Annotated in this window: 209 protein-coding genes, 3 tRNA genes and 1 pseudogene (2 of these 213 only partly in view); 80 read left to right on the top strand and 133 right to left on the bottom strand. The window is 64.2% G+C overall.

Annotated features, from left to right (window positions below):
* Both uvrA and CR152_RS00540 read left to right on the top strand, forming a co-directional pair.
* Positions 1-882, top strand: partial view of an excinuclease ABC subunit UvrA gene (uvrA, locus tag CR152_RS00535; RefSeq protein WP_099872826.1) — the 3' portion only. The gene continues 1,965 nt to the left of window position 1, outside the view; the window shows 882 of its 2,847 coding nt (coding positions 1,966-2,847); its start codon lies off the left edge, out of view; the stop codon is at positions 880-882.
* An 8-nt stretch (positions 883-890) separates the two neighbouring features.
* The gene (locus tag CR152_RS00540) at positions 891-1,379 is read left to right on the top strand and encodes a P-loop NTPase family protein (RefSeq protein ID WP_099872828.1); all 489 of its coding nucleotides are present in this window, start codon (positions 891-893) and stop codon (positions 1,377-1,379) included.
* A 61-nt stretch (positions 1,380-1,440) separates the two neighbouring features.
* Here CR152_RS00540 and CR152_RS00545 read toward each other — a convergent pair whose 3' ends face one another.
* From CR152_RS00545 to CR152_RS00565, 5 genes are all read right to left on the bottom strand, one after another.
* A complete protein-coding gene (locus CR152_RS00545) occupies positions 1,441-2,442 on the bottom strand; it encodes an Rpn family recombination-promoting nuclease/putative transposase (protein ID WP_099872829.1) in 1,002 nt (333 codons plus the stop codon).
* A gap of 84 nt (positions 2,443-2,526) precedes the next feature.
* Entirely contained in the window at positions 2,527-3,903 is a 1,377-nt protein-coding gene (locus tag CR152_RS00550) for an efflux transporter outer membrane subunit (RefSeq protein ID WP_229413229.1), read from the bottom strand.
* The gene (locus CR152_RS00555) at positions 3,900-5,099 is read right to left on the bottom strand and encodes an HlyD family secretion protein (RefSeq protein WP_099872834.1); all 1,200 of its coding nucleotides are present in this window, start codon (positions 5,097-5,099) and stop codon (positions 3,900-3,902) included. The genes CR152_RS00550 and CR152_RS00555 overlap by 4 nt, the downstream gene beginning before the upstream one ends.
* A gap of 3 nt (positions 5,100-5,102) precedes the next feature.
* Complete coding sequence (locus tag CR152_RS00560) at positions 5,103-6,779, bottom strand: MFS transporter (RefSeq protein ID WP_099872836.1); 1,677 nt, start codon at positions 6,777-6,779, stop codon at positions 5,103-5,105.
* A 173-nt stretch (positions 6,780-6,952) separates the two neighbouring features.
* Complete coding sequence (locus CR152_RS00565; RefSeq protein ID WP_099872838.1) at positions 6,953-8,818, bottom strand: phosphoenolpyruvate carboxykinase (GTP); 1,866 nt, start codon at positions 8,816-8,818, stop codon at positions 6,953-6,955.
* A gap of 378 nt (positions 8,819-9,196) precedes the next feature.
* Between CR152_RS00565 and CR152_RS00570 the strand changes: the two genes are divergently transcribed.
* Positions 9,197-10,189, top strand: a complete 993-nt coding sequence (locus CR152_RS00570; RefSeq protein ID WP_099872840.1) for a D-2-hydroxyacid dehydrogenase family protein — start codon at positions 9,197-9,199, stop codon at positions 10,187-10,189.
* 30 nt (positions 10,190-10,219) lie between these two features.
* Here the strand turns inward: CR152_RS00570 and CR152_RS00575 are convergent, their stop codons facing one another.
* The gene (locus CR152_RS00575) at positions 10,220-10,984 is read right to left on the bottom strand and encodes an L-asparaginase (RefSeq protein WP_099872841.1); all 765 of its coding nucleotides are present in this window, start codon (positions 10,982-10,984) and stop codon (positions 10,220-10,222) included.
* A gap of 151 nt (positions 10,985-11,135) precedes the next feature.
* On the opposite strand from CR152_RS00575, the gene CR152_RS00580 reads away from it, so the two are divergent.
* Entirely contained in the window at positions 11,136-11,621 is a 486-nt protein-coding gene (locus CR152_RS00580; RefSeq protein WP_099872843.1) for an asparaginase domain-containing protein, read from the top strand.
* A 135-nt stretch (positions 11,622-11,756) separates the two neighbouring features.
* Here the strand turns inward: CR152_RS00580 and CR152_RS00585 are convergent, their stop codons facing one another.
* The 3 genes from CR152_RS00585 to CR152_RS00595 form a co-directional block, all read right to left on the bottom strand.
* Positions 11,757-12,653: a recombination-associated protein RdgC gene (locus CR152_RS00585; protein WP_099872845.1), complete on the bottom strand. Its 897-nt coding sequence runs from the start codon at positions 12,651-12,653 to the stop codon at positions 11,757-11,759.
* A gap of 147 nt (positions 12,654-12,800) precedes the next feature.
* Positions 12,801-13,874: a DNA polymerase IV gene (gene dinB / locus CR152_RS00590; protein ID WP_099872847.1), complete on the bottom strand. Its 1,074-nt coding sequence runs from the start codon at positions 13,872-13,874 to the stop codon at positions 12,801-12,803.
* A gap of 269 nt (positions 13,875-14,143) precedes the next feature.
* The gene (locus CR152_RS00595) at positions 14,144-14,821 is read right to left on the bottom strand and encodes a TetR/AcrR family transcriptional regulator (RefSeq protein WP_229413231.1); all 678 of its coding nucleotides are present in this window, start codon (positions 14,819-14,821) and stop codon (positions 14,144-14,146) included.
* A 298-nt stretch (positions 14,822-15,119) separates the two neighbouring features.
* Between CR152_RS00595 and CR152_RS00600 the strand changes: the two genes are divergently transcribed.
* Positions 15,120-16,031 carry a lipase family alpha/beta hydrolase gene (locus tag CR152_RS00600; protein ID WP_099872849.1) on the top strand — a complete coding sequence of 304 codons (912 nt, stop codon included), beginning with the start codon at positions 15,120-15,122 and terminating at the stop codon, positions 16,029-16,031.
* A gap of 10 nt (positions 16,032-16,041) precedes the next feature.
* On the top strand, positions 16,042-16,959 hold the full coding sequence (locus CR152_RS00605; RefSeq protein ID WP_099872851.1) for a lipase secretion chaperone: 918 nt from the start codon (positions 16,042-16,044) through the stop codon (positions 16,957-16,959).
* Between the two features lie 91 nt (positions 16,960-17,050).
* Here CR152_RS00605 and CR152_RS00610 read toward each other — a convergent pair whose 3' ends face one another.
* From CR152_RS00610 to CR152_RS00630, 5 genes are all read right to left on the bottom strand, one after another.
* A complete protein-coding gene (locus CR152_RS00610) occupies positions 17,051-18,874 on the bottom strand; it encodes a S8 family peptidase (protein WP_099872854.1) in 1,824 nt (607 codons plus the stop codon).
* Between the two features lie 811 nt (positions 18,875-19,685).
* Positions 19,686-21,905, bottom strand: coding sequence for a TonB-dependent receptor (locus CR152_RS00615; protein ID WP_099872856.1), 2,220 nt, complete (start codon positions 21,903-21,905; stop codon positions 19,686-19,688).
* A 224-nt stretch (positions 21,906-22,129) separates the two neighbouring features.
* Complete coding sequence (locus tag CR152_RS00620) at positions 22,130-22,987, bottom strand: helix-turn-helix domain-containing protein (protein ID WP_099872860.1); 858 nt, start codon at positions 22,985-22,987, stop codon at positions 22,130-22,132.
* 135 nt (positions 22,988-23,122) lie between these two features.
* Complete coding sequence (locus CR152_RS00625; protein WP_099872862.1) at positions 23,123-23,956, bottom strand: alpha/beta fold hydrolase; 834 nt, start codon at positions 23,954-23,956, stop codon at positions 23,123-23,125.
* Between the two features lie 84 nt (positions 23,957-24,040).
* Positions 24,041-25,321 carry a glycerate kinase type-2 family protein gene (locus CR152_RS00630; RefSeq protein WP_099872864.1) on the bottom strand — a complete coding sequence of 427 codons (1,281 nt, stop codon included), beginning with the start codon at positions 25,319-25,321 and terminating at the stop codon, positions 24,041-24,043.
* A gap of 103 nt (positions 25,322-25,424) precedes the next feature.
* Between CR152_RS00630 and CR152_RS00635 the strand changes: the two genes are divergently transcribed.
* The 5 genes from CR152_RS00635 to CR152_RS00655 all read left to right on the top strand — a co-directional run bounded on the left by CR152_RS00635 (position 25,425) and on the right by CR152_RS00655 (position 29,697).
* Positions 25,425-27,557, top strand: a complete 2,133-nt coding sequence (locus CR152_RS00635; protein ID WP_229413232.1) for a S9 family peptidase — start codon at positions 25,425-25,427, stop codon at positions 27,555-27,557.
* A gap of 158 nt (positions 27,558-27,715) precedes the next feature.
* Positions 27,716-27,791: transfer RNA gene (locus tag CR152_RS00640), tRNA-Val, on the top strand.
* Between the two features lie 48 nt (positions 27,792-27,839).
* Positions 27,840-27,916 (top strand) — tRNA-Asp (locus tag CR152_RS00645).
* A gap of 75 nt (positions 27,917-27,991) precedes the next feature.
* Complete coding sequence (locus CR152_RS00650; RefSeq protein WP_099872867.1) at positions 27,992-29,077, top strand: hypothetical protein; 1,086 nt, start codon at positions 27,992-27,994, stop codon at positions 29,075-29,077.
* Positions 29,068-29,697 (top strand): ABC transporter ATP-binding protein, encoded by a 630-nt coding sequence (locus CR152_RS00655; protein WP_099872870.1) that lies wholly within the window; start codon positions 29,068-29,070, stop codon positions 29,695-29,697. Before CR152_RS00650 ends, CR152_RS00655 begins: the two co-directional genes overlap by 10 nt.
* Positions 29,698-29,738: 41 nt before the next feature.
* Here the strand turns inward: CR152_RS00655 and CR152_RS00660 are convergent, their stop codons facing one another.
* Positions 29,739-30,899: a GGDEF domain-containing protein gene (locus CR152_RS00660; RefSeq protein ID WP_099872876.1), complete on the bottom strand. Its 1,161-nt coding sequence runs from the start codon at positions 30,897-30,899 to the stop codon at positions 29,739-29,741.
* Positions 30,900-31,156: 257 nt separating this feature from the next.
* Between CR152_RS00660 and CR152_RS00665 the strand changes: the two genes are divergently transcribed.
* Positions 31,157-31,639, top strand: coding sequence for a cyclic nucleotide-binding domain-containing protein (locus tag CR152_RS00665; protein ID WP_054265216.1), 483 nt, complete (start codon positions 31,157-31,159; stop codon positions 31,637-31,639).
* A complete protein-coding gene (locus tag CR152_RS00670; protein ID WP_099872879.1) occupies positions 31,636-32,754 on the top strand; it encodes an AI-2E family transporter in 1,119 nt (372 codons plus the stop codon). The genes CR152_RS00665 and CR152_RS00670 overlap by 4 nt, the downstream gene beginning before the upstream one ends.
* Here the strand turns inward: CR152_RS00670 and CR152_RS00675 are convergent.
* The 21 genes from CR152_RS00675 to CR152_RS00775 all read right to left on the bottom strand — a co-directional run bounded on the left by CR152_RS00675 (position 32,723) and on the right by CR152_RS00775 (position 60,930).
* Entirely contained in the window at positions 32,723-35,581 is a 2,859-nt protein-coding gene (locus CR152_RS00675) for an EAL domain-containing protein (protein ID WP_099872882.1), read from the bottom strand. The genes CR152_RS00670 and CR152_RS00675 overlap by 32 nt on opposite strands.
* A gap of 197 nt (positions 35,582-35,778) precedes the next feature.
* The gene (locus CR152_RS00680; RefSeq protein WP_099872885.1) at positions 35,779-38,058 is read right to left on the bottom strand and encodes a YgiQ family radical SAM protein; all 2,280 of its coding nucleotides are present in this window, start codon (positions 38,056-38,058) and stop codon (positions 35,779-35,781) included.
* A 163-nt stretch (positions 38,059-38,221) separates the two neighbouring features.
* On the bottom strand, positions 38,222-38,593 hold the full coding sequence (locus tag CR152_RS00685) for a DUF4404 family protein (RefSeq protein WP_099872887.1): 372 nt from the start codon (positions 38,591-38,593) through the stop codon (positions 38,222-38,224).
* Positions 38,594-38,603: 10 nt separating this feature from the next.
* Entirely contained in the window at positions 38,604-38,816 is a 213-nt protein-coding gene (locus CR152_RS00690; RefSeq protein ID WP_099872889.1) for a VF530 family protein, read from the bottom strand.
* A gap of 113 nt (positions 38,817-38,929) precedes the next feature.
* Entirely contained in the window at positions 38,930-39,328 is a 399-nt protein-coding gene (locus CR152_RS00695) for an SLOG family protein (protein WP_099872891.1), read from the bottom strand.
* 97 nt (positions 39,329-39,425) lie between these two features.
* The gene (locus tag CR152_RS00700; protein WP_157778267.1) at positions 39,426-39,992 is read right to left on the bottom strand and encodes a metal-dependent hydrolase; all 567 of its coding nucleotides are present in this window, start codon (positions 39,990-39,992) and stop codon (positions 39,426-39,428) included.
* Positions 39,980-40,255, bottom strand: coding sequence for a hypothetical protein (locus CR152_RS32600; RefSeq protein WP_157778268.1), 276 nt, complete (start codon positions 40,253-40,255; stop codon positions 39,980-39,982). Before CR152_RS32600 ends, CR152_RS00700 begins: the two co-directional genes overlap by 13 nt.
* A 22-nt stretch (positions 40,256-40,277) precedes the next feature.
* A complete protein-coding gene (locus CR152_RS00705) occupies positions 40,278-40,919 on the bottom strand; it encodes a hypothetical protein (protein ID WP_099872895.1) in 642 nt (213 codons plus the stop codon).
* Between the two features lie 103 nt (positions 40,920-41,022).
* Complete coding sequence (locus CR152_RS00710) at positions 41,023-41,571, bottom strand: prolyl hydroxylase family protein (protein ID WP_167399857.1); 549 nt, start codon at positions 41,569-41,571, stop codon at positions 41,023-41,025.
* Between the two features lie 10 nt (positions 41,572-41,581).
* Positions 41,582-42,856 (bottom strand): tetratricopeptide repeat protein, encoded by a 1,275-nt coding sequence (locus CR152_RS00715; RefSeq protein WP_099872897.1) that lies wholly within the window; start codon positions 42,854-42,856, stop codon positions 41,582-41,584.
* Between the two features lie 33 nt (positions 42,857-42,889).
* Positions 42,890-44,122: a hypothetical protein gene (locus CR152_RS00720; protein ID WP_157778269.1), complete on the bottom strand. Its 1,233-nt coding sequence runs from the start codon at positions 44,120-44,122 to the stop codon at positions 42,890-42,892.
* 121 nt (positions 44,123-44,243) lie between these two features.
* Positions 44,244-46,373, bottom strand: coding sequence for a M3 family metallopeptidase (locus CR152_RS00730; protein ID WP_099872904.1), 2,130 nt, complete (start codon positions 46,371-46,373; stop codon positions 44,244-44,246).
* Positions 46,374-46,473: 100 nt separating this feature from the next.
* On the bottom strand, positions 46,474-48,612 hold the full coding sequence (locus tag CR152_RS00735; protein ID WP_229413234.1) for a M3 family metallopeptidase: 2,139 nt from the start codon (positions 48,610-48,612) through the stop codon (positions 46,474-46,476).
* 145 nt (positions 48,613-48,757) lie between these two features.
* On the bottom strand, positions 48,758-48,961 hold the full coding sequence (locus CR152_RS00740; RefSeq protein WP_099872908.1) for a SlyX family protein: 204 nt from the start codon (positions 48,959-48,961) through the stop codon (positions 48,758-48,760).
* Positions 48,962-49,003: 42 nt separating this feature from the next.
* The gene (locus CR152_RS00745; RefSeq protein ID WP_099872910.1) at positions 49,004-49,873 is read right to left on the bottom strand and encodes a DUF4214 domain-containing protein; all 870 of its coding nucleotides are present in this window, start codon (positions 49,871-49,873) and stop codon (positions 49,004-49,006) included.
* A gap of 59 nt (positions 49,874-49,932) precedes the next feature.
* Complete coding sequence (locus tag CR152_RS00750; protein ID WP_099872912.1) at positions 49,933-51,555, bottom strand: DUF4214 domain-containing protein; 1,623 nt, start codon at positions 51,553-51,555, stop codon at positions 49,933-49,935.
* Positions 51,556-51,783: 228 nt separating this feature from the next.
* Positions 51,784-54,297: an Ig-like domain-containing protein gene (locus CR152_RS00755; RefSeq protein ID WP_099872914.1), complete on the bottom strand. Its 2,514-nt coding sequence runs from the start codon at positions 54,295-54,297 to the stop codon at positions 51,784-51,786.
* Between the two features lie 264 nt (positions 54,298-54,561).
* Positions 54,562-57,018 (bottom strand): Ig-like domain-containing protein, encoded by a 2,457-nt coding sequence (locus tag CR152_RS00760; protein WP_099872915.1) that lies wholly within the window; start codon positions 57,016-57,018, stop codon positions 54,562-54,564.
* Between the two features lie 165 nt (positions 57,019-57,183).
* A complete protein-coding gene (locus CR152_RS00765) occupies positions 57,184-57,657 on the bottom strand; it encodes a cache domain-containing protein (RefSeq protein WP_229413235.1) in 474 nt (157 codons plus the stop codon).
* A gap of 88 nt (positions 57,658-57,745) precedes the next feature.
* Entirely contained in the window at positions 57,746-59,806 is a 2,061-nt protein-coding gene (locus CR152_RS00770) for a UvrD-helicase domain-containing protein (protein ID WP_099872917.1), read from the bottom strand.
* Between the two features lie 131 nt (positions 59,807-59,937).
* Complete coding sequence (locus CR152_RS00775; protein WP_099872919.1) at positions 59,938-60,930, bottom strand: zinc-binding alcohol dehydrogenase family protein; 993 nt, start codon at positions 60,928-60,930, stop codon at positions 59,938-59,940.
* Positions 60,931-61,030: 100 nt separating this feature from the next.
* Between CR152_RS00775 and CR152_RS00780 the strand changes: the two genes are divergently transcribed.
* Positions 61,031-61,951: a LysR family transcriptional regulator gene (locus CR152_RS00780; protein ID WP_099872921.1), complete on the top strand. Its 921-nt coding sequence runs from the start codon at positions 61,031-61,033 to the stop codon at positions 61,949-61,951.
* Here CR152_RS00780 and CR152_RS00785 read toward each other — a convergent pair.
* On the bottom strand, positions 61,948-62,484 hold the full coding sequence (locus tag CR152_RS00785; protein WP_099872923.1) for a DUF1003 domain-containing protein: 537 nt from the start codon (positions 62,482-62,484) through the stop codon (positions 61,948-61,950). The two genes, CR152_RS00780 and CR152_RS00785, sit on opposite strands and share 4 nt — an antisense overlap.
* 144 nt (positions 62,485-62,628) lie before the next feature.
* On the opposite strand from CR152_RS00785, the gene CR152_RS00790 reads away from it, so the two are divergent.
* Complete coding sequence (locus CR152_RS00790) at positions 62,629-63,153, top strand: SRPBCC family protein (RefSeq protein ID WP_099872924.1); 525 nt, start codon at positions 62,629-62,631, stop codon at positions 63,151-63,153.
* Positions 63,154-63,244: 91 nt separating this feature from the next.
* Here CR152_RS00790 and CR152_RS00795 read toward each other — a convergent pair.
* Both CR152_RS00795 and CR152_RS00800 read right to left on the bottom strand, forming a co-directional pair.
* Positions 63,245-64,269: pseudogene (locus tag CR152_RS00795) on the bottom strand (IS5 family transposase).
* A gap of 266 nt (positions 64,270-64,535) precedes the next feature.
* Positions 64,536-65,978 (bottom strand): dihydrolipoyl dehydrogenase, encoded by a 1,443-nt coding sequence (locus CR152_RS00800; RefSeq protein WP_099872926.1) that lies wholly within the window; start codon positions 65,976-65,978, stop codon positions 64,536-64,538.
* A 174-nt stretch (positions 65,979-66,152) separates the two neighbouring features.
* On the opposite strand from CR152_RS00800, the gene CR152_RS00805 reads away from it, so the two are divergent.
* Entirely contained in the window at positions 66,153-67,046 is an 894-nt protein-coding gene (locus tag CR152_RS00805) for an ArgP/LysG family DNA-binding transcriptional regulator (protein ID WP_099872928.1), read from the top strand.
* Between the two features lie 326 nt (positions 67,047-67,372).
* Here the strand turns inward: CR152_RS00805 and CR152_RS00810 are convergent, their stop codons facing one another.
* Positions 67,373-69,394 carry a primosomal protein N' gene (locus tag CR152_RS00810; protein WP_099872930.1) on the bottom strand — a complete coding sequence of 674 codons (2,022 nt, stop codon included), beginning with the start codon at positions 69,392-69,394 and terminating at the stop codon, positions 67,373-67,375.
* Between the two features lie 752 nt (positions 69,395-70,146).
* Positions 70,147-71,232: a uroporphyrinogen decarboxylase gene (hemE, locus tag CR152_RS00815; RefSeq protein WP_099872932.1), complete on the bottom strand. Its 1,086-nt coding sequence runs from the start codon at positions 71,230-71,232 to the stop codon at positions 70,147-70,149.
* Positions 71,233-71,363: 131 nt separating this feature from the next.
* Here hemE and CR152_RS00820 point away from each other — a divergent pair, with 131 nt between their 5' ends.
* The 6 genes from CR152_RS00820 to CR152_RS00845 all read left to right on the top strand — a co-directional run bounded on the left by CR152_RS00820 (position 71,364) and on the right by CR152_RS00845 (position 81,642).
* Positions 71,364-73,313, top strand: a complete 1,950-nt coding sequence (locus CR152_RS00820) for a dipeptidyl-peptidase 5 (protein ID WP_099872934.1) — start codon at positions 71,364-71,366, stop codon at positions 73,311-73,313.
* On the top strand, positions 73,310-77,449 hold the full coding sequence (locus tag CR152_RS00825; protein ID WP_229413236.1) for a DEAD/DEAH box helicase: 4,140 nt from the start codon (positions 73,310-73,312) through the stop codon (positions 77,447-77,449). The genes CR152_RS00820 and CR152_RS00825 overlap by 4 nt, the downstream gene beginning before the upstream one ends.
* A gap of 79 nt (positions 77,450-77,528) precedes the next feature.
* A complete protein-coding gene (locus CR152_RS00830) occupies positions 77,529-78,014 on the top strand; it encodes a hypothetical protein (protein WP_099872936.1) in 486 nt (161 codons plus the stop codon).
* A 115-nt stretch (positions 78,015-78,129) separates the two neighbouring features.
* A complete protein-coding gene (locus tag CR152_RS00835) occupies positions 78,130-80,007 on the top strand; it encodes a DUF885 domain-containing protein (protein ID WP_099872938.1) in 1,878 nt (625 codons plus the stop codon).
* A gap of 10 nt (positions 80,008-80,017) precedes the next feature.
* Positions 80,018-80,809 carry an alpha/beta hydrolase gene (locus CR152_RS00840; protein ID WP_099872940.1) on the top strand — a complete coding sequence of 264 codons (792 nt, stop codon included), beginning with the start codon at positions 80,018-80,020 and terminating at the stop codon, positions 80,807-80,809.
* 140 nt (positions 80,810-80,949) lie between these two features.
* Entirely contained in the window at positions 80,950-81,642 is a 693-nt protein-coding gene (locus CR152_RS00845) for a hypothetical protein (protein ID WP_099872942.1), read from the top strand.
* On the opposite strand, the gene CR152_RS00850 is transcribed toward CR152_RS00845, so the two are convergent.
* The gene (locus tag CR152_RS00850; RefSeq protein ID WP_099872943.1) at positions 81,596-82,159 is read right to left on the bottom strand and encodes a DinB family protein; all 564 of its coding nucleotides are present in this window, start codon (positions 82,157-82,159) and stop codon (positions 81,596-81,598) included. The two genes, CR152_RS00845 and CR152_RS00850, sit on opposite strands and share 47 nt — an antisense overlap.
* The gene (locus CR152_RS00855) at positions 82,152-82,637 is read right to left on the bottom strand and encodes a hypothetical protein (protein ID WP_099872945.1); all 486 of its coding nucleotides are present in this window, start codon (positions 82,635-82,637) and stop codon (positions 82,152-82,154) included. Before CR152_RS00855 ends, CR152_RS00850 begins: the two co-directional genes overlap by 8 nt.
* Before the next feature lie 294 nt (positions 82,638-82,931).
* On the opposite strand from CR152_RS00855, the gene CR152_RS00860 reads away from it, so the two are divergent.
* Positions 82,932-84,665, top strand: coding sequence for an extracellular catalytic domain type 1 short-chain-length polyhydroxyalkanoate depolymerase (locus tag CR152_RS00860; protein WP_099872947.1), 1,734 nt, complete (start codon positions 82,932-82,934; stop codon positions 84,663-84,665).
* A 19-nt stretch (positions 84,666-84,684) separates the two neighbouring features.
* Here the strand turns inward: CR152_RS00860 and CR152_RS00865 are convergent, their stop codons facing one another.
* Positions 84,685-85,629, bottom strand: coding sequence for a hypothetical protein (locus CR152_RS00865; RefSeq protein ID WP_099872949.1), 945 nt, complete (start codon positions 85,627-85,629; stop codon positions 84,685-84,687).
* A 270-nt stretch (positions 85,630-85,899) separates the two neighbouring features.
* Between CR152_RS00865 and CR152_RS00870 the strand changes: the two genes are divergently transcribed.
* A complete protein-coding gene (locus tag CR152_RS00870; protein ID WP_099872951.1) occupies positions 85,900-86,463 on the top strand; it encodes a hypothetical protein in 564 nt (187 codons plus the stop codon).
* Positions 86,464-86,514: 51 nt separating this feature from the next.
* Positions 86,515-87,162 (top strand): hypothetical protein, encoded by a 648-nt coding sequence (locus CR152_RS00875; protein WP_157778270.1) that lies wholly within the window; start codon positions 86,515-86,517, stop codon positions 87,160-87,162.
* Positions 87,163-87,200: 38 nt separating this feature from the next.
* On the opposite strand, the gene tatC is transcribed toward CR152_RS00875, so the two are convergent.
* The 30 genes from tatC to CR152_RS01025 all read right to left on the bottom strand — a co-directional run bounded on the left by tatC (position 87,201) and on the right by CR152_RS01025 (position 117,350).
* Positions 87,201-87,956, bottom strand: a complete 756-nt coding sequence (tatC, locus tag CR152_RS00880) for a twin-arginine translocase subunit TatC (RefSeq protein ID WP_099872955.1) — start codon at positions 87,954-87,956, stop codon at positions 87,201-87,203.
* Positions 87,957-87,976: 20 nt separating this feature from the next.
* Positions 87,977-88,462 (bottom strand): Sec-independent protein translocase protein TatB, encoded by a 486-nt coding sequence (tatB, locus tag CR152_RS00885; protein ID WP_099872957.1) that lies wholly within the window; start codon positions 88,460-88,462, stop codon positions 87,977-87,979.
* Positions 88,463-88,511: 49 nt separating this feature from the next.
* A complete protein-coding gene (tatA, locus tag CR152_RS00890) occupies positions 88,512-88,730 on the bottom strand; it encodes a Sec-independent protein translocase subunit TatA (RefSeq protein WP_099881867.1) in 219 nt (72 codons plus the stop codon).
* Between the two features lie 87 nt (positions 88,731-88,817).
* Entirely contained in the window at positions 88,818-89,189 is a 372-nt protein-coding gene (locus CR152_RS00895) for a histidine triad nucleotide-binding protein (RefSeq protein WP_099872959.1), read from the bottom strand.
* A gap of 38 nt (positions 89,190-89,227) precedes the next feature.
* Complete coding sequence (locus CR152_RS00900; RefSeq protein ID WP_099872961.1) at positions 89,228-89,566, bottom strand: phosphoribosyl-ATP diphosphatase; 339 nt, start codon at positions 89,564-89,566, stop codon at positions 89,228-89,230.
* Positions 89,563-90,006: a phosphoribosyl-AMP cyclohydrolase gene (gene hisI / locus CR152_RS00905; protein WP_099881869.1), complete on the bottom strand. Its 444-nt coding sequence runs from the start codon at positions 90,004-90,006 to the stop codon at positions 89,563-89,565. Before hisI ends, CR152_RS00900 begins: the two co-directional genes overlap by 4 nt.
* 12 nt (positions 90,007-90,018) lie before the next feature.
* Positions 90,019-90,780, bottom strand: coding sequence for an imidazole glycerol phosphate synthase subunit HisF (gene hisF / locus CR152_RS00910; protein WP_099872963.1), 762 nt, complete (start codon positions 90,778-90,780; stop codon positions 90,019-90,021).
* Positions 90,781-90,796: 16 nt separating this feature from the next.
* Positions 90,797-91,573 carry a 1-(5-phosphoribosyl)-5-[(5-phosphoribosylamino)methylideneamino]imidazole-4-carboxamide isomerase gene (hisA, locus tag CR152_RS00915; RefSeq protein ID WP_099872965.1) on the bottom strand — a complete coding sequence of 259 codons (777 nt, stop codon included), beginning with the start codon at positions 91,571-91,573 and terminating at the stop codon, positions 90,797-90,799.
* Positions 91,574-91,606: 33 nt separating this feature from the next.
* Complete coding sequence (hisH, locus tag CR152_RS00920) at positions 91,607-92,245, bottom strand: imidazole glycerol phosphate synthase subunit HisH (protein ID WP_099872967.1); 639 nt, start codon at positions 92,243-92,245, stop codon at positions 91,607-91,609.
* A gap of 143 nt (positions 92,246-92,388) precedes the next feature.
* Positions 92,389-92,979: an imidazoleglycerol-phosphate dehydratase HisB gene (hisB, locus tag CR152_RS00925; RefSeq protein WP_099872969.1), complete on the bottom strand. Its 591-nt coding sequence runs from the start codon at positions 92,977-92,979 to the stop codon at positions 92,389-92,391.
* Between the two features lie 11 nt (positions 92,980-92,990).
* The gene (hisC, locus tag CR152_RS00930) at positions 92,991-94,085 is read right to left on the bottom strand and encodes a histidinol-phosphate transaminase (RefSeq protein ID WP_099872971.1); all 1,095 of its coding nucleotides are present in this window, start codon (positions 94,083-94,085) and stop codon (positions 92,991-92,993) included.
* A gap of 153 nt (positions 94,086-94,238) precedes the next feature.
* Complete coding sequence (locus CR152_RS00935) at positions 94,239-95,054, bottom strand: DNA-methyltransferase (protein WP_099872973.1); 816 nt, start codon at positions 95,052-95,054, stop codon at positions 94,239-94,241.
* Positions 95,051-96,373, bottom strand: a complete 1,323-nt coding sequence (gene hisD, locus CR152_RS00940) for a histidinol dehydrogenase (RefSeq protein ID WP_099872975.1) — start codon at positions 96,371-96,373, stop codon at positions 95,051-95,053. The genes CR152_RS00935 and hisD overlap by 4 nt, the downstream gene beginning before the upstream one ends.
* 13 nt (positions 96,374-96,386) lie before the next feature.
* Positions 96,387-97,064: an ATP phosphoribosyltransferase gene (gene hisG / locus CR152_RS00945; RefSeq protein ID WP_099872977.1), complete on the bottom strand. Its 678-nt coding sequence runs from the start codon at positions 97,062-97,064 to the stop codon at positions 96,387-96,389.
* A gap of 20 nt (positions 97,065-97,084) precedes the next feature.
* A complete protein-coding gene (murA, locus tag CR152_RS00950) occupies positions 97,085-98,335 on the bottom strand; it encodes a UDP-N-acetylglucosamine 1-carboxyvinyltransferase (RefSeq protein ID WP_099872979.1) in 1,251 nt (416 codons plus the stop codon).
* 14 nt (positions 98,336-98,349) lie between these two features.
* A complete protein-coding gene (locus CR152_RS00955) occupies positions 98,350-98,586 on the bottom strand; it encodes a BolA family protein (RefSeq protein WP_073222979.1) in 237 nt (78 codons plus the stop codon).
* A gap of 15 nt (positions 98,587-98,601) precedes the next feature.
* Positions 98,602-99,366 carry an ABC transporter permease gene (locus tag CR152_RS00960; protein ID WP_167399858.1) on the bottom strand — a complete coding sequence of 255 codons (765 nt, stop codon included), beginning with the start codon at positions 99,364-99,366 and terminating at the stop codon, positions 98,602-98,604.
* Positions 99,363-100,304 (bottom strand): ABC transporter ATP-binding protein, encoded by a 942-nt coding sequence (locus tag CR152_RS00965; protein ID WP_099872981.1) that lies wholly within the window; start codon positions 100,302-100,304, stop codon positions 99,363-99,365. The genes CR152_RS00960 and CR152_RS00965 overlap by 4 nt, the downstream gene beginning before the upstream one ends.
* Positions 100,305-100,453: 149 nt before the next feature.
* The gene (locus CR152_RS00970) at positions 100,454-100,750 is read right to left on the bottom strand and encodes an STAS domain-containing protein (RefSeq protein WP_099872983.1); all 297 of its coding nucleotides are present in this window, start codon (positions 100,748-100,750) and stop codon (positions 100,454-100,456) included.
* A 1-nt stretch (position 100,751) separates the two neighbouring features.
* Positions 100,752-101,390, bottom strand: coding sequence for an MlaC/ttg2D family ABC transporter substrate-binding protein (locus CR152_RS00975; protein ID WP_099872984.1), 639 nt, complete (start codon positions 101,388-101,390; stop codon positions 100,752-100,754).
* 69 nt (positions 101,391-101,459) lie between these two features.
* A complete protein-coding gene (locus tag CR152_RS00980) occupies positions 101,460-102,344 on the bottom strand; it encodes an MlaA family lipoprotein (protein WP_099872986.1) in 885 nt (294 codons plus the stop codon).
* A 4-nt stretch (positions 102,345-102,348) separates the two neighbouring features.
* Positions 102,349-102,816: an outer membrane lipid asymmetry maintenance protein MlaD gene (gene mlaD / locus CR152_RS00985; RefSeq protein ID WP_099872988.1), complete on the bottom strand. Its 468-nt coding sequence runs from the start codon at positions 102,814-102,816 to the stop codon at positions 102,349-102,351.
* A 50-nt stretch (positions 102,817-102,866) separates the two neighbouring features.
* On the bottom strand, positions 102,867-103,634 hold the full coding sequence (gene mlaE, locus CR152_RS00990; protein ID WP_370663842.1) for a lipid asymmetry maintenance ABC transporter permease subunit MlaE: 768 nt from the start codon (positions 103,632-103,634) through the stop codon (positions 102,867-102,869).
* An 8-nt stretch (positions 103,635-103,642) separates the two neighbouring features.
* Positions 103,643-104,446 (bottom strand): ABC transporter ATP-binding protein, encoded by an 804-nt coding sequence (locus CR152_RS00995; protein ID WP_099881872.1) that lies wholly within the window; start codon positions 104,444-104,446, stop codon positions 103,643-103,645.
* 343 nt (positions 104,447-104,789) lie between these two features.
* Positions 104,790-106,253, bottom strand: coding sequence for a glutamate synthase subunit beta (locus CR152_RS01000; protein ID WP_099872993.1), 1,464 nt, complete (start codon positions 106,251-106,253; stop codon positions 104,790-104,792).
* Positions 106,254-106,322: 69 nt separating this feature from the next.
* Positions 106,323-111,071, bottom strand: a complete 4,749-nt coding sequence (locus CR152_RS01005) for a glutamate synthase-related protein (protein WP_099881874.1) — start codon at positions 111,069-111,071, stop codon at positions 106,323-106,325.
* Between the two features lie 224 nt (positions 111,072-111,295).
* Positions 111,296-111,997 carry a transposase gene (locus CR152_RS01010; protein ID WP_099872995.1) on the bottom strand — a complete coding sequence of 234 codons (702 nt, stop codon included), beginning with the start codon at positions 111,995-111,997 and terminating at the stop codon, positions 111,296-111,298.
* Between the two features lie 240 nt (positions 111,998-112,237).
* The gene (locus tag CR152_RS01015; RefSeq protein WP_099872997.1) at positions 112,238-112,921 is read right to left on the bottom strand and encodes a response regulator transcription factor; all 684 of its coding nucleotides are present in this window, start codon (positions 112,919-112,921) and stop codon (positions 112,238-112,240) included.
* Between the two features lie 71 nt (positions 112,922-112,992).
* Positions 112,993-114,153 carry a PAS domain-containing sensor histidine kinase gene (locus tag CR152_RS01020; RefSeq protein ID WP_229413237.1) on the bottom strand — a complete coding sequence of 387 codons (1,161 nt, stop codon included), beginning with the start codon at positions 114,151-114,153 and terminating at the stop codon, positions 112,993-112,995.
* 89 nt (positions 114,154-114,242) lie between these two features.
* The gene (locus CR152_RS01025; RefSeq protein ID WP_167399985.1) at positions 114,243-117,350 is read right to left on the bottom strand and encodes a DEAD/DEAH box helicase; all 3,108 of its coding nucleotides are present in this window, start codon (positions 117,348-117,350) and stop codon (positions 114,243-114,245) included.
* A 489-nt stretch (positions 117,351-117,839) separates the two neighbouring features.
* Here CR152_RS01025 and CR152_RS01030 point away from each other — a divergent pair, with 489 nt between their 5' ends.
* From CR152_RS01030 to CR152_RS32605, 6 genes are all read left to right on the top strand, one after another.
* Positions 117,840-118,124, top strand: a complete 285-nt coding sequence (locus CR152_RS01030; RefSeq protein WP_099873001.1) for a hypothetical protein — start codon at positions 117,840-117,842, stop codon at positions 118,122-118,124.
* A 60-nt stretch (positions 118,125-118,184) separates the two neighbouring features.
* A complete protein-coding gene (locus CR152_RS01035; RefSeq protein ID WP_208640047.1) occupies positions 118,185-118,745 on the top strand; it encodes a YegJ family protein in 561 nt (186 codons plus the stop codon).
* A gap of 111 nt (positions 118,746-118,856) precedes the next feature.
* Positions 118,857-119,153, top strand: coding sequence for a hypothetical protein (locus CR152_RS01040; protein WP_157778271.1), 297 nt, complete (start codon positions 118,857-118,859; stop codon positions 119,151-119,153).
* A complete protein-coding gene (locus CR152_RS01045) occupies positions 119,147-119,422 on the top strand; it encodes a hypothetical protein (protein WP_099873007.1) in 276 nt (91 codons plus the stop codon). The genes CR152_RS01040 and CR152_RS01045 overlap by 7 nt, the downstream gene beginning before the upstream one ends.
* 64 nt (positions 119,423-119,486) lie before the next feature.
* Positions 119,487-119,957 (top strand): hypothetical protein, encoded by a 471-nt coding sequence (locus tag CR152_RS01050; RefSeq protein ID WP_099873009.1) that lies wholly within the window; start codon positions 119,487-119,489, stop codon positions 119,955-119,957.
* A gap of 106 nt (positions 119,958-120,063) precedes the next feature.
* Positions 120,064-120,306, top strand: a complete 243-nt coding sequence (locus tag CR152_RS32605; protein WP_157778272.1) for a hypothetical protein — start codon at positions 120,064-120,066, stop codon at positions 120,304-120,306.
* Positions 120,307-120,527: 221 nt separating this feature from the next.
* Here the strand turns inward: CR152_RS32605 and CR152_RS01055 are convergent, their stop codons facing one another.
* The gene (locus CR152_RS01055; protein WP_099873011.1) at positions 120,528-121,532 is read right to left on the bottom strand and encodes a serine hydrolase domain-containing protein; all 1,005 of its coding nucleotides are present in this window, start codon (positions 121,530-121,532) and stop codon (positions 120,528-120,530) included.
* 175 nt (positions 121,533-121,707) lie between these two features.
* On the opposite strand from CR152_RS01055, the gene CR152_RS01060 reads away from it, so the two are divergent.
* From CR152_RS01060 to CR152_RS01075, 4 genes are all read left to right on the top strand, one after another.
* The gene (locus tag CR152_RS01060; RefSeq protein WP_099873013.1) at positions 121,708-124,059 is read left to right on the top strand and encodes a Tex family protein; all 2,352 of its coding nucleotides are present in this window, start codon (positions 121,708-121,710) and stop codon (positions 124,057-124,059) included.
* Positions 124,060-124,066: 7 nt separating this feature from the next.
* Positions 124,067-124,558 (top strand): GNAT family N-acetyltransferase, encoded by a 492-nt coding sequence (locus tag CR152_RS01065; protein WP_099873015.1) that lies wholly within the window; start codon positions 124,067-124,069, stop codon positions 124,556-124,558.
* Positions 124,559-124,656: 98 nt separating this feature from the next.
* The gene (gene grxD / locus CR152_RS01070; RefSeq protein ID WP_099873017.1) at positions 124,657-124,968 is read left to right on the top strand and encodes a Grx4 family monothiol glutaredoxin; all 312 of its coding nucleotides are present in this window, start codon (positions 124,657-124,659) and stop codon (positions 124,966-124,968) included.
* Positions 124,961-125,569, top strand: a complete 609-nt coding sequence (locus tag CR152_RS01075) for a UbiX family flavin prenyltransferase (protein ID WP_099873019.1) — start codon at positions 124,961-124,963, stop codon at positions 125,567-125,569. The genes grxD and CR152_RS01075 overlap by 8 nt, the downstream gene beginning before the upstream one ends.
* Positions 125,570-125,629: 60 nt before the next feature.
* Here the strand turns inward: CR152_RS01075 and CR152_RS33555 are convergent, their stop codons facing one another.
* Together CR152_RS33555 and CR152_RS01080 are read right to left on the bottom strand one after the other, a co-directional pair.
* The gene (locus CR152_RS33555) at positions 125,630-125,800 is read right to left on the bottom strand and encodes a hypothetical protein (protein WP_167086010.1); all 171 of its coding nucleotides are present in this window, start codon (positions 125,798-125,800) and stop codon (positions 125,630-125,632) included.
* Positions 125,801-126,135: 335 nt separating this feature from the next.
* Entirely contained in the window at positions 126,136-126,543 is a 408-nt protein-coding gene (locus tag CR152_RS01080; RefSeq protein WP_099873021.1) for a hypothetical protein, read from the bottom strand.
* 501 nt (positions 126,544-127,044) lie between these two features.
* Here CR152_RS01080 and CR152_RS01085 point away from each other — a divergent pair.
* The 9 genes from CR152_RS01085 (at position 127,045) to CR152_RS01125 (ending at position 136,689) form a co-directional block, all read left to right on the top strand.
* Positions 127,045-127,437 (top strand): MerR family transcriptional regulator, encoded by a 393-nt coding sequence (locus CR152_RS01085; protein ID WP_099881878.1) that lies wholly within the window; start codon positions 127,045-127,047, stop codon positions 127,435-127,437.
* A gap of 103 nt (positions 127,438-127,540) precedes the next feature.
* Positions 127,541-128,725 carry an isovaleryl-CoA dehydrogenase gene (locus CR152_RS01090; RefSeq protein WP_099873023.1) on the top strand — a complete coding sequence of 395 codons (1,185 nt, stop codon included), beginning with the start codon at positions 127,541-127,543 and terminating at the stop codon, positions 128,723-128,725.
* A gap of 210 nt (positions 128,726-128,935) precedes the next feature.
* Positions 128,936-130,762: a bifunctional isocitrate dehydrogenase kinase/phosphatase gene (gene aceK / locus CR152_RS01095; protein ID WP_099873025.1), complete on the top strand. Its 1,827-nt coding sequence runs from the start codon at positions 128,936-128,938 to the stop codon at positions 130,760-130,762.
* Positions 130,755-131,954, top strand: a complete 1,200-nt coding sequence (locus CR152_RS01100) for an acetyl-CoA C-acyltransferase (protein ID WP_099873028.1) — start codon at positions 130,755-130,757, stop codon at positions 131,952-131,954. Before aceK ends, CR152_RS01100 begins: the two co-directional genes overlap by 8 nt.
* A gap of 167 nt (positions 131,955-132,121) precedes the next feature.
* The gene (locus CR152_RS01105) at positions 132,122-132,790 is read left to right on the top strand and encodes an SDR family oxidoreductase (RefSeq protein ID WP_099873030.1); all 669 of its coding nucleotides are present in this window, start codon (positions 132,122-132,124) and stop codon (positions 132,788-132,790) included.
* A 19-nt stretch (positions 132,791-132,809) separates the two neighbouring features.
* Positions 132,810-133,937, top strand: a complete 1,128-nt coding sequence (locus CR152_RS01110) for an acyl-CoA dehydrogenase family protein (RefSeq protein WP_099873032.1) — start codon at positions 132,810-132,812, stop codon at positions 133,935-133,937.
* Positions 133,938-133,939: 2 nt separating this feature from the next.
* A complete protein-coding gene (locus tag CR152_RS01115; RefSeq protein WP_099873034.1) occupies positions 133,940-134,494 on the top strand; it encodes a GNAT family N-acetyltransferase in 555 nt (184 codons plus the stop codon).
* 44 nt (positions 134,495-134,538) lie between these two features.
* Positions 134,539-135,558, top strand: coding sequence for an MORN repeat-containing protein (locus CR152_RS01120; protein WP_099873036.1), 1,020 nt, complete (start codon positions 134,539-134,541; stop codon positions 135,556-135,558).
* 129 nt (positions 135,559-135,687) lie between these two features.
* Positions 135,688-136,689: an MORN repeat-containing protein gene (locus CR152_RS01125; RefSeq protein WP_167399859.1), complete on the top strand. Its 1,002-nt coding sequence runs from the start codon at positions 135,688-135,690 to the stop codon at positions 136,687-136,689.
* 44 nt (positions 136,690-136,733) lie between these two features.
* Here the strand turns inward: CR152_RS01125 and CR152_RS01130 are convergent, their stop codons facing one another.
* From CR152_RS01130 to CR152_RS01180, 11 genes are all read right to left on the bottom strand, one after another.
* Entirely contained in the window at positions 136,734-137,288 is a 555-nt protein-coding gene (locus CR152_RS01130) for a type II secretion system protein (RefSeq protein WP_208640048.1), read from the bottom strand.
* Positions 137,275-137,658, bottom strand: a complete 384-nt coding sequence (locus CR152_RS01135; protein ID WP_099873040.1) for a type IV pilin protein — start codon at positions 137,656-137,658, stop codon at positions 137,275-137,277. The genes CR152_RS01130 and CR152_RS01135 overlap by 14 nt, the downstream gene beginning before the upstream one ends.
* Positions 137,659-137,663: 5 nt before the next feature.
* Positions 137,664-138,134, bottom strand: a complete 471-nt coding sequence (locus CR152_RS01140) for a type IV pilin protein (protein WP_267876226.1) — start codon at positions 138,132-138,134, stop codon at positions 137,664-137,666.
* Positions 138,131-140,149 carry a secretin GspD/PilQ domain-containing protein gene (locus CR152_RS01145; RefSeq protein WP_229413238.1) on the bottom strand — a complete coding sequence of 673 codons (2,019 nt, stop codon included), beginning with the start codon at positions 140,147-140,149 and terminating at the stop codon, positions 138,131-138,133. The genes CR152_RS01140 and CR152_RS01145 overlap by 4 nt, the downstream gene beginning before the upstream one ends.
* A complete protein-coding gene (locus tag CR152_RS01150) occupies positions 140,146-140,685 on the bottom strand; it encodes a hypothetical protein (RefSeq protein WP_099873042.1) in 540 nt (179 codons plus the stop codon). The genes CR152_RS01145 and CR152_RS01150 overlap by 4 nt, the downstream gene beginning before the upstream one ends.
* Positions 140,682-141,296, bottom strand: a complete 615-nt coding sequence (locus CR152_RS01155; RefSeq protein WP_099873044.1) for a type 4a pilus biogenesis protein PilO — start codon at positions 141,294-141,296, stop codon at positions 140,682-140,684. The genes CR152_RS01150 and CR152_RS01155 overlap by 4 nt, the downstream gene beginning before the upstream one ends.
* Positions 141,284-141,844 (bottom strand): hypothetical protein, encoded by a 561-nt coding sequence (locus CR152_RS01160; RefSeq protein WP_099873046.1) that lies wholly within the window; start codon positions 141,842-141,844, stop codon positions 141,284-141,286. Before CR152_RS01160 ends, CR152_RS01155 begins: the two co-directional genes overlap by 13 nt.
* A 1-nt stretch (position 141,845) precedes the next feature.
* Entirely contained in the window at positions 141,846-142,652 is an 807-nt protein-coding gene (locus CR152_RS01165; RefSeq protein ID WP_157778273.1) for a hypothetical protein, read from the bottom strand.
* Positions 142,639-144,336, bottom strand: a complete 1,698-nt coding sequence (locus tag CR152_RS01170; protein ID WP_099873050.1) for a GspE/PulE family protein — start codon at positions 144,334-144,336, stop codon at positions 142,639-142,641. The genes CR152_RS01165 and CR152_RS01170 overlap by 14 nt, the downstream gene beginning before the upstream one ends.
* Positions 144,333-145,523, bottom strand: a complete 1,191-nt coding sequence (locus CR152_RS01175; RefSeq protein WP_099873051.1) for a type II secretion system F family protein — start codon at positions 145,521-145,523, stop codon at positions 144,333-144,335. The genes CR152_RS01170 and CR152_RS01175 overlap by 4 nt, the downstream gene beginning before the upstream one ends.
* Positions 145,524-145,677: 154 nt before the next feature.
* On the bottom strand, positions 145,678-148,206 hold the full coding sequence (locus CR152_RS01180; protein ID WP_099873053.1) for a M4 family metallopeptidase: 2,529 nt from the start codon (positions 148,204-148,206) through the stop codon (positions 145,678-145,680).
* A gap of 747 nt (positions 148,207-148,953) precedes the next feature.
* Here CR152_RS01180 and CR152_RS32610 point away from each other — a divergent pair.
* Positions 148,954-149,613 carry a hypothetical protein gene (locus tag CR152_RS32610; RefSeq protein WP_157778274.1) on the top strand — a complete coding sequence of 220 codons (660 nt, stop codon included), beginning with the start codon at positions 148,954-148,956 and terminating at the stop codon, positions 149,611-149,613.
* Positions 149,614-149,629: 16 nt separating this feature from the next.
* On the opposite strand, the gene CR152_RS01195 is transcribed toward CR152_RS32610, so the two are convergent.
* From CR152_RS01195 to CR152_RS01205, 3 genes are all read right to left on the bottom strand, one after another.
* Complete coding sequence (locus tag CR152_RS01195) at positions 149,630-150,682, bottom strand: S66 peptidase family protein (protein ID WP_099873059.1); 1,053 nt, start codon at positions 150,680-150,682, stop codon at positions 149,630-149,632.
* Positions 150,683-150,733: 51 nt separating this feature from the next.
* Positions 150,734-153,562 (bottom strand): TonB-dependent receptor domain-containing protein, encoded by a 2,829-nt coding sequence (locus CR152_RS01200; RefSeq protein ID WP_208640049.1) that lies wholly within the window; start codon positions 153,560-153,562, stop codon positions 150,734-150,736.
* Between the two features lie 134 nt (positions 153,563-153,696).
* Positions 153,697-155,424 carry an ABC transporter substrate-binding protein gene (locus CR152_RS01205; RefSeq protein WP_099873061.1) on the bottom strand — a complete coding sequence of 576 codons (1,728 nt, stop codon included), beginning with the start codon at positions 155,422-155,424 and terminating at the stop codon, positions 153,697-153,699.
* 162 nt (positions 155,425-155,586) lie between these two features.
* On the opposite strand from CR152_RS01205, the gene CR152_RS01210 reads away from it, so the two are divergent.
* The 3 genes from CR152_RS01210 (at position 155,587) to CR152_RS01220 (ending at position 159,828) form a co-directional block, all read left to right on the top strand.
* On the top strand, positions 155,587-156,825 hold the full coding sequence (locus CR152_RS01210) for a spore maturation protein (protein WP_099873063.1): 1,239 nt from the start codon (positions 155,587-155,589) through the stop codon (positions 156,823-156,825).
* 14 nt (positions 156,826-156,839) lie between these two features.
* Positions 156,840-158,297 carry a D-alanyl-D-alanine carboxypeptidase/D-alanyl-D-alanine endopeptidase gene (dacB, locus tag CR152_RS01215; protein WP_099881886.1) on the top strand — a complete coding sequence of 486 codons (1,458 nt, stop codon included), beginning with the start codon at positions 156,840-156,842 and terminating at the stop codon, positions 158,295-158,297.
* Positions 158,298-158,442: 145 nt separating this feature from the next.
* Entirely contained in the window at positions 158,443-159,828 is a 1,386-nt protein-coding gene (locus tag CR152_RS01220) for a Fic family protein (RefSeq protein ID WP_167399860.1), read from the top strand.
* 49 nt (positions 159,829-159,877) lie between these two features.
* Here the strand turns inward: CR152_RS01220 and CR152_RS01225 are convergent, their stop codons facing one another.
* The 11 genes from CR152_RS01225 to CR152_RS01270 form a co-directional block, all read right to left on the bottom strand.
* On the bottom strand, positions 159,878-160,279 hold the full coding sequence (locus CR152_RS01225) for a GNAT family N-acetyltransferase (RefSeq protein ID WP_208640050.1): 402 nt from the start codon (positions 160,277-160,279) through the stop codon (positions 159,878-159,880).
* Positions 160,280-160,357: 78 nt separating this feature from the next.
* Entirely contained in the window at positions 160,358-160,969 is a 612-nt protein-coding gene (locus CR152_RS01230) for a M15 family metallopeptidase (RefSeq protein WP_099873067.1), read from the bottom strand.
* Positions 160,966-161,874, bottom strand: coding sequence for a LysR family transcriptional regulator (locus CR152_RS01235; RefSeq protein WP_099873069.1), 909 nt, complete (start codon positions 161,872-161,874; stop codon positions 160,966-160,968). Before CR152_RS01235 ends, CR152_RS01230 begins: the two co-directional genes overlap by 4 nt.
* A gap of 18 nt (positions 161,875-161,892) precedes the next feature.
* Complete coding sequence (locus tag CR152_RS01240; protein WP_099873071.1) at positions 161,893-162,687, bottom strand: N-acetylmuramoyl-L-alanine amidase; 795 nt, start codon at positions 162,685-162,687, stop codon at positions 161,893-161,895.
* A 144-nt stretch (positions 162,688-162,831) separates the two neighbouring features.
* A complete protein-coding gene (locus CR152_RS01245; RefSeq protein WP_099873073.1) occupies positions 162,832-163,728 on the bottom strand; it encodes an N-acetylglucosamine kinase in 897 nt (298 codons plus the stop codon).
* Entirely contained in the window at positions 163,725-165,287 is a 1,563-nt protein-coding gene (locus tag CR152_RS01250; RefSeq protein WP_229413239.1) for a glycoside hydrolase family 10-like protein, read from the bottom strand. Before CR152_RS01250 ends, CR152_RS01245 begins: the two co-directional genes overlap by 4 nt.
* An 85-nt stretch (positions 165,288-165,372) precedes the next feature.
* Positions 165,373-166,497 carry an acyltransferase family protein gene (locus tag CR152_RS01255; RefSeq protein WP_099873075.1) on the bottom strand — a complete coding sequence of 375 codons (1,125 nt, stop codon included), beginning with the start codon at positions 166,495-166,497 and terminating at the stop codon, positions 165,373-165,375.
* A gap of 13 nt (positions 166,498-166,510) precedes the next feature.
* Entirely contained in the window at positions 166,511-166,924 is a 414-nt protein-coding gene (locus CR152_RS33970; protein WP_229413240.1) for an MFS transporter, read from the bottom strand.
* Positions 166,909-167,781: an MFS transporter gene (locus CR152_RS01260; protein WP_229413241.1), complete on the bottom strand. Its 873-nt coding sequence runs from the start codon at positions 167,779-167,781 to the stop codon at positions 166,909-166,911. The genes CR152_RS33970 and CR152_RS01260 overlap by 16 nt, the downstream gene beginning before the upstream one ends.
* Positions 167,782-167,848: 67 nt before the next feature.
* Positions 167,849-168,730, bottom strand: coding sequence for an N-acetylmuramic acid 6-phosphate etherase (locus CR152_RS01265; protein ID WP_099873078.1), 882 nt, complete (start codon positions 168,728-168,730; stop codon positions 167,849-167,851).
* An 81-nt stretch (positions 168,731-168,811) separates the two neighbouring features.
* A complete protein-coding gene (locus CR152_RS01270) occupies positions 168,812-169,552 on the bottom strand; it encodes a GntR family transcriptional regulator (RefSeq protein WP_099873080.1) in 741 nt (246 codons plus the stop codon).
* 346 nt (positions 169,553-169,898) lie between these two features.
* Here CR152_RS01270 and CR152_RS01275 point away from each other — a divergent pair, with 346 nt between their 5' ends.
* Positions 169,899-171,137 (top strand): D-amino acid dehydrogenase, encoded by a 1,239-nt coding sequence (locus CR152_RS01275; RefSeq protein ID WP_099873082.1) that lies wholly within the window; start codon positions 169,899-169,901, stop codon positions 171,135-171,137.
* 68 nt (positions 171,138-171,205) lie between these two features.
* Here CR152_RS01275 and CR152_RS01280 read toward each other — a convergent pair whose 3' ends face one another.
* From CR152_RS01280 to CR152_RS01290, 3 genes are all read right to left on the bottom strand, one after another.
* On the bottom strand, positions 171,206-171,448 hold the full coding sequence (locus CR152_RS01280; RefSeq protein ID WP_099873085.1) for a DUF2283 domain-containing protein: 243 nt from the start codon (positions 171,446-171,448) through the stop codon (positions 171,206-171,208).
* A gap of 246 nt (positions 171,449-171,694) precedes the next feature.
* Positions 171,695-172,006, bottom strand: a complete 312-nt coding sequence (locus CR152_RS01285) for a hypothetical protein (RefSeq protein ID WP_157778275.1) — start codon at positions 172,004-172,006, stop codon at positions 171,695-171,697.
* Positions 172,003-172,956, bottom strand: coding sequence for a zeta toxin family protein (locus CR152_RS01290; RefSeq protein ID WP_099873090.1), 954 nt, complete (start codon positions 172,954-172,956; stop codon positions 172,003-172,005). The genes CR152_RS01285 and CR152_RS01290 overlap by 4 nt, the downstream gene beginning before the upstream one ends.
* Before the next feature lie 113 nt (positions 172,957-173,069).
* Here CR152_RS01290 and CR152_RS01295 point away from each other — a divergent pair, with 113 nt between their 5' ends.
* The 10 genes from CR152_RS01295 to CR152_RS01340 are packed head-to-tail and all read left to right on the top strand — an operon-like array spanning position 173,070 to position 184,343.
* The gene (locus tag CR152_RS01295) at positions 173,070-173,534 is read left to right on the top strand and encodes a YchJ family protein (protein ID WP_229413242.1); all 465 of its coding nucleotides are present in this window, start codon (positions 173,070-173,072) and stop codon (positions 173,532-173,534) included.
* 12 nt (positions 173,535-173,546) lie between these two features.
* The gene (locus CR152_RS01300; RefSeq protein ID WP_099873092.1) at positions 173,547-175,154 is read left to right on the top strand and encodes a carboxyl transferase domain-containing protein; all 1,608 of its coding nucleotides are present in this window, start codon (positions 173,547-173,549) and stop codon (positions 175,152-175,154) included.
* Positions 175,155-175,175: 21 nt separating this feature from the next.
* Positions 175,176-175,961, top strand: a complete 786-nt coding sequence (locus CR152_RS01305; RefSeq protein WP_099873094.1) for an enoyl-CoA hydratase/isomerase family protein — start codon at positions 175,176-175,178, stop codon at positions 175,959-175,961.
* A 4-nt stretch (positions 175,962-175,965) separates the two neighbouring features.
* A complete protein-coding gene (gene bioA, locus CR152_RS01310) occupies positions 175,966-177,315 on the top strand; it encodes an adenosylmethionine--8-amino-7-oxononanoate transaminase (protein ID WP_099873096.1) in 1,350 nt (449 codons plus the stop codon).
* A gap of 3 nt (positions 177,316-177,318) precedes the next feature.
* Entirely contained in the window at positions 177,319-178,500 is a 1,182-nt protein-coding gene (gene bioF, locus CR152_RS01315) for an 8-amino-7-oxononanoate synthase (protein WP_099873097.1), read from the top strand.
* A gap of 1 nt (position 178,501) precedes the next feature.
* Positions 178,502-179,308: a dethiobiotin synthase gene (bioD, locus tag CR152_RS01320; RefSeq protein ID WP_099873099.1), complete on the top strand. Its 807-nt coding sequence runs from the start codon at positions 178,502-178,504 to the stop codon at positions 179,306-179,308.
* Positions 179,309-179,324: 16 nt separating this feature from the next.
* Positions 179,325-180,359: a biotin synthase BioB gene (bioB, locus tag CR152_RS01325; RefSeq protein ID WP_099873101.1), complete on the top strand. Its 1,035-nt coding sequence runs from the start codon at positions 179,325-179,327 to the stop codon at positions 180,357-180,359.
* A gap of 36 nt (positions 180,360-180,395) precedes the next feature.
* On the top strand, positions 180,396-182,438 hold the full coding sequence (locus CR152_RS01330; RefSeq protein ID WP_099873102.1) for an acetyl/propionyl/methylcrotonyl-CoA carboxylase subunit alpha: 2,043 nt from the start codon (positions 180,396-180,398) through the stop codon (positions 182,436-182,438).
* Positions 182,439-182,466: 28 nt separating this feature from the next.
* Entirely contained in the window at positions 182,467-183,396 is a 930-nt protein-coding gene (locus tag CR152_RS01335) for a 2-hydroxyacid dehydrogenase (RefSeq protein ID WP_099873104.1), read from the top strand.
* A 35-nt stretch (positions 183,397-183,431) separates the two neighbouring features.
* Complete coding sequence (locus tag CR152_RS01340; protein WP_099873105.1) at positions 183,432-184,343, top strand: hydroxymethylglutaryl-CoA lyase; 912 nt, start codon at positions 183,432-183,434, stop codon at positions 184,341-184,343.
* Between the two features lie 101 nt (positions 184,344-184,444).
* Here the strand turns inward: CR152_RS01340 and CR152_RS01345 are convergent, their stop codons facing one another.
* Positions 184,445-185,341 carry a LysR family transcriptional regulator gene (locus CR152_RS01345; RefSeq protein WP_099873108.1) on the bottom strand — a complete coding sequence of 299 codons (897 nt, stop codon included), beginning with the start codon at positions 185,339-185,341 and terminating at the stop codon, positions 184,445-184,447.
* A 111-nt stretch (positions 185,342-185,452) separates the two neighbouring features.
* On the opposite strand from CR152_RS01345, the gene CR152_RS01350 reads away from it, so the two are divergent.
* Positions 185,453-185,968: a cupin domain-containing protein gene (locus CR152_RS01350; RefSeq protein ID WP_099873110.1), complete on the top strand. Its 516-nt coding sequence runs from the start codon at positions 185,453-185,455 to the stop codon at positions 185,966-185,968.
* 76 nt (positions 185,969-186,044) lie between these two features.
* Here CR152_RS01350 and CR152_RS01355 read toward each other — a convergent pair.
* Positions 186,045-186,121: transfer RNA gene (locus tag CR152_RS01355), tRNA-Pro, on the bottom strand.
* A 76-nt stretch (positions 186,122-186,197) separates the two neighbouring features.
* On the opposite strand from CR152_RS01355, the gene CR152_RS01360 reads away from it, so the two are divergent.
* Positions 186,198-186,869, top strand: a complete 672-nt coding sequence (locus CR152_RS01360; protein ID WP_157778276.1) for a hypothetical protein — start codon at positions 186,198-186,200, stop codon at positions 186,867-186,869.
* A gap of 110 nt (positions 186,870-186,979) precedes the next feature.
* Here the strand turns inward: CR152_RS01360 and CR152_RS01365 are convergent, their stop codons facing one another.
* The 4 genes from CR152_RS01365 to rsmI form a co-directional block, all read right to left on the bottom strand.
* A complete protein-coding gene (locus CR152_RS01365) occupies positions 186,980-187,984 on the bottom strand; it encodes an alpha/beta hydrolase (RefSeq protein WP_099873114.1) in 1,005 nt (334 codons plus the stop codon).
* Positions 187,985-188,039: 55 nt separating this feature from the next.
* Positions 188,040-188,837, bottom strand: a complete 798-nt coding sequence (locus tag CR152_RS01370) for an alpha/beta fold hydrolase (RefSeq protein ID WP_099873116.1) — start codon at positions 188,835-188,837, stop codon at positions 188,040-188,042.
* A 104-nt stretch (positions 188,838-188,941) separates the two neighbouring features.
* A complete protein-coding gene (locus CR152_RS01375; protein ID WP_099873118.1) occupies positions 188,942-189,397 on the bottom strand; it encodes a MarR family winged helix-turn-helix transcriptional regulator in 456 nt (151 codons plus the stop codon).
* Between the two features lie 209 nt (positions 189,398-189,606).
* On the bottom strand, positions 189,607-190,518 hold the full coding sequence (gene rsmI / locus CR152_RS01380) for a 16S rRNA (cytidine(1402)-2'-O)-methyltransferase (RefSeq protein WP_099873119.1): 912 nt from the start codon (positions 190,516-190,518) through the stop codon (positions 189,607-189,609).
* Positions 190,519-190,530: 12 nt separating this feature from the next.
* Between rsmI and CR152_RS01385 the strand changes: the two genes are divergently transcribed.
* The 5 genes from CR152_RS01385 to CR152_RS01405 all read left to right on the top strand — a co-directional run bounded on the left by CR152_RS01385 (position 190,531) and on the right by CR152_RS01405 (position 194,095).
* Positions 190,531-191,811, top strand: a complete 1,281-nt coding sequence (locus CR152_RS01385; protein ID WP_167399861.1) for a penicillin-binding protein activator — start codon at positions 190,531-190,533, stop codon at positions 191,809-191,811.
* 1 nt (position 191,812) lies between these two features.
* The gene (locus tag CR152_RS01390) at positions 191,813-192,172 is read left to right on the top strand and encodes a YraN family protein (protein WP_099873121.1); all 360 of its coding nucleotides are present in this window, start codon (positions 191,813-191,815) and stop codon (positions 192,170-192,172) included.
* Between the two features lie 56 nt (positions 192,173-192,228).
* The gene (locus tag CR152_RS01395; protein ID WP_054265336.1) at positions 192,229-192,825 is read left to right on the top strand and encodes a phosphoheptose isomerase; all 597 of its coding nucleotides are present in this window, start codon (positions 192,229-192,231) and stop codon (positions 192,823-192,825) included.
* Positions 192,818-193,459 carry a BON domain-containing protein gene (locus tag CR152_RS01400; protein ID WP_099873123.1) on the top strand — a complete coding sequence of 214 codons (642 nt, stop codon included), beginning with the start codon at positions 192,818-192,820 and terminating at the stop codon, positions 193,457-193,459. Before CR152_RS01395 ends, CR152_RS01400 begins: the two co-directional genes overlap by 8 nt.
* A 114-nt stretch (positions 193,460-193,573) precedes the next feature.
* Complete coding sequence (locus tag CR152_RS01405; RefSeq protein ID WP_099873125.1) at positions 193,574-194,095, top strand: TlpA family protein disulfide reductase; 522 nt, start codon at positions 193,574-193,576, stop codon at positions 194,093-194,095.
* Positions 194,096-194,131: 36 nt separating this feature from the next.
* Here CR152_RS01405 and CR152_RS01410 read toward each other — a convergent pair whose 3' ends face one another.
* On the bottom strand, positions 194,132-195,016 hold the full coding sequence (locus CR152_RS01410) for a DUF3034 family protein (RefSeq protein ID WP_370663843.1): 885 nt from the start codon (positions 195,014-195,016) through the stop codon (positions 194,132-194,134).
* 200 nt (positions 195,017-195,216) lie between these two features.
* Between CR152_RS01410 and CR152_RS01415 the strand changes: the two genes are divergently transcribed.
* Positions 195,217-195,807 (top strand): sigma-70 family RNA polymerase sigma factor, encoded by a 591-nt coding sequence (locus CR152_RS01415; protein WP_099873129.1) that lies wholly within the window; start codon positions 195,217-195,219, stop codon positions 195,805-195,807.
* On the top strand, positions 195,804-196,508 hold the full coding sequence (locus CR152_RS01420; protein ID WP_099873131.1) for an anti-sigma factor: 705 nt from the start codon (positions 195,804-195,806) through the stop codon (positions 196,506-196,508). The genes CR152_RS01415 and CR152_RS01420 overlap by 4 nt, the downstream gene beginning before the upstream one ends.
* Before the next feature lie 96 nt (positions 196,509-196,604).
* On the opposite strand, the gene CR152_RS01425 is transcribed toward CR152_RS01420, so the two are convergent.
* The 3 genes from CR152_RS01425 to CR152_RS01435 form a co-directional block, all read right to left on the bottom strand.
* Positions 196,605-197,036: a group I truncated hemoglobin gene (locus tag CR152_RS01425; RefSeq protein ID WP_099873133.1), complete on the bottom strand. Its 432-nt coding sequence runs from the start codon at positions 197,034-197,036 to the stop codon at positions 196,605-196,607.
* Positions 197,037-197,120: 84 nt separating this feature from the next.
* Positions 197,121-199,406 (bottom strand): PAS domain S-box protein, encoded by a 2,286-nt coding sequence (locus CR152_RS01430; protein ID WP_099873135.1) that lies wholly within the window; start codon positions 199,404-199,406, stop codon positions 197,121-197,123.
* Positions 199,407-199,559: 153 nt separating this feature from the next.
* Positions 199,560-199,985, bottom strand: a complete 426-nt coding sequence (locus tag CR152_RS01435; RefSeq protein WP_099873137.1) for a PaaI family thioesterase — start codon at positions 199,983-199,985, stop codon at positions 199,560-199,562.
* Between the two features lie 74 nt (positions 199,986-200,059).
* On the opposite strand from CR152_RS01435, the gene CR152_RS01440 reads away from it, so the two are divergent.
* Positions 200,060-200,692 (top strand): DUF1287 domain-containing protein, encoded by a 633-nt coding sequence (locus CR152_RS01440; RefSeq protein ID WP_208640051.1) that lies wholly within the window; start codon positions 200,060-200,062, stop codon positions 200,690-200,692.
* Here the strand turns inward: CR152_RS01440 and CR152_RS01445 are convergent.
* A complete protein-coding gene (locus CR152_RS01445; RefSeq protein WP_157778277.1) occupies positions 200,676-202,265 on the bottom strand; it encodes a mucoidy inhibitor MuiA family protein in 1,590 nt (529 codons plus the stop codon). The genes CR152_RS01440 and CR152_RS01445 overlap by 17 nt on opposite strands.
* A 277-nt stretch (positions 202,266-202,542) precedes the next feature.
* Between CR152_RS01445 and CR152_RS01450 the strand changes: the two genes are divergently transcribed.
* Positions 202,543-203,121: a hypothetical protein gene (locus tag CR152_RS01450; RefSeq protein ID WP_099873140.1), complete on the top strand. Its 579-nt coding sequence runs from the start codon at positions 202,543-202,545 to the stop codon at positions 203,119-203,121.
* Positions 203,122-203,179: 58 nt separating this feature from the next.
* Here the strand turns inward: CR152_RS01450 and CR152_RS01455 are convergent, their stop codons facing one another.
* The gene (locus tag CR152_RS01455) at positions 203,180-204,121 is read right to left on the bottom strand and encodes a LysR family transcriptional regulator (protein WP_099873142.1); all 942 of its coding nucleotides are present in this window, start codon (positions 204,119-204,121) and stop codon (positions 203,180-203,182) included.
* A 126-nt stretch (positions 204,122-204,247) separates the two neighbouring features.
* Here CR152_RS01455 and CR152_RS01460 point away from each other — a divergent pair, with 126 nt between their 5' ends.
* Positions 204,248-205,216 carry an MBL fold metallo-hydrolase gene (locus CR152_RS01460; RefSeq protein WP_099873144.1) on the top strand — a complete coding sequence of 323 codons (969 nt, stop codon included), beginning with the start codon at positions 204,248-204,250 and terminating at the stop codon, positions 205,214-205,216.
* Between the two features lie 68 nt (positions 205,217-205,284).
* Here the strand turns inward: CR152_RS01460 and CR152_RS01465 are convergent, their stop codons facing one another.
* The 6 genes from CR152_RS01465 to CR152_RS01495 form a co-directional block, all read right to left on the bottom strand.
* Entirely contained in the window at positions 205,285-205,557 is a 273-nt protein-coding gene (locus CR152_RS01465; RefSeq protein ID WP_099873145.1) for a hypothetical protein, read from the bottom strand.
* Positions 205,554-206,456 (bottom strand): alpha/beta fold hydrolase, encoded by a 903-nt coding sequence (locus tag CR152_RS01470; RefSeq protein ID WP_157778278.1) that lies wholly within the window; start codon positions 206,454-206,456, stop codon positions 205,554-205,556. Before CR152_RS01470 ends, CR152_RS01465 begins: the two co-directional genes overlap by 4 nt.
* A gap of 33 nt (positions 206,457-206,489) precedes the next feature.
* Positions 206,490-206,714 (bottom strand): hypothetical protein, encoded by a 225-nt coding sequence (locus tag CR152_RS01475; protein ID WP_099873148.1) that lies wholly within the window; start codon positions 206,712-206,714, stop codon positions 206,490-206,492.
* A 483-nt stretch (positions 206,715-207,197) separates the two neighbouring features.
* Positions 207,198-208,190: a lipoyl synthase gene (gene lipA / locus CR152_RS01480; protein ID WP_099873150.1), complete on the bottom strand. Its 993-nt coding sequence runs from the start codon at positions 208,188-208,190 to the stop codon at positions 207,198-207,200.
* Positions 208,187-208,933 (bottom strand): lipoyl(octanoyl) transferase LipB, encoded by a 747-nt coding sequence (lipB, locus tag CR152_RS01485; RefSeq protein ID WP_099873152.1) that lies wholly within the window; start codon positions 208,931-208,933, stop codon positions 208,187-208,189. The genes lipA and lipB overlap by 4 nt, the downstream gene beginning before the upstream one ends.
* Before the next feature lie 244 nt (positions 208,934-209,177).
* On the bottom strand, positions 209,178-209,462 hold the full coding sequence (locus CR152_RS01495; protein WP_099881896.1) for a type II toxin-antitoxin system RelB/DinJ family antitoxin: 285 nt from the start codon (positions 209,460-209,462) through the stop codon (positions 209,178-209,180).
* A gap of 257 nt (positions 209,463-209,719) precedes the next feature.
* On the opposite strand from CR152_RS01495, the gene CR152_RS01500 reads away from it, so the two are divergent.
* From CR152_RS01500 to CR152_RS01515, 4 genes are read left to right on the top strand one after another with little or no spacing between them, the layout of a single operon-like run.
* Positions 209,720-210,589, top strand: coding sequence for a TauD/TfdA dioxygenase family protein (locus CR152_RS01500; protein WP_099881898.1), 870 nt, complete (start codon positions 209,720-209,722; stop codon positions 210,587-210,589).
* Positions 210,590-210,610: 21 nt separating this feature from the next.
* Positions 210,611-211,615: an ABC transporter substrate-binding protein gene (locus CR152_RS01505; protein ID WP_099873154.1), complete on the top strand. Its 1,005-nt coding sequence runs from the start codon at positions 210,611-210,613 to the stop codon at positions 211,613-211,615.
* A 1-nt stretch (position 211,616) separates the two neighbouring features.
* Positions 211,617-212,438: an ABC transporter ATP-binding protein gene (locus CR152_RS01510; RefSeq protein ID WP_099873156.1), complete on the top strand. Its 822-nt coding sequence runs from the start codon at positions 211,617-211,619 to the stop codon at positions 212,436-212,438.
* Positions 212,435-213,337: an ABC transporter permease gene (locus CR152_RS01515; RefSeq protein ID WP_099873159.1), complete on the top strand. Its 903-nt coding sequence runs from the start codon at positions 212,435-212,437 to the stop codon at positions 213,335-213,337. Before CR152_RS01510 ends, CR152_RS01515 begins: the two co-directional genes overlap by 4 nt.
* Here CR152_RS01515 and CR152_RS01520 read toward each other — a convergent pair.
* From CR152_RS01520 to CR152_RS01540, 5 genes are all read right to left on the bottom strand, one after another.
* Positions 213,330-213,596, bottom strand: a complete 267-nt coding sequence (locus tag CR152_RS01520; RefSeq protein WP_099873160.1) for a DUF493 family protein — start codon at positions 213,594-213,596, stop codon at positions 213,330-213,332. The two genes, CR152_RS01515 and CR152_RS01520, sit on opposite strands and share 8 nt — an antisense overlap.
* A 175-nt stretch (positions 213,597-213,771) precedes the next feature.
* Positions 213,772-215,982 carry a DUF6600 domain-containing protein gene (locus tag CR152_RS01525; protein WP_157778279.1) on the bottom strand — a complete coding sequence of 737 codons (2,211 nt, stop codon included), beginning with the start codon at positions 215,980-215,982 and terminating at the stop codon, positions 213,772-213,774.
* A gap of 116 nt (positions 215,983-216,098) precedes the next feature.
* Positions 216,099-216,740, bottom strand: coding sequence for a LysE family transporter (locus CR152_RS01530; protein WP_099873164.1), 642 nt, complete (start codon positions 216,738-216,740; stop codon positions 216,099-216,101).
* Positions 216,741-216,903: 163 nt separating this feature from the next.
* Entirely contained in the window at positions 216,904-217,188 is a 285-nt protein-coding gene (locus CR152_RS01535; RefSeq protein ID WP_054265369.1) for an HU family DNA-binding protein, read from the bottom strand.
* 235 nt (positions 217,189-217,423) lie between these two features.
* Positions 217,424-217,636, bottom strand: a complete 213-nt coding sequence (locus CR152_RS01540; RefSeq protein ID WP_099873165.1) for a BrnA antitoxin family protein — start codon at positions 217,634-217,636, stop codon at positions 217,424-217,426.
* Positions 217,637-217,869: 233 nt separating this feature from the next.
* On the opposite strand from CR152_RS01540, the gene CR152_RS01545 reads away from it, so the two are divergent.
* Both CR152_RS01545 and CR152_RS01550 read left to right on the top strand, forming a co-directional pair.
* Positions 217,870-218,817 carry a DUF808 domain-containing protein gene (locus CR152_RS01545; RefSeq protein WP_099873167.1) on the top strand — a complete coding sequence of 316 codons (948 nt, stop codon included), beginning with the start codon at positions 217,870-217,872 and terminating at the stop codon, positions 218,815-218,817.
* A 241-nt stretch (positions 218,818-219,058) separates the two neighbouring features.
* Positions 219,059-221,548 (top strand): TonB-dependent receptor plug domain-containing protein, encoded by a 2,490-nt coding sequence (locus tag CR152_RS01550; RefSeq protein WP_099873169.1) that lies wholly within the window; start codon positions 219,059-219,061, stop codon positions 221,546-221,548.
* A gap of 12 nt (positions 221,549-221,560) precedes the next feature.
* Here CR152_RS01550 and CR152_RS01555 read toward each other — a convergent pair whose 3' ends face one another.
* Entirely contained in the window at positions 221,561-221,923 is a 363-nt protein-coding gene (locus CR152_RS01555) for a hypothetical protein (protein WP_099873171.1), read from the bottom strand.
* Positions 221,924-221,940: 17 nt separating this feature from the next.
* Positions 221,941-222,408 carry a hypothetical protein gene (locus tag CR152_RS01560; protein ID WP_099873173.1) on the bottom strand — a complete coding sequence of 156 codons (468 nt, stop codon included), beginning with the start codon at positions 222,406-222,408 and terminating at the stop codon, positions 221,941-221,943.
* Between the two features lie 68 nt (positions 222,409-222,476).
* Between CR152_RS01560 and CR152_RS01565 the strand changes: the two genes are divergently transcribed.
* The 3 genes from CR152_RS01565 to CR152_RS01575 are packed head-to-tail and all read left to right on the top strand — an operon-like array spanning position 222,477 to position 224,469.
* Positions 222,477-223,769 carry an SDR family oxidoreductase gene (locus tag CR152_RS01565; protein WP_099873175.1) on the top strand — a complete coding sequence of 431 codons (1,293 nt, stop codon included), beginning with the start codon at positions 222,477-222,479 and terminating at the stop codon, positions 223,767-223,769.
* Positions 223,769-224,233 carry a DUF2269 family protein gene (locus CR152_RS01570; protein WP_099873177.1) on the top strand — a complete coding sequence of 155 codons (465 nt, stop codon included), beginning with the start codon at positions 223,769-223,771 and terminating at the stop codon, positions 224,231-224,233. Before CR152_RS01565 ends, CR152_RS01570 begins: the two co-directional genes overlap by 1 nt.
* 8 nt (positions 224,234-224,241) lie before the next feature.
* A complete protein-coding gene (locus CR152_RS01575) occupies positions 224,242-224,469 on the top strand; it encodes a hypothetical protein (RefSeq protein ID WP_099873179.1) in 228 nt (75 codons plus the stop codon).
* On the opposite strand, the gene CR152_RS01580 is transcribed toward CR152_RS01575, so the two are convergent.
* From CR152_RS01580 to CR152_RS01590, 3 genes are all read right to left on the bottom strand, one after another.
* Positions 224,466-225,779, bottom strand: a complete 1,314-nt coding sequence (locus CR152_RS01580; protein WP_229413243.1) for a HAMP domain-containing sensor histidine kinase — start codon at positions 225,777-225,779, stop codon at positions 224,466-224,468. The genes CR152_RS01575 and CR152_RS01580 overlap by 4 nt on opposite strands.
* Complete coding sequence (locus CR152_RS01585; RefSeq protein WP_229413244.1) at positions 225,772-226,476, bottom strand: response regulator; 705 nt, start codon at positions 226,474-226,476, stop codon at positions 225,772-225,774. The genes CR152_RS01580 and CR152_RS01585 overlap by 8 nt, the downstream gene beginning before the upstream one ends.
* A 73-nt stretch (positions 226,477-226,549) precedes the next feature.
* Positions 226,550-227,074 carry the 3' portion of a Spy/CpxP family protein refolding chaperone gene (locus tag CR152_RS01590; protein ID WP_099873181.1) on the bottom strand. 12 nt of this gene lie beyond the right edge of the window, so 525 of the gene's 537 nt are visible here — the last part of the coding sequence; the start codon falls outside the window, past its right edge — the gene reads right to left on this strand; it ends in the stop codon at positions 226,550-226,552.

The raw sequence follows: 227,074 nt of genomic DNA on the forward strand, positions 1-227,074 counted from the left end.
TCGCTGGTGAACGACACCTTGTACCCGGCCCTGTCGCGCCACCTGTATGGCTCGCAGACCGAACCGGCGCCGCACGATTCGATCAGCGGGCTGGAACACTTCGACAAGGTCATCTCGGTCGACCAGGCGCCGATCGGGCGCACGCCGCGCTCGAACCCGGCCACCTACACCGGCTTGTTCACGCCGATCCGCGACCTGTTCTCCGGGGTGCCGGCGGCCAAGGAGCGCGGCTACAGCGCCGGGCGCTTCTCGTTCAACGTCAAGGGCGGACGCTGCGAAGCGTGCCAGGGCGATGGCGTGATCAAGGTCGAAATGCACTTCCTGCCGGACGTGTACGTGCCGTGCGACGTCTGCCACGGCAAGCGCTATAACCGCGAAACGCTCGAAGTGCAGTACAAGGGCAAGAACATCACCGAAGTGCTGGGCATGACGGTGGAAGAGGCGCACGAATTCTTCAAGCCGGTGCCGCTGATCGCGCGCAAGCTGCAAACCCTGCTCGACGTCGGCCTGGGCTATATCCGCCTCGGCCAAAGCGCGACCACCCTGTCGGGCGGCGAAGCGCAGCGCGTGAAGCTGTCGCTGGAACTGTCCAAGCGCGATACCGGGCGCACGCTGTATATCCTGGACGAGCCGACCACCGGCCTGCACTTCCACGATATCGACCTGCTGCTCAAGGTCATCCACCGCCTGCGCGACCAGGGCAATACGCTGGTCATCATCGAACACAATCTCGATGTGATCAAGACCGCCGACTGGATCGTCGACCTGGGTCCCGAAGGCGGCGCCGGCGGCGGCAAGATCATCGCCAGCGGCACGCCGGAAGATGTGGCCGCCAATCCGGAGAGCGTCACCGGCAAATACCTGGTGCCGCTGCTGGCGTAAGGAACTGCATGCGCGTTCTCATCATGGGCAATTCGGGGTCCGGCAAGTCGTGGCGCGCGCGCCAGCTGGCCGGGCAGCACAAGCTGCGCCACCTCGATCTCGACACCATCTACTGGGTGCCGGGATCGGTGGCGGTGGCGCGGCCGGCCTATGAAGTGCTGGCCGACCTGTACGCCTTCGTGCGCGGCCATGACGACTGGGTGGTGGAAGGCTGCTACGGAGACCTGATCGAGGCGGCGCTGCCGTTCTGTACCCAGCTCGTATTCATCAATCCGGGCAAGGATGCCTGCATGGCCAACAACGCGTTGAGGCCGTGGGAGCCGCACAAGTACGCATCAAAAGAAGAACAGGACAGCATGCTGCCCTACCTGATGGAGTGGGTGAGCCAGTACGACGCGCGCGACGACACTTGTTCGTATGCCTTTCACCGCCGCGTGTACGACGGCTTCCAGGGCGCCAAGCGCGAAGACGCGCCGCCGTCCGGCGACGGCGCCTGAAAAGGCGCAATCGTGCGCGCGCCGCTGTAACGCTGCCGGAATCGCTCAGTACACCGGCCGATCACGCGGGACGAGAGGCCTGGGGGTCGTCGCCGAACACCGCCGCCAGGCTGGGCGCGTCCAGGCCGCGCTCAAACCACTGTTCCAGGTCGGCCTGCGTGGCCTGCCCGATACGTTGCGTCGCCGTCTGCGAAAGGTCGCCGAAACGCTTGTGCAACAGGCTGCCGAGCATGGCGCGCAGCGCGGTAACCTGCCCTTCCATCCTGGCTTTTTCTGCCAGCGCGAGTCCTTTCTGAAAGCCGATATCTTCGAACTCTTCGGCCCAGGTTTCAAATTTACGTTCCATATCAGCCACCTCTTCCACACTGTCAAACGCGAACGATTCCAGGTTACCGCGCCGTTGCGCCAGGTGCTTCATCCACTGCGCGACCGAGAGCCGCAGGCTTTCCTGGGGTGCGTCGTCGAACCAGGTTAGCAGCGCGGGCAAGACATTGTCTCGGACCTCGGAGGCGCTCGAAAGTTCCATCCGAAACAGCAGCGCCAGCAGGGTGGCATTCGCTTCCAGCGCCGCCCTGTCCAGGCGCTGCTGGTCGATCAGCAGGTAACGCTGGGATGGCTGGAACGGCGCCAGTTCGGCGGGCGCCTGCATGAGCAGCGCGGCCAGGTCCAGGCTGGCGCTCCAGCGCGGGGCGCCGTTATAAACCACTACCGGCAACACCGGCGGCAACAGTAAAGCCGACGACAATGCATGCCGCTTGACAAGGTCCTGGCACAGCAGGCCGACGTAGCTCTGCATGCGCAGCGCCATCCAGCGATCCACGCCAGACTGGAATTCGAGCAGGATATACACATACAAAACATGCTGGCCGATCCGCACGCGCCAGACCATGTCGCTCTGGCGCGCCGCCAGGCGCTCGCTCACGTACACGGGATCGACGCGTTCGAATGAGGACAGCGCCACATTCCGGAACAATGTGAAGGGTGTAAAGTGCGTGACCAGATCGCGCACCAGTTCCGGGTGGGCGAACAGCGAACGGTATCCGAGGTCGTTAAAGGTGGGCATGGGGCATTCTAGCCACCGCGCCTGCCCCGGGTTTGCGCTAGATCAGGCGTGCGCCGGGCTTGCCGTACAGTCTGAGCACGCCGATTACTGGGCGGCGGCGCTCCAGCCGCCGCCCAGCGCGCGGTACAATGCCACCATATTGTTCGCCTGGTTCTGGCGCAAGGTCACCGCGTTGAGCTCGGTCTGGTACAGGTTGCGCTGCGCGTCGAGCACTTCCAGATACGAGGCATAACCGGCCTGGTAGCGGTCCTTCGCAAAGTCCAGGGTGCGCGCCAGGATATCGCGCCGCTTTTGGGCATGCTCCATCTGCGTTTGCAGGCGCGTTACGCCGGCGAGGGCATTTTCAACTTCGCTGAAGGCTGTAAGCACCACGCCGCGGTAGGCAAACGCCGCCTGGTCGCGCTGCGCTGTGGCCGCGTCGACCTGCGCGCTCAGGCGCCCGCTCGAAAACACGGGCGCCAGCACGCTGCCGCCCAAACTCCACAAGGTCACCGGATCGTAATCGCGCCCGTTGGTAAGCAGGCTGCCGAATTTGGCGCTGATGGTCACGTGCGGCAGAAAATCGGCACGCCGTACCGCCAGGTTGACGTCGCTGGCAGCCAGCAGCAACTGGCCCTGCGCCACGTCGGGCCGGCGCGCCAGCAGGCTTGATGGCAGCGCGGCCGGCACCGGCAGCACCGGCAAATCCTGGAAGCGGCGTTCGCGCAGCACATCGCCGGGCAGTTCGCCCACCAGCACGCGCAGGCTGTTCTCCTGGCGGCGGATGGCCAGCTCCAGTTCGGGAATGGCTTGCAGCACCGATTCGTTTTCGGCCTGCGCCTGCGTCAGCTGCAGCTGCGAGGTGTAGCCCACGCGCGCCTGGTCCGACGCAAGGCGCAGCGCTTCGGCGCGCGAGGCGGCAGTCGCTTTGGTGATCCGCAGCTGGGCGTCCAGCGCCAGTAAACCCACGTAGGCCTGCGCGGTGCCGGCCGCTACCGACAGCGCCACGCCATCGCGTTCGGCCTGGCTGGCCTGGTACTGCAGCGAGGCCGCGCGCGACTGGTCGCGCAGGCGGCCGAACAGGTCGAGCTCCCAGCTGGCTTGCAATTCCGGCTGCAGCGAGCGCGAATTGACCATGGCCGCGCCGGCCGGTGTGCGCGCGGCAGCGCCGCCCAGTACCGTGTTGATGGCTGGCAGGCGCGCCGAATCGGCCACGGTCACGAGCGCGCGCGCCTGGTCGACCCGGGCCACCGCTGCCAGCACGCTGGTGTTGTGCGCGAGCGCCGCGTCCACCAGCCTTGTCAGGGTCGGGTCACCAAAGGCGCGCCACCACTGCGCATCCACCGCAGCCTGCCCGGCCGGGCCATCGCGCCAGGCCTCGGGCGCCGTGACTTTCGCGAGCGGCGGCACCGGACGCAGGGCCGGCATGCAGGCACTCAGGCCGCAGGCGATGCCCGCAGCCAGGACGAGGCGGCGCCTCACGGCTGCTGCTCCGCCGCGCCGACGGTATCGACCTTGACGATCACCGACATGCCGGGCCGCAGGCGCCGTGCCAGCTCCTGATTGGAATCGATGGCAATGCGCACCGGCAGGCGCTGGACCACCTTGGTGAAATTGCCGCTGGCGTTATCGGCGCGCAGCACGGAGAATTCCGAGCCGGTGGCCGGCGCGATCTGTTCGATATGCCCGCTCAATGCGGCGCCGTTGAAGGCGTCCACGGTGAACGTGGCACGCTGGCCGATGCGCATTTTCCAGGTCTGGTTTTCCTTGAAGTTCGCCACGATCCACATGGTGTCGGGGACTAGGAACAGCAGCTGCGATCCGGCCGTGACGTACTGGCCCAAACGCACCGACGCTTCGCTTACCTGGCCATCGCGCGGCGCCTTGACGAGCGTGTTGGACAAGTCGATTTTCGCCAGCGCCAGCTGCGCTTCGGCCGTCTTGACCTGCGCCTCCAGGCCGCCGCGCGAGACGGTGGTCGCCTTCACGGTTTCTTCGGCGATGGCGATATCGGCCTTGGCCTTCAGTACATTGGCGCCGGCCAGCTGGGTCGTCATGCGCACGCGGTCGCGCTCATTGAGCGATACCGATCCCTTGGCCGCCAGTTCCTCGACCCGTCCCAGTTCGGCCGCGGCGCGATTGCGCTCGGCCTGCACCGCCACCAGCGTGGCGCGCGCGGCGCCGCCACGGGCGCGGTTCTGGGCCTGGGTCTGGGTGAAGTTCTCCAACGCGGCGAGCGCGCCGTCGCGCTGGGCCTCGGCCTGCTCCACGCGCGCCTTGTAGATTCGGTCGTCGATGCGCAGCAGCGGCTGGCCGGCTTTGACGAACTGGAAGTCCTTGACCAGCACTTCGGCCACGTAGCCATTGACCTGCGGCGCGAGCACCGTGATCTGCCCGCGCACGTAGCCGTTGTCGGTCTGGACCAGGGTGCTGTTGAAGGGCCCAAGGCGCCAGGCCCACATGATCAGCACGATGCCGATCAGCGCGACGACGGCCATCAGCACCACGGTCCACAGCTTGGGCTTGATGTACTTGGGCGGCGTCTCGGGTGCCGCGGGCGTCACCGGCGCGGCGGCTGGCGGGATGGGAGCGGTGGTGCTGCTGGAGTCGCCCGGCACCGGCGGGTTGGCCTCGTCGGCGGTGGGTTCGCTGCGCGAAGGAGGAAGTGGATTGGTCATGGTTTATCTGGCAGGGGCGCCCGCGGGCGCCTGGTTAAGTAAGGCTGCTGCTTCGCGCTTCTGCCGGCGCGCGAGGCGCACGGCGATGATCAGCGACCAGCCGAGGAACAGGATGGCGATCACGCCGCTCAGGGCAAAGACATCGTTGAATGCGAGGACGTTGGCCTCGCGCCGGCTGATCTGGGCCAGCTGCCCCACACCCTGGGCGGCGCGCAGGGCCGGGTCGGTGTTCACACCCTGGTAGATCTGCTGCTGCAGGCGCAGGCGCTGGGCGACGACCGGATCGGCCGGATTGAGCTGGGCCACGATCTGGGTCGAGTGCACATGCTCGCGGTGCAGCTGGTAGGTGCTGAGCGCGGCGGCGCCGGTAAAACCGCCCAGGCTTTGCGTCATCGCCAGCATGACGACGAAGGTGACCACGTGGTCGGCCCCGAATTTGAGCGCCTGCATGATGCCGATCATGACCATCGGCCCCATGAACATGCCCGCGCCTACCGCCACCAGAAACTGGCTGACGAAAAAATCGTGCGGGCGGTCAAGGCTGGTGCGGCCATAATCGAGCCAGGCGGCTACGCCGAACAGCAGGATGGAGAACAGGATCTGCGGGATCACGGTTTTCGGGCTGAACGTGACCGAGCTGGCGACCATGCCGCAGATGGTGCCGGCCAGGATGACGGCGAACAGCGGCTGCATCTGGTCAGGCCCCATGCCCAATGTACGCAGCAGGCCGACCGCGCCGTAGGTCTGCTCGGACGTCAGAAAGCGGATCAGGAAGGCGCCGATCATGAAGCGGATGGTGGGCCCCATCATCAGCCAGCGCGTCTGGATCAGCGGGTTGGCGCGGTGGTGCTCGATGAAGAGCGCGATCGTCATCAGCACCACGGCGGCGATCAACAGGTACGCCAGCCAGGGCGTGTCGAACCACCAGCGGGTGAAGCCCTGGGCCAGCACGGCGACGATCATCGCCACCGCCGGCGCCACCAGCGCGAAGGTGACGAAATCGAGCGGCTCGATCACCTTGATGTGGATCCCGGGCGGCAGCTTGAGCACCACCACGGCGGCGAGCGAACATAGCGCCAGGCCGGCTTCGAACAGATACAGGTTGTGCCACTGGCCCATATCGAGCAAGGCCGGGGACATCAGCCAGGCCAGCGGCGTGGCGATCTGCGCGATGCCCACCCCGAGCACCAGCATCTTGCCGGTGTATTGTTTGGGCGCGGCCTGCAGCATGTAGAGCATGGCCAGGGTGCTGGTGGTGGCGCCGGCCAGGCCGCTGACGGCGCGCACCAGGATGGCCATTTCGAAGCCGCCCACCAGCAGGTGCAGCAGGGTGACGAAGGCGTACAGCGACAGGCCGATCTCGGCGAACAGGCGCAGGCCGAACTGCTGGCGGAACTTGAACACCATCAGGTTCGACGTGACGTTGACCATGATGTAGGCGGCCGGCAGCCAGGCCGCTTCGGCCGGGGTCAGGCCCAGGGTGCCCTGGATGGCCGGCAGGTTGGCCGAGACCAGCGCGTTGCCCAGGCCGCCGGTAATGCCGACCAGCAGCGCCACGCAGGCGTAGGCAAAGCGGATGTGGGGCGGATGCCAGGGCATCGACGCCGAACCCGGCATGGTGGGTTTTTCGTGCTCTTCCCAGGCGGGACTCGGTTTCAGGTACTGCGGGGGCGCTGCCATGCTAACGGACTCCGGTGGCCGGGCCGGCGATGTCGAGCGCATCGGCTCTGGGGTTTATCATGAGAAAATTATAAGATAAATAGCCCGCAGCTGTAGCACGATGGGTCCGCCAAGCGTGCGGACAAAAAAAAGCGCGTCCGAAGACGCGCTTTTTCCATCCGGTCGGTGCCGGTTTATGCAGCCAGGCGCTTCTCGAGCGTGGCTTTGGTCTCCACCAATTCTTGCGGCAGATGGTAGGCCAGCTTCTCGAACAGCTCATTGTGCAGCTTGAGCTCTTCGTTGAAGGCGTCCTTGTCGATCGAGGTGATGGTATCGAACTGTTCTTGCGTGAAGTCGATGCCGTCCCAGTTCAGATCGCCGAAGTTCGGGGTGGTGCCGAACACGTTCTCGGTGCCGCCCGCCTTGCCTTCGATACGCTCCAGCATCCACTTCAGCACGCGCATGTTGTCGCCGAAGCCAGGCCAGACGAACTTGCCTTCGGCGTCGGTACGGAACCAGTTCACGCAGTAGATCTTCGGCAGCGCGGCCGGGTTCATGGCTTCGATCTTCTTGCCCATGTTGAGCCAGTGCTGGAAGTAATCGCTCATGTTGTAGCCGATGAACGGCAGCATCGCGAACGGATCGCGGCGCACGATGCCCATCTGGCCGGCGGCGGCGGCGGTGGTTTCCGAACCCATGGTCGCGGCCATGTACACGCCTTCAACCCAGTTGCGCGCTTCGGTCACCAGCGGCACGGTGGTCGAACGGCGGCCACCGAAGATGAAGGCCGAAATCGGCACGCCCGCAGGATCGTCCCAAGCCTGGTCGATGACCGGGTTCTGGGTCGCGGCCACCGTGAAGCGCGCGTTCGGGTGCGCGGCCTTGGTGCCGGACGCCGGGGTCCAGTCCTTGCCCTGCCAGTCGATCAGGTGCGACGGCGCTTCCTTGGTCAGGCCTTCCCACCAGACGTCGCCATCGTCGGTCAGCGCGACGTTGGTGAAGATGGTGTTCTCGTTCATCGAGGCCATGCAGTTCGAGTTGGTGCGGGTGTTGGTGCCCGGCGCCACGCCGAAGTAGCCCGCTTCCGGATTAATCGCGTACAGGCGGCCATCGGCGCCCGGCTTGATCCAGGCGATGTCGTCGCCGATGGTGGTCACTTTCCAGCCGCCGAAGCTCGCTGGTGGAATCAGCATGGCGAAGTTGGTCTTGCCGCAGGCCGATGGGAAAGCGGCCGCAACGTAGTGCTTCTTGCCTTCGGGCGATTCGACGCCAAGAATCAGCATGTGTTCGGCCAGCCAGCCGGTGCCGCCGGCCTGGGCTTCCTGGTGGCCCATGTTCGAGGCGATGCGCAGCGCGAAGCACTTCTTGCCCAGCAGCGCGTTGCCGCCGTAGCCGGAACCGTAGGACCAGATTTCGCGGGTTTCAGGGTAGTGAACGATGTATTTGGTCGGGTTGCATGGCCATGCAACGTCTTTCTGGCCAGCCGACAGCGGTGCGCCGACGGTATGCACGCACGGTACGAACTCGCCATCGGTGCCCAGCACGTCGTACACGGCCTTGCCCATGCGCGTCATGATGCGCATGTTGACCGCCACGTAAGGCGAGTCGGACAGCTCGACGCCGATGTGGGCGATCGGCGAACCGAGCGGACCCATCGAGAACGGCACCACGTACAGGGTGCGGCCGGCCATGCAGCCGTCGAACAGGCCGTTGAGGGTGGTGCGCATTTCCGCAGGGGCCATCCAGTTGTTGGTCGGGCCGGCCTGCTCTTTGGTTGCCGAGCAGATGTAAGTGCGGTCTTCCACGCGCGCTACGTCCGACGGGTCGGAACATGCCAGATAGGAATTCGGGCGCTTTTCAGGGTTCAGCTTTTTCATCGTGCCGGCGGCCACCATCTCGGCGCACAGGCGGTCGTACTCGTCTTGCGAGCCGTCGCACCAGTAGATGCGGGCCGGCTTCGTCAGGGCAGCAATTTCGCTGACCCAATTGATGAGCTTTTGATGTTTGATGTAAGCTGGGACGTTCAGTGTTGCAACGCCACCCATAACGGGCTGATTCATAGTACCTCCAATGCCAATAAGAATTCTTTCTTGTCCCGGCACGGCAGGATCGTCGTCAGCGTTTCAGCTTGCGCTCAAGAATCCATTCCCAAAGAAAGGTTCGGCGATACGGCGGTCATGTCGACAACCTCGATGACGGCAAGGTTGGTGGAACGGTAGTGCGGGGACTTGAGACGGTCCGGGACGCGGTCAAAACACGGTCCGGGGAAGAGGTCAAATCCCGAAATTAGGGGGCGATTGTACACCCGCTATTACCTGTTTTAAATGCTCTAACATCAAAAATGTAGGAATAATAGTTGAGCAATGTAGTAGGCTATTCCGAATATTTCGTATCCTGTTATTTACCTACGAAGATTTATTTAACTTCTGCCATCTCCCATGAAAATAGCTATTCTTGACGATTACCAGGACGCCGTCCGCCAGCTCGACTGTTTCAAACTTCTCGACGGACACGAGGTCAAGGTTTTCAACAGTTCCGCCCGTGGCGCGGGGCAGCTGGGCATCCGCCTGGCCCCCTTCGACGCGCTGGTGCTGATCCGCGAACGCACCGTGTTTCCGGCCGCATTGCTGGAAAAACTGCCCAAGCTCAAGCTCATTTCGCAGACCGGCAAGCTGGCCGGCCATGTCGATGTGGCGGCGGCCACGGCGCGCGGCATCGCGATTGCCGAAGGGGTCGGCTCGCCGGTGGCCCCGGCCGAACTGACCTGGGCCTTGATCATGGCGGCGAGCCGCAAGATCGTGCCCTACGCCAACAACCTCAAGGAAGGACAGTGGCAGACCGCCTCGGTCAATCCGCTGCTCAACGGCCTGGGCCGGACGCTCAAGGGCCGCACCCTGGCGATCTGGAGCTACGGCAAGATCGGCCGCATGATCGCGGGCTACGGCAAAGCCTTCGGCATGAAGGTGCTGGTCTGGGGCGGCGAGGCCAGCCGCGCGGCGGCGGTGGCGGACGGGTTCGAGGCGGCATCGAGCCGGGAAGCCTTGTTCGAGCGCGCCGACGTGCTGAGCCTGCATTTGCGGCTGGCCGACGCCACCTGCGGCATCGTCAGCGCCGAGGACCTGGCGCGCATGAAGCCGGACGCGCTGTTCGTCAATACCAGCCGCGCCGAGCTGGTCGCAACCGATGCGCTGGAAGCGGCGCTGCGCCTGGGACGTCCGGGCAACGCGGCCATCGACGTGTTCACCAGCGAGCCGCTGGCGCCCGATGCGCCGCTGCTGCGCATTCCGACGGTGCTGGCCACGCCCCATATCGGCTACGTGGAAAAGGATAGCTACGAGCTGTACTTCCAGGCTGCGTTCGAGAATGTGCTGAACTTTGCGAACGGCGCGCCGTCTAACATTTTGAACCCGGAAGCGTTGCGGAAAGCGTGATGCGGGCGGACGCTGCCGGCCCCTGCCCTGTTAGGACGGTTCGCGCAGCTTGCGCTCGCCGGTGATGTCGATCGGCGGCGCCGGCATGACATGCGCGCGCGTCCACAGACCTGCCCAGCCGGGCGGCCATCCCAGTGCCGGGCCATCGTAGGCCGGCAAGCTGGCGCGCACGGGTACCACCGGCACGGGCGGGGCTTCCTGCAAGCCGCCGGCGCCGGGGCGCTCCATGTTCAGGCTGTACATATAGCCGGGAAGCAGTATCTTGCACGCGCCCTCGAACCACGCGGTGTGGTCTTCGTCGCGCCCGAGCGCCTGTGCCAGGCCTTGCGGGTCGAAGCGCGCAAGCGCGGTGACCAGTTCATCGGTGGTGGCGCCGGGCGAATCGCCCCAGCCCATCACCGGGTTGACGTTGTAGTCGGCACCGGAGCCGTACCAGCCTTCGCGCCAGGGGCGCTGCATCCAGTCGCGCTGGCCGGTGAACAAATGCCAGCGCCAGTGCAGGCCCGATGGCTTGGGCCAGGAATAGAGATACAGTTTTTCGTAGCCGGCCTGGTGCAGCGCGCGCACCATGGCCATCAGGCGCGCGTGCGGCATGCGGTCGGGCGGAGCGCGCCGGAACAGGATCGCTTCGCCATCGGCGTGCTGCACGTCGTCGGTGGACAGATTCAGGTCGAGTGTGCGCGCTTCGCTGCCGAAGCGCGCGGAGATCCAGCCGGTAAGCAGGTTGACGTGCGTGATGACGCCATAGCCACGATGGCGATGGAAAATAACAGTTCCTGGGGCAAGGGCTTTCATGGCTTCTTGGTGGACAAAAAAATGAATGTACTCATGCGCAGACAACGATTCTAACGCACTGGCAAGTGGAGCCGGCCAGTTTGCGCGCTTCGACATCGCCGACACTACACGTTATCATACGGCACCTTCTTCTTTCGAATTCCAGATCATTATGAGCTTGCGCATCATCGCCACCGGCGGCACCTTCGATAAACATTATGATGAACTGACCGGTAAGCTCGGCTTTGCGGAAAGCCATCTGCCTGCCGTCCTGGCGCGCACGCGCATGACGGTACCAGTTGAACTGGAGCAGCTTCCCCCGCTCGACTCGCTCGACATGCAGGACGCCGACCGCGCGCGCGTGCTGGCCAGTTGCCAGGCCGCGCCCGAGCAGGCGATTGTGATCGTGCATGGCACCGATACGATGCCGGAAACGGCCGCCCTGCTGGGCGGCGCAGCGCTCGGCAAGAGCATTGTGTTGACGGGCGCAATGATTCCGTACGAGATTGCAAATTCGGATGCGCTGTTCAACCTCGGCTGCGCTAGTGCCGCGGCGCAAATCTTGCCGCCAGGTGTGTACGTGGCGATGAACGGGCAGATTTTTACGTGGGATAACGTGACCAAGAATCGCGCGGCCGGGGTGTTTCAGCCGCTGTAAAAAACGGGAGCGAGACAGTACTACCGCTGGCCTTGAGAACCGTCACTGGCGGGAATGACGGCTCGTCAGCAAACGGTCAAACGGTATGAGGGCCAGGCAGGACCGGGCCCGCCGAGGCAGCCCGTCCGCGTCCCATTACGCCTTCGCTTCCCCGCCCAGCGCTTCCACCAGCTCGGTCATCAGCTTGGCCAGCTCGCCCGTCATCAGCATCATGTCGTTGTCGAAGCGCTCTTCATCATTGCGCGTGCTCGTGTCGCTTTCCTTGATGACGTCGAGCGGCTTGATGCCCTTGATCGCCAGCGATTCGGTCAGCACGAACGAAATCTTGTCGTCCCACGTCATCGCCAGACGCGTGCACTGCTTGCCTGCCGCGATGTGACGGCGGATATCGTCCACTTCCAGCGCGTGCTTCACGTAACGCACGGCCGCCTTGCTCTCACCGGTGGCGCGCAGTTCGGTATCCTGGTCGATCGTGAAGCCTACCGGCGCTTCGTCGGTTTCCAGCCATGCCGTCATCACGGCCACGGGCGAGCGCTGCACGCGCAGGCTTTCCAGCGGCATGCGGTCGACCGCCTTGAGCAGCAGCTTGATGACTTCGTCGGCCTTGGCCGGGCTGGCGGCGTCGACCACCAGCCAGCCGTTGACCGGATCGATCCAGGTGAAAGTGTTGCTGCGGATACTGAAGGCGCGCGGCAGCAGTTCATCGGCCACGCGCTCCTTGAGTTCCTTCATGGCTTTTTTGCCCGGTGCAAAGCCCTGGGCTTCTTCCAGCTCGGCCGCCTTGGCCTTGGCCACCTGGTTGATGACCGACGATGGCAGCAGCTTCTTTTCGGTGCCCAGCAGAATCAGCATCTGCTTGTTGACGGTGTGAACCAGCATGCCGTTGTTGCGCGGCGAATCCCAGCCCTGGCGCAGCAATTCGTTACTGGTGGCCGGAACAAAACTCATGGGCGCCAGCGCCGCTTCGAGTTGCTCAGGAGTGAAGGCCCACGGTGCGGGAAGACGGTAAATCTGAAGATTCTTGAACCACATTGTGCTTTACCTTGTTTGAGTCAGTATTTACAGCGGGATGAAGCAGGAAGGCGCGGCGAACCGCTTTCACTCCCTGCGTAACGGCCTGCCCGGGAGGCAGGACTTGCGTCGTCCGAGACAAATCATCTTTGCGAAGGGAACGACATTTTACACGTCCGCATCGGCGAACAGGCTTAACTGTTCGAGGTTTTCGGCCTCGCCCAGGCGCACCCCGACGCCCAGCAGCCGCACAGGCTGCTTGCCGCGCGCATAGCCGGTTTCCATCAGTTTGGCGTATTGCCCCATGTGTGGCGCGATGCCAACACATTCCACGGTGGTTTGGTGAAAATCGGCGAATTTGAGTTTAACAAACAGCTTTTGCACGCTTTTCTGGGCTCCGGCGCGGGCAATGCGGACGTTGAGGTTGTCGAACAGTTCCGGCAGCAGGGCGATGCAGGCCGGCAGGTCCGGCACGTCCGGCGTGTAGGTTTCCTCGACGCTGACCGACTTGCGTTCGCGCTCGTTGCACACGGCGCGGTTGTCGATGCCGCGGCACAAATCGTGGAGACGCGTGCCGAAGGTGCCGAAGTGGTGTTGCAGTTCGAGCACGGTCCACGTGCGCAGGTCGGCGCAGGTTTGCACACCCAGCTTGTTGAGCTTGGCGGCGGTAACCTTGCCGACGCCGTGCAGTTTCTTGACCGGCAAGGCGGCGACAAAGGCGTCGACCTCGTCCGGGCGCACCAGCCACAGGCCGTCGGGCTTGTTCCAGTCGCTGGCGATCTTGGCCACGAACTTGTTGGGCGCCACGCCGGCCGATGCGGTGATGCCGACGGTGTCGAAGATGCGCTTGCGGATTTCCTGCGCGATCAGGGTGGCGCTGCCTTTGCAGTGGGGCGAGTCGGAAACGTCGAGATAGGCTTCGTCGAGCGAGAGCGGCTCGACCAGGTCGGTGTAGTCGCCGTAGATGGCCAGGATCTGGCGCGAAGCTATGCGGTATTTCTCCATGGCCGGCGGAATGACCACCAGGTCGGGGCACAGCTTGAGGGCCTGGGCGGTGGCCATGGCCGAGTGGATGCCGTAGCGCCGCGCTTCGTAGTTGCACGTAGCCACCACGCCGCGCTGGCCCGGCTGGCCGCCAACGGCCAGCGGCACCTCGCGCAGGGCGGGATTGTCGCGCATTTCGACGGCTGCGTAGAAGCAGTCGCAGTCGCAATGGATGATTTTTCGGGCTGGGGCGTTCACGCGGGCTGGTTTGCCCGGATAAGGGCAACTACTGTAATTGCATACAGTATTCACTGAAATGGGATTTGTTGCAAGTTGGAAGGACGCGCAGGAGCGCTTGCGTCATCGCTCCCGCCCGCTCGTCGCGCCCTCTAGCTCGTCGTTCCCGCTAGCTCGTCGTTCCCGCTAGCTCGTCGTTCCCGCGAAGGCGGGAACCCAAGTACGTGCCGCAGGCAGAGGCAAAGCTACAAACTTGGGTTCCCGCCTGCGCGGGAACGACGGGTCGGCGGCTAACTCAAGTGGCTGCGGATCATCGCCAGCGTACTATCCGCAAAATCATCCACATGCACCTTGGCCGCGCGGTACTTCCAGCGCTTGATATACCAATCCTGGAACATCGCCACGATATGCGCCGCCAGCAAGTCCGGCTTCCCGGCCGGCACCGGCGCGAGCTGGCTGATCATGTCGGCAATTTCAGCCTGGATCGACAACTCCGAATTTTTCGCCATGCCGCGCTGCTCGAAACTGAGCACGCGCGAATCCATGTACACGAAGTAAAACCACGGCTGCAAAATCTCGGACAGGTAAATCGTCGCCCGCACCAGCGATTCGAGCCGTTCCAGCGGCGCCTGCACATGCTGGAACATGCGCGGCAATTCCTGGCTGGCATGCCGCACCACATCCTCGATCATTTCCGCCAGTTGGTCCTTGCTCTCGATGTAGCCGTACAGCCCGCCCATCGACAAGCCCGTCTCGCGGCACAGGTCGCGCAAGCTCATCGCGCGAAAGCCGACTTCGTTGGCCAGGCGGAACGTGGCGCCAAAGATTTTTTCCATGTTTTCCAGCGCCGGCTTGCGGCGCTTGACGCCGATCCGCTCGGCGTGGTGGTCAACAATGTAGGCCCAGATCGTGTCGCCGTTGAGTGGCGTCATCTTTTCAAACTGGGCAAAGTCGAAGCGGGTGGACACCAGCGTTCCCATATGTGCATCTACCGCTAGAGTTGGTTTCGGGAATGATTATAGCTCGTTAAAACCACACATCAATTCAAAGCGCAAAACAAGCCCTCCAGATGCTGCACTGCGCGATGCTTTATCAGAAAGCCAGTGCTACATTAAAAAAACCGAGCGCTCGCTCTAATTCGTATTTTTCTCTTGCAACAGCTGGCAGCAAGAGTGTACGCCCGGTAGCCGGAGGAATGCCCAGCTCGCACTGTGCAACTCCAGTTCCAGTAATCGACTTCAATCAAAAAACCATTATGGAGACAACATGAAGAATCGCTTTTGGAAGTGCCTGTCCGTTTTTCTCATCGCTATCCTCGTCGTTCCCACCCAGGCCCTGGCCGCGGGTTACACGCAAACCAAGTACCCCATCGTGCTCGTGCACGGCCTGTTCGGCTTTGAGAAACTGGGGCCGATCGAATACTTTTACCAGATCCCCTCGGCGCTGCGCAGCGGCGGAGCCCAGGTGTTTACCGTCACTGTCTCGGGCGCCAACAGTACCGAAGTGCGCGGCGAACAATTGCTCTCGCAAGTAAAGCAGATCATGGCCGCCACCGGCGCCGCCAAGGTCAATCTGATCGGCCACAGCCATGGCGGGCCGACCGTGCGCTACGTCGCCTCGGTGGCGCCCAGCCTGGTCGCGTCGGTCAGCTCGGTGGCCGGCGTGAACAAGGGTTCGGCGATCGCCGACATCCTGACCGGCAACGCCCCCAACGTGGGCAATGCGCTGGCCAACGCGGTGGCCGCGATGATGGACTTCCTGTCCGGCCGCTCGGGCTTGCCGCAAGATGGCGAAGCCGCGCTCAAATCGCTCACCACGGCCGGCTCGATCGCCTTTAACAAGCGCCATCCGCAGGGCGTGCCGACGAGCGCGTGCGGCGAAGGCGCCAACCATGTCAACGGCGTGTATTATTTTTCGTGGAGCGGCGCCAAGCCGTACACCAATATGTTCGACGCGATCGACCCGTTCATGGCGCTCACCGGCCTGGCTTTCGGCGGCAAGAACGATGGGCTGGTGAGCAGCTGCTCAAGCCGCCTGGGGCGCGTGATCCGCGACGACTACGCCATGAACCACCTCGATGAAGTGAACCAGTTCATCGGCATCGTCAACCTGTTCGAAACCAGCCCGGTGACCGTGTTCCGTCAACAAGCGAACCGCCTGCAGGCGCTCGGTCTGTAAGGAGGCCGCCATGACCGCACGCACGCAATGGAAAAGGTTCGGTGCCGGCGCCCTGGTGGCCGGCGCGCTGTACTACGCTTATCCGAAGCCGGAGGTGGCCGCCGTGGCGGCAGCGCCGCCGCAGTCGGATCCGTTCGCGTTCGTGCGCTCGATGGAAGGCACCAGGCCGGACGGCGCGGTGCGCCAGAGCGCCGAAGGCCAGCTGGTGGTCGATGCCGAACTGGGGCATCTGTTCGACTATTATCTGGCCGGCCTCGGCGAGAAGGATTTGCAAGCCATCCGCGCCGAAATCGAGCGCGAGCTCGATCGCCGCCTGGCACCCGGCCCGGCGGCCCAGGCCAAGCGCCTGCTGGCCAGCTATCTCGATTACAAGCGGGCGCTGGCCGATGCGGAAAAGTCGCTGGTACCGGTGGCCGACCTGGCCAAGGCGGGGCGTGCGCGGCTCGAACTCAAGCAGCGCCTGCGCCCGCAGTTTTTCAGCGCCGGCGATGCGGCCGGCTTGTTCGGTGCTGGCGACGCCTACGATGCCGACGCGCTGGCGCGGCTCGACATCGAGCAGAACGGCACGCTGACGCCGGCCCAGCGCGAGGCGCAGCTGGCGGTGCTCGACAAGCGCATGCCGGCGGCGCTGCGTGAAGACCGCGAAGCGCCGACCAGGGTGATCCGGACCGAAGCGTCGGTGCAGAAACTGCGCGAGCAGGGTGCCGGCGACGATGAGGTGTACCGGCTGCGGGCGGCGGCGTTTTCACCGGATGCGGCCGGCCGGCTGGCCGAGCTCGATCGGGAAGAAAGCGCATGGAAGGGACGCATCAAGACTTATCTGGCACAGAGGGCCAATCTGGGCGCGGTGCCGGAAGCGATGCTGCAGCAAGTGCGCGACCAGCATTTTTCAGCGGAGGAGCAGCGCCGGCTGGGAGCTTACGAGTAGGGAACGTCGGCGATCGATAAAAAAAGGGGACGAGTGGCAAGCCAGTCGTCCCCTTTTTCATGCAGCGGCCAGGCCGCTGCATTGACTTACATTACCACGACAGTTTCAGCGAGTAGGCGCCGCTGGTTGCGCCCGTGCCGCCGCTGTAGTACTTCACGCGCACATAACGGGTGAGCGTGGCAGTACCGGTGTTGGTGGTGCTCAGGCTGTCGGCTACGCCGGCGCCGTTTTCACTCATTGCCACCTGCGTCGTGCCCGTGCTGTTGTAGGCATACAGATCGTAGTCGGCGGTGGTGCTGCCGATGGTCATTGTTGCCGTCAGCGTTTTGCCAGCTGGCAGTTGAACAGCGAAGTAGTCGGAGTCGGTGCTCGTACCCATGTTACCCTTGACCACCGTGCCGCTGACCGTCACCGCATTGGCCGACGTGTACGCGTTGTTCGACTCGGTTTCATTGATGGTGGTGCCGGCTGGCGGCGTGGTGCCACCGGTGACCGACTTGACGGCGGCCAGCGCATCGACGATACCCGTGCCGCAGCTGTTGCAGGTCGCCGGGAAGGCGCGTGCGGTCGACTTCAGCTTGCTTTCGATTTCATCTGGCGTGAGGGCCGAATTTTTCGACAGCATCAGCGCGGCAACACCGGCCACGTGCGGGGTCGCCATCGAGGTACCGGCGTAGTTGGCGTAGTTGTCGGCGCCTGGAGCACCGGTGCCGGCGTTCAGGGTCGACAGGATCAGGCCGCCGGTGTCGCCACCAGGTGCCGCCACGTCGATCAGGGTGCCGTAGTTCGAGTACGAAGCGCGGCCGCCATCTTTACGGGTTGCGGCGATCGCGATGACGCCCGAGCAGTTCGCCGGGCTCGATCCACTCACGTTCACATTGTCGTTACCAGCGGCGACGATCACCACGGTACCGCGCGAACGGGCGCCGTTGATGGCGTTCTGGGTCGTGGTGTCGCAAGCGCCACCGCCGCCGAGCGACATGTTGATCACACGCGCCTTGTTGGCATTGACCGGCACGCCGGAAACGCTGCCGCCCGATGCCCAGGTGATCGCGTCGGCGATGTCGGAGGTGTAGCCGCCGCACTTGCCCAGCACGCGCAGTGGCAGGACCTTGGAATTGAATGCCACGCCAGCGACGCCGAGACCGTTGTTGGTCTTGGCGGCGATGGTGCCGGCTACGTGGGTACCGTGCCAGCTGGAGGTCTGGTTTTGCAGCGGACGGCCATTGCCGCACTCGCCGGCGACGACGGCGTCGCCCGGATCGCTGGCATCGCTATCGCGGCCGTTGCCATCGTTGGCGATCTTGGTGTCGGTGATGAAGTCGTAGCCGCCGACGAACTGGCCGGACAGGTCGGCGTGCGGACGGAAGCCGGTGTCGAGCACAGCGACGACGACGCCGGTGCCGGTGGCGATATCCCAGGCTGCGGGCAGGCGCAGGCCGCCGGTGGTGTCACCGTAGTGCCACTGCTCCGAGTAACGCGGATCGTTCGGGGTGAACAGCGGGTGCATGATGCGGTCCGGCTCAGCGTATTCGATGCTGGTATCGCGCTCCATCAAGTCCTTGGCGATCGCTGCGACATCCTTCAGGTCCATTTTCTTGTCGAGCTTGAGAATCTGGGCGCCATTGGCGGTGGTGTGCAGGGCCTTCATGGTCAGGCCGAACTGTTGGCCGGAACGCTGGACAACGGCCAGGCGCGCCTGGTTTGCGCCTGCCATGAGGGCGGCACCCGGCACGACAGGGCCGGTTTCCTTGTACTTGACGATCATGCGGTCGGTGGTCGTGGCAGCAGGCTGAACCTTGGCAGTCATGTCCATATCGCCCACGCTGGCGTGTGCGAATACCGGGCCGGCCGTGATCACGGCGGCGACGCAAAATTTCAAAAAGGATGGGTACTTCGATTGCGAATGCTTCATTGTCGTTCCTTAAGTTTTCCGATGAACATTTTATAAAGGAGAGGTGGCAGCGTTTAGCTGTCGCCCTTCCAGTGTCTCCACGTTGTTCTGCAACGTAGCCCCGCCTTTTGTCGGCGAGCGTTGTACATTACTGCGATTCAAGACCGATTTTGGAAATTTCCAACAGGATTCGGCTGTTTCGCAACACAAAAAGCCAAAAATTTTTCCTAAAGCAAAGTTAATTTGGCAATTTTTGCTTTTTTCCAAATGCAAACTTGTTCATTTGTGTTTATTTCTGAACATTAGACTGAAAAATGTCTAAATATGAACAGTTTTTAAGCGGCAATGAACGTTGCGGTTACCGGAAAAAGGACGAGATTGTTGAATGATTCAGAACAATTTCCTGTGCTACCGTGAATATGCTGTAGACCGTGGGAATCGGCTGAAAGTTCGCATGGAGGCATATACAACATCTGGTTTTTTGACGGAATCACGGTGCGGACATGCAGGCGAAAAAAAGCCACGAACGTGCGTGGCAAAGTGTTTCTCCCTCTGTATTCCCTATGACGGCAGCTCTTTTTCCGGAAAAAACCGGGGTATTGCAGACACGAGCTTATCCACCATTTCGGCGCCGCGTCCGACATGCTGTCGTGGTGGCGGCCTACTTCACCCCGGTCCCCGATCCGACAGCTGGGCAAGAAGTTGTCCTACCAAGGTTAAGTGTCGTCCTAGCTGTCGGTCAGATATTTCAGACAAGAGCTCATCAAGCATGGTGCTGCCGGGCGAAAAAAAAGCCGCGACTGCCCGCGGCTTCCGTAACACTTGGCAACGCTTAGAAGTTGCCTTTGAACTGCACGCCCCACAGGCGCGGCTCGTTGGTGAAGCCGGTCAGGTTATTGAAGTCGATGCCGCCGACGATGCGTTCGGTGCCGGTGACATTGCGGCCATACGCGGCCACTTCATACTTGCCGCCATCCCAGGTGTAGCCCACGCGCAGGCCGCCTTCGACCAGCGGCTTGCCGGTGAATTCTTTCGCTTCGTACAGGAAGAAATTGATCTTGCTGCGGTACGCCCAGTCGGTGAACACGAACATCTGGCCTTCGCCCAGGTCCATCGAGTAACGCGCGGTGCCGTTCAGGATCCACCGTGGCGCCTGCGGCAATGGATTGCCATCGATGACGACGCGGCCCGCCGCATTGATCGGATTGGTGATCGTGCACTGCGCGCACTTGTTGACCGACAGGCTGGCGTCGCGGATCTCGGTGAAGTTGTAGCTGCCGCCGGCCGATACCTTGAAGTTGCTGGTGACGAAGCCTTCAAAGTCGAGCTCGGCGCCACGGCCGTTGGTCTTGGCCGCGTTGATCAGGCGGTTGACGTTGGAGTTGCCGCCGACCACGGTCAGCTGCTGGTTCTTGACCTGGTAGTCGTACACGCTGAAGGCCACGCGCGCGCGCCGGTTCAGCAGGTCGGCTTTCACGCCCGCTTCCACCGAGGTGATGGTCTCGGCGTCGGCCACGGTGATCGGCACCGATGCCGAGGCCGCCGCGACACTTGGCGCGCGGAAGCCGGTCGCCACGCGGGCGTACACGTTGACATCCTTGTTCAGCTTGTAGGTGCCGCTCAAGTCCCAGTTGGCCTTGTTGCTGCTCGCGCCGACCGCGGCCGGTCCGATCTGCACCACGTTGACCGCCGACACGGTGTTGAAGTCTTTCTTGTCGTTGGTGTAGCGCAGTCCGCCGCGCACCGTGAAGGCGTCGCTGAAGGCATAGTTGACCGAACCGAATGCCGCCCAGGCGGTGTTCTTCTGGTGGCTGGCCAGGTGCGAGGTTTGCGCGCCGGTCGTGCTGTTGTAGTTGTTGGAAAAGCCGTTGGCATCTTCGTTGTAGTAATACACGCCAGCCTGCCAATTCACCGGACCGCTGTTCTTGGACTCGACCCGGAATTCCTGGCTGTATTGCTTGACGTCGGCGATGCCGCCCGCGGTTTCCACCTGGAATGGAATCACGCCCGGGCCGCTTGGGACGCCGCCGTCGATGTCGCCGCGGCTCAGGTAGTGGTCCACGCCTTCGTAACCGGTGATCGAGTACAGCTTGACCGCGCCCAGGTCCCACGACAGGCGCACGTTGGCGCCGTTGGTGCGCAGGGCCTGGAAGTTCAGGCCGTTGTTGGCGATCTTGTCGGCGTCGAAACCGTCGACCAGCTCGTTCGTGCCTTTTTTGATGATATTGGCGCGGAACAAACGCGAGCTGCCCGTGGTCGAGCGCTGGTGCACATTGAACAGGGCATTGAAGCCGGCGCCCGGGTTGTACAGCACTTGCAGCCGTTCGGCGTGCTCGTTATAGCCTTCGAGCGCGTCGTCCTGCTTGGTGAAGGTGTTGTCGACGAAATCGTCGCGGTGCTGGCGCAGGGTCGAGAAGCGCGCTGCCCATTCTTTGCTCAGCGGAACGTTCACGGCGCCGTCGACGTTGACCGTGTTGTGGGTCGCGACGGAGGCGTTGTAGTAGCCGCCGAATTTGTCGAGCTTCGGTTTTTCCGATTCAAACTTGACCACGCCAGCCGGGGTGTTGCGGCCGAACAGGGTGCCCTGTGGACCGCGCAGCACTTCCACGCCGGCCAGGTCGAAAATCGGGAAGCCTTTCAGGATCGGGTTCTCTTGCACGACATCGTCGTAGATCAGCGACACCGGCTGCGAAGCGAAGGTGTTGAAGTCGGTGTTGCCGTAACCGCGGATGTAAAAGCGCGGGAAGGTGCGGCCGTTCGACGATTCCACGTTCAAGCTTGGCACTTTACCGGCAAGCACGCGAATGTCCTGCCCGCCGGAGACGATCACGTCGAGCTTCTCATCCTTGAGCAGGCTGACGGACACCGGCACTTCCTTGATGTTCTCGGTACGGCGCTGGGCGGTCACGGTGACGGTTTGCAGTTCCGGAGCGGCTTGCGTCTGGACTTGGGCCTGGGCCATGGCCGACGCGATCGGCAGCAACGCGGTCAGGGCCAGCACGGCGCCGTGTGCGCCAATAACGCGCTTGTGCATCTTGGACATCTTGATCATTCGAGTTCCCTGGAAAAAGTTGATGAAGCGTACGACGAAGGTATTCTTGTCTCCTGCTCTACTCTTTTTCTGGACGTTCTCGCATGCAGCAAACGCGCGCGGCGATGGACGCCGTCGGCACTGCATCTTGTCGATGTCTATGTTGCCGACCTGGTAAGACTGAAGGCGGTATTTTCTGTCATCACTGCTGTGAATGGCAAGGAAGTTCAGGTGCCGCGTGATCTTCACGCAACATTTTTTGCAATAAACCACGCTTTGCTGCGTTCATCGGCGGGAAAAAACGATTCAATCCGCAATTCATGCACCGTGACGTCGTGCGGCGTGCCCATGGTGGTGATGGTGGTAAACACGTTCAGTTCCACGTCGTCCTTGCGGATCGTCAGCGGCAGAAACGGCAGCGCACGGCGGTCGAGGTTGGGCGCGTGGGCGGCGGTGCCGATGGCGTCGATGCCGGGCAAGGCGGCCAGCTCGGCCAGCAGGGTGGTCGCTTCGCTGCCGGGACCGTCGCCCATGGCTTCGCGCTGGATCCAGTGCAGCGCGTCGGCGCACACGGCTTCCCAGTTGACCAGGTATTGACGCAGGCCGGCGGGGTCGAGCATCAGCTTGAGGACGTTGAGCGCGCCGTTGCCGGGAATCGGCTGGCCGGGGGGCAGGCCGAGCAGCCAGCCGAACAGGTGGGCGGCGGGTTCGTTGTGGAGTTGGAGATTCCACAGCCGGTCGACCACCAGCGCGGGATACGGCGCCTGCTGCGCCAGCATGAAGTCGAGCGCTTGCCGCACCGAAGCCAGTTCGGGATCGGACAGGGTGCGCTCTTGGTAGGCGGGAGCGAATCCGGCGGCCAGCAGCATGATGTTGCGCTGCCTGAGCGGCACGTCGAGCGCCACGCCAAGCTTGAGGATCAATTCCTTGCTGGGATGGGCGCGTCCGCTTTCGAGGAAGCTGATGTGACGCTGCGAGACCTCGCTGACGGTGGACAGATGCAGCTGGCTGTATCCACGCTTGCCGCGCCAGTAGCGCAGCGCCGCTGAAAAATCACCGAAGTACTGATCGCGCGAGGGGGTCGATTGGCTTGGTGCTGGCATGGCGTTTTCCTGTTGTCCCGTATTCGATACCGTCATATGCCGCCGCTCCCTTCCGTCGTTCCCGCCTCCAGCCCCCGCGTCGTTCCCGCGAAGGCGGGAACGACGGGGAGGGGGACGGGAATTACGGGTGGCGAATCAGCGCCCGCCGCCAATAAACCCCATCAAATCCGCATTCACCCGCTCCGCATGCGTCACGAACATCCCGTGCGCCGCGTCATCGTACACCGCCAGGCGCGCCCCTTCGATCAACGCCGCGGTACGCCGCGCGGTCAGCTCCAGCGGCGCACTGACATCGAGCGCCCCCGCGATGATCAAGGCTGGCACCTGCACCCGCGCCAGCTCCGCGCGCATGTCCGCATGCTGAACCGCCACATGGCAATCGTGCAGCGCCTTGTGCGAGCACGCCAGCGCCATCTGGCGCAGCCACCTGATCATTCCCGGCGAGGCATCCGGCGTCAGGAACGGCAGCGCGTTCTCGTCGATCCAGTGCGGGAAATCGCGGTTCAGCTGCTGCTCGCGAAAGAGGTCGAGCAGCGCGCCATCGAGGCCCTCGGGATTGTCGTCAGCGCGCATGATCATCGGCGTCATTGGCCCCATCAACACAATCCGCGCCACCCTTGCGCTTCCGAACCGGCTCAGATAGCGCACCACCTCATTGCAACCCATCGAATGGGCGACCAGCGTGACGCCGTGCAGGTCGAGCGTATCGATCACGGCGGCCAGGTCGCCGGCCAGGGTATCGAAGTCGTAACCCTTGCCCGGATCGCTGGACCGGCCATGCCCGCGACGATCGAACGCAATGCAGCGCAGCCCTTGGCGTGACAGCGCCAGCATCTGGTAATTCCATGCATCCGACGGCGGCGACCAGCCACCCACGAACAACACAGGCGCGCCGGTGCCCCAGTCGCGGTAAAACAGGTCGACGCCATCAGTGGTGCGGATAAAGCCGGGGGTAGTGGAATGGGTCATGGCAGGTCTCCTTGGTTGGGCAGCGGGATACGGTGACACCATTGTCGGACACCCGCACCGGCGCGGCGATTACCTCCCAGGTAATCAATCCGCCGGCGCCTCGACCAGAATCGCGCGGAAGTCGTTGACGTTGGTGCGCGTCGGCCCCGTCACCACCAGGTCGCCCAGCGCCGCAAAAAAGCTGTAGCCATCGTTGTCAAGCAGCCGCGCGCCCGCATCCACCCCGGCCAGCGCGGCGCGGGCCAGCGACTGCGGATCGAGCAGCGCCCCCGCGTTGTCTTCGGTACCATCGATGCCGTCGGTATCGCACGCAATCGCATGCACTCCCGCCATGCCCTTGAGCGCAATTGCGAGCGCCAGCAAAAACTCCGCATTGCGTCCTCCCCGCCCGCCGCCGCGCACGGTGACCGTGGTCTCGCCGCCCGACAAAATCACGCACGGTGCCGCCACCGGCTGCCCATGGCAGGCCACCTGGCGCGCAATGCCAGCGTGGACGATGGCCACTTCACGCGCCTCGCCTTCGATGGACCCGCTCAGGATCAGCGGCGTGTAGCCGGCCGCGCGCGCCGCACTGGCCGCGGCATCGAGCGCGTGCTGGGCGCTGGCGATGACCACCGACCGATTGCCGCGCAGGCGCGCGTCGTCGATTGCCGGCGCGGCCAGCGCCGCATCCTCCAGCACCGCGCGCACCGCCGGCGACACGGCGATACCGTATTTGCCGAGCACCGCCAGCGCATCGGCCGCGCGGCTGCCATCGGGGATGGTCGGCCCGGACGCGACCACCGCCGGATCGTCGCCCGGCACATCGGAGACCACCAGCGTCACCACGCGCGCCGGATGGCAAGCCAGCGCCAGGCGCCCGCCCTTGATTGCCGACAGGTGGCGCCGCACGCAATTGATCTCGCCGATCCGCGCACCACTGGCCAGCAAACGGCGCGTCAGTTCGCGCTTTTCATCGAGCGTAATGCCCGGTGCCGGCAGCGACAGCAGCGCCGAGCCACCACCGGACATGAGGCACAGCACCAGGTCGTCCTCGCCCAGGCCGCGCACCAGCGCCAGCATGCGCTGCGCGGCCGTGGTGCTGGCATCATCCGGCACCGGATGGCCCGCCTCGATCACCTCGATATGCCGGGTCGGCGCGCCGTGGCCGTAGCGCGTGGCGACCAGGCCGGCGATCTCGCCCTGCCAGTGCTGCTCGACCGCCTGCGCCATGCGCGCCGCCGCCTTGCCGGCCCCGATGACAATGGTGCGCCCCTTGGGCGGTGGCGGCAGGTGCGGCGCCAGCACCGCCAATGGATCGACCGCCGCCAGCGCGCTGTGAAACAGCTGCAGGAGCAAGGCACGCTGGGGGCTCGTATGATTCATCTGGGTCCTCGGTGGGTGGGCCGCAACGCCGATTCGAAATCGCTATGTTTTTTGTGGTCGCGGGCCTATGATATTGACACAAAAATATCTTCCAGGAGTGTTCGTGCCTTCCCAAAAAATCCCCGCCATCCTCACCGCGCTGATGATCGCCATGTCCGGTACCTTCCCGGCCTTCGCCGCCGACAGCCCGGCGCCACCCGTGGCAGCCAAGGCCGCGTGGCAGGAAACGCGCCACGGCGACGTCGTCACCGACGACTACCGCTGGCTGCAAAAGAAGGAAGACCCCAAGGTCATCGCCCACCTGAACGCCGAAAACGCCTACACCGAAGCGATGACGGCCGATATCGCCCCGCTGTCGGACAAGCTGTTCGCCGAGATCAAGGGCCGCATGCAGGAAGTGGACCTGTCGGTGCCGGCGCGGACCGGTAAATACTACTACTACACGCGCTTCGAGGCGGGCAAGCAGTATCCGATCAACTGCCGCCGCCTGGCCGGTGCCAACCTGGCCTACGACGAGAAGGCGCCCGAGGAAATCCTGCTGAACCAGAACGAGATGGCCGAAGGCCAGAAGTTCTTCGCCGTCGCGGGCACCTTCGTCAGCCCGGACGACTCGCTGCTGGTGTACACCACCGACACCACCGGCTACCGCCAGTTCGAGCTGCACATCAAGGACCTCAAGACCGGCAAGCTGCTGGCCGACAGCGTGCCGCGCGTGACGTCGGTCGCGTGGGCGCTTGATAACAAGACCATCTTTTTCACCCAGGAAGACGCCACCACCAAGCGCTCCGACCGCCTGTTCCGCATGACGCTCGGCAGCAAGCCGGTCGAGGTGTATCACGAGCCGGTCGAGCAATTCAGCGTGCAGGTGGAAGCCTCGCGCGACCGCAAGTTCATCGTGGTCGATATCCTCGCAACCGATACCACCGAGGTGCGCATGCTGCGCGCCGACCAGCCAAAAGGCGAATTCCGTTCGGTGCTGGGACGCGAAAAAGGCCACCGCTACGGCGTCGAACACCGCAACGGCGAATTGTTCATCACGACCAACAAGGATGCGAAAAACTTCCGCCTGGTGCGCGCGCCATTGGCCACGCCTGGCCCCAAGTTCTGGAAAGAGCTGGTCAAGCACGACAAGGCGGTCATGGTGCGCGAAGTCGACGCTTTCCGCGACTTCCTGGTGGTGATGGAAAAATCGAATGCGCTCAACCGCGCGCGCATCTACAACTTCAAGACCAAATCGTGGAAGACGGTGCAGTTCGACGATCCGGTCTACATGGCCACGCGCACGCGTACCCCTGCCTACGACGCCACCAGCTACCGCATGGCGTACCAGTCGCCGGTGACGCCGTCGACCGTGCTCGATGTGGACATGGCCAGCGGCGCGCGCACGGTCCTCAAGCGCGTCGAGGTGGTGGGCGGCTACGATCCGACCCGCTATGAAAGCCGGCGCCTGTGGGTCACCGCGCGCGATGGCGTCAAGGTGCCGCTGTCGGCCGTCTACAAGAAGGGCGTCAAGTTCGACGGCAGCGCGCCGCTGCTGCTGGCCTCCTACGGTTCGTACGGCATTCCGACGGAAGCCAATTTTTCGATCAACCGTCTCAGCCTGCTCGAGCGCGGCGTGATCTACGTGCAGGCGCATATCCGCGGCGGCACCGACATGGGCCAGGCCTGGCACGACGACGGCATGCTGATGAAAAAGAAGAACACCTTCTATGACTTCATCGACGCCGCCGATTACCTGGTCAAGGAAAAATGGACCAGCCCGAATCGCCTGATCATCCAGGGCGGCAGCGCCGGCGGCCTGCTGATGGGCGCCGTGGTCAACATGCGCCCGGAGCTGTTCCACGGCGTGCATGCGGCCGTGCCATTCGTCGACGTGATGAACACCATGATGGACGCCACCCTGCCCCTGACCACCGGCGAGTACCTCGAATGGGGCAACCCGACCGAGAAAGCCGCCTACGACTACATGCGCAGCTACTCGCCGTACGATAACATCGAGCGCAAAGCCTATCCGGCCATGCTGGTGACGACAGGCCTGAACGACAGCCAGGTGATGTACTGGGAGCCGGCCAAGTATGTCGCCAAACTGCGCGCGCACAAGACCGATACCAATCCGCTGCTGCTCAAGACGAACATGGGGGCCGGCCACGGTGGCGCGTCCGGGCGTTACAACGCAGTCAAGGAAGGCGCCTTCATCATGGCCTGGATGCTGTCGCAGTGGGGCATCAAGGAGTAATCGGGCGGGCGATCCGGAACATCGGGCGCCGGGGATTTTTCGGAATTCTGCACTTTTTTCGCAAAAACCCTTGCGCACTTTCCGAACTCTAGCTATGATTCGTGCCTCTTCAGACGTGGTGACAAACGTCGGATGCAGTCTCTGAGGTAAGCGAGTTTGGGTGCTTAGCTCAGTTGGTAGAGCAGCGCCCTTACAAGGCGCGGGTCGGGAGTTCGAGCCTCTCAGCACCCACCACCATCAGAGACGGGGCATCATGATCAGCAGTACCGATCAGAGTAACACGGAGTGGTAGTTCAGTTGGTTAGAATACCGGCCTGTCACGTCGGGGGTCGCGGGTTCGAGTCCCGTCCGCTCCGCCAGCATCAAAGAAGGGCCCGATTCGTCGGGCCCTTTTTCTTTTTTCCTTTTTGTTTTTCCTTCATCTCGGAACCGCCTTGGCCCACGCCTACGTCACGTTTCGCCGTCGCCTCGCCATCCACGCGTTCCAGCGCTTTGCCGCCAGCCTGAAAAGTTCGGCCGAGATCATGCTGCTGGTATTTGCCCAGGTTCTCATCGGCCTGTTCGCGCTGGTCGCCCTGCCCTCCATGTACGCCGCCTCCCAGGGCGCCCTGCAAGCCATTGGCCTGCTCATTGCGCACGGCCTGGTGATGGCCCTGCCGGCAGTGGTGCTGCGCAAGCGCGTGCTGCCGCTCGACGTGGTGTACTGGGTGCGCCGCCTGCCGGTGCCGCCCGCCACGCAACTGGCGGCGGACGCGCTGGTGGCCGGCATGATGGTCGGGCCGCTGGCGCTGCTGTACGCGGTATCGGCGGCGGTCTGGCTGTGGCAGCGGCCCGACTGGCTGCTGCCCGTGCGCGGCGTGCTCGGTACCGTGTTCTCGCTGATGCTGACGTATGCCTGCGCGGTCGCGGTGCTGTCGCTGCGCGCGCGCCGCGCCCCGTCGAGCGCACGCTGGCTGCGCCGCCTGGCGCCGCCGCCGCTGCGCTATGAAACGCGCCACTGGCGCCCGCGCGTGCTCATGCTGTGGCATCGCTTGTTCTGGCTGCCCTTCTGGCGCAACGAGAACATGGTCGGCCGCCAGCAAACCCTGTTGCTGGCCGCCGCCGTGGGCGCGGCGCTGCCGTGGATGCAGGCGCCGCCCGGCATCGTGCGCGCGGTGCTGGCGCTGGCCACCAGCGCGCTGATGGTGCTGCTCACCGACCGTGGCGACAAGGCCGTGCGCGAGCAGCTCGCCGCGCTGCGCCCCGTCATGGCGGCCTGGCCGCTGCAAGCGCGTTCGGTGGCGCTGGCCGCGCGCGCGTTTGCGCTGCTGCCCGCGCTGCTGGTGCTGGCGATCGTGTTCGCCGGCGGCGCGGTCCATGGCCTGTGGGGACGCCCCGCCGGCCGCGCCTACCTGATCCTCGCCTGCGTGGCCCAGGTGCTGCTGGTGGCGATCCCGCGCTTTACGGCGCGCGGGCGGGTAGGCCTGGTGGTGGTTCAGATTCTGGTATTGACTGCGGTGGGGAGCGAATTATGGGAGTAGGACAGCAGCCGGTACTGCGCATCGAGGGCGTGCATTTTCACTTCGATACGCGTCCGGTGTTCAGCGATTTTTCGGCGGCGATCGAGCCGGGCATCACCTGGCTGCGCGGCGCCAACGGCATGGGCAAGACCACCTTGCTCAAGCTGGTGGCCGGCACGCTCACGCCCAACCGCGGCACCATCGCGCTGGGCGGCGTCGATTGCGCGGCGCAGCCGCTGGCCTACCGGCTGGCCACATTTTACTGCGGCGGCGACCTGCCGGACCTGCCGTGGCTGACCGTGCAGGAATTCCTCGACCTGCATCTGGCGCTGTATCCGGATACCGAAGCGCGCCTGGTCGAACGCCAGCTGGAAGCGTTCGGGGTCACGGGCACGCTGGAGCAGGCGCTGTCGACCTTGTCGCTGGGGCAGCACAAGAAGGTACAGCTATCGCTGGCGCTGGCCTTGCCGGTGCGCCTGCTGCTGCTCGACGAGCCGTTCAACGGGCTCGATGCGGCGGCCGTGGAGTACCTGCGGGGGCAGCTGGGCGAACGGGGGGCAAGGCAGGATATGTGCGTGCTGCTGACCAGTCACCTGGAGCCGCTGGTGGAGGTGAAACGAATGCTGGATCTGGATCGATGACCTCAGCCCCGTCGTTCCCGCCTGCGCGGGAACGACGGGGGTTAAGCGCACTGCCTCACCGGCTGTCCCGCCTCGATCCGGTTGCGCCCCGCGCTCTTGGCCACATACAGCGCGTGATCGGCGCGCGCCAGCGCGGCATTGATATGCTCGCCCTCCTCGATCGCCACCACCCCGATACTGACCGTCATCGCGTACGCCTCCTCCAGGCCCGGCAAACGCGCCGCGAGCACCGCGAGGCGCAGCCGCTCGGCCGCCTGCAGCGCGCCCGTCAGGCACGTCCCCGGCATCACCAGCGCGAACTCCTCGCCACCAAGCCGGCCCATGATGTCATGCTCGCGCAAGGTCGCCTGCGCGGTGGCGCTGAACACGCACAGTGCGTGGTCGCCGGCGGCATGCCCGAAGCGGTCGTTCAAACTTTTGAAATGGTCCAGGTCGAGCATCATCAGCGCGACCGGGGTGCGAAGGCGCGCGGCCAGCATGCGCGCGCTCTCGGTACGCTCGAAAAACGCGCGCCGGTTGACCAGTCCCGTGAGGCTGTCGGTGGTGGCCAGCAGCGCCATCGCGCGGTCGTCCTTCTCCTTGCACAGCAGCAGAAAGCCGAAGCCGTTCACGATCATCAGCAGGTAGCCGGCGATATACGCGACACTCTGCACCACGCCCGGCGTGCCGCCGCTGAGCACCATGCCGGCGGAACTGAAGCAGGCGCGCAGCGCCATGGCCACCGAGAACACCAGGTTGTTGACGCCGATGATGCGCTGCAGGTCCGATGCCGCGCGGCCGGGATGCAGCAGCGCGGCCGCCATCGCACCGCTGAACAGGGCGATCATCAGCGACAGCATCACGCCCAGGTCGCGCGCGCTGGCGCCGGCCAGCGCCGCCAGGTAGTACAGCAGCAGTGCCACGGTCGTGAGCGGATACAGCAGGCGCCGCCAGCGCCGATAGCCGAAGAAGGCGCAGTAGGCCGCCGCTTCGATCATGATGCCCAGCACCAGCACCGTCGACGCTCCGAGGCCCATCCACAGCGGCGCGCCGTCGGTCTGCAGGTAGGCCAGCAGGTTGGCCATGCCCTGCACCACCTTGGCCCACTTCCACATGCCCATGGCGGGATGGGCCGAGCCGGAACGCACGTAACCCGCCATCAGCATGGCGAAGGCAATATTGCCCACGGCCATTACCAACATGAAGGTTTTGATATCGATCACAGCGCTTTCCTCGTGAATAAAACACGGCCGCCGCAGCAGGCGTCGCATCAAGGCGGCCCGCACACAGAGAATGAGTATGTAAATGTTAATATTTATTACTTCGAGGCATTATCTTACACTAGTTATTGCTTCGCTTCTTACTGTGGCAAAATTATGGTAAACACGCACGACAACAGCCCTGGCGGCAAATCTGCTGCGCACGCCAGTTGCTTGGCGCATAATCGAGCTCGTGCGTGTCATCCCCCTCTGGAGTTAATTTGATCTTTGGTTTTCTGAAATCGCCGCCGCTGTCGCCACGCCTGCACCGCCTTAAAAGTTCGGTCCTGTTCAATTCCCTGACCCCGCTCGAACTGAAAATCGTCGATGGCCTGATGCACGAGCGGCGCTACCTGACCGACGAAATCGTGTTCGACCAGGGCGAGGAAGGCCAGGCCCTGTACCTGGTCACGTCGGGCAAGGTGGCCATCAGCCGCGCCAAGGGCAGTGCCTTCATGGTGGTGTCCGAACTCGGGCCGGGCAGCGTGTTCGGCGACATGGCGCTGCTGGACGACTCGCCGCGCACGGCGCAGGCGCGCGCCATGGAGAACTGCGAGCTGGCGGTGTTCTTCCGCGCCGATTTCCTGGGGCTGATGGAAACCGACGCCGTGATCGGCTACAAAATTTCGCTGACCCTGGCGCGCCTGGTCGGCCAGCGCCTGCGCGACTGGATGGGCGGCAGCCCGCAGGTGGAAGCCTTATGAACTCGCGCGATCGCGCAGGACCCGTGGTCTGGTGCGGGATCATCGCGGTCACCTGCCTGCTCCTGATCCTGCTCGAACACACGCTGTGGCTGGCCATTCCCTTCATCTTCGGCACGGTCCTGTACTACATCCTGCTCGCGCCCATGCAGCGCCTGATCCGCGCCGGCGTCGGCCAGGACCTGGCCGCGCTGACCGTGGGCGGCGGCTTCGTGGCCGTGCTCTCGCTGGTGCTGGTGCTGGTGTTCTCGTACGTGGCGGTGCCGGAGGAATCGTGGCAGGCGCTGCTCGGGCACTACCTCGATGGTGGCGTGACCTTCGTCCGCAACACCATGCAGCTGCTCGAGAAAAAATTCCCGGTGTTCGAACAGATGCACCTGACGCGGCTCGTGAACCGGCGCTTCAAGTCCTTCACCGACAATTTCGCCCAGCAGCACCTGGCCGGGCTGCTGGTGGTGATCGCCGGCTGGCTGCCGTCGCTCTTGCTGGCGCCTTTCCTGACCTTCTTCTTCCTGCGCGACGGCGCCAGCTTCAAGCGCTTTTTGGCGCGCGCAGTGCCGAATGCGTTTTTCGAGAAAACCCTGTTCCTGCTGCACGAAGTCGACCAGACCGCGCGCCGCTACTTCCAGGGCCTGATCAAGCTGACCGTGATCGACACCATCATGCTGGCGCTCGGGCTGTGGATGATCGGCGTGTCCTCGCCGCTCGCGCTGGCGCTCATTTCGGCGGTGCTGGCCTGGGTGCCGTTCGTCGGCTCGGTGGCCGGCTGCATCATGGTGGTGGTGGTGGCCGCCACCGACGCACCGTCCAATCCGGTGATCGGCTATGGCGCGATCGGCGTGTTCGTGGCGGTGCGCCTGCTGGACGACTTCATCTTCATGCCGCTCACGCTCGGACGCAGCCTGCAGATCCATCCGCTCATGACGGTGCTGATGATCTTCGTGGGCGGCTCGCTGGCCGGGGTGGCCGGGCTGATGCTGGTGCTGCCGCTGCTCGGGGTGGTGATGGTGGTCGGCGAAACGCTCGGCTGCCTGGTGACCAATGCGCGCCTGCGCGCGCGCCACCGCAATGCGATGGCGCTGCGGGTCAGGCAGGCCAGCGTGGGGCTGGCGAAGTAGGGTCCGCGCTGGCCGCCATGGCGCGCGTCTGCGCCATGAGCATGGCGTCGAATTCCTCGGCCGGGACCGGGCGCGCGAACAGGTAGCCCTGGGCGTAGTCGCAGCCGGCTTCGAGCAGCAGGTCGCGCTGCTCGTGCGTCTCGACGCCTTCGGCGATCACGCGCAGGCCGAGCTTGTGGGCCATGACGATGATCGCTTCCGACAGCGCCATGTCGCTCGACTCGGGCGCCAGGTTGCGGGTGAAGGAGCGGTCGATCTTGAGGTAGTCGATGTCGAATTTTTTCAGGTACGACAGCGACGAATAGCCGGTGCCGAAATCGTCCAGCGCCACCTGGATGCCGGCGTCGCGCAGCTGCAGCAGCTTGTCGGTCACGCCGCTGCTGGCGTCGAGCAGCAAGCCTTCGGTGATCTCGACCACCACCGCCTGGCCGGACAGGCCCAGTTCGCGCAGGTGCGCCAGCCAGCCTTCGTAGCCCTTGCCTTCGCGCTGGAATTCGAGCGGCGACTGGTTCACGCTGACCTGGAACTCGGGATGATGATCGCGCCGCCAGCGGCTGGCCCAGCGCGCCGACTCCATGAACACCCATTCGCCGATCTCGATAATCAGGCCGCTCGACTCGGCCAGCGGAATGAACTCCAGAGGGCTCACCAGCCCGCGCTGCGGATGCTCCCAGCGGATCAGGGCTTCGGCCTTGTGGATCTTCCCGCTGCGCAGGTGCACGATGGGCTGGAAGTACACGCGGAACTGGCCGCCCTTGAGGGCACTGCGCAAGTCGTTGGTCATGCGCATGCGGTTGATCGCCGCCACCTGCAGGGCCGGCGTGAAATAGCTGAAGCGGTTGCGCCCCGCGTTCTTGGCCGCGTACATGGCCTGGTCGGCGTGCTTGAGCAGGTCGTCGATATCGCGCGCGTCGTCCGGATACAGGGTGATGCCGACGCTGGCCGAGATATACGCCTGCTCCTGGCCGAGCGTAAACGGCGCCTGCAGCACATCGAGGATCTTTTGCGCGATCACGCCCACGCTGCCGGTTTCGCCCAGCTGCGGCAGGATCACGGTGAACTCGTCGCCGCCCAGGCGCGCCACCGTGTCCGAGTCGCGCACGCAGCCGCTGATGCGGCGCGCGGCGTCGACCAGCAGCACGTCGCCCTGCTGGTGGCCGAGCGTGTCGTTCACTTCCTTGAACTGATCGAGGTCGATGAACAGGATCGCGATGCGGGTGCCCTCGCGCCGGCAGCGCAGGATGTCGTGTTCGAGACGGTCGTGGAACATGCGCCGGTTGGGCAGGCGCGTGAGCGGATCGAAATTGGCCTGCTGCCAGATCAGCGCTTCCGAGCTCTTTTTCTCGGTCACGTCCTCGATCATGCACAGGTGGTGCGCGCTGGCGTTGGCCGTGGCGTCGATGGCGGCGATCGACATGTCGACCCAGACCACGGTGCCGTCGGGGCGCAGCAGGCGGCGCGCGCTCTTGAAGCCAGCGATGCTGCCGGCGCCCAGCTGCGCCATGCGCGCGGCCTCGCCGGCCACGTCGTCGGGGTGAGTGATGTCGTCGCAGCGGCCGCGCTTGAGCTCTTCCGAGGAGCGCCCGGTGATCTCGGCGAAGCGCGGGTTGATATCCTTGAACTGGCCGCTGACCGAATCGATCAGGGCGATGCCCATCGGCGCTTCCTCGAACATGGTGCGAAAACGCAGTTCGCCCTGGCGGATGCTTTCCTCGGCGCGGCGCCGTTCGCGCGCCAGCAGCGACACGTGCACGGCGGCGCCGCCGATCAGCAGCAGGCCGGCCGCCAGCAGCGCGCGGTACAGCCAGGTCAGGTAATCGGCGGCGGGATCGGTGCTGTACATGAAGCCGTCGAAAGAGGCGCCGCGCGGCAGCATGCCCAGTTCGGCGTAGATATCGGCGATATGGCGCCAGCGGTCCGGATTCATGTAGCCGATTTCGACCAGCACCGGCTGCACCAGCGGCTCCATCTGGCGCGCCTCGAACAGCAGGTGCTGGCGGTCGTGGCGGCGCGTGTACTTCGACAGGATCAGGTCCGCGATCTCTTCCTGGTTGGCCATGGCATAGGCCCAGCCCTTCATGCTGGCGGCGCGGAAGGCGCGCACGCGCTCGGGGTGGGCGGCGATCTGGCGCTCACTGGTGAACAGGTTGTCGCCGTAAAAATCGATGCCGGCCGCGCGCGGGCTGTGCACGTCGTAAGCGAAGCCGATGCGGTCCAGGTAATCGGGTTCGTTGGTGATGTAGGCCGAATAGGCCTCGATCTTGCCCTTGGCCAGGTCGTCCGGATTGAAGCTGTGTTCGACGCGCACCAGGCTGCTGAGAGGGACGCCTTCCTTGTTCAGGTAAGCGATCAGTTCGTCGGCCTGGGTGAGTTCATCGATGAGCGAGCCGATCATCACGCGCTTGCCCTTGAGATCGCGCACGTCGGGCGCGCCGTTGCGCTTACCTACCAGCAACACATAGGGCGAATGCTGGAACACCACGCCCAGCACCACCAATGGCTTGCCGGCCATGCGCGCCAGCAGCAGGCTGCTGCTGCCGACGCCGAATTCGGCCTTGCCGGCGCTGACATTGCGTTCGGGCTCGTTGCCGTCGGTGCCCTCGGAGATCAGCACGTCGAGGCCGGCGTCGCGGTAAAAGCCTTTTTCGAGGGCGGCATAGTAGCCGGCGAACTGGAACTGATGGGTATGCTTGAGCTGGAGGGTGACTTTATCGAGCGCCCGGGCGGGCAGGCTGACGCACATGGCGAGCGCAAAGACGAACGCCAGAGCTTTCGGCGCGGGCGCGAAAGCCGTCGACGCGCGGCGGGCCAGGTGGAGTCGGATCATCAGTCGGTCACACCGCTAGGTGTGCACTAAAGCAACGTATGGAGTCGATTGTACTGACCTTCCCGGCCGGGACAGCGAAAAATGCGAACTGTGTGCGTGGCACAACAATTGGGGTGTTGCAAATGCGACGGCCGGCATCCTCGACCCCGTCGCCCCGCACCAAGGCTGCACCCGGCGCGGAGCGACGAATTCCCGCCTTATTTGCGGCGGGCGCCGGCCTTGGCCGCAGGAGCCGCCTTCGGCTTGGTCTTGATGGTTGCCAGAATCGACGGACGCACCTTCGATTCCGGCGCGATGAACGGCGTCGGCGCCAGTGCGCGTTCGGTCTTGCGCTTGGGCGCGGCGACGAACTTGTCGAGCGTGCCGGCACCCGAGGTCTGGCGCTTGCGCTCGCCAGCGGCCAGGCCACCGTCTTCCGACGCCTGCCAGCTCGGCACCAGGTGACGGTCGCCATTGCCGATCAGGTCGCCACGGCCCATCTTGACCAGCGTCTCGCGCAGGATCGGCCAGTTGGCCGGGTCCTGGTAGCGCAGGAACGCCTTGTGCGAACGGCGCACCTTGCCGCTCTTGGCCGTTTCCACAATCTCGGAATCGGCCGTCACTTTTTTCAGCGGATTCTTGCGCGAGTGGTACATGGTCGTGGCCATCGCCATCGGCGTCGGCATGAAGGTCTGCACCTGGTCGAGCTTGAAGTTGTTTTTCTTCAGCCACAGCGCCAGGTTGAGCATGTCTTCGTCAGTCGTGCCCGGGTGGGCCGCGATGAAATAAGGAATCAGATACTGCTTCTTGCCCGCTTCCAGCGAGAAACGGTCGAACATTTCCTTGAATTCATCGTAGGCGCCGATGCCGGGCTTCATCATTTTCGACAAAGTACCTTCTTCGGTGTGCTCAGGAGCAATCTTGAGCAGGCCGCCCACGTGGTGGGTCACCAATTCCTTGACGTATTCCGGCGAACGCACGGCCAAGTCGTAGCGCAGGCCCGAGCTGATCAGCACTTTCTTGATGCCCGGAATGGCGCGCGCCTTGCGGTACAGCGAAATCAGCTTGCTGTGGTCGGTACCCAGGTTGACACAGATGGTCGGGTACACGCACGACAGGCGGCGGCACGATTCCTCGATCGCCTTGTCCTTGCAGGCCAGGCGGTACATATTGGCGGTCGGACCGCCCATGTCGGAAATGGTGCCGGTGAAACCCTTGGTCTTGTCGCGGATATGCTCGATTTCGCGCAGGATCGACGGCTCGGAACGGCTCTGGATGATGCGGCCCTCGTGCTCGGTGATCGAGCAGAAGGTGCAGCCGCCGAAGCAGCCGCGCATGATGTTGACCGAGAAACGGATCATGTCCCAGGCCGGAATCTTGGCCTTGCCGTAGCTCGGATGCGGGGCGCGCGCGTAGTTCATGTCGTACACGCCGTCCATCTCGTCCATGGCCAGCGGTAGCGGCGGCGGGTTGAGCCAGACATCGCGTTCGCCGTGCGCCTGCACCATCGCGCGCGCATTGCCGGGATTCGATTCGAGGTGGAACACGCGCGAGGTGTGCGCGTACATCACCGGGTCGTCCTTGACCACGTCGTAGGACGGCAGGCGCACCACGGTCTTGTCGTGCTTTTCCTTGGCCATGGCCAGGCGTTCTTCACGCGACATGATGCGGATCGGCTTGATCACTTCCTTGGGTTGGGCGTTGTCGGTGGCGCAGGCCGATTTGTCTTCCTGGGCCATCGCATACGGATCGTGGTGGGCGTCGACCTTGCCGGGCACGTCGACCCGGGTCGAGTTGTGCACGCCCCAGTCGTCGCCGGGCAGCCAGCCTGGCGGCACCATGAAAGCGGTACCGCGCAGGTTGCGGATATCCTTGATGTTTTCGCCGGCCGCCAGACGGTGGGTCAGGTCGACCAGCGCGCGTTCGGCGTTACCGAACAGCAGCATGTCGGCCTTGGAATCGGGCAGCACCGAGCGCCGCACCTTGTCGGACCAGTAATCGTAGTGGGCGATGCGGCGCAGCGACGCTTCGATTGAGCCGATGATGACCGGCACGTCGGGAAACGCTTCGCGCGCGCGCTGGGCGTACACGGTGACGGTGCGGTCCGGGCGCTTGTTCGGCTCGCCGTTGGGCGTGTAGGCGTCGTCGGAGCGGATCTTGCGGTCGGCCGTGTAGCGGTTGACCATCGAATCCATGTTGCCGGCGGTGACGCCGAAGTACAGGTTCGGTTTACCGAGCACGCGGAAGGCCTCGGCCGAGAGCCAGTCCGGCTGGGCGATGATGCCGACCCGGAAGCCTTGCGCTTCGAGCAGGCGGCCGACCAGGGCCATGCCGAAACTCGGATGGTCGATGTAGGCGTCGCCCGTGACGAGGATGACGTCGCACGAATCCCAGCCCAGGGCGTCCATTTCGGCGCGGGACATGGGAAGGAAAGGCGCAGCGGGAGCGCGGCTAGACCGTTTCGGGACGGTCGCAAACAGGTTGGTTGGGGAGCTCATTGGGCAGTATTGTACCGGAAAACCATCCGGAGCAACTTGCCCCCGCCCTTTTTCAAAGGCGATTGCAACGAAAAAACGTCTTATGTTTCAATAACTTGTGACGTTTGTGCCACATTAACAGGCAGTTGCCGGGGCGAGCGCGAAGGCGCTTGTGCCCCGTTGTTCAAATACCCATGTTCGACAGCATGCGGCCCAGCTCGCGCAGGGCGGGCTCCAGGCGCGGATGTTCGGCGGCAAATTTGGCCGTGATTTCCTGGGTCCGCTCGGCCAGCCCGTAGGTGGTGGTGTCGGCGGGTTCGGCCAGCAGGTAGGCCGCCGGATCAACCGGGTCGGCCGCTTCGGCTTGCTCGGCAAGCGCATCGTCGCTGATGGTGGCCTGCGCGGCGGCGGCGCGTTTGTCCAGCAGGGCCTGGATGTCGCCGTCGAGCTGCATCAGCAAGCCTTGCAGTTCTTCATCGACCTGATCCGTCTGCGCCAGGTTGGCATGCAGGGTTTTCAGATGCGACTTCAGGTTCGCTGTGTCGTCGTTCAACATGTCATCCTCGTTAGTTGTCAAAAGTGGTCGCCAGATACAGTTCTTCGACCTTGGTTCGCGCCCACGGGGTCTTGCGCAGGAACTTCAGGCTCGACTTGATGCTCGGATCGCTGATGAAACAATTGATATCGATCCGCTTGCCGAGCTCATCCCAGCCGTAATGCGCGACCAGCCTGGTTAACAGCGATTCTAAGGTAATACCGTGTAAGTCGTGAACACTCATTGCTGCACTTGATCCTATGGCGGTTGGGGGGAAACACTATACCGTCCTTATACACCCAAATGGCGGTGCGATCCATCGCGGAGCGCAGCAAGCTGGAGCGCCGAGGCGCCGGCTTACGTACGGAAAATGCGTACCTCGGTCCCGCTTTTCCCGGCCAGTTCGACCATGTGGACGGTGCCGCGCGCGCAGCCGGGTTGGCCGTAGTCTGCGTGGAAAGCCAGCACCAGATCGATGCCGGTAGCTAACATGCGTTCGTTCAGGCCGCGCCAGGCTTCGCCGGGGAAGGCGCGCTGGTCGGCGCGGTTCTTTTTCATGCGCTGCACGGTCAGGCCCAGCCCAGTGGCGACGGCAATCGCGCAGGCATCGGCGCCCGGGGTGTCGCCGGTAACGATCACGCTGTGCGGCGGCAACTGCGACAATGCACGCCGTATCGTCTCCGGATTGTCCCATGTGGTCGAGCCGGTGACCAGCACGCGCAGGAAAGGCCGCTCAGACACAGGACGCGCGCACATGGGACATCGGTATTTTCCTCGCGGCGATGATTTTATTGATTGATCAGCTGACAGCAGTCTGATTGCATTATATTAAATGAACAGGGAACACGACGGGTCAACCATGGATACGCAGCGACCAGACGGTTGCCAGCGCCCAGCAGGGGCCAGCCACAAGGCTTGCTACGGCGATCCTGCGCCATGCCACCCGGCGGGCCAGCGCAACGATGAGGGCGCACGGCGGCAGCAGCACCAGGCATTCGATCAGCAGGTTGCGCCATAAATAGATGTTGGTGAAGCTCAGGCGCCCGGCACTGGGCAGCAGTCCGATGGGCGACTCGACCTGCGCCAGCGGCAAGGGCCAGAACAGGGGAACCGGGTGCACCCCGACGAGCAGGTCGAGCAGGGGATGCGAGCAGGCCGCCAGCGCCAGCGCCGCAAACGGCAGCGCGCCCCGCAGCGCCAGCCACGCCAGCAGGCTGGCGCCCAAGCCGAACAGCAGCGAGTGCGACCAGCGCGGCTCGCTGTCGATGCCGAACAGCCAGAATGGCAGGTAATCGAGGTCGGGCAGCAGCGCCAGCGACACCAGCAGGACCAGCGCCAGGCGCGAGCGCGGGGCAGCACCCGGCGCATGGGCGAGGAACACGGTGGCGCCGGCCGCCGCGTGGCCGATCAGCGACGACACGGGCGCACCAGCAAAACCGCCACGCCCCACCAGATGGCGGCCCAGAACAGCACCACGCAGGCCCAGCCCAGCAGGGATGGCGCGGCCCAGCCGCCGGACGGCCAACCGCCGAACACCGGCAGCTTGATCGCATCGAGCACGAACAGGGGGCCGTAGATGGTGGCGGCGATGGCCGGCCCGATGGTACTGGTACCGGCCCAGATCCAGGCGACCAGGGCATGGGCGGTGCTCAGGCCGATGAACAGCAGCGTACGCAGTCGCATGGTTCCCACTCGTCAGGAGGGTTCAGCCGGGCGCGTGCGGGCCGGAACGGCTTGCTTGCGCTTCGGCGGCAACAGCCAGCCGTTCAAGCAAACGCAGCTGCGCGTCGAGGTGGGCGCTCTGCGACTCCAGCAGCACCATCATCCTGTTTTGCGGGGAATCCTTGCCGTTCGCACGCTTGATAAAGTAAATGTACACGCCAATTAACAGCAGCATCGGCCCCCAGCTGTACAGAATATCAAGAACTTGGGACATTACCGATGGCGACGGCTTGCGGTGCAGCTTGATCGCCTCGGCCGAGACAATGCGAATTTCCTGCGATGCGTAAGCCTCTTTGGGACGCGAGGCAAGATCGCTAATGCGGAATGCAACCTCACCGGACGCCGGCACGACAAGCTCATCGACCGACTGGGTTACGGTATCGATGAGGACGTGGCTGGCGTCGAAGTATTTCACTTCCAGCATGACATCCCTGACACTGTCGGCGGACGCATTCTTCAGCGTTGCCAGGGACGTGACCATGCCTGGTCCATCCGACACGCTGAACGAGGTCTTGCTGATCGAGAGCTTGTCGACCTCGGCCGGAGAAGCGTTGTGGTAGCTGCAGGCAAGCGCCGAAGCAGAGAAGGCAAACAGACATGCCGACCGGGCGATAAATTGTTTCATAGGGGTCCACATGGGGTGATTTGAAAAACGGTACTGGCCCCGGTAACGGGGCCAGTATTGCGCCGAAGCGGCAAAAATTGTTTCCGGGATTATCCCGATCCTGCTAAGGCTTACCCGCGCTGTACAGCACATCCGAGCGCAGCACATATTTGATGCCGCCGGTCAGCGCGGCGCCTTCATGCCAGGTATCGTGCACGAACAGCAGGGCCGAGCCCGTCTTCGGCGTGACGCGGAATTCCTTGAAAATCGTGTCGCCGCCTTCGTAGCCTTCGTTCAGGTAGACGAGGAAAGTGAGCTTGCTGCTCAGGCCATCTTCGCTCCACGGGCCATCCTTGTGCATCTTGAAGCGCTGCCCGGCCGCGTACTTGTAGAAGCGCAGTTCGCGCGGCAATCCAACTGCAGCCTGACCATCGAGTTCGGGCATGCCGGCCGCCGCCAGGCGCTGCCACAGCAGGGCGATCCAGTCGGGCGCCTCGAACTGGGCCCGCTCGTTATTGCGGATCGTCGGCATCGGCTTGGCGCCTTGCGCGGTGCGCACGCCGGCCGCGGCAAAGCCGCGCGCCTCGGCCAGCGCGATCAGCTCGCCGCACTCGCGCGCATCGAGAAAACCATCGATGGAAAACACCGTCGGCGCGTGGGTGACGACCAGCATGCGGCTCAGCTCACTTCTTCTTGCGCGCACCACGCGGCGCCGGCAGCGCGCACTTGTCGTTGAACAGCGCCGCGTCGGACACGTAAGCGCGCGCGTCCGCATCCTTGTCCATCGACGCCCGCAAGTGCGCGGCGATGGACTTCACTTCCGCATCGACCGCGCTGGCGCCGCCGCAGCCGGCGACCCTGCGCTTGAGCGTGGCGGCCAGCATGGCGGAGCGGCCGTGCTTGACCGTATTGGGCATGGTGACGCGCCGGATCGCCAGCACTTCCTCGTAGCGCAGCAAGGCCGCCGGATTCTGGCCCTGATGCTCGTGCATGCCGCCGATATCGTTGATGATGGCGACCGTTTCCTCGGACTGCGCGCCGAAGGTTTGCACGGCCTGCGGCAGCATCGCCTCGAACAGCTCCTGGGCGCGCTTGTGGTTGCGCTCCGCGCTGAAGCTCATCGCATGCGCGGCGCGTACTTCCAGCGTCACCGGGTCGGCCATGCCGAGCGTGGAGCCATACACCGCGATGGCGCGCTCGTACCATTGGCGGCCGGTCGGGTTGTCGTTCTGGCGCATGTAGCTGCCGCCCAGATTCACATAACTCATGCCGACATGGTAACTGTCCTCGCCATGGATCTTGCGGCGCAACTCCAGCGCTTCGTTCAACAAGCGGCGCTCGGCGGCCACGTCGCCCTTCAGACCCATCAGGCGTCCGAGCGCGTCCGCCGCATCCGCTTCGAGCTGCGCATTGACGTTTTTGCGCGCCTGGGCCAGCACCTCGGTCATATCGGCCTCGACGTTGCCGAGCTCCTTCATCTGCATGCGCTGCTCGGCGCTGTCGAGCAAGGCCTGGGCAACCTGGTTCGATTCCTTGCCGAAGCCGGCCCGGCAGGCTTGCACCGCGGCGGCGTAACCGGTGCGGCCGGCGGCCTGGTCGCCGCTGTCGCTGGCGCGCTGGGCGTCGAGCCCGTACGCGTGGCACAGCACCGCGGAGGCATCGTGCGCGCGCACCTTCTCGGCGCGGGCGCCGGCGATGGCTTGCTGCAGGGCGGCGGTCGAGGCGGCGCTCTTGCCTTCGTTATCCAGCGCCAGCGCACTGCAATACAGGCGCTGCGGCCCGAATTCGAGCGCTTCGGCATCGGTACAACAGTCGGCGCCGCTGCAGCGCGGGCCGGACTCGCCCGGCTCTTCGGTCAGTTGCACTTCGGTGGGCCGTACGGGTTCGGTGGTACAGGCCGCCAGGCCAAGGGCGCACAGCAGGACGGACGCGAGCGGGAGAAAGCGAGGTGTGAGCATAGAGGCAACGTTCGGAAAGAGGGACGTGCCTGATTATAGAGCATTGTCGCTATACCAATTTTTATCAAGGAAGCTGGGACGTACCGGCGTTTGCTTCAGATGGCCGATAAGGCGTTCGACATGGCGCACCTCGTCGATGCCCAAAAAACCATAACGCTGCAAAAGGTTCCCGCTCCTGGAGATCACCTCCGATGCGGGTTCGAGCAGGAGGTCGCCGCTGTCGTTACGGCCGCCGATGCAGTCGGCATGCACCAGGCCGGCCGGTGCGTAGGTACGCGTGATGAGCGGGCCGCTGGCGTCGATCGTCAAGGCCCGTGCGGTGGTAATGGCATGCACCACGCTGAGCGCAGCCTTGCGCATCTTGAACGGCTGATACAGGTGGTAAACACCAATCCACAGAAACAGCAAGGGTCCGCACAACAGCACCACTGGGGCGATGTCTCCCGGCCGAGTGGTTGCCCACATTGCCGGGGCCATAAACCCGGTGAGAACCAGGCTAAAGAGCGTCCACACGATAAAAAAGGATTGGGCCACCAAACCTCTTTTCAGATAACTGTTAGGGATGGGCTGCGCGGCCCAGACCAGCCGTTCGTCCGGCGCCATTTCCGCGCGCAGCGCCTGGCGCAGCTTGTGCGGCAAGGGCCCGATATCGGGCGTGATGAGGCAGCGCTGGAAGCTGGCATGCGGTGTGTTCGGCGCCAGCGGCAGCGTTGCCGCCAGCGCCGCGATGAGTCCATGCACGCGCCGCACCCCGGCAATGCCGAGCATGCCGTAGCGGTTCGTCGTATAGCTGTCACCGTCGTATTCGTGTTCGGTTTCCAGTATCAGGTCGCCCCAGCCGCCGGCATGCTCGGTGCGTTCGATTTGCTGCAACTGCACGGGACGATACAACCTGATCGTTTCGGGATCGTCGCCGCCCAACAGGATGACGCGCTCGCTGGTGATGGCGTACACCACGAAGCGTGCTTCTTCCTCGAGCCTGGACGGCGCCCGCAATCCGAGCACGCCGCCCAGCAGAAACGGCACGCCGATCAGCGGCAGAAAATCGAAGTCGAGGCCGTGCAGGAGCGTACGGGCGATGCCGCCGACAATCCAGAGCAGCCCGATTACCAGCATCGCTACAAAAACGGTACGAAGCTCGTATGCCTCCCGTTTCCTATAGTGCTGGGCGATCGGCTGGCCGACCCAGACCAGGCGCTCGTCCGGTCTCAACGCCGCCTGGAGGCGGTTCTGCAGATATTTGGGAAGTACCGCGATGTCGGTCAATATGGCTCCATGGAGGAAATTGGCGCCACCATTATGGCGCATCGGCGCATGCGGCCGGAAAATGCTCTGGACAAAAAAATGCCGTTCTGAGCGAACGGCATTGTTGAGGGTTCAGGCAGGCTTACTTGGCGTTCAGTCCGCGGCGTTCCAGCAGCGGCTCGATGGTCGCATCGCGGCCGCGGAAGTTGCGGTACATCTGCATGGCATCGAGCGTGCCGCCTTTCGACAGCAGCATCTTGCGGAAATGGTCGCCATTCTTGCGCGACAAGCCACCGTTTTCATTGAACCAGCCGACGGTATCGGCATCCAACTTTTCACTCCACAGGTAACCGTAGTACCCGGCCGAATAACCGCCCGAGAACACGTGCGAAAAGTAGGTGCTGCGATAGCGTGGCGGCACCGGCGCGAAGTCGACACCGGCCTCTTTCAATGCGGCCGCCTCGAAGGCCGCCACATCGGCCGGAATCTGCGCCGCGCTCAACTGGTGCCAGCGCTGGTCGACGATGGCCGACGCCAGGTACTCGGTGGTGCGGTAGCCTTCGTTGAACTGCTTCGACGCGATCACCTTGTCGAGCAATTCCTTCGGCATCGGCTCGCCGGTCTTGTAGTGCTTGGCATAGTTGGCCAGCACTTCGGGCCAGACGGACCACATTTCATTAACCTGCGAGGGGAACTCGACGAAGTCGCGCGGCACGCCGGTGCCGGCGAAGCGCGGATATTTCACGTCCGAGAACATGCCGTGCAGCGCATGGCCGAACTCGTGGAACAGGGTGCGCAGTTCGTCGTAGGTAAGCAGGGTCGGCTCGCCCGCGGGCGGCTTGGGAATGTTCAGGTGGTTGCCGATGACCGGGCGCGTGCCCATCAGGTGCGACTGGGGCACGTAGGCATTGGCCCAGGCGCCGCCGCGCTTGTTGCCGCGCGCGTAAAAGTCGGCCACGAAGATGGCCAGCGGCTTGCCGTTGGCATCGATCACGTCGAACACGCGCATGTCGGGGTCGTACACCGGCAAGTCCTTGCGCTCCTTGAAGCTCAAGCCGTAGACCTTGCCGGCGGCGTAGAACACGCCGTTGGTCAGCACATTGTCCAGTTCAAAATAGGGACGCAGCTGGCTCTGGTCGAAATTGAAGCGTTCGGCGCGCACCTTGTCGCTGTAGAAGGCCCAGTCGTGGGCGGCCAGCTGGAAGCCGCCCTTGCCGGCGTCGATGACTTTCTGGATGTCGGCCGCTTCCTTGCGCGCGTTCGCCACCGCCGGCTTGGCCAGCTCGCTCAAGAGCTTGTTGACCGTGCCGGTGTCCCTGGCGGTCTGGTCTTCCAGCATGTAGGCGGCGTGGTTGGCGTAGCCGAGCAGGGCTGCGCGCTCGGCACGCAGCCTGGCGATCTTGAGCACGACGCCGGTATTGTCGAACTCGCCGCCGCGGCTGCCGCGCGCGAGCGATGCCGCCAGCAGGCGTTCGCGCACCGAGCGGTCGGTCAGCACCGACAGCGGCGCCTGGCCGGTGGTGTTGGTGACGGGGATGGCGAACTTGCCGTCCAGGCCGCGTTTTTTGGCGACGCCGGCGGCGGCATCGATGGCGGCGTCGGACATGCCGGCCAGTTCGGCGCGGGTATCGACCACCAGCGCGGCGGCGTTCGCTTCGCTCAGCACGTTCTGGCTGAAGGTGGTTTGCAGGGTGGCCAGTTCGGCGTTATAGCCCTTGAGCTTGTCCTTGTCGGCGGCGTTCAGTTTGGCGCCGGCGCGCACGAAGTCCTTGCGGTAGCGTTCCAGCAGAAACGCCGATTCGGCATCCAGGCGCAGCTTGGCGCGCTTGGCGTACAGGGTGTCGATGCGGTCGAACAGTTTTTTATTCAGCAGCATGGCATCGCGGTGGGCGGCCAGCTTGGGCGCCAGTTCGCGCTCCAGGCCCTTGATGGTGTCGTTGGTGCTGCCGCCGGAAAAAATGCCGAAGGCGGTACCGGTGCGCGCGAGCAGCTTGCCCGAGCGTTCCAGCGCGACGATGGTGTTCTCGAAGGTGGCCGGCTTGCGGTTGTTGGCGATGGCATCAACTTCGGCGGCGTGCTGGCGCATGCCTTCGGCAAAGGCCGGGGCGAAGTGCTCGTTCTTGATCTTGTCGAAGGCCGGGTAGTTGAACGGCAGCGTGCTGACGCTGGCGAACGGGTTGGCGGCGTCGAGCGCGGCGGATGCGGGCGCGAGGAAGGCGAAGTTAGCCACGGCCAGGCTGGCCGCGATGATCATCAATGAGGGACGTGTCATGGCGTTTTGCGGAGAAAGAGGGAGAGCCGTCGTCCCCGCGCCTGGGCGCGGGGACGACGGTTTTAAAGATGCAGGCCCGGGCAGATGCCCAGGCGCGGTCTTAGTTGGCGTTCAGGCCGCGACGGTTCAGCAACGGCTCGATCTTCGGCTCGCGGCCGCGGAAATTGCGGAACAGGTCGAGCGCGTCGGCCGTGCCGCCGCGCGAGAGCAAGGTTTTGCGGAAATGGTCGCCGTTCTTGCGCTGCAGGCCGCCATTTTCCTTGAACCATTCGACCGTGTCGGCGTCCAGCTTCTCGCTCCACAGGTAAGCGTAGTAACCGGCCGAGTAACCGCCCGAGAAACTGTGCGAGAAGTAAGTCGTGCTGTAGCGCGGCGGCACCGGCGCGAAATCGACGCCGGCTTCCTTCAGCGCAGCCGCTTCAAAACCGATCACGTCGCTCGGCACTTGCGCCGCGCTCAGCTGGTGCCAGCGCTGGTCCACCAGCGATGCCGCCAGATATTCCGTGGTCAGGAAGCCCTGGTTGAATTTTTTCGAGGCGATGACCTTGTCCAGCAATTCCTTCGGCATCGCTTCGCCGGTCTTGTAATGCTTGGCGTAGTTGGCCAGCACTTCCGGCGCGATCATCCACATTTCGTTGACCTGCGACGGATATTCGACGAAGTCGCGCGGCACGTTCGTGCCCGAGAAGCGCGGGTACTTCACGTTCGAGAACATGCCGTGCAGCGCGTGGCCGAATTCGTGGAACGTGGTCTTGACTTCATCAACCGTCAGCAGGGTCGGCTCGCCCGCCGGCGGCTTGGGAATGTTCAGGTGGTTGGCGACGACCGAGCGGGTGCCCATCAGGCCCGACTGCGATACGTATTCGTTCATCCACGCGCCACCCTGCTTGTTGCTGCGCGCGTACATATCGGCCAGGAAGATGGCCAGCTGCTTGCCGTTGGCATCGAACACGTCGTACACGCGCACGTCCGCGTGGTACACCGGCAAGTCCTTGCGTTCCTTGAATTTCAGGCCGTACAGCTTTTCGGCCGCGAAGAACACGCCGTTGACCAGCACGTTGTCGAGCTCGAAGTACGGCTTGAGCTGGTTTGCATCGAAGTTGAAGCGCTGGGCGCGCACCTTGTCGGTGTAGAAGGCCCAGTCGGCCGCGCCGACCTTGAATCCGCCCTTTTCAAGATCGATGACCTTCTGGATGTCCTCCGCTTCCTTGCGTGCGTTGGTCACGGCCGGCTTGGCCAGCTCCGACAGCAGCTTGTTGACGGCGCCCGTGTCCTTGGCGGTCTGGTCTTCCAGCGAGTAGGCGGCGAAGTTCGGGTAGCCGAGCAAGGCGGCGCGGTCGGCGCGCAGCTTGGCCAGCTTGACGACGACGGCGCGGTTGTCGAATTCACCGCCGCGGCTGCCGCGCTGAAGCGAAGCGCTCATCAGGCGTTCGCGCACGGCGCGGTTGGTCAGCACCGCCAGCGGCGGCTGGCCGCTGGTGTTGATCAGCGCGACGGCGAACTTGCCATCGTGGCCACGCGTCTTGGCGTCGGCCGCGGCGGCGTCGATCGCCGCATCGCTCATGCCGGCCAGTTCGGCGCGGGTGTCGACGATCAGCGCCGATGCGTTGGTTTCCTTGAGCACGTTCTGGGTGAACGTGGTCTGCATGGTGGCGATTTCGCTGTTGAACGCTTTCAGCTTTTCCTTGTCCTCGGCCGACAGCTTGGCGCCGGCGCGCACGAAGTCCTTGTGATAGCGCTCGAGCAGGTGCTTCGATTCGGCGTCCAGGCCGAGCTTGGCGCGCTTGTCGTACAGGGTCTTGACGCGCTGGTACAGCTTGGCGTTGAGGAAGACCGCATCGTTGTGCGCGGCCAGCTTGGGCGACATTTCACGATCGATGGCGTCCAGCGTATCGTTGGTGTTGGCGCCCTGCAGGGCCGAGAAGGTGGTCGCCACGCGCGTGAGCAGCTGGCCCGAGCGCTCCAGCGCCACCACGGTATTGTCGAACGTCGGCGCCTTGCGATTGTTGGCGATGGTGTCGACTTCGCGCAGGTGATCGCTCATGCCGGCCGCGTAGGCGGGCAGGAAATGCTCGTCCTTGATCTTGTCGAATGCCGGGTAATGGAACGGCAGCGTGCTGAGTTTGGCGAAGGGGTTGGTCGCGACCAGGGCGGTAGCCGGCGCGACAGGCGCGGCAATGGCGGCGACATTGACCAGCGCCAGGCTGGCGGCAACGATAAGCATGTTTGGACGGTTCATGGCATCTTTCACGAGCGCTAAGTAAAGCTGCCGACGGATAGCCGGCAGCGCATGAGCGCACGATCATATCAGCATGCCATCGCTGCGTCATCCGCGACGATGTATGCATGCCGGCGCCGGCAACGCCGTATTGACGGGTGAAAGATCAGTAATGCGGCGGGCGGTCGTTGACCGGATTCGGTCCCGACTGGGGATTGTTGCGGATGTGTTCGGCCAGCTTGGCGACCATCGCATCGAGCTGGTCGATGCGGCGGCCTTGCTGGTACACCATCTGGTTCAGGGATTCGACCAGGTCTTCCTGGTGCGCGAGCTTGATCTCGATATCGACAAAACGGTCTTCCTGGCTCACGGCGGCGTCCTTGGGGGCAAAGCCGCCATTATGCCAGTGCGCTCAGGCCAGTCCGCCTTCCCACGCCGCCGGCGCCACGCCCACCAGCAGCAGCGGGGGCGCGTCCGGCGACTCGGGAGCGTCCAGGGTCGTATGCAGTTCGCCCGACATGACCGCCAGCATGGTCTTGATCACCGCGTGAAACGCCTCGACATCGCTGCCGGCGGTCACCGTTGCGAGCATGGTGCGCACCATCGAGGCGGCCAGGGTGGTGCCGTAACCGGCGATTTCGGACGGGCGGTCGATCGCCAGGGTGAAATCGGACGCCACCGCCAGCGTGTTACCGATGCGCTGGGCGTCGAGCAAGCCCTGGGGCGTGAGGTTTTGCAAGGCGCCCGACATGATCGACATGGCGGCATTGGCGCGCGAGAGCGCGCCGCTGTCGATGGCCTCGCTCCAGAACGCCAGGCCGGCCTCGGCCGGGCTGCGGCCGAGCACGTTCTTGAAGACCGCTTCGACAAACGCGCCGGTGCCGTCCGGATACAGCGCATCCGATTCGGCGCTGGCGCTGAAACTGTCGATCAGCTTGTGCAAGCCGGGATTGGTGTTGTAGGCGGCGCTGATGCCGGCGATGTCGCGCGGCGCGCCCAGCTTGGCCAGCTGGTCCTGGAAGCTCTGCATGCCGGCATGGTCGGCGGCGCGGCCGAAATAGGCCACGTACAGGGCTTGCACGACCGAGTCGTATTCGACATTGACGGTGCTGTCGCTGAACTTGAAGCGTTCGATATTGGACAGCAGCTTGAGGCCGCCGATAGCGCCGCTCTTGGGCAGCACGGCGTAACCGCCGGCGCCGGTGGTGATGTTGTAGTCGGCCCGCAAGCCGGCGAAACCGACCGTGTCGACGCCGCTGCCGCCGTTGATATCAACCAGCATGATCCATTCCTTCGATGTTGACCCGCCGGCGCTGCCACCGTGGCCCGCGCCCGTGTTAACTATACCAGCGTCTGCTCCCACGCCTGGAAGCCGATGCCAATCAGGTCGGCGTGGGCAATAGGCAGGTCCCCAGGCATATCGCCAGCGACGCGCACCGCGCCGGTCATGGCGCCCAGAGTGGCCTTGATGGTGCTCTGGTAGGCAGTCAGGTCGGTGGTGGCGGTGACCGCGCCGAGCATGGTGCGCACCGAGGCCGCCGCCGCCTTGGTGCCGTAACCGGCGATCTCGGCCGCGGTATCGATGGACAGGGTAAAGCCCGAGGCCACCGCCAGCTTGTTGTTGATCAGCTTGGCGTCGAGCACGCCCTGGGCGGTCTTGTTGTCGAGCGCGCCGGACATGATCGACAGCGAGGCATTCGCCTTGGACAAGCCCTTGTGGTCGATCGCATCGGTCCAGAACGACAGGCCGGCGCTGGCAGGAGCGCGTCCGAACACGTTCTGGAAGATGCCCTTCACGAACGTGGCGGTGTCGCCCGGATACAGGGCGGCCGATTCGGCGCTGCCGGCGAAACTGTCGATCAGCGCATGCAGGCCGGCATCCTTGGCGTAGGCCGCCGCCAGCGCGCTCATGTCGCGCGGGGCGCCCAGGGTGGCCAGCTGGTTCTGGAAGCTGAGCATGCCGTTGTAGTCGGCGGCGCGCCCGAAATAGCCCACGTACAGGGCTTGCACGACGGCCTCGTAGTCGAGCGACACGTTGGCGTTGGAAAAGCGCAGCGTTTCGATATTTGTCAGTACGTCATAGCCTTCGTCGCCGGCGTGGTCGGACACCACATAGCCGGCCGCGATCTTGGTGAGCTCGTAATTGGCGCGCGGCCCGACGTAATAGGCCACATCGTTGCCGGCACCGCCATCGATATCGTCGTCGCCGCCCGCCCCTTCGATCACTTCGCTGTTGTAGGTGCCGGTGAGGCGCTCGGCGATGTCGCGCCCGGTGAAGTAATCCTTGCCGCTGCCCACGCCATAGGTGCCGCCGAGGCCGTCGCGGCCGTACAGCCAGTTGAGCGCGGCGATATCGTAGGGGCTGTAGGTCTGGTACGGGCCGCCTACCCAATCGTAGGACATCAGGGTGTTGCCGGTGTGGTCATCGTCGTAGGGCAACTGCTCGTCGCCCTCGAAGGGGTGCTTCAAGCCCAGCATGTGGCCCAGTTCGTGCAGCAGGATTTCGTAGCCGGGGCCGCCCAGGCTCAGATCAGCGTTTTTGGCGCGAAACTCCACATTGTCGAGGTAGATATACGCCTTGGCGGTCAAATCGCGCACCGTAGTGCCGTAGCTCGGCGGCGTGTAGCTCGTCATCCAGCTGCACAGGCCCATGGTATCGGCGTCGGCGATATTGATCGAGGCCATGTGGATCTGGGCGCGGCTGCCGTCGGTCGTTTCGGTAAAGCCGATCCCGGTCAGCGAGGTGATGTAGGCCAGCGCCGTGCGCGTGGCGCTTTGCTGGGCCGGCGAAAACGCGGCCTGCCCCGTGCGGCTTTCTTCATTGCCGCTGGCCACGGAAAAAGTGTAGCTCAGCGAGCGGGCGCCGGTGCCGAGAAAATTCCAGCCCGGTCCGGAGCTCAGCAGAGCGTCGATGTTGTTGAAGCCGGATAGGCGGACGATTTCGATATCGGAAACGATAGTCATGCGGAGACTCTGAAAAAGGGTGATTGGCCGGACACGTGCGGCTGGCGCAGGACAGGCTGACGGAAAAGCGAGCAGGCATTGTTGCCAGATATTACCGCAAGTATCTCAAAAGCAAGTATTTACGTTACAAATCAGGCGCTCCGTTTCGCCAATAAACCACAAAAAACGGGCGCCTTACCCGGAATGGGTAAGGCGCCCGTTGCGGCCGAGTCTGGAAAAGGCCGCGCTTTACATCGGCGCGTCGATCAGGCCGCCGTGCTGCACGCCGACCAGGACAAGCGGCGTGCCGGGCAGACCGGTGTCGAGTTGCACGGTGTCGAGCTCCCATTTTCCGGACCCGGTCTGGGCGCCGATGCCGGGCAGGGACGCGAGCGTTTTGGCGATGATGGCCTGGAAAGCGGCGATATCGGTGCTGGCCGTGACGCTGGCGAGCATGCCGCGCACGGCGGCGGCGGCATTGATGCCGACGTAGCCCGTCACTTCGGCCGGATTGTCGATGGCCAGGGTGAAGTCGGAGGCGATGGTGATCTTGTTATTGACCAGCCTGGCGTCGAGCAAGCCCTGGGTGCTGGTGTTTTCCAGCGCGCCGGCCATGATCGAGAGCGAGGCATTGGCGCGCGACAAGCCGGCGTTGTCGATCGCATTGGTCCAGAACGACAGGCCGGCCGCAGCCGGGGCGCGCCCCAGGATGTTCTGGAACACGGCCGTGACGAAGGCGCTGGTGGCGCCCGGGTACAGGGCGGCCGATTCGGCGCTGGAACCGAAACTGTCGATCAGGCTGTGCAGCCCGGCATCGGTGGCGTAGGCGGCGGTGACGGCCGAAAACGTCAGCGGTGCCTTCAGGCCGCCCAGCTGGCTCTGGAAGGCCGCCAGGCCGCCGGAATCGGCCGCGCGGCCGAAGTAGGCCAGGTACAGCGCCTGCACCACGTCGTCGTATTCGAGCTTGAGGGTGGTGTCGCCGAACTTGATCGACTCGACATTGCGCACCAAGTCCATGCCGCCGGCGCCGCTCTTGGCGGTGACCACGAAACCGCTGCTGTCGCGCACCACATGGTAGTTGCCGCGCAAGCCGGGGAAGCTGGCCGTGTCGGTACCGCCGGCGCCGTCGATGAGGTCGTTACCCGGGGTAGACAGCAGCGAATCGTCGCCAGCCGTGCCGGTAACGGCGGTCACGTCGGTCGGCCCGAGAGTAAACAGCAGGTGCTTGGCGGCGGTGGCGTTGCCGGCCTTGTCGAGCGAACTCACAGTGACGTCGTACTTGCCGTTGGCCAGGACGCTGCCGCCCAGGCTCCAGCTGCCGTCGGACGCGACCGTGCCTTCGGCGAAGATGGTGCCGGCGTTGCTCAGGCTGATAATGCTGCCCACTTCGCCGGTGCCGCTGAACTGCACGCTGCCGCTGGCCGCGACTAGCACGCTGGCGCTCGGCACCGCCGGCGCCTTCGTGTCGACATTGAACTGCAGCGCGGCGCTCGGGATCGAGACATTGTTGGCGGCATCCGTGGCACGCGCCGTCAGCGACAGGTTGATCCCGTCAGCCAGGGCCGAGGTGGCAACCGACCAGGCGCCGTTGGCGCCGGCGGTGGTGGTGGCGACCAGGGTGGCGCCGCTGTACACCTTGACCGTGGCGTTGGCTTCGGCGCTGCCGCTGACGACCGGCTTGTCGCCGGCCACATAGCCGTTCGGGTTCTTGCTGGCGGTGAGCGTCGGCGCGGCCGGCGCGGTGGTGTCGCCCGCGGGAGGGATAGGCGGCAGGTTGACCACCGGCGGCGGCGTCACCACCGGCGGCGGGGTGACGGTCTGGGGCGACTGTACGCTCTGGTCGTCGAACTTGAGCACTTCTACCGAGGTCAGTGTGTCGCTGCCATCGGCGCCGCTGACGCGCACCTTGCCCGCGCCCAGGTTGGTGACCGTGTAAGAGGCGTAGTTGCCGCGGAAGACGGCGGTATCGGTGCCGTTGCCGCCGTTGAGCGCATCGTCGCCGCCGTCGCCTTCGAGGCGGTCGTTGGCAGCGGTGCCGGTCAGGCTGTCGGCACGATTGGTGCCGGTGACATAGCGCCCGCCGCCGGTCGAGTTGATCCCGAGCGCGCCGCGCAGGCCGTCGCCGCCGTATAGCCAGTTCAGTGCGGCAATGTCATACGGGCTGAAGGTGCTGTAGGGGCCGCCTTGTCCCGTGTACGACAGCAGCGAGTTGCTGGTATTGTCCTCGCCGGCGGGCAAGCGGATATCGCCCTGGAATGGATGCTTCAAGCCCATCATGTGGCCCAGTTCGTGCAACAGGATCTCCAGGCCTCCCGAGCCGGGCGCCAGGGTGGCATTCCCGGGGTCGGCGGCGGCGCTGTCGTCCAGATACACATAGGCCCCCGCGTGGAAGCTGAGGAGCTTGTCGCCTGAGTTGGAATACCCGGAATTCCAGCTGCACAAGCCCGCCGTGTTCCCGCCCAGATCCTTCGAGCAAAAATGAACGTTGGCGGCGGCGCCATCGGCCGTTTCAGCGAACACGATCCCGGTGATCGCACTGAGCGCCGCCATGGCCGCGCGTGCGCCGGCCTGCTGGCCCGCGCTGAACGCCATCAGTCCGGTACCCGCGTTATTACCTCCCTCGTTGTGCGAGGCGATCGAAAAGGTGTAGCGGATGGTGTTGGCAACAGGCGTTACAAAGTTCCAGTCGGGCCCACTGCTGAGCAGGGCGTCAATGTGGTTCAGGCCGGAGAGGGGGGTGTCGAGATCGGAAATGGTCGCCATGCGGGTATGCTCGTGATTGGAAGTGAAAAGGCTTCCAAACGATGCCCGATGATGAATGTTAGCGCAGCCGGCAGACAGGGTTGGAATGTTGCCGGATTTTGGCCGGCAAGCGCCGCAGTATTCCAAACTTGCTTATTGACGTCAAATATATTTCAAATTTGACATGCCAGCATTCCTTATTCGCCGGTCAAGCACGAAAAACGGGCGCCTTACCCGGCAATGGGTAAGGCGCCCGTTGTGACACAGCCGGGAAACGGCCGCGCTTTACATTACCGCGTCGATCAGGCCGCCATGCTGCACACCGACCAGGGCGATCGGGGTATCCAGCGGATCGGCACCGGGCTGCACGCTGTCGATCTGCATCATTGCGGCGGCGCTCTGCGCACCGAGGCCGGGCAGGGACGCGATCGTGCTGGCGATGATGGCCTGGAAGGCCGCGATATCGGTGCTGGCCGTCACGCTGGCGAGCATGCTGCGCACCGTGGCGGCGGCATTGATGCCGACATAGCCGCTCACTTCGGTAGGATTATCGATGGCCAGCGTGAAGTCCGAGGCGATGATGATCTTGTTATTGACCAGCTTGGCGTCGAGCACGCCCTGGGTACTGGTATTTTCCAGTGCCCCGGCCATGATCGAGAGCGAGGCGTTGGCGCGCGACAAGCCGCCGTTGTCAATCGCATTGGTCCAGAACGACAGGCCGGGAGCGGCCGGGGCGCGCCCGAAGATGTTCTGGAACACGGCCGTGACAAAGGCGCTGGTGGCGCCCGGGTACAGGGCGGCCGATTCGGTGCTGGAACCGAAGCTGTCGATCAGGCTGTGCACCCCGGTATCGGTGGCGTAGGCGGCGGTAACGCCCGGAAACGTCTGCGGCGCCTTGAGGCCGCCCAGCTGGCTCTGGAAGGCTGCCAGGCCCCCGGAATCTGCCGCGCGTCCGAAGTACGCCACGTACAGCGCCTGCACCACGTCGTCGTATTCGAGCTTGAGGGTGGAGTCGCCGAACTTGATCGACTCGACATTGCGCAGCAAGTCGGTGCCGTCGGCGCCGCTGCGGGCGGTGACCACGAAACCGCTGCTGTCGCGCACCACATTGTAGTTGCCGCGCGCGCCGGTGTAGCTGACGGAGTCGGTGCCGCTGCCGCCATCGATGACATTGTTTCCCGGAGTGGACAGCAGGGAATCGTCGCCGGCCGTGCCGGTGACCGTGGCCGCCGAGCCGACCGCAAACAGCAGGTGCTTGGTGGCGGTGGTGTTATTGCCGGCCTTGTCGAGCGAACTGACGCTCACGTCGTAGTTGCCGTTGCTCAGGGTGCTGCCGCCCAGGCTCCAGTTGCCGTCCGACGCGACCGTGCCTTCGGCGATGATGGCGCTGGCATTGGTCAGGCGGATCGTGCTGCCGGCTTCGCCGGTGCCGTTGAACAGGGCGGCGCCGCTGGCCGAGACCACCACGCTGGCGGTCGGTGCCACCGGCGCCACGGTGTCGACGCTGAACAGCAGCGCGGCGCTCGGGACCGAAACATTGTTGGCGGCATCCGTGGCGCGTGCCGTCAGCGACAGATTGATGCCGTCGGCCAGGGACGAGGTGGCAACCGAATACGTACCGTTGGCGCCGGCCGTGGTGGTGGCGACCAGGTTGGCGCCGCTGTACACCTTGACCGTGGCGTTCGCTTCGGCGGTGCCGGTGACGACGGGCTTGTCGCCGGTCACATAGCCATTCGCGTTCTTGGTGAGCGCGAGCGTCGGCGCGGCCGGCGCGGTGGTGTCGCCCGCCGGCGGCGTGACCACCTGGCCCGACTGCACGGTCTGGTCGTCGAACTTGAGCATTTCAATCGAGGTGAGGGTGTCCATGCCGTCGGCGCCGGTGACGCGCACGCTGCCGCCGCCCAGGTCGGTAACGGTATAGGAGGCGTAATTGCCGCGGAACACGGCGGTATCGGTGCCGTTGCCGCCGTTGAGCGCATCGTCGCCGCCATCGCCTTCGAAGCGGTCGTTGCCGCTCGAGCCGCTCATTGTGTCGGCGAAGCTGGTGCCGGCGAGATAGCGTCCGCCGCCGGTCGAATTGATGCCGAGCGCGCCGCCCAGGCCGTCGCCGCCGTACAGCCACTTCAGGGCCGCGATGTCATACGGGCTGAAGTTGGAGTAAGGACCGCCCTGGCTGGTGTACGACAGCAGCGTGTTGCTGGTGTTGTCGTCGCCGGGCGCCAGGTTGGGGCTGCCCTCGAACGGGTGCTTGAGGCCGATCATGTGGCCCAGTTCGTGCAGCAGGGTCTGGTAACCGCCGCCGCCGGGGGTCAGGTTGGCATTCTCGACGGCAAACTCGGCGTTGTCGAGATAGACATAGGCTTGCGCATCGTAGCTGTTGAGCGTGGTGCCGGTGTAGCCGTAGCTCGAATTCCAGCTGCACAGGCCGCTCACATTGTTGCCGGTGATATTCACCGCCGCCAGGTGCACATCGGCCGCCGCGCCGCTTGCCGTTTCGGTGAAGGTGATGCCGGTCAGCGCCGCCAGGGTCGCGAAGGCGGTGCGCGTGTTGGCTTGCTGGGAAGCGGAAAAAGCGGTCTGGCCGCTCTGCCCCGCTTCATTGCCGGACGCGACAGAGAAGGTGTACAGGATCGTGTTGCCGGCAGGCGTCAGGTAATTCCAGTCCGGTCCCGTGTCGAGCAGGGCATCGATGTGGATCAGGCCGGAGGTAGGTGTTACGGTGATGTCGGATACGGTCGCCATGCTGTGTGCTCGTCAATTGGAAGTGAAGGGAGTCCAAACGACGCGCAACCAGGCAACGCTGCCGGCAGGCGGATCTGGAAGGGTGCCGCGCTTGCGCTCGGCAGTGAATTCAGTATTTCAAAGTCGGAAGTTGCCGTCAAACAAAATTTGAATCGTGTGCGCAATTTATCGCAAATAAACACCACCGCAGATGATCACATCGTCGCTGGGCTGGCAATACATTGCCTTAGGTTCAATCTTCCCGCTGACGGGATTGGTGAACTTATATTCTTGCCAAAAAGAAGGATTCTTTTTTGCCATCTCGACCCGTTCGCGCACGAACGCCTTGCCGTCGATATCCTTCAATTCCATCAGATTCTTGCCCAGCATCTTGGGATTGGCGCCATGCGCGCGCACCACGCCGTCGAAACCGTAAGCCACCATGTACAGGTCGCGGACGGTGAAGGGACCATCCTTGCGGTTGATCTCGCTGTACGTCTTGTCCTTGCCGTTGGCCTTCATGAACACGATGGTCTTCTTGACCATGGCTTCGGCTTCCGGCTTGGTGGCAAACTCATCGGCAATGGCGGGCGCGGCCATCGCCCATGCCAGCAACGCGGCAACCATGGCGCCGCGCGCTGCGGTAGTGAATGTCGACATAAAATTTCCCTTCGGAAAAGTGCGCCACAACGACGCGTCGAAACATGCTAGCACGCATGTTCCGCGCTGCCGAGTGTTAAGTTGGACGCTATGTTTTCGCCGTTGCAAGCAGCGCCTTCAAGCTGGCCAGGCGGTCCTTGGGTGAAATGGTTTCCGCTTCGGTGGGCGGAGCGTCGCCGACGTCGAGCGCCATTTCCTTAATGAAACGCGATACATCGCAATGGACTTGCTCGCCGGCACGTTTACGTTTCTTACACCACGTAATGTACAAGGTGCGCTGGGCGCGCGTGATGCCCACGTACATCAGGCGCCGTTCTTCCTGGATGCGCGCGCCGATGGTTTCCACCGACGCGTCCGGGTCGCCCTTGTGCGGCAGGATGCCTTCTTCCACGCCGACCAGGAATACGTGCGGAAACTCCAATCCCTTGGACGCGTGCAGGGTCGACATGCGCACCGCGTCCGGCTCCTCATCCTTGCCTTCCAACATGCTCATCAAGGCCACCATCTGGGTCAGTTCCAGCAGGTTTTTTTCCTCGCCGGATTTATCCTTGCCGCCGCAGCCGCGTTCCTTGAGCCAGTTGGTAAATTCGAGCACGTTCTGCCATTTGCTTTGCGCGGCGCGGTCATCAAAAGTGTCGTACAGATAACTCTCGTAGGCGATCTCCTTCATCATGTCGTCGAGCACGGCGGCCGCGTTCTCGCCGCTGCCGGACGGGCCGGGGCGGCTGGCGCGCGCTTCGAGCTGGTTGATGAAGTTGCAAAAGGCGCGCAGCGGCAGCAGCTGGCGGTCCGGCAGCTTCGCTTCGATGCCGCCCTTGAAGGTGGCCTCGAACAGCGAGCAGTTCCACTGCTTGGAAAACGCGCCCAGCACTTCCAAGGTGGCCATGCCGACGCCGCGCTTGGGCGTGGTGACGGCGCGGATGAAGGCAGGATCGTCGCCGTCGTTGGCGATCAGGCGCAGGTAGCTGATGATGTCCTTGATTTCAGCCTTGTCGAAAAAACTCTGGCCGCCCGAAATCGTGTACGGAATGCGCTCCTTGCGCAGGCATTGCTCGATCACGCGCGCCTGGTGGTTGCCGCGGTACAGGATGGCGTAATCGGACCACTTGTTCTTGCGCTGGAAGCGGTCGGCCGAAATCATGATGGCTACCTGCTCGGCTTCCTGGTCGTCGGTCTGCATGCCCAGCACGGTGATCGGCTCGCCCAGGCCGTGTTCGGACCACAGGGCTTTCTCGAACAGCTTGGGATTGTTCGAGATGACCGCGTTGGCCGCCTGCAGGATACGGGTGGTGGAGCGGTAATTCTGTTCCAGCTTGATGACGCGCAGGTCTGGGAAATCGTCGCCCAGGGTTTTCAGGTTTTCCACCGAGGCGCCGCGCCAGGCGTAGATGGCCTGGTCGTCGTCGCCCACGGCGGTGAACATCGGTTTCTTGCCGATGCCGGTGACCAGCAGCTTGACCAGTTCGTACTGGCAGGTGTTGGTATCCTGATACTCGTCCATGAGCAGGTAGCGCAGGCGGCGCTGCCACTTGTCGCGGATCGGATCGTTGTTGCGGAACAGTTCCACCGGCAGGCGGATCAGGTCGTCGAAATCGACCGCCTGGTAAGCCGCCAGGGTGGCCACGTAGCTGCGGAACACGCGCGCGGCCTGGGCTTCGTCTTCATCCTTGGCGTTCTTGACCGCGTCTTCGGGGTCGATCAGGGCATTTTTCCACAAGGAAATGGAATTCTGGATGCTGCGGATCAGCTGCTTGTCGGTGGTGATTGCCAGATCCTGGACCAGGCCGAAGCAATCGTCGCTGTCCATGATCGAAAAACGGTCCTTCAGGCCCACGCCGGCCGCTTCCTGGCGCAGGATTTTCACGCCCAGCGAGTGGAAGGTGGAGACGGTCAGCTGCTTGGCCTGGCGCGGCTGCTTGAGCAGCTTGGCGATGCGCTCCTGCATTTCCAGCGCGGCCTTGTTGGTGAAGGTCAGCGCCGCGATGGTGCGCGGATCGTAGCCGCGGTCTTCGATCAGGTGCGCGATTTTCTGGGTGATGACGCGCGTCTTGCCCGAACCGGCACCGGCCAGCACCAGGCAGGGGCCGTCAAGATACATGACCGCTTCGCTCTGGGGAGCGTTCAGGCCGAAATTGGGAGTGGAGGACATCGGGCGGGGCAATCTGATGGGGGACGACCGGCCATTGTAACGTAGACCCCCGTCGTTCCCGCGCCTTGGCGCGGGAACGACGAGATAGTGGCGGGAACGACTGGATGTGGCGCCATCCGCCCAGGCCGGGTTTAAAACCCCGACAACACAATCTTGCCGATCGTCCGCCCCGCCTCCAGCGCCGCGTGGGCGCGCGTCAGGTTGGAGGCATCGATCCTGCCGCCGTTTTCCCCCACGGTGGTGGTCAACACTCCCGCATCAACCAGCTCAGCCACCTCATTGAGCAGCTTGTGCTGCTCGATCATATCGGCCGTCCCGAACATCGAACGGGTAAACATCATCTCGAACACCACCGTCACGCTCTTGCCGAACACCAAGTCCATCGGCAGCGGCCGCTCGTTGCGCACGATCGCGCAAATCTTGCCCTGCGGCGCAATCGCCGCCGCCATCGCCGCAAAGTGCGCATCGATATCGTTCAGGCACAAAATATAATCCACCTGCGCCAGCCCCAGCGCGGCCAGCTGGGCCGGCATGTCGCCATGGTGATCGATCACATGATCCGCCCCCAGCGCCCTGCACCACTGGCCCGACGCCCGGCGCGAGGCGGTCGCGATCACGTTCAGCTTCGCCAGCTTCTTGGCCAGCTGGATCGCGATCGAGCCCACCCCGCCCGCGCCGCCGATGATCAGCACCGACTTGCCCTCGTCGGCCCCGCTGCGCGACACGCCCAGGCGCTCGAACAGCGCTTCCCACGCCGTGATGCTGGTCAGCGGCAGCGCGGCGGCCTGTTCCACGCTCAGGCTGGCCGGCTTGCGCCCCACGATGCGCTCGTCGACCGCATGAAACTCGCTGTTGGCGCCCGGACGCACCACGCTGCCCGCGTAATACACCGCGTCGCCCACCTTGAACAGGCTGGCCTGGGGACCGACGGCACTGACGGTACCGGCCACGTCCCAGCCGACCAGGCGCGGCTCGCCATCGTGGGCGGCCGCCTTGCGCTGCTTGTAGTCGACCGGATTGACCGAAATCGCCTCCACTTTCACCACCAGGTCGCGCCCTTGCGGCTGTGGCACGGGCAACTCGACGTCGTGCAGGGTTCCGTTAATGACGGCAATGGCTTTCATGTTGTTTCCTTGTTTGGTTGACAGATGAGCCAGTGTAGTCCGCATCGATTCGATTGATAATTGGCATAATGATTGAATATCTCTTCAGCAAAACAGAATAATGAACTTCGACCTGACCGATGTGGCGCTGTTCGTGCGCGTCTGCGCTACCCGCAACCTGTCCGCCGCAGGGCGCGAATTCAGCCTGTCGCCGGCGGCGTCCAGCGCGCGCATGGCCCAGCTCGAACGCCAGCTCGGGGCGCGCCTGCTGCACCGCACCACGCGCCAGATCGCCCTGACCCAGGATGGCGAAACCTTTTTGGAGCGCGCCGTAGCCCTGCTCGACGCCGCCGAACAGGCGCGCGCCTCGGTCGGGACCGGGCGCGAACCGCAGGGCTTGCTGCGGGTGGCGGCCTCGGTCTCGTTCGGGCGCTTGCACCTGATGCCGTGGCTGCCCGCCTTCATGGAACGCTACCCCGGCCTGCAGCTCGACCTGCGCCTGTCGGACCGGGTGATCGACCTGGCCGCCAACGGCATCGACGTCACCATCCGCAACGGGCCGCTGCACGATTCGGCCCTGATCGCGCGCGTGCTGGCGCCCAGCCGCCTGCTGCTGGTGGCCTCGCCAGCCTATCTGGCGCGGCATGGCACGCCGCAGCGCCCGCAGGAACTGGCCGAGCACCAGTGCCTGGTGCTGGAAGGGGTCAATCCGTGGAATTTCAGGGATCTTGACGGCAGCCTGATCAGCGTGCGGGTGGGAGGACGGATGCGCAGCGATAACGGCGAAGCGATGCGCGACGCCGCCATGGCGGGCCTGGGGATCGCGCTGCAATCGACCTGGGCGGTGTATCAGCAGCTCAAGAGCGGCGCGCTGGTGCCGCTGCTGGCGGCGTATCCGATGGCCTTGAATTCGGTGGTGTCGGCCCAGTACCTGAACCGCAAATTCCTGCCGCCCAAGACGCAAGCCTTCATCGATTATTTCGCCGCGCGCTTCGGTCCCACCCCGTACTGGGACGAAGGCTTGCCGGGGATCGGGAATTAGGTGGCGACCTTGTTGTCCTCGCACAGGGCGTTGAGCAGGCGCAGCTGTTCATGCTGCATCTCGACCAGTTGCAGCTTGAAGGCATCCATCTTTTCGTGCAGGGCCATGATTTCCAGCTCGGCCTTGAGGTTGATCTCATAATCGTTCTGGGCGTTCAGGCGGTCGATTTCACCCTGGCGGTTCTGCGACATCAGGATCACCGGCGCCTGGATCGAGGCCAGCATCGACAGGAACAGGTTCAGCAGGATGTAGGGAAAAGGGTCGAACGGCTTGGCGCCGCCGCGCGTGAGCAGGAAGGAATTGAGCACCACCCAGGACACCAGCACCAGCGCGAACAGCATGATGAAGGTCCATGAGCCGCCGAAGCGCGCCACGGCGTCGGCCGCGCGCTGGCCGAAGGTGGCGTCATCCTCCGGGTCGGGCTGGCTGGGGGTCAGTGCGCGCCGTTCGGCGATGTGCTTGGCGACGGTATCGCCGCTGCGTTTTTGCAGCTCTTCGATATGCGCCAGATAATCTTTGCGTGTGGTCCTCATGCTGTGTTCTTTGCTGGTAGTGCCGACCGATTGTCTGCTCGATAAGCAGTGTATCCGCAAGTCACTTTCCAGCGCGCACAGATCGCTTGCGTTACCATCCCGGTATCGGGGCTGCGATGCCCTTCACCGACGAGTTAAAGCACCATGAAATTTGAACATCTGATTGAAATTAACGATCCCTTGAATCCGCTGATCGATACCCTCACGCGCGAGCAGGTGTGGCGCGGGCTGGTGCTGTGCGCCGAGTCACCCAAGCTGTTCGTGCCGCACCTGGACGAGTGCACCATCGACGAGCGCGAAAGCGGCAGCTTCCGCCGCAGCCGGCGCTTCGGCGAACTGGTGGTCATCGACCGCGTGCTGCTCACGCCGCTGCAGGAAGTACGCTACGAAGTGCCCGAGCAGGGCGAGATCGCCGCGTCGAGCCTGACCGTGACGATCGAAACGCCGGCCGAGCACACCATGTTCGTGCGCTTCAAGTACGACGACGGGCATGATGCCGAGACCGACAAGGCCAATGCCATGTATGACGAATACAAGAAGTCGGCGTACCAGGAAGCCGATATCGACACGATTCGCATCGTGCGCGAGATGGCGCAGGCGGGGCGGCTCGACGCCAGGGCACCTCGAATAACCCGTGATTTCGCGGTTGCCTGCGAACGGGGCGTTTGAATGTGGCCCGCATTGCGCGAGCGACGTTGTTTCCCGACCTGTTTTTCAGGCTACGTTGCTCAAATTCGGCGGCCCGAACGGACCTCGGGCGTTAGAACGCCTCGATACCTGCCTCCTTCAAGTAGACGAGGCGCTGCAAGTTGTAGGCAGCGACCTTCCAGTTCAGGTGCAGCGTGGCGCGCGCCAGGCCAATGGAGCGCAACGCCTTGCCGCCCATCTGGGCCATGCCCGCGAACACGTGTTCGACGCGTGCGCGTGTCTTGGCGATGCGATGGTTGCGGCGCTGCTGGGCATCGGAAATCGGCTTGTCCTTGCTACCTTTGCGCTGGATGTGCATGCGCCAGCCCTGCTTGTTCAACCGCGCTTCGCGCTCGCCGTCGACGTACCCCTTGTCGGCCAGGATGTTGCGATTCGTGTTGGAGGGATCGAGCACCTCCTCGAAATGCGTGGTGTCATGTTCGCTGGCCGTGCTGACCTTGATCTTGCGCACCAGCTTGTAGCGTTTGTCGGCGTTGACCGAGACCTTATAGCCGAAGTAGGACTTGCCGTGTTTCTTCGTCCAGCGCGCTTGCGTATCCTTCTGACGCCGCTTGGCCGGCTCCAGCCGGCCGGTATCGCGCCTTGCATGACCAGGGTTTTCTCTTCCTTGTTCAGCGACTGTTTCGGCGCCTGCACAATGCTCGCGTCGATCATCTGCCCGCCGCGCGCAATGTAGCCGTGCTGGGACAGTTGGCGATTGACCGCATCGAATACGCTCTCGCTGGCGCCGGCCTGGATCAAGCGCTCCTTGAAAGTCCAGATCGTCGTCCGATCCGGGACCTGACTACTCGCGCGCAAGCCGGCAAAGCGCTGGAAGCTCAAGCGATCGAGCAGCTGGAATTCCATCTGCTCATCGCTCAAGTTGAACAGCTGTTGGATCAACAGTACGCGCACCATCAATTCGGTGGGGAAAGGCGGACGGCCGCCGCGCTCGCGGCTAGGGCGTGGTGCCGCAAGGTCGACCTCGGCAGCCAGGGCGGCGAAGTCGACATGCCGCTCCATCACCACCAGTGCATCGCCGAGCTTGTTCAGCTTGGCTTCGCGCTCTTGGTCAGCAAACAGACTGGTCTTGATCATGAAAAATTACGTCAGAGTCGAGGCACCGATATCATGCCAGATTCACGAGGGTTTTTCGAGGTGCCCGCCAGTTACCTGAACTAGGCAAGGGGACGAGGCAAGCCCCAGGCAGCTCATGGAGAAGCGGGAATCGAAGTTCGTACCAGCTAAAGGCGGCTCGACAAACTTGGATTCCCGCCTGCGCGGGAACGACGGTTTACAGGTCAGCGGTACATAGACACCTGCCGGAGGTCTAACCCCGGTTAGGAAACAGCGGCTCCCGGCATCTACACGCCGGGTGTGTTGTCCGGCGCGGTGCTCGCTTTCGGGGTGCCCTTTTCCAGCTCCGCCGCCAGGTCGCGCAGGGCGGTGCGCACGCCTTCTTCGATCACCGGATGGTAGAACGGCATATCGAGCATCTGCGCCACCGTCAGGCGCGCCTGGCAGGCCCAGGCCAGCAGGTGGCCGAGGTTTTCCGCGCGCGGCCCGATCATCTCGGCGCCCAGGAAACGGCAGGTGCCGTATTCGCCGTACACGCGCAGCATGCCGTGGTTCTGCAGCATCACCCGGCTGCGGCCCTGGTTCTCGAACGACACCTTGCCCACTGCGAACTTGGGCTTGCCCTCGGCGCACAGCTCCTTGTAGCTCTCGCCCAGGGTGGCGATCTGCGGCTCGGTGAAGGCAATCGTCAGCGGCGTGCGGCGCAGGCCGGGACGCACGTCGGGATAGCGGCCGGCATTGTCGCCCGCTATCCTGCCGTGGTCGGCCGCTTCCGGCAGCACCGGGCGCTCGTTGTTGGCATCACCCGCGATGAAAATATGGCTGGTGCCGCACTGCATGGTGGTGGCGTCGAACAAGGGAATGCCGCGCTCGTCCAGTTCCAGGCCGGTGGCATCCAAGCCGATCTTGTCGACGTTGGGCGTGCGCCCGGCCGCCACCAGCACGTAGGCGAAGCGGTCGGTGTGCTCGGCGCCGGCGGCGTCGCGCGTGACCAGCACCACTTCCTCGCCCTGCTGTTCGGCGCTGACGATGCGTTGCTGGAAGCGCAGGTCGAGCTCGCGTGCAAGGGCCTTGGCGGCCACGTGCAGCACTTCCGGATCGCTCAGCTGGGCCACGCTGCCGCCGCGCGCGAATACGCTCACGCGCACGCCCAGGCGGTGCAGGGCCTGGCCCAGTTCCAGCCCGATCACGCCGGTGCCGATCACGGCCACCGATGCGGGCAGGTCGGTCCAGTCGAACACATCGTCGCTGACGATGATGCGGTCACCCACATCCTTGAGCTGAGGCAGCATGACCGGCGTCGAACCGCTGGCGATGACGATGCGCGAAGCCTCGATCGTGGTGTGCTCGTCCACCTGCAGCGATTGCGGCCCGGTGAAGCGGCCGTGGCCGCGCAGCTTGTCCTGGTCCGGAATGTTATCGACGCCTTCCAGCACGAAGCCGACGAAGCGGTCGCGTTCGCTGCGCACGCGTGCCATCACGGCCTTGCCGTCGATGCGGACGGGACCGGGGTGGACCCCGAATTGCGGCGCCAGCGCCAGCATGTGGGCGGCCTCGCTGGCGGCGATCAGCAGTTTGCTGGGCATGCAGCCGACCCGGGCGCAGGTGGTGCCGTAAGGGCCGCTTTCGATGACGAGCGTGGTTTTCCCTTGGGCGCGGGCGGCGCGGTAGGCGGCCAGACCGGCGGTACCGGTACCGATGACGGCGACGTCGACGTGTAACTTGTTCATGGCGGACTCTTCTTCAACTTGAGGTACAAAATGGGATGCCGGGGACTGCTGTTTTCAGGCGTCAACGATACGCCAAATTTCAGTTTACCGTGGCGCGCCGCTGTTGCGCGTTGGCAGCACCGGCCCAGGCGTATTAGTATTGCTCATCAAAATCACCATGGATCAGCTCTACTGATGAGTAATCTCGACTATCGCGGCCTGGCTGTGCTCGACGCGGTGGCCGTGAGCGGCAGTTTCGACAAGGCGGCGCTGCTGCTGGGAATCAGCCAGACGGCGGTAGCGGAGCGCATCAAGGCGCTGGAAGACACGTGCGGGCGCCTGCTGGTGGTACGCGGCGCGCCGTCGGTGCCGACCGGGCTGGGGCAGCGGCTGCTGGTGCATTTCCGCCAGGTCAAACTGATGGAAGCGGCGCTCGACATCGACCTCGGCCGCGACACCAGCCTGCCCGCGCTGGCGCTGGCGCTCGACGCCGACAGCCTGGCGACCTGGTTCGCGCAAGCGCTGCCGCCGCTGCTGTCGCCACCGCGCTGCCAGTTCCGCATCGAACTGGCCGACGGCGAGCGTGCGCTGCGGCTGGTGCGCGAGGGCGCCGTGTTCGCCTGCGTGGCCGAGGCCGGGGATGCCGGCGAAGCGGCGGTCGGCACCACGTCCACGCCGCTGGGGCTGATGCGCTACACCTGCGTGGCCACGCCCGCGTTTGCGGGGCACTGGTTCGGCGACGGCTTCATTGCCGAGGCGGTGGCGCTGGCGCCGGCGGTGACCAGCGAGCGCGGGCAACTGGCGCGGTTCCTGGCGCGCGAGTTCGGCGCCGCGGTGCGCTTTCCCCATCACACCATGCCGGTCTCGGCCGCGCTGGACAACTGCATCCTGCACGGCGTGGCCTACGGCCTGATGCCCGAGCTGAGCGCGCTGAGCCGGATTGCCACGGGACAGCTGGTCGATCTTGCGCCGGGGCAGACCGGGAGCACGCCGCTATCGTGGCATGCGTGGAACATCGACACCCCTTTCACGCGCGCTCTGACCGAGCACATCGTCACCAGCGCCCGCCGCTACCTCCCCCAGCCCTAAACCGGGGTCAGAGCTCTGACTAGCAATTGATTGCCCAACAGCTCTAAATACCGCACCACCGGGGTCAGAGCTTTGACTAGCAATTAGTTGCGGAACCGACCTAGACGACCGATGTATTGAGCCAATCGACGGCTATAAGTTGTCTAAAGGGAGTTAAGCGTACGAAAACGTTGTGAGAAGCCTACCAATGGCTGACCGGCACCATCTTTATTGCTAGTCAGAGCTCTGACCCCGGTGGTGGTTTGCTTGTTTTTTGACACCAATTATTTTTCTGGTTGGGATTTTATTGCTAGTCAGAGCTCTGACCCCGGTTGGGGAAAATTGCTTCAGATGTCGAGGGGGTCGACTTCGAGCGACCATTTGACGCGGCTTTTCATGGCGCGCAGCAGGGCCAGCCATTCTTTGAGGAAGGCTTGCAGCGCCGGCCGCGAGGGACTTTCAACCAGCAGCTGCGCACGGTCGACGTTGTGCACCCGCGTCATCGTCATCGGAATCGGGTCGTTCAAGGTGATGCCGTGAAATACCAGCGCGTCGCGCGCACTCTCCAGAAAGCCGATCGCCGTTTCCAGCTCGGGCGCCTCGGCCCGCAACAGCGCCTGGTACAGATACGGCGGCAGCGCAGCCTGGCGCCGCTCCGCCAGCAAATCGGTGGCGAAACGGTCGTAGTCGTGGCTCACCACCGCCGAATACAGCGGATGGCTGGCGTAGCGCGTCTGGATCAGCACTTCGCTCACGCTGCCGCCTTCCGTGCGCGCCGCCCTCCCCGCCCGCCCCGCCACCTGCATCAGCTGCGCGAACAGGCGCTCGCTGGCCCGGTAATCCTGCGAGAACAGCGCCGTGTCGGGATTGAGTATCCCCACCAGCGTCAGTTTCTTGAAGTCGTGCCCCTTGGCGACCATCTGGGTGCCGATCAGGATATCGACGTCGCCCCGGTGCACCGTGTCGAACGCGGCCTGCGCACTGCCCTTCAGGCGCGTGGAGTCGGCGTCGATGCGCAAGATGCGCGCCTGCGGAAAAACCTGCTGCAAGCCTTCTTCGACGCGCTGGGTGCCGCGCCCGAGCGGCTGCAGGTCGACATTGCCGCAGGTCGGGCAGTGGCGCGGGATGCGCAGCTCCAGGCTGCAGTGGTGGCAGCGCAGCCGGTGCTCCGGCTTGTGCAGCACCATGAAGGAGGTGCAGCGCGTGCAGTTGCTGATCCAGCCGCACGATTCGCAGCAGATCACGGGCGCGTAACCACGCCGGTTCAGGAACAGCAGCGATTGTTCACCGCGCTCCAGGCGCTGGCGCAGCGCGGCCGTCAGGTACGAGGTGATGCCGTCGACTGGTTTGTCGCGCTCCATGTCGAGCAGCTTCACGCGCGGCAGCACCGCATCCTTGACGGCGCGCTCGCGCAGTTCGAGCTTGCGATAGCGCCCCGAACCCGCGTGGTGCCAGCTCTCGAGCGAGGGCGTGGCCGATCCGAGCACGATCGGAATGTTCAATTGGCGCGCGCGCCACACCGCCAGGTCGCGCGCGGAGTAGCGCAGCCCTTCCTGCTGTTTGTACGAGGGGTCGTGCTCTTCGTCGATGACGATCAGTTTCAGATGCGGCAGCGAGGCCAGGATCGCCAGGCGCGTGCCGAGAATGATGCGGGCCTGCCCCTGGTGCGCGGCCAGCCAGTGCAGCATGCGCTCGCCCTCGGACAGGCTGCTGTGCAAGGTGGCCAGCATCACGCCGGGAAAGCGCGCGCGGATGTTCCCTTCCAGCTGCGGCGTGAGGTTGATCTCGGGGACCAGGATCAGGATCTGGCCGCCCTCTTCGCGCGCCAGCACCTGGGCACAGGCTTGCAGATAGACTTCGGTCTTGCCGCTGCCGGTCACGCCGTACAGCAGGATCGGGGTGAAGCCCTGCGCGCCGCCAATGGCGTCGGCCGCTTCCTGCTGCGCGCCGTTCAGCACCGGCATGTCGAGCGGGGTGTGGTCGTGCACAGGCGCGCTCTTGGCCAGCTTTTTCAGGGCGCGGTCCAGCGCCACGGTGGTGAGCACGCGCAGGTTCTTGGGCAGCCCGGGCAAGGCCACTTCGCCGAGCGGGCGCTGATAGTAGTCGGCGGCAAACGCCGCCAGCGCGATCCATTGCGGCGACAGGGGAGAGAGCTGGCTGCGCACGCCCAGCGCATCTTTGAGCTTGTCGGCCGGGACGTCGGTGTCGTGTTTGACGGCGACGATGAGCCCGACTACCTCGCGGCGGCCGAAGCTGACCAGCGCCAGCTGGCCCACCAGCGGCTCCTCGCCGGCGGCGCACGGCCAGCGGTAATCGAAGCAGCTGGTGAGCGGCGTGTCGAGCGCGATGTTGAGGATGCAGTACGCCATCAGGGTCGGTGTCGGTCGGGGTCAGCGGGTGGCAAAAAGCGGATCGTCATGGATGTCCAGGACATCGTTTCAAGCTGCTTCAGCTTGTGGACAACTTTGTGGACAAACAATTTGTGTGAGGCCAAAAGCTTTGTGCTTGCACAATAGATGAGCCTAACAACTGAAAATCAAAGAAATTTAATCCTTTTAAATCAACCACTTGTAAAATTCGCCTTGGGAGCCGGGGAAAACCATATTTTACCGGCGTTCTGTGCATAAGTGAGTCGGCAGGGCAGCAAAATGTAGTCGTCTGGCCAGCCTGGCGCTGTGGGTAAGCACAGCCGGCGGCGGGCTTGCGACGGTTGCCGCAGTGACTTCCGGAAACCACAAATTTGCCCTGCCGACACACTCCTGCGCCATCATGCAGCGCAGCAAACACTTCATGTAAAACCTTCACATATTCGCTAAGTCGCGGTAAACGCGGGACTTTTCATTTTTATCCACACAGCCTGTTGATAACTTTGTGGACAATGCTGGAAAAACCGCGTTTTCCCTCTGTATCTTGTCCACATTCGCACTCTTCGGCTCGACAGGGAAAATTTATAATCCGTTAAAAATCAACCACTTGCAAGTATCGGAAACTTTTCCGCGCCGCCTTCTTTTTAATCAGGGGTGTTTTTGAAAATTGTGAATAAGTGGGATATTGTCGTTTAGAAAACAGGTTCTGCGGGGTAGCGAAACCACCTTGTCAGGGTGGCATCGCTGTAGCCAGACTACAGGCCGGCGCGTTGCTGGCGGCTGAAGCTGTGGACCGCCTCGACCATGGCACTGACCGACTCGGGCGGGGTGAACTGCGAGATGCCATGACCGAGGTTGAACACGTGACCTGAGCCGTCGGACGGCTTGCCGTAGCTGGTCAGGGTACGCTCGACTTCGGCGCGGATCTGTTCCGGGCTGGCGAACAGGATCGCCGGGTCGAGGTTGCCCTGCAGCGCCACCTTGTGGCCGACCAGCGCGCGCGCACGGCCCAGGTTGACGGTCCAGTCCAGCCCGACCGCGTCGGCGCCGATGTCGGCGATCTGGTCGAGCCACAGGCCGCCGCCCTTGGTGAAGACCACCGCCGGGATGCGCACGCCGTCTTTCTCGCGCTTGAGCTGGCTCATCACCTGCTGCATGTACTGCAGCGAGAAGGTCTGGTAGGCGCCGTCGGCCAGCGCGCCGCCCCAGGAGTCGAAGATCATCACGGCCTGGGCGCCGGCGTCGATCTGGGCGTTCAGGTAGGCCGCCACCGCGCTGGCATTGGTCGACAGGATGTGGTGCATCAGGTCCGGGCGGTTGTACAGCATCTTTTTGATGGTGTGGAATTCCTTGGAGCCGCCGCCTTCGACCATGTAGCAGGCCAGGGTCCACGGACTGCCGGAAAAGCCGATCAGCGGCACGCGGCCATTCAAGGCACCGCGGATCTGGGTGACCGCCTTGAAGACGTAGTCGAGCGAGTCCAGGTCGGGCGCGCGCAGGGCCATGACGTCGGTCTCGGTGCGCAGCGGACGCTCGAACTTGGGGCCTTCGCCATCGACGAAGTACAGGCCCAGGCCCATCGCATCGGGGACGGTGAGGATGTCCGAGAACAGGATCGAGGCGTCCAGCGGATAGCGGTCGATCGGCTGCAGGGTCACTTCGGTGGCGTAATCGGGGTTCTTGGCCAGGCCCAGGAAGGAGCCGGCCCGCTCGCGCGTGGCGCGGTATTCCGGCAGGTAGCGCCCCGCCTGACGCATCAGCCACACAGGGGTGTAATCAGTCGGTTGGCGCAGCAGCGCGCGCAGGAATGTGTCGTTCTGGAGCGGGGCGAATTGGGGCATGGGAGAGAGTCGAAAGCTTGAAGAAAGGCGCTATTATCGCATTCCCGCGCCGCACGCCGCGCACCGCCATTTGCACGGGGCCGGGGTATTATCTATCATGCCATACCACCGCCAACCCGAGTGACATCCCCATGACAGCTTCGACCAGCCCACAGAGCGCCGCTTTCGGCCTCTGGCCTTCTCCTATCAGCGCCGCCACCGTGGCCGCCGGCGCCACTCCGCTGTCGCAGCCGCAGGCCGATGGCCTTGACGCTTACTGGCTGGCCGGGCGCGCGAGCGAGGGCGGGCGCACCACCCTGCTGCGCCAGCGCGGCGCCGAGCTGCTCGAACTGACGCCGGCCCCGTTCAATGTGCGCAGCCGTGTGCACGAATACGGCGGCGGCGCTTATCTGGTGGCGGCGGGCACGGTGTATTTCTCGCACTTTGCCGACAACTGTATTTACGCGATCTACCCCGGCCAGACGCCGCAGGCGATAACCCGTCCGGGCAGCGCGCGCTACGCCGACTTTGCGCGCGATGCGGCGCGAAATCGCCTGATCGTCGTGCGCGAGGACCATGCCGTCCCCGGCGCCCAGCCGGTCAATACCCTGTGCGCGGTCGGCGCCGACGGCACCGAAACCATCCTGGCCCACGGCAGCGACTTTTACGCCGCCCCGCGCCTGTCGCCGGACGGCGCCTCCCTGGCCTGGCTGAGCTGGGACCATCCGCGCATGCCGTGGCAGGGCACCGAACTGTGGCTGGCCCACATCAATCCGGACGGCTCGCTGGCCCCCGCCACACTGATTGCCGGCGGCCCCGAGGAAGCGGTCTGCCAGCCCGAGTGGTCGCCGGCCGGCGTGCTCCATTTCGTGTCGGACCGCAGCGGATGGTGGAATCTGTACCGCCTGGCCGAAGGGACAGTGCAGCCGCTGTGCGAGCGCGCCGCCGAATTCGGCACGCCGCACTGGACCTTCGCGGTATCGATGTACGGCTTTCGCAGCGATGGCGAGATTATCTGCACCTATATTGAAAACGGCGTGAGCCGGCTGGCCCAGCTCTCGCCCGAGACCGGCAAGCTGGCCCCGATCACCAACCCGTACGAGGAAATCCGCGAGCTGCGGGTGGGCGGCGGCGCGGCGCTGATCCTGGGCGGCTCGCCCACCATTCCCCTGGAACTGGCGCATTTTGATCTGGCCAGCGCCCGGCCCCACGTGCTGGCGCGCTCGATCACCGACCTGCCGGCCGACGGCTATCTGTCGATCCCGGAGAGCATCACCTACGCCAGCGGCGGCAATGGCCAGCGCACCGCGCACGCCTTCTACTACCCGCCCTGCAACGCCGGCGTCACGCCCGATGCGACGGAAAAACCGCCGCTGATGGTGATCGGCCACAGCGGCCCGACCGGCATGGCCGCCAGCACCCTCAAACTGGCCACGCAGTACTGGACCAGCCGCGGCTTCGCGGTGCTGGACGTGAACTACGGCGGCAGCAGCGGCTTCGGACGCGCCTACCGCGACGCCCTCAAGGGCCAGTGGGGCGTGGTCGATGTCGACGATTGCGTGGCCGGCGCGCATTACCTGGCCACGCGCGGCGTGGTCGATCCGGAGCGCCTGGTCATTCGCGGCAGCAGTGCCGGCGGCCTGACCACCCTGTGCGCCCTCACCTTCCACGATGTGTTCAAGGCCGGCGCCAGCTACTACGGCGTATCGGACCTGAAGGGCCTGGACGACGACTCGCACAAATTCGAGTCGCACTACAACGAATATCTGATCGCACCAAAGCCGGAATCGGACATGCAGTATCTGCTGCGTTCACCCATCAACCACACCGACAAGCTGACGCGCCCGATGATCTTCTTCCAGGGCCTGGACGATAAAGTCGTGCCGCCGCAGCAGTCCGAGGTGATGGTGAGCGCCTTGCGCGCGGCCGGCGTGCCGGTGGCGTACATGACGCTGGAGGGCGAAGGGCATGGCTTTCGCAAGGCCGACAGCATCGTGCGCACGCTCGAAGCGGAGCTGTACTTTTACCTGCGCATTTTCGGCTTGACCTCGCCCGAGCAGCCGGCCGTGGTGGCGATCGACAATCTTCCCGGAGCTGCATGAGCGAGCAAGACGCAACGACGATGCGGGCCCGCTTCGCGCAACTGGGCATGCTCGAAAAAAGTATCGCCGCAATGCTGGCGATGGCGGGTGAACCGATGGGCCGCATCCGCCTCCAGGAGCATCTGGCCAGCGCCGGCATCACGGTCAGTAACGACGGCATGGTCGAGGCGATGGAATCGCTGCGTTCACTCGGCATGGCGGGCGAGCTGCAGCACCGCGGCTGGATCGTCACGCCCGAAGTCACCTGGCCGGCACTGAGCGCGGCGCTCGACGCCGGCCAATTCGGCCCGCTGGCCGCCGCCTACGACAACCTGACCCCGCTGCGCCGCAACTGGGAGGGCTTCGCCATCCTGCGCAGCTACCGCCAGGGCGTGGCGCTGCTGCGCATCGCGCTGGCCAGCGGCCAGGGTCCGGCGCTGGTGGCGCCGCTGCTGGCGGCCTGCATGAATTGCCACGAGGCGGGCTACCTGCACCCGCTGGTCGATATCTGCGCGCGCCCGTTCGAGCCGGAGCTGTTCGCGCGCATCCACCCGCAACTGCGCGATGAAGTGCTGCGGGTGCTGATGGAGAATGCCCAGCGCGAACCGGCCAGCGCGCCGCAGCTGCGCGTGTTCGCCGAACGCCACCTGGCGCAGGGCGCGTGCTCGATGGGCCTGCGCATCGTCATGGCCGAACACCTGATCCTGTGCGGCCGCCTGGACGACGCCTCGAACCTGCTGCACGACATGGACGATGCGATGGCGCTGTTCTACCGCAGCGTGATCCTGACGCTGCGCGAGCACCACGCCGAGGCGCTGGCCGGCTTCGACCAGGCGCTCAAGACGCTGCGGCGCGAAACCGGCAAGCGCAAGATGACCTTTCCCGGCATCGGCGGCCACCTGTACGTGCTGGCGCTGCTGCGCAGTCCCGATCCGAAACACCACAAGCTGGCCGAGGCCTATCTCGACATCGTCACGCGCACCGTGCAAAGCCACGATACGGCGGTCTACCAGCAACTGAACATGCTGCGCCAGATCCGCGGCGGCACGGTCGACGCGGCAGTGCTGCCCACGCGCAGCTGGGAAAGCGCGCTGCAGCCGTTCATGTTCCGCGCGCTGCTGCATTACTGGCTTGCGCTGCCGCAGCTGGACGACAAGCGCGCCCAGCTCGAACAGATGATGACCCAGGCGGCCGAGGGTGGCTTCGACCTGGTGGCGGCGCAGCTGGGCGCCCTGCTGGGGCGCATCGGCGCCGTTTCGCACGAACAGGAAGCGATCGCCCTGCGCCAGCGCCTGCGCTTTGCCGACATGTGCGGCTGGTTCGAGCGCGAAGAGCCGTGGGAGCGCCAGCTCAATGCGCTGATCAACCTGCAGCCGGCGGTGAATGTGGAAGTGGTCAAGGAAGCGCGCCTGGTCTGGGGCCTGCGCTTCGATCCGCTGTACGGCGTGCAGGACATCGAACCGCGCGAACAGAAGCGCGACGCCCAGGGCGGCTGGAGCCGCGGCCGCGCCATGGGCTTGAAGCGCCTGTCGGACGACGCGGCCAGTTTCGACTTCCTCACCTCGCAAGACCTGCACGTGGTGGCGACCCTGAACGCCTACAAATACTACAGCGGCGGCGGGGTGCGCTACGAATTCGACATGGACAAGGCGGTGGCCGCGCTGATCGGTCACCCGCTGCTGTTCTGGATCGATGCCCCCGGCACGCGCGTGGAACTGCTGCCGGGCGAGCCGGAACTGATGATCAAGGCGCGCGCCGGCAATGTGACCATCACCCTGCAGCCGCCGATTCTGGATAACACCGACGACGTGTGCGTCACGCGCGAAACGCCGACCCGCCTGCGCGTGGTGCGCATCAGCGACGAGCACCGCCGCATCGGCGCCATTGTCGGCAACGGGCTGGTGGTGCCGCTGCACGCGGAAAAACAGGTGCTCAAGGCGATCGGCGCGATTTCGTCGATCGTCACGGTGCAGTCGGACATCGGCGGCAGCGCGGCCGATATCGCGCAGGTGGAAGCCGACAGCCGCCTGCACGTGCACCTGCTGCCCTACCAGCATGGCCTGAAGATGCAGGTGCTGGTGCGCCCCCTGCCGGATGCCGGCGCCTACTATCCGCCCGGCTCGGGCGCCGAAAACGTGATCGCCGACGTGGCGGGCGCGCGCGTGGAAGCGCGGCGCAACCTGAACGCCGAGCGCGAGGCCGAACGCCAGCTGGTCGGCGCGCTGCACGTGCTGGAGCAATCCGAATCGGACCATGGCGAATGGCTGCTGGCGAACCCCATCGAGTGCCTGGAACTGCTGGCCGAACTGCAGGAACTGGACCCGGCGAAGGTGCTGCTGGCCTGGCCCGAAGGCGAACCGTTTCGCCTCGCGAAAAAAGCCGACTCGAAGTCGGTACGCCTCTCCATCAAGCGCGACAAGGACTGGTTCGCGGCCAGCGGCGAAGTGCAGGTCGACGAAAACCGCATCATGGACTTGCGCACCCTGCTCGATATGCTCAGGGAAAACGGTAGCCGCTTCGTGGCGCTGGGCGACAACCAGTTCATGGCCTTGACGTCCGAGCTGCACCGGCGCCTGATGGAGCTGTCGGCCTTCGGTACCCCGAGCGCGGACGGAGTCAAGGTGCATGCGCTGGCCAGCTTCGTGCTGGAAGACCTGGCGCAGGATGCGGGCAGCGTCGACACCGACAAGGGTTGGCGCGACCACCTGGCGCGCATGGAACAGAACGCGGCCTTCGTGCCGCGCTTGCCGAGCACCCTGCAGGCCGAGCTGCGCGACTACCAGGTCGAGGGCTTCGAGTGGCTGGCGCGCCTGGCTCACTGGGGCGTGGGCGCCTGCCTGGCCGACGACATGGGCCTCGGTAAAACGCTGCAGGCGCTGGCACTGCTGCTGTCGCGCGCGCCGCAAGGCCCGGCGCTGGTGATCGCGCCGACGTCGGTGTGCATGAACTGGATCAGCGAGGCGGCGCGCTTTGCGCCGACGCTCAACGTCAAGCTGTTCGGCAGCGGCGACCGCGCCGCCATGCTGGCCGAGGCCGGGCCGTTCGACCTGGTGATCGCCAGTTACGGCCTGCTGCAGCTGGAAGCGCCGGCGTTCGCCAAGGTGCGCTGGAACAGCATCGTGCTCGATGAAGCGCAGGCGATCAAGAATACCGCGACCAAGCGCTCGCAGGCCGTGATGGCGCTGCAGGGCGAGTTCCGCATGGTGGCCACCGGCACGCCGCTGGAAAACCACCTGGGCGAGTTGTGGAACCTGTTCCGCTTCATCAATCCGGGCTTGCTCGGCACCAGCGACCAGTTCAACCTGCGCTTTGCCGGGCCGATCGAACGGGCCCAGGACAAGCGCGCCGAAGCCGGCGCACGCCTGCGGCTGCGGCGTTTGATCCAGCCGTTCATCCTGCGCCGCACCAAGGCGCAGGTATTGTCGGAACTGCCGCCGCGTACCGAAATCGTGCTGCCGGTCGATCTGACCGAGGAAGAAACGGCGCTGTACGAATCGCTGCGGCGCGACGCCATCGCCAAGCTGGTCGCGCTCGAAGCGCCCGAGAACCAGAAGTCGATCCAGATCCTGGCCGAGATGATGAAGCTGCGCCGCGCCTGCTGCAATCCGGCGCTGGTGGCGCCGGAACTGGGCCTGCAAAGCAGTAAGCTCACCGTGTTCGCGCGCCTGCTCGACGAGCTGCTCGACAACCGCCACAAGGTGCTGGTGTTCAGCCAGTTCGTCGACCACCTGACCCTGATCCGCAAGCATCTCGACGAACGCGCAATCAAGTACCAATATCTGGATGGATCTACCCCGATGCAGGAGCGCAAAAAGCGGGTCGATGCGTTCCAGGCCGGCGAAGGCGATGTGTTCCTGATCAGCCTCAAGGCGGGCGGGGTCGGCATCAACCTGACGGCGGCCGATTACGTGATTCACATGGACCCGTGGTGGAATCCGGCGGTGGAAGACCAGGCCTCGGACCGCGCGCACCGCATGGGGCAGCAGCGGCCGGTAACCATTTACCGGCTGGTGGCGCGCCACACCATCGAGGAAGGCATCGTCGACCTGCACAAGCACAAGCGCGACCTGGCCGACAGCCTGCTCGAAGGCAGCGATGTGTCGGCCCGCATGACACCGGGGGATATGCTGCGCATGCTGCAGGACGGGCTGAGGTAAGGCTATGCAAGCTTGTAGTAGCGTCCGCAGGCATTCCGTGACATCATGCGTTTTTATCAACCAATATTGAATTGAAGCCATGGAAGAAGAAACCGAATTAAATAACGCGACCGGTGCAACCCTCCTCGGCGTCAAGTCCTGGTTTGCCTACGCCCGCGTTGGCCTGCTGGCCCTCGTGCTGTTCGGCGTGGCGCTGCCACTCGCATTTCAGATCGGCACTATCTCCGCCCTCCTGGTGTTCGTTGGCTCGGCCCTGTTTATCGGCTACCGCGTCCTGCTGCTGCGCAGCGTGCAGCTGTACTACGACGATACCGGTGTCTGGCTTTATTCGGGCATACTGCCATGGGCCAAGGGCCGCCACGGCGTCTTGTGGCGCGACGTGGACAGCGCCACCTTCATCCCGGGCTTCTGGAGCTGGAGCACACGCTCCTACTCGGTGCGCATCGGGCATCGCTTCACCAAGGGCAGCGAAATCAGCGAGACCAACATCGCCAACGGCGACGACGTCGCGGGCCGGATCAATGGACTCCACCAGGATATGCTGCGCTCCGGCCGCGCCGTCTGAGTCCCAGCCGTTTCCATTTGTGACAAAGGCGCCCCGGCGGGGCGATTGATGCTAATCTGGCGCCCGCCGCATGCTTGCGGCTGCCCCCGCTTCTGTAACTACAAGGCCAATCACAATGATCAAGACTAAAATTGCACTGGCTGTTTTCATGACGTGCTTCGCGCTGGCGCCCGCAGGCGCTGCCAAGCCGAAGAAACAGTCCAAGGCAAAAATCACCAAGACGGTGAAAGCCGCCAAACCAGTCAAGCCGTCCAAGGCCGCAGCCATTGCAGCGCCGGTCGCCGCGGCAGCCACTGTCAGCGCGCCGGTCGCCGGCGCCGAGCGCTCGCAGGACCGCCGCTTCAATACTGTCAGCATGCAGTTCCTCGGCGCGCTGTGGCGCATCGATCCGGAAAGCGCGATCTATTCCGGCAAATACGATGGCGCCGCCAACCTCACCATTCCGAGCGCGGCTACGCGCGCGGCGCAACTGGCGTTTGCCGACGAGTGGCTGCAAAAGCTGGCCAAGCTCGACGTGCGCCAGCTGTCGGTCAAGCAGCGCACCGACCACGTCCTGCTGGTCAACAAGCTCAATGCCGACCGCTTTTACCTGACCACCCTGCGCGAGTTCGAGTGGAACCCGGCGCTGTACAACATCGCCGGCCCGATCGACCTGATTCTCGGTTCCGAATACGCGGCCAAGTCGCAGCGCCTGCGCACCCTGCTCAAGCGCCTGGCCAACGTCCCGGCCTACTACCAGGCGGCGCAGGCGAGCATCGTCAACCCCACGCACGAACACACGCAGCTGGCCCTGCAGCAGGCGCCGGGCACCATGACGGTGCTGGCGGACCTGGGCAAGGCGGCCCAGGAATCGATGCTGAACCAGGCTGAAAAAGACCTGTTCGCGCGCCGCATCGCGGCCGCCGGCGACGCCCTGATCGGCTACGTCAACTTCCTTACCGACCTCGATAAGGCCCAGCAGGCCAACAAGAGTGCGCGCTCGTTCCGCATCGGCAAGGCGCTGTACGAACAGAAGTTCGGCCACGATATCCAGGCCGGCGTGAGCGCCGAACAGATGTACCAGAAAGCGCTGGCGGCGCGCGAGCAGCTGCTCACGCGCATGGACACGCTGTCGGACGAGCTGTGGACCAAGACCATGGGCAGCGCCGCCAAGCCGGCCGACCGCACCAAAAAAATCGGCATGGTGATCGATACGCTGTCGGCCAAGCACGTCTCGCGCGAAGAGTTCTTCCCCGAGATCCGGCGCCAGATCCCGCTGCTGCAGGACTGGGTGGTCAAGAACAACCTGCTCACGCTCGATCCGAAAAAGCCGCTGGTGGTACGCGAAACGCCGCTGTACCAGCGCGGCGTGGCGGGCGCCAGCATCGATGCGCCCGGCCCGTATCGCCCGCAGGACCGCACCTTCTACAACGTCACTCCGCTCGACGGCATGACGCCGGAGCAGGCCGAGAGCACCCTGCGCGAATACAACCACTGGATTTTGCAGATCCTGAACATCCACGAAGCCATTCCGGGCCACTACGCCCAACTGGTGTACGCCAACAAGTCGCCTTCCCTGATCAAGTCGCTGTTCGGTAACGGCGCCATGATCGAGGGCTGGGCGGTGTACGGCGAGCGCATGATGCTCGAATCGGGCTACGGCGACAACACGCCGGAAATGTGGCTGATGTACTCGAAGTGGAATCTGCGCGTGGTCACCAACACGATCCTCGACTACAGCGTGCACGTGCTGGGCATGAACGAAGCCGAGGCGATGGACATGCTTACGCGCCAGGCCTTCCAGACCCGCAGCGAGGCCAGCGAGAAGTGGCACCGGGCCAAGGTCAGTTCGGTGCAGCTGACCAGCTACTTCAGCGGCTACAGCGAGATCATGGCCCTGCGCGAGCAGCGCAAGCAGGCACTCGGACCGAAGTTCGACCTGAAGCAGTTCCACGAGCAGTTCCTCGGCTACGGCAGCGCGCCGGTGAAGATGATCAAAGAGTTGATGCAATAAGGAGAGCGCGATGCGCATGGTGATTGGTTCGGTTCTTGCGGCGCTTGCGTTGTACATCGTCGCTTGCGTCGGCCTGTACTTCGCGCAGCGCTCGCTGATCTATTTCCCCCAGCCGCGCCGCTTCACGGCGCCCGGCTCGCTCATCCAGCTGCCTGTGGGCGGCGCCGTGCTGGACGTGACGGTGCGGCCCGAGACCGGGCCGCGCGCGGTGATTTACCTGGGCGGCAATGCGGAAGATGTTTCGGCCAACCTGCCGTCGCTGGCGGACACCTTTCCCGGACAGGCGCTGTACCTGCTGCATTACCGCGGTTACGGCGGCAGTACCGGCACGCCCACCGAGGCGGCGCTGTTCGCCGACGGGCTGGCCCTGTTCGACATGGTCAAGGCAAGCCATCCGCAGGTGACCGTGATCGGGCGCAGCCTGGGCAGCGGCGTGGCGGTGCACATCGCAAGCGCGCGCCCGGTGGCGCGGCTGGTGCTGGTCACGCCCTACGACAGCATCGTCGGCATCGCCGCGCTGCAGTTTCCGTGGTTTCCCGTGACGCGGCTCCTGAAAGACAAATTCGAGTCGGGCCTGTACGCCGCCAGCGTGAACGCGCCGACCACCATCATCGCGGCCGCGGATGACGAGATTATCCCGCGCGCCAGTTCGCAACTGCTGCTGACGCGCTTCAAGCCGGGCGTGGCGCGCTATATCGATGTGCCGCATACCGGCCACAACACGATTGCCGACAGCCAGCTGTACAACGCCAGCCTGGCGGGGGACGCGGCGGCGGCACAGCCCGCGGCAAGGGCCAACTAGCCGCCGCACCCGCGTCTGCGGGAGCGCACTGTGGTATTTGGCGCGGGTTGGGATGCAGTTGACTAGAGGCAAGTTACTTGCCGAATTGCATCGTTACAATGTGTGAAGTTTCCGTTCAACTTCACGCAAAGGACACCGCCATGACGCCAGGCCCAAACCCCGCCGTGCTCATCGCTTTGACAGTCATGGCCCTGGCCGGCTGCGCCAGCAAGCCGCCGCCTGGCAGCATCAAATCACCGAACAGCCAGCTGGAGCACTGCCCGCGCTCGCTCGGCACGCTCACCCTGGTCGAACCGGAGCGCCAGCCCGGGCGCAACCGGTCCGGCAGCGACGCCGACCTGCCCGCTCCCATGCCGCTGCTGCGCCTGATGGTCAAGTCGTCGAACTGCTTCACCCTGGCCCAGCACACCCCCAGCCTCAGTGAGCGCACACTAACCACCTCCGGCTACACCGCCACGCCCTCGCTCAGCTTCGGCGACGACGCTGCGGCCGGACGCATCGGTTCGCTGCACGAACTCGCCCTGCATCCGTCCACCCTGCTGATATTGACCGACAACCGTTCGGGCACCGAGCTGGCGGCGGCCCAGGGCAGCGCCAGCTACTGGCGCTTCGGCGCGGCCGGCGGCTTTTTCAATGGAGGCTTTGCGGGGGCGGGCGGCTATACCAGGACGCCTCAGGGCAAGGTGCTGACGGCGGCCCTGGTGGACTCGTACAACCAGATGGTGCGCTCGCTCAGGAACCACACCGTGCGGGCCGAGGGCGGCCGGCTGGCCGACGCCGGCGGACTCAGGCTATCCCGGGCGGCGCCGTCTGCTCTTCCACGTTCTCAATAAGCATCAGCAGGTCGGTCACGCCGAGGTCGGCGCCGGCCTGCGACAGCAAGGTGCTGGCTTGTCCGCGGTGATGGGTCTGGTGATTGAAAAAATGCAGCAGCAAATCGCCGAAGCGCTTCTGCGACGCAATGCCTTTGGTGCTGGCGTAGTGCAGCACATGCTCCAGGTCGGCGTCGCTCAGCTGCGTGGTCCAGGCGCCGATCATGGCGTCGAGCATGCGCCGGTGCGCTGCCAGCACGGCCAGGTCGTCGCTGTGGATGGCGTCCAGCGCGCCGGGGGGCGCCAGCGCCAGCACCGGTTCGAGCGCGGCAAAGCGCGCCGGATGGGTCGCGAAGCGGCGCAGCCAGATGGTGTCGCCCGCCACCAAGTGGTTCAGCGTGCCGAGCAGCGAGCCGAAAAAGGCGCCGCGCTCGGCCGCCAGTTCGTGGGCCGGGAGGGTAGCGGCGGCGGCGTACAGTTTCTCGTTCATCCAGGCGTTGTACCCGGCCATCAGCCGCAGGTGGGACAGTTCAGACATGGTGGCCTCGCGCGCGCAAGTGCTGGAGGACGGCGCCGTGGCCGCTGAGCAGCACCGACAGGCGGATCACGCTGCCGCTGCGAAATTTCAGCACGTACATGCCGCAGTACGCGCGGTAGTGCACGCTGCGCAGGTCGCGCCACAGCTCGTGACGCTTGCCGCCCCAGGGCGTGATGAACAGGATGCCGGCATCGTCGACCTTGCCGCGCGTGATGATGCCTTCGCACAGGCAGTACACGCCGCCGATGGCCAGCGCTACTGCCAGCGCGATCAGGGCGGTGTAACTGTCGTGCTCGCGCGACAGCGCGACCCAGACCAGCACGGCCACCCCCAGCAATTGCAGGATGCCCAGCCGCTCCATGAAGGGCGCGAACTCGAGGGTGCCGTCGCCGGCGCCGGTGCGCAGGCGCGCGCCGATCCAGCGCACGGCGAACCAGGCGGCGACGGCGCCGACAATACCTGCTGCAAGGGCGGACACGCTCTCTCCTCAAGGGGCGCGGCCGGACGGCCGCGCGGCTTGTCATTGTGCCTCACATCGCGCACGCTTGCCGTAGCCCCTGTGCAATTACGCACAGGCATCGTGCCAGGATGCTCCGCCGCGGCCGACGTGTTCATGATGCCGCTCCGGTAGAATTATTTCCGGCTGTTACTTCCCGTGAACCGTCCCGAAGGCTGGCCGCCCCGCGCGGCACCCTCCACGCCTACACCCGAGCTCTTCCCTGCAAGCAACCGCAGCCTTCCCGTATTTTCAATATAGAAAAATGGAGACATCATGGCAATCAACACATCTCTCGGCCGCTGCGCGGCTTCTTTCCTGCTCTGCCTGCCCGCGGCCGCGCTGGCCCAGGTCCAGGCCGGCCCCGGCGCCTGGAGCGGCAACCAGACCTGGGGCGCGGACAGCGTCAACGGCGGCAACCTGAGCGGCTATTTCTACTGGCCCGCAAGCCAGCCTGTGCTGGGCGGCAAGCGCGCCCTGGTGATGGTGCTGCATGGCTGCCAGCAAACCGCCTCGGGCGACGTCATCGATTCGGGGTCGGACAAGGGCTTCAACTGGAAAGGCGTGGCCGACCAGTACGGTGCCGTGATCCTGGCACCGAATGCCACCGGCAATGTGTCCGGCAGCCATTGCTGGGACTACAGCCTCACCAACCACAACCGCGCCAGCGGCCACGATGGCGTGCTGCTGAACCTGGTGAGCCGCTTCGTGAGCGATGCGCGCTATGCGATCGATCCGAACCAGGTCTACGTGACCGGCCTGTCCTCGGGCGGCGGCCAGACCATGGTGCTGGGCTGCCTGGCGCCGGATGTGTTCGCGGGCATCGGCATCAACGCGGGACCACCGCCCGGGACCACCATCATGCAGATCGGCAGCGTGCCGTCCGGATTCAGCGCCAGTACGGCGGCCAACAAGTGCACGGCCCTGGCCGGCGCCCAGCAAAGCAAGTTCGCCACCCAGATCGCCAGCGTCATCTGGGGCACCAGCGATTACACCGTGGCCCCGGCCTACGGCCCGATCGATGCGGGGGCCATGCGCATCGCCTACGGCGGCAGTTTTTCGCGCGGAGCGACGGTCACCGTGGCGGGCGGGGGCAGCAATACGCCTTATACCGACAGCAACGGCAAGCTGCGCACGTCGGAAATCGCGGTCACCGGCATGGGCCACGCCTGGCCGGCCGGTCCCGGCGGCCAGAACAACCATTTTGTGGACGCCACCAAGGTCAATTACCCGGCCTTCGTGATGGATTTCTGGTTCAAGAACAATTTGCGCGCCAGCAGCATCGCCGCGCCCGTGATGACCGCCTGCAAGGCAAGCGTGTCGGGCAACGCCGCCACCATCAGCGGCGCCGCCGTTGACGCGGCCGGCACGATCAGCAGCTACCGCGTGGTGCTCAGCGGGACCACCGCCGTCGACGATGCGGCGGCCGGCAGCGGCGCCAGTTTCAGCATCGGCTATGCGCTGGCCAACGGCTATTACAGCGGCACCGTCACGGCCACCGATGCCGGCACCGGCAAGACCTCGGCGCCCTGCCACCTGCCGCAATTCCTGGTGGGACCGGCGCCGGCGCTGCTGCCGCCGGCCGGCCTGAAGGCCGGCAGCGCCAGCGCCAGCAGCATCGCGCTGGCGTGGAGCGCGGCCAATGGCGCGGGCGGGTACAACGTCTACCGCAACGGCAGCAAGGTCACGCCGGCGCCGGTCAGCGCCACGAGCTACACCGATACCGCTCTGACGGCGTCGAGCACCTACTCGTACCAGGCGTCATCGGTGGCGAACGGGGTGGAAAGCGGCTTGTCGGCCAGCGTGAGCGCCAGCACCACCAGCGGCTTTACCTGCACCACGGTCACGGCCAGCAACTTTGCCCACGTGCAGGCCGGCCGCGCGCATGACAGCGGCGGCTATGCGCTGGCCAATGGATCGAACCAGAACATGGGACTGGACAATCTGTTCTACATCCAGACGCTGGCGCAAATCTCGGCCGGGCATTACGTGGTGGGCAACTGCCCATAATCGGCGCTGGCCGCTGGCCTTAATGGCTCTTGGCCAGGTTCTTGCCTTCGACCAGGACGTACGTCTTGCCGTCGTAGGCATAGCGGGCTGCGCCGTCCAGGCGGGTGATGTCCGACGCCAGCCGCGGCCCTTCCGCGCCCTTCCTGCGCACGTCTTTCTTGCTGTCTTCTTCGCCGCGGAACTGGAACACGAGGTCGTTATACGCCGCGCCGCTGGCGGACACGGCGAAGCGCCAGCCCGAGGTGACGTCGTAACACGTCTCCGTGTCGGCCGGCTCGCAAGCGAGCGCGCTCGCCGACAGCGCAATGCCATCGCCGGTGAGGTCGCGCAGGTCGGCGGCGCCGAGGTCGAACAGGGACAGGTAGCGCTCGACATAGCCTTGAAAGGCGCTGCCGTACAACATGGCCAGCCCCGGTTTGCCGGGCGCGAGGTGCATGAATTTGGCCGTGCCGATGCGCTCCCAGGTGCCCAGGCGCGCCACGTTGGCGTGGTGCTTGAGCAAGGTCCAGCGGCCATCGGCTTGACGCAGGATGAAGACGTTGAGCAGCCCGCCGTCGGTATGCACGCGGATGCCATCGCGGTCGGCCCGCACGATCAGGGCATTGGCGACCAGCGCGGCGTCGCCATTGGGCAGGAAGGCATGGGCCACCGGCTCGATGGTGTACATGCTCATGTCCGGCTCGTCCGGCGCCCGCATCTCGATCGAGGCCTCGTTGGCGGCCGGGTTGAACTTCGTACCGAAGATGGCGTGCATCAGCACGGCTCGCTCGCGCAGGGCGGCCGCCCCGGCTTCCAGTTCTTCCGGCGTGGGCGGCGGTGGCGCGGGCACGGCCTCGGCGACGCGGACAGCGGCAGGTGTTGCCGGCGCGCCAGCGGACGCCGAAACGGACGCCGCCGTGCGCTCGCGGCAGGAAGCCAGCAGGATGGGAAAAAGGACACCGAGAAACAGAACAGCTGAACGCATCGGATCGCAAACGGGACAGTAATGAATCCATCTTACCTTACCGCTTGCCAAGCTGTTTCAAACCATTACGCCCGCAAGCGATACCCGCATGCATCAAGTGGGCCTTGCACGCAGCTTGTTTGGCACAGGCCGCGCCGATGGCCGATTCAGACCGGAGACGATTGATGCATCTCACGCGCACGCGGGCTGCGGCTCCTAGGCTGGAAGGGTCGGCGTGACCGTCGTCGTTGCGACGTCGGCCCGCGCCCGACTTCATGCCAAGGAGCCATCATGTCTACCCGTCTTCCATTTCCACGCCCACACATCACGCGCCGCACGCGGCTGGGCGCGGCACTCGCCGTGATCGCACTGGCCATTCCCGGCCTGGCGCTGGCAAGCAGCAACTGGTCGTCCGTGGGATCGACCGGCACCCCGGACGAACTGTGCACTGGCCGCGTATCGTTCAACAACAATGATGCCGGCCTGGTCAGCGGCGCCACGGCCCTGAGCTGCACCATCCGCTACCAGGTGCACGATACCTGGGACGGCACCGGCATCCTGGGCGTGTACCTGGGCGCGCACTTCACCGACAAGGGCATCTACTCGGAGGTGCGCACGCGCCTGCGCGCACACAATACCGCCACCGGCGTGCTGACCACGCTGGCCAGCCAGTCGAGCAACAGCTACCCACCGGCGGCGACCCCGCAAACGCGCTACCTGACCAACTGCGTCGCGCTCAACTTCAACGCCAACAGCTACTTCATCGAGGTCGACCTGGTGCGCACCGCGTCCCCGGTGGGCGCCATTCCCGGCTTGCCCGTGCTGGGACAACTGCGCCTGCTGCGCTGCCAGTAGGCCATCAAGGAGCAGGACCATGCCCCATCCACACTGCCCAAAGGAAGACCCATGATGCGACTGATTCCCACAACAATGCTGCTGGCCGTGCTGGCCGCCCTGGGCGGCTGCGGCGGCGACGACATAGCCTCTCCAGCGCGGCAGCAGGCACTCCCGGTTACTCCCTCCGCGCCGGCGCCCGAGCCTGCGCGGCCTGCGGCAGCGCCAGTGCCTCCACCGGTGCGCGCCGCGCCACCACCGCCCGGCGCGCCGCCACTGAACGACATCGGCCAGCTGCGCCAGGAAGTGGCCAGCTTGCGGCGCGAAGTGGCCGAGCTGCGCATGATGTTGACGCGCGCGCCCATCCCCGCCCCGCCCGCTGCGGCGGCCATGCAGCAGATGGCCGAAACGCCGGCGGTGGCGCCGGCCGAAACCATGTTCCGTGCCGAGCAGACCGACCCGGCGTGGAGCATGTATGCGACGTCCGCCGTGCGCGCAGCGCTGGCGCGGACCAATGCCGAGCTCGAATCGCAGGTGCGGCGGCTCGAATGCCGCACTAAAACCTGCCGCGTCGAAATGAATCCGACCAGTGCCGATCTGCTGGAAAGTTCGCTGGGAGCCGTGCTGGCCAATGTGGGGGCGGCGATACCGAACATGACGGCAACGCAGGTGGGAAGCGATGATGGAAGCGAGGCGACGGTGCTGTACCTGACGCGCTAGAACAAACGGCGCCGCCGCGGGGAGCGGCGGGGCCGGTATTACACCGGTTCTTGCGGTGCCTGGGTGGCGCGCACGAAGGCTGGCGCCACCAGCAGGCCCAGCTCGAACAGCAGCCACATCGGTATGGCCAGCGCAAACTGGCTGACCACGTCCGGCGGCGTGACGATGGCCGCGATCACGAATGCGCCGACGATCACGTAGGAACGGATTTCCCTGAGCTTGGCCACGCTGACGATGCCCATGCGCACCAGGATCACCACCACCACCGGCACCTCGAAGGTCGCGCCGAAGGCCAGGCACATGGACATGACGAAATCGAGATAGTTCTCGATGTCGGGCGTGACCGCGATCGAGGTGGGAGAAAAGTCGGAAATGAACTTGAACACGCGCCCGAACACGAAGTAGTAGCAGAACGCCACGCCGCTCATGAACAGCGCCGAGGACGACACCACCAGCGGCAGCACCAGGCGTTTTTCGTGCTGGTACAGGCCGGGTGCGACGAATGCCCAGACCTGGTAGAACACCCACGGCAGCGCCAGGATCAGCGACAGCACCAAGGTCACCTTCATCGGCACCAGGAAGGGCGAAATGACGCCGGTGGCGATCATCTTCGAGCCGGCCGGCAGCGAGGCGATCATCGGCTCGGCGATGATGTCGTAAATACGGGCCGGCCCGGGCCAGATCATCAGCGCGGCGCAAACGATGGCAACGCCGATGGTGGCCTTGATCAGGCGGTCGCGCAATTCGACCAGATGAGAGATAAAGGTCTCTTCGCCCGCAGCTTTATCGGTCATTGAAAGTTAGGGGAACAAGGTTAGAAGAACGACCGGGTGGTGGTGGAACGCGGGCGGAATTTTTTGACGCGCGCGGCGCCCGACATGATGTGGGCCTTGCCGCCGTGACGCTGCTTGTACCAGCCCGGCACGGCAGAATTGCGCACCAGCTTCTTGCGGCGGAAATCGCGCGCCTTGCGTTCCAGGTCGCCCATGGTCGCGCTTGGTGTCGTCGACGAAGGCAGGTCGCGCCAGGCGGCATCGACATCGTCGATGTTCTGGGCGATGGTGTTTTCGACGCTGTCCTTGATCGACTGGGCCGTTTCCTGCACTTCCTTTTGCAGGTTGCGCAGTTCGTCGAGCTCGATTTCGCGGCTCACCTCGGACTTGACGTCGTGCAGGTAGCGCTGGGCGCGGCCGTACAGGGTCCCCGCCATGCGTGCCACCTTGGGCAGCTTTTCAGGGCCGATGACTACAAGTGCAACGACGCCAATGATGGCGAGTTTAGAAAGTCCAAGATCGATCATGGCGTCTGGAAGTGTCTGTTAGCGGGCGTGCGCGCGGCACGCACGGGTATCAGAACTTCGTTTTCTCTTTCGCTTCGGCGTCGATGGTCGTCTTGTCCACTACCGTGCCCGGCGCGACCGGCTTGTCGTCCTCGCCACGTACGCCATCCTTGAATCCCTTGACGGCCTTGCCAATATCGCCACCCATGTTGCCGAGTTTCTTGGTTCCGAAAACCAACACAACGACAAGCAACACGATCAGCCAATGCCAAACACTCAGTCCACCCATCATTTTCTCCTCGCGAGGCGCACGCGCCCGAATTCGTGAAAGCTTACGCCGGTATTCTACGCGATGCCGGGGTTTCCTGCCGCATTGTCAGCGCTGGCCGGGCCACGGACGCGCGCCGCCGTACATATGCAGGTGCAGGTGGTAGACTTCCTGGCCGCCGTCCGGACCGCTGTTGATGAGGGTCTTGTAGCCGCCGGCCGGCTTGCCGTCGGCGTCGTAAGTGACCTCGCAGCCATGCTCCTTGGCCAGCTTGGGCGCCAGCGCCAGCAGCTTGCCGAGCAGCGCGCCATGGGTTTCGTTGCACTCGGACAATGTCGCCACATGCACCTTGGGAATGACCAGCAGGTGCACCGGTGCGGCCGGGTGGATATCCTTGAAGGCCAGCAACTCTTCATCTTCATAGACTATGCTGGAAGGAATTTGCTTGGCGGCGATTTTGCAAAAAAGGCAGTCGGTCATGGATGGTTTCCGTTGTTGGGGTTGGCAGTGGTCGCGCTTCAGCTCGGGCGGGCGGCTTTTTCGGCCAGGCCCGACAAGCCTTCGCGGCGCGCCAGTTCATCGAGCACCTGCTGCGGGCTCAGGTCGAACTGGGCCAGCAGCACCAGCGAATGGAACCACAGATCGGCGCATTCGTACAGCACCTTGGAAACGTCGCCATCGACGCGCGCGTCTTTCGCGGCCATCACCAGCTCGGTGGCTTCTTCGCCGATTTTCTTGAGGATCGCATCGTCGCCCTTGGAAAACAGGCGCGACACGTAGGACGTGGCGGGATCGCCCCCGTTTTCCAGCTTGCGCGATTCGATCGTTTGCGCCACGCGGGCAAGGGTCTGGCTCATGGTGTGCTCTTTTTGGGATTGGTGTAAATCGTTTCCGGATCCTGCAGCACGGGATCGGTGACCAGCCAGTCGCCGGTTTTGGCGTCGCCGTCGAACTTCTGGAAGAAGCACGAATGGCGCCCGGTATGGCAGGCGATTGAGCCGGCCTGCTCGATCTTGAGGAGGATGACATCTTCATCGCAGTCGAGGCGGATTTCCAGCACCTTCTGGATGTGGCCCGACTCTTCGCCCTTGTGCCACAGCTTCTTGCGCGAGCGGCTCCAGTACACGGCCTCGCCCAGTTCCACCGTGCGCGCCAGCGCGTCGCGGTTCATCCAGGCGAACATCAGCACATCGTTCGAACCGGCTTCCTGGGCGATCACCGGCACCAGGCCGTTCTCGTCCCACTTGACCTTTTTCAGCCAGCTGAAATTGGCCGCACTACTTGTTACGGCAGGCATGATCATGTCGGTCTACTCCAAACGCATGGGAATGCCCTGCGCGGCCATGAAGCGCTTGGCTTCGCCGACCGTGTGCTGCCCATAGTGAAAAATACTGGCTGCCAGGACCGCATCGGCCTTGCCGATCCTGATGCCGTCGGCCAGGTCCTGCAGGCCGCCCACGCCGCCGGAGGCGATCACGGGAATGCCGATCGCGCTCGAGACGGCAGCCGTCAGGCCCAGGTCGAAACCGACCTTGGTGCCGTCGCGGTCCATGCTGGTGAGGAGGATTTCGCCGGCGCCCAGGCGCTCCATGTTCATCGCCCATGCGACCGCATCGAGGCCGGTGGCGCGCCGCCCGCCATGGGTGAACACTTCCCACTTGCCGGGCGCGGTCTGCTTGGCGTCGATCGCCACCACGATGCACTGCGAGCCGTGCTTTTGCGAAGCCTCGAACACCAGCTCGGGATTGGTCACGGCCGAGCTGTTCATGCTGACCTTGTCGGCGCCGGCGTTGAGCAGGCGGCGCACGTCTTCGACCTTGCGCACGCCGCCGCCCACGGTAAGCGGGATGAACACGGTGGAGGCCACCGCTTCGATGATGTGCAGGATCAGGTCGCGGTCGTCGGAGGACGCCGTGATGTCGAGGAAAGTGATCTCGTCGGCGCCCTGCTCATCGTAGCGGCGCGCGATTTCGACCGGGTCGCCGGCGTCGCGCAGCTCGGTGAAATTGACGCCCTTGACGACGCGCCCGTCGGTCACGTCGAGGCAGGGAATGATGCGTTTTGCAAGCATGGTGTGTTCTTCCGGCTTACGCCAGGTCGCCTTCGGTGAGTTCGTCGGCGCGGGCCTGGGCTTCGGCCAGGTTGATCGTGCCTTCGTAGATCGAACGGCCGCAGATCACGCCCTCGATGCCTTCGTCCTGCACCGCGCACAGTGCTTCGACGTCGCCCAGGTTGTGCAGGCCGCCGGAGGCGATGATGGGAATGCGCACGGCCTGGGCCAGCTTGACGGTCGCTTCGATGTTGATACCGCCCATCATGCCGTCGCGGCCGATGTCGGTGTAGATGATCGATTCGACGCCGTAGGCTTCGAATTTGGTGGCCAAGTCGATCACTTCGTGGCCGCTCATCTTGCTCCAGCCGTCTGTTGCGACCTTGCCGTCCTTGGCATCCAGGCCGACGATGATGTGGCCGGGGAAGGCGCCGCAGGCGTCGTGCAGGAAGCCGGGATTTTTAACGGCGGCGGTGCCGACGATGATGTAGGTGATGCCGTCGTCGAGATAGCGCTCGATGGTGTCGAGATCGCGGATGCCGCCGCCCAGCTGGACGGGGATCTCGTCGATATCGTTATCGACGGCGAACTCCTGCACCACCTGCAGGATGGATTTGACGGCGGCCTCGTTTTTCGGCTTGCCGGCAAAGGCGCCGTTCAGGTCCACCAGGTGCAGGCGGCGCGCGCCCTGCTTGAGCCAGTGCAGCGCCATCTCGGCGGGGTCTTCGGAGAAGACGGTGGCAAGTTCCATATCGCCCTGTTTGAGGCGAACGCAGTGACCGTCTTTGAGGTCGATGGCAGGAATGAGCAGCATGATCGGTTATCGCTTAGTTGGTTGGGTGGTGAATCAAGGATTCCAGTGAACGAAGTTCTTGTACAGCTGCAGCCCCGCGCCGGCGCTTTTCTCCGGGTGGAACTGGGTCGCGAAAATATTATCGCGGGCGACGGCGCAACAGAACGGCGCGCCGTAATCGGTTTCACCGGCGGTGAGGCTGGCATCGTCAGGCTGGACATAGTAGCTGTGCACGAAATAGAAGTAGCTATCGTCGAGGATACCCTGCCACAGCGGATGCTGGCGCACTTGTCTGACGCGGTTCCAGCCCATCTGCGGCACCTTGAAGCGCGAACCGTCCGGCTGCAGGCGGCCATCGAGCTGGAAGCGCACCACTTTGCCGGGCAACAGGCCCAGGCCGGGGGTGTCGGCTTCCTCGCTTGAGTCGAACAGCATCTGTTCGCCGACGCACACGCCCATCACGGGACGGGTCTTGGCGGCGCGCAGCAGGGCTTCCTCGACGCCGGACTGGCGCAGGCTGGCCATGCAGTCGCGCATGGCGCCCTGCCCGGGCAGGACGATCCGGTCGGCGGAATCGATCGCGGCGACATCGCCGGAAATAAGCACTTCGGCTTCTGGAGCGACGGCGCGCAGGGCTTGCGCCACCGAGCGCAGATTGCCCATGCCGTAATCGACCACAACAATTTTATTCATAGCAATTCAAATTTACCGTCGTTCCCGCGCAGGCGGGAACCCAAGTTTGCGCGCTCAGCCGGCAGAACTTGGGTCCCCGCCGAGTGCCGCCTTGGCGCGGGAATGACGAGGGTGGTGGTGACAGCATGATTGCCGGTGGACGCTTAGAGACTACCCTTTGTCGAAGGAATCGTCCCCGCCGACCGCGCATCGAGTTCCGCAGCCATGCGCAGCGCACGGCCGAAGGCCTTGAACACGGTCTCGCACTGATGGTGGGCGTTCTCGCCGCGCAGGTTATCGATATGCAGCGACACCAGCGCGTGGTTCACAAACCCCTGGAAAAACTCATGCGCCAGGTCGACATCGAAATTGCCGATCATCGAGCGCTTCCACGGCACGTGCATTTCCAGGCCCGGGCGGCCCGAAAAATCGATCACCACGCGCGACAGCGCTTCGTCCAGCGGCACATAGGCATGGCCGTAACGGCGGATGCCCTTCTTGTCGCCGATCGCCTTGGCCACCGCCATGCCGAGCGTGATGCCGGTGTCTTCCACCGTGTGGTGGGCATCGATATGCAGGTCGCCCACGCATTCGATATCGAGGTCGATCAGGCCGTGGCGCGCGATCTGGTCGAGCATGTGGTCGAGGAAAGGCACGCCCGTATTGAGCTTTTGCTGGCCGGTGCCATCGAGGTTGATCGCGACGCGGATTTGCGTCTCGTTGGTGTTGCGCGTTATGTCTGCGGTGCGGGTCATGGGAGGCTCGGTTAGTGCGAAGTCAGCGATGCCTTGATGGCATCCAGGAAAATGGCATTTTCTTCAGGTGTGCTCACGGTCACGCGGATGCATCCGCCCAATCCGTGCATTTTACTCACATTTTTAATCATGACCTTGTCCGCGTCGAGGCGCGCGCAGGACGCATCCGCATCGGGCAGGCGCACCAGCAGGAAGTTGGCGGCCGACGGAAATACCGTCACGCCGGGCAGCGCGGCCAGGTCGGCCGCCAGCTGTTCGCGCGCGGCGATCAGCAGGGTGGCCTGGTCGTTCAGGGCCTCCAGGTGATCGAGCGCGAATTCGGCGGCGGTCTGGGTCAGCACATTGATGTTGTACGGCGGGCGCACCTTGTCGAACTGCGCCAGCAGCTTGGGCGCGGCCGCCATGTAGCCCAGGCGGATGCCGGCCAGGCCCAGTTTCGAGACGGTGCGCATGACGACCATGTTCTCGAACTCGGGCAGGCGCTCCATGAAGGAGGTGCGCGCGAACGGGCCGTAGGCTTCGTCGACGACGACGATGCCGGTGTCGCCGACGGCGCGGATGATCTCGACCATCTCGGCCGGGTCGAACAGGTTGCCGGTCGGGTTGTTCGGGTAGGCCAGGAACACCAGGGCGGGCTTGTGCTCGGCGATTTTGGCGAGCATGGTGGCTTTATCGAGCGTCATGTCGGCGCGCAGCGGCACGCCGACGAAGTCGGCGCCGGCCAGCATGGCGGAACGCGAGAACATCACGAAGCCGGGCGTGGGCGCCAGGATCACGGGACGGCGCGCGCCGCCGGCGACGGCGGTGGCCATGATCGAGATCAGTTCATCGGAGCCGTTGCCGAGGATGACGTCGTAACCGTCCGGCACGCCCAGACGGGTGCAGATCTTGTGTTTGAGCGTGGCGTTGCTTGGCAGCGGATAGCGGTTCAGGACCGCGGCGGCCAGGCGATGGCCGAGTTCTTCGCGCAGGTGGGCAGGCAGCGAGTATGGGTTCTCCATCGCGTCGAGTTTGATGTAGCCGTCGGCGTCGGGGACGACGTAGGCATGGTCGGCCTGGACCTCGGGACGGATCGTGTTGGCGATCAGCGTGTCGATGAAACTCATGCTGCTTTGCTCCTTAAGTTATCGTCGTTCCCGCGCAGGCGGGAACCCAAGTTTGTCGAGCCGCTAATGGCTTCGGTACGAACTTGGGTTCCCGCCTGCGCGGGAACGATGGCGCTGGCGGTGGTGGTGGCGGTAGTTGTAGTGGGAACGACGCTATGCATTTTCAGCCTGCACAGTCTTCTTGGCCGGCTTGCGCTTCTTGACCATTTCCTGCTCCGGCGGCGACGCCAGTCGCGCTGCAATAATTTCGCAGTACGCGGCATTGAGCTCGAAGCCGACGAAATTGCGACCGCAGCGCTTGGCCGCCATGGCCGTGGTGCCGCTGCCCATGAACAAATCCATCACCACGCCATCCGGCGGGCACGAGGCCTTGACCATGCGCTCGATGATTTCCAGCGGCTTCTGGGTCGGATGATCGGCCCGCTCAGGGTGTTCCTTGTGCAGGCGCGACACGCTCCACAAATCCTTGGGGTTGTAGCCCACTTCGAGCCACTTCGCCCCGACGAAAATCGAGCGCGAACGGGCCTTCTTGGTCGCCGCGTCGTAGGGAATACGCACCGCGTCCAGGTCGAAGTAGTAATCCTTGCGGTTGACGAAGAAACCGATCGTGTCGTGCACCGAACTGAAACTTCGCACGCTGCCGCCCATCGACGGTACCCGCCGGTCCCAGATAATCTCGTTCATCATCGTCATGCGCTGCTTGAGCATGACGAAAATCTCGGGCGAAAAGCGCCACGTCAAAAAGATGTACAGGCTGCCGTTGGGTTTGAGCTTGGGCAGCGCCTTCGAAATCCATTGCTCGGTCCACGCCAGGTAATCGGCCACGCTTTGCTGGTCGGAGTCGTTGCCGTAGTCCTTGCCGAGGTTATACGGGGGATCGGTCAGAATCAGGTCGATGGAACCGTCCGGGATGCGCGCCAGTCCGGCCAGCGCATCCTCGCAAAATACCTGATTGAGCCAGTCGCTCATGCCGCCGGTCGCAATCGCAGTTCAGCGCTGCGGGCGTGCGCCTGCAAGCCTTCGCCGTACGCCAGTTCGGCCGCGACCTTGCCGAGCGTTTGCGCGCCCGCTTCGCTCACGAAAATGACGGACGAGCGCTTCTGGAAGTCGTACACGCCCAGCGGCGACGAAAAACGCGCCGTGCGCGAGGTCGGCAGCACATGGTTCGGGCCGCAGCAGTAGTCGCCCAGCGACTCGGACGAAAAGCGCCCGAGGAACATGGCGCCGGCGTGGCGGATGCGGTCGGCCCACTGCTGCGGGTCCTCGGCCGAAATCTCCAGGTGCTCGGCGGCGATGGCGTTGGCGATATCGCACGCTTCCTGCATGTCGCGCACCTTGACCAGCGCGCCGCGGTCGGTCATCGAGGTGCGGATGGTGCCCGCGCGCGGCATGGTCGGCAGCAGCTTGTGGATGCTCGCTTCGACCTTGGCGATGTAGTCGGCATCAGGGCACAGCATGATCGCCTGCGCCAGTTCGTCGTGTTCGGCCTGCGAAAACAGGTCCATCGCGACCCAGTCCGGGTCGGTGGTGCCGTCGCACAGCACCAGGATTTCGGACGGCCCGGCGATCATGTCGATGCCGACGGTACCGAACACGCGCCGCTTGGCCGCGGCCACGTAGGCGTTGCCGGGACCGACGATCTTGTCGACCGGGGCGATGGTGGCGGTGCCGTAGGCCAGCGCGCCCACTGCCTGGGCGCCGCCGATGGTGATCACGCGCGTGACGCCCGCGATCGCGGCGGCGGCCAGCACCATCTGGTTCTTCACGCCGTCGGGCGTGGGCACCACCATGATGATTTCAGCCACCCCGGCCACCTTGGCCGGCACGGCATTCATCAGCACCGACGACGGATACGCCGCCTTGCCGCCCGGGACGTAGATGCCGACCCGGTCGAGCGGCGTGATTTTCTGGCCCAGCACCGTGCCGTCCGGCTCGGTGTAGGTAAAGCCGCGCAGTTCTTCCTTCTGGCGCTCGTGGAATATGCGAATCCGTTCGGCCGCCGTTTCGAGCGCCACGCGCTGGGCCGCCGGCAGGGCGCGCAACGCGGCCTGCAGTTCGGCTTGCGGCACGTCGAAGGCGGCCATGCTGGCGGCGCCGCCGGGAATGCGGTCGAATTTGTTGGTGTATTCGAGGACGGCGGCGTCGCCCCGGTGTTTGACATCATGCAGGATCGCCGCCACCGATTTTTCAATCGCTTCATCGGTGGACGCTTCGAAGGCCAGCAGGGTTTCGAGGCGTTGTTTGAAGTCCGGCTGGGCGGAGTCGAGGTGGCGGATCTGAATGGTCATGATAGTGTGATGTTTAAGCTTGGTTGTTCAATCGCGACGCTCGTTCGAACGCCTCGAGAATCGGTTGCAAACGCTCTCGCTTGAGCTTGAGCGCGGCCTGGTTGACGACCAGGCGCGAGGAAATGTCCATGATCTCTTCGACTTCGACCAGGTTGTTGGCGCGCAGGGTGCTGCCGGTGGAAACCACGTCGACAATCGCGTCCGACAGGCCGACCAGGGGAGCGAGCTCCATCGAGCCATACAGCTTGATCAGGTCGACGTGCACGCCCTTGGCGGCGAAGTGCTCGCGCGCGGTCTGGACGAACTTGGTGGCCACGCGCAGGCGCGCGCCCTGGCGCACTGCCTTGTCGTAGTCGAAGCCGGCGTTCACAGCCACCGACATGCGGCATTTGGCGATGTTCAGGTCGATCGGCTGGTACAAGCCTTCACCGCCATGCTCGAGCAGGACATCCTTGCCAGCCACGCCGAAATCGGCAGCGCCGTACTGCACGTAGGTCGGCACATCCGACGCGCGCACGATGATGACGCGCACGTGCGGATCGTTGGTCGCCAAAATCAGCTTGCGCGAGGTCTCCGGATTTTCGGTGACGGTGATGCCGGCCGCCGCCAGGAGCGGCATGGTGTCGTCGAAGATGCGGCCTTTCGACAACGCCAGGATCAGGGAATTGGCCGGGTTACTGAATGTACTCATCGATATTTTCTCTGGCTTCTTTACTTGATGCGGACGATGTTGGCGCCCACCGCCGACAGCTTCACTTCCATGCGGTCGTAGCCGCGGTCGAGGTGATAGATGCGGTCGATGATGGTGGTGCCTTGCGCGGCCATGGCGGCGATCACCAGCGAGGCCGACGCGCGCAGGTCGGTCGCCATCACGGGCGCGCCCACCAGCCGGTCCACGCCCTTGACGTGGGCGGTGTTGCCCTCGGTCTGGATCGAGGCGCCGAGGCGGTTCATTTCCTGCACGTGCATGAAGCGGTTCTCGAAGATCGTCTCGGTGATGCGGCTCGCGCCCGAGGCGATGGTGTTCACCGCCATGAACTGGGCCTGCATGTCGGTCGGGAAGCCCGGGTATTCGGTGGTGCGGAACGACACCGGCTTGGGACGGCCGCCCATCTGCGCGCGGATCGAAGCGGGACCCATGGTCATCACCAGGCCGATGTCGCGCAGCTTGTCGAGCGCCACGTCGAAGTAGTCGGTGCGGGTATTCTTGAGCAGGATGTCGCCCCCGGTGGCCGCCACCGCGCACAGGAACGTGGCCGCTTCGATGCGGTCGGAAATGACCGCGTGCTTGGCGCCGTGCAGTTCGGCCACGCCCTGGATCACCAGGCGGTCGGTGCCGATGCCCTCGATCTTCGCGCCCATGGCGACCAGCAGGTTGGCCAGGTCGGTCACTTCCGGCTCGCGCGCGGCGTTTTCCAGGACCGTTTCGCCTTCGGCCAGGGTCGCCGCCATCAGCAGGTTTTCGGTGCCGGTGACGGTGATCATGTCGGTGCGGATGCGCGCGCCCTTGAGCTTTTTGCACTTGGCGTAGATGTAGCCGCCTTCGATAGTGATCTCGGCTCCGAGCGCGCGCAAGCCCTTGATGTGCTGGTCGACCGGACGCGAACCGATGGCGCAGCCGCCCGGCAGCGAGACCTTGGCTTCGCCGAAGCGCGCCAGCAGGGGGCCGAGCACCAGGATCGAGGCGCGCATGGTCTTGACCAGCTCATAGGGCGCTTCCAGCGTGGTGATGGCGCTGCCGTTGAGGGTGACGCGCTCGTCGTCCTGCGACACCGCCAGGCCGGTCTGGGCCAGCAGCTTGAGGATGGTCTTGACGTCGTGCAGGCGCGGCACGTTCGACAGTTCAAGGTTTCCCGAGGTGAGCAAACCGGCGCACAGGATCGGCAGGGCCGCGTTCTTGGCGCCCGAAATGACGATTTCCCCTTCGAGGCGCTTGCCTCCGACCACTTGGAGCTTGTCCATGCTTATTTATCCTTTTATCCTTGGTATTCTTCGGGGGTGAGCGTTTTCATCGACAGCGCGTGGATTTCTTCGCGCATGCGGTCGCCCAGCGCCGCGTAGACGATCTGGTGGCGCTGGATCGGGCGCTTGCCGGCAAACGCCGGCGAGACGATGACGGCGGTGAAGTGCTGGCCGTCGCCCTCCACTTCGAGGTGGGTGCATTCGAGACCGGCGCTGATGTAGCCGTGGATGAGTTCTGGTGTGGTAGCCACGATAAATTCCTCTGATTAGTGGCGCAGGTTGTAGCCGCGCTTGAGCAGGTTGATGGCGATACCCGCGAGTACCGCGAAGAAGGCCGACACGATCGCAAGACTGGTCCACGGCGAGACGTCGGACTGGCCGAAGAAGCCGTGACGAAAGCCGTCGATCATGTAGAAAAACGGATTGAAGTGCGACACGGTGAGCCAGAATGGCGGCAGCGAGTGGATCGAGTAGAACACGCCGGAGAGGAACGTGGCGGGCATGATCAAAAAGTTCTGGAAGGCGGCCAGCTGGTCGAATTTTTCGGCCCAGATGCCGGCGATGACGCCCATGGTGCCGAGAATGGCGGCGCCGAGCAGCGCGAACGCCAGGATCCACAGGGGCGCGGCGAACGAGAGCTTGGCGAACCACACGGTGGCGATGAACACGCCGGCGCCGACGGTCAGGCCGCGCGCCACGGAGGCCAGCACGTAGGCCGACAAAATCTCCCAGTGCGACAGCGGCGGCAGCAAGATGAACACCAGGTTGCCGGTGATCTTGGACTGGATCAGCGAGGACGAGGAATTGGCGAAGGCATTCTGCAGCACGCTCATCATCACCAGGCCGGGAATGAGGAAGGCGGTGTAGTTCACGCCGCGCACGTTGACGTGCCCTTCGAGCACGTGGCCGAAGATCAGCAGGTACAGCATGGCCGTCAGCACCGGCGCGGCCACGGTTTGCGTGGCCACCTTCCAGAAGCGCAGCATTTCCTTGTAGAGCAGGGTCTGGAAGCCCACCGAGAACATGTTCATAGCGCGCCCTTGTCCATAATCTGCAGGAAGATATCTTCCAGGTCGGCCTGCTGCAGCTGCATTTCGTCGATGACGGCGCCCGCTTCGCGCAGGCGTGCCAGAATCTGTTCGACTTCGCCGTATTCGTTCACGCGCAGGCTGTACTTCATGCCGCTGCCGCTGCCGCTGCCGCTGCCGTTTCCATCATCATGTTCATCGTGCGACACCAGGTGGCGCAGGTCGTCCGGCAGGCTGCCGCTGGCCAGGTGCACGATCAGCTGCGAGCCGGAGATGCGGCGGATCAGGGCCGACATGGTGTCGAGCGCGACCACCTTGCCGCCCTTGAGCATGGCCACGCGCTGGCACATGGCTTGCGCTTCTTCCAGGTAGTGGGTGGTCAGGACCACGGTGTGGCCTTCCTTGTTCAGGCGCGAAATGAACTTCCACAGCGTCTGGCGCAGTTCGACGTCGACACCGGCGGTCGGCTCGTCGAGCACGATCACGGGCGGCTTGTGGACCAGGGCCTGGGCCACCAGCACACGCCGCTTCATGCCGCCCGAGAGCGCGCGCATGTTCACATCGGCCTTGTTGGTCAGGTCCAGATTGCCCATGACCTCATCGATCCACTTGTCGTTGTTTTTCAGGCCGAAGTAGCCCGACTGCAGACGCAAGGTTTCGCGTACCGTGAAGAAGGGATCGAACACCAGTTCCTGCGGCACCACGCCGAGCTTCTTGCGCGCTTCGCGAAAGTCGGTGACGACATCGTGGCCGTGAATGGCGACCGTGCCCGCATCGGGGCGGATCAGGCCGGCGATGGTGGAGATCAGGGTGGTCTTGCCGGCCCCGTTCGGTCCGAGCAGGCCGAAGAACTCGCCTTCGTCAATCGTCAGGGAGACGCCACCCAAGGCTTTGAGGGCCTTGTAGCTTTTCTCGACGTTGGTAATTTGAATCGCTGTCATGCGTCTTTTTGAGTGAGCAAATGTCTATACAGCATGCACGGACATTGCGGGGTGAGCCGTCAATTATAGGGGAAATCGGAGGAAACAGAGTTGCCCGGAGTTACAGGCAGGGGGAGTGGGGAGGCGGATGCGCCTCCCCGAAGGCAGGATCAATGGTGGTGCAGGTTGGCGGGAGTGTCCACCAGGAAGGCATCGACGCCGTACAGCGCGGCCAGGCTTTTCAGGCTGACCGGAAGATTGACATAGGACAGGACCACGCCGGCGGTGCGCGCGGCGCGCTGCCATGCGAGCAGGACCGCGACCGCGGACGAATCGGCGACCTTGACGGAGCCGAAATCGAACACGGTCTGGCCCGCATTGATCGCATCGAAACCCTGCACCAGTGCCGCCTTGGCGTTGTGCACGGTCAGGGTATCGATGTTCTCGAGCTTGTTGGTTTGAACCATCTTATTTGATTGGCTTGGCCAGCGGCTTGGCGGCCAGCTTCTTGTTGCGCTCGGCCAGGGTCTTGATCAGGCCATCGATGCCGGACTTGTTGATTTCCGATGCGAAGGTGCCCTTGTAGGTTTCCACCAACCACGCGCCCAGCACGTTGATGTCGAAAATCTTCCAGCCGGTCGGGCTCTGGGCCAGGCGATAGTTCAGGGTGACAGGCTCGCCGCGCGCGACGTTCACTTGCGAACGCACTTCGACTTCCTTGTCTTCCGGCGCGGCGCGCAGCGGCTTGAACTCGACGGTTTCATTCTTGATCTGCGACAGCGCGCCCGAGTACGTGAAGATCAGCAGGGTGCGGAACTCGTTCGAGAGTTGCTTTTGCTGTTCCGGGGTGGCATCGCGCCAGGCACGGCCGGCGGCCAGCTGGGTCATGCGCTGGAAGTCGACGTGCGGCAAGATCTTGCTTTCGACCAGGTCCATGACCTTTTTCTGGTTGCCGGCCTGGATATCCTTGTCGGCTTTGGCGGTATCGATCACGTCGGCGCTGATGCGTTTGACGAGCGCATCCGGCGCTTCGGCAGGAGCGGCAGCGGTGGCGCTGGTGGCGATGGCCACGGTCGCGAGGGCGATAAGTTGTTTAATCAGTTTCATAAGCTCTTTTCGATAAGGTTGTGTTCAAACCGGCTGAACCGTCCGATGACGGTCCAGTTTAGCGGTTAACTACTTCGAGGGCGTTTCGGATGACACAGCCGGTGCGACAGCCGGCGTCGGCGCCGGTGCGACAGCCGGCGTCGGCGCCGGCGCGGTCGCCGTGGCGGCCGGCGCGGCATCATCATCGGCATAGGCGGCGCGGATGCTTTTCGCGTCGGCCGGCTCGTCCTTGGACGCTTTCAGGGCCTTGCGCGAGGATTCGCCATCGAACACCTGGCCCTGGCGGCGCTGCAGGAAACCGTCGCGGATGAATTCGTAACGGTCGAGTGCGGCTTCTTCCATCAGGTTCGAGGCGTCCAGGATGTTGGCGCGCCCATCGATCACACGCAGCGCGGTGCCGATGTTGCGGGTCGAGGATGGATCGACGTAAGACCAGCCGTTGGCGGCCATGTCGACCGGCAAACCGCTGGTGTCGCGCACGGTGGACGGGCCCAGCAGCGGCAGCATCAGGTACGGGCCGCTTGGCACGCCCCAGTAGCCGAGGGTCTGGCCGAAATCTTCATTGTGCTTTTTCAAGCCCGCTTCGGAAGCGATGTCGAACAGGCCGCCGATGCCGAAGGTCGAGTTGAGGGCAACGCGGGTCCAGTCGGACATGCCTTGTTCGCCCTTGCCTTGCATCAAGTTATTCGCGCCGGTCCAGACATCGGACAGGTTGCCGAAGAAATTGTTCACGCCGGTCTGCATGAAGCTCGGCACGACTTTCTTGTAGGCGGTGGCGGCCGGTTTCAGCGCAGCCTGGTCGATCGCGTCGTTGAACTTGAACACCGTGCGATTGAATGGCTCGAGCGGGTCGCGCGGATTGTTGGTGGCGCAACCGCTCAGGGTGGCAATGGCCACCAGGGCGGCAGCGCTGACGCGCCAGTTCAGGGCGCGGTTCGGCTTCGGTAATGTCATTGCTCTATTCCTTTCCGTCAGCCGCCTTGCTGTAGATGAACTGATTGATCAGGTCTTCCAGCACGGTGGCAGATTGGGTACTGTTAATCCGGTCACCATTGACCAGCTTGTTGGCATCGTCGCTGCCTGCTTGAATACCGATGTACTGTTCACCGAGCAGGCCCGCCGTCAGGATTTTCAAAGAGCTATCTTTGGGAAAGTTATAGCCCGTCTCAAGTTCCAAGGTTACCAGCGCCTGATAAGTTTTGTCATCAAACTTGATATCGCCCACGCGCCCCACCACCACGCCGGCGCTCTTCACCGGCGCCTGCGGCTTGAGGCCGCCGATATTGTCGAACTTGCCCGTGACCAGGTAAGTCTTGCCGAAGGACAATGTGCTCATATTCCCGGCCTTGAGGGCCAGAAACAGCAGCGCTGCCAGACCCAGCAGAACAAACAGGCCGACCCAGACGTCGATGGATTTACGTTGCATGTGATTTCCTAACTCTTGTTATGCGGCTGCGTTGCGCCAGTTTCATGTATTTAGTTAAACATCATCGCGGTCATCACGAAGTCCAGACCCCAGACGGTCAGCGACGCGATCACGACGGTACGGGTGGTGGCGCGCGACACGTCTTCCGGCGTCGGCTGGGCATGGTAGCCCTGGAACAGCGCGGTGAAGGTGACGGCGATGCCGAACACGAAGCTCTTGATGATGCCGTTGACGACGTCGTGCTGCACATCCACGTTCGCTTGCATCTGCGACCAGAAGGCGCCTTCATCGACGCCGATCAGCTGCACGCCGACCAGATAGCCGCCCACCACGCCGACGGCGCTGAAGATGGTGCCGAGGATCGGCATCGCAATGACGCCAGCCCAGAAACGCGGTGCCAGCACGCGCTGGATCGGGTTAATCGCCATCATTTCCATGGCCGAGAGCTGCTCGCCGGCTTTCATCAGGCCGATTTGCGCGGTCAGCGAGGTACCGGCGCGGCCGGCGAACAGCAGGGCGGTGACGACCGGCCCCAGTTCGCGCACCAGCGCCAGCGCGACCACCTGGCCGAGCTTCTGTTCGGCGCCGTAAGGCGTGAGGGTGATGTAACCCTGCAAGCCGAGCACCATGCCGACGAACAAGCCGGAGACGATGATGATCACCAGCGAATAGTTGCCGATGAAATGGATCTGTTCGGAAATCAGGCCAGGACGGCGCAGTGCGCCCGGAGTCACGCCGAGCAGGGTGAAAAACGAGCGCGTCGCAAAACCGACGCTGGCGATATTTTCGCGCACGGCACGGCCGACGGAAGCGAGCATATTAACGATCACGTGCGTTCCCCCAGGCCGAGGTCCTCGGCCAGCGACTTGCCCGGGTAATGGAAGGGTACCGGGCCATCCGGCGCGGCGTTGACGAATTGCTTGACGTAAGGGTCTTCCGAGACGCGCATGTCGGCCGGCGTACCCTGGGCAACAATCTTCCCGGCGGACATGAAGTACACATAATCGGCGATCGCAAAGCATTCGTGCACATCGTGCGACACCAGGATCGAGGTGGAGCCGAGCGCATCGTTGAGCCTGCGGATCAGGTTGGCGGTGACGCCCATCGAGATCGGGTCGAGGCCGGCGAAGGGTTCGTCGTACATGATCAGTTCCGGGTCGAGCGCGACGGCGCGGGCAACCGCCACGCGGCGCGCCATACCGCCGGAAATCTCGGCCGGTTTGAGCTTGGCGGCATTGCGCAGGCCGACCGCGTTGAGCTTCATGAGCACCAGGTCGCGGATCAGTTCCTCGGGCAGGTCGGTGTGTTCGCGCAGCGGGAAGGCGACGTTTTCGAACACGCTCAGGTCGGTAAACAGCGCGCCGAACTGGAACAGCATGCCCATCTTGCGGCGCAGGCGGTACAGGCCGTCGGTATCGAGCTGGTGGACGGTTTCGCCGGCGACAGTGACCGTGCCCTTTTGCGGGCGGATCTGCCCGCCGATCAGGCGCAGCACCGTGGTCTTGCCGCAGCCGGAGCCGCCCATGACGGCCACGACCTTTCCGCGTGGGAAGTCCATCCGGAGGTTCGACAAGATCGAACGGTCACCGTAAGAAAAATGTAGATCGCGGATTTCGACAAGATTAGGCACGGCGCTGTTCATATTTGGGAATGCCGTATTGTAGTGCAGAAAGGGCAATCTCTGCTGACGCCCCCCCGATCGATCATGGGTGCGCGAGGTGAGAATACAACACTACTGAACGGCGGGTCAGATATTTCCGTGCGTAAGTGCTTGTTTTTGTTGGGATTGCAGTGCAGAGGGGATTGGTACGAAGGCGAACTTCTTTCCATTATTCAACAATGCGTTTATGTAACTTTACATTACTTCATGCATATAAGGGCAGCGAAATCGGTCAAAAAAGAGACACATTTACCGCTTGCTTACGAGCCGTCGTTCCTGCCAGTGGCAGGAACGACGGGGTAGTGGCAAGCGGCTAGCGCGGCAGGACCGATTCGCCCATCAGGAATTCATCGACGGCGCGCGCGCACTGGCGGCCTTCGCGGATTGCCCACACCACCAGGGACTGGCCGCGCCGCATGTCGCCGGCCACGAACACCTTCGGCACCGACGTGGCATAGCAGCCGTCGCCATCGGTGGTGGCCTTGGCGTTGCCACGCGCATCTTTTTCAACGCCGAAGGCATCGAGCACCTGTTGCACCGGCGAGACAAAGCCCATGGCCAGCAACACCAGGTCGGCTTTCATCTCGAATTCGGAATTCGGCACTTCGATCATCTTGCCGTCTTTCCACTCCACGCGGCAGGCGATCAGCTTGTCGACCTTGCCGCCCTTGCCTTCGAAGCGCTTGGTGGCCACCGCCCAGTCGCGCTCGCACCCTTCTTCGTGCGAGGACGAGGTGCGCAGCTTGGTCGGCCAGTAAGGCCAGACCAGCGGCTTGTTTTCCTGCTCGGGCGGCTGGGGCATCAGTTCGAACTGGGCCACCGACAGCGCTCCGTGACGGTTCGAGGTGCCGACACAGTCGGAACCCGTGTCGCCCCCGCCGATCACGACCACATTCTTGCCGCTCGCCTTGATCTGGTCCTTGAGCTTGTCGCCGGCGTTGACCTTGTTTTGCAGCGGCAGGAAGTCCATTGCGAAATGCACGCCCTTGAGCTCGCGCCCTGGTACCGGCAAGTCGCGCGGCTGTTCGGCGCCGCCGGCCATGATGATGGCGTCGAAGTCTTTTTCCAGGTCTTCCGGGAAAATCGTTTCCTTGGCCCAGTTATTCACCGTGGCCGGGAAGTCCTTGCCGACCAGCACACTGGTGCGGAAAGTCACGCCTTCGGCTTCCATCTGCTTGACGCGCAGGTCGATGTGGGTCTTTTCCATTTTGAAATCGGGAATGCCGTAGCGCAGCAGGCCGCCGATGCGGTCGCTCTTCTCGAACACGGTGACGGCGTGGCCGACGCGCGCCAGTTGCTGCGCCGCCGCCAGGCCGGCCGGACCGGAACCGATGATGGCCACTTTCTTGCCGGTCAGCTTTTCCGGCGGCTGCGGCACCACCCAGCCGTGCTCCCAGCCGGTGTCGATGATCTTGTGTTCGATCGACTTGATGCCGACCGGATCGCTGATGATGCCCAGGGTACAGGCCGACTCGCACGGCGCAGGACAGACGCGGCCGGTGAACTCGGGGAAGTTATTGGTCGAATGCAGGTTTTCCAGCGCGGCGCGGTAGTTGCCGTGAAAAACCAGATCGTTCCAGTCGGGGATGATGTTATTCACGGGACAGCCACTGTTGCAGAACGGGATGCCGCAATCCATGCAGCGCGCCGCCTGCACTTTCGCTTGCGGATCGCTCAGGTGCAGCACGAATTCCTTGTAGTTCTTGACGCGCGCGCCGGGCTCGAGATACCCCTCGTCCTGACGCTTGAATTCCATGAAGCCGGTAATTTTACCCACGATGTTTTTCCTTGTATTCAGTAGGGCGCGGGCAGCGGGTGCCCGCGCGGGCCGTCTTAAGCGACGCTCTTATGCCGCAATCTTGGCGACCGCATCGATCTTGTCGTTCGCTTCTTCCATGCTGCTGTTGTGCAGTTCTTCCAGCGCCCGTTTGTACTCGGTCGGAAACACTTTGACGAACTTGGCGCGTCCGGTCGCCCAGTCGTCCAGCAGGTTGCGCGCACGGGTCGAACCCGTGTGCTTGAAGTGGCGTTCGATCAGGCGCTTGAGGATGGCTTCATCCGACTCGCGGTCGCTGCCGCGGCTCTGGCTGTGCCAGCCGGCGCGGTCGGTCTGTTCCTTGGTGCTGAGCACGCGCTCCAGGTTGACCATGGCGGTGTTGCATTTCTTCTCGAAGTCGCCCAGCGGATCGTAGACATAGGCCACGCCGCCCGACATGCCCGCCGCAAAGTTGCGGCCCGTCGCACCCAGCACCACGACCGTGCCACCGGTCATGTATTCGCAGCCGTGGTCGCCGCAGCCTTCGACAATCGCGGTGGCGCCGGAGTTGCGCACGGCAAAGCGTTCGCCCGCCACGCCATTAAAGAAGGCTTCGCCGGCAATCGCGCCGTACAGCACTGTGTTGCCGACGATGATGTTGTCGACCGCCCAGCCGCGGAACTCGGTATTGGGACGCACGATGATGCGTCCGCCCGACAAGCCCTTGCCGACGTAATCGTTGCCCTCACCCACCAGATCCAGGGTGATGCCGGCCGCCAGGAAGGCGGCGGCGGACTGGCCGGCCGTGCCTTGCAGCTGGATGTGGATGGTGTCGTCCGGCAAACCGGCGTGGCCGTAGCGCTTGGCCACTTCGCCCGACAGCATGGTGCCGACGGTACGGTTGACGTTGCGCACCGGCGAGATAAAGGAAACGCGCTCGCCTTTTTCCAGCGCCGCCTTGGCCTGGGCGATGAGCTTGTGATCAAGCGCTTTTTCCAGGCCGTGATCCTGCTCTTCGACCTGGCGCACTGCGCCGCCCACCGGCACCACCGGCTGATAGAAAATGTTGGAGAAATCCAGGCCACGGGCTTTCCAGTGGCTGATGGCTTTCGATTTGTCGAGCAGGTCGACCCGGCCGATCAGTTCGTCGTAGCTGCGGATGCCGAGCTGGGCCATCAGCTGGCGCGCTTCTTCGGCGACGAAGAAGAAATAGTTGACCACGTACTCAGGTTTGCCCGAGAACTTGGCGCGCAGAATAGGATCTTGCGTCGCAACACCGACCGGGCAGGTGTTCAGGTGGCATTTGCGCATCATGATGCAACCTTCGACCACCAGCGGCGCCGTGGCGAAGCCGATCTCGTCGGCGCCCAGCATGGCGGCGATGACCACATCGCGTCCGGTTTTCATCTGGCCGTCGGCCTGCACGCGGATACGGCTGCGCAAGCCATTGAGCACCAGCGTTTGCTGGGTTTCGGCCAGGCCCAGTTCCCACGGCGTGCCGGCGTGCTTGACCGACGACAATGGCGATGCGCCCGTGCCGCCGTCATGGCCAGCGACCACTACGTGATCGGCCTTGGCCTTGGTCACGCCCGCGGCCACCGTGCCGATGCCCACTTCCGAGACCAGCTTGACCGAGATCGAAGCGCGCGGATTGGCATTCTTGAGGTCGTGAATCAATTGCGCCAGATCTTCGATCGAGTAAATATCGTGGTGCGGCGGTGGCGAAATGAGGCCCACGCCCGGCACCGAGAAGCGCAGGCTGGCGATGTATTCGGTCACCTTGTGGCCCGGCAGCTGGCCGCCTTCGCCAGGTTTTGCACCCTGCGCCATCTTGATCTGGATCTGGTCGGCCGAGTTCAGGTACTCGGCGGTGACGCCGAAGCGGCCCGAAGCGACTTGCTTGATGCGCGAACGCAGGGAATCGCCTTCTTGCAAAGGAATATCGACCACCACGTTCTGTTCGCCGATGACGGAGGCCATCGTTTCGCCCTGCTTGATCTTGATGCCTTTCAATTCCTTGGTGTAGCGGAACGGATCTTCGCCGCCTTCGCCCGTGTTCGACTTGCCGCCGATGCGGTTCAGGGCAATGGCCAGGGTGGCGTGGGCTTCCGTGCTGATCGAGCCCATCGACATGGCGCCGGTGGCGAAGCGCTTGACGATTTCCTTGGCCGGTTCGACTTCATCGAGCGGAATGGCCTTGGTCGGATCGAGTTTGAACTCGAACAGGCCGCGCAGTGTCAAATGACGGCGGCTCTGGTCATTGATGATTTGTGCGTACTCCTTGTAGCTCGAGAAATTGTTGCTACGGGTGGAGTGCTGCAGCTTGGCGATCGCATCCGGCGTCCACATGTGCTCTTCACCGCGCACGCGGAAGGCGTATTCGCCGCCGGCGTCGAGGGCGTCGAGCAACAGCGGGTCGTTGCCAAAGGCCAGGGTGTGCAGGCGCAGGGCTTCCTCGGCCACCTCGAACACGCCGATGCCTTCGACGTTCGACGACGTGCCCTTGAAGTACTTGTCGACCAGCGACTTGTTCAGGCCGATGACTTCGAAGATTTGCGCGCCGCAGTAGGACATGTAGGTCGAGATGCCCATCTTGGACATCACCTTCATCAAGCCCTTGCCGACGGCCTTGGTGTAGTTATAGATGGCGGTGTCGCCGGACATCTCGCCGGTCATGCCCTGGGCCATTTCGACCAGGGTTTCCATGGCCAGGTACGGGTGCACGGCTTCGGCGCCGTAGCCGGCCAGCAGGGCGAAGTGGTGGGTTTCGCGGGCCGAGCCGGTTTCCACGACCAGGCCGGTGGAGGCGCGCAGGCCGCGTCCGACCAGGTGCTGGTGCACGGTGGAGGTAGCCAGCAGGGCCGGAATGGCGACCTGTTCGGCCGAGACGGCGCGGTCGGACACGATCAGGATGTTGTGGCCGGACTTGACCGCGTCCACGGCTTCCGCGCACAGCGAGGCGAGCGAGGCTTCGATGCCTTCCTTGCCCCAGGCGACCGGGTAGCAAATGTTCAGCTCATACGACTTGAACTTGCCGCCGGTGTGGGCGCTGATGTTGCGCAGGCGCGCCATGTCGTCGAAACCGAGCACCGGCTGCGACACTTCGAGGCGCATCGGCGGGTTGACGTTGTTGGTATCGAGCAAGTTCGGCTTGGGTCCGATAAACGACACCAGCGACATGACCATGGCTTCGCGGATCGGGTCGATCGGCGGGTTGGTTACTTGCGCGAACAGTTGCTTGAAATAGTTGTACAGGGGTTTGAGCTTGTTGGACATGACCGCCAGCGGCGAATCGTTGCCCATCGAACCGGTGGCTTCTTCGCCCAGCACGGCCATTGGCGCCATCAGGAATTTCAAGTCTTCCTGGGTGTAGCCGAAGGCTTGCTGACGGTCGAGCACGGAGGCCGGGGCTTTTTCGCCCTGGGCCGCTGCGCCAGGATGGGCGCCATCCTTGGCGCGGTTCTGGCCGAGCTGGCTTTCCTTGAGCTTGATCTCGTTGAGCTTGATGCGCACCGAGTTGATCCACGCCTTGTAGGGCTTGGCGTTGGCGTAGGTGTCTTTCAGTTCCTTGTCATCGATGATGCGGCCCGCTTCCAGGTCGATCAGGAACATCTTGCCCGGCTGCAGGCGCCATTTCTGGATGATTTTCGATTCCGGAATCGGCAGCACGCCCGATTCGGACGCCATCACGACCAGGTCGTCGTCGGTGACGATATACCGGGCAGGCCGCAATCCGTTCCTGTCCAGGGTGCCGCCGATGTGGCGCCCGTCGGTGAAGGCCATGGCGGCCGGGCCGTCCCACGGTTCCATCATCGCGGCGTGGTATTCGTAGAAGGCGCGGCGGTTGTCGTCCATCATCGTATGATTTTCCCAGGCTTCCGGGATCATCATCATCATGGCCTGGGCGATCGGGTAGCCGGCCATGATCAGCAGTTCGAGGGCGTTGTCGAAGCAGGCGGTGTCGGACTGGCCTTCATAAATCAGCGGGAACAGCTTTTGCAGGTCTTCGCCCAGCACGGCCGACTTCATCACGCCTTCGCGCGCGCGCATCCAGTTGAAGTTGCCTTTGACGGTGTTGATCTCGCCATTGTGGGCGATCAGGCGGTACGGGTGGGCCAGCGGCCATTCCGGGAACGTGTTGGTCGAGAAACGCTGGTGCACCAGCGCCAGCGCCGAGATGCAGCGCGGGTCTTGCAAGTCCTTGTAATAGACACCGACCTGGTCGGCCAGCAGCAAGCCCTTGTAGACGATGGTGCGCGCCGACATCGATGGGACGAAGAATTCTTTGCCGTGGAGCAGTTTCAGCGCCTGGATCGCGTGCCCGGACGACTTGCGGATCACGTAGAGTTTGCGCTCGAGCGCGTCGGTGACCATGATGTCCGGGCCGCGGCCGATGAAGATCTGGCGGATCACGGGTTCCTTGCCGCGCACGGTAGGCGACATCGGCATGGTGTCGTCGAGCGGCACATTGCGCCAGCCGAGCACGACCTGGCCTTCGATGCGCACGGCGCGTTCAATTTCTTGCTCGCAAGCGATGCGGGATGCATTTTCTTTCGGCAGGAACACCATGCCGACCCCGTATTCGCCCGGCGGAGGCAGTTCCACGCCCTGTTTCGCCATCTCGTCGCGGAAATACTGGTCCGGAATCTGGATCAGGATGCCGGCACCGTCGCCCATCAGCTTGTCGGCGCCGACGGCGCCCCGGTGATCGAGGTTCTTCAGGATCAACAAGCCCTGCTCGATGATGGAGTGGCTCTTGTTGCCCTTGATGTGGGCGATGAAACCGACGCCGCAGGCATCGTGTTCATTGGACGGATCGTACAAACCTTGGGCAATCATGCGCATTCTCCACAGCTTTTGAAAGTCGAAGACCAAGATTAGTGCAATGCAGCAGAATCGGCAATAGGATTAATTAGGGTCAGAGTCGAATTATTTGCGCCAGCGTCGCTCCGAAAATTAAATAGGGACACAGTGATGAGCTTTTCTGGTTTATGCGTTCCGCTTAGCTGGAACAACGGTTTTCGCCGTTTCTGGCAGGCGAAAAAAAACGCCCATCGGGCGTTTCAGGAGGCCGGAGCCTTGATCTTGAACGGTCGTCCCCGCTTGGCAGGCAGTACCTGCCGTTTGGCGCGGTGTTGCAATTCTGTCTTAAAGGCATCGGAACCGAGCGGCCAGCCCTTGAGCACGGCGGCGTTGATCTGGTCCAGCTGCTCGCGCGTGAGGGCCGGCCGGCTCAGTTCGATGTACGCGGCTTCGCGCTGGAAGGGGGTGTTGCCCAGTGCCCAGTAGAGCGCGTGGTCGGTAATGACGCTGTCGGGCTGGGCGCCGGCGTGGTGGGCGTAGCTCGACCAGGGGTAATTCACGGGATCGGACACCAGCTCGCTGCGCACCGGGTTGTGTTCTATATAGCGGCTGCAGAACAGGAAATAGGCGGCGGCATCGATCAGCGAGGTTTTGAAGCGCCCCTGGAACAGGCTGCCGCTGCGGCCGTACTTGGCGTTGAACCAGGGAACGTAATAGCGGCCGACCCGCTGCATGGTTTGCGCCAGGCCTTCCACCGTCGAGGGGGAGGCCAGCAGGTGCAGGTGGTTGGGCATCAGCACGTAGGCGTGGATGGCGACCTTGAATTCCCTGGCGCTTTCCTTCAGCCAGCCGAGGAAGCGCTGGTAATCCTCGCTGTCGCGAAAAATCAGCTGGCGGTCGTTGCCGTGCTGGATGATGTGGTGCGGCTGGTTGGGGAGAACGAGACGGGGAAGGCGGGCCATGGCGGTATGATAAAGGGACGGACCGCGGCATTTTACTGAATTATCATGACTCTGTCCCTGATTAAAAACAGGCTCATGATTATCAGGGGTGGCTATGTCCCCATTTTATGAGGAGACATGCTGAGTTCCAGAGTTCCCGCTCATCTCCAACAGCAGTTCGGTAGGAATCTTCATTGACGCTTTTTTCCAGCAAGAATACGGGAAGCCTGTTTTCGCCCGTTCCGTGAGCGATGTAACCGGTTACGCGAGCGTGAAACCGGCGGACAGGCTGTAGCCTTCGCCGTAGGCGCTGCGCAGCGGCAAATCCTGCCCGAGGCCTGAACGGGCTTTCTTGCGCAGGCGATAAACCAGCATGTCGACCCGGCGGCTGGCGTCGGGATCGTCGCCGCCCATGCCGGCCACGATCACCTGGCGCGGCACGGGACGCGTGTTGAGCGTGAGCAGGTGCAGGAAATTGCACTCTTTTTCGGTCAGGTCGATCACCGCCCCCATCAGTTCGAGCTGGCGCGCACTGACGCGCAAGGTCCACTTGCTCGGCAGCTGAGCCGCCGGCTCGGGCGGACGCACGCGCCGGTCCAGCGCCTCGATATGGGCGGCCAGTTCCGGAAACTTGATCGGCTTGGTCAGGTAATGGTCCGCGCCCAGGCGCAGGCCGAGAATGCGGTTGTCAAAGGCGACGCGGCCGGTCAGCACCAGCAAGCCGATTTCCGGATACAGCTGGCGCATGCGTGGAATGACATTGAAACCATCTTCATCGGGCAGGCCGAGATCGAGCACGACCACGGCGGTCGGAACCTTGGTCAGGGCGGCCCACATCTCGGCGGCGGTGGTCGCGACCATCACTTCATGGTTGAGCTCCGTCAGGAACTCCGCCATATCGCCGGCATAGTCGCCGTTGTCCTCAACAATCAATATCTGCGTCATGGGTTGGCCATTTTATTCATTTCATTACCCCGTGCATCGTTTCCTTATTTGCGCGCGGCGCCTTCCCTTGTCTATTGATTAGCGGAATTATCACTGCTGCACCCTTCTGGCGCAACTCTTTTCCCCGCAGCGCGTTGTACGGGCAGCCAGATTTTGAACAAGGCGCCTGATGGTGCCACATTTTGAACGCCGATGGTTCCCCCATGTACCTCGATCACGGACCGCGCCATATACAGCCCCAAACCGGACCCTTGGCCCACTGCGTTACTTCCACGAAATGCCTTGCCGAAAATCGCGCCGGTCTCCGAGTCGGGCACGCCCTCGCCGTGATCGCGCACCGATAGTTCGATGCCGTCCGCGGTACCGTGACCGGCCAGGATGACCGGCTGCCCGGGCGGCGAATATTGCAACGCGTTATCCACCAGCACTTTCAACGCCAGGCGCAAGCCGTTTGGCTGAGCCCGGATCGAGGGCGGCAAGCCGCTGCACTCGACCTGCGCACTGCCGCCCGCCGCGACGATTCGGGCCGCCGCTTCGCGCAGCAGCAGTTCCGGCACAACCGTGTCGGGCGGGCGCGTACCGCCGATCTCGTCCATGCGTTCTGGCGACAGGTACTCGTCGAGCATGCCGATCAGTCGATCCACGGCCGCCTGGATCTTGCGGTAACGCAGGCGGGTCGGCTCGTCAGCCTGGGTTCCGGTCGCTTCGAGGCGCTGGATGGCGCCGTCGATGGTCGACAAGGGCGTACGGAATTCATGGTTCAGCATGCTGGCGAAGCGGCGCTGCTGTTCTGCACGTTCCCGCTCGGCACTGGTATCGATCAGCACGCCGACCAGGGCGCTGGGCTTGCCGTCGGCATCCGTCAACAAAGTGGAGCGCACGTCGAGCGGGACCGTGCTGCCATCCGGACGCACCTGCTCAAAGTGGCGCAACAGCGCGCGCCGGCTTTGATCGCCTGCCGCAAAACGGGCCAGACGCTCGGGCAAGCCCGTGCACAAGGCGGCCAGCGGCGACGCCGCATCGTGGCCGGAAAGTTGCCTGATGAAATCTCTAGGCGCATATCCCAGCATGTCACGCACGGACGGGCTGATGTACGACAGCGTGCCCGATGCACAGTCCACGATCCAGGCGACGTCGCCACGCAACTCGGCGATGGCACGAAACTGTTCCATGAGCACAATGTCGCCGGAAGTCACGATTCCCTTGCTTCCCTCACCGCCACCGATATTCATGGAACGCTTTCTTTACCTGTTCAAAACCAATACTCCGCTAGTATATCGCCAACGTTGCAGGAAAGTATATGAACCAAAATCAGAGGACCTTACTCCTCCAGCGGCGCGAAAATGGCTTGCAGGTCTTCCTGCGTCAGACTCATTTTTTGCGACTCGCCTTCCGCCAGGATGGACTGGGCCAGATCGGATTTCTTTTGCTGCAGTAACTGGATCTTTTCTTCCAGGGTCCCCTTGGCGATCAGCTTGTACACGAACACCGGTTTGTCCTGTCCGATGCGCCAGGCACGGTCGGTGGCCTGGTTTTCGGCGGCCGGGTTCCACCACGGATCGTAATGGATCACGGTATCGGCGGCGGTCAGGTTGAGACCGACACCGCCCGCTTTCAGGCTGATCAGGAAAATCGGCACCGCGCCCTGCTGGAAGGCGGCGACCTGGGCCGCGCGGTCCTTGGTATCGCCGGTGAGCAAGGCATACGGAATGCGGCGCGCGTTGAGCTCTTCCTCGATCAGCGCCAGCATACTGGTAAATTGCGAGAACACCAGGATCTTGCGGCCTTCTTCGAGCAAATCGTCGACCATCTGCATCAGATCGATCAGTTTGGCGGAGCCGCTGTCTTTCTTCTTGGCGGGCAAGGCTTTCACCAAGCGCGGATCGCAGCACACCTGGCGCAGCTTGAGCAAGGCTTCGAGAATGACGATCTGGCTGCGCGCCACGCCTTTCTTGTCGATCTCGTCGCGCACTTTCTTGTCCATCGCCAGGCGCACGGTTTCGTACAGGTCGCGCTGGGCACCCGACAATTCGACCTTGCGCACCATTTCCGTTTTCGGCGGCAATTCCTTGGCCACATTGTCCTTGGTCCGGCGCAGCAGGAAGGGACGGATGCGGCGGTTCAGCAGCGCGCGCCGCAGCGGATCGTCCTGGCGCTCGATCGGGTGGCGGAACTGGCTGTTGAAGGTTTTTTCATCGCCCAGCAAACCCGGCAGCAGGAAATGGAATTGCGACCACAGCTCGCCCAGGTGATTTTCCAGCGGGGTGCCGGTCAGGCACAGGCGGTGGCGCGACTTGAGCAGGCCGGCGCTCTGGGCCGCCTTGGAGCGCGTGTTCTTGATGTAATGCGATTCGTCGAGGATGACGAGGTGGAACTCGTGCTCGCGCAGCTTTTCTTCATCGCGCGGCAACAGGGCATAGGTGGTCAGGACCAGATCGACTTCCTCGATCTTGTCGAACTGTTCCAGGCGCTCCTTTCCTTGCAGCAGCAGCACGCGCAAGTCGGGCGCGAAACGGGCCGCTTCGTCCTGCCAGTTGGTCATCAGGCTGGTGGGCGCGATGACCAGGGCCGGATGGGTCAGGCGGCCGGCTTCCTTCTCGATCAGGATGTGGGCCAGGGTTTGCACCGTCTTGCCCAAGCCCATGTCATCGGCCAGGATGCCGGCCAGGTCGTACTCGCGCAAGAACTGCATCCAGGCCAGGCCATCTGCCTGGTAATCGCGCAGGGTCGCCTGGAGCCCCACCGGAGGCGCCACTTTTTGCACGGAACCGAACAAGCTCAGCTTACGGCCGGTTTCGCGCAACTGCTCGCCGCCAAACCAGCGCAAAGCGGTTCCGCGTGCCAGTTCTTCGAGCCGGCCCGCATCCAGGGTCGAGAGCCTGACCTTGTTTTTGATCTTGTCGCTGAAATAAAGTTCACCCAGCGTGTTGAGAATCGGCTTGAGGCGGCCCCAGGGCAGCGCCACGCGCAGACCATCGGGCAGGGTGGCCAGCATCTGGTCGGCGTCGGCGTGCGCCGCCAGTACCTCGGGATCGAAGTCGCTCGGGGCACTGCGGATCAGTTGGACCAGCACCGGCAGCAGCGGCACGCGTTTCTGGTTGACCACGATCCCCAGCTCCAGCTCGAACCAGGCGTTGCCCGCTTCGGCCGGCTCGTCGATCTCGGCGTACCAATCTTCCACCGCGACAACGTCGTAGCGGTATTTGTTGGATTTCTGCACATGCCAGCCGGCCTCGATCAGGCCGGCGAGGTCGCCTTCGGCAAAGCGCAGCCAGTGCGCCTGGCTTTCCAGCTGCTGGGCGCCGGCCAGGGCGTTGAGCGGCGGCGTGCCGGGTTTGCGGAAACCAAGGGCGGTGAGTTCTTCCAGAGAGGCGGCCTCGGCCGGGATATCGCGGGCGATGACTTCGGTCACGTCGCCCACCTGGCGCACAACGCGCTGGGCCGGATCGAACGCGACCCGCTCACCGTCGTAATCGAAGGAAAGCACCGCATAATCGTGCCAGCGCTGGTGCGAGCCATCGGCCAGCGGCACGCTGTCGAGCAGCAGGTGCGGACGCGGCTTGACGTCGTCGCGCAGGCGCTGGATCAGCGGCTGCGGCAGGGGCATCAGTTGCTGCAGGCCATGGGCCAGCAACAGTTGCGAGACGCGTTTTTTATCGTTGCCGCTCAGCGCCGGGGCTTGCGCCACCAGCGCCTGCAAGTCGGCCAGGGAAATATCGACGCCGCCACGGTTGAGCGCGAGCGCGCCGCAGGACAGATTGTCGATGTACCACGGCGGATCGGTCGGCAGCATGTAATCGATCTGGTCGGCGGCGGTGTGGGTCGCGCCGCTGGCGGGCTGGACTTGCCAGCCGAGGCGCGCGGTGCGGCCTTCCTCACGCCAGACCAGGTTGGCTTCACGCACGGGGCCGGCCTGGAGTGGGTAGATCAGGCCGTTGGCCATGTCGGCCCAGGAATTCGCCCACAGCAGCTTGTCTTGTTCCAGCAACATTTGCAGGAGGATGGCGCCGACCTTGCCTTTCGGTTCGGTCGCGCTGCCGCCCTGGGACGCCGCGCCGCTGCGCATGGCGATGAAGAAGCGCACCAGGTCTTCGTCGTCGCCTTCGAGGTAGGCGGGCGGGGCCGAGAGCAGGGAAAACACTTCGCTGACCGGGCTGGCGGCAGCGACTTCGCCGTTCGGGCGCAGGCGCGCCTTGCACAGGCACAGGGCCACGTGGCGGCCGCCGCTGGTCGGGGCCAGGACATAGACGAACTTGTATTGGGCGACTTTGGGATCCTTGACCTCCAGGTCGAGCTTGGGCTGCGGGTGGGCGGCAGCCTCGACCCGTTGCAGCCAGCTGGCGATCGGCGCCGGCAAGGCCGACGCCGTGGCGTGCGGCGCAGCGGTGGCAGGGCGTCCTTCGCGGGGTTCGTCGCGCGTTAAATCCATCGTGTGCATGTGTTCTTAAGGGCAATATCGAAGACGATAACACCCGATATTATCCGACATAAAGACGCTTGTGTTCTGTTCTCTTTCGCACGCAGGGGAGCTTGTTTGTGCGGGTCATGGCCCCAGGGATGGCGTTCATGCTGCAAGGGTAAGCGCCGGTTGGAAAACGTATGCAACGGATTTTTGAAAAATCAGGCAGAAGTGTCTGCCGACCGCCCGCACATGGCATGCCGGGAAAACGGCAAATGTTCGGTGGTTTGGAGAAGGAGTGGTGCTCAAGCGAGCGCTTGGAGGAAGCGATTGCGGACCGACCAACTCACAAACAACCGATCCTCAATTACAGGAAGGGGCTGGAGCAATCAGGTAAGTGACATAGCCTATTTTGCCTGGCTGGACCTCATGCCCGTCACTTTTTCTCCACTCCTTACTTTTAGACGTTAAAGCGTGAATGAGACTTTATATTGGCCCAGCGGAGACTGCAAACCCGTCATGGCGACAGAATTAGCGCCAAAAAACCTGGTCAGCAAGTTCGGCATTACTGTCTCGGGAGGCAGGGATGACTTGGACTGGTTTGAAGGCGCGAGACTGAATATTGATGAGTTGGGGCCTGTTTTGGTCATCAAGCACGGAAATAACCCACTTGGATTGACTGCGCTTTACGTGGACGCTGATATCGATGCGACATTTGCTGAGAGCATTCTTATCCGATATTTCAATTTAACGGAAGGTGAAGTCGCGTGGAGAGTAAGTGTTGAGCTCGGCAAGCCTGCTTAGCCGACGGGTTGCAGGTACGCCTTTAGTTTTGGCGTCCCATACCAAATGTTGAGAATATAGATGTTGCAACTTATTCACTACATGAATAAAATTGCAACATTCGAGCTGCTTTCTTTCGTTGCGACGCTCGCCCCCCTTTCCCGAAAAATCATGAAACTGACCGCCGTTCTCACCCTGCTGCTTCTTACCGCCACTGCCAATGCTCAAGTCGGCGACCGTATGGTCATGGCCCGGGATGAAAATCCAGCAATGGCCGCTGCGATCACCAAGGCACAAGCGTCGCTCGATACCTTTCTCGCCACGTCCGCCAAGCCGCCCGCAGGCGCGGGCATGTTCCGGCTCAAGGTAAAAATCACCGACGAAAATGGCATCGAGCATATGTGGGTCATGCCGTTCGAGCAGACCAAAACCGGCTTCACCGGCACGATTGCCAATGATCCCCAAATCGTCGAAAGCGTCGAAAACGGCGAAGAAATCACCTTCAAGCGCGCCGATATTTCGGATTGGGGTTACGTTCAGAACGGCAAGCAAAAGGGCAGCTTTACCGTCTGCGCCTTGTTCAACACGATGCCTGCGAATGTGGTCAAGCAGTACCGTGAGCAGCATGGTTTCGAGTGCTGATCTGATTTCTTGCTGCTCAGTTTAATCGGACAGGCTTTCTGCTCCGGCCGGCAGGTTTGACCGATGCGCATAGTTGATCTATTCATACGCCAAGTGAAACAAGCGGGGGCGATGAGCCCGGCTGTCTTCATCGCCGGCTTCCTCATCATCGACATGAATGTCGCGTGGTCTGGCGGCTATTCCATACTGTTGGGAATTATTCCAGTGCCCCAGATCGGGGTGCTGCTGGCTGCGGGAAGCATGGTCACCCTTCTCATCCGTGCAATTGCCCTGTGCTATCAACGCAAGTTCGGCTCCCTTTGCCTGTTCATCGTGTGCACGACGGCGCTCTTGGTTTATTGTGCGGAGGACGACAACGGGTGTCCAAGGGCAAACGTGACGCGCTTAACGCAGTCAATGCCATGTTAAAAAATCCTGATAAACACAATATCTGGTATTTGAAACCCGAGTTGAAGCAAGTGCTTCACGCCATCGTCGACGAATCCGCACCCACGGCGCACTACGAGGGCAGCCTTCACCAATATTTCACTTACGTGTATAGCGTAAAAGACCGCAACGGCAATGCTCTGAAAACCACGGTTTTCATGTTGAAGGATGAGACGCAATTCAGAATCGATCGCCCGAACACGGCGACGGCTCGTCAGGCAGTGCCAAATGGCGTCAGTACCGATCCATAGAGGCGAGCGCTTCAACAGCATTTGGCCTTGAGCCCCATCCCGATTTTTGCAAAGCGTGACATCTATGAACCAGTTCAAATATATTTATCAACGCCACGACGGCGCGACATGCTTCGATAGATATTTCGCCTATCTGGGCACCATCCAGCAGGACATGCCGCCCGCGCTTGCCTTGTTTTCCATGGAGCCGGACCGCTATGCGCTCAACTCTGATGTCACCCTCCATGATGCGTGGCTGGAATCGCTGAACGTGGAAAAAGAGTATGCGGGCACTGCGCAAGGATCATCGACGGTCAACCTCAGGCTGCTGCACTCATCCCATGAATCAGTCATCAATCTGGTGTACACCGATGTGCTGGGCATGAATTCGTCTTTACAGCCCAGCCAAAGGCCCCTTCAGCCGGCGGACCTGCTGGTTCATGAATTCTGCATGCTGGAAGCCGGAATTTTCCGCCACTTCATTGAATTTGACAGGGAAATGTGGGTGGAAATTACATTCCGAGGCTTCGATTTCTCGGTACTTCCTCGTCATTGATTTGCCTTGCACCTGGTGCCGATACGTTGACAGCGGTGGACAGAAAATCCGCGATTGGGCGGCGCTGCCGTTTGCGCTCGGAGACTCGCATCCCTATGCTAAAAAAATGAAAAACCATCTATTTAAGCCGGGTTTCCGAATTTCATTCACGGATGTCATCGTCATTATTCTTGGCGTCTGTGGTTCGGTTGTGGGCATGCGAATTGACACTGGATTAGGTTTGCCAATCGCACTCGTCGTCGGACACTTTTTCGCTTTTTGCAACGTGTTCCGTCTTCCTCGCAAGCTTGAGCTGATCTGGGCCGCATTTCTCTTGATTGTGGCAGGTACGACCATTATCTGGCACTGACCAGGTTGGTATCCTGCATCGGCGCTCTCGATCATTTGCGCAATCGTACTTGTTGGCATTCATATGAGGCAGCCTTCCTACCACGGAGCAGGATGGAAATATCTGAATCCACATCTGCCTGCATGGTGGGAGGCCCGGCGCACCGATACCAGCGAGCCTGATGAGGCAGCCAATAGAGTATAGGCCCTGTCGGAGATCGATCCGTCGGCAAGTTCGGAACCTCACGCCAGCGCCGCCAGCAAGCACTCCATGTCCGGTTCCGCGCTGTCGCAGTTGGCCAGACAGATTACCGACAAACGCAGCGCCGGCACCCGCATCAGCAGCGTATTGAAGCCCCACAAGGCGCCGCTGTGGAAAACCACATCAATGCCGTTGCTCTCAATCACCTCCAGCCCGAAACGGTAGGGCAGCACCGTTCCATCCGCCATTGGCGATGGCTGCAGCATCGCATGCAAAATACTCCCGCGATCGCCCCACTGGCGATGCCATTCGCGCTCCCATAGCACCAGTTCATCGGTGCTGGCATACATGCCGCCATCGCCCACCGTATTGGCATTGCCGAGATGCTGTTTGTATCCGCGCGGCCGCGCCGCATCGGCCTCGTAACTGAACACGCGCTGCGCAATCACATTGCTGCGGTCGTCGTCAAAAACCATGCGCTCGATACCCAGTGGCTCGAACAGCGTCTCTCGCGCAAAACGTGCCGCGGACAAGCCACTCAAGCGCTCGATCAAGGCCGCAAGCAGGATGTAATTGCTGTTGCTGTAACCGTACGCGGTCCCGGCAGGAAAAGCGACCGTATCGACACAGGCAATCATTTTCAGAATCAGCGCATTGTTAAAATAATCGGCCTCGTGCCGGCCAAGCTGGCACTCCAAAAACTGAAAATAATCGGGAATGCCGCTGGTGTGATTGAGAAGCGAGCGCAGCGGAAACGCCTGCTCCATCCGCGCCAGTTCCGGCAGATGCAGGCACACATCGTCATCGAGCCCAATCCGCCCGGCGCGCACCAGCGCCAGCACGCAGGCCGCCGTAAATTGCTTCGATTCCGACGCCAGATAATAGGCCGACTTTCCCGACAGCGGCACCTCCAATTCCAGCGAAGCCAAGCCGTGATGCAGCTCGCATACCACCGCATTTTCCTGCAGCACGACCGCACTGAAACCCGGCCCATCGGCAGGTAATGTCGATTGAAGTTCGAGAAAATACTGACGCAATTTTTCCATCGTTATTTACGCTATTAAACGGGGCAAGAAAGGCACTGTACACTGCGCACTATCAATCAGCTAAACCAGCGGCCACACCAGCGGCCGCCCTGCACACCGTTCGAGCACTGTCAAGACTGGCGCATTCGCCGCGATTGCGTATCATTCCGTGCTTGACTCACCAGGATGTTCACCCATGCTCCCAACTATCGAACAACGTCTCGCCATAGAACTTGCCGCCAAGCCTGTACAGGTTGCCGCCGCCATTGCCCTGCTGGACGAGGGCGCCACCGTTCCCTTCATCGCGCGCTACCGCAAGGAAGCGACCGGCGGGCTGGACGATATCCAGTTGCGCCTGCTGGAAGAACGCCTGCGCTACCTGCGCGAGCTGGAAGACCGGCGCGCCGCGATCATCTCGTCCATCACCGAACAGAACAAGATGACGCCGGCCCTGCTCGACGCCGTCACCCACGCCGAAGACAAGACCCGGCTGGAAGACCTCTACCTGCCCTACAAGCAAAAACGCCGCACCAAGGCGCAGATCGCGATCGAAGCGGGCCTGGCGCCCCTGGCCGACAATCTGCTGGGCGACCCGACCATCGCGCCGGAAGAAGAAGCCGCCAAATACCTGCGCGAAGCCTTCACCAGCGACGACGGCAACAACCCCGGCGTGGCCGACACCAAGGCCGCGCTGGACGGCGCGCGCCAGATCCTGATGGAACGCTTCGCCGAAGACGCGACCTTGCTGCAGTCGCTGCGCGAATACGTGCAGGAACACGGCATCGTCGAATCGAAGGTCGTCGAAGGCAAGCAGGATGAAGGCGAAAAATTCGCCGATTATTTCGACTACTCCGAGACCATTTCCACCGTGCCCTCGCACCGCGCGCTGGCACTCTTGCGCGGCCGCCGCGAAGGCATCCTCGACGTGGTTCTGCGCCTGGACACCGAAGCCGAAAAACCGAAGTGGGACGCGCCGCACAACCCGTGCGAAGGCCGCATCGCCGCGCGCTTCGGCATCAAGAACCAGGGCCGCCCGGCCGACAAATGGCTGGCCGACACGGCCCGCTGGACCTGGCGCGTGAAGAGCTTCATGCACCTTGAAACGGAGTTGATGGGCGCCCTGCGCGAACGCGCCGAACTCGATGCCATCAACGTCTTCGCCCTGAACCTGAAAGCGCTGCTGCTGGCCGCGCCGGCCGGCCCGCGCGCCACCATGGGCCTGGACCCGGGCCTGCGCACCGGCGTCAAGGTGGCCGTGGTCGACGCCACCGGCAAGGTGGTCGACACCGCCGTCATCTACCCGCACCAGCCGCGCAACGACTGGGACGGCTCGCTGCACGTCCTCGGCGCGCTGGCCGCGAAACACAATGTGTCCTTGATCTCGATCGGCAACGGCACCGCCTCGCGCGAAACCGACAAGCTGGCGCAAGACCTGATCAAGCAGCGCGCGGAACTCAAGCTGACCAAGATCGTCGTGTCGGAAGCCGGCGCCTCGGTCTACTCGGCGTCCGAATTCGCTTCGCGCGAGCTGCCCGACATGGACGTGTCGCTGCGCGGCGCGGTGTCGATCGCGCGCCGCCTGCAAGACCCGCTGGCCGAACTGGTGAAGATCGATCCGAAATCGATCGGTGTGGGCCAGTACCAGCACGACGTCAGCCAGACCCAGTTGGCGCGCTCGCTCGATGCCGTCGTCGAAGATTGCGTGAACGCGGTCGGGGTGGACGTCAACACCGCCTCGGCGCCGCTGCTGGCGCGCGTGTCGGGCCTGTCCTCCAGCGTGGCGCAGGCAATCGTCACTTACCGCGACCTGAAAGGCGCCTTCACCTCGCGCGCGGACCTGAAAGCGGTGCCGCGCCTGGGCGAGAAGACGTTCGAGCAGGCGGCGGGCTTCCTGCGGGTGATGGGCGGCGCCAATCCGCTCGACGCCTCGGCGGTGCACCCGGAATCGTATCCGCTGGTGGAGAAAATCCTGGCCGATATCAAGAAAGAGATGAAGGCCGTCATCGGCGACGCCTCCCTGCTCAAGACGCTCAACCCGGCCAGGTACGCGGATGACAAATTCGGCGTGCCGACCATTACCGACATCCTCAAGGAGCTGGAAAAGCCGGGACGCGATCCACGCCCCGAGTTCACCACCGCCACCTTCAAGGAAGGCGTGGAAGAGATCCGCGACCTGCGTCCGGACATGATTCTCGAGGGCGTGGTGACCAACGTGGCCGCCTTCGGCGCGTTTGTCGACATCGGCGTGCACCAGGATGGACTGGTGCACATTTCGGCGCTGTCGAACACCTTTGTGAAGGATCCGCATACGGTGGTCAAGGCGGGCCAGGTGGTGCGCGTGAAGGTGCTGGAAGTGGACGAGAAGCGCAAGCGCATCGCCCTGACCATGCGCCTGACCGACAGCGCGCCGCAGCCCGGCTCCAAGCCGGAGCAGCGCGGCGACCGCACCGACGGCAAGCGCCTGGCGCAGCACCAGCAGAAGCAGGACCGCGCGCCGGCGCCGGCCGGCGGCAGCATGGCGGCGGCGTTCGCCAAGCTGCGTGGATAAGCCATCCATGATCGCCATCGCCGCCTGCGATCCGGACAGCCTTGATGCCCGCACGCTGATCGAGGAGCTGTCGGCGGCGCTGGCGGCCATCACGGGCGACAGCGGCAAGGCCTCGTTCTCGGCCGATGATGCGCGGGTGGCGCGCTCGCTGTTCGTGGTGGCGCGCGGCGAGGGTGGGGAATTGCTCGGCTGCGCGGCACTGCGCCCGCTCGACGGCGACGTCGGAGAAGTCAAGCGCATGTTCGCGCGCCCCGGTGCCAACGGTGTCGGCGCGGCTTTGCTGGCGCACGTGGAGCAGGCGGCGCGGGGGTTCGGCTACCATCAGCTGTGGCTGGAAACGCGCAAGGTCAATACGCGCGCGGTGGCGTTCTACGCAAAGCACGGTTACGGCATCATTCCCAACTACGGTAAATACGTCGGGCGCGATGATGCGGTTTGCCTGGGCAAATTGCTGAGGGACGATGACGCTGCCTTTTCGCCTCTCCTTCAAAGTAGCTAGAACCCCCTACTCCCAACGCCGCCGGGCCCCAAACGTCCACCCCCCGCCGTTTTCTTATAAAATGGCGGCATCTAACCTATTTCCCACCGAGGCAAGCCATGAGCGACGTAAAAACCTGGATCAAAGAAACCGTAACCGCCACCCCCGTGGTGCTGTTCATGAAGGGAACCGCGCAGTTTCCACAATGCGGCTTTTCCGGCCGTGCCATCCAGATCCTGAAAGCCTGCGGCGTCGAGAACATCGCCACCGTCAACGTGCTGGAAGATCCGGAAGTGCGCCAGGGTATCAAGGACTTCTCGAACTGGCCGACCATTCCCCAGCTCTACGTCAAGGGCGAATTCATCGGCGGTTCCGACATCATGAACGAAATGTTCGAGTCCGGCGAACTCAAAGCCCTGCTCGATGCCTGATTCTCCTGCGCGGCGCCTGGTTGTCGCCATCACCGGCGCCACCGGCGCCGTGTATGGCGTGCGCCTGGTCCAGCAACTGGCCGCCACACAAGGCATCGAAACGCACCTGATCGTCTCCGACGCCGCCGTCCTGACCCTGCATCAGGAACTGGGCATGCAGCGCCGCGAGGTCGAGGCGCTGGCCCATGTCGTCCACAAGAACCGCGATGTGGGCGCGTCGATCGCCAGCGGCTCGTTCCAGTCCGACGGCATGGTGATCGCCCCCTGTTCGATGAAAACCCTGGCCGCCGTGGCCCTGGGCCTGTCCGACAACCTGATCGCGCGCGCGGCCGACGTGGTACTCAAGGAGCGCCGCCGGCTGGTGCTGATGGTGCGTGAAACCCCGTTCAACCTGGCGCACCTGCGCAATATGACGGCGGTAACGGAAATGGGGGGAGTGATCTTCCCGCCGCTGCCGAGCTTTTATCACAAGCCGGAAAGCATCGACGCCATGGTCGATCATACGGTGGGACGGGTCATGGACCTGTTCGGCGTGGCGCACACGCTGGCGCCGCGCTGGGCCGGCATGAAAGCCGCATCCGACGCTCAGCCGGACACCTGAGGCGTACAGGCAGCCGCGCCAGCCTGGCGCCGGCACTGCCTTGCTACGCGCGGCAGGCGCTCAGCGCTTGTCGAACTGCCAGCTGTCGGCCTTTTTCAATTCTTTTGCTTCCTCGACCATGCGGCGATGCTGGATGCGCTTGCGCATGACTTCCGCGTGCTGCGCTGCAGTCATCGGGGGAACGGTCATCAGGTCCTTGAGCTGGGCGGTGTTGCTGTAGTTACTTTTCATAAGACGGCGGAATCCTCGGCTTGGTGCGTAACGGGATGACAAGAGTACAAGTGCTGTTGTGATTATGAGCCACTATGCCGGTTTTGGGCGGCACAATATAAATGCATTCCGCCGGGAAACTTTACCCGTGGTCTGACCATTGTGCATGAATTTTATGGCGTCGACATGACAAATCATAAAGCCCCGTCGAATTTGCAGTGGACGAGGTCGGGATATGGGATTGATGCGGCGCAAAGGACGCCCGTGGAGAAACCGCCGCCCCGGTTTGGGCGCCTCGGCATGGCAAGAAAACTATTTATGCCAACGCTGAAAAAGCCGATATACGTGCCAAATAGCTACTTTTGGTAATTAATGCGAACCAGCATGCGGATGAATTCTCGCGCAATTTGACGATGATGCTCGTCCAGACGCTGTAAATCAGCGATCAATTTCACATCGGCCGATTCAAAACGGGATAAACCACCCGCGCCATCGCCGTTGGCCGTGGCATTTTCGTCGCCGCCAAAGCGCAACCATTCCGCGGGCACGCCGAGCCATTGCGCGATCATGCGCAGCTTCTCTTGCGTGGGAATAGCCTCTCCTACCAGCCATTTGCGGGCGGCGTGCACCGTAATCGGCCGTCCATCGAAGCGAATGTTAAATTCCCGCGCCAAGCGTGTGGGACTGTCGGGTGAGTAATGGGCGTTCTTTAGTGCCTGCTGCAGGCGTTCACTAAAGCTTTCCCGTTCGTTGGATGAATTCATGGGTGGCACTATTTCACGCAACGGCATGAAAGTCAGTCTCTTCACGGTTGAGACCAATTGTGACAAGTTGCTTCCCGGATGTAACAATTTGACAGGCATTGTACACGCATCGCACGGGCTTGATGTGTGAAACAAAACCTTGATTCATAAACAATCATTTGCGCGGTCCGGTGCGGCGGGAAAGGTCACCTGGTCGAAAAAACCAGTGTAGATCGGCCCCACCCAGCCGCCCCGGCGCACGATGACCCGGTTTGTGCTGGATCAGATGCCTGCACATGAGTCCGGTATACAAATCGGGCGGAAAGGCGGCCGCGGGCGAACGCCGGGGGCGAACGCCATGGGCTCCGGCTGGCGACCATGCGCCCGCCATCTTTCGCATTCAGGATAGGGACAGGCACGCTACAATAGGTTGACGTTGACGTAAACGGAAGTTACCGCAGGCAATTTTCGCCCCGTCTCCTCCCACCCCCGCTTCTTATTAGTTATGAGCCACTGATGTCCATGCGTACTTATACCATCGCCGAACTGGCGCGCGAATTCGACATTACCGCGCGCGCCATCCGCTTCTACGAAGACCAGGGCTTGCTGCGCCCAAGCCGCGAAGGCGTGGGCGGACGCAACCGGGTCTACACGGCGCGCGACCGCACCCATCTCAAGCTGACCCTGCGCGGCAAACGCCTCGGCCTGACCCTGTCGGAAATCAAGAGCATCGTCGACATGTACGAGTCGCCCAAGGATACCGCGGCCCAGATGAACCGCTTCCTCGGCGTGCTGGCGCACCAGCGCGAAACGCTGGAGCGCCAGCGCGAGGATATCGACATGGCCCTGGCCGAAATTGCCGCCCATGAAGAAGAATGCCGCCGCATGCTTGCCGAAACCACGGCCAACGCCTGAATAACAGAGGCAATGCAAAAAGCGCGACTGCTTGACGTTTACGTTAACGTCAAACATGCGTATGATGAACTCTTCCCATTCCGACCCCCGCGAGGACGACACAATGCTGCATCTTCCAGGCTTGACCTTTGACCATGGCGAAGACATCGCCGCGCTGCGCGAAGCAGTTCAACAATTCGCCGCGGTAGAGATCGCTCCCCGCGCGGCGGAAATCGACCGCAGCGACCAGTTCCCGATGGACCTGTGGCGCAAGATGGGCGACCTGGGCGTGCTCGGCATCACCGTCGACGAGCAGTACGGCGGCGCCCAGATGGGCTACCTGGCCCACATCGTGGCGATGGAAGAAATCTCGCGCGCGTCGGCCTCGGTCGGCCTGTCGTACGGCGCCCACTCGAATCTGTGCGTCAACCAGATCAAGCGCAACGGCACCGAAGAACAGAAGATGAAGTACCTGCCGAAGCTCATTTCCGGCGAGTACATTGGCGCCTTGGCCATGTCCGAGCCGAACGCCGGTTCCGACGTGGTCAGCATGAAGCTGCGCGCCGACTTCAAGGGCGACCGCTGGGTGCTCAACGGCACCAAGATGTGGATCACCAACGGCCCCGACGCCGACGTGATGGTGGTGTACGCCAAGAACGACCTGGAAGCCGGCCCGCGCGGCATGACGGCCTTCATCATCGAAAAAGGCTACAAGGGTTTCTCGATCGCGCAAAAGCTCGACAAGCTGGGCATGCGCGGCTCGCACACGGGCGAACTGGTGTTCCAGGATTGCGAAGTGCCGGCCGAAAACGTGCTGGGCGGCCTGGGCAAGGGCGTCAACGTGCTCATGTCGGGCCTCGATTTCGAGCGCACCGTACTGTCTGGCGGTCCGCTGGGCATCATGGCGGCCTGCATGGATGCGGTAGTGCCGTACGTGCACGACCGCAAGCAATTCGGCCAGCCGATCGGCGAATTCCAGCTCATGCAGGGCAAACTGGCCGATATGTACTCGACCATGATGGCGTGCAAGGCGTATGTGTACGCCGTGGGCCAGGCCTGCGACCGCGCCAAGACGCCGGAAGCGATCCGCAACCTGCGCAAGGATGCCGCCGGCGCGATCCTGTACAGCGCCGAGAAGGCGACCTGGATGGCGGGCGAAGCGATCCAGACGCTGGGCGGCAATGGTTATATCAACGAGTATCCGGTCGGACGTCTGTGGCGCGATGCGAAGCTCTACGAAATCGGCGCAGGCACCAGCGAAATCCGCCGCATGCTGATCGGGCGGGAGTTGTTTGCCGAGACGAAGTAAGTCTGCTGCCATTCCGCAGAGTGAATAAGCCCACTAGACTAAAAACCGTCGTTCCCGCGCCAAGGCGGCCCTCGGCGGGAACCCAAGTACACGCCGTAGCCGTGGCTGCCCGACAAACTTGGGTTCCCGCCGAGTGCCGCCTTGGCGCGGGGACGACGAGCTTGCTGCGTATAGAATAGTCTTCCCACAAAAGACTGATCGAGAAGCCAGATGACCCAAGTTGCGTTCCCCAAGCTGCTGTCTTCGCAGATTGCTTTCGACATCGCCCGCACCATCCTCGACGGTTTCGACAAGCACTACCGCCTGTTCCGCCAGACCAGCCAGGTCGCCAAGCGCCATTTTGAAACCGGTTCCTGGGCCGTGGCCCAGCAGGCGGCGCGCGAGCGCATCGGTTTCTACGACCAGCGCGTGCAGGAATGCGTGCAAGTGCTCGAAGACGAATACGATAACGGCGAACTGACCGATGAAGTCTGGCGCGAACTCAAGCTGCACTACATCGGCATGCTCTCCGGCCACAAGCAGCCCGAACTGGCGGAAACCTTTTTCAACTCGGTCTGCTGCAACATCCTGCACCGCACCTATTTCCACAACGATTTCATCTTCGTGCGCCCGGTGGTGTCCACCGAGTACATCGAAACCGACGAGCTGCTGCCGACCTACCGCGTGTACTACCCGGCCAAGGATGGCTTGCGCTTCGCGCTCAAGCGCATCGTCACGAATTTCCAGCTCAACTGCAAGTTCGCCAACCTCGACCGCGACATCGCGCTGGTCGAAGGCCGCCTCAAGCTGATCTTCGGCAGCGAAGCGCTGGAACCGAACCACCAGATCCAGGTGCTGTCGAGCCTGTTTTTCCGCAACAAGGGCGCCTACATCGTCGGCAAGGGCATCAACGGCAACCGCGAATATCCCTTCATCGTGCCGATCCTGCACAACCGCCACGGCGAGCTGATCCTCGACACGGTGCTGTTCGACCACGAACAGATCACCATCCTGTTTTCGTTCACGCGCGCCTACTTCCTGGTGGACATGGAAGTGCCGTCGGCCTACGTGCAGTTCCTGCGCAGCCTGCTGCCGCGCAAACCGAGAAGCGAGATCTACACCATCCTCGGCCTGCAAAAGCAGGGCAAGACGCTGTTCTACCGCGATTACCTGCAGCACCTGAAACACACCGCCGACCGCTTCGAGATCGCGCCCGGCATCAAGGGCCTGGTGATGCTGGTGTTCGCGCTGCCCTCGTTCCCGTATGTGTTCAAGGTCATCAAGGATTTCTTCCCCGCGCCCAAGGAAACCACGCGCGCCCAGATCAAGGAAAAATACCTGCTGGTCAAGAACCACGACCGCGTGGGCCGCATGGCCGATACCCTAGAATACTCGAACGTCGCGTTTCCGCTGGAACGCTTTTCGGAAGAGCTGATCGCCGAGCTGATGCATCACGCACCGTCGCTGGTCGAGTACGAAGGCGACCGCATCATCATCCGCCACCTGTACATCGAACGGCGCATGGTGCCGCTGAACATGTTCCTGAACAAAGCGGAAGTGGCCGGCAACGACGAGTTGATCGAACACGGCGTGATCGAATACGGCAATGCCATCAAGGAACTGGTGGCCGCGAATATCTTCCCCGGCGACATGCTGTACAAAAACTTCGGCGTCACCCGCCACGGGCGGGTCGTGTTCTACGATTACGACGAAATCGAATACATCACCGACTGCAATTTCCGCACTATCCCGGAACCGCGCAACGAAGAAGATGAAATGTCGGCCGAGCCGTGGTATTCGATCGGCAAGCACGATGTTTTCCCCGAGCAGTTCGGCGCATTTTTGCTGGGCAACGCGAAAATCCGCCTGTATTTCATGAAGCACCACGCCGATCTGTTGACCAAGGATTTCTGGCAGTCGCGCAAGCAGCGCATCATGGACGGCCATATCGAAGACGTGTTTCCGTATCCGCAGCAGATCCGGTTCTGTAACCAGACGTCCGCCGACAACCCGGCGGTCTATACCCCATCTTATTTGGAGAACTTACACAATGAATGATCCAGTCGTTATCGTCGGCGCCGCCCGCACACCCATGGGCGCGTTTCAGGGCGATTTTTCCTCCAAGTCCGCCAGCGACCTGGGCGCCGTGGCGATCGCCGCGGCCGTCGAGCGTTCCGGCGTCGACGCCAAGCTGGTCGAACACGTCTACTTCGGCAACTGCCTGATGGCGGGCCAGGGCCAGGCCCCGGCGCGCCAGGCGGCCATCAAGGGCGGCTTGCCGTTATCAAGCGGTGCGGTGACGCTGTCCAAAATGTGCGGCTCGGCCATGCAGGCGGCCATCTTCGCGCATGACTCCCTGCTCGCGGGCAGCGCCGACATCGTCGTCGCCGGCGGCATGGAATCGATGACCAACGCGCCCTACCTGATTCCCAAGGCGCGCGGCGGCTACCGCATCGGCCACGGCATGATGTTCGACCACATGATGTACGACGGCCTGGAAGACGCGTACTCGCGCAACGAGAAGACCGGCGAAGGCCGTTCCATGGGCACCTTTGCCGAAGAATGCGTGGCCAAGTATTCCTTCACCCGCGAAGCGCAGGATGCGTTCGCGATCGCCTCGGTCAAGCGCGCGCAGGAAGCCAACAACGAAGGCTACTTCAAGTGGGAAATCGCGCCTGTCACGGTCACTACCCGCGCCGGCGACAGCGTGATCGACAAGGATGAAGGCCCGGCCAAGGCCAAGCTGGATAAGATCCCGGCCTTGAAGCCCGCCTTTAAAAAGGATGGCACCATCACCGCCGCCTCGTCGTCGTCGATCAACGACGGCGCCGCCGCACTGGTGCTGATGCGCGAATCGAAGGCGCGTGAACTGGGCCTGACCCCGATCGCCCGCATCGTCGGCCATTCCACCTTCGCGCAGGAACCGAACCTGTTCACCACGGCCCCCATCGGCGCGCTGCAAAAACTGTTCGCCAAGACCGGCTGGAAGCCATCGGAAGTGGACCTGTACGAGATCAACGAAGCATTTGCGGCAGTGCCGATGGCGGCGATGCACGAACTCGACATCCCGCACGACAAGGTCAACATCCACGGCGGCGCCTGTGCACTGGGCCACCCGATCGGCGCATCCGGCGCGCGCATCATCGTCACCCTGCTCGGCGCCCTGAAGAAAACCGGCGGCAAGCGCGGCGTGGCCTCGCTGTGCATCGGCGGCGGCGAAGCGACGGCGATGGCGTTCGAGATGATGTAGTCTGCAGCGGCTCGCCTCTGGGAGCCGTCGTCCCCGCGCAGGCGGGGACCCAAGTTGGTCGCTTATCCAGTGGCTTCTGCACGAACTTGGGTCCCCGCCGCCGCGGGGACGACGGATCGGGGTGAGCGGCAGGCTTGCGTATACGCGATTCCCAACCAAGAGACTCAATGCCAACAGCACTCATCATCGGCGCCTCGCGCGGCATCGGCCGCGAACTGGTGCGCCAGTACCTGGCCGACGGCTGGCGCGTGATCGCCACCGCCCGCAAAAGCGAAGATTGCACCGCCCTCGGCGCCATGGGCGTGCATCCGTACCAGCTCGATGTCACCAGCGCCGACTCCATCGCCGCGCTGGGCTGGAACCTGGACGGCGAACTGCTCGACGCCGCGGTCCTCAACGCCGGCGTATACGGCCCGCGCCACGACGGCTTTCCCACCCAGTCCGACTTCGACACCGTCATGCACACCAACGTGCTCGCCGCCCTGCGCCTGCTGCCCGTGATCGCGCCCATGGTGGCCGATGCGCGCGGCAAGCTGGCCGTGATCTCCTCGCGCATGGGATCGATGGGCGCACGCAGCAGCGCCTCCGGCACCTTGTACCGCGCCAGCAAGGCGGCCTTAAATTCGGTGCTGGTCGACACCAGCATCCGCTTCGGCCCCAAGGGCGCGACCTGCGTGGCCTTCCATCCCGGCTGGGTCCAGACCGACATGGGCGGCGCCGGCGCCGACATTACGTCCGAACAAAGCGCGGCCGGCCTGCGCGCCACCCTGGCCGGCATCGATGCCAGCGCCAATGGCGCCTTCCTCAATTACGACGGCACGCCAATTCCCTGGTAAGCCCAACCTAGCGAAACCTATGATACTGACCGAAGAACACCAGATGATCCGCGACGCCCTGCGCGCCTTTTCGCAGGAGCGCCTTGCGCCCAACGCCGCGCGCTGGGACAAGGAGCACTACTTTCCCAAGGAAGAACTGAAAGAACTGGCCGCGCTGGGCGCCTTCGGCGTGGCCGTGCCCGAAGAACTGGGCGGCGCCGGCCTCGATTACGTCTCGCTGGCGCTGGTGCTCGAAGAAATCGCGGCCGGCGACGGCGGCACCTCGACCATCATCTCGGTCAACAACTGCCCGGTGTGCAGCATCGCCATGATGTATGCGAACGACGCGCAAAAAGAGCAGTGGCTGCGGCCCCTCGCGCAAGGCAAGATGCTGGGCGCGTTCGCGCTGACCGAGCCGCATACCGGCAGCGACGCCTCCGCTCTGCACACCACCGCCACGCGCGACGGCGACGAGTACGTTTTGAACGGCACCAAGCAGTTCATCACCAGCGGCAAATACGCCGACGTGGTGATCGTCATGGCGGTCACCGACAAGGCAGCCGGCAAGAAGGGCATCAGCGCCTTCTGGGTGCCGACGGCGACCCCAGGCTACATCGTGGCCGGGCTGGAACAGAAGATGGGCCAGCATTCGTCGGACACCGCGCAGATCCTGTTCGAGAACTGCCGCATCCCGGCCGCCAACCTGATTGGCGAAGAAGGCCAGGGCTACAAGATCGCGCTGTCGGGTCTTGAGGGTGGACGCATCGGCATCGCTTCGCAGGCGGTCGGCATGGCGCGCGCCGCGTTCGAGGCGGCGCTGGTGTATGCGCGCGAGCGCGAAAGCTTCGGCAAACCCATTTTCGAGCACCAGTCGGTGCAGTTCAAACTGTCCGATATGGCCACGCAGATCGAGGCCGCGCGCCAGCTGATCCGCCACGCCGCGTCGATGAAGGATGCCGGCCTGCCGTGCCTGAAGGAAGCCGCGATGGCCAAGCTGTTCGCCTCCGAAATGGCAGAACGGGTCTGCTCGGATGCGATCCAGGTGCACGGCGGCTACGGCTACGTGAGCGACTTCCCGGTCGAACGCATCTACCGCGACGTGCGCGTGTGCCAGATCTACGAAGGCACCAGCGACATCCAGAAAATCCTGATCGCGCGGGCGCTGTAAGCATGGCGGGCGAAGCGATCATCCGGGCCGCGGCCAGCGAGGACCTGGACACCTTCTTCGCCTACCTGAACGACCACCTGCGCGACAACGGCAGCGGCGCCACGGCGCTGTTCATGCCGATGGCGCGCGCCGCGTCGCGCTTTGGGCCCGAGCGCGAACACGCCTTTCGCAGCGCCACCGGGACCGCCCTCGGGCAGCCCGGGTGGCGGCGCCTGTGGCTGGCGTTCGATGCGCAGGGCGGCATCGCCGGCCACATCGACCTGCGTGCGCGTCCTGAAGGGGCTTGCGCGCATCGCGCGCTGCTCGGCATGGGCGTGCACCGCGACGCCCGCAAACAGGGCCTGGGGGCGCGTCTGATCGGCGTGGCGGCCACCTGGGCCGCCAGCGAGGCGGGGCTCGACTGGATCGACCTGGAGGTTTTGTCGGTCAACGTGCCGGCGCGCGAGCTGTATGTGCGCTGCGGTTTCGTGCAGACCGGCGAAATCGCCGACATGTTCCGCATCGACGGCGAGGCGCTGGCCTACACTTTTATGTCGCGCAAGGTGGGCAAGCTCTGATACGCTTGGTGGTTCGAACCCACTGCCTGCAACGAAAGAGCCACATGCCGATTTCACCCCGCGCGTCCACCCGCGTCCTGATGCTTCCCTTGTTCCTGTCCCTGCTGCTGCCCCTGACGGTGCGCAGCGAGGAAGCCTGCAAATTGGCCCTGCCCGACGCCGCGGCTGGCGACGACATGCGCTGGCAGGGACCATGCAAGGACGGTTATGCGCACGGCATTGGCGTGATCGAAAAACGCACCAGCGACGTCAACACCTGGCGTTACGAAGGCATGGTCGAAGCCGGCCGGCCGCATGGCAAAGGGTACCTGATGTACTACCCGGGCCATGAGTACGGGGGCGAATTCCGCGATGGCCTGCGCGACGGCACCGGCACCTCGGTCAACCAGGTAGGCGACCGTTACAACGGCCAGTGGAAGGCCGGCAAGCGCGAAGGCAAGGGCGCCATCGTCTACACCCTGGGCGGGCGCTACGACGGCGAATGGAAGAACGACCGGCCAAACGGCAATGGCGTGGCGCTGTACTCGAGCGGGCGCCGGGTCGGCGCGGTGGCGGTCAGCCAGCCGGCCGACGCCGAACAGGGCAAGGTGAGCACACCAGCCAAGGCGCCGCCGGAGCCGTCCAGGAAACACGATCTCAAGGCGGAAGGGCCAAACCTTGGCACGCACATCCCGCGCAAGGTCGTCAGCGGAGGCCAGGTGCCGTTCAAGGCCTCGTACGAACAACTGAGCGAGCAGGAACGGGCCATCGTGCGCGGCTGGTATCCCTTGCTCGACCCGGCGGACGAACCGCCGTACCCGCTGCTCGGCAACGGCAACGTGCTGGGCGCGATCCAGAAGATCAATGCGCGCGACCCGGCCTACGGCCTGTTGAGCATGGTGGTCATGATCGACAGCGAGGGCAAGGCCCAATCGGTCAATGTGTACGTGACGCCGGACCCCAAGCTGTCGGAAATGGCTGGTTTTGTCGCCATGAACGAGAAATACAAGCCGGCACGCTGCTCGGGCAAGCCTTGCGCGATGGCCTTCCCGTACACCATGGTCTTTAGCCGCAGCTGGTTCTGACCGGTCCACGTTCTGTTCGCCGCGCTCAACCCTGGTGCGCGGACCCGGTCAGCGTGGTTTGCGCGGCGCTGAACCATTTTTGAACATGCCACTCCAATACATCATGATTAACTGATGAATGGGTGCCGTATGTCCTTGCTGCCTCGCATCATCCCGCTACTTCTCTTGCCTCTGCTGGCGCTCGCGCTTCTGCTTGCGCCAGCCGCGCGAGCGGAGCAATGCGCACTGGCCCTGCGCGGCCTCGAAACTGGCGCCGACCTGCGCTGGCGTGGCCCCTGCAAAGAGGGATTCGCCCATGGCGAAGGCGTCATCGAAAAGCACGGCAACGAACGCAAGCCCTGGCGCTATGCCGGCATGGTGGAGCGTGGCCGGCCACACGGAAGAGGCCACCTCACAAGCTATCCGGGTAACGAATACAGCGGCGAGTTTCGCGATGGCCTGCAGGAAGGACAGGGTGTTTCGCTCAACCTTCTGGGCGACCGTTACCAGGGCGAGTGGAAAGCTGGCAAGCGCGAGGGAAAAGGATCGATCGTCTATGCGCTCGGCGGCCGCTACGATGGAGAATGGAAGAATGATCAGATCACAGGCCAGGGCGTGGCGGTGCTGTCCGGCGGACAGCGCGTGGAGGGAGATGCCATCCCGCGCGGCACACCCAGTCTGGCTACGCCCATGTCTTCCGGGCAGTCCGGGACGCTGCATCTGAAGGCGGAAGAACCCAGGACCGGCTCGCATATCCTGCATCGCATCGTCGCGGGCGGCCGGCAACCGTACGGCGCATCCTGGGGGCAGTTGAGCGAGGAACAGCGCCGCACTTTCCGCGCCCGCTACGCCCTTCTCGACGAGAACGATGAGCCGCCCTATCCGCTTGGTGGCATCGGCGGTGTGCTGCGCTCGGTTCATGCTGTGACGAATGCGCACGGCGAGGCGTTCCCGGGCTTGCTCAGCATGATCGTCATGGTCGACAGCGAAGGCAATGCGGAATCGGTCAAGGCTGTCGTGACGCCTACCCCCGAACTATCGATACTGGCGGCGCGCGTCGGCATGAAAGAGAAATTCAAACCGGCAAGCTGCTCGGGCAAGCCGTGCAGCATGGCTTTTCCGTACCTGATGGAATTCACTTATCTGAGGTAGACACTGCGCGCCTGCTCACGCGGCAGCAACCCGGCACCAGATATTCAGCGCGGCGCGCCAGGCTTGGGCAAGACGCCGATCTGGAGCGGGCCGCCGTTCTTGCCTTCCTCGCCCTCCTGCGGTGCGATGAACATATCGTGCGGATACACGAACACCCAGTCCGCATAGCGGCCCTTGTTGCGAAAGCCGCTGTCATGCTCGTCGAAATTATCGACCTTCATGGGCGCGCGCTGCGACAGCGAATGCACGCCCACGATGCGCCCCTCGACCTTGATCAAGCCCCATTCGGCCTTGCCGGTGATCGGGTCGGCGTACAGGCGCCGCAGATGGCGCCTGGCGTTCGGGAAGCGCGGGTCCTTGATCAATTCCTGCAGGGTCAATGGATACATCTGCGGCCCGCCCGCGGCGCTGTCGTGATAGCGCGCGATGGCGGCGCGAAATTCGTGGCCGATGAACAGCAGCTCGCGCTCCTTGTCGCGCCGCACCGAGGTCGAATACAGTTCGCTGGCGATGCTGCTGCCGATCCCCATGAAGGCCACCATCAGCAGGGTCCAGATGTACGCGAACCCGCCCTGGTGTCCGCGCTTACAGCTGCTCATACGGTACGCCCGCACGCGTCTTGCCGCGCGCGCCGCTGCGGATATCGGCCACGCCCGGCTTGTCCGGATCGAGCGACGCCACGGGCTGCCACGTCACGCTCGATTCAGTGATCGGGTCGACCGGCACCGAACGAAAATACTTGTGCGTCACCAGGTCACTCAGCGAAGCCGGATACACGCCCTTGTCGCCGTAAAATTTGTCGATCCCGAGGCGCAGCACGTTCAGGTTTTCCTGAAGCGCCACTTCCTTCGACTTGTCGACCGAGCCGAAATAGCGCGGCACGGCAATCGTCAGCAAGGTCGCGATGATGGCCATCACCACCAGCAGTTCGACCAGGGTAAATCCAGTGTGTTTTCTTCTCATGTTCATCGCCCTCACCACAGCTTGTGCGGCACGCCGTTCAATCCCGTCGCCGCCGAACGCGAGCTGACGTCGAACACGTCCTCGCCCTCCCTCGGGTTATCCGGTGGCGACGAATACGAACGCTTGGCCCAGGTATCGGCGGCGCGTCCCTCGTCCTGGACGGCAAACGGATCGCGCGGCAGGCGCCGCAGGAAATAGATATTCTTCTTGGCGGGACTAAGCTGGTCGGGCACGCCCTCGACCAGTTCCTCCAGCTTTTTCGGGTAGCCCGAATCGCCCACCGCGATCTTGATGCGGCCAAGGTCGGCGGCCTTCTTGTACGCTTCGAGACCCTCGCGAATTTCGATCAGCGCGCTGCGCAGGCTGCGCTCCTTTTCGCGCTGCACCGCCACCTGCGCCATCGGTACCGCCACCACCGCCAGCGTCCCCATGATCGCCAGCGTGATCATCAGCTCGATGAAGGTGAAGCCGCGCGCCTTCACTGGATCACCTTGCGCGGCGCATCGGTGCCCGGCGGCTTGCCGGTCCCGGTCCCGGTTCCGGTTCCGGTCGGGCTGTCGCCGGCGGGCGGCTGCGGCGCCGCTTCATCGCCGCCGGTCATGGGCGACGGCACCGTTTCCGGCTGCGATGGCTGCGATGGCTGCGCTGGCTGCGCTGGCGGCGGCGCCTCGGGCGACTGGGCTGCCGGCTGGGGGCCGGCGGCCGGCGATCCGCCGCCAGGGCCCGGCCCGCGCCCGCCCACATTCGATTCGGTGCCCGAGTCGAACTGCGCGGTCATCAGGTCGGGCCGGCGCAGGCCGCGCAAGATCCGCGGCGTGATCGACAACACGATCTCGCTGCGCGAGGTATCGTCCTTCTGGCTGCCGAACAGGCGCTTGAGCACCGGCAGGTCGCCGAACCCCGGCAGCTTGTCGGCGCTGCGCCGGTCCTCGTCGCTGATCAGGCCCGCCAGCACCTGCGTCTCGCCATCCTTCAGGCGCAGCACCGTTCCCGCCGTGCGCGCGCCGATCTGGTAAGCCTGCGTGCCCAGTTTGCTGATGATTTCCTTGACCACCGTGCTCACTTCCAGATTGATCTTGATCGCCACTTCATCGTCGAGATTCACGTTCGGTTCGACGTCGAGCTTCAGGCCCACGTCGAGGTAGTTCACGCTTTCCGAACTGACGCCATTGTTGGTGGTGACGGTGATCACCGGCACCCGGTCGCCAATGTGGATCTTGGCCTTTTCCTTGTTGCGCACGCGGATGCGCGGGTTGGCCAGGATATTGCCGTCGGTGTCGACCTGGTTGGCGTTGATGGTGGCGCTGCCGATGGCAACGTTGATGCGCCCGCGGTTAATGCCGCCCAGACTGGCGACGGTCAGCGGCGCGAGCGTGTCGCCCCCGCTGGCCAGGCTCAGGGTGGCCTTGTCGGGCCAGCGGATGCCCAGTTCCATCAGGCGCGTGCGCTTCACTTCCAGCACCTCGACTTCGAGCATCACTTCCGGGTCGGCCATGTCCTGCATGGCGATGATGCGTTCGGCCATGCGGATCATCTCGGGCGTGTCGCGCATCATGATGATGCCGAGACGGTCGTCGGTGACGATGTCCTTGGCCTTGAGCAGGGTCTTGATCGAAAACGAGACTGTCTTCGCGTCGGCATTGGTCAGATAAAAACTGCGCACCACCAGCTGCTGGTAATCCTTCACCTTTTGCGCCGTGTTCGGGTAGATCGTGATGGCGCGCTCGCCGGTCACGGTCTGTTCGAGCTGGTTGGCCGAGAGCAGCATGCGGATCGCTTCTTCCAGGCTGGTATTGCGTACCGAGATGGTGGTGCGCAGGGCCGGGTCGACGTCGCGGTCGAACACGAAGTTCAGCCCCGAGACCTTGCCCAGGAAGTCGAACACCGAGCGCACCGGCGCGTCGCGGAACTCCAGCGTCACCGGTTTGCGGTAGGCGGCGGCCAGCTTGCCGCTGCCCGCGCCCTTCTTGGCCTGTTCGTCGGCGATGCGGCTTTTCAGCGCCAGCGCGTCGCGCTGGTTGGGGCGCTCCTGCAGCACCACGCGCAGCGCGTCGAGGGCCTGCGCCAGGTCGGCCTCGCCGGCGCGCCGCCACGATGCCTCGGCGCCGGCCACCATCTCCTTGTGGCGCTGTTCCAGCGCGATGGCCTGCATGCCCTGCTGCGCGACCGTATTGGCGGGGTCGATCGCCAGCACCTGGGCCGACAGCTTTTCGGCCTCGGCGAAATTGCCCTGCTGGCGCAGCTGCTCGGCGCGCCCGTTGAAAGCATTGACGATGCTGGCCTTGCGGTTCAACAGGCCAATCCGGTATTCGGCGTTGCCGGGTTCCTGGCGCACGGCTTCTTCCAGCTTGGCCAGGCCTTGTTCGATATGCCCCTGTTCGAGCAGGGCCTTGCCTTCCTTGAAGGTTTGCGGGCCGGCGCAGGCGCTCAGCGCCACGGCCAGTGCAAGCATGCGCAAGGGCGTGCCCGCCAGTTTCTTCGCTAATGTGTGATTCAATTCATCTCCCCTACTGCGAGTGTTTGCTTCTTCCGAAGCGGCAGATACGTGAACGTCAGCGTGTCATCGCCCGCGCTGTCGAAGGTGTAGCTCTCGTCGATCTTGTCGCCCACATAGGCAACGACGTTGCGTTCCTCGACCTGCAGGAAGTACGCCTGCCTGCCATCGTCGAGGAAGCGCCCGAGCAGGCGGATCGGCAGCTCGGGCGCGCCGCCCGCGTTACCGGACGCGCTGGCCTGCACCGGCTTGGTGACGGCGCTGTCGGCCGGCTTGACCGGCGCAGCGTCAGCCACCTGCGCCTGCCAGCTCTGGCGCGCAAAGGCGTTGCCCAGTTCCTCGTCCTGCGTGCGCGGGCGGATTTCCAGCAGCGGCGCTTCCGCTTCCGCTTCCACCGGCGGCGCCTGCACCACCACGGCCGGCGCCGGCGCGATGCTGCGCGCCTGGGCCGGCGGGATCATGTCGGTATCGTCATCGGGCGCGAAATAGCAGGCCAGCAGGGTCGCGCCCAGCGCCACCGCCATCGTCATCTTTTTCATCGACGTCCTCCTTTTGCCACAGCCGTCCTGACCAGCAGGTTGAAATGCACGCGCGCTTCGACCTCGCCGGTGTCGATCTGCTCGCGCTTGAATGTCACGGAATCGAGCGTCAGGGCCGGCATGTCGCGCAGGGCGCCGACGATGAACGCCTGCACCCTTGCGTAGTCGGCCTTGATCGGCAAGGTGATCTGGTAGCGCATGAACGCGGCGCCATCTTCGGCCTGCGCCTTGTAGTCGGCCTTGGCCAGCACCACGCCGTTCTTGGCGGCGACATCGACCAGCTGCTTGAGCAGGTCGGGAATCGTGTCGTGTGCCGGCAGGTAGGCGTAGAAGGCCGCCACGCGGCGCGCGCCGTCCGGCAGCGCCACCCGCTGCTGCGCCGGTTTGGCCGTGCGCGCGGCGCTGATTTGCTGCGCCAGGTCGTGCTGGCGCGCCTCCAGCCGGTGCGACTGCCATGCGCACAGGGCGGCCAGCGCCAGTGCGCAGGCGCCGGCGGCGGCGCCCCAGCCCACGCGCGCGCCAATGCGGCGCGCTTCCCAGCCCATGCGCGCGGCCAGCATCGACGGCGCCCGCGCCTGCTGTCCGCTGCTGGCGATTTTCAATCCTGCCATTGCGCCTCCAGTTGAAAACGGTACGGCCGGTTCGGCGCCGCACCATTCAATTCATGCTTGACCAGGTACACGGAGGTGAACAGGGCCTGCTCGTTGAGGTAGGCGACGTAGTTCATCATGTCGCCCGCGGTTTCGGCTTCGGCCGCGATTTTCAGGCCGCCGGCGGCGCTGCTGCCGCCACCCTGCTGCGCGCCGGCCTCCGGCTTGCTGTTAAGGTCCATGCCGAGCAGCGCCACGTGAATGTCGGCCGGGGCCTGCACGGTCTTGACCAGGCGCGTGACCGGCAGGTTAAGCTGGCGCACAGCGTCGCCGATGATGGCCAGCTGGCGGTCCTGGACGCGCTGGTCGGCTTCCGACAGGCGCGCGCGCGGCGCTTCGCGCGGCTGCACCAGCGCCAGTTGCGCTTCGAGCGCGCCAGCCTGGCGCACCTGCACTACCCAGTCGATGCCGGCCACGCCCAGCGCCAGCAGGCCGCCCGCCAGCAGTGCCAGGCGCCAGCCCTTGGGCGTTTGCGGGCCCTGCACGAAATTGAGTTGGGTCAGCGCCATCTCAGCACCTCATCATCGCCACGGCGGCATAGCCGGGCGCCGGTGCCGGCGGCAGCTTCACCGTCTCGAAATAGTCGGGCAAGGCGTGGAGCGCCGGGCGTTCGTCGAGGCTGACCAGCGCCACCTGCGCGATTTCGCCCAGCTCGGGCGCGCGCAGGGTCCAGCGCTGCCAGGCTTGCGGCAGTTCGCTCTCCCACGGGCCGCGCAGGGCTTGCGCCTGCACCGCGTGAATGCGGCCGTTGGCGGCGGCGGCCAGCACCAGGCGGCCCGGCTCGACCAGCGCGAACGCCTGCGGGTGGCTCGATGCGATGGCGCGCCAGGTGATCGACAGCACCGATTCGATCGCCACGCACGGATGGCCGCACTCGCGCGCCACGTCCTGCAATCCTTGCAGGAAGTCGCGCTCGATGGCGCAGGCCAGGCGCGGCTGGCCGTACGGCGCGTCGTCGCACACGATGGACCAGGCACGCGCTGCGTCGCCGTAGATGCCGACGAACTGCGCCTGCTGGAAGCGCTGCGCCGAATCCTGGTGCAGCAGCGCGTCGCTCCACGGGATCATGGCCAGCTGGCACCAGCGCGTGGTCAGCGCCACCGAGACCGGCACGCCCTTGAGGGTCACGCCGGCGGTGCGCAGGTAAGCGCCGAAGGCGGCCAGGGCGCCATCCCATTTGCCCTCGGCCTGGTCGAGGGGAATTCGTACTTCGCTGTGGGCGACGATGCGTTTGCCGCTGCGGACGACGGCGGTGAGCAGGTCGGGTGCGAGGGACACGCACACGGTGCGGCTGGAGAAGATTTCAGTAAGTGACACGGTTAAGCTCCATCAATGTGGTTTCTCCCTGGCGCACCAGGTCCAGCGCGGCTTCGCGCACCAGGCGCAAGCCGGCGCGCGACGCTTCTTCCTTCATGCGGCTGACCGGGGCGCGCGTGGTGATCATTTCGCGCATGGCGTCGTTGAGCATCAATACTTCGGCCACCGCCTTGCGGCCCTTGTAGCCGGTGCCGCGGCAGTGGCCGCAGCCGGCGCCGGCCTTGAAGCGCCAGCCGGCTACCAGTGCGGCCGTCAAGCCGCTGTCGCGCAGTTCGTCGGCATCGGGCGGCACTTCCACCGCGCAGTGTTCGCAATTGAGGCGCAGCAGGCGCTGCGCCACGATGCCGTTCAGGGCCGCGGCAAAGCTGTAGGCATCCACGCCCATGTGCAGGAAGCGCCCGACCACGTCGAACACGTTATTCGCGTGCAGGGTGGTAAACACCAGGTGGCCGGTGAGCGCGGCCTGCACCGCGATCTGCGCGGTTTCGTCGTCGCGGATTTCGCCGATCATGATCTTGTCCGGGTCGTGCCGCAAAATCGAGCGCAGGCCGCGCGCGAACGTCAATCCCTTCTTTTCGTTGACGGGAATTTGCAGCACGCGTGGCAGCCGGTATTCGACCGGGTCTTCGATGGTGACGATCTTGTCGCGCCCCGTGTTGATCTCGGTGATGGCCGCGTACAGGGTGGTGGTCTTGCCCGAGCCGGTCGGCCCGGTCACCAGCAGCATGCCGTGCGGCTTGGCAGCCAGGCGCCGGATCAGCACAATGGCGTCGGCGTTCAGGCCCAGGCTTTCCAGGCGCAGCGACTGGGCCGCTTCGGTCAGTGCGCGCCGGTCCAGCAGGCGCAGCACCGCATCTTCGCCAAAAATATTCGGCATGATCGAGACGCGGAAATCGATCTCGGCGCCCTTCACGCGCACCTTGAAGCGGCCATCCTGCGGAATGCGGCGCTCGGCGATGTCCAGGTCCGCCATGACCTTGATGCGCGAAATGATCTGTTCGGCCATCTGCAAGCCCTGCACCTGGCCGGCCTGCACCAGCACCCCGTCGACCCGGTATTTGATGATCAGCTTGTCGCCGTCGCATTCGAGGTGGATGTCGCTGGCCTGGAACTTGAGCGCGTCGTAGATGGTGGAGTTGACCAGCTTGACCACCGGGCTGCTGTCTTCGCTGATGCGCACCAGCGAGATGTCTTCGATGCTCTGGTCCAGGCTCTCGACCTGGTCGGCGTCGCCGGCCATGCCGGCCATGGCTTGCTGCACGTTTTCCTGCTGCGCCAGGTAGGCGGTCAGTTCGTCCGGGTGCGTCAGCGCCACGGAAAAGCCGCCGTGCAGGGCGGCGTCGGCCCACTGCAGGGTGTCGTCGGCGAACGGGTCGCCCAGCACCAGCACGGGAACGCCGGCGGGACCATCCATCAGCACGCACTCGCGCTGGGCGCAGTCGGTGTAGGGCATCAGGCCGAAGGCGGGCGTGCCGGCCTGCAGCGCGACGATGGTCCACAGCGGATAGGAAAACAGCGCGGCCAGCTGGGCGATGAACACCTCCGGCTCGGCGCCGGTCATCTCTTCGAGCACGGCCAGCATCGGCCGGCCCTGGGCCAGCGCGGCCAGGCGCGCCTGCCGCACCAGCGCGGCCGTGAGCGGCGCGCCCAGCACCGGCTTGTGGGGAAAATCAGGGGCGTTCATGACAGGCTCCCGGCAAGTTCAAAGATGGGCATGTACATCAGCACCACCACGCCGCCGATGACCACGCCGATGAAGGTCATCAGCAGCGGTTCGAGCAGGCGCGAGGCCCAGTCGACCCAGCGCGCGAACTCTTCATCGTGAAAACGGGCCGAGCGCTCCAGCATGTCGCCCAGGCGGCCGGTGTTTTCGCCCACTTTCAGCAGCGACTGCGCCACCGGCGTGGCCAGCTGGTTCTGTTCCAGCGCGCTGGAGAACGGCAAGCCTTCCTGCACCGCGCGGCGCGCCGCGTCGAGCTGTTGCTGCTGGCCAGGGAGCAGCATGGCCGAGACCATCGCCAGCCCTTTCGACAAGGGAATGCCCGCATGCAGCAGCAGGCTAAGCGCGCGGTAAAACCGCGCCAGCCGGAATTCGGCCGCGCGCGAGGACAGCACCGGCAGGCGCAGCAGCGCGAGGATCAGGCGCTGGCGGATGGCAGGGTGGCTCAGGGCAAACACCAGTCCGCCCACCAGCGCGGCCAGCGCCCCGAGAAACAGGAAGGGATGGGCCGCCATGACCTGGCCGAAGCCGAGCATCATCTTCGAGGCCCAGGGAATGTCGCGCCCCGAGGTTTCGTACACCACGCTGAACTTGGGCACCACGTAGCCGAGCAGGAACAGGGTGACCAGGCTGCCGACCACCAGCAGCATGACCGGGTAGATGGCGGCCGACACCAGCTTCTTGCGGATCGCCTCGAATTGCAGCTGGTAGGCGACAAAACGGCCGAGGGCTTCGGGCAAATTGCCGGAGCGCTCGGCCGCGTGGACGGTGGCGACGTAAATTTCGGGGAAGATGGCGGGAAAGTCGCCCAGGGTATCCGACAGGCTCTTGCCCTGTTGTAGGGTTTGCAAGATGGCGCCGATGGTGGCGCGCGTGCCGGGCTGGGTTTCCTTGTTGTGCAAGGTGGCGATGGCTTCGGTGAGGTTGAGCCCCGCTTCGAGCAGTGCCAAGAGTTCCTGGCTGAACTGCATCAGGGGAAAAGCGTGCTTGCGGCGCGGCTCGGCCGGCGCCTGCGGGCGCTCGATCGCGAGGACGCGCCAGCCCTTGCGCGCGGCGATGCGGATGGCATCGGCTTCGCTGGGGGCATCGATGGCGATGTGCTGGCGGCTGCCTGCGGCGGCAGCGGCCTGGACCTGGAGTTGAAACTGCATGGTTGACCCTTTGTACTGATTGACTCCTTGCTTCGCATTCGGCCTGGCTATCCAGGTGACATCAGGGCTCCTTAAAAGAAAAATAGCCCCGGCCGAAGCCGGAGCTGAAAAAAGAGGACGGACAGCCAGCCATCCTCTTGTGGGGTCACCCGGTTTATTGGGTAAGCAGGCTTACCTTGTCGACCACGAACGAGGTTTGCAGCGACGAGTCTTCACGCGCCGAGAACGACAGGGTCACGGTCTGGCCCTTGTACGGCAGCAGGTTGAAGGTACGGACCTGGTAACCGGCAGCCTTGTTCAGGTTGGTGTAGGTTGCCAGGGTGCCCAGGGTGGTGCCGGCCGCATTCTTGACCGTGACAGTCATCCTGTCGTAGACCACGTTTTCGTTTTCCGCCGTATCGATGTGCAGCGCGAAGCTCAGCGAAGCCGAGGTGGCCGCGGCCGGAATCGCGACCGACTGGGTGATGGTTTCGGTGCGGGTCACGCCATTACCGCCCAGCCATGCGTAGCGTGCGCCTTCGTAGGCGGACTGGCCGCTGAAGGTACCGATGGCGCCGGTGGTGCCGGCCCAGCCGTTGGTGCCCGACTCGAAGCCGCCGTTGACGATGCGCTCGGTGGTGCCGCCGCCGCCGCCCACCGTCAGCGTCGCATTCGAGCTGGTGGCGGTGGTCGGGCTGGTGGCCGAATCGGTCACGCGCACGCTGAACACGGCGCCGCTGTCGGCGGTTTGCGCGGTCAGGCTGTAGGTGGCCGAGGTGGCGCCGGCAATGGCCGTGCCGTTACGCAGCCACTGGTACTTGTACGGCGCGGTGCCGCCGGTGGCGGTGACCGAGAACGTCGCGGTCGCGCCGGCGGTCACGGTGACGCTCGATGGTTGCGAGCTGATCGTGACGCCGCCGCCCGGGGTGGTGGTTTCATCGATGTCGGCGCCGACGTTGATGGCCGCGTATGCGCGGGTGACGGCAATGGCTTCCTTGCTGCCCACGCCATACAGTTCCTGGGCCGCGGCAAGCACCTTGTTACGCGCGTCGGCGTAGTTGGTCGAGGCGGTGAACTTGGTGGTGGCGGCCTTGAACCAGATGCGGAAAGCCTTGTCGGTGCCGATACCGGTCATCGCGGCCGGGCTCTTGACCAGGTACTGGCTGTAGTAGTCGGACGACGAGGTGGCGTTCGAACCTTGCGACAGGAAGTAGAACATGCGGTTGTTCGGGCCGCTGTTGTAGTGGACGTCGAGGTTCTTGATCGTGCTGCTCCAGGCGTTCGGGCTCTTGCCGTCCAGGCTAGGCTTGTACATCCAGCGCAGCGGCTGGCCCGATTTGCTGATTTCCTTGCCCATCATCCAGTCGTTGCCGGTATTCGGAATGACCGAGCCGGTGCCGCCCGCACGCGCATAGGCTTCCACCACTTCGCCGGTGATATCCGAGCTCGACTCGTTCAAGCCGCCCGATTCGCCGGAGTAGGTCAGGTCGGAGGTGGCGTTGGTCACGCCGTGGCCCATTTCGTGGCCGATCACGTCGATCGAACCGAGGCTGGTGAACATGCTGCCGCCGTCGCCGATGAACATGCACTTGCAGGCATCGCTGTAGTAGGCGTTGTCATAGTTGCTGTTGACGTGGGCGGCGATGTAGGTCGAGGTGTTGTTGCCGTCCAGCGATTGCCAGCCGAGCACGTTTTTCAGCGTGTCGTAGGTGTTCATCAAGCCCCACATGGCGTTCACGGCCGCGGTCTGGCCGTTGGCGTTGGTGGTGCTGCCGCCGTTGTACTGCAAGCCGTCGCCCCAGTCGTTGGTGGAGTTGGTGTAGACCGCGCCGGCGCTGGTACCCTTGTTGGCGTTGGTGATCGCCATCATGCCGTGGGTGCCGCCGGTGCCGCGCGACGGATCTTTCATCGAGTAGGTGCTGCCCGACAGGCTGGTGTTGAGCGGCACGGTGCCGTTGTACTGGCTTTTGCCGGTGCCGGCCACGGTTTGCAGCGCTTTCCATTGCTTGATCACGCGGCCGTCGGCGGCGCTGACAATGGTGTCGTAGTAGACCGGATGGATTCCTTCCATCATGCGCGTCTTGACCAGGTAGGCCAGCTCGTAGCCGCTCACTTCCTCGACCAGGTCGAGGGCGTTGAGCTGGGCTTCGGACTTGTTCAGGGCGCCGGGAGCACGCTTGGTCACGACGGTCGGATAGATGATCAGTTCGGCGCTTGGCGGCGCATGGTGCACACCGTTCGGCGACACTTTTTTGACCACCGTGTCGATCGCGGCGGCGCTCTGGATTTGCGGCACCACATTCAAGCCGGCGCTGCGCGCGCGCAGGGCGGCATTGCCGCCGCTGCCCTGGCCCAGGCCCGAACGGCGGTCGGAAATCGACTCGCTGACGATCTCGCCCGCATCGTTGGTCACCACCACCGACTCGGACTGGAATACACGCACGCCTTTGTAGGTGTGGGCGGCGCGGCTGATGCGCGTGCCGATCACGCCAGGGTGCTGCACGGTAATGGAGAAACCGTGGTCGGCATCGAGGCCGTGGGTGGAGCGGGTGGCGGCCAGCTTGGCGACCAGCGCCTGGCCCTGTTGCGGCGAATGCAGGGCGCTCGGCCCGGCCATGATCGGTGCGCTGGCGAGCGCCTGACCAACCATCATCAAGGGTAAAGCAGCAATCGACGCAGCGAGCAATGTTTTGCGGAAGTTCATTATTTCTCCATTGATAGTTCAGTGATTGAATGAGATAACTGCTGGCCACGTATGCTGTGGCGGCCACCCGAGCGCGCCGATGAGTTGGTCCGGTGAACGCGAGAGAATGCACACTATTCCTGTTTCTTAAGCCAAGTCAAAAAAATGGGTGATTTGGTCGTATGCACACCAAATGTTCAGTTTTAGACATTCTTTTCCAGAAACGTGACGGTCCTTAATGCAATTGCCTGAAGAATGTATTGTTGACCTAGATCAATGTGACGCATTTTTCCTACATCCGCGAGAATTAGACGGCGTACTCTAAGACGTGCGGAAATGTAACAATTCGCACTGTCAACAGCTTCAATTCGATTGCGTTTTAACGGGGATGCGGTCTACACTCGTTCTCAGTTGCCGGGAAAAACTCTCAGGGGACATGGATTAAAGCGCACGGGGCACACTCCGGATAAAGCGCAATCAGTTAACGGGAAAATCATGACGTCACACTTCACCTTCGCATGGGCATGTTTGTCTCCTCCCCCGGTGCTGTTGCCCAAGCCCGATCCCCAGGGACCTCAGTCGACCTGACGATTCACCGACAGCGCACCCGCAGCAGGAACTGGCAACAGGCTTAGTGCCCAGTAGGAAAGTCCAAGAGAACCCATTCACGGTAACAAAGCGACAAACATGCACCGCAGACAGGGCTTTCTCCCGAGTACGTCGCGCGGCTGGATGGGCGGCGGCTACCCAAGTGAGGACCGGAGAGAGATGCTTTCGATCGCGACCAAAGTAGAGCAAATAGTGTCGGAATCGGCGTTCCTGACGGAAGGGATATCGCTCGGGCTGATCAATCTGTCGGAGCTGGCGCGCCAGCTGCGGCCCCAGCTCGAATCGGATTTGTGGAAACCGGTGGGGCAGGCGGCGGTGGTGATGGCGCTGCGCCGGCTGTCGGAGCGGCTGCCGCAGGCGACGGCTTCGCCGCCGATCGTGCTCTCGCCGCGCACCAGCGAGCTGACCACGCGCACCGATCTGACCCTGGTGACCTACCGGCTGTCGGACAACAGCAACGAATGCCAGCGCGAACTGCTGGCCCTGGCCGAGCGCCATCCGGGCAGTTTCGTCTCGGTCACGCGCGGGGTGCATGAAATGCTGGTGGTGTGCAGCCGGCCGCTGATCCACATGGTGGAATCAGCCTTCGCCAGCGAGCGCCATATTGCCCGGGTGGAAAACCTGACCGCGCTGACCCTGCGCCTCAATCCCGACGCCCTGAAAACGCCTGGCATCTATCACGGCGTGCTGAAAAAATTGGCCTGGAACAAGATCAACGTCGTCACCATGATGTGCACCTTTTCGGAGCTGACCGTGTTGCTGGAGCAGCCGCAGACCGGGCCGGCGTTTTCGGTGCTGTCGCAGATCGTGTCGCACTGACCAGCCGCTCGGCTGATCAGGAGACCGCGCTCTCGAGCAGGGTCACCGTCTGGCGCGCCGTGTCGAGCCGGGCCATCACGCCGACCGGCAGGGTGAACTGGTGGCGGATATGCCCGAACGAGTACCCGCTCACGGCCGGCACCACCAAGGGTTGCAGGTGCTGGTCCAGCGTTTCGTCGAGCGTGAGCGACGGTTCTTCATCTTCCGGTACGCAATGGTCGCAAATGCCGATCATGACCGCCGCCGCATTGCCCAGGCCAACGGCCAGGTCGAGCTGGGTCAGCCAGCGGTCGATCCGGTAGGGCGCTTCATTCACCTCTTCCAGGAACAGAATCGCTTTGCGGAAGTCGGCCGCGTAGGGCGTGCCCACCAGTGCGCTGACCAGGCTCAGGTTGCCGCCGATGAGCGGGCCGGTGGCTTGCCCGCTGGTCACCGTGCGCAGGGCGAAATGCGGTTCCAGCAGGGCGCGCCGGCTGTTTTCCAGCGCCATCGGGATGGTGTAGCTTTCCTGCGGGTGCATCAGCACGGCCAGCATGTGCTCGGTCGAATAGTCCGATACGCCCGACGAGGCCACCGGCCCGTGGAAGGTCACCAGGCGCGCCTGCTTCAGGATGGCCAGCTGCAGCGCGCTGATGTCGGAATAACCCAGCAATATTTTGGGATTGGCGCGGATCAGCGTGTAATCGATATGCGCCAGCAGCGAAATGCAGCCCGAGCCGCCCCGGATGCACCAGATCGCCTTGACGTCGCGGTCGGCGAACATGCTGTGCAGGTCGTTGACGCGCTGCTGCACCGCGCCGGCATAGCCGCCATGCACGGCGCGCAGATTCGGCCCCAGCCGCACCCGGAAACCCAGCGCTTCGATGCGCGCCACGGCATAGGCGATGCTCTCGTCATTGGTGCGTCCGCCCGGGGCAATCAGGCCGACCACGTCGCCCGCGCGCAGGCGGGGCGGTTTGATCAGGCTTCGCGGCATGGGACGTGGTGCATGGTGGGCTCCGGCTGGCAGCATGACGGCCGCCGCCAGCGTGGCAAAGGCACGCCGGCTGATCTTGTCGCTACTGGACATGGCTGCTTTCGGGAAAGGCGGCGCGGCATAGCCGGCCGCCCGCCTGGTGAATCAAAGGAACTTGTAATTGGCCATCAGGGTCAGCGAACGCCCGCGCGGATCGGCTACCCGCGGTTCCCATGAACTGCCGGCCCCGGTGTTGCCGTCGTAGGTGATCGCAAATGGCGGATCCTTGTCGAACAGGTTCTTGATCCCGGCCGTGAAGCTCAGGTTTTTCACGCCAGTGTAGCTCAGGCTGGCATGAAAGATGGAATACGCGTCGACCTTGGCGTTGTAATTGGACGGCACGATGCGCCCGCTTGCCACACCCGGCAGCACCTGGTCGGTGTAGCCGCTGCGATACACGTTCTGGAACATGGCGCTCCAGTCGCCCTTGGCAAACGTCACGTAGGCGGTGTGTTTCCACTTCAGGCCCAGATCGCCCGTGAAGCTGAATACGCCGACTTCATCCTTGCTGTACGGCGCAGTTTCCAGCGGCTTGCTCTTTTTCTTGAGCAAGTAGGAACCATCCACCCCGGCCGCCCAGTTGCCAGACCACAATTTTCCATTGGTGCGGGCGCCGATTTCGATGCCGCGCGTAATCGCCGCGCCCGTGTTGAGCCAGCGCCGGTCGATCACGGCCAGGTTGCCGTCGGCATCGCGCCCGAACTGCGCCTTGAACAGGTCATAGTTGGCCAGCATGACCGGCAGGTCGACTTCCTTGATGGTGTCGAAGCGCCGCACTTCCCAGATATCCATATTTGCCGAGAAACGCGGGGAGGGCTCGAACACCACTCCGACCGTTCCCTGTTTCGACGTTTCCGGCCCCAGGTTGGCCTTGCCGCCGGTGTAGACGACCGGCGTAATCGATTCGCAGCCGGGCTTGGAGGTGTCGACCTTGCCGCTGGCGCACTTGCCCGGATCGGCCAGGTCCTTGCCGGCGTACGTCGATTCGGTGATGCCGTTGAACAGCTGGTTGAACGCGGGCGCGCGGAAACCTTCGTTGTAGGAACCGCGGAACAGCAATTGCGTGCTTGGCTGGTAGCGGAACGATACCTTGGGGTTGAGCGTGTTGCCGAAGCCCGAATAATGATCCTGGCGCGCCGCCACCGTCACGTCCAGCTCCTTGGTCACCGGCACCAGCACCTCGGCGTAGACGGCGCGGATGTCGCGGCTCACTTGCGGCAGCACATTGACGTCGTCGAAGGGCGCATTGAGGATGGCGCGCCGCTCGGCGAGGTTGCGCAGGTCGCCATTGAATTTGTACTCTTCCTTGCGGATATCGGTACCCAGCGCGGCCATGATCGGGCCGGCCGGCAGCGTGACCACCTCGCCCGACAGCGAGGCATCGAAGGCGGTCAGGGTGGTCTTGCCGCCGTACAGCACGACGCCGGCGGCCGAGGTGGCGCGGATCAGGTCCAGCGCCTGCTGCGACTGCTTCTCGCCGGCTTTCAGGAACGGGTTGATCAGGCCACTGCCGAGCGCGGCGGCCAGGGGCGCGGTGTAGTTGTAGCCATTGCCCAGGGTCGATTCCGATTCGCTGGTGGCGCGCGTCAGGCCGACCTTGTAGTCGTACTTGCCGACCTGGCCGTCGGCACCCAGTTGCAGGCGGCCCGCACGGCTTTCGGTGGCGATTTCGCGGTCGCCGCAATCCATGCAGCGCCAGCGGTAGGCGATCGGCAAGCCACGGTTGGCCTCGATCGAAGGAAACTCGGCCACCAGGGCATTGAACACCTCGTTGTAGGCCGCGCCCGTGCTCGGATAGAACGAGCTGGCCGGGAAGGTGGCCGCGCCCGGCGAGACCTGGTTGGGCGAGAAGCGCTTGGCGACCTCGGTCTTGGCGCCGACCAGCTCGGCGAAAAATTCGTGCCCGCCGCGGCGCATGGTGGCGCGCGTGACGAAGTTGCTGTTCTTCACAGGCTGCTGCAGCACGGCCGCGCGTCCGGTATCCCATGCGCAGCCCAGGCCGCCCGACGGCGTGTCCCACAGCTTCTCGTCGTAGGCGCCCATGCCATCGACCGAATTGCAGCCGGCGCCGCCCGGCAAGTCCAGCAGGCTGACGCCGGAATAGGCTTGCGTGGTGCCGCGCCGCACCGGTCCGGTATTGCTGGCGCGGCTGAAAATGGTGTTGCCGAGGCTGGTCGCGAAGACATTGGCGAACGGCGCGCCGCGCGTGTCGACCGAGACGCCGCGGTCGGGCTGGAAGGTGTTGACAAAATCGCGCTGGTCGCCGCGCAAGGCCTTGTTTTCGCCCGTGGAGACGGCGAACAGCACGTTGAAACCCTGCTCCTGCAGGTCGCCGAAGCCGCCCGTGACCTGGTAGCGCTGGATATTGCCGCCGCCCGCTTCGGTGACATCGGTAAACGCCTGCGCTTCCAGCCCCTTGTAATTTTTCTTGAGGATAAAGTTGATCACGCCGCCGATGGCATCGGTGCCGTAGATGGCCGAGGCGCCGTCTTTCAGCACTTCCACCCGCTCGACCGCCGCGAAGGGAATCGAATTGAGGTCGACCGCCGAGCCTTTCATGCCGTGGGTAGCCACGCGCCGCCCGTTGAGCAGCACCAGCGTGCTGTCGGCGCCCTGGCCGCGCAGGTTGGCCGAGGACGCGCCATTGTTGCCGCGCTGCGAGCCGGACGTGACGTCGGCATTGCTGGCCAGGTTGTCCGACCCGTTGCCGTTGATGTTCAGGGTGGCGATCAGTTGCTCGGCGTTGACGATGCCCTGGGCTTCGATCTGCTTGCGCGAAATCACTTCAATCGGCAGGGCGCCTTCCTTGGCGATGCGCTTGATGCTGCTGCCGGTGATTTCCACGCGCGCCATCGGCTGGTCCGCCGCCTGCGCCGCAGCCGAACCGGCCACGCACATCAGGGCAATCAATTGCGCTAGCTTCTTTAACTCCACGGTTTCTCCTTTGTTTTTCTTGGCAAGACGTCATGAATCGAACGAGCGTACGCGGACGCCGGTAGGCCAGCTAATGAAATTTCCTGAGGCAACTATAACTTCAGGGCATGGCTTGCGGCGCTATTCACCCTGCATCAACGTGCCATTTTACTGGCGCGTTCGCGCTGTTCCGGATCGATGTCGAGGTAGCGCCACGTGGTGAATTCGACAGGATGGCGCTTGTAGTTTTTTAACCACGGATGCTGCAGGTCGGCCGACAGCGGGTGGCTCAGCGGTACCCACGGGTTGTAGGCGTGGATCAACTGATTCATTTCGCCATACAGCTTCTGGCGTTCCGGCGAGTAGCCCAGCTGGCGCGCCTGTTCGTAGCGCTCGTTATAGGCCGGCAAGTTGAAGCGCGCATAGTTGGCGCGGCCGCGGTTGGCGCCGTACAGCAACTGGTAGAAATTGTCGCCGTCCGGAAAATCGGCGATCCAGTTGCTCTCGAACATTTGCACCTTGCCCAGGCGCGAGGCCTTGATGATTTCGGTCTTCTTGTCGGTCCGGAATACCACGCGCAAGCCGATGGCGTTCAGGTTCTTGCGCCACAGCTCGTCGCGCAGGCGCCCGCCGACGGTCGCCTCGCTGTGCATGGTCAGGGTCAGCGGCTTGCCGTCCGGAGCGCGCCGGAACCCGTCCGGGTCGCGCTGGCGGTAGCCGAAGCGCTCCAGCAGCGCCTGCGCCAGCGCCTTGTTGTACGGAACCGGCGTGCGGTAGGCCGGGTCGTAGCCCAGCACATTCGGCGGCAGCGGCGACTCGGCGCGCAGGGCGAAGCCTTTCTTGAGCAGGCCGATATCTTCCGCGCTGTCGTAGCTGAGCGCAATCGCCCGGCGCAGGGCCACCTTGCCGTTGCCGTAGCCGCCCAGCACCGGGTCTTCCATGTTCATCCACATATAATAGGTTTGTAGCACCGGGAAGCGGTTCAGCATGATGCCGCGTGCCGCCAGCTCGGGTTTCAGCTGGCCGTTGCGGATGACCATGTCGGTCAGCGATTCCGGTACCTGCTCCAGGTAATCGTATTCGCCGCCCAGGAAACCCAGCATGCGGCCCTGGAATTCCTCGGCGATGCGCGCCTCCACCCGGTCCAGCAGCGGCAGGCGCCGGCCGTGCCGGGTGATGCCCCAGTCGTGGTTGGCCAGCAACACGATCTTGTCGCTGCGCTTCCACTCGCCCAGGCGGAACGGGCCGCTGCCGACCGGATGGTTGCCGGCCTGGCCAGGCCAGGCCTCGATCACTTCACGCGCCACCACCCCGGAGGCCGGCGTCGCCAGGTAAAACAGGAAATTCTTGTCCGGCGCGGCCAGGGTGATGCGCAGGGTGTGGCGATCGGGCGCTTGCAGGCCGGCAATGTCGGTGGCATGGCTGAAGCCGCTCTTGAGCGCGGCGTCGCCCTTGAGCTTGCCCTCGAACAGGAACAGCCAGGGCGACTTGAGGGCCGGATCGTACAGGCGCTTGAGGCTGTACACATAGTCGGCCGCCGTCACCTCGCGCCGCTGGCCACGAAAGGCCGGATCGGGGGTGAACAGCATGCCTGGACGCAGGCGGAAGGTGTACACCAGGCCATCGGCGCTCGCTTCCGGCAGCGCGGCGGCCGCGTTGGCGCGCAAGGCCACCGGCCGGGCGTCGTAATCGTAGCGCAGCAGCGGGTCGAACAGGTTTTCCAGCAGGCTCAGGGTGGCGATGTCGGACGCCACTGCCGGGTCGAGCCCGGTTTCGCTGGTGGTCAGCAAGGTATGCAGCACCTTGTCGGCCGCCTGCGCCGGCCACGGGACGGCGAGCAGCAGCGCGGCCGCAGCGGCGGCAAGAAGGCGGAAAATCGTCATGGCGGGTCCAGGCGGGTCTGGTACATATCGATGCGTATGATAGGCGAGGATGGCGCTCGCACGTTTTTTACATAGTCAAGCCGCATGGTTTCATTATTTCGCGGTAACCTGCGCCTATACTCTCGCTGCAACATCGGCTCCCTAACGCGAAACGAATACGATATGGCATTAAATTACATCTGGTCCGGTTTTTTCCTGGTCGGCTTCCTGGCCGCGCTGGCGCAGTGGATTTTCCTCGGCGATACCGAGATTTTCAAGAAAATCGTCGACGGCACCTTCGAGTCGGCCAAGATGGGCGTGATGGACATTGCCCTGCCGCTGGCCGGGGTGATGACCTTGTGGCTCGGCATCATGAACATCGGCGAAAAGGCCGGCGCCATCGGCTGGCTGGCCAAGGTGATCTCGCCCTTTTTCTCGCGCATCTTCCCCGACGTGCCGAAAGAACACCCTGCCACCGGCCACATGGTGATGAATTTTTCCGCCAACCTGCTCGGGCTCGACAATGCAGCCACCCCCTTCGGGCTGAAGGCCATGGAAAGCTTGCAAACGCTCAATCCCGACAAGGATACGGCCAGCAACGCCCAGATCATGTTCCTGGTGCTGCACACCTCCGGCCTGACCCTGATTCCGCTGGCGATCATGGCCCAGCGCGCCATCCTCGGCGCCAAGGACCCGTCCGACATCTTCATTCCCTGCATGATTGCCACCTACGTGGCCACCCTGACCGGCATCATCGTGGTGTCGATCAAGCAACGCATCAACCTGCTCAACCGCGTGGTGCTCGGCTGGCTGGGCGGGATGACGGCCGCCATCTGCGCGCTGATCTTCTTTTTCACCAATTACCTGACCAAGCCGGAAATCGAACTGGTGTCGCGCGTGTCGAGCAACCTGATCCTGTTCTCGATCATCATCATCTTCATCGTCGGCGCCATGCGCAAGCAGGTCAACGTGTATGAAGCCTTCATCGAAGGCGCCAAGGGCGGCATCCAGACCTCGCTGACCATCATTCCCTACCTGGTGGGGATGCTGGTGGCAATCAGCGTGATCCGCAATTCGGGCGTGCTCGGCTTCGTCGTGCGCGGGCTGGAGTGGATCTTCATCAGCCTTGGCATGCCGACCGAATTCACCCCGGCGCTGCCGACCGCGTTGATGAAGCCGCTGTCCGGCAGCGGCTCGAAGGCGATGATGATCGATGCCATGACCACCTACGGCGTCGATTCCTTCGTCGGGCGCCTGGCCTGCATCTTCCAGGGTTCGGCCGACACCACGTTCTACATCGTGGCGCTGTATTTTGGTTCGGTGGGCATCCGCAAGACGCGCTATGCGATTTCGTGCGGGCTGATTGCCGACTTTGCCGGCATCGTCACGGCCATCTGCGTCGCTTACCTGTTCTTCGGTTGATCGGGAGAATGGCCATGCTGCGTCCACTCGCCCTTGCCGTCCTGCTGGCCTTCGCCGGCGCCGCCAGCGCCCAGCTGCCCGCGCCGGTCAGCCAGTTGCTGTTTGATGCCACCATTCCCGAAGATGCCATGAGCGCGCTGGTGCTGCGCGGCGACGTGCCGCTGCTGTCGCACCTGGCCGAGCGCCAGCTCAATCCCGCCTCCACCATGAAACTGGTGACCACGATGGTCGCGCTCGACCAGCTTGGGCCGGCGTTCCGGGGGCGCACCGAACTGCGCACCGGCGCCAGCGTCAGCGGCGACGTGCTGCGCGGCGACCTGGTGCTGCGCGGCGGGGCCGATGCCGACTTCAGCGGCGAGGTGCTCGAACGCATGCTGCAATCGCTGCGCAACCAGGGCATCCGCAAGATCGAGGGGCGCCTGGTGCTGGACCGCCAGCTGTTCAACCCGGCCCGGCCCGACATCGGCGCGCCGCAGTTCGACGAATCGCCCGAGGCGTACACCAATGTGATTCCCGACGCGCTGATGGTCAACAAGAACATGCTCGAACTCGACCTGCGCTCGGGCTCGGGCACCCTGGCAGCGGTGGCGTATCCCGAGCTCGACGGCGTGACCATCAGCTCGGCCATGACCCTGGTCGACGCCGACTGCGGCAGCTGGGCCAATGGCTGGAAGCAACCCGACGTACAGCGCGACCGGCTCGGCAAGATCACGGTGGTACTCAAGGGCAGCTTTCCGAAGCATTGCGCCAAAACCTACCGCGTCAACATGCTCGACCGCCAGGATTACCTCGACCGCCTGTTCCGCGCCACCTGGAAACGCCTGGGCGGCGTGCTGATGGGCGAGACCATCGAAGCGGCCAGTCCGCCGGCCACGCGCCTGCTGGCCGAGCATGCGTCGCGCACCCTGCCCGACATCGTGCGCGACTACAACAAGAGCTCCGACAACACCCTGGCGCGTACCGTGTTCCTGACCCTGGGCAGCTTGGAAGCGGACCCGGTGGTGGGCAGCCGCGCGCTGGCCACCATCCCCGGTGAAACCACGGTGGCGCGCGCCGACCGCACCGTGCGCGACTGGATGCGCGCGCGCGGCATCGACGATACCGGGATGGTGCTGGAAAATGGATCGGGCCTGTCGCGCATCGAACGCATCAGTGCGGTGCAGATGGCTGGGGTGCTGCAAGCGGGGCTGCGCAGCAACTGGTCGCCGGAATTCATGAGCAGCCTGCCGATCGCGGCGGTCGACGGCACCATGCGCCGGCGCCTGGCCGACAGCCCGGCGGCGCAGCGCGCGCGCCTGAAAACCGGCACCTTGCGCAACGTGGTGGCGGTGGCCGGCTACGTGCGCGATGCCACGGGTCAGCAATGCGTGGTGGTAGCCATGATCAACAGCGAGCTGATCGGCAACGGCAAGGGCCGCGCCGTGCTCGATGCGCTGGTGGACTGGGTGGCACGTTCTGGCGCCACTAACTAACCCAAACGAATTATCTGGAATCGCACCGATACTGGCGCAGATCGCACCGATACTCAGGAAATCGCACCGATACTTTGAAAACCGCACCGATACTTCCGAATTTGCACAAATTCGGTAGAATTGGCTCACACTACTGAGCCAATTGATGCGCTATAACGGCCGCCTGCCCCCCGCAGTTTTGCTACAAGTCTTGACCGACATGGCCAAGGCTGGAAATGAGTTCGTCTCATCGTCTCAGTTGGTTGACGCTACCGGATCAAGCAAGGATGCGGTCAAGCGAGTGTTGGCCAGATTGACATCAGCCGGGCAGGTCGAGGTCACAGGCAAAGCCCGTGCTACGCGATATCGCCTGCTAGCAACAGTCGCTTCTGTTTCCCTTGAACAGGTGGACACACCGTTACTTGCCACAGCGAGCCCAAGCGAGATTGGCCCACGCTGGCGCGCGGAAAGCCTTCAGCTCCGGCAACAACTGACACGTCCTCTGGCTGCACGTACACCCGTCACGTATCGTCGGCAATTCGTTGACGACTACAAGCCCAACGAAACGTTCTTGCTGCCACCGGAACTCGCAGAGGAACTGGTTGCGCTCGGTCGTCTTCCGGGACAACTTCCGGCGGGCACCTACGCTCGCAAGGTCCTGGAGCAATTGCTCATCGACCTATCATGGTCATCCTCTCATCTCGAAGGCAATCGCTACACCCTTCTCGATACGGAAGAGCTGTTCAAAAGCGGCGCTGCCGCTACCGACAGCGATGCTGTCATGCTGCTCAATCACAAAGCGGCCATTGAGTTCATTGTGGATGCTGTTCCCATACAAGGGCTCAACACCAGTTTGGTTCGCAATGTGCATGCGGTACTCATGCATGACCTGCTGGTTGATGTTGCCTCACTCGGCGCGATTCGCACGAAAGTAGTCAACCTCAGCGGCAGTACCTATATTCCGAACCAAGTCCCGGCGGTGTTGGAAGAGATGTTCGAGCGCATTATCGTCAAGGCACAGCACATCAAGAATCCTTTGGAGGCAGCCTTTTTCCTCTGGGTAAACTTGGCGTATCTCCAGCCTTTTGAGGACGGCAACAAGCGGGTGAGCCGGGTCGCCGCCAATATTCCACTGATGCTGTACAACCAGGCCCCGCTGTCGTTTCTCGATGTAGACCGTGACGATTATGCGCTGGCGATGATGGGTGTCTACGAAGCTTGCGATGTCTCGATGGCGGTGGACCTCTTCGATTGGACATATCGACGCTCCCAAGCCAAATACAAGGCTATATCGGGATCTCTCGATTCACCAGACCCGTTCCGCGTCAAGTACCGCGAAGCACTTAGCGAAGCGGTGGGATCGGTGGTCCGACGCCGTCAGCCCATGGCCGATGCCATAGCGGCTCTGGAATTGCCCGCTGAGGACACGCCAAGGTTCCAGCAATTGCTTGCGCAGGAATTGAACGTTCTGGCAGATTTTAACTGTGCGCGTTACCGGCTTGGCATGAAAGAAACCCGGGCCTGGATCGATGAGGGACGCCCTGGCCGGTAGCTGTCGGCATTGCTTCGCCGCTATTGCCCACCGGCTGAGATACGCGGGTTTAATGTTCGGTGCCGGCGTAGATCCACATTGGCTCGGTGCGGCCGGCGCGGGTGAAGCCCAGCGACTCGTAGAAGGCGATCGCGTCGCCGTCGGCCGTCAGCATCTGCTGGTGAAAGCCGGCGTAGCGCGCGCACAAGGCTTGCATCATCAGGCGCCCGATGCCCTTGCGCTGGTGCGCCGGGTCCACCAAAAAATGCGGGTAGTAGACCACCAGATGGCCATCCGAGATCGCATTGCCAATGCCGACCAGCACGCCATCCTCGCGCGCCGTCACCAGGCTGTGCGAGTTGCGCAACGCGGCCAGCAGTTGCTCGGGCTTGTCGGCGGATGACCACGCGTTGGCGCGGTACAGGGCAATGACTTCGGCGTCGCCGATCTGGTCGTCCAGGCTGATATTCATGGGCAGAGGGGGCGGCGGGCGCCGGGCGTTGAAAGTGCTTTATGGTAACAGGCAGCGAGTCGACGCGCTGGCGCCGCCTTACAGCACCCGCTGGAAGGTTTGCCGCACCCAGTCGCGGTCGCCGCAATCGAAGTGCCACCATTCGCTGGCAATGCCCACGAAGCCGGCCTGGGCCATCGCTGCGCGCAGCAGTTGCCGGTTTTCCACCTGCGGCAGCGTCAGTTCGCCGCGCGCCAGCAGCAGCGCCTCGCGCGCCGGGTGCGAGCGCTCGCTCATGTCGTCGAAGACGGTCGCCATGTCGAGTTCATGCCCGTGTTCGTCGAGCAGGGTGATATCGAGCGCCATGCCGAAGGAGTGGATGGAACCGCGCTCCGGCGGCGCCAGGTACATGCGCAGGCCGGTGCCGTCGAGCGCGTCCCACAGCGCTTCCTGCACCCGCTGCGGGCGCAGCGCGTCGAGAATCAGCGCGCTGCAGCCGGGCCGCTGCAATGCCAGCCAGGCCACGACGCGCTCCAGTGCCGCTGCGGCGTCGCGGTGCAGCCAGGCACAGTCGAATGGCGAGTACAGGTCGCGCCCGGTGAAGTTGTCGACGCCCGCGTAGCGCAAGTCGACGGCGATCCCGGCAATGCTGGACAAAGGCCGGAAGTCGGCGCACTGGCCAAGCTGTTCGATCGGCAAGCCCTCGATCATGATCGGGCCCCGTGCGCCAGGCACTGCCGCGCCGCCGCACCGATGCTGGCGACCAGCTCGCGCGCGCCATGCGAGAGCGGCGCATGGCTGGCCGTGAGCAAGAACAATTGCACGGGAATGGCTGGGGCCCAGGCGCGCCGCTGCACCTTGCCGTCGTGCGCGGACGCGGCCGTGAAGGGATCGACCACTGCCATCCCGGCACCAGCCTCGACCAGCGAGCGGGCGATCTGGTAAGTCTGCACCACCGTGTGGAACACCGGATGGACGCCCTGCGCCTCGCACGCGGCCACCAGCAATTGGCCGAGCGGATCGTTGTCGGCGTGGCCGATCAGTGCGCCGCTGAGGCCATCGGCCGAGACCGGCTTGCCGCAGGCTTCTTCGCTCCAGCTGCCGGCCGGCGCGATCACCGTCATCACGCCTTCGGCGATCGCTTCGGCCACGATGCCGGGGTGGCGCGGGTCTTGCAGCGACAGGGCCAGGTCGGCTTCGCCAAGGCGCAGGGCATGGACGATCTCGCTGGTGTGGTGGGTGGCCAGCTCGCAGCGCGTGTGCGCGAACGCCTTGCGCCACACCGTCATCGCCTGCGGCAGCACGCTGATGGCAATGGTCGGCGTGGCCACCAGGCGGATGGTTTCGACCGCGCGGCCCTTGAGGCTGGCCGCAAGACGGCGGATGCCTTGCAGGTCGCGGTGCAGTTTCTCGGTTTCGGCGAACAGGCGATGCGCCTCGGGTTTGGGATAGAGCTTGCCGCGCACGCGCTCGAACAGCGGCATGCCCAGCTGCAGCTCGCAGTGCTGCAAGACCTTGGTCACGGCCGGCTGCGATATGTGCAGCACCTGGGCCGCGCCGCTGATGGTGCCCACCTGCATGATGGCGTGGAACACTTCGATGTGGCGCAGGCGCATGGTGCGGTTCCCGTCCTGTTATGCCGCTGGTTTCACGGCGGGCGCGGTCAGCGCATCGAGCAGGGCCGCCGTTTCGGCGTCCGGCGTGCCGTCGATGGTGGCCGGGCGGTATTTCATCTGGAAAGCGCCGATGACGTTGCGGGTCGCTTCGTCGAGCAAGCCGGTCTGCGGCACCGCGTAGCCGAAGGTGGCCAGGCGCGCCTGAAACCAGGCAACGTCGGGCAGCAGCAGGTCGTACACGGGGCGCGCCGCGGCCACCTTGGCGGCGTCGGGCCAGGCCACCAGACCGTGCCGGGCCAGCTGGAACCACGGGAACATCGGGCCCGGGTCCTGCTTGCGCTGGGGGGCGATATCGCTGTGGCCGAGGATGTTTTCCGGCGGGATGTTGTGGCGCTTGACAATGTCTTTCAGCAGCACGATCAAACGGTCCACCTGGGCTTGCGGGAAGGGGTACCAGATGCGGCCGTTGGGAGTTTCGGTGAAGCCGGGATTGACGATCTCGATGCCGACCGAGCTGCCGTTGAGCAGGGTATAGTTTTTCCAGTGCGATACGCCGGCGTGGTTGGACTGGCGCGTTTCATCGACCAGGCCATAGACGATGGGGGAGGTTTCGTCGGTCAGCAGGTAGTGGCTGCTGACCGTCTGCTGGGTCAGCACCTTGATCGATTGCGGCAGGTTGATGGCCGTGTAGTGCAGGATGACGAACTTGACGCGGCTGCTCTGGCCCTTGGCCGAGTAGGTGCGGTCGATGGTGGGACCGGTGGCGCAGCCGGAAAGCAGGGCGATCAGGAGCGTGGCGAGCAGGGTTTTCATCGGCGTAGAAAGAGGTAAAAGTTCAAATTCCCCCGTCGTTCCCGCGCAGGCGGGAACCCAAGTTTGTAATGCAGCCACAGACTGAGCTGCAAACTTGGGCTCCCGCCTGCCCGGGAGCGACGGAGGTGGCGCGAATGACGGCGCTCAGGTCCAGCTCGCGGAAATCCGCGCCGCTGCATGATGAGCGCGGGCTGTCGTCTGCGTCAAGCTTATCGCATCCGGCAAGCCGGCGCGCATCGTGTTCACAATCAGGGGATGCAGCGCGGCGGCGCGTCCGGCCAGCACCACCGGCCGCGCACCAAAACGCGCCGTCAAGGCCAGCGCCAGGCGCGCCAGCTCCCGTCCCGCTTCCGCAAGAATCGCGGCCGCCACCGGATCGGCCCCGGCACTGGCAGCGACGGCCAGCGCCAGCCGCCCCACCTCGCCGCGTTCCTGCCCGTACATGAACTGGCGCGACAGCGCCCAGTCGTCGCCGCCGATCTGCGCAAACACAGCCTGCGCCATGGGCGACGCACGCCAGCGGCCCGGTTCTTCATCCTCATTGCGCCAGATGTGGCGCAGCGCCTCGCGCGCGATCCAGAAGCCGCCACCGCCATCGTCGAGCATCACGCCACGCCCGCCGGCACGGTGGAACACGCCATCGGCATCGATCCACGCGCCGATCGAGCCGGTCCCGGCATACACCAGGTAACCCTCGCCCGGCGCAAAGCTGGCCAGGTAAGCAATCTCGATATCGCTGCACAGCACGACCTTTTCATCCGACAAGCCGAGCGGACCGGCCAGCCACTGCTGCAACTGCGCGCCATCGCCGCCGAAGCCGGTGAGCCCGGCGCGCACCGCCCGCGGACGGCCATGGGCGAGCACAGTGGCCGCGAGCGCCGCGAAACTGGCTTGCACGCTGGCGCGGCCGGCCGCACTGCCCATCTGCAAGGCGGACAAACCGCCCACTTCGCCCTCGGCCACGATGGACCCGTCGGCCGCCGCCAGCGCCCAGCGCGTGCGGGTGCCGCCGGCATCGATGCCGAGGCCCAGGCCACTCATGGCTTGAGGACGGAGATGCGTTCGCCCTCGTTACCCAGGCGGTCCACCGCGCTGACGAACACGGCGCTGGCCGGGCCGAGTTTGGCATCGTCAAGCACGGTCCAGTCGGCGCGTGAAGCGGGCACGACGGCAAAGCGCCATTCGCCGCCATGGCGCGACCAGATCGCATAGTGCGCGTTGGACTTGCCAGCCGTGAGCTTGAGGGCCACGCCATTGCCCTCGCGCCGCGCGGCCACCGTCGGCAGGCCCGGCGCGTCGTTACCCAGCCACGGCGATGCCGGCACCAGCGCCGGGGCGACGTAGTGGCCGGTCTTGAGCTGGTCGCTGAGGCCCTGGCGGTTTTCCATCAGCGCCACCATGCTGAAATGCACGTGGCCGCCGGCGCCCGGACGGCTGCGCGTCACGCCAATCTGCTGCACGATTTCCTTGGCCTGGAAGCCCTTGCTGGCGGCGCCGATGCGGCTGGTGAACAAGCCCGGCCAGATATGGCGCCGCTTGCCGTTCTGTCCCACCCAGTAATCGAGCAGCACGTCGTACGCTTGCGGGGCCTGGCCGATGGCCCAGTACAACTGGGGCGAAAGATAGTCGAGCCAGCCGTTGGCGAGCCACAGTTCGGCGTCTGCGTACAGCTTGTCGTACTGGCTGAAGCCGACGATGCCGCGCGGGCGCCGGTCCGGACGGCCGATGCCGAAGGGGCTGATGCCGAGCCGCACCCAGCTTTTCTCGCGGTGGATGCCGGTGTACATCGCCTCGATCAGCTTGTTGACGTTCTGGCGGCGCCAGTCTGCACGCGTGAGCGTGCCGCCGGAAAGCAGGTAGCGCTGCCAGGCCGGCTGGTCGGGAAAATCCAGCTCGGCCTTGGGCACGTAGGCACCGTCGAGCGCGGCCGTTTCCGCGCCGCTGGCGCCGGGCGCTTCGATCGGATACGGATAGAAATAGTCGTCCAGGTGCACGCCATCGATGTCGTAGCGCCGCACCACGTCGAGAATCACGTCCAGGGTGTGCTTGGACGCCGATTCTTCGCCCGGGTCCATCCACAAAAATCGCCCGTAACTCTTCACCGCCGCCGGATTGGCCTTGGAAATATGGTCGTGCGCGGGTGGCGACTTGGCCGTGGCGTGGCGCGCGCGGTAGGGGTTGAACCAGGCGTGCAGCTCCAGCCCGCGCGCATGGGCCTGGGTAACCCAGAACTTGAGCGGGTCGTACCACGGCTGCGGCGCCTGGCCCTGGGTGCCGCTCAGGTACTCGGTCCACGGTTCGAGCTTGGACGGATAGATGGCGTCGGCGCTCGGCCGCACCTGCAGCACGATGGCGTTCAGGTTCATGGCCTTGGCGCGGTCGAGGATGGCGATGGCCTCGGCCTGTTGTTTTTCCGCCGGCAGATTGGCGCGCGAGGGCCAGTCGATATTGGCCACCGTCGACACCCAGGCGGCGCGAAACTCGCGCGGCGCCACCGGCGGCACGGTCTCGCTGCCGCCCTGGATGGTGGCCGGGCTGGGAACCACGCCCACGGCCCCTCCCGTCCCCGCCACCGGCGTGGCCGTGGTACACCCTGTCATCAACCCGCCCAGCGCCATGGCGCCGGCTACCCCTGCTAGCGCGAATGCGCGTCTTGTCCTGTTCGGCTGCAAACCATTCCCCAATTTAAACTTTTACAAACCATTTCTTGCGCCACATCCACCATGCAAGCAAGAACATCGCCGCATTAAACAGCAGAGCATAAAGCAAAGAGCTGTTCACAGGCGACACGCCAAGCGCACTCACCTGTGAATACAGCCGTTGCGCCAGGCTCACACCGCCGACCTCGATAAAGCCCAGCATTTTAGACACCAGCCCGGAAAACGCGAAAATGAACAGGGCATTCATGCCGTAGATAATCAGCGGCGTGCTCCAGCGCGCCGCGGCGCTGCGCAGCGGAATGTGGGGATTGGCGTCGAGCAGCCAGTAAAAGCTGGAAAACACGATCAGCGCCCAGCCCGTCATGAACAGGCAGAAGGACGGTGTCCACAGGCTCTTGTTGATCGGCATGAGCATCACATCGAGCATGGCGCCGATCCACAGCAGGGCCAGGCCGGCCAGCAGCATCCAAACGGTCTGTTCGGTGCGCGAGTGGCTTGAGAGCAGCCAGCGTCCCGCCAGCACGCCCAGCAGCTGGCTGCACAGGGCCGGGATCGTCGAGAGCAAGCCTTCCGGGTCCCAGGTCTTGGACTGCGGCCACAGGTGGCCGTCGAGCAGCAGGCGGTCGATGTAGGCGCCGAAGTCCTGGCCCGGTTCGAGCACGCCGGCGCCGATGCCGGGCACCGGCACCCACAGCATCAGCACGCTGTAGAGCGCCAGCAGGCCGGCGATCCACAGCACTTGCTGGCGCCAGCTGAAATACAGCACGATGGGCGCGGCCAGCAGGGTGCAGATGGCGATGCGCTGCAGCACGCCGGGAATGCGCACGGTGGACAGATCGAAACCGGGAATGAGATTGAGCGCCAGGCCGATCAGGAAGATGATGGCGGCGCGCACGGCCAGCTTGCGCAGCAGGGTCGGCTTGTCGGCCCCGGCCGCGGCCAGGCGGCCCAGCGAAAACGCCATCGACACCCCGCCGATGAACAGGAAGAAGGGAAAAATCCAGTCGGTGAAGGTCCAGCCATGCCACTGGGCGTGCGCCAGCTGGGAATACAGGTGGCTCCAGTCGCCCGGATTGTTCACCAGGGTCATGGCCGCAATGGTGAAGCCGCGGAAGGCGTCCAGCGAGGCAAGGCGGGCCGGGGCCGTCATTGATCGGCCATCATTAATCAACCCGCTTGCCGAATTCCGGATCGATCTTCACCAGCGCCGCCATGATAAAGGCGGGAATGGTCATCACGCACACGTAGATGAAGAAATGCTGGTAGCCCAGGTATTCCTGGATTTTCCCGCTGAACATGCCCGGCACCATCATGCCGAGCGCCATCAGCCCGGTGCAGATGGCGTAGTGGGCGGTCTTGTGTTCGCCGTCCGAGATCATGATCATGTACAGCATCATGGCGGTGAAACCGAAACCGTAGCCGAACTGTTCCAGCGCGATGCTGGAGGCGATCAGCACGAAATTCTGCGGCAGGGCCGTGGCCAGGTAGACGAACACGACGTCGGGAAGGTGCACCGCGAACACCATCAGCCACAGGCAGCGCTTCAGGCCCAGGCGCGAAATCAGGAAGCCGCCCAACAGCCCCCCAGGGTCAGCGCGATGATGCCGATGGTGCTGTAAGCGAGCCCGACCTGCTCGGTGGTCATGCCCAGGCCGCCCTTGACGACAGGGTCCTTCATGAAGGGAATCGCGAGTTTCAGCAACTGGGATTCGCCCAGGCGGAACGTGAGAATGAAGCCGAGGATCAGGCAGATGTCGCGCTTGCCGAAAAAAGAGGCAAAGGTGGCGAAGAATTCGGCCAGCTTGTCGCCGCCCCCAAGCACGGTCTTGTCCTCGGCCGGCCGCCCCAGCACCACGCTGTGATAGGCGAACAACGCGATGAACAGGGCGGCCAGCGCGAAGAACACGACCGACCAGGCAAAGCCGACGTCGCCGGTGCTGGTGGTCAGATGGCCGGCCAGCATGGCCATCGCGCCGCCGCCGACAATCGTGGCCAAGCGGTAAAAGGTGCTGCGCACGCCGACAAAGGCGGCTTGCTGGTATTGCTTCAGGCCCAGCATGTAGAAACCGTCGGCGGCGATGTCGTGGGTGGCGGAAAAAAACGCCATCACCCACAGCACGGCCAGGCTGATCTGGAAGTACGCCGGCAGGTGCATGGTGAAGCCGACCGCGGCCAGCGCGGCGCCGATGGCCAGCTGCAAGGTAACGATCCACCAGCGCTTGGTGCGCACCATGTCCACCAGCGGCGACCAGAGCGGCTTGATGACCCACGGCAGATACAGCCAGCTGGTATAAAAGGCAATGTCGTCGTTGCCGACGCCGCGGTCCTTGTACATCAGGACCGACAGGGTCATCACCACCACGTAGGGAATGGCTTGACCGAAGTACAGGGAGGGTACCCAAAGCCAGGGGCTTTTATCTTGCGCTGTTTGCATAATTCTTTCGTGATCATGCAGGCCGGGCGGCCGCCGCCGCCGCTCCGCGCAAGACACGGAAAGACAGTCAGGCGGCCAGTGCCTGGCGCACGCTGCCGCGCGCGCTCTCAAGCAAGACCCTGGCCTGGGCGATACTGGTTTTTTTGGTCAGGGCCACGATGGCGACCTTGACATGGAAATCGCATTGTTCCAGCACCGCGCGGGCGGCCGCCTCGTCGGCGCCGGTGGCAAACATCGTCAGGCGGACCGCGCGCAGCACCAGCTTGGCATTGGTTGGCTTCAAGTCTACCATCAGGTTGCCGTAGACCTTGTGTAAACGCACCATCAGGGCGCTCGAAAAGGTGTTCAGTGCAATTTTCTGGGACGTGCCGGCCTTCAGCCTGGTGCTGCCGGAAATGACTTCCGGACCGGTATCGAGGGTGATGCCGATCTGCGCCTCGCGCACCACGGGCGCATCCGGATTGTTGGCAAAGCCGATCGTCAGGGCACCAGCCGCGGCGGCGGCGCGCAGGGCGCCAAGTACGTAGGGCGTGGCGCCGGAGGCGGCCAGCAGCAGCACCACGTCGTCGCGCCCCGGGTTGAGCGCGCGCAGGTCGGCCGCGCCCCGGGCGCTGTCATCCTCGGCCCCTTCGACGGCGACGAACATGGCATCGACGCCGCCGGCCAGCAGCGCCAGGGCGCGTTCGTGCGGCCAGGAAAAGGTGGGATACAGTTCAACGCTGTCGAGCACGCCGAGCCGGCCCGACGTACCGGCGCCCACATACATCAGGCGCCCGCCGGCGTCGATGCGCGGCAGGGCGGCCGTGACGGCGGCGGCGATCTGGCTTGAGGCCGCCTGCACCGCGCGCACGGCGTGGAACTGGTCGCCGATGAGGGTATCGACCAGTTCACCGGTGGGGTACAGGTCCAGGTCGGCATGCTGCCGGTCGGGGGTTTCTGTGTTCAACATGGCCGCTCCGCTGCTTCGATGCGGCTAGTGTAATGCCAAACGGGCGGCGTTCAGTATGAAAGGGACAAGAACGTCACAGCATCAGGCGACGCGGCGCATCTCCGCCACGAAGTCGTAATGGTCGCTCCGGCAATACGAATGGGTCAGCTCGACCGCCTGGCCCGATTCCAGATAGCCGACGCGCGTGATGTACAGCACCGCCTGGCCTTCCGGCACGCCGAGCTGGCCGGCCAGCACGGCGCCGGCATTCATGGCGCGGATATGTTGCAGTGCACGCACAGGGGTGTGGCCGGTGGTGGCCAGGTGCTCGTACAGGGAGTTGCCGACCGCTTCCGGCTTGGGCAGCACGCTGGCCGGAATCACGCTGACCTCGTATGCCATGACGACATCGTCGGCCAGGCGCAGCCGTTCGAGGCGGGCCACGCGGGCATTCGGCGACAGGCCCAGGCTCAATTGCTCGTCGGCGGACGCGACCACCACCGAGCGGCTGAGCCATTGCGAGCCGGGACGGTAGCCGCGCTGCTGCAGCTGCTCGGAAAAACTCGACAGGTTCGACAGGGGCTGCTCGATGCGCGGCGCCACATAGTTGCCCGAGCCGCGGCGGCGCACCACCAGACCCTGCTCGACCAGCTGGTCGATGGCCTTGCGCGCGGTCACGCGCGAGACGTCGAGCTGCTCGGAAAGCAGCCGTTCGGAGGGCAGCGCCTGGTCGACCTGGTAGCGCCCGTCGCGCACATCCTGGATCAGCTTGCGCGCCACTTGCATGTAGAGCGGGGAATTGTCGTTCAAATCGACCTTGAAATCGGTGTGGGTAGTGCTCATTACGGTTCCGCTCATGGTCATCGATCCTGTGCTGCCGCCATGCTGGCGTGCGCATCAGTGTAATCGTAATGCCGCCGCCGGTCAGCAGGCGCAGGCATGAAATTATCCACGGTGCGCATACCGGGACGTCATGGCGGCATTCGTCTTGCATTCTAGCCTGATTGGCCGCCCGGCTCGCGCCGCCATCGAGGAAATTTTATGCCATGCTGGCAAAGGCGCCAGACTTATTAGCGCATAGACAAGAGATATGAATCGGGGTTATGGGCGCCGGCGCGGGATTCATTGGCGCGCTGGGCGGCCTGTGCGTAAGCTGCTGCCAGGGGTCTAGCGAGAGAGGTGAAGCGGCATGCGGGAAGTCATGGTGATCGGCGGCGGGGTGGTGGGACTGGCTTCAGCGTGGTGGCTGCTGGAGGCCGGCTTCGGCGTGACCCTGCTCGAACGCGACGCCCTGCTTGGCGCCGGCGCCAGTTTCCGCAATGGCGGGCAGCTCAGCTACCGCTACGTGGCGCCGTTCGCCGATGCCGGGGTGCCGCTCAAGGCGCTGCGCTGGCTGTTGCAAAAAGATGGACCGCTGCGCTTCCGGCCCGAGGCCGACCGCCGCCAGTGGCGCTGGCTGGCGCAGTTCGTGGCGCACTGCGATGCCGGCATCCATCGCCGCACGACGGCGCGCCTGCTCCAGCTTGGCGAGCTGAGCCGTAGCGCGATGGGGCAGCTGGACGATATCCTCCCGCGCGCGGAATATGGCTGGCGCGAAGCCGGCAAGCTGGTGGTGTATCGATCCGGCAAGCTGTTCGACGCGGCCGCGGCGCGCGCCGATGCGGGCGCCGAGGTGCTGTCGGCGGCCGGCTGCGTGGCGGCCGAACCGGCGCTGGCGGCGGCGCAACCGGTCCTGGCAGGCGGCGTGTTCAACCGGGGCGAAGCGGTGGCCGACTGCCATGACTTTTGTACCGGGCTGGGGCAGCGCCTGCGCGCCCATCCGCGCTTTCGCGGCATCGTGCGCGGCGAGGCGCGCGGCTTCCTGCTTGATAAGGGCAAGGTGAGCTGGCTCGACACCAGCGCCGGCATGCTGGCGGCGGACGATTATGTGCTGGCGGCGGGCATCCGCAGCCGCACACTGGCGGCCACGGCGGGCATATACCTGCCGCTGTACCCGCTCAAGGGGTACAGCCTGAGCGCGCCGGTGCGGCCCGGGGACTGTCCGCCGGAGATCAGCGTCACCGACTTCGAGCGCAAGGTGCTGTATGCGCGCATCGGCGACCAGTTGCGCGTGGCGGCCATGGTCGACATGGTGGGGGAGGATGTATCGCTCGACGCGGGACGGATCGCCGGGCTGCTGCGCCAGGCGCGCGCAGTGATGCCGCGGGCGGCCGATTACGAGACGATGACGGCGTGGGCCGGCCTGCGCCCCGCCACGCCAAGCAGCGCGCCGATCATCGGGGCTACGCCCTTGAACAACCTGTGGCTGAACGTGGGGCACGGGCCGCTGGGTTTTACGTTTGCATGCGGCTCGGCCAGCATCCTGGCCGCTGTAATGCGCGGCGAGGCGCCGCCGATCAGCCTGGATGGGCTGGCCCTGCGCGGCTGACGATGGGGATGGGGTAGCGCGCAAGGCGGGCGCGGGTCAGCCGCCACGGTTCTGTTCGAACGCGGCCGCTATGCCAGGATTTCGATGCCGATAAGGCGTCCGGCAGCGTCGAAGTCCATGTAAATATCCGCGCCTTCATAGTCGACGAGGTCGGACAGACGCAGCGTTTTTTTGACACAGCCAGGCGTGTTCTCCGCCGGATGATCGGGAAGACTCAGGTACGCAACCGGGCTGTCTTCCTCAGGATCGCAGTCCGGATCCTCTTCAAGATCCGATTCAGCAATCTTCAATTCAATTTTTCCATTGGCCATAACAATCTTTCAGGCGCTAAAACAACAATGCGTGCGAATCGCCGGCTCCGGGAACAACTTGTTCCCCGGTACAGGCCAAGCACCAGCGCGGGGGAGGGTGCGTCCGCAACAGCGGGCGCACGGGTATGCAAGCATATAATATCCTTTATGGCGTGCTCAGGACGTGTTTGAGGGCTTCTTGCGCCGGCAGCCTTTCCGCATCGGCGCGACGTCAACTTTCAGTCTGGCTGCACTGCGCCTGCCGGCTTAAGCAACGTCGCTGAGATCGGTAGCCACTTCTTCCGGCTTGCCCCCCTTACCGTGCGTCAGCTCGAACATCCGATCATAGAAGGCTTGCGCTTTCGAGGAGACAGGCCTGGCGAGAGATGCCTCCAGAAGCTCGGCAATGTCACGGTCGTTCCAAGCAAGTTGATCCATCCTGCTTTCGCCCAGTTCGCCGTCTTCTCCGATAGGGCGGGAACTCCGGCTTTTGCTGGCCATAATTTGATTCAAAGAACTGTCCGGTAGGGATGTTCGCTTGGATGAGAAGCGGTTTTTACGTAGCGATGTTTTCTTCATGATGCTGGCTCCCATATGACAGCCGGATTCGCGTCCGAACTGTAGCTGTGCACGTTCACCGGCCGACTTGCGGCCATCAACGCACCCAGCGATGCCCATTGTGCGTCTGTCCCGGTATCGATGTCCATCCACGCTTTATAGTAGGTCAAGGCCGGATCGTTCGCATAGGTGTCAAAAATCATACTGAGTGGAACATACCTTCCTGTCTCCAGGAAGCGGACAAGGGCCCGTTTTGTTGCGTCGACCCGGTCAAGGAGCAGCGCTGTCAGATGCACTTGATACCCGTGATTAATGAACGAATTACGCATTGTTTTCAGACGCCGCTCATCATTTCCTATGACAGGGATGACGACGTTAAGTTTCTTTAAAACGCAATACTCTGACAGAGATCGGGGTTCCGCGAACGATTTGCCAAAAATGATCATGCTTGACTCCTTGTGCACCAGAGCAGCTCCTGCCAGCGCATGCCCGAATTCCGGGAGTTTGCGCTTGGCAAAATCGGAATCGAGCACCATTGCGCCAAGCCGGTCCGCGATCGCGCTGACGACGGTCGACTTGCCCGCTCCCGGAAGCCCGGTCACCAGATAAGCCCTTGCCCCTGCTTGCGCGTCTCGTCCTCGTGGCTTGGAGCCGCCACTGCCCAAACAAATGTTTTCGTCGGAATCGAGACGGTCATAAGAAATGAGTTCGGTAAGTATTTGATCGTGCAGAGCGGCGCGCGTATTCTCGCTGCGATATTGCTGGACCCGGTTACGCCGGCTCGATATCGTCGGATCGGCGTATGCCACCGCCACCGCGCTCTCTGCATCGCGAATGCGCTTGCACAGTTCAGGCAGATCGAGGCTGCCACCGCCATTCAGCGTGATTGCATGCCTGATACCAAGGCAACTGCCTAAAAACGCTTCGATGCTTTCATGGTCCCGCAGTGGCCTGGCATAGCTATCGGTCATGAGTTGCCCTGTCAACGAAAGATGTCAATCACCGACATCAAACTTAACAGCACCACCTGACCACGGTCTGTCCGCACGCAAAGTGCGCACGCCGTCCCGTCAATGCCGCCAATATGGCGGATAATTGCAAGATTCCGTTTTTGCAAACAATCATGCCCTCTCCCTCCACCTGCCCCTGCGGCGGCGCCACCTTCGCCACTTGCTGCGCCCCCTTGCTCGCGGGCGAGGCGGTGCCGCCGAGCGCCGAAAGCCTGATGCGCTCGCGCTACACCGCCTATACCCTGGGCAATGAGGCCTACCTGCGCGCCACCTGGCACCCGAGCACGGTCCCGGCCGAGCCGATCGTCGGGGAAAACGAACAAACCCGCTGGCTCGGGCTGGAGATTAAATCTGCTTTACGTTTACGTAAACGTCAAGCAAACCTGCTAGAATCGCCGGACGCCGATACCGTAGAATTCGTCGCCCGCTACAAGATTGGCGGGCGCGCGCACCGCCTGCACGAAGTCAGCCGTTTCGTCCGCGAAACCAACGACGGGGTGGCGCGCTGGTACTACCTGGACGGCAGTTTCCCGGACTAAAAAAGGATCGCAATGCCCCACATCGACAGCAAACTCAATCCGCGCAGCGAAGACTTCAAGGCCAACGCCGCAGCCATGCAAAGCATCGTCGACGACCTGCGCGCCAAGGTCACCGCGGCCGCCGCCGGCGGTGGCGCCGCTGCCAGCGCCAAGCATGTCGCGCGCGGCAAGCTGCTGCCGCGCGACCGCGTGCAGATGCTGCTCGATCCCGGCACGCCCTTCCTCGAATTTTCCCAGCTGGCCGCGTACGAGATGTACGACGGCGCCGCGCCCGCCGCCGGCATCATCACCGGCATCGGCCGCGTGTCCGGCCAGGAGTGCGTGATCGTCTGTAACGACGCCACCGTCAAGGGCGGCACCTACTACCCGATAACGGTCAAGAAGCACCTGCGCGCCCAGGAAATCGCCGACCAGAACAACCTGCCCTGCATCTACCTGGTCGACTCGGGCGGCGCCAACCTGCCCAACCAGGACGACGTCTTCCCCGACCGCGACCATTTCGGCCGCATCTTCTTCAACCAGGCCAATCTCTCCGCCAAGGGCATCCCCCAGATCGCCGTCGTCATGGGTTCGTGCACCGCCGGCGGCGCCTATGTGCCGGCCATGAGCGACGAGTCGATCATCGTCAAGGAACAGGGCACCATTTTCCTGGGCGGCCCGCCGCTGGTGAAAGCGGCCACCGGCGAAGTGGTCACGGCCGAAGACCTGGGCGGCGGCGACGTGCACACGCGCCTGTCCGGCGTGGTCGACCACCTGGCCCAGAACGACCTGCACGCACTGTCGCTGGCGCGCACCATCGTCTCTAACCTGAACCGCGTCAAACCTGCCCAGATGGCGCTGAGCGAATCCGTGGAACCAAAATACGCGCCCGAAGAACTGTACGGCGTGATCCCCGTCGATACCCGTAAGCCCTTCGACGTGCGCGAAGTCATCGCCCGCATCGTCGACGGCAGCGACTTCGACGAATTCAAGGCGCGCTACGGCACCACCCTCATTTGCGGCTTCGCCCATATCTACGGCGTCAAGGTCGGCATCATCGCCAACAACGGCATCCTGTTCTCCGAGTCGGCCCTGAAAGGCACGCACTTCATCGAACTGTGCTGCCAGCGCAAGATTCCGCTGGTGTTCCTGCAAAATATCACCGGCTTCATGGTGGGACGCAAATACGAAAACGAAGGCATCGCCCGCAACGGCGCCAAGATGGTCACGGCCGTCGCCACCGCGGCGGTACCGAAATTCACGGTCATCATCGGCGGCAGCTTCGGCGCCGGCAATTACGGCATGTGCGGCCGTGCCTTCTCGCCGCGCTTCCTGTGGATGTGGCCTAACGCGCGCATCTCGGTGATGGGCGGCGACCAGGCCGCGTCGGTGCTGGCCACGGTCAAGCGCGACGGCATCGAAGGCAAGGGCGGCCAGTGGTCGCCGGAAGAAGAAGCCGCCTTCAAGCAGCCGATCAAGGAACAGTACGAACACCAGGGCCACCCTTACTACGCCACCGCGCGCCTGTGGGACGATGGCGTGATCGATCCGGCCGACACCCGCATGGTGCTCGGCCTGGGTCTCTCGGCCGCCCTCAACGCGGAGATTGCCGACACGAAGTTCGGCGTCTTCCGCATGTAAAGCAATAGGTAAAGGAATCGCATGGACTATCAGACACTCGCCGTTTCAATCGCCGACCGGGTCGCCACCGTCACCCTGAACCGCCCCGACGTGCGCAACGCGTTCAACGAAATCACCATCGCCGAACTGTCGCTGGCCTTCGATGAACTGGGACGCAGCGACGATATCCGCGCCATCGTGCTCGATGCGAACGGGCCGGCCTTTTGCGCCGGCGCCGATCTGAACTGGATGAAGAAAATGGCCGGCTACTCGCACGCCGAAAACAGCGAGGACGCCGCCAAGCTGGCTGAAATGCTGCGCGCGATCTACCTGTGCCCGAAACCGGTGGTCGCCAAGATCCAGGGCGACTGCTACGCCGGCGGCATGGGCCTGGTGGCCGCGTGCGACATCGCGGTGACCGTCAACAGCGCCAGCTTCTGCCTGTCCGAAGTCAAACTCGGCCTGATCCCGGCCACCATTTCGCCGTACGTGATCCGCGCCATGGGCGAAAACGCGGCGCGCCGCTACTTCCTCACGGCCGAAAAATTCAGTGCCCAGGAAGCGCAGCGCATCGGCTTCGTGCACGATGTCGTGCCCGCCGACGCGCTCGACGCGCATGTGGCGGCGATCGTCAACGCGCTGGTGACCAGCAGCCCGAACGCCGTGCGCGAAGCCAAGGTGCTGGTGCGCGAGGTCACCGGCAAACCGGTCGATGCGGCGATGGTGGTCGACACCGCCGAGCGCATCGCCAATGTACGCGCGTCGGATGAAGGACGCGAAGGCGTCGCTTCCTTCCTCGAAAAACGCAAGCCTTCGTGGCTGGTGTGACGTGATGGCGGACATGCCCCAGGATTGGGTAGCGCGCAGCCTGCGCAGCGTGTGGCACCCGTGCACGCAGATGCAGCACCACGCGAATGGCGATAACAGCGTGCCGCTGATCCCGGTCAGCCACGGGCGCGGCGCGTGGCTGTACGACCATGAAGGCAAGCGCTATCTGGACGCGATCAGTTCGTGGTGGGTCAACCTGTTCGGCCACGCCAATCCGGTTATCAACGCGGCCTTGAAGGACCAGCTGGACCGGCTGGAGCACGCCATGCTGGCCGGCTTCACGCACGAACCGGTGGTGCGCCTGTCGGAGCAATTGTCCGAGATGACCGGCAAGGTACTCGGCCACGCGTTCTACGCGTCGGACGGCGCATCTGCGGTTGAAATCGCGCTGAAAATGAGTTTTCATGCGTGGCGCAACGCGGGCCTGTCCGACAAGCAGGAATTCGTCTGCCTGCAGGGCAGCTACCACGGCGAAACCATCGGCGCGCTGGCTGTCACCGATGTGGCGCTGTTCAAGGATGCCTACGGCCCGCTGCTGCGCGCAGCGCGCGTGGTGACGTCGCCCGACGCGCGCAACGCACAAGACGGCGAAAGCGCCCAGGACGTGGCGCGCCGCGCCGCGGCCGACGTGGAAAAGCTGTTCGAGGAACGCGCCGGCCACATCGCCGCCATCATCATCGAGCCGCTGGTGCAGTGCGCGACCGGCATGGCGATGCACGATCCGCTTTACCTGACGCTGGTGCGCGAGCTGTGCGACCGCTTCCAGGTGCACATGATCCTCGACGAAATCGCGGTCGGCTGCGGACGCACCGGTACCTTTTTCGCCTGCGAACAGGCCGCCATCTGGCCCGACTTCCTGTGCCTGTCGAAGGGCATCAGCGGCGGCTACCTGCCGCTCTCGCTGGTGCTCACGCGCGACGAGGTGTACCAGGCCTTCTACAGCGCCGACGTCACGCGCGGCTTTTTGCATTCGCACTCGTACACCGGCAATCCGCTGGCCTGCCGCGCCGCGCTGGCGACCTTGCAGATCTTCAAGGACGACGACGTGTTGAACCGCAACCGCGCGCGCGCCACGCGCCTGACGACCGCGCTGGCGCCCTTGGCCGAGCATGAGCGCGTGCGCAATTTCCGCCAGCGCGGCATGATCTGGGCATTCGACGCGGTCGAACCCGACGCCGCGCGCGCGGCCACCTTTTCGCGCCGCTTCTTTGCCAGCGCGCTGGAAAACGAACTGCTGCTGCGCCCCATCGGCCGCACCGTCTACCTGATGCCGCCGTATATCCTCTCCGACGAGGAAAGCGACGGCCTGGCCGAGCGCACCCGCGCCGTATTCGACACCGTGATCGCGAGCTGACCGATGAAGCTGATTGATGCAATCGAGCGCCAACTGCGCCAGTTGGACGAGCAAAGCCTCACGCGCGAACGGCGCGTGATCGACACGCCCTGCAAGCCGCGCCTGATGGTGAACGGCCGCGCGCTGCTGGCCTTTGCCAGCAACGACTACCTGGGCCTGGCGGCGCACCCGCGCGTGGTCGATGCGCTGCGCGAAGGCGCGGACCTGTACGGCGCCGGCAGCGGCGCCTCGCACCTGATTTCGGGCCATAGCCTGGCACACCAGCGGCTTGAAGACCGGCTGGCCGAATTCGTCGGCGCGCACCTGGAATCGGCACGCGCGCTGAGTTTTTGCACCGGCTACATGGCCAACCTGGCGATCCTCACCACCCTCGGTGCCGATGGCGACGCCCAGATTTTTTCGGAATCGCTCAACCATGCCTCGCTGATCGACGGCGCCAGATTGGCGCGCGCCGCCGTCAAGGTGTATCCGCACGCGGACCTGGCGGCCCTGGGCGCGCTGCTGGCCGCCAGCAACGCCACGGCCAAGCTGGTGGTCACCGACAGCGTGTTCAGCATGGATGGCGACATCGCCCCCCTGCCTGAACTGCTGGCGCTGTGCGAGGAGCATGGCGCGTGGCTGGTGATCGACGACGCCCACGGCTTCGGCGTGCTGGGCGCGCATGGACGCGGCGCGCTCGAACACTTCAACCTGCGCTCGCCGAATATCGTCTACATGGGCACCCTCGGCAAGGCCGCCGGCGTCGGTGGCGCTTTTGTCGCGGCGCACGCCAGCGTGATCGAACTGATGATCCAGCGCGGCCGGCCCTACATCTACACCACCGCAGCACCGCCGGCGCTGGCGCATGCCCTGATGACCAGCATCGACATCATCGGCGGCGACGAAGGCGCCTCGCGCCGCGCGCACCTGCAGTCGCTGATCGCGGCCTTCGACGAACAGATAGACCTGAAACGCTGGCAGCGCGTGCCCTCGGCCACCGCCATCCAGGCGATCGTCATCGGCACCAACGAAGAAGTGCTGCGCATCGGCGCCGGCCTGCACGGGCATGGCCTGTGGGTGCCGGCGATCCGGCCTCCGACCGTGCCCGAAGGGACGGCCCGCCTGCGCGTGACCCTGTCGGCCGCGCACACGCATGACGAAGTCGCGCAGCTCGCCGCTGTGCTCAACGACCTGGAAAGGACGTGAGATGAGCCTCAATGATCCCATCGTACCCGTGGTGACCGAACCGGCGGTCGACGCCGAACCTGTGCTGGTGGCCGAGCCGCAGCCGTCGCTGGCGGCCGAAGGCCTGCCCTCGCGCTTTTGCTGTTTTGTTACCGGCACCGACACCGAAATCGGCAAGACGCTGGTCTCGGCCGCGATCCTGCATACGCTGGTGGCCGGCGGCGTGCGCGCCTGCGGCATGAAGCCGGTGGCCGCCGGCGCCACCATGCGCAACGGCGAACTGCATAACGACGACGCCGACATGCTGGTCGGCGAAAGCAGCGTGCACCTGCCGGTCAACATCACCACCCCGTACATGCTGCGCGAAGCCTGCGCGCCGCACATCGCCGCCAAGATCGATGGCGTGACCATCGAACCGGTGCCGATCATCGCCGCCTATGCCGAAATCGCGGCCGCCTCGGACGCCGTGGTGGTCGAGGGCGTGGGCGGTTTCCGGGTGCCGTTCTCGGACCATTTCGACAGTGCCCAGCTGGCCGAACAACTCAACCTGCCGGTGATCCTGGTGGTGGGTCTGCGCCTTGGCTGCATCAGCCATGCGCTGCTGACGGTCGAAGCGATTATCGCGCGCGGCCTGGTGCTGGCCGGCTGGGTCGTCAACGAGATCGATCCCGACATGCGCTTCGCCGACGAAAATGTCAAGGCGCTGGCGGAGCGCATCCCGGCGCGCCTGCTGGGGCGCATCCCGTACCTGGACCAGCCGAATGCTGCCGACGCGGCCAAATTTATTGATCTCGCGGGGCTGCCTGGCTGGCCGTCCGCGTGCGACTGAACCTGAAGGAACCATGATGTCCCAAACCCAAGCTGTCTCTTTCCACCCGCCCGCGGCCGCGATCACCCTGCCGGAAGCGGCCACCTGGCCTCTGGCGGACGTGCTGGCGCTGTTCGAGCTGCCGTTCAATGAACTGATGTTCCAGGCCCAGACGGTGCACCGCAAGCAGTTCCCGGCGGGCGACGTCGAACTGGCCACGCTGTTGTCGATCAAGACCGGCGGCTGCGAGGAAGACTGCAGCTACTGCCCGCAGGCGGCGCGCTACGACACCGGCGTCGAAGCCAAGAAGATCCTCGGCATCGAGACGGTGCTCGACGCGGCACGCCAGGCCAAGGCCAACGGCGCCACCCGCTTCTGCATGGGCGCCGCGTGGCGCAGCCCGAAAGAGCGCGACATGGAAAAGGTCGAAGAGATGGTGCGCGAAGTCAAGGCACTGGGCCTGGAAACGTGCGCCACCCTCGGCATGCTTGAGGAAGGCCAGGCCGACCGCCTGAAAGAAGCTGGCCTGGACTACTACAACCACAATCTGGACACGGCGCCCGAGTTCTACAGCAACGTGATCTCGACCCGCGAATACCAGGATCGCCTGGACACCCTGGGCCGCGTGCGCAACGCCGGCTTGAAGGTCTGCTGCGGCGGCATCGTCGGCATGGGCGAATCGCGCCTGCAGCGCGCCGGCCTGATTGCGCAACTGGCCAACCTGAATCCGTATCCGGAATCGGTGCCGGTCAATCACCTGGTGCAGGTCGAAGGCACGCCGCTGCACGGCATGGACCCGCTCGACCCGTTCGAATTCGTACGCACCATCGCGGTTGCCCGCATCACCATGCCAGAGGCGCGCGTACGCTTGTCGGCGGGGCGCCGCCAGATGGGCGAAGCGGTGCAGGCGATGTGCTTCCTGGCCGGCGCCAATTCGATTTTCTACGGCGACAAGCTGCTCACCACCGACAACCCGGAAGCCGAAGACGACCGCGTGCTGCTGGCCAAACTGGGCCTGGTGACGCGCGCATCGACCCTGGAATCGGCGCCCAAGGCCAGCTGCGGCGGCTGATCCACCTTTTAGAACAACATCGATCGAGACCCACGCATGTTCACAAAAATCCTCATCGCCAACCGTGGCGAAATCGCTTGCCGTGTAGCCGCTACCGCGCGCCGCATGGGCATCAGGACTGTCGCCGTGTACTCCGAGGCGGACGCGAACGCCAAGCATGTCGCGGTATGCGATGAAGCTGTGCTGATCGGCCCTGCCGCCGCCAAGGAAAGTTATCTGTGCGGCGACAAGATCATCGCCGTGGCGCTGGCCACCGGCGCTGAAGCGATCCACCCCGGCTATGGCTTTTTGTCGGAGAACGCGGAATTCGCCGACGCCTGCGCCGAAGTGGGCCTGGTGTTCATTGGCCCGCCGGGTTCGGCCATGCGTGCGATGGGTTCCAAGTCGGCTGCGAAGTCGCTGATGGAAAAGGCCAATGTGCCGCTGGTGCCTGGCTACCACGGTGACGAGCAGGACCCGGACTTTTTGCAGAAACAGGGCGACCGCATCGGCTACCCGGTACTGCTCAAGGCCAGTGCCGGTGGTGGCGGCAAGGGCATGCGCGTGATCGAAAAATCGGAAGACTTCAAGGCGGCACTGGCCTCGTGCAAGCGCGAGGCGATCAGCTCCTTCGGCGACGATAAGGTCCTCGCCGAAAAGTACCTTCTGCGTCCGCGTCATATCGAGATCCAGGTATTCGCCGACACCCATGGCAATTGCGTCTACCTGCACGAGCGCGATTGCTCGGTGCAGCGGCGCCACCAGAAGGTGCTGGAAGAAGCGCCGGCGCCGGGCATGTCGCCTGAGCGCCGCGCCGCCATGGGCGAGGCCGCGGTGGCCGCTGCCCGCGCGGTGGGTTACGTGGGCGCGGGCACGGTCGAATTCATCGCCAACCAGGATGGTTCGTTCTACTTCATGGAAATGAACACGCGCCTGCAGGTCGAGCACCCAGTGACCGAAATGATCACCGGGACCGACCTGGTGGAGTGGCAGCTGCGCGTGGCCAACGGCCAGCCGCTGCCGAAAAAGCAGGCCGAACTGGGCATCCACGGCCATGCGATCGAGGCGCGCATCTACGCCGAGAATCCTGAAAAGGGCTTCCTGCCGTCGATCGGCACCTTGCGCCATATGGATACGCCGGGCGCTGTGAGTTTTGAGCTGGGCGGAACGCCGGGCGGTTCGCCGGCGGCGGTGCGCATCGATTCCGGCGTGCGCGAAGGCGACGCCATTTCGCCGTTCTACGACCCGATGATCGCCAAGCTGATTGTCTGGGGCGCGGACCGCACGCAGGCGCTGGCGCGCATGTCGCAGGCGCTGGCCGAGTTCCAGATCGTTGGCCTGGCCACGAATATCGCCTTCCTCAAGCGCCTGGTCGAAGGCGCCGCATTCGCGACGGCCGATCTGGACACGGGCCTGATCGAGCGCAATGGGGACACCTTGTTCCCGCTGCCGAAAGCGGCGCCTGTCGGCGCGCTGGCGCTGGCCGCGGTGGCCTTGACCAGCGCCGAAAAGCAGGCGTCAATCGGGCAGTCGCACAATCGGGCAGACCCGTGGGGCAATGCGCTCGGCTGGCGCCTGAACAGCGCCTACCAGCGCCAGCTCTCGTTCACCGACGAGTATTCGGCGGCGAAGGAAGGCAAGGGGTACAACGTCGGCCTGACGTATCGCCCACATGGGTGGGATTTGACGGTCAATGGCATCGACGCCGAGCTGGCGGTCACGGCGCAGAATGGCGCCGAGCTGTCGATCACGCTTGGCGCGACCTCGATCCACGGCGCCGTGCGGGTTGACGGCGACACCTTCCACGTATTCACGGGCGGCCGCCACTTCGTGCTGGTCTATAACGACCCGATGGCGCATGCCGGCGAAGCCGAAGCCGCAGGCGGGCGCCTGACCGCGCCAATGCCGGGCAAAGTGGTGGCGGTACTCGCCACCAAAGGACAGCAAGTCAAGAAGGGCGACCCGCTCGTCATCATGGAAGCGATGAAGATGGAACATACCATCGGCGCACCAAGCGACGGGCTGGTGGAAGAAATTCTGTATCAGGTAGGAGACCAGGTCGCCGACGGCGCACCGCTGTTGGCATTCAAGGCAGCATAAAAACCAGAAAAGCATAGTGGAGACAAGCATGCGCATTCTTCTACATCGAGCCGACGGCGTCACCGAGCCGTGGGTCCGCGATTTCGCCAGCGTGCTGCCCCAGGCCGAGGTGGTGCTCTGGCAGGAGGGCGTGCCCTGCGCGCCTTGCGATTACGCCGTTCTGTGGTCGCCACCGGCGGCGCTGCTCGACCACCTGGCCAAGGTCAAGGCGATTTTCCTGACCGGCGCCGGCGTGGACGCCATTCTCAAGTTCGGCGACGCGCTGCCGCCGGTGCCCATCATTCGCCTGGGCGACGCCGGCATGGCGATCCAGATGGCCGAGTACGTAGCCCATGCGGTGCTGCGCTACTACCGCCGCTTCGACGAATACGAACGCCAGGCGCGGCGTGGCGTTTGGTCGCCGCTGCCGCAGTTCGACAAGGCGCAGTTCACGGTCGGCGTAATGGGCATGGGGATGCTGGGACGGCGCGTGCTCGACTCGCTGGCCCACTTTGGTTTTCCGCTGCGGGGCTGGAGCCGCAGCCAGAAGGACATCGATGGCGTCACCTGTTTTTCGGGCGACGACGGCCTCGATGAATTCTTGCGCGGTACGCGGGTGCTGGTGTGCATGCTGCCGCTCACCCACGACACCACCAACCTGCTGGCGCGCGCCAATCTGTCCAAGCTGCCCGAAGGGGCGTATGTGGTCAACGTGGCGCGCGGCGCGCACGTGGCCGAGCCGGATTTGCTGACTCTGATCCGTGCGGGCCACATCGCCGGCGCCACGCTCGACGTATTCCGCAACGAGCCGCTGCCCGGGCCGCACCCGTTCTGGGACGAGCCGCGCATCACCATCACGCCGCATATCTCGGCGCTGACCTTGCGCAGCGAAAGCGTGGCGCAGATCGCCGGCAAGATCGGCGCGCTCGAACGCGGCGAGCCGGTGGCCGACATGGTCGACCGCGCACGCGGGTATTAACGCGCATGTATTCACATTTCGAACAAGGAACCGACATGAGCACCCTGCCGCAGAAAGTCAAGATCGTTGAAGTCGGGCCGCGCGACGGCCTGCAAAACGAGAAGGAGTCGGTCAGCGCCGCCGTCAAGATCGAGCTGGTCGACAGCCTCTCGCGCGCCGGCTTCGCCAACATCGAAGCGGCGTCGTTTGTGTCGCCCAAGTGGGTGCCGCAGATGGCGACCAGCACCGAGGTGATGGCCGGGATCACGCGCCGTACCGGCACCATTTATTCGGCGCTCACGCCGAATATGCAGGGCTTCGATGCCGCGCTGGCCGCCAAAGCCGACGAAGTTGTCATCTTCGGCTCGGCCTCGGAAGCGTTCTCGCAAACGAACATCAACTGCTCGATCGCCGAATCGATTGCGCGTTTCGAGAGCGTGGCCAAGGCGGCCAAGGATCATGGCCTGCGCCTGCGCGGGAGCATCAGCTGCGCGTTCGGCTGCCCGTACCAGGGCGAGGTGCCGCTCGACGCCGTGGCGGACGTGGTGGGCCGCATGCGCGAGCTGGGATGCGACGAGATCGACATCGCCGATACCATCGGCGTATCGACCGCGCGCAAGACGCAGGCGGTGATGCTGCGCGCGGCGCAGGAGTTTCATCTGGACCGGATCTCGGGGCACTTTCACGACACGTACGGGCAGGCGCTGGCCAATATCTACGCCAGCCTGGAAGTGGGTGTGTCGATCTTTCATTCGTCGGTGTCGGGCCTGGGCGGATGCCCGTACGCCAAGGGTGCGACAGGGAATGTGGCGACCGAGGATGTGCTGTACCTGATGCAGGGTCTTGGCATCGAGACCGGGATCGATCTCGATATGGTGGTCGATGCGGGGCAGTTCATTTCGCAGCACCTGGGGCGCAAGGGTTCCAGCCGCGCGGGCAATGCGCTTGCGGCCAAGCGCGCCAGCTGATTCACACCCGTAAGTTTAAAACCGAGTTTGCTTGCGGATCGAAGGTGCCTTGGATTCCCGCCTGCGCGGGAATGACGGTCTTGAGGGTACGGGTACTAAGACTAAGACCGGCTGTGGGCGATGAAGTCGCGCAGGAAGGCGATGAACATTCCCACCTTGGCCGGCAGATGGCGCGTGTTCGGATAGACCGCGTACACGCCCTGTTCGGGCAACGCATACCCGGGCAGTAGCCTTAGCAGACGTCCTGCAGCCAAATCCTCTTGCACCAGCCACTCAGGCAAAATCGCCACGCCGGCACCGGCCAGCGCGAAGCTGCGCATGCCGGCGGCGTTGTCGGTGACGATGCGCTGGCGTGGATGCGTGGTGGCGACGATCTCGCCGCTGGCCGTGTGCGTCCAGCTTAACGGTCCTTCAAAACGCGTGTGGAAGATGCCATCGAGTGCTTGCAGCTCTTGCGGCGTAGCGGGCGCCTGGTGGCGTTCGAGGTACGCGGCACTGGCGACGGGCACAGTGGCGAAGCGCTCCATCAGCGCCGCCCGATACGTCGAGTCGCGCAGGCTGCCAAGACGCAGGGCCAGGTCGAAGCGGTCCGATACCAGATCCGCCAGACCGGGCGAGGCCGAAAAATCCACTTTCAATCCTTCGTGCCGCTGCGCGAACGCGGCCAGCGCGGGCACCACCATGTGCGCGCCGTATTCGGCGGTCGAGGTCACGCGCAAGGTGCCCGTCAATGCCGCATGGCTGCTGCGGGCGGCGTCGATCGCGGCCTCGGCCTGCGACAGCACCTGCACGCAGCTGTCGAAGAAACGCTGGCCGGCGTCGGTGAGGGCGATACGGCGCGTGGTGCGGGTCAGCAGCGACACGCCGAGCTCGCCTTCGAGCCGCTTCAGGTTGAAGCTCAGCATGGCCTTGGTGACGTCGAGGCTGGCCGCGGCCTTCGTGAACGAACCGGTCTCGACGATAGCAACGAACATCTGCAGCCGGTTCAGGTTCAGCATAAATAGGCAATCGATTGTCAATTCAATTTGACAGTGTATTACGGTTACCGCTGTTTTTCTTCCTGTGCCGCACTCCTATAATGGCTTATCACTTAAGCAAAGGAGAGCTGCATGCCCCATCCCATCATCAACCTCGATCAGCTGGCGCTGCAAGACTTGCCGCCGCAATATGCAGCCACTGGCCCGGCTGCCGAACGGTTTGCGCCGCGCATGGCCATGATTGGCGAACTGATCGGCATGCGCGCGCTGGGCTGCAACCTGACCGTGCTGGCGCCGGGCAAGCGCGCCTTCCCTTTTCATAACCACAGAGTGAACGAAGAGGTGTTCATCGTTGTCGAAGGGTGTGGAACGATCAGGATCGGGGCCGCGAGCTATCCGCTGCGGCAGGGGGACATTGTTGCCTGTCCGGCGGGCGGGCAGGAGACGGCACATCAAATCATCAATACGGGGGAAGTGGAGTTGCGCTACCTGGCGCTGAGTACGAACAAATCACCGGAAGTGGTGGAATTTCCCGATTCGGGGAAGTATGCGACACTGCTGCTCGATGCAGGCGGCGGTGCAAACACCTTGCCACAACGGACAGTGGGCCACATTGGCCAATCGGTCGACTACTGGGAAGGAGAATGATGCTGCAAGAGAGAACTACGAGAGGGAGATATGACAGGCTGACGAGGTCTTTTTCGTCAGCCTGCATAAGAAATACTGGTCGGAGTACAAGGATTCGAACCTTGGACCCCCTGGTCCCAAACCAGGTGCGCTACCGGACTGCGCCACACTCCGAGGACCAGAATAATAACGGACGGAATTAACTTGGTCAAGGGTCAGTATGATTTTTTCGCGTTTTTCTGCAAAATAGATGAATTTTTATGCACCTGCACACGGTCAAACCGTTAGCGACCGGGTGTTGTTCCGGGTCGGTGCCGGCATCGCCATTTCGATCGCTGTGCATGGACTACTGCTGTTCGCGTATCGGCAGGGACTGATGCCGTCGTGGCGGCAGGATGCCGAGGTGCCGCGCGAGGCGCTGGTGGTGAGGTTGCGCGCGCCGGAGCCGGCGCCGCTGGCCGAGCCTGAGCTGGCGCCCAAGGTGACACCACAGCCGAAACCGAAGCCTGCGATGAAACCCGAGCCGGCCACGACCGAACAAGCCGAGCCGACACCAAAGACGCACACGGCGAGGGTCCGGCAAACGCCGGCGGAGAGCATTACAGCGCACGACGTAATCGCGTTGCCGGAGAAGGAAGCGGATGCACCGGAGGCGTTCACCGTGGCGCCACCATCAGGGGCGCCGCAGTTCGATCCAGACGCGGCGCGCAAGTTTGCACGCGAGATCGCCACCAAGCCGGATGCGGCGCGCGCGGGGATGGCCGTGGCGCAGATTCCGCCCAAGCCATACGCGACCGAAACCAAGGCGGCGCGGCTCATCGCGGGGGCCAAGCGGCGCGACTGCAAGGATGGGATTCCGGGCGGATTGCTGGCGCCACTCGTTCTGCTGCTCGATAAGAAGGATAGTGGGTGCAAGTGGTAAGCGACCGGCAAGCCTGCATTCCCACCGCCTACGATGCTCATCGTGCCGCCTGCCGGCCCGGGTAACAGCTGGCCGGCGGAGACACCAGGCGCAGGCCTGGCCGTCACTGCTTATTTAAGACGCAGCTTCAGTTCCTGCGATGCCTGCTCGAGCGCGCTGCGGGTACCCGGCAAAGTCGCCAGCGCGTTGAGCAGCCCGAAGTCGTGGATCATGCCGTTGTAGCGCACGCTCTTGACCTCCACACCAGCCGCGTCGAGCTTGCGGGCATACGCTTCGCCTTCATCGCGCAGCACGTCGAATTCCGCAGTCTGGATCAGCGTCGGCGGCAGGCCTTGCAGTTGCGCGCTGGTCGCTTGCAGGGGCGATGCGTAGATTTCCTTGCGGGCGCCGGCGTCCTTGGTGTAGTGGTCCCAGAACCAGACCATCAGGTCGCGGGTCAAAAAGTGACCGTCGGCGAACTGCTTGTACGACGGCGTATCGAAGTTCGCATCGGTCACGGGCCACATCAGCACCTGGGCGCGCAGCTTGGGTGCACCCTGATCCTTGGCCATCAGGCTGACCACCGCCGCCATGTTGCCGCCCACGCTGTTGCCGGCCACCGCCAGGCGCTTGCCGTCGACGTTGATCGCATCGCCGTTCTCGGCCACCCAGCGGGTCGCCGCATACGCTTGCTTGACCGCCACCCCGTAGCCCGCTTCGGGCGACGGCGTGTAGTTGACGAACACCGCCGCCGCGCCGGAGCCGGCCACCAGGTCGCGCACCAGGCGCTCGTGGGTCGGATAGTCGCCCAGCACCCAGCCGCCGCCGTGGAAGAACATGAAAGCCGGGATCTTGCCCTTGGCCCCTGCCGGGAGCACGATGGTCAGCTGGACCGGCTTGCCGTCGAGGGTGACGGTTTTTTGGCTCACATCGGCCGGCGCCAGCGCCACCTTGCTGCCCGCCTGCGCCCCGACCAGCACGGCGCGCGCTTCTTCCGGCGTCATCTGGTTGAGCGGCTTGCCGCCTTCGATCGCTTTCAGAAATTGCGCGGTGTTGCGTTCGACGCCGGGGAGGCTGGCCGCGTGGGCGGTCGACAGCGAGGCGGCGAGCAGGGTCAGGGCGAGGGTGGCTTTCATGATGGTTCCTTTTTAGTTGATGTCTATTAAGTAGTAAGCTATATATTGGATCGGATTACTTGGCCTGGGCTGCGTCTTCGATCAGGCGGGCAACGGCAGCCGGGTTCGAGGTCATCACGACGTGCGAAGCGCCCTTGATTTCAACGGTTTTGCGCGACTTGGCGCGTTCGGCCATGAAGCCGAGGGCGGCGGCCGGAATGTTCTTGTCGCCGGTGCCGTAGATGAAGTACGACGGCAGGTTCTTCCAGGCCGGGGCGCCGGACGCTTCGGTCAGCGCGGCTTCGGCGATCGGGCGCTGGGCTACTGCCATCAGCTGGGCATCGGCTTTCGGTACATCAGCGGCGAACTGCTGGTGAAACTTGTCCTGCTGGATGTAGAAGTCCTTGCCGCCGCCGGCGATGGCGACCGGTTCGGCCAGCGCCTGGCCCAGGGTGCCGCCGGGGAAGCGGCCGGACAGTTCGAGCGCCGTCTCGCCCTGGTCGGGAGCGAAAGCCGCTACATAAACCAGGCTTTTCACGTTCGGGTTGCCGTTGGCGGCGGTCGAGATCACGGCGCCGCCGTAGGAGTGACCGACCAGCACCACCGGGCCCTTGACGCTCTTGACGATATCGGACACCACGGCGGCGTCGCCTTTGACGCTGCGCAGCGGGTTGGCCGCGCCGATCACGCTGTAGCCATCGGCGCGCAGCTTGGCGGCCACGCCGTTCCAGCTGCCGGCGTCGGCAAAGGCGCCGTGCACCAGGATGACAGTCGGCTTGACGGTGGCGACCGACGCTGGCGCGGCCAGTGCCGGGGTGGCTGCCGCGGCGGCGGTGATCGACAGGGCGAGGGCGATGGTGTTGATGGCTTTCATGGTGGTTCCTTTTAAGAGATTAAAGTTAGTTAGCGATTATATAGTGCGCTACATTTTTACTCGGCCGGGGCAGGCGGTGACTGTCCGCCCCGGCTTGTCAGGTGCTACGTGTTCTTGTTCAGATTACTGCGCAGTACGTCGAGCTGCTGCTTGATGCTGACGACCTGGTCCAACTCACAACCAACGGCGCACAACAGCTGCGACGGAAATTTCTTCGCATCTTCCCGCAGAAGGCTCCCTGCTTCGGTCAGCGAGATGATCACCTGGCGTTCATCGCTGGCGGCGCGGATGCGGGTCAGCAGTTCAGCCTGTTCCATCCGCTTGAGCAGGGGAGTCAGGGTTGCCGAGTCCAGGAACAGGCGCTCGCCAATTTCCGACACCGTCAACTCATTCTGTTCCCACAGCACCATCAACACCAGGTACTGCGAGTACGTCAACCCGAGCTTGCGCAGCAACTTGCGGTACAGCTTGCTCATCGCCAGGGAAGTCGAGTACAGCGAGAAGCACAACTGGCCATCGAGCTGGGGGACTTCGTTATTCGGTGTTTGTTTGTCGTCCATGTGAAGAAGTATAAGTAGTGCACTATCGAATAGCAAGCGATTTTTAAAATCTTTTTACTTGCCGAACTTTGCTTCGCTGCCAGCACGCGAGCTGCCCCGCGCCAGCCGCCGGGCATAGTCCCCCGATACGACTTGCACGGCGGATGGTGCGAAGCAGCCCGCGTCCCGCTTGGACAATGGAGATGACGCAAAAGTGCGATTGACGCAGATCAGTCTTGCTGGCCTTTGATCTCGAGCGCGCGGTCGTACAGGGCATTCTTCTTGCGCCCGGTAATTTGCGCCGTCAGGTTGGCGGCCTGCTTGACCGAACACTCAGCCAGCAGGATATTCAGGATGCGCTCGGCCTCGGCTTCCTCGGCATCGCCCTCGGCCTGTGCGCCTTCGAGCAGCACCACGTACTCGCCCTTTTCGCGGTGCGCGTCGGCCTTGACCCATTCCAGCGCCTCCGACAAGGGACAGCGGTGGATTTCTTCGAACAGCTTGGTCAGCTCGCGCGCGAACACCACCTGGCGCGCCGGCTCGAACACGCCGGTCAACGCTTCCACACAATCAAGAATGCGGTGCGGCGCTTCGTAGAACACCATGGTCGCGCCGACCGTCAGCAGTTTTTGCAGGACGGTTTCGCGCTGCTTGGCCTTGGCCGGCAAGAAGCCCACAAAATAGAACTGGTCGTTGACCAAACCGCTGGCCGACAGCGCCGTCACCGCCGCCGAGGCGCCCGGCACCGGCACCACGCGCAAGCCGGCGCTGCGCACCGCGTCGACGATGCGCGCCCCCGGGTCGGACACGCCCGGCGTGCCCGCATCCGACACCAGCGCGATGCGCTCGCCGGCCTGCAGGCGCGCGATCAGCTTGTCGGCCACTTCGCGTTCATTGTGCTGGTGCGCGGCGATCATCGGGCGCGACAGGCCGAAGCGGGTCAGCAGGTTGCCGGTGTTGCGGGTGTCCTCGCAGGCGACCGCGTCGACCAGCGAGAGCACGTGCAAAGCGCGCACGCTGATGTCGGTGACGTTGCCGATGGGAGTAGCCACGATATACAGGGTTGCTGTAGGATAGGACTGATGCGCCGCCTCGCCGATGACGGGAAGCTGAGCGATCGGAGTGGTCTGGAATTCTGTCATTTGGGAGTGGTAATGCTGATTAAAAGTCTGAAGGGCCTGTTCGCCGTTAGCGCGCTCGCGATGCTGAGTGCCTGCAGCACGCCCTGCGACAGGCCGGGGGGATTGTGCGCGCCTATCGAGCCAAACACAAGTGTCGTGCCGGCGCAGCCGCGCGCGCCCGAGATCCAGGAACCGGTCGTGCCGGAAGCCGAGGTTGAAACCATGCCGGTCGACGCGCCTCCGGGAGCCGTGGCCGCCAACCCGCGCGCGGCGGACTTGCCTGCCCCGGTGCCGGCCGCCGGCCCGGCCACCCGCATCGGCCTGCTGCTGCCGACCCGTTCCGATGGACTCGGTCCGCCGGCAGGCGCCTTGCGCGCCGGTTTCATGGCCGCCTACGAACGCGACCGCAGCGGATTCGTGGTCAACCTGATCGAAACCGGCGACAGCCCGCAGGAAGTGCTGGCCGCCTACACCGAGGCGCTGGGGCAGAACGATATCGTGGTCGGTCCTTTGGCGCGCTCGGCGGTAAGCGCCATCGCGGCCGCCGGCGTGGGGGTGAGCAAGCCGACCCTGGCCCTGAACCATCCGGAAGGACGCGCCACCCACGCGGCCCTGCCGCACAATATGCTGGTCATGGGCCTGTCGATCGAAGACGAAGCACGCCAGGTGGCGCAGTGGGCCGCCAGCGAGCATCCGGGCGCGCGTGCGCTGGTCGTGTCCGGCGCAAATGCCTGGCAGCGCCGCATCGCCAGTGCGTTCGCGGCCCAGTGGAAGCAGCTGGGCAACCAGTCGCAGACCGTGGAACTGGCGGCCTCGAACGGCTACCTGAGCGAATCGGGCATTTACCAGCTGAAAGGCCGGGTCGATACCGAGATGCCGACCCTGCTGTTTACCGCGCTCGACGCCGACCAGCTGCGCCAGGTGCGCGCCTCGCTCGGCAGCAACGTGCCGGTCTACGGCACCTCGTCGGTCAATCCGGGCACGGAACCGGGCACCGCGCTGGCCGAACTGGACGGCGTGCGCCTGCTCGACCTGCCGTGGGAAGTGCAGCCCGACCATCCCGCGGTGATGGTATATCCGCGCTGGAACGCCAGCCGCCGCACGCTCGACCTCGACCGCCTGTATGCACTGGGCATCGATGCCTTCCGCGTGGCGCGCGAAATCACCCTGCACCCCGGCGCGTCGTTCACCATGGATGGGGTGACGGGCAAGCTGTCGGTCAGCTTCGGCAACGGTCCGGCGCGCTTCGAGCGGGTCCAGCCGACCGCGGTGTATCAGGGCGGCAGCTTCAAGCCGTCTGACAGCGTGAACTGACATGTGGCCGGCCCGGCTCAGCGGCAAGCAGCGCCAGGGCCAGCTGTGGGAGCAGACGGCACTGGCGTATCTGCAGCGCCAGGGCTTGCGCCTGGTGGAAGCGAACTACCGCTGCCGGGGCGGCGAAATCGACCTGATCGTGCGCGACGGCGAGGCGCTGGTGTTCGTCGAAGTGCGCCAGCGCGCCAGCAGCAGTCACGGCGGCGCGGCCGCCAGCATCACGCCCGCCAAAGTGCGGCGCATGGTGTGCGCCGCCCAGACCTATCTGCTGCGCTTTGCGCACCTGCCGCCATGCCGCTTCGACGTGGTGGCCATCGACGGCGAACAGCTCGACTGGCTGCGCGACGCCATCCAGTTGTAAGCAATTTTAATCGTACTTGGCCGGGTTCCCGGGCTGCTGCACTATAATCCCCCACTATGAATACTCAACGCATCCTCGCTCACTTCCACGAAAGCGCCGAACTCAAGATTCAGGCGGCTTCTGCCCTGGCCCAACCTATCTCGCAGGCGATCGAACTGATGTTCTTCGCCTTGTCGAATGGAAACAAGATTCTTGCCTGCGGCAATGGCGGGTCGGCCGCCGACTGCCAGCACTTCGCGGCCGAGCTGGTGGGCCGCTTCGAGCGCGAGCGCTTTCCGCTGCCGGCGCTGGCGCTGACCACCGATACCTCGATCATGACGGCGGTGGGCAACGATTACAGCTACCGCGAGATTTTCTCGAAGCAGGTGCAAGCCTTCGGCCAGGCCGGCGACGTGCTGCTGGCCATTTCCACCTCGGGCAACTCGGCCAACGTGATTGCCGCGGTCGAAGCGGCGCTGGAGCGCGAAATGCGCATCGTGGCGCTGACCGGCAAGGATGGCGGCGCGCTCGGCAAGATGCTGACCGATGCCGACGTGCATATCTGCGTGCCGCACGCGCGCACCGCGCGCATCCAGGAAGTCCATCTGGTGACCATACACTGCATTTGCGACGGCATCGATGTCGCCCTGTTCGGAGGAGATGTGAATGAATGATTCCAGTCTGCGCATGATGCGCCCGCTCGCGAAAGCGGCCGTCTGCGTCGCCTTGCTGGGCAGCCTGCAAGGCTGCGTCGGCCTGTTCGTGGGCGGCGCCGTTGCCGGCGCCGTGGCCACGGCCGACCGCCGCACGCTCGGCGCCCAGGCCGACGACAAGGCGATTGCGCTCAAGGCCGAGATGCGCTTGCCGAAAATCACCGGCGAAGATGTGCACATCAATGTCAACAGCTTCAACCGCAAGGTACTGCTGACCGGCGAAGTGCGCGACGAAGCGATGAAGGCGGCGGTCGAGCGCGAAGTGAACAACGTCGATGGCGTGATGATGGTGATTAACGAACTCGAAGTCGGTTCGCCCGCCACCTACACCTCGCGTTCGAGCGACGCGCTGATCACCACCAAGGTCAAGGCCAGCCTGGTGGACATGAAGACCATTTCGGCAACCTCGTTCAAGGTCATCACCGAGCGCGGTACCGTGTTCCTGATGGGCCGCGTGACCCAGCGCGAAGGCCAGATCGGCGCCGATGTGGCGCGCGGCGTTTCCGGCGTGAAAAAAGTGGTCAAAGTGCTGGAATACATCAGCGAAGACGAGCGCAACGCGATCTCGCCGCGCTCCTCGTCGGTCCAGTTGTAGTTCGTTGTAAGTACTTGCACCCGCCGGGGCGCCCAGCCCTGCGCGGGCCGTCATGCGGGCAGCGTTTCGACAGCGCGGCTATAATGACTTTCCGTTCTACTCCAGCTCACCGTCATGTCCACCCAGACCCCGTCCCGTTCTTCCTGGCTCAAACCGGCGCTCATCGGCGCGGCCGTGCTGGCCATTGCCGTCGCCGGCTACGCCTCGCTGGCGCGCAGTACCCCGGCGCCGGACGTGACCTTCATCGACATCAAGGGTAACAAGATCAGCTCGCAAAACTTGCGCGGCAAGGTGTTCATGGTCAATTTCTGGGCCACCTCGTGCGCCACCTGCGTCAAGGAAATGCCGCAGATGGTCGAGACTTACAACAAGTTCAAGGGCGAGGGCATGGAGTTCATCGCCGTGGCGATGAAGTACGACCCGCCCAACTACGTGCTCAGTTACGCCGAAACGCGCCAGTTGCCGTTCACGGTGGCGCTCGACAGCGCCGGCGATATTGCCAAGGCATATGGGGACGTGACCCTGACGCCGACCACGTTCGTGATCGATAAAGAGGGCAAGATCATCAAGCGCTACGTGGGCGAACCCGATTTCCAGGCGCTGCATAAGCTGCTGCAAAAGACGATCGCGGGATAAGCCGCTGCGGAACGTTCAGTCGAGCAGGCGCAGGCCTCAAAACCCCGTCTGTACCGACAAATACGCGCCTCTCTGGCGTTTCGGATTGAACACCGTGATGTCCCCCAGCACCGCATACGCCGCCGTCACCGACACATGCTTGCTCGGGAACCAGGCGACGAACACGTCGTAATACGCCTTTTCATTGTCCGCGCCCAGGTTATGCGGCTTGCGGCGGTATTCCACGCCGGCCACCATCTGGCGGTCCACCATGTACGCGGCCGACACTTCCAGCATCGCCTTGTAGGAGTCGCCCTTGTCGCCGCCGAAACCCAGCAAACCCATCTGATTAGCCTTGGTCGCGCGCACGGTGGCGTTGAGCAGCAGGCTCTGCTGCAGCAGTATCTTGGTCGCGGCCACGTACACATCGGTGCCGCTGTCATCCTTGGCGCCCAGCTGCGTCACATTGGTCACGCCCAGCGCCCCCAGCCCGCCCACGCCCTTGTTGCGCTTGTGCAGCGCACCGACGGCGATCTGCGGCAGAAACACATCCTGCCCGTAGACGGCGTCGCCCGCCAGTTTCACCTTCACTCCCAGGATATCCTGCTTGATGCTGAGCCGGTCGAGCGGCGCCAGGCTGCCCTTGAAGTGCTGCCGCGCCAGCGACAATTCGACCCGGTCGGCCAGCCCGACGGCAATTCCGGCCGTGTCGAGCGTGTAATCCTGGGTGCGCACGCCGGTGTAGTGCGCGTTCGCGCCCCAGCTGTCGCGGCTGCCGTAGCCGGTGATCAGGGCCCACGGCGTCAGGCCGCCGCCGCCGGCCCCTTCGAGCTGGCTGACACCGCCCGTCGCGCTCAGCTTGCCCATGTCGGGCCGGCCCTGTCCGTACGCTCCACCCACTGCCAGATTTGCCACCAAGAACAAGCCACCCAAACGCGCCATCTGCATAGGTTTTCCTTGAATACGCTGAACAAAATGAGCCGTCTCTACAATACTGCGTACGCAAGCGGCGCCCGATTGGATTCAACTATTTTGCTGTATTTTGCAAATAAGTTTGTTGTATTCTGATATGCCTTTGCGATAACCTCACCCTGCCCTCCGCGCTACGCCGCGGCCACCCGAACCCACTTTCAAGGCGCGCTGTGTCCACCGACGTCAACCCGCTCGACCCCCAGCAACTGAGAATCTGGCTCCTGGCCGCCGGCAAACGCGATGGCGGCGCCTTCCGTTCTCTCTACGATGCAACTTCTCCGAAACTGTTTGGCTTCGCGCTGCGTATATTGCACAAGCGCGAGCTCGCTGAAGAGGTTTTACAAGAGAGCTATGTCGCGATCTGGAACAATGCCGCCAACTACCAGAGCCATCTTGCAGCGCCGATGACCTGGATGGCGACCATTGTCCGGAACAAGGCTTTCGACCACCTCCGGCGCAGCGACGTCTCGGTTGAAATCGATGCGGAACAGTTTGATAGTGAAGTCATGAATGCTCTACAGGATCCGCAAGCGACGCCGATCGAGGCCTTGCAAATGAGTGGCGATGCGAAAGCGCTGGCGTGGTGCATGTCCGCGCTGGAAGGGATGCATCGCCAGGTCGTTGCGCTGGCCTATTACCACGACCTGTCGCACAGCGAAGTGGCCGAGCAGATGAAACTACCAGTCGGAACCGTGAAAACCTGGATCAGGCGCAGTCTTGAAAAACTGCGCACCTGCCTCGCGAAACGGGAGCAAACATGAACATCCGACATAACATCGTCCTGCGCCAGAAACTGGCGGCGGAATACGTGCTGGGCACGCTCAGGGGCGGCGCGCGGCGCCGTTTCGAGGGCTGGCTGCACCAGGATGCGGACCTGCGCAACATCACCGCGCAGTGGCAGCAGCGCCTGGCGCCCATGGCCGAATTCGCCGGCGACGTGCAACCGCCGAAAAGCGTGTGGAGCGGCATCGAACGGCGCCTGAAGCTCAAGCCGAGCGCAGCTGCCGGCTGGCGCTTCTGGCTCAATGAAAACCTGGCGTTCTGGCGCAGCCTGGGCATGGTCTCGACCGCGATGGCGGCCTTGCTGCTGGTGGTGGTGCTGACCAATCGTCCGGTCGATGCGCCGGTGATTTCCTACGTGGCCACGCTGAGCGACGACAAGGCGCAAACCGCCATGGTGCTCACCGCCGACCGCAAGCACCGCGCGCTCGATGCGCGGGTGGTGGGCGGCGACCTGGTTGCGGCGGACAAGAGCCTGCATCTGTGGGCGGTGCCCAAGTCGGGCAAGCCGCGCTCGCTGGGCGTGCTGGCCGACAACCGGGGCAAGTTCGCCTTGCCGGATAACGCGATCAGCGATGATGTCGCGGTGCTGGCGGTGACGCTGGAGCCGAAAGGCGGCTCGCCGGACCCGAACGGGCCGACCGGACCGATTGTGTATAAAGGTCATTGGGTGAGGTTGTAAGCGCGGAGAAATCCCGCTATTTTCCTGGCCGTCGTTTTTGCCGGTGGCAGAAACGACGGCGCGTGCTTTAACGCGATGCTAATCGGCGGGTCCGGCTCACTTCGTCACAATCTCCTTCTGCATCGGCGCCAGCCTGGCCACCAGCTTGTTCTGCACCGCCGGCGCGATGCCGTTCTTGTCCATCGCTGCCTGCAAGTCCTCGGCCAGTGCATTGAACTGCGCATTGGTGATGTTCAGGCCGTCATGGATCTCCTTCATGTCCTTGCCCTTGTACTTGCACGGGCCGCCGGCAAGTTCGCAGAACTGCTCTTCCAGCCGCATCGACAAATTCTTCAGGTCGGTATCCCTGAACGATTCCTTGATGCGCGCATCGGCCATGATCATCGGTACGAAAGTGTCCACGATCTTCTTGATCCCGCTCTGGCCGCCCAGCCCCTGGTACGTCGTGTCGTCGGTGGCCGGGCGGTGCGCGCAGCCGCTGGCCAGCGCCAGCGTGCCAATGCAAAAAAGCCGAGTCAGCGTTTTCATTCTCGAATCCGGTCGTGGTGAAAGACTATCAAACTTAGCAATGAATCGCATTCATCGCAACCGGTGTGCCGCAAAACCACACGCTCAGCCGGCGCCGGACGCCAGCGCCCGGTCCACCGCGGCGCTGAAGGCGTCGATGTCGATCGGTTTGGTCAGATAGGCAAAAAAACCGGCGGCGATGCTGCGCTGGACGTCGCGCTCCATCGCATTCGCACTCAGTGCGATCACGGGAATGTGCGCCGTGCGCGGGTCGGCGCGCAACTGGCGCTGCGCCTCGTGTCCATCCATGCCGGGCAGGTTGATGTCCATCAGGATGACCTGCGGCAGGTAGCTCTGCGCCAGGGCGATGCCGAGTTCGGCACTGGGTGCGGAAATGAGCGCCAGGTCGGGCCGGAAGCCGACGATTTCTTCCACCAGCAGGAGGTTGGCGGGATTGTCTTCCACGTACAGCAGGGTCGCCACCTTCGGATCGCTTGACGGCGCCGCCGGCGGCACGCGCGGCGCGGCCACGGCCGGGCTCTGGCCGAGCCCGGTGTTGATGCTCAGGTCGAGCTCGATCCAGAACACGCTGCCGATGCCGGCCGTGCTCGACACGCCCATGGTGCCGCCCATCAGCTCGACCAGGCGCTTGGTCACCACCAGCCCGATGCCGGTGCCTTCTTCGCTGCCGCCTTCCTGGCCGAGCCGGTTGAACGGCTGGAACAGGGCGCTCAGCTGGTCGGGACGCAAGCCCTTGCCTGTATCCTGCACCGACATGCGCACCCGGGACGGGCCGATCAGGTTGGCATTGACCACCACCACCCCTTGCTCGCGGTTGTACTTGATGGCGTTCGACAGCAGGTTGAGCATGATCTGCTTGAGCCGCGTATGGTCGGCCACCACCACCAGCGCTTCCGGCTTCGGAAACACCATGCGGATGCCGCGCTGGGTGGCGCTGTCGCCGACCATCGCCTGCACTTCATCGAGCAGGCCGGAGAGAATCACCGCTTCGAGCGAGACGCTCAGGGTGCCCGATTCGATCTTGGCCAGGTCGAGGATTTCGTTAATCAAGGTCAGCAGGTGCTCGCCCGCCGTGAGGATGTTGCGCACGAAATTGCGCTTTTGCTGGGCGGTCGAGGGCAGCGACTCGTTGGCCAGCAATTGGGTGAAGCCGAGAATGGCGTTGAGCGGGGTGCGCAGTTCGTGCGACATGCTGGTCAGGAACAAGTCCTTGGCCTGGTTGGCGCGTTCGAGTTCGACCTTCTTGTCGTTCAGGGCGCGCTCGATGCGCTTGCGGTCGGTAATGTCGCGGATCGCCGACGACACCAGCACCCCCTCCTCGGTTTCCAGCGGCGACAGGCTGATCTCGACCGGAAACTCGGTGCCGTCGCGGCGCAAGCCGTACAGTTCCAGTCCAGCGCCCATCGAGCGCGGGCGCGGGCCGGCCGAAAAGCTGGTGCGGAAATGCGGATGCTGTTCGGCAAAACGCTGCGGGATCAGGATCTCGACCTTCTTGCCGAGCAACTCGGCGCGCGGATAGCCGAACAGTTTTTCGGTCTGGGAATTGACCAGCACGATTTCGCCATCGCGGTTGACGATCACGATCGCGTCCGGCGCCGATTCGAGCAGGCCGCGGAATTTCTGCTCGGCCTTCTTGCGCTCGCTGACATTGCGGATCGCGCTGATGACAAAGGCGCCGGCGTCGGTGCTGATCGGCGACAGGCTGATCTCGACCGGGAACGCGACCTGGTCCTTGCGCACGCCGTACAGCTCCAGCCCGGCGCCCATGGTACGGGTGCGCGACTGCTCGAAGTAGCGCGAGCGGTGGCCCACGTGGCCATGCTGGAAACGGGCCGGCAGCAGCACCTCGATCAGCTTGCCGTTCAGTTCCCCCGGCGCGTAACCGAACAGGCGTTCGGCCTGGGCATTGGCCAGCACGATGGTGCCGGTCGGGTTGGCCATGATGATGCTGTCCGGGGTCGATTCGAGCAGGTCGCGAAACTTCGCTTCGATCAGCAGGGCGTCGCGCGCCGCCTTGGCCTGCGTCATGTCGCGCTGGCTCGACAGGATGTAGGCGACCTTGCCGTGCTCGTCGTGGATGGCCTTGTCGGAGGCGTCGACGTAGATCAGTGCGCCATCCTTGCGGCGCCGCAGCGTTTCGTAGTCGAACACACCGCACTCCGCGATCTGGTGCTCCGCTTCGCCATTGAGCTCCGTCGTGCCGGGCAGCGCGATCAGCTCGCGCAGATCGCGCCCCAGCGCTTCGTCGCTGGTGTAGCCGAAGATGCGTTCGGCGCCGTTGGTCCAGCGCAGCACGGTGTGGCCCGGCGTGATGACAATCACCCCGCCAGGGGCCTCGGTGAGTATGAGCTGATCGAAGTCGATGGGCATCCGGGGTTCTCTGGCTGGTGGACAGTGGTACCGGAAGGGGGTCGACCCGCCGCCCCCGGCGTCAGGCCATGATGCACTTTTTCAGGTAATTGTCAAACGGAAGTTGCTAGATTTAAAACTTCCAGTTCGCAATGACGTAAAACCATGCCGCCCTTACTTCGGATACAAAATCATCTGGGTGCAGCGGAACAGGGCGATGGTCTTGCCGTTGGCTTCATTGGTGACCACCACATCCCACACCTGGGTGGTTTTGCCGAGGTGGGCCGCCTTGGCCACGCAGGCAATCGCCCCGTCGCGCGCGGTGCCCAGGTGGTTCGACTTGATTTCAATGGTGGTGAAGCTGTTCGCCCCTTGCGGCAGGTTGGCCACGCAGGCGTAGCCGGCGGCGGTATCGGCCAGGGTGATGACGGTGCCGGCATGCAGAAAACCGTTGGGCGCGAGCAAGTGCGGCTTCACTTCCAGGCGCGCCGCCACTTCGCCGCCGCCGACCCGGGTGATTTCCACGCCCAAGTAACCGGGAAGCGTGCCGGCGCCGAAACTGTTCATCGATTCAGGGGTAAACTGCTGCTGCGTGCTCATGGCGTTTCCGTTCATGATTGAAATAAGCACGATTGTACGTTTTTCTTCCCCGCCCGGTTACCAGAGGTCCGATCTTGAAAAAACTTGTTTTAACGCTGCGGTATCTGCCCGTGCTGCTGCCCGTGCTGCTGAACATGCCGCTGCCCGCCTCGGCGCAGAACGCCACCCCGGTGCGCCTGGTCGACGCGGCGCGCGCCCAGATCGGCGTGACCACCCAATACAACGGACGCTACGAGCGCATCGCCTATCCCGGCGGCGACGTGCCGCTCGAGCGCGGCGTGTGCACCGACGTGGTGATCCGCGCCTACCGCAAGGTTGGCGTGGACTTGCAGGAACTGGTGCACAAGGACATGAAGAAAGCTTGGGATGCCTATCCGCACCTGTGGCAACTCAAGCGCCCCGATCCGAATATCGACCATCGCCGCGTGCCCAACCTGGCCACCTATTTCAAGCGCCACGGCAAGGCCATGACGCCCTCGCGCGATGGCGCCGCCTACCAGGCGGGCGACATCGTCACCTGGATGCTGCCGGGTAACCTGCCGCACATCGGCATCGTGGCCGGCCAGCGCAGCGGCGCCGGGGTGCCGCTGGTGATCCACAACATCGGCAACGGCACCCAGATCGAGGATCGCCTGTTCGCCTATCCTCTCACCGGGCACTACCGCTGGAACCCGGACGCCAAGCCGGCGCTCAGCGCAGCCCGGTGACCGATCCTTCCTTCGGATAGTCGATCCGGTACTCGACCTGGAACTTGGCGGTCGCGCCCGGCGCGAGCGTCTTTTTCCAGGCGACCACACCGCGCCGCTGTTCCCAGGTGTCGGTGAACGGTTTCGGATCGAACACTGCCTCGACCTTGACTTCCTCGGCCGTGCTGACGGGCGAGGAATCGAACACCAGCAGCTCGACCGGTGTCTTGTGGCGGTTGACCAGGGTGAACACATCGGCGCGCACGCTGGTGGCGCGGCCGCCGAACATGCCCTTGCTGCCGGTCTTGCCGGCGACCGGATCGAGCGAGACCTTGACCAGGTCGTCGCGCCCGAACGAGAACAGGGCGCGCTCCCCCTCCTGCAGATTCCACTGGGTGGCGCCGATATAACCGCCATCGCGGAACAGCTGCATGCTGCCGGCCGGCCACACGCCTTCCGGACGGGCCGCTTCGGCCATGACGATGGCAAATTTTTCCAGGCGCGGCGTCACGCGCAGATGCTGGGTGACCGGCAGCGCCAGGGTCGACAGCACGACCGAGGTGGCGCGTCCGTCGGCGGCCAGGTTGACCCGGCCCGGCACCTCGAATTCGGTGGAGAACACGCCCTGCATCTCGGCGACCTCGTCATCGTCGCGCTTGACGGCGTTGGCGGTGATCTGCACCTTTTCCCTCCTGTCCATTGCCATCATCGGCGCTGGCGCCGGCGCATAGGCCCGCATGCTCTCGGGCGCTTGCGGCGGACGGTAGCCCAGCAGCCACGGCTGCGGCTCGCGCCCCGTGGGCGACAGGCGCGGCTGGCTGGTCGAGAGGGTCAGCTTGACGTTGCTCCAGTCTTCCCCGGTGGTTTGCGAGATCGTGGCGAGCCGTTCCAGGTCGACCCGGGAAGCGGCCGAGTCGAGGCTGGCGCGGTAGCCCGGCTTCCAGCCGGCATTGTCGCGCTGGTAGCTGACCGTGAGGGTGCCGGCCTTGGCCGCGGACAGGCGCACCACCAGGCTACGCACATCCTTGTTCTCCGACTGCAAACCCGCCAGGTCGCGCTCCATGGCCTCGATTTTCTTGTCGAGCTCACGCTGCTGCACGGCCAGCTTCTGGATCTTGATCAGCGCCTCGCTGGCGCCGCGTCCCAGCGTATCGATCACGCCGGCCAGCGCCTTGCCATTGTCCGGCCCCTGGGCCTTGGCGCCCTCGGGGGCGCCGCCGTTGTAGCGTTCCAGGTAGCCCTTGACGATCGCGGCCGACTTGGCTTCGGCTTCGAGCATGGCGCGCTGGTCCTTGAGGCGCTCGATGCTGCCTTGCAGCTGGGCCCCGGCCGGGTTGACCGCTTCGCTGCCGGCGTTGACGCGCGAGACCACGTCGGCCACGCGGATACCGGAAGCGGCTTGCACGCGCACGGTTTCCACGTTGAAATTAGCGGGCAAGCCGTCGATGACGACTTCGGTGGCGCCGGCGGCGACCTGGGCGGTGCGCACCACGGTGGCGCTGCCGGGATACAGGGTGACGGCCGTGACCGGCGCGTTGGTGGCCATGCAGGCGGGACTCAGCAAGGCGAGGGCGGCAAGGATGGGGTAACGCATGGTGTGCCTTTCAAACAGGGATAAGGAAGACGGTTGGAACATGAAACGGATGGCGGCGGCAAACAGGGTTAAACCGCCCCGTGAACGTGTGCGAGTATCATATTTACAACATGATAGCTCAGCGAAACGTACGACTTGCAACGCGTGCACGCCTCGGTTAGGCTGTCGACGACATTTTCATCAAGAAATAATAATTGCAGCTAACCCACAAAACGATCAAGCGCTGGGCGATCCGTTGGCCGGTGCTGCATTCACTCCCCTATAACAAGGACGTTTCATGACTGCCGTTTTTCGCCTCACCTCTCTCGTCGCTGCCGCCGTCCTGGCCGTGCAACTGTCCGGCTGCGTGCAGTTCAGCATGGCCGTGCCGGCGGCTACGCGGGGCAATACGGTCAAACTGTACAATGCCAATTTTGACAAGGTCGCCGTCGGCAGCTTCACCTTCGACGCCAGCAAGGATCCCGCCCTCGACAAGAGCCACAGCGTCCGCCTCGGCGTGCTGTCCGCGCCAGGGGGCTCGTTCGCGCAATACCTGGGCAACACGCTCAAAGCCGACCTGCTGGCGGCCAGCCTGCTCGACGCCAACGCCCCGACGGTCATCACCGGCACCCTGACGCTGAACCGCGTGGATGCACCGGTCGGTGCCGGCAAGGGCGTGCTGGCCGCGCGCTTTGTTGTCACCCGGGCCGGCGCGGTGCGTTACGACCACGAACTCAAGGTCGAGTCGAGCTGGAATTCGCCGATCGCGGCTGCGACCGCAGTCCCGCAGGCCACGCGTGAATATGAACGGCTGTACAGCGACCTGGTCGGCGAGCTGCTGGATGACGACAAATTCCGTGCGGCCATCTCAAAGTAGCGTGTCACAGCGCCGTAAGAAGTCGTCGAAACGCCTGCGTCCGCAGGCGTTTGCGCATTCAGGCAGCGACGTGTTCGTGCGCGGCCAGCGCCCTTTCCCAGTACGGTGGCGTGCCCACATGGTCGCGCAGGTAAGCGATGAACAGTTGCGCCTTGACCGGATGCGAGCGCCCCGGCAAGCGCACAGCGTGGATGCCGTCGGTCACCCTTTCCTCCCCCTGGCTCGCGGGACCGAACAGCGGCACCAGCTGGCCGGCGACCAGCGCCTCGCTGGCCAGCCAGCTCGGCAGATGGGCGACGCCGGCGCCGCCGATGGCCGCGTCCAGCATAAAGTCGACATCGTCGCTGCGCAGGGAGCCGCTGACCGGCAAGGGTTTGTTGCGGTTGACGCCATCGAAGCTCCACCAGCAAGCCAGCGCGCTGCGGCTGACGTAGCTCATGCAATTGTGATCGAGCAAGTCCAGCGGGGTGGCCGGCGTGCCACGGCGCGCCAGGTAGGTCGGGCTGGCACAGGCAATGCGGCGGCGCGGCGCCAGGTACGTCGCCAGCAGGTCGCTGTCGGGCAGGGGGGCGAGGCGGATCGCCACATCGACGCGCTGGGCCGACAGGTCGACCACATCGTCGTTCAGTTGCAGTTCCAGTTCCATCAGCGGATAGCGGTGCAGGAACTCGCCCACGGCCGGGGCGATATGGCGCCGCCCGAAGGCGCGCGGCGCGGTGACGGTGAGCACGCCGCGCGGCTCGGGATCGACCGCGGTGACGGCCGCCTTCGCTTCAGCCAGCTCGGCCACCAGATGGCGCGCGCGCGGCAGGAAGCGCTCGCCGGCATCGGTCAGCAGCACCAGGCGCGAACTGCGCACGAACAGCCGGGCGCCGACTTCCTCTTCCAGCCAGTCGATCCGGCGCGACACCGACGAGACCGCCAGCTGCAAAGTCTTGGCGGCGCGCGACAGATTGCCGGTGTCGACCACGGTCAGGAAACAGTGCAGGGCGTCGAACATGGGCAGGGCTCCGGTGGGTTTGCGTGCAACGCAAAGATAGTTTGCACATTGCCATATTGTTCCGCGTTGTGCAACGCTGCATACTGCTGCTTAGTATTTTCCCATCACCCTGACCCGAAAGACGCCATGACCACATTCTTCCGCACCCCGCGCACCCTGCTCCTGGCAGCCGCCCTGGGCGTTGCCGCCTTCGCCGCCAGCCCTGTCCACGCCGCCGCGCCAATGGCCAAGGTATCGGCGCCCGGCTACTTCCGCATGATGCTGGGCGACTTCGAAGTGACCGCGCTGTCCGACGGCACCACCGAGCTGCCGGTCAACAAACTGCTCAAGACCGCACCGGCCAAGGTCGACAAGGCGCTGGCGAAAGTGTTCCTGGCCAGCCCGGTGGAAACCTCGTTCAACGCTTACCTGATTAATACCGGCAGCAAGCTGGTGCTGGTCGACAGCGGCGCGGGCGGCCTGTTCGGTCCCAATCTGGGCAAGCTGGTGGCGAACCTGAAGGCGTCGGGCTACCAGCCGGAGCAGGTCGATGAAATCTACATCACCCACTTGCATCCGGACCACGTGGGCGGCATCGCGAAAGACGGCGCGGCAGCGTTCGCCAATGCCGTGGTGCGGGCCGATAAGCGCGATGCCGATTTCTGGCTGAGCCAAGCCAACATGGAGAAAGCGCCGGCCGATGCCAAGGGCTTCTTCCAGGGCGCGGTCGCCTCGCTCAAGCCCTACATCGACGCCAAGCGCTTCCAGCCGTTCGAGGGCGATGCGGAACTGGTGCCGGGCGTGAAATCGACTTCCACCTACGGCCACACGGCCGGCCACACCAGTTATGTGGTGGAGAGCCGCGGCCAGAAGCTGGTCCTGGTCGGCGACCTGATCCACGTGGGCGCGGTGCAGTTCGATGATCCGACAGTCACGATTGCCTTCGATTCCGACGAGAAAGCCGCGCTGGCGCAGCGCCTGAAAACTTTCAGCGCCGCCGCCAAGGACGGCACCTGGGTGGGCGCATCGCACCTGCAGTTCCCGGGCATCGGCCACGTGCGCAGCGCCGGTAAATCGTATCAGTGGGTGCCGGTCAATTACACGCAGGTGCGCTGAGAAAGGAGCGCGGCGTGGGCGGGCCGGGGCTGACCACGCATGAAAAGGCACGACGCGCTTCTAAAAAATCAGCCGGCACTGCCGGCTTTTTTCACAAGTTCAAATTCGTGCGCAAGCAAATACAGGCCGCTACACGCCCATTGTCCCGGCCCCTCTTCCCACCAGTTGGTGACGCTGGCTTTGTCTTCCTCCGGGAAATCCTCGATGGGGTACTCGCTGTTCAACATCGCCAGCGTATGCGGCAACTCATCGGCGGGAAGCATATCGAGAAGGCCCTGATAGATTTCAAGGACGCGTACAATATCGCCAATCGCCACCTCGTTACCGTGCCGGTCTTTCATTGTGTTCTTTCCGCAGCCAGGGCGGCCACAAAGTTGTTGATCGTCGTTGCCGCTTGGCCGGGAACGCTTTGCAGCAGCAGATGCGGCCCCCGCAGCGCCACCAGGCGCCAGTCCCGGCATAGCGATGCCAGCAGACGCGCGGCGGCGGCTGGAACGATCCAGTCGCGCGTCGCTTGCAGGTACAGCACCGGAACGTCGATGGAGCGCACGCGCGCGGTGTAATCGACCGCCATCACTTCCTTCAAACGCAGGCGCAGGCGCGCTGGCGGCACCTGGTCGAGCGCCGCGCGCAGAGCCCGGCGCAACGCAAGGGGAGCACCGAATCCGAGCAGGAAGGGGGCGATCAGGGGAGTGAGCGTGGACGACATGGGCAGCACGCTGACCAGTATTCTCAACGGTGTCAGGAGCGGGCGCGGATTGCGCGCAAAGGTGCAGCACAGCACCAGCCCGATCAGTCCCGGAGGCTGAGAAGCAGCCAGCGCAACGGCGACCGGCCCGGAAAAAGACTCGCCGATCAGCACGAAAGGACGGTCAAGCGGTAATTGCGCGCGCGCATGCTCGGTCAGTCCGGCATAACCGAGCGCCAGCGCGGGAGGATAGGAAATGACAATAGCGTCGACTTGGTCCCCGAGCGCGGCAATGAAGCCTGCGAACAGGTCGCCGCTTCCGTCCATTCCAGGAAGCAGGACCAACGTCACCATGGCGGCATTGGCGACCTGATCAGGATTAATGAATCGCTCCGGCACAGGGTACACACGGCTCACCGTTTGCAAACCGGTCTGTTTCACCTCATCGATGAGGGAGGTCTTGCCGGATCCGTTGGGCCCACCGAACACGATGACGTGCCGGCCGTCCTGTTGAAGCAATTTAATGCTGTCGTCGTCCATGGAAGAAAACACGGCAACGCCGCGTCGGTAGGGAACGTTTTCGGCCTACAAAGGCCGAATTTGCTTTGCTACAAAACTGGCAACATCAAACGAGGTAGCTTGGGAAACGTCGCGCTTGACGCCGCTGTTCGCTCTGCGTTTAACTTCTACCAAACTCTCACGCATATTACCAGTGAGGGCCTTGTCCCATTCCTCGGCAGTCGCACCCAACATTGGCGTCTTACCGCTCAGCACCGTCACGCTTTTAAATCGACTCTTCAGCACAGTCATGATCGCTCTCCCGGCCTCAATTACAACATGTAGTTCAATTATAGGCTTCAACTTCAACAAAAAGTTGTAATGAACCTCGGCCGGGAAGGATGTGACACCTGGACAATCACTTCTGAGCTCTTTGCTCAACTAGAGATTGCGCAATAAAAAAGGGAGTGTGGCGAAGCAGGACACACTGGTCCGGCAAGTCGGCGCTCAGTGACTGTCGCGCAATGCGCGCCAGTCCGCAGCACGGACAAGCCGGATCCCAGCGGGAAAGCGCAAGCCAGTTCAATGAAAGATGGCGCCAGGAAGACGTGCAACCAGCACCAACGAACGACAGGAAATGCGCGCGCGCATGGTCGACCAGTCGGGTACTCAAGCACCACCGTGGGGATACGAGACGACGACGGCCGCAACCTTGCCAGAGCGCGGCAACGAAGCCGCCGAACTGGTCACCGCTTCCGGCAATGAACGGAAGCAGCAACAACCGTCAGCACTGACTTACGCGCTGATCGCCACGCCCGCGTTATGGGCCTGCTCGTCCGCATGGTACGAGCTGCGCACCATCGCGCCGACGGCCGCGTGCACGAAGCCCATCTTGTAGGCTTCTTCCTCGAACATCTTGAACACGTCCGGGTGCACATAGCGGCGCACCGGCAAGTGGTCCCCCGACGGCGACAGGTACTGGCCGATGGTCAGCATGTCGACGTTGTGGCTGCGCAGGTCGCGCATCACTTGCAGGATTTCCTCGTCGGTTTCGCCCAGGCCGACCATGATGCCGGACTTGGTCACCGCGTTCGGATACAGCGCCTTGAAGTCGCGCAGCAGTTCCAGCGAGTGCGTGTAGTCGGAACCGGGACGGGCTTCCTTGTACAGGCGCGGCACGGTTTCGAGGTTGTGGTTCATCACGTCCGGCAAGCCGTCGGCGAAGATCGCCAGCGCCTTGGCCAAGCGGCCGCGGAAGTCGGGCACCAGCACTTCGATGCGGGTATTCGGCGAGAGCGCGCGCGTTTGCTTGATGCACTCGACAAAGTGACCGGCGCCGCCGTCGCGCAGGTCGTCGCGGTCGACCGAGGTGATCACCACGTACGACAGGCGCAGTTCGGCGATGGTCTTGGACAGATTGTGCGGCTCGTTCACGTCGAGCGGGTCGGGACGGCCGTGGCCGACGTCGCAGAACGGGCAGCGGCGCGTGCACTTGTCGCCCATGATCATGAAGGTCGCCGTGCCCTTGCCGAAGCATTCGCCGATGTTCGGGCAGCTCGCTTCTTCGCACACGGTCACCAGGTTGTTGGCGCGCAGGATGTCCTTGATTTCGTAGAAACGCGACGACGCCGAAGCGGCCTTGACGCGGATCCAGTCCGGCTTTTTCAGGCGCTCGACTTGTCCGATCGGCACGATCTTGATCGGAATGCGCGAGGTCTTGCTGGCGCCTTTTTGCTTGTCGCTGGCGTTGTAGACTGGGGCGATGCTGGTATCGGTGTCAGAAGTCATTTGGCTGCTTGCCCATGGGGCTCGGTGGTGTTGTTCGATGCGTTGTTATGCGATTCGTTGTGCGGTGCGCCGCCCGATCCGAGCTGCTGCACCAGTTCGCGCGCCAGGGCTTGCTGCACGTCGGCCAGCACGGCCTCGGCGCCCATGCTGCGCATGTCCACCGTTTCCAGGCCCGCATAGCCGCACGGGTTGATCCAGGAAAACGGCGCCAAGTCCATCGCCACATTGAGCGACACGCCATGGTAGGTGCAGCCGTTGCCGCGCACCTTGAGGCCGAGCGCGGCGATCTTGGCGCCCTTGCGCGGCCCGCCGGCGATATAAATGCCGGGCGCGCCGGCGATGCGCTCGCCAGCCAGATTATACGCCCCCAGCACATTGATGATCGCCTGCTCGATTTTTTCGACGAATTGTCGAGCGTACAACTTGCCGCCCGGCTTGTTGCGGCGCAGGTCCATCAGCAGGTAGATCACCACCTGGCCGGGGCCGTGGAACGTCACTTCGCCGCCGCGGTCGGTCTGCACCACGGGCACGCCGTGGGCCGGGGTGCCGGCGCCGGCCAGCAGGTGGGCGCGGTCGGCGCCCAGGCCCAGCGTGAACACGGGCGGATGCTCGACGATCCACAGTTCGTCGGTGGTGTCGGGGTCGCGCGCGTCGGTAAAGGCGCGCATGGAGGCAAACACCGGCTCGTAGTCGGCACGGCCGAGGTCGCGGATGATCGCCTGCGCAGGGCGGATGGGGAGCATGGATCGTTGATCGGGGATAAAGGGAGCCCTGCCATTATAAGCGAAGGCTCACCTGGATGCTGGTCACAGGCCGCATAAGCATAGTTGACATTCGTTACCTATGCAGCATTCGCTCATCTGGTATCGATGTCTGGAACAATGCTTCTTTTACCGCGTCATGTCGTACCGGCCCGAATGAGACAGGGCCGCCCAGTCTTGGAGGAAGCGCTTGGTGTAGCTCGATTGCCGGGGCAGAGTCGTCCGCTTACTTGCCGCTGGCTTTTTCGAGGTCATCGAAGAGCTCGTCGGCGGTGGCAAAGCGGGCGCGGTTGCTCTTGATAATCTCTTCGGCCTCGGCCATTGCCGCAAGCGTGGCGGCGTTAGGTGTCCTGGAGCCGAACGGCAGTGTCTTGTCGTCGATAACATGGCTAAGGAACATGCGCACCGCATCGGGGAGGGTTAGACCCATCGCCGCCAGTGTTTCGATCGCCTGCGCCTTGGTCGTTTGGTCCACACGGACGCGTATTGTGGTCGTCGTTGAAGCAGTCATGATGACTTCCCTGATTGTGCATCTCAAGACCATGTTATCGCGCACGGGGCGTCACCGTAAACCGGGATTCGATTGAACGCCGGCCCATCTTTCCAAGTGCAGAAAGCCGGTTCACCGCCTTGATCCCGAACAAAGCAATGGCTCGGCAATATTGATCGCAGCGTGCCACCAGCCGCATTAGCATAGTTGAAATGCTTCGTTGCCGCGCCAAACGCGCGCCGATAAGCTGGGTGCTCGATCATCACCCGCTCACCGCCATGGCCGCCGTCCTCGATACCCGTTTCGACATCGTCCCGTTCGACGCCCCGCTGGGCGCGGCCATCACCGGCCTCGACCTGTCCGTTCCGCTGAGCAGGGAAGATTTCGCCCTGATCCACCGCGCCCACCTCGACCATCATGTGCTGGTGTTTCGCGACCAGCACATCACGCCGGCCCAGCAGGTGGCCTTCAGCCGCCGCTTCGGCCCGCTGCAAATCCATGTGCTGCGCCAGTTCCAGCTGCCCACCCAGCCGGAAGTGCTGATCATTTCCAACGTCAAGGAAAACGGCCAGCCGCTCGGCCTGGGCGACGCCGGCCATTTCTGGCATTCGGACCTGTCGTACAAGGCCGTGCCCAGCCTGGGCTCGATGCTGCACGCGCAGGAGTTGCCGCAAGACGGAGGCGATACCCTGTTCGCCAACCAGCACCTGGCCTGGGACCAGCTGCCCGGCTACCTGCGGCGCGCCATCGACGGGCGCAGCGCCGAACACAGCTACCTGGCCAAATATGCCGAACTGCAGAAACGCAGCCCGTGGCGCCCCGACCTGACCCGCGCCCAGATCGACGAAGTGCGGCCGGCGGTGCATCCGATCGTGCGCACCCATCCGGAAACCGGACGCCGCGCCCTGTTCGTCAGCGAACATTTCACCACCCGCGTGATCGGCCTGCCCGACAGCGACAGCCGCGCCCTGCTCGACGAGCTGTTCGCGTTCAGCACCCGGCCCGAATTCATTTACCGCCACCAGTGGCAGGCGCGCGACATGGTGTTCTGGGATAACCGCTCGGTCATGCACCTGGCCGCCGGCTGCCCGGAACACCAGCGCCGCCTGCTGTACCGCACCACCATCGAAGGCAATGCGCCGTTCTGACCCACGCCAAAGGAAACCACCATGAAGCTGTTGAACAAGGCCGCCTGCGCCCTCGCCTGCGCCGCCGCGCTGGCCTGCAACCCGGCCCGGGCCGAAGGGCGCATCCGCATCGCCGAGCAGTTCGGCATCGTGTACCTGCTGCTGAACGTGGCGCAGGACCAGAAGCTGATCGAAAAGCATGGCCGCAAGCAGGGCGTGGAGATCGACGTGGACTGGGTCAAGCTGTCGGGCGGGGCGGCGATCAACGATGCGCTGCTGTCGGGCTCGATCGATATCGCCAGCGCCGGCATCGGCCCCCTGCTGACCGTGTGGGACCGCACCGCCGGCAAGCAGAACGTCAAGGGCGTGGCATCGCTGGGCAACTTTCCGTATTACCTGATCAGCACCAATCCGAACGTCAAGACCATCGCCGACCTGAGCGAGAAAGACCGCATCGCGCTGCCGGCGGTCACGGTGTCGGTGCAGGCGCGGATTTTGCAAATGGCGGCGGCGAAACAGTGGGGCACGGCCGAGTTCAAGAAGCTCGACCGCCTCACGCAGGCACTGCCGCATCCGGACGCGGCCGCCGCGATCATTGCCGGCCAGACCGAGATCAATGCCCATTTTGCCACCCCGCCTTATCAGGAGCAGGAACTGGCGGCCAATCCCAAGGCGCACATCGTACTCGACTCCTACGAGGTGCTGGGCGGCCCGGGTTCGTCGACGGTGCTGTACGCCACCGAGAAATATCTGAAGGACAATCCGAAAACGTACCGCGCTTTTGTCGATGCGCTGGCCGAGGCCGCGCAGTTCATCAGCGCCAGCCCCGAAGCGGCGGCCGACGCCTATGTGCGCGTGAACAAGAGCAGCATCGACCGCGCCCTGCTGCTCAAGGTCATCAAGAATCCGAAAGTGCAGTTCCAGGTGGCGCCGCAAAACACCTTCGGCCTGGCGCAATTCCTGTTCCAGGCGGGCGCCCTCAAAAAGCAGCCGGCCAGCTGGCGCGATTACTTTTTCCAGAGCCCGGCCGTGGCCTCGGGGAGCTGACATGGACGTGCACCGCTTCCCCATGGCGCCCGGCGAAGCGCTGCTGCGCGCCGAGGGCGTCACGCTCGAGTACCGCAGCGGCGCGGCCACCGTGCGCGCCACCGAGAATGTCAGCTTCGAGGTGCACCGGGGCGACCGCCTGGTGCTGCTGGGACCGTCCGGCTGCGGCAAGTCGACCCTGCTCAAGGCGATCGCCGGCTTCATCACGCCGCGTGCCGGCAGCCTGACCCTGGACGGCCAGCCGATCCTGCGCCCCGGCCCGGACCGCTTCGTAGTGTTCCAGGAATTCGACCAGCTGCCGCCCTGGAAGTCGGTGCTCGGCAATGTCATGTTTCCTCTGCTGGCTGGCGGCGTGGCCAGGGCCGAGGCGCGGGCGCGCGCCCTGCACTGGATTAACAAGGTCGGCCTGTCGCCGTTCGCCGACGCTTTTCCGCACACCTTGTCGGGCGGGATGAAGGCGCGCGTGGCAATTGCGCGGGCGCTGGCGATGCAGCCGGCCATCCTGCTGATGGACGAGCCGTTCGCCGCCCTCGACGCGCTCACGCGCCGCAGCATGCAGGAGGAACTCCAGACCTTGTGGGAAGAAATCCGCTTCACGATGCTGTTCGTCACCCATTCGATCGAGGAAGCGCTGGTGGTGGGCAACCGCATCGTGCTGCTGTCGCCCCATCCGGGCCGCGTGCGCGCCGAACTGAACAGTCACCAGTTCGACCTGGGCAGCGCCGGGGGCGCGGCGTTCCAGGCGGCCACCCAGCGCATCCACCGCTTGCTGTTCGGCGACGATGCGCTGGCCGTGCCAGCGCTTGAACCGGTGCACGCATGAACGCCCGGGCGCTGCCGCCGATCCGCCCGGAATACGTGGTGCCGTTGGTGCCGCCGGGTGCGCCGGCCTCAAGCGTGATCGACGACGCGCCGGCCCCGCTGCGCCGTGCCCTGCAGCACGCCTGGCTGCGCAAGTCCCTCTTGCTGCTGCTCCTGGCCGGCCTGTGGGAAGCGCTGGCGCGCTGGCAGGATAACGAGCTGCTGCTGCCGACCGCGCTGCAGACGGCGCGCGCGTTCGCGGCCGGCATGCTGTCGGGCGAATTGCCCGGCTACGTGGCGGCGTCGCTGGCGGTGCTGGTGCAGGGTTACGCGCTGGGCGTGGCCGGCGCTCTGGTGCTCACCTCGCTGGCGATCGGCAGCCGCATCGGGCGCGACCTGCTGGAAACCCTGACCGCGATGTTCAATCCGCTGCCGGCGATTGCGCTGCTTCCGCTGGCGCTGCTGTGGTTCGGCCTGGGCCGCGCCAGCCTGGTGTTCGTGCTGGTGCATTCGGTGATGTGGCCGCTGGCGCTGAACGCCTACGCCGGTTTCGGCAGCGTGCCGGAAACCCTGCGCATGGCCGGACGCAATTATGGCTTGAACGGGGCGCGGCTGGTGTTCCAGGTGATGATTCCGGCGGCGCTGCCGGCCATTTTGTCGGGATTGAAAATCGGCTGGGCGTTTGCGTGGCGTACCCTGATCGCGGCCGAGCTGGTGTTCGGGACGACCTCGGGCAAGGGCGGGCTCGGCTGGTACATCTTCCAGAGCCGCAACGAACTGTTCACCGACAAGGTGTTTGCCGGGCTGGCGGCGGTAATCGCCATCGGCTTGCTGGTCGAAGGCCTGGTATTCCAGACCCTCGAACGCCTGACGGTGCGCCGCTGGGGCATGCAGCGCCAGGCGCTGGGCACGCCTACATGACGATCTTGACCATCGGGTGGCCGTGCAGCGCGCGGTACAGGTCGTCGAGCTGGGCGCGGCTGGTGGCGCGCACGGTCACTGTCAGGCCGGTGTAATTGCCTTTCGGCGAAGGGCGCACTTCCATGCGGCCGATGTGAAACGTGGGGTCGAATTCGAGCACCACGTCGACGATGGTCGCCGCGAAATCCACGTGCGTGGCGCCCATCACCTTGATCGGGAAGTCGCTCGGGTATTCGATAAGGGATTCAGTCGGGTCCATACACCATCCAGTTCTAAAAAAAACAACACAAATAACAACACAGCAGTATTCCCGTCATGGAAACACCGGTTTCACGCTCTTGGTGACATTGTAGCCAAAAAAAGGCCAGCACTTGGCTGGCCTTGAACTATTCCCTTGGGGGGGAACAGGTGAGACTGGTACGGAGCCGGGCGGCTCAGCGAATATCTTGCTGCACGTTGTGGCGGCGATCCTGGCGTTCCTCGCGCGCGCGTTCGCGCTTGTCGGCCTGCTCGGCTTGACTCTGTTGCTGCTGCTGCACTTGCTGCGGTTGCGGCTGCGGTTGCGGCTGACGTGCCTGCTGCGCCTGGCGTGCCGCCGCTGCCTCGCGCTGCTGGCGTTCGGCGTCGCGCTGCTGGCGCTCGGCCTGCTGGCGGCGCTCGTTGTCGGCGTCGCGCGCCTGGCGTTCAGCCTGCTGCTGGCGCTCGGCCTGCTGGCGGCGCGCATTCTCGGCATCCTGCTGCTGGCGTTCAGCCTGCTGGCGGCGTGCATTGTCGGCGTCGCGCTGCTGGCGCTCGGCTTGCTGGCGGCGCTCGTTGTCGTGCTCGCGCTGTTGCCGCTCGCCTTGCAGACGGCGTTCGTGGTCGGCGTCGCGCTGCACCCGTTCGACCTGCAGGCGCAGGTTGGCGTCGCGCTGCTGACGCTCGGCCTGCTGGCGATTGTTGGCGTCGCGTTGCGCCTGCAATTGCGCTTCGGCGTCGCGCTGGCGCCGTTCATTGTCGATCGCTTGCTGGCGCTGGCCTTCGGCGCCGCGCAGGCGCTCCATCTCGGCCTCGCGCCGGCGATCGGCCAGCTCGGCTTCGCGCTGGCGTTGCTGGCCCTCGGCGACACGGCGGCTGTCCACCTCGACTTCGCGCATGCGGCGCTCGTTGGCCATGTCGCGCTCGCGCCGTTCGATTTCGGCTTCGCGCTGGCGCCGGTCGCGCTCGGCCAGGCTGCGCTGAGGCTCGCCGGTCGTAAGCACCTGCGGCGGCGTGCGCACGAAACGCTCGTTGTCGGACGGACGGCCATCGCGGCGGCTGTACGGCACCACCGGCTGGGCGCCGTTGGGCGGGACCGTGATGACGCGGCCCGGCCCGTTACGGTCGGGACGGCCATCGCCATCGCGGTCGAAACGGTTGGACCAGTTGCCCTGCGGGCGCGGCGGCGCGCCGAACGGGGCGTTTTGCGTGGACTGCGGCGTGAGCACGGGCCGCGGCGCGCGCGGCACCACGATCTGGCCGCGGCCGTCGAACAGGTTCAGGCCGACCACCGTCAGGCCGTCGCGCCGGCCCGGACGATAGTCGGGACGGGCATGGCGGTTGTGGTGGCGCAGGTGTTCCGGGCGCAGGTGGTAGCCCGGCACGTAGTTTTCGCCCGGATTGAGCGGATACCAGCCCTGCGCGGGCGCCGCGCGGCGAGCGCCGTGATCGTTGAAAGTGAGGTTCCAGTTATTGCCACCGACCCAGCCCACCAGCGCCGGGGCCCACACCGGACGCCCGATATTGCGGCCCGGCGCCCATGACCAGCGCTGCCTGACCATGACCCAGCGCCCGTAGTGCGAGGGCGCGTAGCCCCACGGCGCGTTGTCGACCCAGGTCCAGCCCCATGGCGCCAGGTAAGTCCAGCGGCCGTCGCGGTACGGCACCCAGTCGGCCGCCACGCGGCGCGGAGTCCACAGGGGGCCGTAGTCGCTGTCCTCGCGCCACTCGCCGTGCTGGTCGAGTTCTTCGTAGCCGGTCATTTCGCTGGTGACGTAGCGGTCGGACGTGGTGCGCCCGTCGCGCTGATCGCGCTGCAGGGCCCACTCGTCGAAACCGTCGCGTACCGCCAGCGCGGTGCGCACATCGTCTTCGTGCACGTCGACACGCTTGCCGGCGCGTACCGCCAGGCTGGAGCCGCCACCGTCGACCTGGGCCACGCCCTCGAACACCGACACGTTGGTGGTGTCGCGCACGCGTTCGGCATCGATGCGGATGCGGCCCACGTCCTTCATGCGGATCTGGCCTTGCGGGGTGGTGATTTCCAGGCCGCGCAGCACCTCGGCATTACGCACGCGGATGCTGGCGCTGCCGTAGTGCAGGCGCAGGCGCACGGTGTCGTCGTCGAGCTCGACGACTTCGAGCGAGGAGTCGCTGTCGAGCCGCACCGAGGTCGAGCCGATGCGGATTTCGGTGCGGCCGTCGCGTCCGGTGTTGATCTGGCTGCTGGAGGTCACCGGCCAGTTCACCAGCGCGGCCGTGGCTTCGTCGCCCACTTCGGAGCTGATATTGACCGGTCCCTGGGCCAGGGCGATGCGGCCCACGCGCGCGGGCGTATCGGCCAGCGCCAGCGTCGACAGGGCGGAAAACGCCAGCAGCATCACGGTTTTACAGAAAGGAATAGTCATACAAGCTCCAGGGGCGGACGAAGGACGTCGTCCACATGTAACGCGCGAGAGCGCGGGCGGACGACACGGGTTACAAACAGTTGCACATTCTGCGCTACTGTTACCTGTTGAGCAACTCAGCTGTGGTTGCCGCGCTTCACGAAAAACAGGGCGCCGCCGATGAACACCAGCACGGCGCCGAAAAAGCGGTTTTGCTTGCGCACGGCGCCGGCATCGCGGAAATAGTGCTGCATGGACGAGGCCAGGAAGGCGTAGCCGTGCATGACGATGGTATCGATGACCAGCATGGTGGCGCCGAGAATGACCAGCTGCGGCAGCAGCGGCAGGGTCTTCGAGATAAACGTCGGCAGCACCGCGACCATGAAAATGATGCCTTTGGGGTTGGTCGCATTGGTCAGGAAGCCCGTCAGCGCCCGCTTTTGCCAGGATGGATGGGCCGGCAAGGGTGCGCCGGCCTGGCCGGTGCCGGCCGCCACCGGGGCGCGCCACTGCTGCACGCCGAGGTACATCAGGTACAGCGCGCCGATGATCTTGACGATATTGAACGCCAGTTCCGAGGCCAGCAACAGCGAACCGACCCCGGCGCCGGCGATGGCGAACACCAGCAGCAAGCCGCATTGCAGGCCGGCCACGGTGGCGCTGGCCTTGCGCAAGCCGTAGGCCAGGCCGTGCGACATCGATAGCACGGCGCCCGAACCGGGCGAAATGGCGATCAGCGAACCGGCGATGACGAAGGCAATCCAGGTGGCAAGCGGCATGGGAATGTGGTGCGCAGTAAAGGGGGACCAGCAGGATACAACAAGATACGGGGCGATGCAGAAGGATGCGGCAGGATGCAAAAGACGGGAAAACACGCGGCAGCTGAAGCGGCGAAGCCGGTCTGGGACCGACGCCGCCGCTTCAGGCCGCGCACAGAGCCGCTTACTTCTTCTTCGGGTTGACCGCAGCCTTCAGGGTCGCGCCAGCCGAAAACTTAGGCGACTTCGACGCAGCGATCTTGATCGCTTCGCCAGTCGATGGATTGCGGCCCTTGCGCGCAGCGCGCTTGGCAACGGAGAACGTACCGAAACCGGTGATACCAACCGTGTCGCCTTTTTTCAGACGCTCGGTGATGATATCGATGATCGTGTTCACCGCGCTGTTGGCAGCTGCGCCGGACATTTCTGTACGCTTCGCAAATTCCGCAATCAGTTCGCCTTTTTTCATAAAAATCCTCCCGTGTTAAAAGAGCGGGAAGATTAGCATAATTATTGCCTAGTGTAATAAATTCCGAAGAGTACGCGCAAAAGTAACCCCCGCTGTGACTGGATCACGACGATATCGGGGGCTATCGTGCGCGGCCCGAAAAGCGCCGCGCGGGGGGGGGGCGCGATGCGCATCGGCGCATGCTGCGCGCGTGCGGCGGCAGGCAGCGGGCGGGCCGGCGGCGGCGCCGGCGCGCTTACTCGGCCAGTGCCGGCTCGGGGCGCACCTGCGGCAGGCGGGTGCGCAGGGCGGCGTTGATCAGGGTCTGGTAGCCCTTGCCGCTCTGCTCGGAGAGCGAGCGGAACTGCTGCAATACCTCGTCGTCGAGGTAGATGGTGATGCGCGTCTTGCGCTTGACCGGGCGGCCGGCGGTGTTGGCGGTGTTGGAAAAATCGTACTCGGATTTCATGGTTGCCTCGCTTTACATCGTATGGTTGGCTTGCGTGCGTGGAATCGGTCAGGGCAGGCCCGGATTACATGGAAAATTGCCGGGCCTTGCACTGATTTCACTATACGTACATGACACCGCGACAACGGCCGGAAAGCGACGAGTTGCAGATTCCGGGGGGTGAAACGCAAAAAGCCGGGCTGAACGGACTCGGGTTAAGATGCTCCCTTTCGACCAACTTTGGAGCAGGACAGATGGCTGCAAGCAGTTTACTGGCATTAATCGACGATATCGCGACCATCCTCGATGATGTCGCGGTGATGAGCAAAGTGGCGGCCAAGAAGACCGCCGGGGTGCTCGGCGACGATCTGGCGCTCAATGCCCAGCAGGTCACGGGGGTGAAAGCGGACCGCGAATTGCCGGTGGTATGGGCGGTCGCAAAGGGTTCCTTCCTGAACAAGGCGATCCTGGTGCCGGCCGCGCTGGCCATCAGCGCCTTCCTGCCGCAGGCCATCACGCCGCTGCTGATGATCGGCGGAGCCTACCTGTGCTTCGAGGGCTTCGAGAAGATCGCCCACAAATACCTGCACAGCCCGGCCGAGGACGCGGCGCACCACGAGCAGCTGGTCAAGGCGCTCAGCGACGAGTCGGTCGACCTGGTCGCGCTCGAGAAAGAGAAGATCAAGGGCGCGGTGCGCACCGACTTCATTTTGTCGGCCGAGATCATCGTCATCTCGCTCGGCACGGTCGAAAAGGCACCGTTCGGGCAGCAGGTGGCGGTCCTGACCACGATTGCCATCGTGATGACGGTTGGGGTGTACGGCCTGGTGGCCGGGATCGTCAAGCTGGACGACGCCGGCCTGTACCTGAGCGAACGCGCCAACGGCGCCGCGCGCGCCTTCGGCCGCCTGCTGCTGTCGGCCGCGCCCAAGCTGATGAAGACCCTGTCGGTGGTCGGCACGGCGGCCATGTTCATGGTCGGCGGCGGCATCCTGGAGCACGGCATCGGCGCGCTGCACCACCTGGTCGACGACGCGGCCACGGCAGCCGGCGCGGTGGCCGGCATCGGCCCGGTGCTCAAGGCGATTGTCCCGACCCTGATCGACGCCATCGTCGGCCTGATCGCCGGCGCCCTGGTGCTGGGCGTGGTGATGGGCGCCAAGCGCCTGTTCAAGGGCAAGCAGGCCAGCGGCCACGCTTGATCGTTGTGACGCGGCGGCCGTTCTGGCCGCCGCTACCGTCCGCCCGTCCAGGGTTGCCGCGTTTCTTACGCGGAACTGACGAAACTATCCAAACTGTTGTTATCAGATCTGCATAACCCCCTTCGGAATTGACTTTGCCATATCTTCGTCTCAGTATGGTTCGGCAAGATTTCCGCTATTCACATAACTGAGTTGATAGGTTGAGTTAAAACAAAATTAATATTTCACCAAGGGAGCAGGTATGCAGACAACATTCGCACCGAAGAAGCACGTATTGGCATTATCGATTGCAGCGCTGTTCGCCACCGGCGCGGCGATCGCCCAGGACGCAGCACCGAATGACACTTCAAATACCGTGGTCGTGACCGGCACCCGCGTAGCCAACCGCACCGCGCTCGACACCGCCTCCCCGGTCGACATCATCTCGGCCGAATCGCTCAAAAATTCCGGCACCACCGAAATCAACCAGGCCCTGGCCGTGGCCCTGCCGTCGCTGAACTTTCCGCGTCCTGGCCTGGCCGACGGCACCGACACCATCCGCCCCGCCACCCTGCGCGGCATGGCGCCCGACCAGACCCTGGTGCTGGTGAACTCGAAACGCCGCCATGCCTCCTCGCTGGTGAACGTGAACGGCACCATCGGGCGCGGCTCGGCCGCCGTCGACCTGAACACGATCCCGACCGCGATCGTCAAGAATATCGAAGTGCTGCGCGATGGCGCGGCCGCCCAGTACGGCTCGGACGCGATCTCGGGCGTGGTCAACCTGCGCCTGCGCAGCAACCGCGACGGCGGCGAAGCGACCATCAATTACGGCGCGCGCCTGACCGAATACGAATTCCTGACCGGCCCGGCCCCGGCCAACGCCACCTGGCAGGCGCAGAACTCGCGCAAGCGCACCGACGGCCAGACCGCCACGGTGAGCATGTGGAAGGGCCTGGCGCTGGGCGAAACCGGCTATCTGACCATCGCCGGCGAATTCAAGGACCAGAAGCACACCGAACGCAGCGGCTACGACATGCGCCAGCAGTACGCGCTGGTGGGCGGCGCGTACGATCCGCGCGAAAACACCATCAACCGCTTCAACACCTGGTACGGCGAGCCGGAAATGAAGCAGTCGACCCTGTTCGCGAATGCCGGCGACACGCTCGGCAACGGCGTCAAGGTCTACGGCTGGGCCAGCTACCAGAAGCGCGAAGCCAGTTCGGCCGGCTTCTTCCGCTGGTCCAACGATCCGCGCAACATCCCGTCGATCTACCCGGACGGCTTCATGCCGATCATCTCGCCGGTGGTGGACGACTTCGCCGCCACCGGTGGCGCCAGCTGGAGCATGGGCGAGTGGGAAATGGATACCTCGCTCGGCTACGGCAAGAACAAGATGGCCTTCACCATCGAAAACACCCTGAACCGCTCGATCGGCCCGAGCAGCAAGACCTCGTTCGACGCCGGCGGCTTCGAATACGACCAGCTGGTATTGAACCTGACCGGGGTACGCTCGGTGGCGCTGACCAGCCTGTCGTCGCCGCTGAACGTGGCGGTGGGCGCCGAGGCGCGCCGCGAAGGCTACAGCCTGTTCGCCGGCGAGCCCGATTCCTACCGCTTCGGCGGCCAGCTGCTGCCGAACGGCCAGCCGACCGCGCCGGGCGCGCAAGTGTTTTCGGGCTTCCGTCCGCAGAATGAATCGGATACGCACCGCACCGCCATCGGCGCCTTTGTCGACCTGGAAGCGAACATCACCCCATCGCTGCTGACCTCGGTCGCGATCCGCGGCGAGCATTATTCCGACTTCGGCGACAGCCTGGCCGGCAAACTCGCGGCCCGCTACGATTTCAGCAAGGCGTTCGCCCTGCGCGCATCGGTGCAGAACGGTTTCCGCGCGCCGTCGCCGCAGCAGCAGAACTTCACCTCGACGGCGACCAACTTCATCACCGGCGTGCCGTTCGAGATCACCACCTTCCGCCCGACCGATTCGGTGGCCGTGGCGCTTGGCGCCAAGCCGCTCGACGCCGAGAAATCGGTCAACGCCTCGCTCGGCGCCGTCATGCGCCTGGGCGGCGCCAACGTCACCATCGACGCCTACCGCATCAAGGTGCGCGACCGCATCGTGCTGTCCGAAAACCTCACGTCCGCCGATGTGCGCAATTTCCTGACCAAGCAGGGCTTCATCGGCGTGGGCGGCGGGCGCTTCTTCATCAACGGCGTCGATACCACCACCGATGGCGTGGACGTGGTGGTGAACTGGGCGGCCAATGGCGGCGCGGTCGGCAAGTTCGACTTCACGGTGGCGGGCAACTTCACCAAGACCGACGTGACCAAGGTTCCGGCCACAGCGCAACTGGCGGCGCTGCCGACCCCGACCCCGCTGTTCGACCGCCTCAACGTGCTGTCGCTGGAGCAGGGACAGCCGAAGAACAAGTTCAACGCCAGCACCAACTGGAAACTCGGCCAGATGGGCGCCACCCTGCGCGCCACCCGCTACGGCAAGGTGCTCTCGCCGAACGCCTCGCCGGCGCTGGACGTGACCCTGAACGCGAAAACCGTGATCGACCTGGAAGGGCGCTATGCCATGACCTCGAAGGTGAACCTGGCCTTCGGCGCGGAAAACCTGTTCGACAAGTATCCTGAATCGGTCGGCAATGCGCTCAATCCGAGCGGCAATGCGCCATTCCCGAACTACGCCGCGTTCGGACGTGGCGGGCGCTTCGTGTACGCGCGCGCCACCTACGCGTTCTGATGGGCGCGTAAGCTACAAGCCGCCGTTGCCGCCCATGCGGGAACGGCGGCGCAGCCGCGAGGCAGCCAGGCCATCGCGCACACGCCACCCGAGTGAGGCGATGGCCAGCCCGCTCAAGACCCAGCTGGCCCAGCCATGGTCCACGCGCACCAGTGCCGGCGGCAATGCCGCCCACGCCAGCAACTGCTGCCCCAGCAGCGCAAGGATGATCCCCAGGTTGACGAACAGCACCACGTGCGCCGCGCGTTCGGTCGGCGGCAGCGTGCGGATATCCACCTCCAGCACCTGGTCGACCGTCGAGATCGCCAATTCCAGTGCCAGCAGCGCGCCAATGACGCCGTGGCCGATGAGCGCGAGCAGAAAACCCGCTATCATCCCGACTCCGGTGCAGGCTAGTCGCGCCGGATCAGCAAGGCGCCCGCCGCCAGGCCCAGCCCGAAAGCGCCGTAGACCAGCGCCAGCGAGGGCTGCGACAAGCGTTTTTCGTAGCCGGGCTTGAGGCGCTCGGGCGTCATCTGGTAATCGACGAAGCAGGCCACGGCCGAGGCGGCGGTGGCCGCTTGCAAGGTGGCGATCGGATCTTTCCTGTCGAGCTGGCGGCCCATCAGGCGCTCGAACAGCACGGCCCAGAAGGTCGCGCTGGCATGGTGGATCAGGTAGCCGGTCAGGGTGTAGCGCAAGGAGGCGCCGTCGCGGTGCGCGGCCTTCTCGCCCCAGATCCAGTGGCTGATGGCATTGGTCGGGCCGAAGCTGCTGCCGTCGGTTGCCTTGCCCAGGGCGGCCAGGGCGGCGCTCGAGAGCAGGCTGGCGGTGGCCCCCGAGACGAGGCCGCGTTGGGTTGCAGATTTCCAGGTATCCATGAATGTCCTCGTGGAATTAAATGAACGTGTTGTGTTGGCTCTATTGGTATGAATGGTAAGGAGGTCGGATGCGCATATTGCTGACAGGAGCGAGCGGGTTTATCGGCAGGCATCTGCTGAACGTGTTGCTTGCCGAGGGTTACTACGTGGTTGCGGCTGTGCGCAAGCCGCCCGCCGCCACGCACGCACGCCTGCGCTATATCGAAGCCGACTTCGTCAAGGATACCGATAAATCGGTCTGGCTGTCGCGCCTGGACGGCATCGATGTGGTGATCAACACGGTGGGCATTTTTCGCGAGCACGGCAAGCACACCTTCGCCACGGTTCACAGCGATACGCCGCGCGCCCTGTTTGCCGCCTGCGTCGAATCGGACGACGTGCGCATGGTGCTGCAGCTGTCCGCGCTGGGCGCCGACCAGCAGGCCGAGAGCGCCTATCACCTGAGCAAGAAAGCGGCCGACGATTACCTGGCGCTGCTGCCGCTGCGTTCGGCCATCCTGCAGCCGTCCCTGGTGTACGGCAAGGACGGGGTCAGCGCGCGCGTGTTCCGCACCCTTGCCAGCATGCCCTTGTGCGCCCGTTTCGGCAGCGCGCCGCAACTGGTGCAGCCGATCCATGTGGACGACGTGGTCAGCGCCATCGCCAGCCTGATCCGGCGCCCGCTGCCGGTCGGCCCGGGCGGCGCCACGGCCCAGCGCATCGCCCTGGTCGGCCCGGTCGCCATGCCGTTCACCGATTATCTGGCGGCATTGCGCAGCGGCATGGGCCTGGGCAAGCTGCGCGTGCTGCGCTTGCCGGCCTGGTGCGGCAGCGCGCTGGCCGGGCTGGCGCGCCTGCTGCCGGGCAGCCTGCTCAACCGCGATGCCCTGCGCATGCTCGACCGCGGCAGCAGCGCCGATTCCGGCATGACGGTGCGCCTGATCGGCCGCCTGCCGCGCCCGGTCAGCAGCTTCATCGACGACCCCGCCGCCGAGCGCATGCAGGCCAAGCTGCACTGGCTGATGCCGCTGCTGCGCGTCTCCATCGCGGCGGTGTGGATTGCCACGGCGGCGGTGTCGGCCGGGCTGTATCCGGTCGAACAGAGCTACCAGTTGCTCGAACGCACAGGCGTGCCGCCCGCGCTGGCGCCGCTGATGCTGTACGGCGCCTGCGCGCTCGACCTGCTGATCGGCATCGGCATCCTGACCCTGAAACGGCGGCGCTGGCTGTGGGGCGCGCAACTGCTGCTGATCGGTTTCTATACGCTGGTGATCGCGTTCAAGCTGCCCGAATTCCTGCTTCATCCCTACGGTCCGCTGACCAAGAACCTGCCCATGCTGGCCGCCATCTGGCTCCTGTTTGAACTTGATGAGGAAAAATAATGGACTACACGATCGTCAAATGGCTGCACATCCTGTCATCGACCTTTCTGTTCGGCACCGGCATCGGCTCGGCCTTCTACATGCTGTTCACCAGCCTGAGCCGCGACGTGCGCGCCATTGCCGTGGTCAGCCGCCACGTGGTGCTGGCCGACTGGATTTTTACCACCACCACCATCATCGTCCAGCCGGTCACCGGCCTGTACATGATCTACCTGGCCGGCTACCCCTTGAGGAGCGCCTGGATTGCGTGGTCGTTCGCCCTGTATTTCTTTGCCGGCGCCTGCTGGCTGCCGGTGGTATGGATGCAGCTGCGCATGCGCGACATGGCCCAGGTGGCCGCGCGCGACGGCACCGAGCTGCCGCCCCTGTACTGGCGCTACCTGCGCTTCTGGGTGCTGCTGGGGATTCCAGCCTTCTTCGCGCTGGTCATCATCTTCTGGCTGATGGTGGCCAAACCCGTATGAGCGCGCCCATGACCCCGTACGCCAATCTCTCGGGCGACTCCGGCGTGCAGGCTTACCGCATCGGCGCGCGCCAGATCGCCGTGCGGTTTGCCGGCGGCGCGGTGTATGTCTACACCCATGCCAGCGCCGGGCGCGAACATGTGGAGCAAATGAAACTGCTGGCGCAGGCGGGGCGGGGCCTGGCGACCTACATCAGCCAGCACGCGCACGACGCCTACGCCAGCAAGCAGCCCTAAACCACCGGCAAAGTCACGCGGAAGCAGCACCCTCCCGGCTCGCCCGCCAGGCAGCGCACCTCGCCGCCATGATGGCGCGCGATCTGGCGCACCAGACTGAGGCCCAGGCCGACCCCGCCGGCCGACTCGCTCGCCCCCGGCACCCGGTAAAACGGCTCGAAGATGCGTTCGCGCTCCGCCTCCGGCACGCCGGGGCCGCTGTCGCAGACGTCGAGCACGATCGCTTCCTTGCCGTGCAGGCGCAGGCTGGCGTGCACGCCCGAGCCGGCGCCGTAGCGGCCCGCGTTTTCCAGCAGATTGCGTACCAGGCGCCGCAGCAGGCGTGCGTCGCCCGGCAGGGTCAGCGCCGCCGCTTCGAAGCTCGCGCCCACCCGCGTGCACTCCTCGGCCACGATGGCGGCCAGGTCGGCCGACTCGTCGCTGCGCGCCAGCTCGGCGGTGGTGTCGAGCCGGCTGGCCAGCAGGACTTCATCGATCAACTGATCGAGTTCGCCGATGTTGCGTGTGAGTTCGTCGCGAATCGCCGGCGCCGCCTGTTCCTGCATCAGTTCGACCGCCATGCGGATCCGCGCCAGCGGCGAGCGCAGTTCGTGCGAGGCGTTCGCCAGCAGATTTTTCTGCGCGCCGACCAGCGCCTCGATGCGCGCCGCCGCCTGGTTGAAGCTGGTGGCCAGGCGCGCCACTTCATCCTTGCCTTCGACCGCGACGCGGGTGCCGAGCTGGCCGCCGCCCCAGGTTTCCACGCTCTCCTGCAAGCGTTCCAGGCGCCGCGTGAGACGCCGCACCGCCGGATAGGCGGCCACCGCCACCACCAGTGCGATCAGCACCAGCATCGCCAGCAGGCCGAGCGGGCCGCGCTTGCCGTAGGCGCGCTGGCCGACCAGCCAGCGGCCGTCCGGCAATTGCAAGGTGAACACTGCCATCGGTCCGAACAGCTTGGCGCCGCGCCGGGCCTTGGCCAGCGGCGGCAAGGGCTCGCCGGCGGCCGCGACCGGCTCACCGGCGCTCGTGTACAGCGCCAGGTCGGTTTGCAGGCGCTTGGCCCAGCGGGTCAGCGCGGCTTGCTGCTGAACACTCGACGCGCTGGCGGGCGGCAGCACGCTGGACGCCAGCTCGGCGATGGCTTCGTTGCCCGAGTTCAGGTGTTCCGGATCGTAGAGCCAGTGCGCCAGTCCGAACAGGAACGCCGCCAGCCCCAGGCTGATCAGCAGCGCACCGTACATGCGCAGGTACAGGCGGTGCGCTATCGAAAAACGCCCTCCGCGCGCTGCGCCGTCCGCGCACGCCGCCTTGCGCTCGCGCCTACGCATCCTGGACCTTGGCGAACACATAGCCGGCGCCGCGCACGGTGATGATGCGCCGCGGGTGCTTGGGATCGTCCTCGATGGCCTGGCGCAGGCGTCCGATATGCACATCGATCGAGCGGTCGAACGGTTCCAGCGACTCGCCCTTGACAGCGTCGATCAGGTGTTCGCGCGAGAGCACGCGCCCGGCGCGCTCGGCCAGCGCCAGCAGCAGGTCGAACTGGTAGGCCGTCAGGCTGCGCGCCTGGCCATCGATGCTGACCTTGCGCGCGCCGGTATCGATCGCCAGGCGCCCGAACTGGCGCACGCTGGTCTCGGCCTCGGCCAGCTGGGGCCGGCGCAGCACGGCGCGCAGGCGCGCCAGCAGTTCGCGCGGCTCGAACGGCTTGGGCAGGTAGTCGTCGGCGCCCAGTTCCAGCCCCACCACGCGGTCGAGCGGGTCGCCCTTGGCGGTGAGCATGACAATCGGCACCGAGGCCAGCGGCGCGCCCAGGGCGCGGATGCGGCGGCACACCTCCAGGCCGTCGGCGTCGGGCAGCATCAGATCGAGCAGCACCAGCGCCGGCGCGTTCGACTGCAGCTCGGCCAGCCCGGCGGCGGCCGTGGTGGCGTGCGCCACCGTGTAACCGTTCTGCCCGAGGTAGGTGACGACCATGCCGGCCAGGCGCTCGTCGTCTTCGATCATCAAAATGCGCGGAAGCATGCTGGAGGTGACTTGTCGTCCAAAGTGTCGGAAGGCCCAAGGATACATGGCTCGGTGGATTCAGGGCAGGCGGTCATTGCATGCGTTTTTTCATGTGCGCGGCGAAGCGCACGCGCTGCTCGGGGGTGAGCACGTCGGCCGCGTCCGCCACCGCTTCCAGGATGCGTTTGCTGACATGGTCGAGCCGCTGCACTTCATCCACGCGCAACTGTTCCAGGGCGACCCGGTCGATGGTCGGGGCCGATAACAGCGCGTGCGCCTTGTGGCGGCTGGCCTTGTGCTCGCGGTGCATCGGTTGCAGGTCGGCGAAGGCGGCTTTGGCGATGGCGGACAGGCGTGCCTTTTGCTCGGCCGTGCCGTCGCTCAGGAGGTGCTCGACCATCCTGTCGATGTGCTTGGCGGCGTCGGCCGGGTCCATGGCGGCGAAATGGCCGCGGTGGCCGTGCATGCCGCGCCCTTCGCCGGCAAAGCTGGCGCCGGCCAGGGACATGGCGCCGGCGGCCAGCCCGAGGGCGGCGCCGACCAGCCAGCGGCGGCCGCGCCGCTTGGGTCCGTGCTCGCCGTCAGGGTGGCCGTGGTGGTGTGGGTGCGAATGTTT

Source organism: Massilia violaceinigra, from assembly GCF_002752675.1.
Taxonomy (GTDB): domain Bacteria; phylum Pseudomonadota; class Gammaproteobacteria; order Burkholderiales; family Burkholderiaceae_D; genus Telluria_A; species Telluria_A violaceinigra.

Coding starts and splice junctions, on each gene's coding strand:
- CR152_RS01400 (WP_099873123.1), top strand. CDS start 192,818: ATGAATGATTCCAGTCTGCGCATGATGCGCCCGCTCGCGAAAGCGGCC.
- CR152_RS01240 (WP_099873071.1), bottom strand. CDS start 162,687: ATGAAAACCCTGCTCGCCACGCTCCTGATCGCCCTGCTTTCCGGCTGC.
- CR152_RS01430 (WP_099873135.1), bottom strand. CDS start 199,406: ATGCCCATCGACTTCGATCAGCTCATACTCACCGAGGCCCCTGGCGGG.
- CR152_RS00620 (WP_099872860.1), bottom strand. CDS start 22,987: ATGCCAGCACCAAGCCAATCGACCCCCTCGCGCGATCAGTACTTCGGT.
- CR152_RS01455 (WP_099873142.1), bottom strand. CDS start 204,121: ATGTTCGACGCCCTGCACTGTTTCCTGACCGTGGTCGACACCGGCAAT.
- CR152_RS00770 (WP_099872917.1), bottom strand. CDS start 59,806: ATGTCCTCCACTCCCAATTTCGGCCTGAACGCTCCCCAGAGCGAAGCG.
- CR152_RS01545 (WP_099873167.1), top strand. CDS start 217,870: ATGGCTGCAAGCAGTTTACTGGCATTAATCGACGATATCGCGACCATC.
- CR152_RS33555 (WP_167086010.1), bottom strand. CDS start 125,800: ATGAAAAGTAACTACAGCAACACCGCCCAGCTCAAGGACCTGATGACC.
- CR152_RS00865 (WP_099872949.1), bottom strand. CDS start 85,629: ATGCGTTCAGCTGTTCTGTTTCTCGGTGTCCTTTTTCCCATCCTGCTG.
- CR152_RS01560 (WP_099873173.1), bottom strand. CDS start 222,408: ATGGATACCTGGAAATCTGCAACCCAACGCGGCCTCGTCTCGGGGGCC.
- hemE (WP_099872932.1), bottom strand. CDS start 71,232: ATGCCCCAATTCGCCCCGCTCCAGAACGACACATTCCTGCGCGCGCTG.
- CR152_RS01090 (WP_099873023.1), top strand. CDS start 127,541: ATGCTGCATCTTCCAGGCTTGACCTTTGACCATGGCGAAGACATCGCC.
- CR152_RS01065 (WP_099873015.1), top strand. CDS start 124,067: ATGATCGCCATCGCCGCCTGCGATCCGGACAGCCTTGATGCCCGCACG.
- bioD (WP_099873099.1), top strand. CDS start 178,502: ATGAGCCTCAATGATCCCATCGTACCCGTGGTGACCGAACCGGCGGTC.
- bioB (WP_099873101.1), top strand. CDS start 179,325: ATGTCCCAAACCCAAGCTGTCTCTTTCCACCCGCCCGCGGCCGCGATC.
- CR152_RS01305 (WP_099873094.1), top strand. CDS start 175,176: ATGGACTATCAGACACTCGCCGTTTCAATCGCCGACCGGGTCGCCACC.
- CR152_RS00685 (WP_099872887.1), bottom strand. CDS start 38,593: ATGTTGAACGACGACACAGCGAACCTGAAGTCGCATCTGAAAACCCTG.
- CR152_RS00540 (WP_099872828.1), top strand. CDS start 891: ATGCGCGTTCTCATCATGGGCAATTCGGGGTCCGGCAAGTCGTGGCGC.
- CR152_RS01085 (WP_099881878.1), top strand. CDS start 127,045: ATGCGTACTTATACCATCGCCGAACTGGCGCGCGAATTCGACATTACC.
- CR152_RS01280 (WP_099873085.1), bottom strand. CDS start 171,448: ATGGCCAATGGAAAAATTGAATTGAAGATTGCTGAATCGGATCTTGAA.
- CR152_RS01395 (WP_054265336.1), top strand. CDS start 192,229: ATGAATACTCAACGCATCCTCGCTCACTTCCACGAAAGCGCCGAACTC.
- CR152_RS00575 (WP_099872841.1), bottom strand. CDS start 10,984: ATGAAAGCCCTTGCCCCAGGAACTGTTATTTTCCATCGCCATCGTGGC.
- CR152_RS00600 (WP_099872849.1), top strand. CDS start 15,120: ATGAAGAATCGCTTTTGGAAGTGCCTGTCCGTTTTTCTCATCGCTATC.
- CR152_RS00825 (WP_229413236.1), top strand. CDS start 73,310: ATGAGCGAGCAAGACGCAACGACGATGCGGGCCCGCTTCGCGCAACTG.
- bioA (WP_099873096.1), top strand. CDS start 175,966: ATGGCGGACATGCCCCAGGATTGGGTAGCGCGCAGCCTGCGCAGCGTG.
- CR152_RS01110 (WP_099873032.1), top strand. CDS start 132,810: ATGATACTGACCGAAGAACACCAGATGATCCGCGACGCCCTGCGCGCC.
- CR152_RS01285 (WP_157778275.1), bottom strand. CDS start 172,006: ATGAAGAAAACATCGCTACGTAAAAACCGCTTCTCATCCAAGCGAACA.
- CR152_RS32600 (WP_157778268.1), bottom strand. CDS start 40,255: ATGCGACTGCGTACGCTGCTGTTCATCGGCCTGAGCACCGCCCATGCC.
- CR152_RS00555 (WP_099872834.1), bottom strand. CDS start 5,099: ATGACCAATCCACTTCCTCCTTCGCGCAGCGAACCCACCGCCGACGAG.
- CR152_RS01535 (WP_054265369.1), bottom strand. CDS start 217,188: ATGAAAAAAGGCGAACTGATTGCGGAATTTGCGAAGCGTACAGAAATG.
- CR152_RS01260 (WP_229413241.1), bottom strand. CDS start 167,781: ATGCAAACAGCGCAAGATAAAAGCCCCTGGCTTTGGGTACCCTCCCTG.
- CR152_RS00625 (WP_099872862.1), bottom strand. CDS start 23,956: ATGACCCATTCCACTACCCCCGGCTTTATCCGCACCACTGATGGCGTC.
- hisG (WP_099872977.1), bottom strand. CDS start 97,064: ATGAGTACATTCAGTAACCCGGCCAATTCCCTGATCCTGGCGTTGTCG.
- CR152_RS01005 (WP_099881874.1), bottom strand. CDS start 111,071: ATGATTGCCCAAGGTTTGTACGATCCGTCCAATGAACACGATGCCTGC.
- CR152_RS01040 (WP_157778271.1), top strand. CDS start 118,857: ATGAGCCCGGCTGTCTTCATCGCCGGCTTCCTCATCATCGACATGAAT.
- CR152_RS01220 (WP_167399860.1), top strand. CDS start 158,443: ATGCGCTATAACGGCCGCCTGCCCCCCGCAGTTTTGCTACAAGTCTTG.
- CR152_RS01435 (WP_099873137.1), bottom strand. CDS start 199,985: ATGAGCACGCAGCAGCAGTTTACCCCTGAATCGATGAACAGTTTCGGC.
- CR152_RS01270 (WP_099873080.1), bottom strand. CDS start 169,552: ATGAGCACTACCCACACCGATTTCAAGGTCGATTTGAACGACAATTCC.
- CR152_RS01275 (WP_099873082.1), top strand. CDS start 169,899: ATGCGGGAAGTCATGGTGATCGGCGGCGGGGTGGTGGGACTGGCTTCA.
- mlaD (WP_099872988.1), bottom strand. CDS start 102,816: ATGCAACGTAAATCCATCGACGTCTGGGTCGGCCTGTTTGTTCTGCTG.
- CR152_RS00585 (WP_099872845.1), bottom strand. CDS start 12,653: ATGTGGTTCAAGAATCTTCAGATTTACCGTCTTCCCGCACCGTGGGCC.
- CR152_RS01585 (WP_229413244.1), bottom strand. CDS start 226,476: ATGCTTCCGCGCATTTTGATGATCGAAGACGACGAGCGCCTGGCCGGC.
- CR152_RS00960 (WP_167399858.1), bottom strand. CDS start 99,366: ATGAACATGTTCTCGGTGGGCTTCCAGACCCTGCTCTACAAGGAAATG.
- CR152_RS00565 (WP_099872838.1), bottom strand. CDS start 8,818: ATGAATCAGCCCGTTATGGGTGGCGTTGCAACACTGAACGTCCCAGCT.
- CR152_RS01345 (WP_099873108.1), bottom strand. CDS start 185,341: ATGCTGAACCTGAACCGGCTGCAGATGTTCGTTGCTATCGTCGAGACC.
- CR152_RS01460 (WP_099873144.1), top strand. CDS start 204,248: ATGACCACATTCTTCCGCACCCCGCGCACCCTGCTCCTGGCAGCCGCC.
- hisD (WP_099872975.1), bottom strand. CDS start 96,373: ATGACCATTCAGATCCGCCACCTCGACTCCGCCCAGCCGGACTTCAAA.
- CR152_RS00735 (WP_229413234.1), bottom strand. CDS start 48,612: ATGAACCGTCCAAACATGCTTATCGTTGCCGCCAGCCTGGCGCTGGTC.
- CR152_RS01520 (WP_099873160.1), bottom strand. CDS start 213,596: ATGGACCCGACTGAATCCCTTATCGAATACCCGAGCGACTTCCCGATC.
- CR152_RS01210 (WP_099873063.1), top strand. CDS start 155,587: ATGGCATTAAATTACATCTGGTCCGGTTTTTTCCTGGTCGGCTTCCTG.
- CR152_RS00895 (WP_099872959.1), bottom strand. CDS start 89,189: ATGACCGACTGCCTTTTTTGCAAAATCGCCGCCAAGCAAATTCCTTCC.
- CR152_RS01530 (WP_099873164.1), bottom strand. CDS start 216,740: ATGCCGCTTGCCACCTGGATTGCCTTCGTCATCGCCGGTTCGCTGATC.
- CR152_RS01570 (WP_099873177.1), top strand. CDS start 223,769: ATGGACTACACGATCGTCAAATGGCTGCACATCCTGTCATCGACCTTT.
- CR152_RS00790 (WP_099872924.1), top strand. CDS start 62,629: ATGAAATTTGAACATCTGATTGAAATTAACGATCCCTTGAATCCGCTG.
- CR152_RS00785 (WP_099872923.1), bottom strand. CDS start 62,484: ATGAGGACCACACGCAAAGATTATCTGGCGCATATCGAAGAGCTGCAA.
- CR152_RS01060 (WP_099873013.1), top strand. CDS start 121,708: ATGCTCCCAACTATCGAACAACGTCTCGCCATAGAACTTGCCGCCAAG.
- CR152_RS01030 (WP_099873001.1), top strand. CDS start 117,840: ATGGCGACAGAATTAGCGCCAAAAAACCTGGTCAGCAAGTTCGGCATT.
- CR152_RS00690 (WP_099872889.1), bottom strand. CDS start 38,816: ATGAGTGTTCACGACTTACACGGTATTACCTTAGAATCGCTGTTAACC.
- CR152_RS00935 (WP_099872973.1), bottom strand. CDS start 95,054: ATGAGCGACTGGCTCAATCAGGTATTTTGCGAGGATGCGCTGGCCGGA.
- CR152_RS01540 (WP_099873165.1), bottom strand. CDS start 217,636: ATGAAATCCGAGTACGATTTTTCCAACACCGCCAACACCGCCGGCCGC.
- CR152_RS01265 (WP_099873078.1), bottom strand. CDS start 168,730: ATGTTGAACACAGAAACCCCCGACCGGCAGCATGCCGACCTGGACCTG.
- tatA (WP_099881867.1), bottom strand. CDS start 88,730: ATGGGTGGACTGAGTGTTTGGCATTGGCTGATCGTGTTGCTTGTCGTT.
- CR152_RS00830 (WP_099872936.1), top strand. CDS start 77,529: ATGGAAGAAGAAACCGAATTAAATAACGCGACCGGTGCAACCCTCCTC.
- CR152_RS00605 (WP_099872851.1), top strand. CDS start 16,042: ATGACCGCACGCACGCAATGGAAAAGGTTCGGTGCCGGCGCCCTGGTG.
- CR152_RS01510 (WP_099873156.1), top strand. CDS start 211,617: ATGGACGTGCACCGCTTCCCCATGGCGCCCGGCGAAGCGCTGCTGCGC.
- CR152_RS01515 (WP_099873159.1), top strand. CDS start 212,435: ATGAACGCCCGGGCGCTGCCGCCGATCCGCCCGGAATACGTGGTGCCG.
- CR152_RS00980 (WP_099872986.1), bottom strand. CDS start 102,344: ATGACATTACCGAAGCCGAACCGCGCCCTGAACTGGCGCGTCAGCGCT.
- CR152_RS00560 (WP_099872836.1), bottom strand. CDS start 6,779: ATGGCAGCGCCCCCGCAGTACCTGAAACCGAGTCCCGCCTGGGAAGAG.
- dacB (WP_099881886.1), top strand. CDS start 156,840: ATGCTGCGTCCACTCGCCCTTGCCGTCCTGCTGGCCTTCGCCGGCGCC.
- CR152_RS01330 (WP_099873102.1), top strand. CDS start 180,396: ATGTTCACAAAAATCCTCATCGCCAACCGTGGCGAAATCGCTTGCCGT.
- CR152_RS00975 (WP_099872984.1), bottom strand. CDS start 101,390: ATGAAACTGATTAAACAACTTATCGCCCTCGCGACCGTGGCCATCGCC.
- CR152_RS01010 (WP_099872995.1), bottom strand. CDS start 111,997: ATGGCCCGCCTTCCCCGTCTCGTTCTCCCCAACCAGCCGCACCACATC.
- CR152_RS01155 (WP_099873044.1), bottom strand. CDS start 141,296: ATGGCAGGATTGAAAATCGCCAGCAGCGGACAGCAGGCGCGGGCGCCG.
- CR152_RS00580 (WP_099872843.1), top strand. CDS start 11,136: ATGAGCTTGCGCATCATCGCCACCGGCGGCACCTTCGATAAACATTAT.
- CR152_RS00775 (WP_099872919.1), bottom strand. CDS start 60,930: ATGAAAGCCATTGCCGTCATTAACGGAACCCTGCACGACGTCGAGTTG.
- CR152_RS32605 (WP_157778272.1), top strand. CDS start 120,064: ATGAAAAACCATCTATTTAAGCCGGGTTTCCGAATTTCATTCACGGAT.
- CR152_RS00805 (WP_099872928.1), top strand. CDS start 66,153: ATGAGTAATCTCGACTATCGCGGCCTGGCTGTGCTCGACGCGGTGGCC.
- CR152_RS01105 (WP_099873030.1), top strand. CDS start 132,122: ATGCCAACAGCACTCATCATCGGCGCCTCGCGCGGCATCGGCCGCGAA.
- CR152_RS01225 (WP_208640050.1), bottom strand. CDS start 160,279: ATGAATATCAGCCTGGACGACCAGATCGGCGACGCCGAAGTCATTGCC.
- CR152_RS01555 (WP_099873171.1), bottom strand. CDS start 221,923: ATGATAGCGGGTTTTCTGCTCGCGCTCATCGGCCACGGCGTCATTGGC.
- CR152_RS01365 (WP_099873114.1), bottom strand. CDS start 187,984: ATGAAAGCCACCCTCGCCCTGACCCTGCTCGCCGCCTCGCTGTCGACC.
- hisC (WP_099872971.1), bottom strand. CDS start 94,085: ATGAGTTTCATCGACACGCTGATCGCCAACACGATCCGTCCCGAGGTC.
- CR152_RS01045 (WP_099873007.1), top strand. CDS start 119,147: ATGTTAAAAAATCCTGATAAACACAATATCTGGTATTTGAAACCCGAG.
- aceK (WP_099873025.1), top strand. CDS start 128,936: ATGACCCAAGTTGCGTTCCCCAAGCTGCTGTCTTCGCAGATTGCTTTC.
- CR152_RS00875 (WP_157778270.1), top strand. CDS start 86,515: ATGATGCGACTGATTCCCACAACAATGCTGCTGGCCGTGCTGGCCGCC.
- CR152_RS00730 (WP_099872904.1), bottom strand. CDS start 46,373: ATGACACGTCCCTCATTGATGATCATCGCGGCCAGCCTGGCCGTGGCT.
- CR152_RS00845 (WP_099872942.1), top strand. CDS start 80,950: ATGACGCCAGGCCCAAACCCCGCCGTGCTCATCGCTTTGACAGTCATG.
- CR152_RS32610 (WP_157778274.1), top strand. CDS start 148,954: ATGCTTTCGATCGCGACCAAAGTAGAGCAAATAGTGTCGGAATCGGCG.
- CR152_RS01020 (WP_229413237.1), bottom strand. CDS start 114,153: ATGAATATCGGTGGCGGTGAGGGAAGCAAGGGAATCGTGACTTCCGGC.
- CR152_RS01295 (WP_229413242.1), top strand. CDS start 173,070: ATGGCGGATAATTGCAAGATTCCGTTTTTGCAAACAATCATGCCCTCT.
- CR152_RS00710 (WP_167399857.1), bottom strand. CDS start 41,571: ATGCTGGTCGTCACCCACGCGCCGACGGTGTTTTCCATCGATGGTTTT.
- CR152_RS01465 (WP_099873145.1), bottom strand. CDS start 205,557: ATGAAAGACCGGCACGGTAACGAGGTGGCGATTGGCGATATTGTACGC.
- CR152_RS01450 (WP_099873140.1), top strand. CDS start 202,543: ATGACTGCCGTTTTTCGCCTCACCTCTCTCGTCGCTGCCGCCGTCCTG.
- CR152_RS01505 (WP_099873154.1), top strand. CDS start 210,611: ATGAAGCTGTTGAACAAGGCCGCCTGCGCCCTCGCCTGCGCCGCCGCG.
- CR152_RS01195 (WP_099873059.1), bottom strand. CDS start 150,682: ATGTCCAGTAGCGACAAGATCAGCCGGCGTGCCTTTGCCACGCTGGCG.
- CR152_RS01385 (WP_167399861.1), top strand. CDS start 190,531: ATGCTGATTAAAAGTCTGAAGGGCCTGTTCGCCGTTAGCGCGCTCGCG.
- CR152_RS01235 (WP_099873069.1), bottom strand. CDS start 161,874: ATGCGCCTGCGCCACATCGAAGTGTTCCACGCCATCATGCAGGTGGGC.
- CR152_RS01420 (WP_099873131.1), top strand. CDS start 195,804: ATGAACATCCGACATAACATCGTCCTGCGCCAGAAACTGGCGGCGGAA.
- CR152_RS01255 (WP_099873075.1), bottom strand. CDS start 166,497: ATGACGGCCCCGGCCCGCCTTGCCTCGCTGGACGCCTTCCGCGGCTTC.
- CR152_RS00615 (WP_099872856.1), bottom strand. CDS start 21,905: ATGATCAAGATGTCCAAGATGCACAAGCGCGTTATTGGCGCACACGGC.
- CR152_RS00965 (WP_099872981.1), bottom strand. CDS start 100,304: ATGACAGCGATTCAAATTACCAACGTCGAGAAAAGCTACAAGGCCCTC.
- CR152_RS01175 (WP_099873051.1), bottom strand. CDS start 145,523: ATGCAGTTTCAACTCCAGGTCCAGGCCGCTGCCGCCGCAGGCAGCCGC.
- CR152_RS01500 (WP_099881898.1), top strand. CDS start 209,720: ATGGCCGCCGTCCTCGATACCCGTTTCGACATCGTCCCGTTCGACGCC.
- CR152_RS00610 (WP_099872854.1), bottom strand. CDS start 18,874: ATGAAGCATTCGCAATCGAAGTACCCATCCTTTTTGAAATTTTGCGTC.
- CR152_RS00970 (WP_099872983.1), bottom strand. CDS start 100,750: ATGGTTCAAACCAACAAGCTCGAGAACATCGATACCCTGACCGTGCAC.
- lipB (WP_099873152.1), bottom strand. CDS start 208,933: ATGCTCCCCATCCGCCCTGCGCAGGCGATCATCCGCGACCTCGGCCGT.
- CR152_RS00705 (WP_099872895.1), bottom strand. CDS start 40,919: ATGAAACAATTTATCGCCCGGTCGGCATGTCTGTTTGCCTTCTCTGCT.
- CR152_RS01375 (WP_099873118.1), bottom strand. CDS start 189,397: ATGGACGACAAACAAACACCGAATAACGAAGTCCCCCAGCTCGATGGC.
- CR152_RS01350 (WP_099873110.1), top strand. CDS start 185,453: ATGCCCCATCCCATCATCAACCTCGATCAGCTGGCGCTGCAAGACTTG.
- hisH (WP_099872967.1), bottom strand. CDS start 92,245: ATGAATAAAATTGTTGTGGTCGATTACGGCATGGGCAATCTGCGCTCG.
- CR152_RS00900 (WP_099872961.1), bottom strand. CDS start 89,566: ATGAGCCAGACCCTTGCCCGCGTGGCGCAAACGATCGAATCGCGCAAG.
- CR152_RS01245 (WP_099873073.1), bottom strand. CDS start 163,728: ATGAGTGGCCTGGGCCTCGGCATCGATGCCGGCGGCACCCGCACGCGC.
- CR152_RS00755 (WP_099872914.1), bottom strand. CDS start 54,297: ATGGCGACCATTTCCGATCTCGACACCCCCCTCTCCGGCCTGAACCAC.
- CR152_RS01550 (WP_099873169.1), top strand. CDS start 219,059: ATGCAGACAACATTCGCACCGAAGAAGCACGTATTGGCATTATCGATT.
- CR152_RS01080 (WP_099873021.1), bottom strand. CDS start 126,543: ATGAATTCATCCAACGAACGGGAAAGCTTTAGTGAACGCCTGCAGCAG.
- CR152_RS00810 (WP_099872930.1), bottom strand. CDS start 69,394: ATGGCGTACTGCATCCTCAACATCGCGCTCGACACGCCGCTCACCAGC.
- CR152_RS00715 (WP_099872897.1), bottom strand. CDS start 42,856: ATGCTCACACCTCGCTTTCTCCCGCTCGCGTCCGTCCTGCTGTGCGCC.
- CR152_RS00680 (WP_099872885.1), bottom strand. CDS start 38,058: ATGAGCTCCCCAACCAACCTGTTTGCGACCGTCCCGAAACGGTCTAGC.
- CR152_RS00870 (WP_099872951.1), top strand. CDS start 85,900: ATGTCTACCCGTCTTCCATTTCCACGCCCACACATCACGCGCCGCACG.
- CR152_RS01565 (WP_099873175.1), top strand. CDS start 222,477: ATGCGCATATTGCTGACAGGAGCGAGCGGGTTTATCGGCAGGCATCTG.
- CR152_RS00835 (WP_099872938.1), top strand. CDS start 78,130: ATGATCAAGACTAAAATTGCACTGGCTGTTTTCATGACGTGCTTCGCG.
- CR152_RS01390 (WP_099873121.1), top strand. CDS start 191,813: ATGTGGCCGGCCCGGCTCAGCGGCAAGCAGCGCCAGGGCCAGCTGTGG.
- rsmI (WP_099873119.1), bottom strand. CDS start 190,518: ATGACAGAATTCCAGACCACTCCGATCGCTCAGCTTCCCGTCATCGGC.
- CR152_RS01580 (WP_229413243.1), bottom strand. CDS start 225,779: ATGCGTAGGCGCGAGCGCAAGGCGGCGTGCGCGGACGGCGCAGCGCGC.
- CR152_RS01120 (WP_099873036.1), top strand. CDS start 134,539: ATGCCGATTTCACCCCGCGCGTCCACCCGCGTCCTGATGCTTCCCTTG.
- CR152_RS00840 (WP_099872940.1), top strand. CDS start 80,018: ATGCGCATGGTGATTGGTTCGGTTCTTGCGGCGCTTGCGTTGTACATC.
- CR152_RS01170 (WP_099873050.1), bottom strand. CDS start 144,336: ATGAACGCCCCTGATTTTCCCCACAAGCCGGTGCTGGGCGCGCCGCTC.
- hisB (WP_099872969.1), bottom strand. CDS start 92,979: ATGACCCGCACCGCAGACATAACGCGCAACACCAACGAGACGCAAATC.
- CR152_RS01575 (WP_099873179.1), top strand. CDS start 224,242: ATGACCCCGTACGCCAATCTCTCGGGCGACTCCGGCGTGCAGGCTTAC.
- CR152_RS00695 (WP_099872891.1), bottom strand. CDS start 39,328: ATGTGCGCGCGTCCTGTGTCTGAGCGGCCTTTCCTGCGCGTGCTGGTC.
- hisI (WP_099881869.1), bottom strand. CDS start 90,006: ATGCCTGCCGTAACAAGTAGTGCGGCCAATTTCAGCTGGCTGAAAAAG.
- CR152_RS00800 (WP_099872926.1), bottom strand. CDS start 65,978: ATGAACAAGTTACACGTCGACGTCGCCGTCATCGGTACCGGTACCGCC.
- CR152_RS01130 (WP_208640048.1), bottom strand. CDS start 137,288: ATGAGCAGCTGTAAGCGCGGACACCAGGGCGGGTTCGCGTACATCTGG.
- grxD (WP_099873017.1), top strand. CDS start 124,657: ATGAGCGACGTAAAAACCTGGATCAAAGAAACCGTAACCGCCACCCCC.
- CR152_RS01150 (WP_099873042.1), bottom strand. CDS start 140,685: ATGAAAAAGATGACGATGGCGGTGGCGCTGGGCGCGACCCTGCTGGCC.
- mlaE (WP_370663842.1), bottom strand. CDS start 103,634: ATGCTCGCTTCCGTCGGCCGTGCCGTGCGCGAAAATATCGCCAGCGTC.
- CR152_RS01230 (WP_099873067.1), bottom strand. CDS start 160,969: ATGATCGAGGGCTTGCCGATCGAACAGCTTGGCCAGTGCGCCGACTTC.
- CR152_RS01075 (WP_099873019.1), top strand. CDS start 124,961: ATGCCTGATTCTCCTGCGCGGCGCCTGGTTGTCGCCATCACCGGCGCC.
- CR152_RS00655 (WP_099872870.1), top strand. CDS start 29,068: ATGGGAGTAGGACAGCAGCCGGTACTGCGCATCGAGGGCGTGCATTTT.
- bioF (WP_099873097.1), top strand. CDS start 177,319: ATGAAGCTGATTGATGCAATCGAGCGCCAACTGCGCCAGTTGGACGAG.
- CR152_RS01290 (WP_099873090.1), bottom strand. CDS start 172,956: ATGACCGATAGCTATGCCAGGCCACTGCGGGACCATGAAAGCATCGAA.
- CR152_RS01405 (WP_099873125.1), top strand. CDS start 193,574: ATGTCCACCCAGACCCCGTCCCGTTCTTCCTGGCTCAAACCGGCGCTC.
- CR152_RS01335 (WP_099873104.1), top strand. CDS start 182,467: ATGCGCATTCTTCTACATCGAGCCGACGGCGTCACCGAGCCGTGGGTC.
- CR152_RS01250 (WP_229413239.1), bottom strand. CDS start 165,287: ATGACAGGGTGTACCACGGCCACGCCGGTGGCGGGGACGGGAGGGGCC.
- lipA (WP_099873150.1), bottom strand. CDS start 208,190: ATGACTTCTGACACCGATACCAGCATCGCCCCAGTCTACAACGCCAGC.
- hisF (WP_099872963.1), bottom strand. CDS start 90,780: ATGCTTGCAAAACGCATCATTCCCTGCCTCGACGTGACCGACGGGCGC.
- CR152_RS00860 (WP_099872947.1), top strand. CDS start 82,932: ATGGCAATCAACACATCTCTCGGCCGCTGCGCGGCTTCTTTCCTGCTC.
- CR152_RS01475 (WP_099873148.1), bottom strand. CDS start 206,714: ATGACTGTGCTGAAGAGTCGATTTAAAAGCGTGACGGTGCTGAGCGGT.
- murA (WP_099872979.1), bottom strand. CDS start 98,335: ATGGACAAGCTCCAAGTGGTCGGAGGCAAGCGCCTCGAAGGGGAAATC.
- CR152_RS01015 (WP_099872997.1), bottom strand. CDS start 112,921: ATGACGCAGATATTGATTGTTGAGGACAACGGCGACTATGCCGGCGAT.
- CR152_RS00630 (WP_099872864.1), bottom strand. CDS start 25,321: ATGAATCATACGAGCCCCCAGCGTGCCTTGCTCCTGCAGCTGTTTCAC.
- CR152_RS01100 (WP_099873028.1), top strand. CDS start 130,755: ATGAATGATCCAGTCGTTATCGTCGGCGCCGCCCGCACACCCATGGGC.
- CR152_RS00545 (WP_099872829.1), bottom strand. CDS start 2,442: ATGCCCACCTTTAACGACCTCGGATACCGTTCGCTGTTCGCCCACCCG.
- CR152_RS01410 (WP_370663843.1), bottom strand. CDS start 195,016: ATGGCGCGTTTGGGTGGCTTGTTCTTGGTGGCAAATCTGGCAGTGGGT.
- CR152_RS00760 (WP_099872915.1), bottom strand. CDS start 57,018: ATGGCGACCGTATCCGACATCACCGTAACACCTACCTCCGGCCTGATC.
- CR152_RS01050 (WP_099873009.1), top strand. CDS start 119,487: ATGAACCAGTTCAAATATATTTATCAACGCCACGACGGCGCGACATGC.
- CR152_RS01370 (WP_099873116.1), bottom strand. CDS start 188,837: ATGAAAGCCATCAACACCATCGCCCTCGCCCTGTCGATCACCGCCGCC.
- CR152_RS01425 (WP_099873133.1), bottom strand. CDS start 197,036: ATGAAAACGCTGACTCGGCTTTTTTGCATTGGCACGCTGGCGCTGGCC.
- CR152_RS01525 (WP_157778279.1), bottom strand. CDS start 215,982: ATGACTATTCCTTTCTGTAAAACCGTGATGCTGCTGGCGTTTTCCGCC.
- CR152_RS00780 (WP_099872921.1), top strand. CDS start 61,031: ATGAACTTCGACCTGACCGATGTGGCGCTGTTCGTGCGCGTCTGCGCT.
- CR152_RS00745 (WP_099872910.1), bottom strand. CDS start 49,873: ATGCTGGTTGATATCAACGGCGGCAGCGGCGTCGACACGGTCGGTTTC.
- CR152_RS01025 (WP_167399985.1), bottom strand. CDS start 117,350: ATGGATTTAACGCGCGACGAACCCCGCGAAGGACGCCCTGCCACCGCT.
- tatC (WP_099872955.1), bottom strand. CDS start 87,956: ATGACCGATAAAGCTGCGGGCGAAGAGACCTTTATCTCTCATCTGGTC.
- CR152_RS01125 (WP_167399859.1), top strand. CDS start 135,688: ATGTCCTTGCTGCCTCGCATCATCCCGCTACTTCTCTTGCCTCTGCTG.
- CR152_RS01115 (WP_099873034.1), top strand. CDS start 133,940: ATGGCGGGCGAAGCGATCATCCGGGCCGCGGCCAGCGAGGACCTGGAC.
- CR152_RS00670 (WP_099872879.1), top strand. CDS start 31,636: ATGAACTCGCGCGATCGCGCAGGACCCGTGGTCTGGTGCGGGATCATC.
- CR152_RS01360 (WP_157778276.1), top strand. CDS start 186,198: ATGAATTTTTATGCACCTGCACACGGTCAAACCGTTAGCGACCGGGTG.
- CR152_RS01035 (WP_208640047.1), top strand. CDS start 118,185: ATGTTGCAACTTATTCACTACATGAATAAAATTGCAACATTCGAGCTG.
- CR152_RS01300 (WP_099873092.1), top strand. CDS start 173,547: ATGCCCCACATCGACAGCAAACTCAATCCGCGCAGCGAAGACTTCAAG.
- CR152_RS01340 (WP_099873105.1), top strand. CDS start 183,432: ATGAGCACCCTGCCGCAGAAAGTCAAGATCGTTGAAGTCGGGCCGCGC.
- CR152_RS01180 (WP_099873053.1), bottom strand. CDS start 148,206: ATGAACTTCCGCAAAACATTGCTCGCTGCGTCGATTGCTGCTTTACCC.
- CR152_RS01160 (WP_099873046.1), bottom strand. CDS start 141,844: ATGGCGCTGACCCAACTCAATTTCGTGCAGGGCCCGCAAACGCCCAAG.
- CR152_RS00570 (WP_099872840.1), top strand. CDS start 9,197: ATGAAAATAGCTATTCTTGACGATTACCAGGACGCCGTCCGCCAGCTC.
- CR152_RS01495 (WP_099881896.1), bottom strand. CDS start 209,462: ATGACTGCTTCAACGACGACCACAATACGCGTCCGTGTGGACCAAACG.
- CR152_RS01445 (WP_157778277.1), bottom strand. CDS start 202,265: ATGCGTTACCCCATCCTTGCCGCCCTCGCCTTGCTGAGTCCCGCCTGC.
- CR152_RS00850 (WP_099872943.1), bottom strand. CDS start 82,159: ATGTCTGAACTGTCCCACCTGCGGCTGATGGCCGGGTACAACGCCTGG.
- CR152_RS00765 (WP_229413235.1), bottom strand. CDS start 57,657: ATGTCGACATTCACTACCGCAGCGCGCGGCGCCATGGTTGCCGCGTTG.
- tatB (WP_099872957.1), bottom strand. CDS start 88,462: ATGATCGATCTTGGACTTTCTAAACTCGCCATCATTGGCGTCGTTGCA.
- CR152_RS01055 (WP_099873011.1), bottom strand. CDS start 121,532: ATGGAAAAATTGCGTCAGTATTTTCTCGAACTTCAATCGACATTACCT.
- CR152_RS00820 (WP_099872934.1), top strand. CDS start 71,364: ATGACAGCTTCGACCAGCCCACAGAGCGCCGCTTTCGGCCTCTGGCCT.
- CR152_RS00750 (WP_099872912.1), bottom strand. CDS start 51,555: ATGACTATCGTTTCCGATATCGAAATCGTCCGCCTATCCGGCTTCAAC.
- CR152_RS01205 (WP_099873061.1), bottom strand. CDS start 155,424: ATGACGATTTTCCGCCTTCTTGCCGCCGCTGCGGCCGCGCTGCTGCTC.
- CR152_RS00675 (WP_099872882.1), bottom strand. CDS start 35,581: ATGATCCGACTCCACCTGGCCCGCCGCGCGTCGACGGCTTTCGCGCCC.
- CR152_RS01135 (WP_099873040.1), bottom strand. CDS start 137,658: ATGAACATGAGAAGAAAACACACTGGATTTACCCTGGTCGAACTGCTG.
- hisA (WP_099872965.1), bottom strand. CDS start 91,573: ATGCTGCTCATTCCTGCCATCGACCTCAAAGACGGTCACTGCGTTCGC.